233 protein-coding genes, 5 pseudogenes and 2 riboswitches (1 of these 240 running past the window's edge) are annotated in these 224,741 nt (G+C 59.2%); of the genes and pseudogenes, 133 read left to right on the top strand and 105 right to left on the bottom strand.

Annotation, left to right across the window (positions count from 1 at the left end; genetic code table 11):
- The 3 genes in view from GTP90_RS01160 to GTP90_RS01150 are tightly spaced (at most 13 nt apart) and all read left to right on the top strand, a layout consistent with a single transcriptional unit that may run on beyond the window.
- Positions 1-97, top strand: the final stretch of a protein-coding gene (locus GTP90_RS01160; protein ID WP_161081730.1) for a hypothetical protein. 170 nt of this gene lie to the left of the window's left edge; the window shows 97 of its 267 coding nt (coding positions 171-267); its start codon lies beyond the left edge, outside the window; its stop codon occupies positions 95-97.
- Positions 87-443 (top strand): hypothetical protein, encoded by a 357-nt coding sequence (locus tag GTP90_RS01155; protein WP_161081729.1) that lies wholly within the window; start codon positions 87-89, stop codon positions 441-443. Before GTP90_RS01160 ends, GTP90_RS01155 begins: the two co-directional genes overlap by 11 nt.
- A 13-nt stretch (positions 444-456) precedes the next feature.
- Positions 457-861: a hypothetical protein gene (locus GTP90_RS01150; RefSeq protein ID WP_161081728.1), complete on the top strand. Its 405-nt coding sequence runs from the start codon at positions 457-459 to the stop codon at positions 859-861.
- A gap of 278 nt (positions 862-1,139) precedes the next feature.
- On the opposite strand, the gene GTP90_RS01145 is transcribed toward GTP90_RS01150, so the two are convergent.
- Together GTP90_RS01145 and GTP90_RS01140 are read right to left on the bottom strand one after the other, a co-directional pair.
- A complete protein-coding gene (locus tag GTP90_RS01145; protein WP_161081727.1) occupies positions 1,140-1,637 on the bottom strand; it encodes a hypothetical protein in 498 nt (165 codons plus the stop codon).
- Between the two features lie 134 nt (positions 1,638-1,771).
- A complete protein-coding gene (locus tag GTP90_RS01140) occupies positions 1,772-2,053 on the bottom strand; it encodes a hypothetical protein (protein ID WP_161081726.1) in 282 nt (93 codons plus the stop codon).
- A 655-nt stretch (positions 2,054-2,708) separates the two neighbouring features.
- Between GTP90_RS01140 and GTP90_RS01135 the strand changes: the two genes are divergently transcribed.
- From GTP90_RS01135 to GTP90_RS01010, 26 genes are all read left to right on the top strand, one after another.
- Positions 2,709-2,993 (top strand): helix-turn-helix domain-containing protein, encoded by a 285-nt coding sequence (locus GTP90_RS01135; RefSeq protein ID WP_161081725.1) that lies wholly within the window; start codon positions 2,709-2,711, stop codon positions 2,991-2,993.
- A gap of 353 nt (positions 2,994-3,346) precedes the next feature.
- A complete protein-coding gene (locus GTP90_RS01130) occupies positions 3,347-3,757 on the top strand; it encodes a hypothetical protein (RefSeq protein ID WP_161081724.1) in 411 nt (136 codons plus the stop codon).
- 139 nt (positions 3,758-3,896) lie between these two features.
- Positions 3,897-4,154: a hypothetical protein gene (locus GTP90_RS01125; protein WP_161081723.1), complete on the top strand. Its 258-nt coding sequence runs from the start codon at positions 3,897-3,899 to the stop codon at positions 4,152-4,154.
- A gap of 364 nt (positions 4,155-4,518) precedes the next feature.
- Positions 4,519-4,806, top strand: coding sequence for a hypothetical protein (locus GTP90_RS01120; RefSeq protein WP_217431923.1), 288 nt, complete (start codon positions 4,519-4,521; stop codon positions 4,804-4,806).
- A 62-nt stretch (positions 4,807-4,868) separates the two neighbouring features.
- On the top strand, positions 4,869-5,045 hold the full coding sequence (locus GTP90_RS01115; RefSeq protein ID WP_161081722.1) for a hypothetical protein: 177 nt from the start codon (positions 4,869-4,871) through the stop codon (positions 5,043-5,045).
- 9 nt (positions 5,046-5,054) lie between these two features.
- Complete coding sequence (locus tag GTP90_RS01110) at positions 5,055-5,252, top strand: hypothetical protein (protein ID WP_161081721.1); 198 nt, start codon at positions 5,055-5,057, stop codon at positions 5,250-5,252.
- 158 nt (positions 5,253-5,410) lie between these two features.
- Entirely contained in the window at positions 5,411-5,614 is a 204-nt protein-coding gene (locus GTP90_RS01105) for a hypothetical protein (protein WP_161081720.1), read from the top strand.
- 108 nt (positions 5,615-5,722) lie between these two features.
- Positions 5,723-6,211 carry a M48 family metalloprotease gene (locus GTP90_RS01100; RefSeq protein ID WP_161081719.1) on the top strand — a complete coding sequence of 163 codons (489 nt, stop codon included), beginning with the start codon at positions 5,723-5,725 and terminating at the stop codon, positions 6,209-6,211.
- Positions 6,212-6,403: 192 nt separating this feature from the next.
- A complete protein-coding gene (locus GTP90_RS01095; protein WP_161081718.1) occupies positions 6,404-6,634 on the top strand; it encodes a hypothetical protein in 231 nt (76 codons plus the stop codon).
- An 11-nt stretch (positions 6,635-6,645) separates the two neighbouring features.
- Entirely contained in the window at positions 6,646-7,044 is a 399-nt protein-coding gene (locus tag GTP90_RS36770; protein ID WP_254451684.1) for a hypothetical protein, read from the top strand.
- Between the two features lie 390 nt (positions 7,045-7,434).
- On the top strand, positions 7,435-7,665 hold the full coding sequence (locus GTP90_RS01085) for a hypothetical protein (RefSeq protein WP_161081717.1): 231 nt from the start codon (positions 7,435-7,437) through the stop codon (positions 7,663-7,665).
- A 214-nt stretch (positions 7,666-7,879) separates the two neighbouring features.
- Positions 7,880-8,458, top strand: coding sequence for a phiTE_072 family protein (locus GTP90_RS01080; RefSeq protein ID WP_161081716.1), 579 nt, complete (start codon positions 7,880-7,882; stop codon positions 8,456-8,458).
- Positions 8,459-8,468: 10 nt separating this feature from the next.
- On the top strand, positions 8,469-8,792 hold the full coding sequence (locus tag GTP90_RS01075; protein WP_161081715.1) for a hypothetical protein: 324 nt from the start codon (positions 8,469-8,471) through the stop codon (positions 8,790-8,792).
- 144 nt (positions 8,793-8,936) lie between these two features.
- Complete coding sequence (locus GTP90_RS01070; RefSeq protein WP_161081714.1) at positions 8,937-9,215, top strand: hypothetical protein; 279 nt, start codon at positions 8,937-8,939, stop codon at positions 9,213-9,215.
- Entirely contained in the window at positions 9,212-9,526 is a 315-nt protein-coding gene (locus GTP90_RS01065; protein ID WP_161081713.1) for a hypothetical protein, read from the top strand. Before GTP90_RS01070 ends, GTP90_RS01065 begins: the two co-directional genes overlap by 4 nt.
- Before the next feature lie 779 nt (positions 9,527-10,305).
- The gene (locus GTP90_RS01060) at positions 10,306-11,511 is read left to right on the top strand and encodes a pepsin/retropepsin-like aspartic protease family protein (protein ID WP_161081712.1); all 1,206 of its coding nucleotides are present in this window, start codon (positions 10,306-10,308) and stop codon (positions 11,509-11,511) included.
- Positions 11,512-12,063: 552 nt separating this feature from the next.
- Positions 12,064-12,387 (top strand): hypothetical protein, encoded by a 324-nt coding sequence (locus GTP90_RS01055; protein WP_161081711.1) that lies wholly within the window; start codon positions 12,064-12,066, stop codon positions 12,385-12,387.
- Between the two features lie 398 nt (positions 12,388-12,785).
- Positions 12,786-13,043 (top strand): transcriptional regulator, encoded by a 258-nt coding sequence (locus GTP90_RS01050; protein ID WP_161081710.1) that lies wholly within the window; start codon positions 12,786-12,788, stop codon positions 13,041-13,043.
- Positions 13,044-13,143: 100 nt separating this feature from the next.
- The gene (locus tag GTP90_RS01045) at positions 13,144-13,728 is read left to right on the top strand and encodes a DUF1643 domain-containing protein (RefSeq protein ID WP_217431922.1); all 585 of its coding nucleotides are present in this window, start codon (positions 13,144-13,146) and stop codon (positions 13,726-13,728) included.
- A 227-nt stretch (positions 13,729-13,955) separates the two neighbouring features.
- A complete protein-coding gene (locus GTP90_RS01040; protein ID WP_371875009.1) occupies positions 13,956-14,384 on the top strand; it encodes an HD domain-containing protein in 429 nt (142 codons plus the stop codon).
- Between the two features lie 114 nt (positions 14,385-14,498).
- The gene (locus tag GTP90_RS01035) at positions 14,499-15,716 is read left to right on the top strand and encodes an RNA-guided endonuclease InsQ/TnpB family protein (protein ID WP_161081709.1); all 1,218 of its coding nucleotides are present in this window, start codon (positions 14,499-14,501) and stop codon (positions 15,714-15,716) included.
- A gap of 109 nt (positions 15,717-15,825) precedes the next feature.
- A complete protein-coding gene (locus GTP90_RS01030) occupies positions 15,826-16,407 on the top strand; it encodes a hypothetical protein (RefSeq protein WP_161081708.1) in 582 nt (193 codons plus the stop codon).
- A gap of 99 nt (positions 16,408-16,506) precedes the next feature.
- Positions 16,507-16,773, top strand: a complete 267-nt coding sequence (locus GTP90_RS01025) for a hypothetical protein (protein WP_161081707.1) — start codon at positions 16,507-16,509, stop codon at positions 16,771-16,773.
- 131 nt (positions 16,774-16,904) lie between these two features.
- The gene (locus GTP90_RS01020; RefSeq protein ID WP_161081706.1) at positions 16,905-17,162 is read left to right on the top strand and encodes a hypothetical protein; all 258 of its coding nucleotides are present in this window, start codon (positions 16,905-16,907) and stop codon (positions 17,160-17,162) included.
- A gap of 226 nt (positions 17,163-17,388) precedes the next feature.
- On the top strand, positions 17,389-17,676 hold the full coding sequence (locus GTP90_RS01015; protein ID WP_161081705.1) for a hypothetical protein: 288 nt from the start codon (positions 17,389-17,391) through the stop codon (positions 17,674-17,676).
- A 12-nt stretch (positions 17,677-17,688) separates the two neighbouring features.
- Positions 17,689-17,940: a hypothetical protein gene (locus GTP90_RS01010; protein WP_254451683.1), complete on the top strand. Its 252-nt coding sequence runs from the start codon at positions 17,689-17,691 to the stop codon at positions 17,938-17,940.
- An 82-nt stretch (positions 17,941-18,022) separates the two neighbouring features.
- Here GTP90_RS01010 and GTP90_RS01005 read toward each other — a convergent pair whose 3' ends face one another.
- On the bottom strand, positions 18,023-21,505 hold the full coding sequence (locus tag GTP90_RS01005) for a DEAD/DEAH box helicase (protein WP_161081704.1): 3,483 nt from the start codon (positions 21,503-21,505) through the stop codon (positions 18,023-18,025).
- Positions 21,506-21,881: 376 nt separating this feature from the next.
- Between GTP90_RS01005 and GTP90_RS01000 the strand changes: the two genes are divergently transcribed.
- The 3 genes from GTP90_RS01000 (at position 21,882) to GTP90_RS00990 (ending at position 28,083) form a co-directional block, all read left to right on the top strand.
- Positions 21,882-25,685: a hypothetical protein gene (locus GTP90_RS01000; protein WP_161081703.1), complete on the top strand. Its 3,804-nt coding sequence runs from the start codon at positions 21,882-21,884 to the stop codon at positions 25,683-25,685.
- A 440-nt stretch (positions 25,686-26,125) separates the two neighbouring features.
- Complete coding sequence (locus tag GTP90_RS00995) at positions 26,126-26,650, top strand: hypothetical protein (protein WP_161081702.1); 525 nt, start codon at positions 26,126-26,128, stop codon at positions 26,648-26,650.
- Positions 26,647-28,083 carry a hypothetical protein gene (locus tag GTP90_RS00990; RefSeq protein ID WP_161081701.1) on the top strand — a complete coding sequence of 479 codons (1,437 nt, stop codon included), beginning with the start codon at positions 26,647-26,649 and terminating at the stop codon, positions 28,081-28,083. The genes GTP90_RS00995 and GTP90_RS00990 overlap by 4 nt, the downstream gene beginning before the upstream one ends.
- A gap of 366 nt (positions 28,084-28,449) precedes the next feature.
- Here the strand turns inward: GTP90_RS00990 and GTP90_RS00985 are convergent, their stop codons facing one another.
- Complete coding sequence (locus tag GTP90_RS00985) at positions 28,450-28,752, bottom strand: hypothetical protein (protein ID WP_161081700.1); 303 nt, start codon at positions 28,750-28,752, stop codon at positions 28,450-28,452.
- The gene (tnpA, locus tag GTP90_RS00980) at positions 28,725-29,171 is read right to left on the bottom strand and encodes an IS66 family insertion sequence element accessory protein TnpA (protein ID WP_161081699.1); all 447 of its coding nucleotides are present in this window, start codon (positions 29,169-29,171) and stop codon (positions 28,725-28,727) included. Before tnpA ends, GTP90_RS00985 begins: the two co-directional genes overlap by 28 nt.
- 224 nt (positions 29,172-29,395) lie before the next feature.
- Between tnpA and GTP90_RS00975 the strand changes: the two genes are divergently transcribed.
- The 4 genes from GTP90_RS00975 to GTP90_RS00960 are packed head-to-tail and all read left to right on the top strand — an operon-like array spanning position 29,396 to position 31,009.
- Positions 29,396-29,626: a hypothetical protein gene (locus tag GTP90_RS00975; protein ID WP_161081698.1), complete on the top strand. Its 231-nt coding sequence runs from the start codon at positions 29,396-29,398 to the stop codon at positions 29,624-29,626.
- A 21-nt stretch (positions 29,627-29,647) separates the two neighbouring features.
- Positions 29,648-30,100: a hypothetical protein gene (locus tag GTP90_RS00970; protein ID WP_161081697.1), complete on the top strand. Its 453-nt coding sequence runs from the start codon at positions 29,648-29,650 to the stop codon at positions 30,098-30,100.
- Between the two features lie 49 nt (positions 30,101-30,149).
- Entirely contained in the window at positions 30,150-30,599 is a 450-nt protein-coding gene (locus tag GTP90_RS00965; RefSeq protein WP_161081696.1) for a hypothetical protein, read from the top strand.
- Entirely contained in the window at positions 30,593-31,009 is a 417-nt protein-coding gene (locus tag GTP90_RS00960) for a hypothetical protein (protein WP_161081695.1), read from the top strand. Before GTP90_RS00965 ends, GTP90_RS00960 begins: the two co-directional genes overlap by 7 nt.
- 280 nt (positions 31,010-31,289) lie before the next feature.
- Here GTP90_RS00960 and GTP90_RS00955 read toward each other — a convergent pair whose 3' ends face one another.
- Entirely contained in the window at positions 31,290-32,480 is a 1,191-nt protein-coding gene (locus GTP90_RS00955) for a DUF3466 family protein (RefSeq protein ID WP_161081694.1), read from the bottom strand.
- A 578-nt stretch (positions 32,481-33,058) separates the two neighbouring features.
- Between GTP90_RS00955 and GTP90_RS00950 the strand changes: the two genes are divergently transcribed.
- From GTP90_RS00950 to GTP90_RS00935, 4 genes are all read left to right on the top strand, one after another.
- Entirely contained in the window at positions 33,059-33,721 is a 663-nt protein-coding gene (locus tag GTP90_RS00950) for a hypothetical protein (protein WP_161081693.1), read from the top strand.
- A 124-nt stretch (positions 33,722-33,845) separates the two neighbouring features.
- Positions 33,846-34,673, top strand: coding sequence for a S1/P1 nuclease (locus tag GTP90_RS00945; RefSeq protein ID WP_161081692.1), 828 nt, complete (start codon positions 33,846-33,848; stop codon positions 34,671-34,673).
- A gap of 519 nt (positions 34,674-35,192) precedes the next feature.
- Positions 35,193-36,113: a hypothetical protein gene (locus GTP90_RS00940; protein WP_161081691.1), complete on the top strand. Its 921-nt coding sequence runs from the start codon at positions 35,193-35,195 to the stop codon at positions 36,111-36,113.
- A gap of 74 nt (positions 36,114-36,187) precedes the next feature.
- Positions 36,188-36,667: a hypothetical protein gene (locus GTP90_RS00935; protein WP_161081690.1), complete on the top strand. Its 480-nt coding sequence runs from the start codon at positions 36,188-36,190 to the stop codon at positions 36,665-36,667.
- 257 nt (positions 36,668-36,924) lie between these two features.
- Here GTP90_RS00935 and GTP90_RS00930 read toward each other — a convergent pair whose 3' ends face one another.
- From GTP90_RS00930 to GTP90_RS00915, 5 genes are all read right to left on the bottom strand, one after another.
- A complete protein-coding gene (locus tag GTP90_RS00930) occupies positions 36,925-37,770 on the bottom strand; it encodes a hypothetical protein (protein ID WP_161081689.1) in 846 nt (281 codons plus the stop codon).
- Positions 37,771-37,788: 18 nt separating this feature from the next.
- Complete coding sequence (locus GTP90_RS00925; RefSeq protein ID WP_161081688.1) at positions 37,789-38,220, bottom strand: hypothetical protein; 432 nt, start codon at positions 38,218-38,220, stop codon at positions 37,789-37,791.
- Between the two features lie 64 nt (positions 38,221-38,284).
- Positions 38,285-38,521, bottom strand: coding sequence for a hypothetical protein (locus GTP90_RS36575; protein ID WP_217431921.1), 237 nt, complete (start codon positions 38,519-38,521; stop codon positions 38,285-38,287).
- 22 nt (positions 38,522-38,543) lie between these two features.
- Positions 38,544-39,056, bottom strand: coding sequence for a hypothetical protein (locus GTP90_RS00920; protein WP_161081687.1), 513 nt, complete (start codon positions 39,054-39,056; stop codon positions 38,544-38,546).
- A gap of 69 nt (positions 39,057-39,125) precedes the next feature.
- A complete protein-coding gene (locus GTP90_RS00915) occupies positions 39,126-39,275 on the bottom strand; it encodes a hypothetical protein (protein WP_161081686.1) in 150 nt (49 codons plus the stop codon).
- Positions 39,276-39,667: 392 nt separating this feature from the next.
- Here GTP90_RS00915 and istA point away from each other — a divergent pair, with 392 nt between their 5' ends.
- Both istA and istB read left to right on the top strand, forming a co-directional pair.
- Positions 39,668-41,191: an IS21 family transposase gene (istA, locus tag GTP90_RS00910; RefSeq protein ID WP_161081685.1), complete on the top strand. Its 1,524-nt coding sequence runs from the start codon at positions 39,668-39,670 to the stop codon at positions 41,189-41,191.
- 11 nt (positions 41,192-41,202) lie between these two features.
- Complete coding sequence (gene istB, locus GTP90_RS00905; RefSeq protein ID WP_161081684.1) at positions 41,203-41,970, top strand: IS21-like element helper ATPase IstB; 768 nt, start codon at positions 41,203-41,205, stop codon at positions 41,968-41,970.
- Positions 41,971-42,040: 70 nt separating this feature from the next.
- Here istB and GTP90_RS00900 read toward each other — a convergent pair whose 3' ends face one another.
- From GTP90_RS00900 to GTP90_RS36760, 30 genes are all read right to left on the bottom strand, one after another.
- Positions 42,041-42,382 carry a hypothetical protein gene (locus GTP90_RS00900; RefSeq protein WP_161081683.1) on the bottom strand — a complete coding sequence of 114 codons (342 nt, stop codon included), beginning with the start codon at positions 42,380-42,382 and terminating at the stop codon, positions 42,041-42,043.
- A 13-nt stretch (positions 42,383-42,395) separates the two neighbouring features.
- Positions 42,396-42,599: a hypothetical protein gene (locus GTP90_RS00895; protein WP_161081682.1), complete on the bottom strand. Its 204-nt coding sequence runs from the start codon at positions 42,597-42,599 to the stop codon at positions 42,396-42,398.
- Between the two features lie 93 nt (positions 42,600-42,692).
- Positions 42,693-43,004, bottom strand: coding sequence for a hypothetical protein (locus GTP90_RS00890; RefSeq protein WP_161081681.1), 312 nt, complete (start codon positions 43,002-43,004; stop codon positions 42,693-42,695).
- A gap of 72 nt (positions 43,005-43,076) precedes the next feature.
- Entirely contained in the window at positions 43,077-43,295 is a 219-nt protein-coding gene (locus GTP90_RS37770; protein WP_503826767.1) for a Thoeris anti-defense Tad2 family protein, read from the bottom strand.
- Between the two features lie 17 nt (positions 43,296-43,312).
- A complete protein-coding gene (locus GTP90_RS00885; RefSeq protein WP_161081680.1) occupies positions 43,313-43,477 on the bottom strand; it encodes a hypothetical protein in 165 nt (54 codons plus the stop codon).
- 218 nt (positions 43,478-43,695) lie between these two features.
- Positions 43,696-43,872: a hypothetical protein gene (locus GTP90_RS00880; protein ID WP_161081679.1), complete on the bottom strand. Its 177-nt coding sequence runs from the start codon at positions 43,870-43,872 to the stop codon at positions 43,696-43,698.
- Positions 43,873-43,987: 115 nt separating this feature from the next.
- The gene (locus tag GTP90_RS00875) at positions 43,988-44,464 is read right to left on the bottom strand and encodes a hypothetical protein (RefSeq protein ID WP_161081678.1); all 477 of its coding nucleotides are present in this window, start codon (positions 44,462-44,464) and stop codon (positions 43,988-43,990) included.
- A gap of 16 nt (positions 44,465-44,480) precedes the next feature.
- Positions 44,481-44,750: a hypothetical protein gene (locus GTP90_RS00870; protein WP_161081677.1), complete on the bottom strand. Its 270-nt coding sequence runs from the start codon at positions 44,748-44,750 to the stop codon at positions 44,481-44,483.
- Between the two features lie 398 nt (positions 44,751-45,148).
- A complete protein-coding gene (locus GTP90_RS00865; RefSeq protein WP_161081676.1) occupies positions 45,149-45,340 on the bottom strand; it encodes a hypothetical protein in 192 nt (63 codons plus the stop codon).
- Between the two features lie 23 nt (positions 45,341-45,363).
- Positions 45,364-45,621 (bottom strand): hypothetical protein, encoded by a 258-nt coding sequence (locus GTP90_RS00860; protein WP_161081675.1) that lies wholly within the window; start codon positions 45,619-45,621, stop codon positions 45,364-45,366.
- Positions 45,622-45,775: 154 nt separating this feature from the next.
- Positions 45,776-45,988, bottom strand: a complete 213-nt coding sequence (locus tag GTP90_RS00855) for a hypothetical protein (RefSeq protein WP_161081674.1) — start codon at positions 45,986-45,988, stop codon at positions 45,776-45,778.
- 82 nt (positions 45,989-46,070) lie between these two features.
- The gene (locus GTP90_RS00850) at positions 46,071-46,280 is read right to left on the bottom strand and encodes a hypothetical protein (RefSeq protein WP_161081673.1); all 210 of its coding nucleotides are present in this window, start codon (positions 46,278-46,280) and stop codon (positions 46,071-46,073) included.
- A 90-nt stretch (positions 46,281-46,370) separates the two neighbouring features.
- Positions 46,371-46,571, bottom strand: a complete 201-nt coding sequence (locus GTP90_RS00845; protein WP_161081672.1) for a hypothetical protein — start codon at positions 46,569-46,571, stop codon at positions 46,371-46,373.
- A 527-nt stretch (positions 46,572-47,098) separates the two neighbouring features.
- Complete coding sequence (locus GTP90_RS00840; RefSeq protein ID WP_161081671.1) at positions 47,099-47,575, bottom strand: hypothetical protein; 477 nt, start codon at positions 47,573-47,575, stop codon at positions 47,099-47,101.
- Positions 47,576-47,589: 14 nt separating this feature from the next.
- The gene (locus tag GTP90_RS00835) at positions 47,590-47,769 is read right to left on the bottom strand and encodes a hypothetical protein (RefSeq protein ID WP_161081670.1); all 180 of its coding nucleotides are present in this window, start codon (positions 47,767-47,769) and stop codon (positions 47,590-47,592) included.
- A 315-nt stretch (positions 47,770-48,084) separates the two neighbouring features.
- Positions 48,085-48,450, bottom strand: coding sequence for a hypothetical protein (locus GTP90_RS00830; RefSeq protein WP_161081669.1), 366 nt, complete (start codon positions 48,448-48,450; stop codon positions 48,085-48,087).
- A gap of 10 nt (positions 48,451-48,460) precedes the next feature.
- Positions 48,461-48,736, bottom strand: a complete 276-nt coding sequence (locus GTP90_RS00825; protein WP_161081668.1) for a hypothetical protein — start codon at positions 48,734-48,736, stop codon at positions 48,461-48,463.
- Between the two features lie 81 nt (positions 48,737-48,817).
- Positions 48,818-49,123 carry a hypothetical protein gene (locus tag GTP90_RS00820; RefSeq protein WP_161081667.1) on the bottom strand — a complete coding sequence of 102 codons (306 nt, stop codon included), beginning with the start codon at positions 49,121-49,123 and terminating at the stop codon, positions 48,818-48,820.
- A gap of 40 nt (positions 49,124-49,163) precedes the next feature.
- Positions 49,164-49,505 (bottom strand): hypothetical protein, encoded by a 342-nt coding sequence (locus tag GTP90_RS00815; RefSeq protein ID WP_161081666.1) that lies wholly within the window; start codon positions 49,503-49,505, stop codon positions 49,164-49,166.
- 14 nt (positions 49,506-49,519) lie between these two features.
- Complete coding sequence (locus GTP90_RS00810; RefSeq protein WP_161081665.1) at positions 49,520-49,774, bottom strand: hypothetical protein; 255 nt, start codon at positions 49,772-49,774, stop codon at positions 49,520-49,522.
- Positions 49,775-49,801: 27 nt separating this feature from the next.
- Positions 49,802-50,257, bottom strand: coding sequence for a hypothetical protein (locus GTP90_RS00805; protein ID WP_161081664.1), 456 nt, complete (start codon positions 50,255-50,257; stop codon positions 49,802-49,804).
- Between the two features lie 13 nt (positions 50,258-50,270).
- A complete protein-coding gene (locus tag GTP90_RS00800; protein ID WP_161081663.1) occupies positions 50,271-50,507 on the bottom strand; it encodes a hypothetical protein in 237 nt (78 codons plus the stop codon).
- An 8-nt stretch (positions 50,508-50,515) separates the two neighbouring features.
- Positions 50,516-50,773, bottom strand: coding sequence for a hypothetical protein (locus GTP90_RS00795; RefSeq protein ID WP_161081662.1), 258 nt, complete (start codon positions 50,771-50,773; stop codon positions 50,516-50,518).
- A gap of 13 nt (positions 50,774-50,786) precedes the next feature.
- Positions 50,787-51,380, bottom strand: coding sequence for a hypothetical protein (locus GTP90_RS00790; RefSeq protein ID WP_161081661.1), 594 nt, complete (start codon positions 51,378-51,380; stop codon positions 50,787-50,789).
- Between the two features lie 13 nt (positions 51,381-51,393).
- Positions 51,394-51,609 carry a hypothetical protein gene (locus tag GTP90_RS00785; RefSeq protein WP_161081660.1) on the bottom strand — a complete coding sequence of 72 codons (216 nt, stop codon included), beginning with the start codon at positions 51,607-51,609 and terminating at the stop codon, positions 51,394-51,396.
- Between the two features lie 11 nt (positions 51,610-51,620).
- The gene (locus GTP90_RS00780) at positions 51,621-51,800 is read right to left on the bottom strand and encodes a hypothetical protein (protein ID WP_161081659.1); all 180 of its coding nucleotides are present in this window, start codon (positions 51,798-51,800) and stop codon (positions 51,621-51,623) included.
- Between the two features lie 9 nt (positions 51,801-51,809).
- Entirely contained in the window at positions 51,810-52,046 is a 237-nt protein-coding gene (locus GTP90_RS00775) for a hypothetical protein (protein WP_161081658.1), read from the bottom strand.
- A gap of 56 nt (positions 52,047-52,102) precedes the next feature.
- Positions 52,103-52,384 (bottom strand): hypothetical protein, encoded by a 282-nt coding sequence (locus GTP90_RS00770; protein WP_217431920.1) that lies wholly within the window; start codon positions 52,382-52,384, stop codon positions 52,103-52,105.
- Between the two features lie 125 nt (positions 52,385-52,509).
- Positions 52,510-52,695: a hypothetical protein gene (locus tag GTP90_RS36765; protein ID WP_254451682.1), complete on the bottom strand. Its 186-nt coding sequence runs from the start codon at positions 52,693-52,695 to the stop codon at positions 52,510-52,512.
- A 36-nt stretch (positions 52,696-52,731) separates the two neighbouring features.
- Positions 52,732-53,088, bottom strand: coding sequence for a site-specific integrase (locus GTP90_RS36760; RefSeq protein ID WP_254451681.1), 357 nt, complete (start codon positions 53,086-53,088; stop codon positions 52,732-52,734).
- A gap of 511 nt (positions 53,089-53,599) precedes the next feature.
- Here GTP90_RS36760 and GTP90_RS00760 point away from each other — a divergent pair.
- Together GTP90_RS00760 and GTP90_RS00755 are read left to right on the top strand one after the other, a co-directional pair.
- Positions 53,600-53,863 (top strand): hypothetical protein, encoded by a 264-nt coding sequence (locus GTP90_RS00760; RefSeq protein ID WP_254451680.1) that lies wholly within the window; start codon positions 53,600-53,602, stop codon positions 53,861-53,863.
- Between the two features lie 334 nt (positions 53,864-54,197).
- Positions 54,198-54,944: a P-loop NTPase family protein gene (locus tag GTP90_RS00755; RefSeq protein WP_161081656.1), complete on the top strand. Its 747-nt coding sequence runs from the start codon at positions 54,198-54,200 to the stop codon at positions 54,942-54,944.
- Positions 54,945-55,122: 178 nt separating this feature from the next.
- Here GTP90_RS00755 and GTP90_RS00750 read toward each other — a convergent pair whose 3' ends face one another.
- Both GTP90_RS00750 and GTP90_RS00745 read right to left on the bottom strand, forming a co-directional pair.
- Complete coding sequence (locus tag GTP90_RS00750; protein ID WP_161081655.1) at positions 55,123-55,323, bottom strand: hypothetical protein; 201 nt, start codon at positions 55,321-55,323, stop codon at positions 55,123-55,125.
- A 227-nt stretch (positions 55,324-55,550) separates the two neighbouring features.
- A complete protein-coding gene (locus tag GTP90_RS00745; protein WP_161081654.1) occupies positions 55,551-56,000 on the bottom strand; it encodes a helix-turn-helix domain-containing protein in 450 nt (149 codons plus the stop codon).
- 1,256 nt (positions 56,001-57,256) lie between these two features.
- Here GTP90_RS00745 and GTP90_RS00740 point away from each other — a divergent pair.
- The 7 genes from GTP90_RS00740 (at position 57,257) to GTP90_RS00710 (ending at position 64,867) form a co-directional block, all read left to right on the top strand.
- The gene (locus GTP90_RS00740; RefSeq protein ID WP_161081653.1) at positions 57,257-57,505 is read left to right on the top strand and encodes a ParB/Srx family N-terminal domain-containing protein; all 249 of its coding nucleotides are present in this window, start codon (positions 57,257-57,259) and stop codon (positions 57,503-57,505) included.
- Positions 57,506-57,664: 159 nt separating this feature from the next.
- Positions 57,665-60,367, top strand: a complete 2,703-nt coding sequence (locus GTP90_RS00735; protein WP_161081652.1) for a phospholipase D-like domain-containing protein — start codon at positions 57,665-57,667, stop codon at positions 60,365-60,367.
- The gene (locus GTP90_RS00730) at positions 60,364-61,962 is read left to right on the top strand and encodes a hypothetical protein (protein WP_161081651.1); all 1,599 of its coding nucleotides are present in this window, start codon (positions 60,364-60,366) and stop codon (positions 61,960-61,962) included. Before GTP90_RS00735 ends, GTP90_RS00730 begins: the two co-directional genes overlap by 4 nt.
- Positions 61,963-62,256: 294 nt before the next feature.
- Positions 62,257-62,475, top strand: coding sequence for a hypothetical protein (locus tag GTP90_RS00725; protein ID WP_161081650.1), 219 nt, complete (start codon positions 62,257-62,259; stop codon positions 62,473-62,475).
- Between the two features lie 92 nt (positions 62,476-62,567).
- Positions 62,568-63,056, top strand: a complete 489-nt coding sequence (locus GTP90_RS00720) for a hypothetical protein (protein WP_161081649.1) — start codon at positions 62,568-62,570, stop codon at positions 63,054-63,056.
- A 208-nt stretch (positions 63,057-63,264) separates the two neighbouring features.
- Positions 63,265-63,492 (top strand): hypothetical protein, encoded by a 228-nt coding sequence (locus GTP90_RS00715; protein WP_161081648.1) that lies wholly within the window; start codon positions 63,265-63,267, stop codon positions 63,490-63,492.
- Positions 63,493-63,745: 253 nt separating this feature from the next.
- Positions 63,746-64,867, top strand: a complete 1,122-nt coding sequence (locus GTP90_RS00710; RefSeq protein ID WP_161081647.1) for a hypothetical protein — start codon at positions 63,746-63,748, stop codon at positions 64,865-64,867.
- Positions 64,868-64,881: 14 nt separating this feature from the next.
- Here GTP90_RS00710 and GTP90_RS00705 read toward each other — a convergent pair whose 3' ends face one another.
- Positions 64,882-65,478 (bottom strand): class I SAM-dependent methyltransferase, encoded by a 597-nt coding sequence (locus GTP90_RS00705; RefSeq protein WP_161081646.1) that lies wholly within the window; start codon positions 65,476-65,478, stop codon positions 64,882-64,884.
- 400 nt (positions 65,479-65,878) lie between these two features.
- Here GTP90_RS00705 and GTP90_RS00700 point away from each other — a divergent pair, with 400 nt between their 5' ends.
- Entirely contained in the window at positions 65,879-66,265 is a 387-nt protein-coding gene (locus tag GTP90_RS00700) for a hypothetical protein (protein ID WP_161081645.1), read from the top strand.
- A gap of 38 nt (positions 66,266-66,303) precedes the next feature.
- Here GTP90_RS00700 and GTP90_RS00695 read toward each other — a convergent pair whose 3' ends face one another.
- Both GTP90_RS00695 and GTP90_RS00690 read right to left on the bottom strand, forming a co-directional pair.
- Complete coding sequence (locus tag GTP90_RS00695; RefSeq protein WP_217431919.1) at positions 66,304-66,840, bottom strand: hypothetical protein; 537 nt, start codon at positions 66,838-66,840, stop codon at positions 66,304-66,306.
- A gap of 70 nt (positions 66,841-66,910) precedes the next feature.
- Complete coding sequence (locus tag GTP90_RS00690; RefSeq protein ID WP_161081644.1) at positions 66,911-67,234, bottom strand: hypothetical protein; 324 nt, start codon at positions 67,232-67,234, stop codon at positions 66,911-66,913.
- Positions 67,235-67,561: 327 nt separating this feature from the next.
- Between GTP90_RS00690 and GTP90_RS00685 the strand changes: the two genes are divergently transcribed.
- The 9 genes from GTP90_RS00685 (at position 67,562) to GTP90_RS00645 (ending at position 74,809) form a co-directional block, all read left to right on the top strand.
- Complete coding sequence (locus tag GTP90_RS00685; RefSeq protein WP_161081643.1) at positions 67,562-67,993, top strand: hypothetical protein; 432 nt, start codon at positions 67,562-67,564, stop codon at positions 67,991-67,993.
- A 29-nt stretch (positions 67,994-68,022) separates the two neighbouring features.
- Complete coding sequence (locus GTP90_RS00680; protein WP_161081642.1) at positions 68,023-68,643, top strand: ArsR family transcriptional regulator; 621 nt, start codon at positions 68,023-68,025, stop codon at positions 68,641-68,643.
- Between the two features lie 42 nt (positions 68,644-68,685).
- Complete coding sequence (locus GTP90_RS00675; RefSeq protein WP_161081641.1) at positions 68,686-69,654, top strand: hypothetical protein; 969 nt, start codon at positions 68,686-68,688, stop codon at positions 69,652-69,654.
- A complete protein-coding gene (locus GTP90_RS00670) occupies positions 69,654-70,340 on the top strand; it encodes a hypothetical protein (protein ID WP_161081640.1) in 687 nt (228 codons plus the stop codon). The genes GTP90_RS00675 and GTP90_RS00670 overlap by 1 nt, the downstream gene beginning before the upstream one ends.
- 22 nt (positions 70,341-70,362) lie before the next feature.
- Positions 70,363-70,566, top strand: coding sequence for a hypothetical protein (locus GTP90_RS00665; RefSeq protein WP_161081639.1), 204 nt, complete (start codon positions 70,363-70,365; stop codon positions 70,564-70,566).
- 141 nt (positions 70,567-70,707) lie between these two features.
- Positions 70,708-71,625, top strand: coding sequence for a hypothetical protein (locus GTP90_RS00660; RefSeq protein WP_161081638.1), 918 nt, complete (start codon positions 70,708-70,710; stop codon positions 71,623-71,625).
- A 183-nt stretch (positions 71,626-71,808) separates the two neighbouring features.
- Positions 71,809-72,375, top strand: a complete 567-nt coding sequence (locus GTP90_RS00655) for a hypothetical protein (RefSeq protein ID WP_161081637.1) — start codon at positions 71,809-71,811, stop codon at positions 72,373-72,375.
- Between the two features lie 148 nt (positions 72,376-72,523).
- The gene (locus GTP90_RS36320; RefSeq protein WP_175047943.1) at positions 72,524-73,216 is read left to right on the top strand and encodes a hypothetical protein; all 693 of its coding nucleotides are present in this window, start codon (positions 72,524-72,526) and stop codon (positions 73,214-73,216) included.
- 447 nt (positions 73,217-73,663) lie between these two features.
- Entirely contained in the window at positions 73,664-74,809 is a 1,146-nt protein-coding gene (locus GTP90_RS00645; RefSeq protein WP_161081636.1) for a hypothetical protein, read from the top strand.
- Positions 74,810-75,125: 316 nt separating this feature from the next.
- On the opposite strand, the gene GTP90_RS00640 is transcribed toward GTP90_RS00645, so the two are convergent.
- From GTP90_RS00640 to GTP90_RS00600, 9 genes and pseudogenes are all read right to left on the bottom strand, one after another.
- Positions 75,126-75,926: an N-6 DNA methylase gene (locus GTP90_RS00640; protein ID WP_161081635.1), complete on the bottom strand. Its 801-nt coding sequence runs from the start codon at positions 75,924-75,926 to the stop codon at positions 75,126-75,128.
- Positions 75,927-76,043: 117 nt separating this feature from the next.
- The gene (locus tag GTP90_RS00635) at positions 76,044-77,123 is read right to left on the bottom strand and encodes a hypothetical protein (protein WP_161081634.1); all 1,080 of its coding nucleotides are present in this window, start codon (positions 77,121-77,123) and stop codon (positions 76,044-76,046) included.
- A gap of 55 nt (positions 77,124-77,178) precedes the next feature.
- Positions 77,179-77,538 carry a hypothetical protein gene (locus GTP90_RS00630; RefSeq protein WP_161081633.1) on the bottom strand — a complete coding sequence of 120 codons (360 nt, stop codon included), beginning with the start codon at positions 77,536-77,538 and terminating at the stop codon, positions 77,179-77,181.
- 101 nt (positions 77,539-77,639) lie between these two features.
- Positions 77,640-78,872, bottom strand: coding sequence for a hypothetical protein (locus tag GTP90_RS00625; protein ID WP_161081632.1), 1,233 nt, complete (start codon positions 78,870-78,872; stop codon positions 77,640-77,642).
- Positions 78,873-79,205: 333 nt separating this feature from the next.
- Positions 79,206-79,427, bottom strand: a complete 222-nt coding sequence (locus tag GTP90_RS00620; RefSeq protein WP_161081631.1) for a hypothetical protein — start codon at positions 79,425-79,427, stop codon at positions 79,206-79,208.
- 86 nt (positions 79,428-79,513) lie between these two features.
- Positions 79,514-81,385, bottom strand: a complete 1,872-nt coding sequence (locus GTP90_RS00615) for a hypothetical protein (RefSeq protein ID WP_161081630.1) — start codon at positions 81,383-81,385, stop codon at positions 79,514-79,516.
- Positions 81,386-81,421: 36 nt separating this feature from the next.
- Positions 81,422-82,141: a DNA methyltransferase gene (locus GTP90_RS00610; RefSeq protein ID WP_371875008.1), complete on the bottom strand. Its 720-nt coding sequence runs from the start codon at positions 82,139-82,141 to the stop codon at positions 81,422-81,424.
- 271 nt (positions 82,142-82,412) lie between these two features.
- Positions 82,413-82,562: pseudogene (locus GTP90_RS37535) on the bottom strand (site-specific DNA-methyltransferase); the annotation flags it as partial.
- A 127-nt stretch (positions 82,563-82,689) separates the two neighbouring features.
- Complete coding sequence (locus GTP90_RS00600; RefSeq protein WP_161081627.1) at positions 82,690-84,108, bottom strand: N-6 DNA methylase; 1,419 nt, start codon at positions 84,106-84,108, stop codon at positions 82,690-82,692.
- A gap of 374 nt (positions 84,109-84,482) precedes the next feature.
- Between GTP90_RS00600 and GTP90_RS00595 the strand changes: the two genes are divergently transcribed.
- From GTP90_RS00595 to GTP90_RS00570, 6 genes are all read left to right on the top strand, one after another.
- A complete protein-coding gene (locus GTP90_RS00595; protein ID WP_161081626.1) occupies positions 84,483-85,421 on the top strand; it encodes an alpha/beta fold hydrolase in 939 nt (312 codons plus the stop codon).
- 62 nt (positions 85,422-85,483) lie between these two features.
- Positions 85,484-85,780, top strand: coding sequence for a hypothetical protein (locus GTP90_RS00590; RefSeq protein WP_161081625.1), 297 nt, complete (start codon positions 85,484-85,486; stop codon positions 85,778-85,780).
- 75 nt (positions 85,781-85,855) lie between these two features.
- A complete protein-coding gene (locus tag GTP90_RS00585; protein WP_161081624.1) occupies positions 85,856-86,218 on the top strand; it encodes a hypothetical protein in 363 nt (120 codons plus the stop codon).
- Positions 86,219-86,261: 43 nt separating this feature from the next.
- Positions 86,262-87,749 carry a DNA cytosine methyltransferase gene (locus GTP90_RS00580; protein ID WP_161081623.1) on the top strand — a complete coding sequence of 496 codons (1,488 nt, stop codon included), beginning with the start codon at positions 86,262-86,264 and terminating at the stop codon, positions 87,747-87,749.
- Positions 87,750-87,802: 53 nt separating this feature from the next.
- Positions 87,803-88,129 carry a hypothetical protein gene (locus GTP90_RS00575; RefSeq protein WP_161081622.1) on the top strand — a complete coding sequence of 109 codons (327 nt, stop codon included), beginning with the start codon at positions 87,803-87,805 and terminating at the stop codon, positions 88,127-88,129.
- Positions 88,130-88,361: 232 nt separating this feature from the next.
- Positions 88,362-88,796: a hypothetical protein gene (locus GTP90_RS00570; protein WP_161081621.1), complete on the top strand. Its 435-nt coding sequence runs from the start codon at positions 88,362-88,364 to the stop codon at positions 88,794-88,796.
- Positions 88,797-88,850: 54 nt separating this feature from the next.
- Here the strand turns inward: GTP90_RS00570 and GTP90_RS00565 are convergent, their stop codons facing one another.
- Genes GTP90_RS00565 through GTP90_RS00555 form a run of 3 tightly spaced genes read right to left on the bottom strand, consistent with a single transcriptional unit; the run spans position 88,851 to position 95,861 of the window.
- Positions 88,851-91,070, bottom strand: a complete 2,220-nt coding sequence (locus tag GTP90_RS00565) for a DEAD/DEAH box helicase (RefSeq protein ID WP_161081620.1) — start codon at positions 91,068-91,070, stop codon at positions 88,851-88,853.
- 4 nt (positions 91,071-91,074) lie between these two features.
- Entirely contained in the window at positions 91,075-92,373 is a 1,299-nt protein-coding gene (locus GTP90_RS00560; protein ID WP_161081619.1) for an ATP-binding protein, read from the bottom strand.
- A complete protein-coding gene (locus tag GTP90_RS00555) occupies positions 92,370-95,861 on the bottom strand; it encodes a TerB N-terminal domain-containing protein (RefSeq protein ID WP_161081618.1) in 3,492 nt (1,163 codons plus the stop codon). The genes GTP90_RS00560 and GTP90_RS00555 overlap by 4 nt, the downstream gene beginning before the upstream one ends.
- 637 nt (positions 95,862-96,498) lie before the next feature.
- Between GTP90_RS00555 and GTP90_RS00550 the strand changes: the two genes are divergently transcribed.
- Positions 96,499-96,693: a hypothetical protein gene (locus GTP90_RS00550; protein WP_161081617.1), complete on the top strand. Its 195-nt coding sequence runs from the start codon at positions 96,499-96,501 to the stop codon at positions 96,691-96,693.
- A gap of 72 nt (positions 96,694-96,765) precedes the next feature.
- Positions 96,766-97,197 (top strand): hypothetical protein, encoded by a 432-nt coding sequence (locus GTP90_RS00545; protein ID WP_161081616.1) that lies wholly within the window; start codon positions 96,766-96,768, stop codon positions 97,195-97,197.
- A 40-nt stretch (positions 97,198-97,237) separates the two neighbouring features.
- Here the strand turns inward: GTP90_RS00545 and GTP90_RS00540 are convergent, their stop codons facing one another.
- Positions 97,238-98,101: a hypothetical protein gene (locus GTP90_RS00540; protein ID WP_161081615.1), complete on the bottom strand. Its 864-nt coding sequence runs from the start codon at positions 98,099-98,101 to the stop codon at positions 97,238-97,240.
- Positions 98,102-98,521: 420 nt separating this feature from the next.
- Between GTP90_RS00540 and GTP90_RS00535 the strand changes: the two genes are divergently transcribed.
- The gene (locus tag GTP90_RS00535; RefSeq protein ID WP_161081614.1) at positions 98,522-100,288 is read left to right on the top strand and encodes a P-loop NTPase fold protein; all 1,767 of its coding nucleotides are present in this window, start codon (positions 98,522-98,524) and stop codon (positions 100,286-100,288) included.
- Positions 100,289-100,479: 191 nt separating this feature from the next.
- Here GTP90_RS00535 and GTP90_RS00530 read toward each other — a convergent pair whose 3' ends face one another.
- Together GTP90_RS00530 and GTP90_RS00525 are read right to left on the bottom strand one after the other, a co-directional pair.
- Positions 100,480-101,631, bottom strand: coding sequence for a DUF4942 domain-containing protein (locus GTP90_RS00530; RefSeq protein WP_161081613.1), 1,152 nt, complete (start codon positions 101,629-101,631; stop codon positions 100,480-100,482).
- Between the two features lie 262 nt (positions 101,632-101,893).
- A complete protein-coding gene (locus GTP90_RS00525; protein WP_161081612.1) occupies positions 101,894-102,451 on the bottom strand; it encodes a hypothetical protein in 558 nt (185 codons plus the stop codon).
- 266 nt (positions 102,452-102,717) lie between these two features.
- Here GTP90_RS00525 and GTP90_RS00520 point away from each other — a divergent pair, with 266 nt between their 5' ends.
- From GTP90_RS00520 to GTP90_RS00505, 4 genes are all read left to right on the top strand, one after another.
- Entirely contained in the window at positions 102,718-104,418 is a 1,701-nt protein-coding gene (locus tag GTP90_RS00520; RefSeq protein WP_161081611.1) for a UbiA family prenyltransferase, read from the top strand.
- A gap of 37 nt (positions 104,419-104,455) precedes the next feature.
- The gene (locus tag GTP90_RS00515; protein WP_161081610.1) at positions 104,456-106,021 is read left to right on the top strand and encodes a hypothetical protein; all 1,566 of its coding nucleotides are present in this window, start codon (positions 104,456-104,458) and stop codon (positions 106,019-106,021) included.
- A gap of 57 nt (positions 106,022-106,078) precedes the next feature.
- Positions 106,079-106,405 carry a hypothetical protein gene (locus tag GTP90_RS00510; protein WP_161081609.1) on the top strand — a complete coding sequence of 109 codons (327 nt, stop codon included), beginning with the start codon at positions 106,079-106,081 and terminating at the stop codon, positions 106,403-106,405.
- 86 nt (positions 106,406-106,491) lie between these two features.
- Entirely contained in the window at positions 106,492-106,767 is a 276-nt protein-coding gene (locus GTP90_RS00505) for a hypothetical protein (protein WP_161081608.1), read from the top strand.
- A 123-nt stretch (positions 106,768-106,890) separates the two neighbouring features.
- On the opposite strand, the gene GTP90_RS00500 is transcribed toward GTP90_RS00505, so the two are convergent.
- Positions 106,891-108,087, bottom strand: a complete 1,197-nt coding sequence (locus GTP90_RS00500) for an IS256 family transposase (RefSeq protein WP_161081607.1) — start codon at positions 108,085-108,087, stop codon at positions 106,891-106,893.
- A gap of 725 nt (positions 108,088-108,812) precedes the next feature.
- On the opposite strand from GTP90_RS00500, the gene GTP90_RS00495 reads away from it, so the two are divergent.
- The 3 genes from GTP90_RS00495 to GTP90_RS00485 are packed head-to-tail and all read left to right on the top strand — an operon-like array spanning position 108,813 to position 110,742.
- Positions 108,813-109,586 (top strand): hypothetical protein, encoded by a 774-nt coding sequence (locus GTP90_RS00495; protein WP_161081606.1) that lies wholly within the window; start codon positions 108,813-108,815, stop codon positions 109,584-109,586.
- A gap of 3 nt (positions 109,587-109,589) precedes the next feature.
- The gene (locus GTP90_RS00490; protein WP_161081605.1) at positions 109,590-109,745 is read left to right on the top strand and encodes a hypothetical protein; all 156 of its coding nucleotides are present in this window, start codon (positions 109,590-109,592) and stop codon (positions 109,743-109,745) included.
- 22 nt (positions 109,746-109,767) lie between these two features.
- Positions 109,768-110,742: a TAXI family TRAP transporter solute-binding subunit gene (locus GTP90_RS00485; protein ID WP_161081604.1), complete on the top strand. Its 975-nt coding sequence runs from the start codon at positions 109,768-109,770 to the stop codon at positions 110,740-110,742.
- Positions 110,743-110,836: 94 nt separating this feature from the next.
- Here GTP90_RS00485 and GTP90_RS00480 read toward each other — a convergent pair whose 3' ends face one another.
- The 3 genes from GTP90_RS00480 to GTP90_RS00470 all read right to left on the bottom strand — a co-directional run bounded on the left by GTP90_RS00480 (position 110,837) and on the right by GTP90_RS00470 (position 113,979).
- A complete protein-coding gene (locus GTP90_RS00480; protein ID WP_161081603.1) occupies positions 110,837-111,559 on the bottom strand; it encodes a hypothetical protein in 723 nt (240 codons plus the stop codon).
- Positions 111,556-112,611: a tyrosine-type recombinase/integrase gene (locus tag GTP90_RS00475; RefSeq protein ID WP_161081602.1), complete on the bottom strand. Its 1,056-nt coding sequence runs from the start codon at positions 112,609-112,611 to the stop codon at positions 111,556-111,558. Before GTP90_RS00475 ends, GTP90_RS00480 begins: the two co-directional genes overlap by 4 nt.
- Before the next feature lie 372 nt (positions 112,612-112,983).
- Complete coding sequence (locus GTP90_RS00470; protein ID WP_217431918.1) at positions 112,984-113,979, bottom strand: viperin family antiviral radical SAM protein; 996 nt, start codon at positions 113,977-113,979, stop codon at positions 112,984-112,986.
- Between the two features lie 191 nt (positions 113,980-114,170).
- Here GTP90_RS00470 and GTP90_RS00465 point away from each other — a divergent pair, with 191 nt between their 5' ends.
- Positions 114,171-116,681 carry an ankyrin repeat domain-containing protein gene (locus tag GTP90_RS00465; protein WP_161081601.1) on the top strand — a complete coding sequence of 837 codons (2,511 nt, stop codon included), beginning with the start codon at positions 114,171-114,173 and terminating at the stop codon, positions 116,679-116,681.
- Between the two features lie 886 nt (positions 116,682-117,567).
- On the opposite strand, the gene GTP90_RS00460 is transcribed toward GTP90_RS00465, so the two are convergent.
- Entirely contained in the window at positions 117,568-118,644 is a 1,077-nt protein-coding gene (locus GTP90_RS00460) for a DNA-binding protein (RefSeq protein WP_161081600.1), read from the bottom strand.
- A 204-nt stretch (positions 118,645-118,848) separates the two neighbouring features.
- Between GTP90_RS00460 and GTP90_RS00455 the strand changes: the two genes are divergently transcribed.
- From GTP90_RS00455 to GTP90_RS00445, 3 genes are read left to right on the top strand one after another with little or no spacing between them, the layout of a single operon-like run.
- Positions 118,849-119,817, top strand: a complete 969-nt coding sequence (locus GTP90_RS00455) for a DUF4238 domain-containing protein (RefSeq protein WP_161081599.1) — start codon at positions 118,849-118,851, stop codon at positions 119,815-119,817.
- Positions 119,818-119,822: 5 nt separating this feature from the next.
- Positions 119,823-120,758 (top strand): site-specific integrase, encoded by a 936-nt coding sequence (locus GTP90_RS36750; protein WP_161081598.1) that lies wholly within the window; start codon positions 119,823-119,825, stop codon positions 120,756-120,758.
- A complete protein-coding gene (locus GTP90_RS00445) occupies positions 120,755-122,038 on the top strand; it encodes an MFS transporter (protein ID WP_161081597.1) in 1,284 nt (427 codons plus the stop codon). The genes GTP90_RS36750 and GTP90_RS00445 overlap by 4 nt, the downstream gene beginning before the upstream one ends.
- Here GTP90_RS00445 and GTP90_RS00440 read toward each other — a convergent pair.
- The 6 genes from GTP90_RS00440 to crcB form a co-directional block, all read right to left on the bottom strand.
- Entirely contained in the window at positions 122,025-122,456 is a 432-nt protein-coding gene (locus tag GTP90_RS00440; RefSeq protein ID WP_161081596.1) for an EamA family transporter, read from the bottom strand. The genes GTP90_RS00445 and GTP90_RS00440 overlap by 14 nt on opposite strands.
- 82 nt (positions 122,457-122,538) lie before the next feature.
- Entirely contained in the window at positions 122,539-124,362 is a 1,824-nt protein-coding gene (locus GTP90_RS00435; protein WP_161081595.1) for an alkaline phosphatase family protein, read from the bottom strand.
- Between the two features lie 63 nt (positions 124,363-124,425).
- Positions 124,426-124,662 (bottom strand): hypothetical protein, encoded by a 237-nt coding sequence (locus GTP90_RS00430; protein ID WP_161081594.1) that lies wholly within the window; start codon positions 124,660-124,662, stop codon positions 124,426-124,428.
- A 12-nt stretch (positions 124,663-124,674) separates the two neighbouring features.
- Complete coding sequence (locus GTP90_RS00425) at positions 124,675-125,043, bottom strand: DUF190 domain-containing protein (RefSeq protein WP_161081593.1); 369 nt, start codon at positions 125,041-125,043, stop codon at positions 124,675-124,677.
- A gap of 14 nt (positions 125,044-125,057) precedes the next feature.
- Positions 125,058-126,374: a voltage-gated chloride channel family protein gene (locus tag GTP90_RS00420; protein WP_161081592.1), complete on the bottom strand. Its 1,317-nt coding sequence runs from the start codon at positions 126,372-126,374 to the stop codon at positions 125,058-125,060.
- Positions 126,375-126,452: 78 nt separating this feature from the next.
- Positions 126,453-126,526, bottom strand: a riboswitch (Fluoride riboswitch).
- Positions 126,527-126,583: 57 nt separating this feature from the next.
- A complete protein-coding gene (crcB, locus tag GTP90_RS00415; RefSeq protein ID WP_161081591.1) occupies positions 126,584-126,967 on the bottom strand; it encodes a fluoride efflux transporter CrcB in 384 nt (127 codons plus the stop codon).
- A gap of 120 nt (positions 126,968-127,087) precedes the next feature.
- Between crcB and GTP90_RS00410 the strand changes: the two genes are divergently transcribed.
- From GTP90_RS00410 to GTP90_RS00360, 11 genes are all read left to right on the top strand, one after another.
- The gene (locus tag GTP90_RS00410; protein ID WP_161081590.1) at positions 127,088-127,423 is read left to right on the top strand and encodes a DUF190 domain-containing protein; all 336 of its coding nucleotides are present in this window, start codon (positions 127,088-127,090) and stop codon (positions 127,421-127,423) included.
- A gap of 42 nt (positions 127,424-127,465) precedes the next feature.
- A riboswitch (Fluoride riboswitch) is annotated at positions 127,466-127,527 on the top strand.
- Positions 127,528-127,629: 102 nt separating this feature from the next.
- Positions 127,630-128,010 (top strand): HIT family protein, encoded by a 381-nt coding sequence (locus GTP90_RS00405; protein ID WP_161081589.1) that lies wholly within the window; start codon positions 127,630-127,632, stop codon positions 128,008-128,010.
- A 47-nt stretch (positions 128,011-128,057) separates the two neighbouring features.
- Positions 128,058-129,272, top strand: a complete 1,215-nt coding sequence (locus tag GTP90_RS00400) for a cation:proton antiporter (protein WP_161081588.1) — start codon at positions 128,058-128,060, stop codon at positions 129,270-129,272.
- Positions 129,273-129,329: 57 nt separating this feature from the next.
- Positions 129,330-129,746, top strand: coding sequence for a universal stress protein (locus GTP90_RS00395; RefSeq protein WP_161081587.1), 417 nt, complete (start codon positions 129,330-129,332; stop codon positions 129,744-129,746).
- Between the two features lie 38 nt (positions 129,747-129,784).
- On the top strand, positions 129,785-130,186 hold the full coding sequence (locus GTP90_RS00390; protein WP_161081586.1) for a HEAT repeat domain-containing protein: 402 nt from the start codon (positions 129,785-129,787) through the stop codon (positions 130,184-130,186).
- Between the two features lie 118 nt (positions 130,187-130,304).
- A complete protein-coding gene (locus GTP90_RS00385) occupies positions 130,305-133,277 on the top strand; it encodes a Tn3 family transposase (RefSeq protein ID WP_161081585.1) in 2,973 nt (990 codons plus the stop codon).
- 82 nt (positions 133,278-133,359) lie between these two features.
- Positions 133,360-133,797: a hypothetical protein gene (locus tag GTP90_RS00380; protein WP_161081584.1), complete on the top strand. Its 438-nt coding sequence runs from the start codon at positions 133,360-133,362 to the stop codon at positions 133,795-133,797.
- 203 nt (positions 133,798-134,000) lie between these two features.
- On the top strand, positions 134,001-134,675 hold the full coding sequence (locus GTP90_RS00375; protein ID WP_161081583.1) for a DUF8359 domain-containing protein: 675 nt from the start codon (positions 134,001-134,003) through the stop codon (positions 134,673-134,675).
- Between the two features lie 300 nt (positions 134,676-134,975).
- Entirely contained in the window at positions 134,976-135,182 is a 207-nt protein-coding gene (locus GTP90_RS00370; RefSeq protein WP_161081582.1) for a hypothetical protein, read from the top strand.
- A gap of 632 nt (positions 135,183-135,814) precedes the next feature.
- Positions 135,815-137,296, top strand: coding sequence for a coproporphyrinogen-III oxidase family protein (locus tag GTP90_RS00365; protein WP_254451678.1), 1,482 nt, complete (start codon positions 135,815-135,817; stop codon positions 137,294-137,296).
- The gene (locus GTP90_RS00360) at positions 137,296-138,183 is read left to right on the top strand and encodes an alpha/beta fold hydrolase (RefSeq protein WP_161081581.1); all 888 of its coding nucleotides are present in this window, start codon (positions 137,296-137,298) and stop codon (positions 138,181-138,183) included. Before GTP90_RS00365 ends, GTP90_RS00360 begins: the two co-directional genes overlap by 1 nt.
- A 169-nt stretch (positions 138,184-138,352) precedes the next feature.
- Here GTP90_RS00360 and GTP90_RS00355 read toward each other — a convergent pair whose 3' ends face one another.
- Together GTP90_RS00355 and GTP90_RS37530 are read right to left on the bottom strand one after the other, a co-directional pair.
- Positions 138,353-140,389 carry a hypothetical protein gene (locus GTP90_RS00355; protein ID WP_161081580.1) on the bottom strand — a complete coding sequence of 679 codons (2,037 nt, stop codon included), beginning with the start codon at positions 140,387-140,389 and terminating at the stop codon, positions 138,353-138,355.
- A gap of 583 nt (positions 140,390-140,972) precedes the next feature.
- Positions 140,973-141,185 (bottom strand): annotated as a pseudogene (locus GTP90_RS37530) (DDE-type integrase/transposase/recombinase); the annotation flags it as partial.
- Positions 141,186-141,459: 274 nt separating this feature from the next.
- Here GTP90_RS37530 and GTP90_RS36740 point away from each other — a divergent pair.
- From GTP90_RS36740 to GTP90_RS00320, 8 genes are all read left to right on the top strand, one after another.
- Complete coding sequence (locus GTP90_RS36740) at positions 141,460-141,621, top strand: recombinase family protein (protein WP_254451694.1); 162 nt, start codon at positions 141,460-141,462, stop codon at positions 141,619-141,621.
- Complete coding sequence (locus tag GTP90_RS36735; protein ID WP_254451677.1) at positions 141,576-141,776, top strand: helix-turn-helix domain-containing protein; 201 nt, start codon at positions 141,576-141,578, stop codon at positions 141,774-141,776. The genes GTP90_RS36740 and GTP90_RS36735 overlap by 46 nt, the downstream gene beginning before the upstream one ends.
- Positions 141,773-144,568 (top strand): class I SAM-dependent DNA methyltransferase, encoded by a 2,796-nt coding sequence (locus GTP90_RS00345; RefSeq protein ID WP_161081579.1) that lies wholly within the window; start codon positions 141,773-141,775, stop codon positions 144,566-144,568. The genes GTP90_RS36735 and GTP90_RS00345 overlap by 4 nt, the downstream gene beginning before the upstream one ends.
- The gene (locus tag GTP90_RS00340; RefSeq protein ID WP_161081578.1) at positions 144,565-146,688 is read left to right on the top strand and encodes a DEAD/DEAH box helicase; all 2,124 of its coding nucleotides are present in this window, start codon (positions 144,565-144,567) and stop codon (positions 146,686-146,688) included. Before GTP90_RS00345 ends, GTP90_RS00340 begins: the two co-directional genes overlap by 4 nt.
- On the top strand, positions 146,681-147,886 hold the full coding sequence (locus tag GTP90_RS00335; protein WP_161081577.1) for a GIY-YIG nuclease family protein: 1,206 nt from the start codon (positions 146,681-146,683) through the stop codon (positions 147,884-147,886). Before GTP90_RS00340 ends, GTP90_RS00335 begins: the two co-directional genes overlap by 8 nt.
- Before the next feature lie 339 nt (positions 147,887-148,225).
- Entirely contained in the window at positions 148,226-148,714 is a 489-nt protein-coding gene (locus GTP90_RS00330) for a hypothetical protein (protein ID WP_161081576.1), read from the top strand.
- A 394-nt stretch (positions 148,715-149,108) separates the two neighbouring features.
- Positions 149,109-150,239, top strand: a complete 1,131-nt coding sequence (locus GTP90_RS00325) for a phosphotransferase family protein (protein WP_161081575.1) — start codon at positions 149,109-149,111, stop codon at positions 150,237-150,239.
- Between the two features lie 104 nt (positions 150,240-150,343).
- Positions 150,344-150,997, top strand: a complete 654-nt coding sequence (locus GTP90_RS00320) for a hypothetical protein (protein ID WP_161081574.1) — start codon at positions 150,344-150,346, stop codon at positions 150,995-150,997.
- Between the two features lie 774 nt (positions 150,998-151,771).
- Here GTP90_RS00320 and cadR read toward each other — a convergent pair.
- The gene (gene cadR, locus GTP90_RS00315; protein ID WP_308937290.1) at positions 151,772-152,203 is read right to left on the bottom strand and encodes a Cd(II)/Pb(II)-responsive transcriptional regulator; all 432 of its coding nucleotides are present in this window, start codon (positions 152,201-152,203) and stop codon (positions 151,772-151,774) included.
- 89 nt (positions 152,204-152,292) lie between these two features.
- On the opposite strand from cadR, the gene GTP90_RS00310 reads away from it, so the two are divergent.
- Both GTP90_RS00310 and GTP90_RS00305 read left to right on the top strand, forming a co-directional pair.
- Positions 152,293-154,515 (top strand): heavy metal translocating P-type ATPase, encoded by a 2,223-nt coding sequence (locus GTP90_RS00310; protein WP_254451676.1) that lies wholly within the window; start codon positions 152,293-152,295, stop codon positions 154,513-154,515.
- Between the two features lie 69 nt (positions 154,516-154,584).
- A complete protein-coding gene (locus tag GTP90_RS00305; RefSeq protein WP_161081572.1) occupies positions 154,585-156,504 on the top strand; it encodes an FTR1 family protein in 1,920 nt (639 codons plus the stop codon).
- Between the two features lie 22 nt (positions 156,505-156,526).
- On the opposite strand, the gene GTP90_RS00300 is transcribed toward GTP90_RS00305, so the two are convergent.
- The 3 genes from GTP90_RS00300 to GTP90_RS00290 form a co-directional block, all read right to left on the bottom strand.
- A complete protein-coding gene (locus tag GTP90_RS00300) occupies positions 156,527-156,877 on the bottom strand; it encodes a MerR family DNA-binding protein (protein ID WP_371875007.1) in 351 nt (116 codons plus the stop codon).
- A gap of 291 nt (positions 156,878-157,168) precedes the next feature.
- Complete coding sequence (locus GTP90_RS00295) at positions 157,169-160,198, bottom strand: Tn3 family transposase (RefSeq protein WP_012077404.1); 3,030 nt, start codon at positions 160,196-160,198, stop codon at positions 157,169-157,171.
- Entirely contained in the window at positions 160,195-160,773 is a 579-nt protein-coding gene (locus GTP90_RS00290; protein WP_013521166.1) for a recombinase family protein, read from the bottom strand. The genes GTP90_RS00295 and GTP90_RS00290 overlap by 4 nt, the downstream gene beginning before the upstream one ends.
- Before the next feature lie 253 nt (positions 160,774-161,026).
- Here GTP90_RS00290 and GTP90_RS00285 point away from each other — a divergent pair, with 253 nt between their 5' ends.
- The 4 genes from GTP90_RS00285 (at position 161,027) to GTP90_RS00270 (ending at position 162,655) form a co-directional block, all read left to right on the top strand.
- The gene (locus GTP90_RS00285) at positions 161,027-161,305 is read left to right on the top strand and encodes a hypothetical protein (protein WP_011342941.1); all 279 of its coding nucleotides are present in this window, start codon (positions 161,027-161,029) and stop codon (positions 161,303-161,305) included.
- Positions 161,302-161,556, top strand: coding sequence for a type II toxin-antitoxin system RelE/ParE family toxin (locus GTP90_RS00280; RefSeq protein ID WP_161081571.1), 255 nt, complete (start codon positions 161,302-161,304; stop codon positions 161,554-161,556). The genes GTP90_RS00285 and GTP90_RS00280 overlap by 4 nt, the downstream gene beginning before the upstream one ends.
- 48 nt (positions 161,557-161,604) lie before the next feature.
- Positions 161,605-162,165 (top strand): chlorite dismutase family protein, encoded by a 561-nt coding sequence (locus tag GTP90_RS00275; RefSeq protein WP_011514928.1) that lies wholly within the window; start codon positions 161,605-161,607, stop codon positions 162,163-162,165.
- A gap of 133 nt (positions 162,166-162,298) precedes the next feature.
- Positions 162,299-162,655: a cupin domain-containing protein gene (locus tag GTP90_RS00270; RefSeq protein ID WP_012435589.1), complete on the top strand. Its 357-nt coding sequence runs from the start codon at positions 162,299-162,301 to the stop codon at positions 162,653-162,655.
- Between the two features lie 427 nt (positions 162,656-163,082).
- On the opposite strand, the gene GTP90_RS00265 is transcribed toward GTP90_RS00270, so the two are convergent.
- Entirely contained in the window at positions 163,083-163,382 is a 300-nt protein-coding gene (locus tag GTP90_RS00265) for a MerR family transcriptional regulator (RefSeq protein ID WP_161081570.1), read from the bottom strand.
- 65 nt (positions 163,383-163,447) lie between these two features.
- Between GTP90_RS00265 and GTP90_RS00260 the strand changes: the two genes are divergently transcribed.
- Genes GTP90_RS00260 through GTP90_RS36730 form a run of 3 tightly spaced genes read left to right on the top strand, consistent with a single transcriptional unit; the run spans position 163,448 to position 164,311 of the window.
- Positions 163,448-163,792: a mercuric transporter MerT family protein gene (locus tag GTP90_RS00260; RefSeq protein ID WP_161081569.1), complete on the top strand. Its 345-nt coding sequence runs from the start codon at positions 163,448-163,450 to the stop codon at positions 163,790-163,792.
- 11 nt (positions 163,793-163,803) lie between these two features.
- The gene (merP, locus tag GTP90_RS00255; RefSeq protein ID WP_161081568.1) at positions 163,804-164,079 is read left to right on the top strand and encodes a mercury resistance system periplasmic binding protein MerP; all 276 of its coding nucleotides are present in this window, start codon (positions 163,804-163,806) and stop codon (positions 164,077-164,079) included.
- A 4-nt stretch (positions 164,080-164,083) separates the two neighbouring features.
- Complete coding sequence (locus GTP90_RS36730; protein ID WP_254451675.1) at positions 164,084-164,311, top strand: GDCCVxC domain-containing (seleno)protein; 228 nt, start codon at positions 164,084-164,086, stop codon at positions 164,309-164,311.
- 124 nt (positions 164,312-164,435) lie between these two features.
- Here GTP90_RS36730 and GTP90_RS00250 read toward each other — a convergent pair whose 3' ends face one another.
- The 3 genes from GTP90_RS00250 to GTP90_RS00240 all read right to left on the bottom strand — a co-directional run bounded on the left by GTP90_RS00250 (position 164,436) and on the right by GTP90_RS00240 (position 166,316).
- The gene (locus tag GTP90_RS00250) at positions 164,436-164,861 is read right to left on the bottom strand and encodes a hypothetical protein (protein ID WP_161081567.1); all 426 of its coding nucleotides are present in this window, start codon (positions 164,859-164,861) and stop codon (positions 164,436-164,438) included.
- Between the two features lie 338 nt (positions 164,862-165,199).
- Entirely contained in the window at positions 165,200-165,586 is a 387-nt protein-coding gene (locus GTP90_RS00245; protein WP_217431917.1) for a hypothetical protein, read from the bottom strand.
- A gap of 55 nt (positions 165,587-165,641) precedes the next feature.
- Complete coding sequence (locus GTP90_RS00240) at positions 165,642-166,316, bottom strand: hypothetical protein (RefSeq protein ID WP_161081566.1); 675 nt, start codon at positions 166,314-166,316, stop codon at positions 165,642-165,644.
- Between the two features lie 196 nt (positions 166,317-166,512).
- Between GTP90_RS00240 and GTP90_RS00235 the strand changes: the two genes are divergently transcribed.
- Entirely contained in the window at positions 166,513-167,463 is a 951-nt protein-coding gene (locus tag GTP90_RS00235; RefSeq protein ID WP_161081565.1) for a DNA-binding protein, read from the top strand.
- Between the two features lie 2 nt (positions 167,464-167,465).
- Positions 167,466-168,953, top strand: coding sequence for a tyrosine-type recombinase/integrase (locus tag GTP90_RS00230; RefSeq protein WP_161081564.1), 1,488 nt, complete (start codon positions 167,466-167,468; stop codon positions 168,951-168,953).
- 44 nt (positions 168,954-168,997) lie between these two features.
- On the opposite strand, the gene GTP90_RS00225 is transcribed toward GTP90_RS00230, so the two are convergent.
- Complete coding sequence (locus GTP90_RS00225) at positions 168,998-169,621, bottom strand: hypothetical protein (RefSeq protein ID WP_161081563.1); 624 nt, start codon at positions 169,619-169,621, stop codon at positions 168,998-169,000.
- Positions 169,622-170,185: 564 nt separating this feature from the next.
- On the opposite strand from GTP90_RS00225, the gene GTP90_RS00220 reads away from it, so the two are divergent.
- Positions 170,186-172,018, top strand: coding sequence for an alkaline phosphatase family protein (locus tag GTP90_RS00220; RefSeq protein WP_161081562.1), 1,833 nt, complete (start codon positions 170,186-170,188; stop codon positions 172,016-172,018).
- Positions 172,019-172,090: 72 nt separating this feature from the next.
- On the opposite strand, the gene modC is transcribed toward GTP90_RS00220, so the two are convergent.
- The 8 genes and pseudogenes from modC to GTP90_RS00180 form a co-directional block, all read right to left on the bottom strand.
- Positions 172,091-173,161: a molybdenum ABC transporter ATP-binding protein gene (gene modC, locus GTP90_RS00215; RefSeq protein WP_161081561.1), complete on the bottom strand. Its 1,071-nt coding sequence runs from the start codon at positions 173,159-173,161 to the stop codon at positions 172,091-172,093.
- 3 nt (positions 173,162-173,164) lie between these two features.
- A complete protein-coding gene (gene modB / locus GTP90_RS00210) occupies positions 173,165-173,842 on the bottom strand; it encodes a molybdate ABC transporter permease subunit (protein WP_161081560.1) in 678 nt (225 codons plus the stop codon).
- A gap of 2 nt (positions 173,843-173,844) precedes the next feature.
- Complete coding sequence (locus GTP90_RS00205; protein WP_161081559.1) at positions 173,845-174,654, bottom strand: sulfite exporter TauE/SafE family protein; 810 nt, start codon at positions 174,652-174,654, stop codon at positions 173,845-173,847.
- Positions 174,655-174,667: 13 nt separating this feature from the next.
- Positions 174,668-175,438, bottom strand: coding sequence for a molybdate ABC transporter substrate-binding protein (gene modA, locus GTP90_RS00200; protein WP_161081558.1), 771 nt, complete (start codon positions 175,436-175,438; stop codon positions 174,668-174,670).
- A gap of 141 nt (positions 175,439-175,579) precedes the next feature.
- Positions 175,580-175,948 carry a winged helix-turn-helix domain-containing protein gene (locus GTP90_RS00195; RefSeq protein ID WP_161081557.1) on the bottom strand — a complete coding sequence of 123 codons (369 nt, stop codon included), beginning with the start codon at positions 175,946-175,948 and terminating at the stop codon, positions 175,580-175,582.
- A gap of 114 nt (positions 175,949-176,062) precedes the next feature.
- Positions 176,063-176,776 carry an arsenical resistance protein ArsH gene (gene arsH / locus GTP90_RS00190; protein ID WP_161081556.1) on the bottom strand — a complete coding sequence of 238 codons (714 nt, stop codon included), beginning with the start codon at positions 176,774-176,776 and terminating at the stop codon, positions 176,063-176,065.
- 273 nt (positions 176,777-177,049) lie between these two features.
- Entirely contained in the window at positions 177,050-179,992 is a 2,943-nt protein-coding gene (locus GTP90_RS00185) for a Tn3 family transposase (RefSeq protein ID WP_161081555.1), read from the bottom strand.
- 163 nt (positions 179,993-180,155) lie between these two features.
- Positions 180,156-180,770: pseudogene (locus GTP90_RS00180) on the bottom strand (DNA-binding protein); the annotation flags it as partial.
- Between the two features lie 214 nt (positions 180,771-180,984).
- On the opposite strand from GTP90_RS00180, the gene GTP90_RS00175 reads away from it, so the two are divergent.
- The 4 genes from GTP90_RS00175 to GTP90_RS00160 all read left to right on the top strand — a co-directional run bounded on the left by GTP90_RS00175 (position 180,985) and on the right by GTP90_RS00160 (position 185,111).
- Entirely contained in the window at positions 180,985-181,752 is a 768-nt protein-coding gene (locus GTP90_RS00175) for an abortive infection family protein (RefSeq protein WP_161081553.1), read from the top strand.
- Positions 181,753-181,756: 4 nt separating this feature from the next.
- On the top strand, positions 181,757-182,719 hold the full coding sequence (locus GTP90_RS00170; RefSeq protein ID WP_161081552.1) for a tyrosine-type recombinase/integrase: 963 nt from the start codon (positions 181,757-181,759) through the stop codon (positions 182,717-182,719).
- Between the two features lie 317 nt (positions 182,720-183,036).
- Positions 183,037-183,708, top strand: a complete 672-nt coding sequence (locus tag GTP90_RS00165; protein ID WP_161082085.1) for a heavy metal response regulator transcription factor — start codon at positions 183,037-183,039, stop codon at positions 183,706-183,708.
- Complete coding sequence (locus tag GTP90_RS00160) at positions 183,705-185,111, top strand: heavy metal sensor histidine kinase (protein WP_161081551.1); 1,407 nt, start codon at positions 183,705-183,707, stop codon at positions 185,109-185,111. The genes GTP90_RS00165 and GTP90_RS00160 overlap by 4 nt, the downstream gene beginning before the upstream one ends.
- Here the strand turns inward: GTP90_RS00160 and GTP90_RS00155 are convergent.
- A complete protein-coding gene (locus GTP90_RS00155) occupies positions 185,108-186,397 on the bottom strand; it encodes a type II restriction enzyme NmeDI-related protein (RefSeq protein WP_161081550.1) in 1,290 nt (429 codons plus the stop codon). The two genes, GTP90_RS00160 and GTP90_RS00155, sit on opposite strands and share 4 nt — an antisense overlap.
- A 216-nt stretch (positions 186,398-186,613) precedes the next feature.
- Here GTP90_RS00155 and GTP90_RS00150 point away from each other — a divergent pair, with 216 nt between their 5' ends.
- Positions 186,614-186,958 (top strand): CzcE family metal-binding protein, encoded by a 345-nt coding sequence (locus GTP90_RS00150; protein ID WP_161081549.1) that lies wholly within the window; start codon positions 186,614-186,616, stop codon positions 186,956-186,958.
- 33 nt (positions 186,959-186,991) lie between these two features.
- Here GTP90_RS00150 and GTP90_RS00145 read toward each other — a convergent pair whose 3' ends face one another.
- On the bottom strand, positions 186,992-187,420 hold the full coding sequence (locus GTP90_RS00145; RefSeq protein WP_161081548.1) for a YybH family protein: 429 nt from the start codon (positions 187,418-187,420) through the stop codon (positions 186,992-186,994).
- A gap of 648 nt (positions 187,421-188,068) precedes the next feature.
- Between GTP90_RS00145 and GTP90_RS00140 the strand changes: the two genes are divergently transcribed.
- The 9 genes and pseudogenes from GTP90_RS00140 to GTP90_RS00100 all read left to right on the top strand — a co-directional run bounded on the left by GTP90_RS00140 (position 188,069) and on the right by GTP90_RS00100 (position 197,284).
- Positions 188,069-188,416: a hypothetical protein gene (locus GTP90_RS00140; protein WP_161081547.1), complete on the top strand. Its 348-nt coding sequence runs from the start codon at positions 188,069-188,071 to the stop codon at positions 188,414-188,416.
- Position 188,417: 1 nt separating this feature from the next.
- The gene (locus GTP90_RS00135) at positions 188,418-189,791 is read left to right on the top strand and encodes a TolC family protein (protein ID WP_161081546.1); all 1,374 of its coding nucleotides are present in this window, start codon (positions 188,418-188,420) and stop codon (positions 189,789-189,791) included.
- Entirely contained in the window at positions 189,788-191,179 is a 1,392-nt protein-coding gene (locus GTP90_RS00130) for a multicopper oxidase family protein (RefSeq protein ID WP_161081545.1), read from the top strand. Before GTP90_RS00135 ends, GTP90_RS00130 begins: the two co-directional genes overlap by 4 nt.
- A 29-nt stretch (positions 191,180-191,208) precedes the next feature.
- Positions 191,209-191,538 (top strand): copper-binding protein, encoded by a 330-nt coding sequence (locus tag GTP90_RS00125; protein ID WP_161081544.1) that lies wholly within the window; start codon positions 191,209-191,211, stop codon positions 191,536-191,538.
- Between the two features lie 22 nt (positions 191,539-191,560).
- On the top strand, positions 191,561-191,929 hold the full coding sequence (copC, locus tag GTP90_RS00120) for a copper homeostasis periplasmic binding protein CopC (protein WP_161081543.1): 369 nt from the start codon (positions 191,561-191,563) through the stop codon (positions 191,927-191,929).
- Positions 191,930-192,829, top strand: a complete 900-nt coding sequence (locus tag GTP90_RS00115) for a CopD family protein (RefSeq protein WP_161081542.1) — start codon at positions 191,930-191,932, stop codon at positions 192,827-192,829. It begins immediately after the preceding gene.
- Positions 192,830-192,861: 32 nt separating this feature from the next.
- Positions 192,862-193,358 (top strand): annotated as a pseudogene (locus GTP90_RS00110) (cupredoxin domain-containing protein).
- 87 nt (positions 193,359-193,445) lie between these two features.
- The gene (locus tag GTP90_RS00105) at positions 193,446-195,881 is read left to right on the top strand and encodes a heavy metal translocating P-type ATPase (RefSeq protein WP_256369083.1); all 2,436 of its coding nucleotides are present in this window, start codon (positions 193,446-193,448) and stop codon (positions 195,879-195,881) included.
- A 104-nt stretch (positions 195,882-195,985) separates the two neighbouring features.
- Complete coding sequence (locus tag GTP90_RS00100) at positions 195,986-197,284, top strand: hypothetical protein (protein ID WP_254451674.1); 1,299 nt, start codon at positions 195,986-195,988, stop codon at positions 197,282-197,284.
- 106 nt (positions 197,285-197,390) lie between these two features.
- Here the strand turns inward: GTP90_RS00100 and GTP90_RS00095 are convergent, their stop codons facing one another.
- The 6 genes from GTP90_RS00095 to GTP90_RS00070 form a co-directional block, all read right to left on the bottom strand.
- Complete coding sequence (locus GTP90_RS00095; RefSeq protein ID WP_161081540.1) at positions 197,391-200,528, bottom strand: efflux RND transporter permease subunit; 3,138 nt, start codon at positions 200,526-200,528, stop codon at positions 197,391-197,393.
- Positions 200,525-202,087 (bottom strand): efflux RND transporter periplasmic adaptor subunit, encoded by a 1,563-nt coding sequence (locus GTP90_RS00090; protein ID WP_161081539.1) that lies wholly within the window; start codon positions 202,085-202,087, stop codon positions 200,525-200,527. The genes GTP90_RS00095 and GTP90_RS00090 overlap by 4 nt, the downstream gene beginning before the upstream one ends.
- The gene (locus GTP90_RS00085) at positions 202,084-203,415 is read right to left on the bottom strand and encodes a TolC family protein (RefSeq protein WP_254451673.1); all 1,332 of its coding nucleotides are present in this window, start codon (positions 203,413-203,415) and stop codon (positions 202,084-202,086) included. The genes GTP90_RS00090 and GTP90_RS00085 overlap by 4 nt, the downstream gene beginning before the upstream one ends.
- A gap of 77 nt (positions 203,416-203,492) precedes the next feature.
- Entirely contained in the window at positions 203,493-203,888 is a 396-nt protein-coding gene (locus GTP90_RS00080) for a hypothetical protein (protein ID WP_161081538.1), read from the bottom strand.
- Positions 203,889-204,425: 537 nt separating this feature from the next.
- The gene (locus tag GTP90_RS00075; RefSeq protein ID WP_443093304.1) at positions 204,426-205,211 is read right to left on the bottom strand and encodes a cation efflux transmembrane domain-containing protein; all 786 of its coding nucleotides are present in this window, start codon (positions 205,209-205,211) and stop codon (positions 204,426-204,428) included.
- Between the two features lie 122 nt (positions 205,212-205,333).
- Positions 205,334-205,738, bottom strand: a complete 405-nt coding sequence (locus GTP90_RS00070; RefSeq protein ID WP_161081536.1) for a MerR family transcriptional regulator — start codon at positions 205,736-205,738, stop codon at positions 205,334-205,336.
- Here GTP90_RS00070 and GTP90_RS00065 point away from each other — a divergent pair.
- From GTP90_RS00065 to GTP90_RS00050, 4 genes are all read left to right on the top strand, one after another.
- Positions 205,737-207,050 carry a TolC family protein gene (locus tag GTP90_RS00065; protein ID WP_217431916.1) on the top strand — a complete coding sequence of 438 codons (1,314 nt, stop codon included), beginning with the start codon at positions 205,737-205,739 and terminating at the stop codon, positions 207,048-207,050. The genes GTP90_RS00070 and GTP90_RS00065 overlap by 2 nt on opposite strands.
- 3 nt (positions 207,051-207,053) lie before the next feature.
- Positions 207,054-208,283 (top strand): efflux RND transporter periplasmic adaptor subunit, encoded by a 1,230-nt coding sequence (locus GTP90_RS00060; protein WP_161081535.1) that lies wholly within the window; start codon positions 207,054-207,056, stop codon positions 208,281-208,283.
- Between the two features lie 36 nt (positions 208,284-208,319).
- Positions 208,320-211,505: an efflux RND transporter permease subunit gene (locus tag GTP90_RS00055; protein WP_161081534.1), complete on the top strand. Its 3,186-nt coding sequence runs from the start codon at positions 208,320-208,322 to the stop codon at positions 211,503-211,505.
- 349 nt (positions 211,506-211,854) lie between these two features.
- Positions 211,855-214,827 carry a Tn3 family transposase gene (locus GTP90_RS00050; protein WP_161081533.1) on the top strand — a complete coding sequence of 991 codons (2,973 nt, stop codon included), beginning with the start codon at positions 211,855-211,857 and terminating at the stop codon, positions 214,825-214,827.
- A 9-nt stretch (positions 214,828-214,836) separates the two neighbouring features.
- On the opposite strand, the gene GTP90_RS00045 is transcribed toward GTP90_RS00050, so the two are convergent.
- Positions 214,837-216,435, bottom strand: a complete 1,599-nt coding sequence (locus tag GTP90_RS00045) for a PDDEXK family nuclease (RefSeq protein ID WP_161081532.1) — start codon at positions 216,433-216,435, stop codon at positions 214,837-214,839.
- A gap of 703 nt (positions 216,436-217,138) precedes the next feature.
- Positions 217,139-217,588, bottom strand: coding sequence for a papain-like cysteine protease family protein (locus GTP90_RS00040; RefSeq protein WP_161081531.1), 450 nt, complete (start codon positions 217,586-217,588; stop codon positions 217,139-217,141).
- 186 nt (positions 217,589-217,774) lie between these two features.
- On the opposite strand from GTP90_RS00040, the pseudogene GTP90_RS00035 reads away from it, so the two are divergent.
- Together GTP90_RS00035 and GTP90_RS00030 are read left to right on the top strand one after the other, a co-directional pair.
- A pseudogene (locus GTP90_RS00035) lies at positions 217,775-218,320 on the top strand (transposase).
- Positions 218,321-218,434: 114 nt separating this feature from the next.
- The gene (locus GTP90_RS00030; protein WP_161081529.1) at positions 218,435-219,955 is read left to right on the top strand and encodes an energy transducer TonB; all 1,521 of its coding nucleotides are present in this window, start codon (positions 218,435-218,437) and stop codon (positions 219,953-219,955) included.
- Between the two features lie 338 nt (positions 219,956-220,293).
- Here GTP90_RS00030 and GTP90_RS00025 read toward each other — a convergent pair whose 3' ends face one another.
- The 4 genes from GTP90_RS00025 to GTP90_RS00010 form a co-directional block, all read right to left on the bottom strand.
- A complete protein-coding gene (locus tag GTP90_RS00025; protein ID WP_161081528.1) occupies positions 220,294-220,551 on the bottom strand; it encodes a hypothetical protein in 258 nt (85 codons plus the stop codon).
- 91 nt (positions 220,552-220,642) lie between these two features.
- Complete coding sequence (locus GTP90_RS00020; protein ID WP_161081527.1) at positions 220,643-221,557, bottom strand: 3'-5' exonuclease; 915 nt, start codon at positions 221,555-221,557, stop codon at positions 220,643-220,645.
- Between the two features lie 346 nt (positions 221,558-221,903).
- Positions 221,904-222,416, bottom strand: coding sequence for a hypothetical protein (locus tag GTP90_RS00015; RefSeq protein ID WP_161081526.1), 513 nt, complete (start codon positions 222,414-222,416; stop codon positions 221,904-221,906).
- An 87-nt stretch (positions 222,417-222,503) separates the two neighbouring features.
- On the bottom strand, positions 222,504-223,556 hold the full coding sequence (locus tag GTP90_RS00010) for a hypothetical protein (RefSeq protein WP_161081525.1): 1,053 nt from the start codon (positions 223,554-223,556) through the stop codon (positions 222,504-222,506).
- Between the two features lie 495 nt (positions 223,557-224,051).
- On the opposite strand from GTP90_RS00010, the gene GTP90_RS00005 reads away from it, so the two are divergent.
- Positions 224,052-224,570 (top strand): hypothetical protein, encoded by a 519-nt coding sequence (locus GTP90_RS00005; RefSeq protein ID WP_161081524.1) that lies wholly within the window; start codon positions 224,052-224,054, stop codon positions 224,568-224,570.
- The last annotated feature ends 171 nt before the right edge of the window (positions 224,571-224,741 follow it).

Here is a 224,741-nt window from a genome sequence, read left to right as displayed (position 1 = left end):
TTATCATCACGAAACCGGCCATGCCGTCCTGCAGTATGTTGGCGATCGCATCATCAATCAGTGGCCCTTAACTGTTGGAGAGCACGATGGAATTTGAACCTAGCGAGACGGACATGGCTGCAATGGCCGGCATGGATGCGCAGATCCTGGCTGAGGAGCGCGCTGAGGAACAGCGGCGCCAACAGGTGCTGGCCGAAGTGAAGTCGCTGGTGAGCAAGGAGGTGTATGCTGAGATCATCTGCGAGTTGACCGAGTGCTGCTACACGTTTGGCTACGAGATTACTGCGCAACCTGCTGGTGCGCTGCAGGATAATGGCGCCGGATGGGGCCAGCACTACGTCAACCAGACCACCAACGGCGGCATGTCGGGGGACGAGTATGCCGGCACCGTTGCAATACCGGTGGGCGAGGGCCGTTTTTTCCAATTTGGTTATGCAATGTGAGGAATGCTAGTTCATGAGCTTTATCATCAAGTGGATCATCAGGCTGATGATCTTGACCTTCACCATCAACGTAAGCTTTCGCGCTATGAACGCCATGCTGGTGCATGACAACGCTTCGTTGTATTTTCACCGCGACGCTTGTCCGGTCAAACCCAATAGCGATGGCGACTGCGTGATGGTGGGCTCTGTCTCCCATACGCTTGCGACCGATGATGTCGAAATTTCGACTGGCCGGACGGTCATGCTGGTGCCGGATAGGAATGTGGCGGTGATCAGTTACGCCGGCGACTCTGCGAGGTACGAGCCGTTTGGCAAGGTCGTTGCCTTCCTTATCGGCATGTCGATCATGGGCCTGGGCTTTCTTCTGGCCTTCGGATCGCCGCTGCGTGGCCGTACTACTTCAGCCGGCGCGCGATAACTCCGATCGAGTGCTGGGCCCCGTAGGGTGTCACGGTACTCCCGCTGCAGCTGCGCTCCCTTCCGCATTTTCCGCAAAAAAAACCCCGCACGCTCCGAGATGGAGGGCGGGGGAAGGATTGCAAGTTGCCGGTCGTTGAACTGGGTGGCCTGGGTCAAGGCGATTGCCAGACTGTCGTTCTTGGGTGCTCATAACTCGGCGAGGCGATTTCGGCAGCCACTGCCTTGATGATCGTCGGCTTGACGATCATCAGGGCGGTGGATCGCCGGGACTGCGGGCTAGTGACGGCCGGCGTCGAAACACTCCTGGCAGACTTCCGCGCCGTCCGGGGCGCCGAGGACGTACTCGACCTCGCAGTCGCATTCGCTGCAGGTCAAAAGCTCCGAATCACAGCCATCCGCTTCGCCTGGGCCGTTAGAGGCCAAGATGTTGCTTTCGTCTTCGGGCTCACCGTCGTCGGGCATCAGCACTGGGCTGTCGCCGATGAAGCAGTCGCGCAGGTTGGTGGGGAAGAAAATATGCTTCCACATGGCGCCGGCGGTCGTTTTGCCTTCGAACAGGATCATCTCGTATTGCAAGAGGTTATCCAGGTCGATGGCAGCGGCGTCGATGACCTTCGCTACCAAGGTGCCCGATTCTCGTTGCAGGACCATGGGTTGGTCGTGTTGCGAATGGTTGCCCAGCCACTGCACGCACTGTGCCACTTCGGCTCGATATGTGGCCATGGTGTTGGGCAAGAAAGTATTGGCCCAGAAACTGTGCTCGATTGCGCTCATTTGCATCTCCATAGGTAGAAATGCGAGATTGCGCACCAATCCCAGGCGGGATCGGTGGCGTTCCCGCGGGGTTGAAAAGTGCTCAGCCAAATAGGCTGGCACGGTGGGAAAAATGATTTGACTGAGTTTCGTGCTTAGGCGATCTGTGTGATCACCAAGGCGCCGTGCTCGCTAACCGTTACTGCGCCTGAAGGCGTTTGGTCTTCGGCAGATGCATCTGCCCATTGGCAGCTTGGACTGCGTTCCCAGTAATGCGGGTCATCGTAATACAGACCGCCGTCAACGTCCTGATACCGCTGTCGAACCAGGTCGTCCAACTGATCGGAGGTCATCGAGGCGGGCACCTGCAGCAATTCCGTGTACTCGACGCGGGTTAAGGCTGCGAGGGTGATTCGTACGGCTTTGGTGTCGGACATGCTTATGCTCCTTGGTGGAAAAGCGGAGCGCACCGGTCCCCAGATGCGGGAACAACGGGGTGCCCGCGGGGTGGGAAGTAACCTGGGCCTGTTGATCGGCCAAGGTCGATGAAGATCCGGGCAGTTAAGTCCAGATCGAAAGAACCACGTGTCAGAGACAGCGTGGCAGTAGACCGCGATGGTCTGGAAATTGAAAGCCTGATGGCGTGCTGCGCTTAGTTGGGCGTGCAGCTTGCCTGGTGCGAAGCACCGAGAACATCGTGATCGTAGCATAGGTTCGCACGAACGCGCGCGGCTCGGCGTGGCCGGAGATGGAGAGGACACCCATTCGCCTAGAACGCCGCCACATCAAAAGTCTAAGACGAAGAAATGTCTGCCCACTAATGCTGGTGGGCGTTACGTCGTTTGCCCATCTAGCAACGCCGTTATGCCTTCTTTGGGCGCTCGGATTGCACATCCGTCTTCAGTGTTGGCGCATTCATGCGGCGCATGGTCTCGCTGGATAAAGCGATAGTATAGGAACTGTGGATCACGCGGTCCATCACGGCATCCGATACGGCTTTAATGTCCCGGAGCTCGTGCTACAGCTTCATGGGCAACTGGCTGGTGATGATGAGTGACTTTACGCCGATGTGGCGCCAATAAGTGGGGTAACATGAAGCAACAGAATCAGTTCGGTGCCGCGTTTAGAGCAGTGCGACTTGCTCGAGGCCTAACCCAAGAGGACTTCGCGCATGAATCTGGCCGCACCTACATCAGTGAACTTGAACGTGGGTTAAAGCAGCCAACACTGCAAAAAATTGATGAGCTGGCGGTTCCCCTGACGGTCCATCCGCTAACCCTCCTGATCTTGGCCTATCTCAAAAAATTTGACGACCAGTCGTGCGAGGAATTGCTTTGTCTTGTACGAAGTGAGCTTCGAGAAGTCCTCAGTCGATAGCACGTTCATTCAGGAAGCGATCGACCGTGCCGGTAGCGATGTCGTTTTTGGCGAGTGAAGCAGCCCTGGTGCTGGCTAACCCTGGCGCAAGCGCAGTCGACTATGATCCAGTTTTCACGCCACTTCAAGGATTCGCGCCAGCGCGAACTGGTGACACGTGTTGCAGGCAGAGCAGGAGCTGGCCGCAGCCCGCCGCGGCGTGCGCCTGAAAGGGCAGGATGGCTATGGGCGCGCTACGGGCTACTCCGGCTGCGTCATTGCTGGAGGCCGCGGCCCATGCTGGTTTTGCAGATTGTAGTGAACCTTGAGGTCCTGTCGCCATCTCAGGCAAAGCGTAGTAGGATTTTGTATCAATGCGAAATTCGAGCGTAACGATTCTTCGGCCAATGGCCTTTTTGTTGAGGATGGTTAATTCAATGGCGGAAAAGCGCAGTAGTAATTCCGGCTGGATTGCAGCGACCTTGGTGCTGGCTCTCCTGGCACCAATGGCTTGGAATCCGGTCGACTATTTCTGGGAGGCAGGAGACTCGGCGTACTATCAGGCGCGTCAGGTCTATATGCGCGGCAGTGAAGCGGACCGACATGCAGTAGTCGCTGCATTTGGCGGAAAGAGAATCACGGTGCACGACTACTCCGCAGTGATTTTCCCGGCTTACATCAGGGTCGTCAAATCGGGGGAGTCGCCATACCCCGAGGCCGAGCGACAAAAGACCCGTGGTCAGCAGCGCGCGGATCTGGTATCGGTCATCGGCGCGGGGCAGTAGCGGTTGTCGCAGTCCACTCGTTTCATGCTTGGTCGGTACCCGTGTCATTTTTTGAAAGTGTGGTCGGTCAGAACGGCGCCAATAGCGCAGCGTTCTAAGGATAAATTTTTGCAATAGCTGGTAAGACTAAGGAGTTCGCATGGAGACGGTGGACGTTTTTCGTCTGGTTTCAATGGCGTTTTTGGCGGTGGTGGCCGCGCTGCGTGTTTGCGTTGGCAAGCAACCAAATGGGTCGTTGCTTGTTTCTGTCTGCCTTTGTGTTGCCATAGTTGCGTCGATAGCTCAGTGGCCTAGGGTTTCGCTTTTGGCCCAGACGAGCGGCCTCCTCATTGCGGGCATTCTGGTTACGGCCGAGTTTGTGTTCAAGCGCAGTCTGAAACGTCCTGGACCGCAGTAGTACTGCGGCAAGCGAACCTGGCCGGCCGGATAGGCGTACCTGCCCCATTCGGCGGGTGTCCTCAGACCGTATTTCGGTCGGCTCCTTAGAAGTTCATCACTCATTGAGCGTCGCGCGCGCCCTTGTTCGATTACCGCTCCGCCTGCCGCAGTATCTTCTTGGCCGAGCAAAATGCTATAAAGAGCGCATTGCCGGCTTCTTACCCCTTAGACTTCGCTGCCTGCGGCGCCGATAATCGCGTTCGGCGCAGCTCACCGCGTGCGGTCCATCGTTGGCGTGGCGTATGCGCGCTCGCTTCTGGCTTTCGATGCCGGTTTCCGGATAATTTAGCAGTATTAAGGCCAACAGGCGCAGGAGGGGCTAAGTGATGAATATGGAACAGGCCATGGCCATTTATCAGCGGGCGGTTGATCCGACCGCCACAGCACAGGAAGGTGCGGACTGGTGGCGTGAGGTGTTCGTGGAACTGACGGCCGTTGTTGCGGCGCCTTCCATCAGGGCCGCTGCCGGCGTTATCGCCTGGTGGAAGTCAGACTACGAGTGGTTGCAGGTCAATGACACGCCAGCTGGCGCTGCAGGTCGGATCCGTCGCGTCGCCAAGGTGGTGTTAAAGCGCAGCACGCGACCGAGTGCACAACCTTGCATCGCTTGATGATGCTGGGGGACTGCAAGAAGACGAGCTGTTACCGGTGTCAACATCGAACCTTTGAGGACATGATGAAAAAGAAACCGCGGTGGGAAAAGCAGAGCCTCTATACCCTCTTCGTCAAGCATTCGCGTGGCCAGTCGAGCGCCGCCGAATCGCTGGCCGTGACCGCCGCGACGGCTGATCGTCGTCCTGGCGGCTTCAAGTCGATCTACAAAGTTGGCGACCGTCTGGTCGTTCGTTAAGGAGCCACAATGGCCTATGTTTCACCACATCAGCGACAGAAGACCATGCTGGCCAAGCTCGTTTGGGCTTCGATCGGCGCAGGCGTTGACGTCGGTTTTTCCGACGAGGATCTGATTAAAGCGTTCGATCCTGCCACGATTCGCCAAGTTGCAGCCTCGGTCCGCCAGGCGCAGGCCGGGGCGGTTGCGGCGCCAGTCCAAAATTAGTTATGGGGTGTTGTGCCGACGATAACTTGTCGTGGGCTGACACGAAACGCGCCTACGGTGGTGCGATGGCGACAGTTTGAAAACCAAGGCGAGGGCGGTCCAATTGAATCGTGGCGCTGGTGCTGCCGCCTTGGCGAGCCCGAACAAGGAGAGTGTGTATGACCAATGTTTTGTCGGCGCCGTTGCTGGCGCTGTGCTGCCTGTGTGCTTTTACTGCTCTGGCTTTTGGCGCCTGGAATCTGGCGACGAAGCACGAATTCCTGTTTGGCCTCAGCTGTTCGGTGTTGGGACTCGTCGGTTTCAGCTACAGCGGCGCAGCCCTGCTCGACGGCTGGCGTCGTGGCAGTGGCAAGCGCGGCTGATACCGGGCAAGTCGATGAGATCAGGACAAGGGAAAGGGCTATCAATGGCGCTTGCCGAGGCATGCGGTCCGAAATCCCTTGCTCAGCAGACAGAGTTAATCGAGGTCTATGTCGACAGTTGCTAAGTTGCGTGAGAACGATGAAGGCCTGCGGTTGGCCCTGGATGCCGTGGTGCAGGCGAGCGCCTACGCCGGCATCACGCCGCCGTCGGTTGCCGTCTCGGACATGGCGCACTGCTTTGCGGTCTACAACCCGATCATGCATCGCGTGACCGTGGCCCAGGATGTTCTGATGGGCTTAGGCCTTCGAGATCTACGGACCCTGCTGGCCCATGAGGTCGGCCATGCAAAGGACCGCTTCAAGCTTGCATGTGACGCACTGCAGTACGTGCTGCCGCTATTTGCCCTGCTGATCGCGATCGGCATCTCATTCGGTTATATTGCCCACTTGGACGGTGTCGATTATTTGTTCTGGGTTACGGTTGGGGGGGATGTATGCGCTGCATACCTGTTCCAGCAGGACGCTACGCGCTTGGGACGCATTGGTCGCGGTGCGCGAGGCGGAAGCCGATGCGTTTGCAGAAGCGTTCGTGCGTGACCCTGGTGCTGTCGAACGGATGGCGGCCGGTTGCCGTTTAGTGAGACCCTCGTGTGGTTGATACATCGATTCAAGGTGGGCTAAGTCTTTTAGCGCCCAATTGGAATTTCCTGCTACGCGTTGATAGTCTGTGTTTTGATGAAGTCGAATTCGGCGCTTGACGCAGTTCGGACTTGGGAAGCGGAGGGGGAGATGAAACATGCTAAGTTCTGGCTTGTGATGGCGGTTATCGTGGCAATCTCTGTTATTGCGACGGCAGGTTTGGTCTTGATTTGTGCGAGTTCCTATGGCGAGTTTATGCAGGTATTGCCCCGTGTTGTCGCAGCGTGGGTTTTGATTTTCGCCTGTATGGGGGTAGGTTATTGGTGGGAATACGCGCTTTCCCATACGTATCATACGGGTGCTGATGATCAAGGAAGGTAGGCTGGGCCCACATGTCAACCGCGAAATACACAAACCCTATAAATCGAGCTGCTTACGGCGCTGCGATAGCCGATCTGAGGAAACTGCTCGCGGCTGTCGGCCGCCACGAGTTCAAAGCCTTCGGCTATGCCAAGCAGATTCGGCGCTACCGGCACCTGGCTGAAACCTTGGCCGTGCAGCCGGGTCAGACTGTTCGCGTTGAATCGATCCAGCGGCGTCTGGGCGGTCCCAGATACCCCAACCGCATTGGTGTGGTGCGCGAGCGAAATGCCCTCGGGAGGGACAGCGGCGGCCTGTGGTACGTCGAACTCCAGGCCACTACAAGAGCCAAGGCACGTGTCACGCTGTTCTGGGGAGACGAGTTGATACCATTGGCAGGTTGCGTGCAAGCCGGCGATCACTCGCGCTGATCGTCCCTGCCTTTGCTAAGTAGTCCAAAGTGGATGGGTAGTGCTGTTGTCTAAGGTGCCACTTCACAGTATTGTCGTGCTTTCGATGTGTTGAATTCTGGAGTTCTATGCTTACTGAACGTCAAATGCTGCATGTAGCGAACGTGTTTCCTGATTGCAGACAGGAAATGACTGGGTACCTGGAGAGTGGGGCTGAGGTCTTTATTAGCCCGCAGAACGAATGTGGTCCTGACGTCCCTCCATACGCCATCCGAGTTGTCGAGCATCCCGCATTCTGGATCGACTGTGCGACGTCTGTCCGGAGTGCGACCAAGCTTGCCCGCGATTTGGGTCTGAAGGTAGTCGAATCACCCACTGCTCAACGTTCGTAACGGCGGCCAAGGGCGCGTGATGACCACAACAGCAAAGAAAATCAAACTCTCACCATCCCAGCGCCGCGTCTTGCAAAACGTTTCGGAGGGAAGATCGTGGGATTCTCACATCACCGGCCGAAGTGCCTACGGTGGTGCGACGGCGACGTTGAATTCGCTCACAAAACATGGGCTGCTTAAAAACTGCCAGATTACCGATTTGGGTCGCGTGGTGCTGGGGGCATTGACGCCGGCCAACGGACGCGCCTGATGCGGTAAATGTGGCGCTGGAGCCCCGTCGGGAGCGCTGTGAAAGCGTGTTGGATTCTGTTGAACGCCTTGTAGCGCTCCGGGCATGCGTTGCCTTGGGGCCGGATGGGCATTATCAGCCAGCGGGTTTTCGCTTGGCATAGAGCTTTTTCTTGGCCCGCCAGGCCCTTGTTGTAGAAGGGGGCGCAGAGCGTAGCAAATGATAGGAGTGTATTGTGCAAGTTACCCAATCGTCTGTCACCAAGCTCACGATTACCGACGTGCCAGGCCTCGACACGATTACGGCGATCTTCGAGGACCTGATGCCAAAGCGGGGCAAGGTCATTTTGGAGTGTGCGGGCACAGCCTGGTCGGCAATGTGGAGCGGAATGGGCGAAAAGACTGTGGCCCAGTTTGTTGGCAGCATGAGCGAGGAATACTTGGCCAACTACCTGTCCAACGAACGCAAGGACATTGTGGACGCAGAGAGCATCAAGAGCGGTGCGCAACGACACATTTTGCGGCTGCGCCGCGGCTTCGTGGTTCCGGCGGTCGGCGGTCGCGAACGGGTGCTGCGCATTGGCCGCGGCGAGCTGACCGCCCGCGAGGCGAAGGCACTCTGGGACGAAGTTCAACTCGCGCGCTTTGGTGACGACGGCTGGGCGGCGTACAACCTGTTGGAGAGGATCTTCGGCGCCGAGTGGTGGTTCCAGCTGCCGACCAAGCCGAACCCCAACTATCTGTACCTGTTTCGGGTCATCACGGCTGTCCAACAGGCCCTGCAGCAGCGTCAGCAGCTGACGGCGTTGGCGTAAGGGAGCAGCCATGCGCGTTGAATTTAACCAGCAAGGCACGTTCCAAGCTCTCTATGCGGCGCAAGCCTGGTGCGAGGAGCATGGGATTTCCTATGGACAGTCCTGCGCTGGCGGCCCGACAGGGCTCCTGTTTGGGCATTGGGACTGGATCGCGAAGTGGCGCAACTTAACGGTCAAGGAGCGCGCGGCGTTGCATGGAACGATCGAGGGCGACATGCGCGAAGGCCCAGTGGTGATTGTCCTCAAAGATGCGGCCGTAGCGGCCTTTGGCGCTAGTTTGGCCAGCGCGGTTCCGCTATCGGCGCCGGTGCCAAGTCGCAGCGGCCAGGCGTGAGCTGGCCCAAAATCTGGGCCGGCTCACGCACGTATTCCCGCTCTACGAGACAGGCTGACTTCTTCGCCCAGTCCCTCCATCATCGCGTTGAGACTGGGACTTAGTCGGCCGAACATTTCAAATGAAACTCCGAAAGGACCGGGCATGAAATCTGGTAAGACACCAATCCCCGAAGCGCTATTTGCGTTGGCGCGCGAGCGCATGCGGCGTGACGCCACCTTCACGCCAGAAGACGTCCGCGTCCACTTGGCCAAGCAGGCGCCCGACACCCTTGCGTCCGTCAGCGGAAAAGGCGTCAACTGGGGCATCGTGGCTGATCGCGTTACGCGTTCGTGCATTCGCGAACTGCGTGCCACCGGTGAGATAGCCCCGCTCAAGCGCGGCACCTGGGCCAAAACGAGTTTTTTGAAGGAGGCCGCATGAAATTCGGGCAGACGGAAATCCCTGGCAGCCTCTTTAAACTGGCGCGCGAGCGCATGCTGCGGGACCCGACTTTCACGCCCGGGGACATCCGGGCACACCTGACCAGTGCAGGGCTGGACATGATGGTGGCCATGGATGCCATCAGGCCGAACCACTGGATTATCGCTGACCGCGTCATGCGCGCGTGTCTGGACGATATGCGCAATGCCGGCCAGGTGACGCAGCTGAAGCGGGGCGTCTGGGCGCGTTCCGACTCCCCCGGCGCCGCCATCGAAGGCGAGTCGTCGCCACGCGATGCTACCCGGCTCTAGAGCGCAAGCACCAGCTGTGAGCGCGCAACTCCGGGGGAATGGGCAGGGAACTGCGCCGGCGAAATCCAGAGCAGCTTGGCCACTTGGCCAGCGATCCTTCCAATGAGTCCGACTATGCCCCTATACCAATGCCAGAAGTGTGGTTGCGTGGAAAATACCGCAGCCGGGTTCTATCACGACACCGAAGACCTTCGATGGCCTGAAGCCGTGCGTGGTAAGCGGCTATGTTCAGAGTGCGGGCCAGCGGCGGAGCAGGATGGCACTCCGACCACTTGGGGCCGATGGCACAACCTGTTTGCCAAGCGCTCCGCAAGCGGCATGGCTGTGGACGAAAGCGGCCATCTGTGGAGCGCGGAGTCTGCCGCCTCCGGCGCGCTTCCCGCCTACGTGCGCATCGTCGCGACAGTGCCATAAGGCGGCGGCCGCCAGCAATATTTTTCCATTCCGGCGTCATAGCCGCCTTTCATGGGCTCGCTTGGCATCTCCGACACGTTTTTCTTGGCCGGTCCCGTCTCTATGCCCCGATGGAGAGGGCTCGGTGTCGTCCAAGCCATGCTCTCCCGCGCTTCGTGCTCGCTCCAGGCCCAGCGAGGCCAGTCATCTTTCCCGTGGTTTGGACCATGTCCAGGTTTGGCATGGTTCCTGGTTAAAAACGACGGGAGCGGGCTATTCAGTCGGCGGTCGGTATGCTGCAATGACGGTTGCCGGGCGCCTGACCTTGTGGGGGCTGCAACGACTTCACCCGGCCTTGTGGGGATTTCATTCGTTCGGGAGTGTTTATGTCGTCCTTCATCACCAAGCTGTGCTGCGTCGGTGTTGTGCTGGCCGTTGGCGCGGGCACTGAGCTGTCGCTCTACGGGCGCTATGTGGCGTTGGGGGCGCCCGCCGCATCGGGCCAGGGTACGCCCGGGCTGAGCGCCGGGCTGGGCCCGGCGTCGGGCTGTACCGCGGCGCCGGAGGCGGGAACGACCACCGTCCCGCCGGCGCTGGGTCTGTCCACGGCCGGTACTGATGGCGTCCTGTCCATCAAGAACGATTTGCGCACGCTCGTTGTGGTGGTTTTGGGCGACACGGGACTGACTTCCCTGTCGCGCGCGATTGCCGTCGGTGGCAATTCCAAGGTCAGCGTGCGCATGGTCCCTGGTTCCTTCGGCTTTGGCGTGATGGTCGGTGAGCGATGGTGCAACCTGGGCAGGGGGTTTCTGGGCGGGGCAAAATATGCCATCAGCGGCGGTATCCCGGTCAAGACTGGGGTCGTCACGCAGGCAATGATCCGGCCGGGGGCGGATGCGGGCGACGTCAAGGTGACCTACCGTACCTTCCCTGATCCTGGGCGCGCAGCGCAGACAATTGATCTGGTGCGCTCCGGGAATGGATTCGTGAAAATTGGCACGGTCAACGGCATGTCGGCAGCGCTCTTCATTGATCCCAAGACGCCTGTTTCGGTGATCTCGTCATCCTTCGCGCGCGATGCCGGTATCGAGTGCAGCGCGGCGATACCGGACGACGCTGGTGACCTGCCAGCCGGCGCCTGCCTCGGCCTTGCCGCGGCGATCTCCCTGGGCCCGTTCACAGTGCACGACGTCCCCGTGGCGATCATGCCTGGGCCAAGCCGTTATATCCTTGGCGCCAACGTCTTACGTCACTTTCGCGTCGAGTCGGACTTCATGACCATGCACATTGCGCAGCCGATGACGGCGGAGCTGGAGCTCCAGGCAGGTGCTCTTGCGCGGACGCAGGCGTGGCCGCAGCCGGCAGGCGTAGAGCGCCGCGCCCACGGGGCCGTCGCCATGGCCAATTTGCTGCTCGCGTCGAGGAGCCATCTTGCTAGCGCCATGGCTGGTGTCGGGTTGGTGACGCTGATAATCGCTGTGGCGCTATTACGTCGCCGCGCCGGAACCACAAGGCCAGCGTCCGCGCATCCGGTCTCCAATCGTAGCGGTGAATTTTACGAGCAAAAACAGTTTCGCCGGCCCCGATCGTAAATGGAGCATCGGCGTAGTAGCGGGACCGCAGGCCCGCCGTCACACCGCCACCGAACCAGCTGCCGAATTCCGACGTACCAGTGCCACAGGCGGCTGGTAGTCGTTCCGTAACGTCGGCAGCCGCCATTTCGTGGTTGTGGGTCGCACCCGCGTAAGACGCTTTCTAGCGCGATCAGGCGGGACGCCGGCGAGCAGGTCTCACCTTTGGGTTAGCGCGCCGCGTGCGCGTTGGTGACACCTCGCTATCTACTCTGTCGCTGACCGATTCATTCTGGCTCGGTCCTGGCTTGGTGTGGGCGCGCTTATCTGCGTTCGACCTGCGTGCCACGACTAGGGGGAGCGAGCGTTACCCGATGTGTTGTGGCGCCGGTAATGCTGGCAATCGCGCCTTCATTCAGAGATGCTGGCGTTGCGCTGGGCGACGGGAGCGCTTGTCGTTGCGGGACCAATCGTGCATTGTGGACGCTGGCCGGTCGCAGGACGGCCGCCCAATAGGGTAGGGCGACCTGGTGCTTCAGGTCGTCAGGATATGGAAGTTCAAAAAGGGGACCGATGAGAACACTCGTGGGATTGCTCGACCGCGCCGCGCTGACGCTGCAGGAGGGTCTTTTGACTGCGGCCCTTGGTGATCGGTGCTCGGTGATCCTGGTCTTGTTGGTGACGGCTGTTTATCCAGATTCGCTTGCGGTGTGTTTCTGGCTCGGCCTATGGAACTTGCTTGGGTTCGACAGTGTTTCGCCCAAGAGCGTGGGCATGTCGATCCATCAGTTCCACGCCTTGGCCATCGCGGTGATGCTCGTTGGGGTGCTGGGCATTTTTTCTAACCTGCGCAAGATGGCCTCTCGCCCCCCTGTGAGGGATACCGTTCACCAGTGACCGCGCCCGCAGAAACGATATGCCAAGACCGCCCTACGACCCTGTCACCTTGCGCGTTACCTGGAATGGTTTTGAGCCGTGCCTGATCGGCGACGAGCTTGTAACGCGCACAGGCCGGCGCTATCTGGTCTTGAGGATGTCCGGGAAGCGTTTCGATTGCATGGTGCTGCCGAAGGACTCTCCTGTGGAGAGTCGTCAATGGAATCTCACCTGGAACAGATCGAGATAGGCGGTATTGAGGCTGCGGCGCAGGGGCTTGCCCGTGGAATACTTGTCGTCGTGTGGTCGCGCCGCTCGGCACTAGGTGGCTTGTATAGGGATCGGCCTCTAATGGTACCATCGCCGCGCGTGTGCTCGCGTGGTAGGATTTACCCAATGGGTAAAGAGTTAGGTCTGCGATGAGACACGAAATACAAGCCCAGCGGGAATTTTTGCTCGAGGCCATGGAGATCTTGGGTTTGGATGAGGCGGCGTTTGCAAAGCGTCTCAACGCCTCGGATTTTACGCTGCGAAAGTGGCTGGCGGACCCGGACGATCCCCCGAACTATCAGGAGTTGCGCCCGATTGTGTGGTCGCACGTGCGGGAGATTTTGGCGCACGAGGCGCTGAGGAAGCGCCTTGAACATGTGTCTTTGCCCAGTGAGGTCGTTACTTGAATGGCGAAGTACGGAGTTTATGCTTGTACCGGCATAGACAGACCGCGCATTGGTGGCGCGCCGTGGCGCCGATTTCGAGTATGGCCAAAGGACGAGGTAGATGGGAAAAAACATGGCAGGCGGAGAGCAAGTGATTCGCCGCGAGCACAAGACGCTGACCGGCTCGACTGGCGCCGTCTATTCCGCTTGCGAGACCTACCGGTATCTGCTCTGGCGTATTTGGGACGAGTCGCTGCCGCCAGCTTTGCTGCTCCTGATGAATCCAAGTACGGCAGATGAGACGTCCAACGATCCAACTGTGGAACGTCAGATTCGCCGTGTCCGCATGTGGCCGCAGATCGGGTTCCCGGTGGAGGTTGGCGGCTTGGTCGTTGCGAACGTGTTCGCGTACCGCGAAACGGAATCGGAAAAGCTGGCCGGCCTGCACCAGTCGGGGTTTGACTTGGTGGGCCCGGAAAATGACGCCATGATTGTTGCGGCTGCCAAGCGTGCCGCCGTGGTGGTGTGCGGCTGGGGCAAGCCCGGTGCGTTAGGTGGGCGCGATAGGGCCGTGTTGGAGCTCCTGCGAAACGAGGGCATCAAGCCCTTTGCCCTCAATCAGAACCAAGATAGCACGCCGACGCATCCTTTGTTCGTTGGCTATGCGGCAAAGCCTTTCGAGATGTCGCTGCAGAGTTCCTCATAACCCGATGTTGCGGCTCCAAATGCAGTGGTAGGGGGCGAGGCAGCCATGGGGAAAAGGGACGGCCAGTGACATCAAGGATGACGTGGTCAAGTGCCAGTGGAGATGGCGGCTTACCGCAAGAGGGAGGGGGCAGGCGAACCTGGGCCGCGCAGCGCACGGCATTGGGAACTGGACAGACAATGGTGCTGCCGACGGGCGGCTAGCAATATGCTTTTGGGAGAGTTCTGGTGAGTAATCTGGACAGGGCCATCGAGATCGCCGTGCGGGCGCACGCCGGGCAGTTGGATAAGGCAGGGCAACCGTACATTTTGCATCCGTTGGCCGTCATGCTGTCGATGAGCACCGAAGTTGAACGGATCGTTGCGGTGCTCCACGACGTCGTGGAGGACTGCGGCGTCACGCTGGATCAACTGCGTGCGGAAGGCTTTGTGCCGGAAGTGGTCTCTGGCGTGGACGCGGTAACACGTCGCTCGGGCGAAACCTACGCCGATTTTGTCATTCGTGCTGGCATGGATCCCATTGGGCGGCGCGTGAAGATCCGCGATCTGCGGCACAACGCCGACATTGGCCGCATTGCCGAGCCGACCGCCGCGGATTACGCGCGTACCGAAAAGTACCGACGTGCGATCGAGCAATTGGAAGCTGTTTCCGCTTGATCAGGCGCGCGGCAAACCTCGTCGTTCAGGGCGAGGTCAAGAGCGTCGGCCGGGAACCGGTTCGTATTAGGGGTTGCCGATTGCTGAGTGCTTAATACTGTATATAATAACAGTATGCTTCGTCTCCAAGCCTTCAAATTCGAATTGATGCCCACCGGTGCCCAGGCGTTCAACATGCGCCGCTTCGCCGGCGCCTGCAGGTTCGTGTATAACAAAGCCCTGGCCCTGCAGAAGGCCAATCACGAGGCTGGTCAGAAGTACATCGGCTATGTACCGATGGCCAAGCATCTCACCGCATGGCGCAATGGTACGGAGACGCCCTGGCTCAAGGATGCGCCGGTTCACCCGCTCCAACATAGCCTGAAGGATTTGGATCGGGCGTATGCCAACTTCTTCGCCAAGCGCGCCGAGTTCCCCCGCTTCAAGAAGAAGGGGCAGGGCGACAGCTTCCGCTATCCAGACCCGAAGCAGTTCAAGCTCGATCAGGCCAATGGCCGGATATTTCTGCCCAAACTGGGCTGGATCCGGTATCGCAGCAGCCGCGATGTGTCGGGCGTGCCGAAGAACGTGACCGTGAGCCAGGCCTGCGGTCGCTGGTACTTCGCCATCCAGACCGAGCGCGAGATCGAGGCGCCATTCCCTCGCACCGGCAACGCCGTCGGGATCGACATGGGCGTGGTGCGTTTCGCAACACTATCGGATGGCAGTTACCTGGCCCCCTTGGCCAGCTTCCGGCACCACGAGGCGGCGCTGCGCCGCGCGCAGCGGGCCATGAGCCGAAAGCAGAAATTTAGCAACAACTGGAAGAAGGCGAAGGTTCGCGTCCAGCGTATCCATTCTCGCATCGCCAATGCCCGGCGCGACTACCTGCACAAGGCCACGACCACGATCAGCCAAAACCACGCGATGGTGTGTATCGAGGATCTGCAGGTAAGGAACATGACCAGGTCGGCGGCTGGCAGCGTCGAAAGGCCCGGAAAGAACGTTCGGGCCAAGTCGGGGCTGAACAAGACGATCCTCGACCAGGGCTGGTCTGAGTTTCGGCGCCAGCTGGACTACAAGCTGGCATGGAGCGGCGGGTATCTCATTGCGGTACCGCCGCAGAACACGAGCCGCACCTGTCCGTGTTGTGGTTGCGTGGACGCGCGGAACCGTCCGAGCCAGGCGGTCTTTGCGTGCGTCGCCTGTGGGGTGGAAGAACACGCCGACGTGGTTGGCGCGATCAATGTTTTAAGGGCGGGACACGCCCGGTTAGCCTGTGAAGTGAGTGGCGAAGTAATGCCGCCAGCAGCAGGAGCCCACCGAAGCGAGCTGTCCGCGTTAGCGGCATGACGCAGTAGGAATCCTCCCCCTTCCCGGCTTTTGGATCGGCGAAGGTTAGCGAGAGGGGGAGGAGGATGTCAACGGTGAAGGTAAAACGGATGCTGAGATCGAGCTGCTGTTGCTCGACGATGAGCGCAATACTGGGCTCCAGTCCTGGAACTCGCCCCGGGCCATGTTCCGCTCGCTGGCACTGACGATGCGTCGCTGCGTCGAACAAGAATGTCCCGTCGACGCGAACGAGCTGGTGTTGTTGCTCGACTTGTTCCGTACCCTCTGGGAAGAGATCGTTGCGAACGGAGATCTCGCGGTTGCGCACGATCTGGCGCTGAAACCCTTGTTGGCGGTGCGCGAGGGCGACAGGGTGTCGTCGATTTACGAAGCCCTGTATGACGACGCCGTCCGTCTGGTGCGGCCTCCGCCGACAACGCCAGGGGAGCTGGGGCGCCGCAAGGAGGTTGCTGCGCGCTACGGAAAAGTCGTGGGCAAGACACCAGTCATCTGCATGGCGCGCGCAGCTGAAGCCGTTGCTGAGGCCAGTCTGGTGCTTTATACCGCCCTGGGCCAGGCCCATCGGTACCAGGTACTTTTCACTGCGGATGTGCTTGAGCCGCTCATTTCAGTGTTGGTGATGCCGCGGCAGCCCTGGTCAACAGTTCTCGCCGAGCACTTGCGTAATATGCGCAGCGAGACACTCGCGTAGGCGGCGCCGGCGTGTGAATCGGGAGACGAGGGGTATCATAACGATGGTGTGGGCGCTTGCCCAACCATCAATGATGGTTTGAGCCATGGAGGAAGTTGGATGCATATTGTGAACGACCAGCAGATTTGTGCTCTGCGCGAGCTGGCCATGGCGCGCCAAGCCTACGACATGGCGACGGCCGAATTGGCCAAGGTGATGGCCGGCACGTCGGTGGTGAGCAAAAGCGTGGCCGGCCAACTCGATGCAGGTCTTGCTGAACTATTGAGGACAAAGGATCCGCGCGAAATCGCGGGTGGTGACGTCGCGGTATTTGCTTCGATTCTGAAGGCGCCACAAGGAGGGGAGTGTGCGCTTGAGGCGGCCTGATGTCATCGTGGGATGAGCGTGGCCTTTGAGTAGTGCGCGTCGTGTCGCGGTAATTTGAGTTTCCACTTCGTTTCTGGAGAATTGCAGTGTGTCGGCGGGCAGGTGCCTACCGACTCCAATTCGAAGGAGGCATGATGGGCGTGGAACTGACCTGCTGGCTGCCGTCCCTGATTTCTCAGTTACTGTCGTGCAGCGAACTCAATGGTGAAGCTGTGTCCACCGAGACCCACCTGGCCATCGCTTTTGCCAACGTGGACGCACCACCTGGTGAACAGATGCGCCGTCTACTCGCTTGTGCAGAGCTAAGCGACGGCCAGGTCGAATTGCCCACGTCGGTTGTGATTGCTCGTGCGCAGCACGCACTGGGCATGGTCGTCGGTCCACGCTAGGCTTACCGTCGCGTCGCCAATGATTGCAGCTGTGGCTTGAGGTTGCGGGCAATTTTGGTGATCTGGTAGTATGGCGCCGGGGTTTCGGGGGCCTTGGCGATGATGAGGCGTAGGCCTTGTCGCTCAGCCCCATGGACACTTCTGCCTGCCATACGTGAGCGCTGAGCTTAACTGCGCGAATGAGCGCAACCTGAGTTGAATACTGGATGCCGCATTGAGGATAGCGATGACGAAACGAGCTCCACTGGTCGAAGGAATCGATTATGGCCTTGACGTATCGGCCGATGGCACCACCGTTTGGGTCCATGGCGCCGATGGTAGCAATATCGGGCGATTCAGTAAGCGCTTTGGCATCGACGTGCATCGGACCTTGACCGCCCAGATGGCGGGAGCGGGACAATGTCTGCACTGCACCCACGCGCCAGCGGGCCCTGCACAATGGGAAGAATTTCGCACCCAGATGAAAGCGCATCACCACGTGGACGTGCCAGCTGATGTGGTCAGCTGGCCATAAAGAGGAGTCACCATGTCTGTATCGAGCAACGCTGGTCAAACCGAGCCAAGCCCAGAGGTTCAAGCACTGCTGCAGGAAATGAAGCGCCTGGCCCAGCAAGTGTCGAAGGCGCAAGGGTACAATTGCGCCCTGGTGATGATCACTGGCACGGACGAGGACTACGGTGACGTCATTCCTGAGCTGATCCTGGAGGATGCGATGCGCGTCGATCGATATGGTTGGCCGGCGGGATTCACTGTTTCACTGCTCAACCCGGCGGATTGATCGTCCGTCACTGTCGCCGGCGTTCGCACCGGCACGCTGTAACGCGTGGCTCACGGCCTCGTGCGCCGTGGCCGGCTTAGGTTTAGTCTTCATCGATAAAATCCGATAGGGGCCTGAAGAATTCCTCGATGTCGTCCAGCGTCAACGTGCCGCCGGCGCTGGCATGGCCTTCATGGACGGCCTCGATATCGGCGAGCTTCTTGGCGGCGATTTTCAATACGCCTTCTTCCACGCTGTTCGACACAACCAGGCGCAGAATCGTGACGTGCTTGTCGCGCTCATCCCGGCGCAATCGGGCAATGGCTTGTTCTTCCTTCTTGGCATTCCACCAGGGTTCAAACAAGACGATCGCATCGCCTTCCGGGAGCTCGATGCCTTCAGCCATGCTGAGCTGTATGAGGATGATCGACACTTCGCCGGAGCGGAACTTTTCCGAAGACTTTTTCCTCGCAGGACCTGACATGCCGCCGCTGATGCGAACCGACGAGATCCCTGTCTCTTCCAAGTGCTGTTCCAGGATCTTTAGCATGTTCGTAAAGTGCGACGTAATCACGATGCGCTTGCCTTCGCTGAGTAGCTCGGTGCAGATTTCGTTGAGCGCTTCCAGCTTGGCCGATGCGACGCCTTTGACGTTGACCAGTTGCGGATGGTCGCAGATTTGGCGCAAGCGTTCGATCGCTTCGAGCACAAAAAGGTGAGACTTGGCCAGACCAGATTCAGCGATAGCTTTGCGCACTTCGGCATGCTGCAGTGCGCGTATGCTTTCGTAGACAGCCGCCTGCTCCTTGCCGAACACGACCGAGTGTCGCACTTCCGTTACAGTGGGCAGGGAGCGGCCCAGTTCCGCATTGAGGCGCCGTAGATAGAACGGTGAAATGAGCTTACCCAGTGCGACGAGCTTGGCGCGGTTCGCTTGCGTGATCTCACTCTGTCTGGTCGAATCGGTCGTCTCGTCGCTCAGTAGCTTATTTTTTGGGAACGTTCGGTTAAACCATGCCTTTTCACGCAACAGACCAGGCACAGCGAGCGTCATCACTGACCACATCTCGCGTGCCGAGTTTTGCATGGCGCTGCCCGTGATGATCAGCTTTTGCCGCGCTTGCAGCGCACCAACTGCCTTGGTGAATGTGGACAGGCTGTTGCCAAGCTTATGCCCTTCGTCGCAGGCAATGACGTTCCACTGTCGCGCCAGGAAGCGGTTCAGGTTGCGCACCAGCGTGTCGTAGGTGGTAATCACGGCGTGCTCGGTTCCCTCGAGTGCCTCGATCTTGTCCATGCCCTTCGAATTTGGCACCTCTACCAACCGCATGTCGTGGAAGAACTTGTCGGCGTCTTCCTGCCAGCGACGCTCGTAGTACAGGGTTTTTGACACGATGATCAACGACACTCGGTGGTTCTCAGCTTCTGGCTCGCACCACGCAGTGTGCAGGGTCACGAGAGATTGTAGGGTCTTGCCGGTGGCGTACTCGTCGCCAATGATGGCCCCAAATCCATGTTTGCGTCGTACACCGCACCACAGGGCCCCGCGAGCCTGGTGTTGCCAGGGCGGGATCGTCATGGCCGTCAGCGTGCTCTGCGGTAGGTTCTCAGGAATGACGGAAAGCGAAGTGGCCAGCTTAGCGAGATCCTCGCCGCCATCCAATCGCGAGTCCGTATCGCGCGTTGCCGCGTCAAGCGCACCAAAATCGATTGTGCGCATCCGATAGGTGTTGGTTTTGTCCTCGTGCGTTAAGAGGGTAAAAAGTGGCAGTATTTTCGCCAACAGGTCCCGTGTGATGATTGGCCTGTATCCCTCTTGCGTTGCTGGTAGTTCGAACGTCTTGCCAGGTTGGTTTTCCAGGATCGCCGCGAGAACGTCGCGGCGCCCGAGGAAGCCCACCAGGTCGTGCACCATGCTGTGTGCTGTTCCCTCGACATCTGCCGACACGTTGATGTCATATGTGCCACCTGCCGCGGGCTTGATGGTGTAATCGAGGTCTGTAACGGGGACGATGCCGCCTTGCCAGCCATCCGACATTTGGAGGCGCCACCCCGCCTCTTTGAGTGTCGGCACGACAGCCTTGTGGTACTCCCTGACTTGTTTAACCACCTTGTCTGCGTCCGCTTCGCCTTGCGCCACGACGACCTGCAGCGTATTGTCGCCTTTCTTCGCTTTGCCGCGTGGGCGGATTTGCTGCACACACTCCGCTTCGTACGTGAGGTCTCGCTGGTAATCGATCCGTTTGAGTCCGTCGATGACGGAGATCTCCTTGCCATCGGTATGGCGTACTTTCGTGCCGTCATAATCGAAGTCCACGTCGGCCAGTGCGGTGCCTTGTTGGGAGCCTCGGGCATATTGGCTCCGCCAATCAAGTAGCAGTGTTGGCACCGGTCGCAACACGCCGCCGTCGATGACTTCGACTTCCGGCAGGTTAGGTAGTCCCGTGATCTGGCGGCCGTTTGCCCGTTGCCGCAGTGTGATAAGGTCCTCGTCGGATAAGCCGGCCGCAAAGGTGACGACATCGAGCACCTCGGGTGCCAAGCTGTCGGCCAAGAGTCCAATTTCCCCGGTGTCGGACTGCACAAAGAGCGGTGGAATGCAGGGAATGACGTCACCTCCGCCTTCGACGGACATGACCAGTTGCCAACGGAGCGACGGATCTCGCTGCCACGCTAGCATGAGCTGGCGTGGTTCCGATTGTCGCAGTGGTTCGTCGCGAATAGAGCTCGCTCGCAGCTTGCCCGCTTCGGCCATCTGCAACAGTGTCGTGCCGATCCTGGTGCCGCGCACGAGGATGTGGGAGGATTCTGGCAAGCCGGCGGCCATGAAGACTTGTTTGAGCCAGTCGATATCACTTTGGGATAGACGTTGTCGAACGCCATCGCTGTGGAACGGATCGTCGCTGTGATTGTTCATGCGCCCTCCGATCACTGGCAAGAACGAAGACCAGTTTTGCGGCACCGATCGATATGACCGGCGATAGCCATCGGTACCGTTCTGCACGAGCTCCAGGCTGTGGCGCATCCCGCGGTTACCTGCTGCCAGTATAAACGTCAGTTCGGCCGTGTCCCTGTCAGATGACGGTTGCTCAATGGTCTTTTTGGTAGAACTGGCCGTGTCACGTTCAAGTACCTGCAGTATCGAAGCCGCGTTTTTAGACAGCAGCACTTTACGCAATTGACGCGGATCCGCCAAATGCGGTGCGACGTCACCCCGCACCGCCTGCACTGCCTTGATCAGTAACCACTTTCCGTGATCGCAAGCTCTCGGTATCTCATAACCGCTCGGTATCCCATATTGATGGCCGCATACGTCACATGAAACGGAAAGGCGTGGTTGCGAAGCGTTACCCTCGACGCATACCTCAACTTCGCGTTCAGCCAAATGGCGTGGATATGCTGGATGGATTTGCACTTGCATGAGCGTTCCGAATCCGCGCTGTTGCGTCCAGTACATGCGGCCTATACTTGGACTGCTCGTCTGTAGTACGCCCGCGAGGTCATTATCCAAGACTGTGTTGAGTCGGTTGAGGACCTCCATGGGGTCAGATGGCGTCAACAGCCAGCTCTCAAGTATGTTGCTCATGTTACTTTCCTTGTATTCGTCACCTGTGAGCCCCGTCAACTTGTCCCAGAATGTCTCTGTGCCCACCGGATCGTCCCCGTGCGATCGGGTATTGCTGCTTTTAAGTCACAACACGGAATTTTCCACTTGCCGCGCAAGCTAAATCTGACAAGTTTGCCTTATATGCGCTGAATCTTCAAATTTGGTGCTTGCGTAACCGATCCGGCCCCCCCTGGGTTAGCCCATATCGCGCCGTGTGCCTGTCATAGGTTGCAGTATGGCCGTTGCCCCGATGTGCCCTTGCCTTGGGGGGGCTGCCGATGGCGCCCTCGTTGTCCCTGCCCACTACATCGCGGTATAGTGCCACGATTTAACATTGGTTTTAGGAGCGCCAGGCATGTTCGACGTTACGCCGGACGATATCGCCCTGCTCGATGATGCTACGTTGCGTGAGCTCGTTGCCCGTCTTGCAGCGGCCGAGTTGGTGATGTATGGGTTGTCGCCGCTTGCGGTGACCGCCGGCGGTCATCAGGATGCGCCTGACGGCGGCTTGGATGTGCGTATTGAGCTTGCCCCTAACGCCGAGCCGGGGCCGAACGTCCCCCGCGCCAACGTCGGCTACCAGGTCAAAAAACCAGACATGGGCCGCCAAGCTATTGTGCACGAGATGCGGCCCAAGGGCGGCCTTCGCAGCGTCATTGCTGATCTGGCTGCGCGCGGCGGGGCCTATATCATCGTCAGCGCGACCGGGTCGACTGCGGATGGGCCACTACAGCACCGCCGGCAAGCTATGCAAGAGGCGCTTGTCGATTGTCCGGACGCGGACCGGCTGCTGGTGGACTTCTACGATCGTACGCGTATGGCGACGTGGGTGCGTGAGCATCCAGGCCTGGTCCTTTGGTTGCGCGAGAAAGTAGGGAGGACGCTGGCCGGGTGGCAGGCCTACGGGAATTGGAGTAACCCAAAGCAGGCGCCAGACGCCGCCTATTTGTTGGATAAACGCGCCCGGGTCTGTTTTGACGGCCCTACGGAGCCCGGATTGCCTGTTCTGGCAGCCATTGAACGCCTGCGCGCGCTGGTGGCGCAGCCCGGGACGTCCGTCCGGCTGGTGGGCCTCTCTGGCGCCGGCAAAACACGCCTGGTGCAGGCCTTGTTCGATGCTCGTATCGGACGTGAGGCGTTGCCGGTTGCGGCAGCCGTCTATACCGATCTGCACGAAACGCAGACCGTGCCCCAGCCAGCGGTGCTGGCGCGCGAATTGCTGGTGTTGGGCAAACGCACCATCCTGGTGGTGGACAACTGTAGTGCGCTCATGCACAAGCAGCTCACTGCCGTATGCCAGGCCGCCGGCACGACCATCAATCTCGTGACCATCGAGTACGATGTCCGCTCCGACACGCCGGAGGACACCGAAGTGGTCGTGTTGGAAATGTCCTCCGACGAATTGGTGTTGAGCGTGTTGGCCCAGCGCTATCCGGCCTTGTCGCGGGAGAACGCCGGCATCATCGCACACGTCTCGGGTGGCAATACACGGGTCGCCTTGGCCATTGCAAGCACCGTGCGCAAGGGCGATCGGCTGGCGGGCCTGCAGGACGACGTCATTTTCGAGCGGCTGTTTCATCAGCGCCATGTTCCCGATGATGCCTTGCTGCGCGCGGCGCAAGTTTGCGCTCTGGTCTACTCGTTCGATGGCGAAAACAACGATCACGACGGCGGGGAACTGCAGGTGCTGGCGCGGCTTGCCGGCCAGGATGTGGCGACGTTCTATCGTTGCGTGCAAGTGCTACGCGAGCGAGACCTGATGCAGTCCAGGTCGAACTGGCGCGCAGTGTTGCCGCAGGCGCTCGCCAACCGCCTGGCCGGGCAGTCGTTGCGTCTGATCATGCCAGAGCAACTACGGCTGGGCATCTTGTCGGGATCAAATCCCCGTCTCATACGCTCGTTTGCCCATCGTCTGTCCTACTTACATGACCAGCCGGCTGCGGTGCAATGGTCCGAGGAGCTGCTTCGCCCAGGCGGGTTGGTGGGGCAGCGTATCGATTGCACGCCAGAGGAGCTGCTATCGCTCCTCCATCTTGCGCCGGTGGTGCCGGAGTTGGTGCTCGAAAGGGTAGAGCAGGGTGCCGCGCGAGATCCCGTGAGTTGGCTAGATCATGCGGGGCGGTATGTGGACCTGTTGCGCCTTCTGGCGTGGGATGCCAGCTTGTTTGAACGTTGCGTCGCGCTTCTTGTTACCGTGGTGCGTGCGAACCGGCATGAGGTCGACGTTGAGGCGCCGACGCAGGCGCTTGTTGGCATGTGTCAGCCATATCGGTCCGGCACCCACGCGTCGGTCGATGCGCGTTTTAAGCTGATCGCCAGATGGTTGGCGGACCCCGACGAGCCAATTAAAGAGCTTGGACGGCAGGCGTTGACGCAGGCGCTGTCCTCGACCTACAAGGGGGGGCGCAGCTTTAGCTTGGGCGCGCGGCCGCGTGATGACGGCTATCGGCCGGTGGACGACGTCGGGTTGTCCCAGTGGTACGGCCAGGGGCTGGATCTGGTCCTGCAGCTATACGCGCAAGGTGGTGGACACGCCGAGTTCGCCAGGAGTCTTGTGGCCATGCAGCTCTTGCCTTTGTGGCGTTTTCCTTTGTTGCGTGATCGGCTGGAAGCGACGCTACGGCAGCTTGGCGCCGCGCGGTTTTGGCGAGCAGGATGGGTGGCCGTGCGAAGGGCGATGCTGGAGCGGGGCTACGATGCCGAGGGCCGTGCGCGCTTGGAACGCCTGGAGCAGCAACTGGCGCCGTCCGACCTGGCCGGCCGTGTGTTGGGCGCGGTGCTGACCATGCATGGATCACCTTGGCACGAGCTGGAGGCGGAATCGGCGGAGGAGTTCGTTGAGAGGGTGGAGCAAGCACTCCACCCTCTCGCGCGCGAGGCGGTCGATGACCTGGTTACACTGCGAGATTTGGCGCCGATCCTCCTCACTCGCGGTGGCCACATGGAGGGGTTCGGTGCCGGGCTGGCGAAGATCGAGAGTGCTCGCCAGGCCGTGTGGGACGTCCTCACGCCTGCCTTGGAGACCGTGATGGAATCCGTACTGCTTTCTGATCACCCGATGCGTTGCAACCCTCTGCTCGTTAGTGGGTTCCTGCGGCAGGTTGCCAGTAAGGATAGGGCGCTGGCCGAACGGTTTCTCGACCAGTGCGCGACGAGAGCTCATCTGGCGCCGGCGCTCCCGGCCTTGCAGGCTGCCATCGGCTTTGATCGGACCGCTTTAGAGCGCCTGTTGGCCGCCGACGCCGCGGGCTTCATTCCGCTCACGGAATTCGATTGGCTAAGGTATGCCAGCGTTGCCACTTGTGATATTCAAATCGCCGCCCTAGGCATTTTAGCCCGCATTGCCACTAGTGCCGCGGGAGCGATCGTGGCCATCGATGCCCTGATGGCGTGGATTGCGCGCCAACACGAGGCGCCGCAAGAAGTGAGTGCGGCGCTGGTCTTCACCAGTCAGCAGGTGGTGGCACATTTTTCGTTCTCTTCCCATGCGGCCGAACATGCTCATGGCCTCTTGCGGATTGCGCAGTATGCCCTGCAGGGACCGGCATCGGCGGGCTTGGCGGCGGCGTTGGCGCTGAAGATGGCCAGCGCTGTCCAGCGTGCCTACAACCTTCCCCTCGATTTTGAGGAGCTAATTGCGTTGCTGCTAGAGCGCGAGCCGGAGGCGGTCCTTGAAGCTCTGTGTCAGGGTGAGGAGCGTCTGCTGGCGGGGGCTTACGGTGTTTTCGGTCAAAGCGACCGCCATGGCGTATATCCGTTGGCTAAGCTGGAACCGCGGCGTTTGGCGGCCTGGTGTTCGTTCGATCCCGATAGTCGGACGAAATTTGCGTTGAAGCTGGTGCCGGTTGTGGAAACGAGCCCAAGATCGGGGCGGGCGAAACTGACGCAGCAGGTGCTGGCGCTGGTTGTGCAGGCTCCAAACCAGCGCGCAATGCTGCCAGTCATTGTCGAGCGACTGGAGCATCAGTTGCATCGCAATTCCAGCTCGGCCATGGCGCTGCATATCGTGGATACCCTGGCAGTGTTGCTGACTCTTTGGGGCAGCGAGCATCACGCCGCCGTACATGAGGCGATGGACGGTTTGCAAACGCGCGCCGAGGAGATCGACCGGATGAATACTACCTCCAATGGAGCTGGCAGCGAACGATTTGAGCCTTGAGGCAGCGCGTTATGGCTTACCTGCAGCGCCACTGTAACGCGCCGACCAGGGCGCCCTGCGAGCCTCTAGCGCGGCGACGTGACTCCCGTTGCCGGCGATGCCACAGCTGGCATACAGGGCCGTAGTGTGGCCAACCACAGTTTCACCTGGTCTATGCTTCGCCGCGCTCCAAGCGCCTCGCCTATGCCGGCCTGTCGCCGCTATCGTCGCCGGGGCGAGCAACGCGGCGCTGAGCATACTTGTTGGCGGCATTGCCTTTGCGGGCGAACTTGTCGTTCCGGCACGACACTCCGAGAAAATTATTGATGAGTTCCCCGGGGCACGTCATCGTCGTGAGAATTGGTGAGAATGTAAGTAATTGCAAATAGCACAATCCCTAAAGCCGCACCTTGAGGTAACTCAAAGCGGATTCTTATAAGTCAAAACTAGGGGAATTGTCCATGCGCTATAACGGTCTATTCGAAGATGCGGCTTCGCCTTTGGTGTTAGCCGCAACGGGTGATGTCGTCGTCAGCTTTTTTGCTAACAACGCTGTCGTCCTCAAGATGTCGATCGCGGTACGAAACGCCGCGGATCATGATGTGCTTTCTGTGGGAGTGAAGGAAGGTTCGCCGCGCCTGTCGTCGGGCAACGGCAACAACAGGTTTTCCTTTTCGCCCGAGAAGCTGGCCGGCGCTTCCTACGTAAAGTGGATGATCTGGGCCGAGTATCCAGGGCCTGGTGCGGTGACGTTCGACGTGACCGTGCGAGTCACCCAGAACGGCGTCAGCAACGATGCGGTCAAACAGTATCAGCTCGCCGATGGCACCTGGCAGGCGTTGCTCGAGGAGGACGGTGACTACCTCGATATCGCGGCGGTACCGGCTGCCGGGGCGCTTCTGAAGCCGGCTGCAGCCATTGCCGCTGTTAAGCCGAAGGCCACCGCGCCAGTCGCGCGTGTCAAGTCAAAAGGAGGCGCGAAATGAGCTCCGCGCGTGTGCTCTTGCGCGTCGTGCTTACCGCTTTGCTCTGCCTTGCCGGCATTGCCAGTCGTGCTGGTGAGCTGGTCACTGTAGGCGGTGTACAGTACGAAGCCGTGGAGCAGTTCAAGGTGGGGGACGGCGAACTTGTGTTGCATCTCAAGGCCAAGGTTGCCGAGCCATCGGCGCCCAAGCCGGCAGCCGGAACGCCCGAGGCTGGCGCGTCGAAGTCCGGGCCAGGGGACGCCGCAGAGTCGGCCGATGCAGGTAAGGACAAGTCGAAGTCGGCCATGGATCTAGCGAAGGAGAAATCGATTTCGCAGCTGAAGGTGCTCGACAAGGATTTTGCCAGCGAGATTACCAACCAGGCGCAGTCGACCGAATCGACGGCGCTGACCACTATCGGTGTAACGCCGGGCGACTTCAATACGCCGGCAACGCCCAAGGACTTTGCGGCCGCTATTGCAAAAGGCGTGGATGGGTCGGGCAAGCTGAAGGATGGCGTTGCGATCCAATTTAGCCCAGGTGGCTTGTTCTTCCGATCGAGTATCGTTGGTGGCGGAAAGTTTACGTCCGATCCATGGATGCAAGCTTGGGCCAGAACCTCGGTAGAGATCGCATCGTCACGCTCTGACGACGCCCGCATAGGGCAGCAGGGCGCCGTTGCGCTCAGTGTTGGTGTGATCGACGACACCGATCCGCGATTGGCTTGGCGTGACCTATCGGACTGTTCCGACAACGCATTTGATGACGTCTACCCCCGCAGCCACATCAACCCCATTCCTGCAGGCCGGCACCGGTCGAAAGACGAGATTCCAGCCGCCGAGGCGGATGCTGCTGCGCAGGCATCAGCAGCGTTCGATAAGGCGACCAAGGATTGCTTTGAAGCGTCGAAAAAGAAACTAGGCGACCTGACCCTCAAGCGTAAGTTCTATGTGGGCTACGACCATAGCTGGTATTCGGGCGACAGTGATCTTGCGAAGGCGGGCACGTTGGGCCCGCGGATGCTCTGGGCCAGTTATTCGCAGGGCCTGAGCGGTGCCAATGATCCGAACGCGTCGTTCAAAACGCTGCTGCAGGCCTCTGCCACCCGGAAACTGCACTTGCAGGTGAAGGACCCCGCAGACGACTCGAAGCTGACCAACCAGGATCGTACGGACCTCATGCTGCGTGTTCGCTTGACGCAAAATCGCTGGAACGCCTTTGCCGACGCCGGGCTCTCGCGCGTACGCACGGGGCCAGTTCTGACGGATTCGGTGCGCCGGTACGGCTTTGGCGCCGAATTTAAGGTCAGCGATACACTCTGGCTGGTGCTGGGCAGCGTGACCGAGCATGGGTATTTGAATGGCGGCAAAAACACCCTGCTCAATACTGGCCTGCGTTTCGGGCAGTCTGACAATTCGCTCATTGGCAGTCCCTTCGCCGCGACAAAGAACTGACAGAATCGCTACACCGGGTAGCAGCCCGACACTGGGCGGCTGCGGTCACCTCTGCTGCGCAGGTTTGAACTGAAGCGACCAAGTAAATTGCATGGACTGGCTGAGTGTTAGTTTTAAAAAGCGGTGCTGGAACGGCACACCAACCGCGAAGCGGCTCGCATCGCCCGCGATGCGATCGCACTGGCGCCGACCCACAGTGCGCTGTAGGACTTCGCAACGTAAGCGATGGCCGCAGCACCGAGGTTTCTTTCTTGCCGATTTTTGTAGACGGACGATTGGAAATTCGATCGTATTTCAGCGGTATAACAATTCATCCGACAGGTGATTAAAATGCCTTTTGCAACATACCCGGAAATAGCGGCTTCATTACTCACCATCAGTGAGCCAACCAGGGCAAGAGTCGCTGGCTTTATCCAGCAAATGGATCAGCACCTCGATGCGATCCGCGGGATCCAGGTGGGGGAGCATTTGATCCCGGTTCTCGCCAACATTGTTGCAGGCTATTCGCACAGGCCATGGAGTCCCCGTGAATTCGATTCGGAATTCTGGCGCGTCGTCCGCGCAGAACTCGACGTTGTGGTACCGGTCCACCGCATTCATACCCAGCTTACGGCGCGCGGCCGAGCCGATGGTGTCATAGCTTAGCGGCTCGCGTTTGAAACTGGCCATGCTCGCATTTGACGCCGATTCCGGCTCGAATTAACTGCAAATGACGGAAGGGCCGTAACCGGTTCCGTCAGCACGTCACTGTCGCTGAGATCGATACGAATCGCTAGGCCGGGCATGGCCGGTGGCGCGTGTATTGGCTCCGGTGCCGGTGAAGGCTCGGGGACCCTGCGAACGATGGCGCTGCTGATGGCACCGAGATCGATACATGTGGATGCTGGCGTCGGCGTCGGCGTCGGCGTCGGCACAGGCGCACCTTCGTTAGTGGCGTTCGCCAGTTTTGTGCGCCAGACGTGAAAGTTGGCCTGCGAGATCGTCTCATCCCGGCAGAAGGCGGCGATGCTCTTGCCGCTCGCGGCATGCCGCGCCAGATGATTACGCCAGCTTGCTTCTTTTGAGGTTTGAAATTCCTGTTTGTTCATGTCCCGTTCCGTGTTGTTGAGCTCGGAGGAGATTGTGTCGGCTTGAAGATCCGATAGATACAACGCTACTCAGGAACCGGTTACGAGCGCGATTAGCGTATGTCCGCTTAAATCTAGATTCGTGGTGATTCCATGCTGTCGCTGTGCCTTCTGTCTGCGACGGGTGGAAATAGGTGGTCTGTCCCGAGGGAAATTCTTGTCGACAGTAGTTGATACAATATCGCATGAACCAAAATAATACAAAACTTGTCTTTTTGCGGCCCAATGGACCGGGAATTACTGCTGTCGCCCACGTCACCATCAACGGTAAGACGGTCACTGTGCTGTCTGACAAGATCGACGATGCGGTCTTGTATTTGCACGGCGTGCCAGCGCCTGGCGAACGCATTGATGTTTCAATTCTTTATGGCATTATGAGTCGTGCTGAGTTCGAATCCCTGCCAGAGTGGCGTTGACCGGTTTGCGTGAGTTTTGCTATGTCCAGCTGGAATGATATTGATGATATCGTGCGTGGATCGCGGGTGGTCCACGAGAAGATGTTACGCAACTCCGAAATCCGGAGCACTGCGGGAACTTGCCTTTACGCCTCGTTCGTTTTGCGTTTGTCGCTGGAGAAGTTCGGTGGCTGCACGGCGGTAGTGAGAGGTGGCGATGGGCATGGTGATGGGGGTGCGCTCGACAGTGGTGGCACCTTGCGCGGCCACTATTGGGTGGAAGGCGTGACTCCCGATGGCGTGGCTTTTACAGCCGATATCACGGCGGACCAATTCGGCCATGAGCCGGTCTATTTCGAACGTGCGGCCTTGTCGCGGGCACGTTATCGGCCAGGTTGTGATGCCACGGTTCGTGTCGCGGTGCTTGATTTGGTCCGGAGTACTGAACTGGCAAGGGATTCAGACTCCGTTGCCCGCCCCGCGCAACCGGCGTGATTGAACCCACATTTTCTACAGCAGGTCGACGGCAAGTTAAAGGCAGAGCATGAATACGTTCTTTGTGAGTGGGCGGACCGGGGCGGGCAAGTCCCGGCTCTTGGAGATGCTCATCGAAACCAGCGATCTGATGCTGGTCGACCCGCTGGCGAGTCCACCTTACCCGTGGGTTGAGCCAGACCATGCGCGTTATCGTGGGGTCGTCGTCGACCACGCATACAAGTTGGCTACTCCGAAGGAAACCATCGAGGAAATCGTCGCTTGGTGTAAGCAACACGACCTTCCACTATGGGGGGGAGAGCAGCGCATCGAGGCTCTTCTGGTGGCCGGTATCGTGCTGCCTAAGGATTTCGTGGAGCTAAATCTGCTATTCCCGGGGGAGTGCTCGCGCATCGAGCAAAATGCCAAGTGTCGCAGCATCATTCTGGACGACGCGATCGAACTCGCGCAGCTGGCCATGACGCTGTGTGGGAAACAACAAGGGTTGAGACTATGTTGATGCGCAAGAGCTTACGATCGGCCGCGATGGTCCTGGCGCTGGGCGTCGCCGGTATCGCTGCGGCGGGCGCCGGGAACACACCACCTGTACGGCACGTGTTTGTATGTCGATCGCCTTTGCTTGCATTCGACTTTTGGAAGTCCTTGCAGGAGACCAGGGCAAAGGGCATCGAGGTGACGACCGAAGTCGCCATCCAGATTTGCGCCGCGATGCGCGCTGGCCACGACCCGCAATGTCGCCGTGTTGAGGTCGCGGAACTGAGGCCAATCGCTGCTGGCTGGGGTGGTGCCTTGGCGCTCGCTAATGGGATGACCAAAATTTGGTTCCAAAACCCCGACGGGGGCGGTTGGGTGACACCGGAATACTTCGTCATGCTGTCCAATCAGAACGCGCCGGCATCGACCAAGTAATTGTCCGCAAGTGCAGACCGTCGTCGACGCGAGGCGCACCAAACTGGCCTTCTTCTTGCAAAGCACAACGTTTAGGTGCCAGCGTGAACGACGCGGCGTACACCTGGGCGTTGAGGACGCCTAACATGTTGTTGCTTCGCGCTCCGGCTGGCGTTGGGCCCATTTTACCCTCTGGAATCTGCAAGGAATTGCCTCTGTTTGAGTGAAACCTTGCAGATCCCAGTGGCGCCTTTTTTGGTCGGTTCGCCCTGCATTTAATGAAGCGCCCCGGGCAGGCTAGTTACAGTGCAGTCTTGCCGGCGACGCTCGTGTTGGACGGAATCAGCAAGAACGCGTGGCGGGCGCTGTTCGATACGTCGTTGGGATTGTCCCCGACACTTGCGTAACCGGTGATCCAGCCGTTGTCGTTAATGCCCAGCGCCTGGCGCAGAACGATCCGTTTGTTGGCAACATCGTTGCTCAGGAAGCTGTTCAGGTCGACAGCAACACCGGCCGGCGACCACATGATCGCGCGAGTTCCATAGGTATCGGAAGGAAATGCCAGCGTGCCACCCTCGCCGACCATCACGCCCGAGTTGTTGATGGCGTAGACCGCGCTGCGCCATCCTTCCAGGAAGGTGTTGGCTGCGGCCAGATCGATGCATTTGCCGCCGCTCCACATCACGGGGTGTCCTTCCCAGTTGAAGTTGTTCCAGCCCACTGCAGTGCCAGCGGCATTGATCGCCCAGGCCTGGCCATTGTTGGAACCACACAGTTGCGAGAGGTTCACGACGGTGTTATCAGGATTCCACATGGTGGCTTGCCGTTGTTTTGTCCCCACCACTTGACCTGCGTTGTTGATGGAATAGGCTTCGGTGAACGCGCCGGTAGCGAGGATCTTGGATGTCACGGCGCCCGTTGTCGCACTGACATTCCACAGCATGGCGCTGTACTGGAGGTTGCCTGTGGCATCAGTGGTGCCGAGACCGACGTGACCGACGACGGTGCCCAGGTCATTGACGCTGTAAGCGATGGAGTCGCCGGACTGGGATTCCAGGATCACGGCTTGCTTTCCCGTCCAACGCACAGCGTTGTAGAAACGGGGAGCGTCAAAACTTTCAGCCGCCGTGAACGCGCCGACTGATTGGTCAGCGTTGTTGAGCCCTGTCACGTAGCTGTGCTTGACGTCTGCCAGCGATGGCAGGGCGCCGTTGTTATCCCAGCGCACGCCGTTCGAGTAGGTGTCGAGCTTGGTGGAGTCGAGTTCACTCGAGTAGTGGGTTAGGGTCCAGCCGCCGTCGACACTGCTGGTGCCAACCACTTTGCCGGCATTGTTGATCGCAACGCCGATGCTGTTGCTGCCCGCGCTGCCATCAACCGTACCGAGGTCGATGAAAATATAGCTGGGCGCGGCAGCTTGAGCTTGGCTTGCCCCGGCCACCATCGCAGCTGCGATGGCGGTTGCTCGAACGACCGATTTAATTGCGCGCATGTATTGCTCCTAAAAGGTTAAATAGTGGAAGTTGTCGCTGTTTGCATTTGTGTCAGCGTCCGTCAAGAAACCGCGCTCCGTTCTGATCTGAGCAAGGGATGGCCCTTGCGTGCTTTGTTGAACGCAGGTTCCTGCGCTGTCGCTCAACGAGGCATGGACCCTATGTCGCTTGAAATTGCATTGAACCGCTGCACGATGGTTATTAAATAACAATAGCCGGTAGTTTTAATGTTGTAACGTTGCCGTTTCGGTAACTTCACAGAGCGTGGCTGAATATAACCGTGCTCTATCTGGGCGCGATATTGGCCGGCCGGGAGTGATTCTTTGCAGCCTATCCATGGCAAATCAGGGCGCAGTGCCGCATTCCGAGAAGCCCTTAGTACCCGCTTGCCACAATTTGAATCGCGCACCTCGCCTCTGTAATCTCCAAGGCATAGTGTCCCGGCTCGTCGTGCGTTGCACCGCTTGTGCTCTGGTATTGGTGCCCTGGTAACTGCTGCGACTTGGGACCGCGTACATCACCAGCGTTCGGTGGTGCTGGCCAGATTTAATTGGTAATTCCTACGGAGCGCTTGCTGATGCATACCGCAAAACCAAACCGTATCACCCTAACCGGTGCCGACGAAAAGACCTCCATCGCCGACCTGGTGGCGTTGTGCAAATACTATCCAGAGCTGGAAGTCGGCCTTCTCTACACGGCAAAGCCTGAAGGGCGTCATCGCTATCCGTCGCTGGAATGGCTTCATGCTGCCGCAAGTGCCTTGACCGGGCGCTGCGCGATCCACATCTGCGGTGGCGTGGCCCGCGCATCGCTACGCGGCGGGCTGCTGACGCATGTGACGCGCCATGCGCCGCGCGTCCAGATCAATGGTCTGGTCACTGCGCCGGAGCTCGAGCTGCTGGCCCGTTGCGCGCAAACAGTCATCACACAACACTGCGAGATCAACATGGCGTTGGTTCATGTTCCGATCGCCAATCACCAGTTGTTGGTCGACGGTTCTGCCGGTCGTGGTATCTCGCCAGCCGTCTGGGGCAAACCCGCTACGCGGAAGGAGGTGGGCTTTGCCGGCGGCCTGGGCCCCGCCAACATCGTCGACGAGGTTAGCCGCATTGCGCAGGTCGCCCACGGTGCTTGGTGGATCGATATGGAAGCCAAGCTTCGGGTGGACGACTGGTTCAGCATCGACGCCGCGCGGGAAGTCCTGGTTGCCCTTCTGGGCCCGCTGCCTGTCGCGGCGTGATTCGCCTTTTTACCAGCAATGCGCATTGTGAGTTGACCTAAACGTGCACGAGGCACGGTTGACCGTCGAAGGCACTCGCCCGGAAAATTTACCGCAAGGATCAACGTTACTTAGGAGCTGCAACATGAAACAATATTCGATGAAGTTCGTTCTCAATTGCCTGATGTCGGCAAGCCTTTTACTGGCGTCGGTCTCCGCCCACGCCTGGGGCTATCAGGGCCACCGCATCGCTGCGGATGTGGCCTCTGGGCTCCTGACCCAGCAGGCCCGCATACGCGCTGGTGAGCTGCTGATGGGCGGCTCGCTGGCGGACGTTGCCAGCTACATGGACGATGAGCGGCGCAACCTCAAGCGTCAGATACCAGGCTCGGACAAGTGGCACTACGACAATATCCCTGTCTGCGGGAATGCGTCGGTCGCGGCGGTATGCCATGGCGGCGACTGCGCCAGCGCTCGGATCGACTACTTCAGCGAGATATTGGCTGACCGCACGACCGACAAGGCCACGCGCGTGTTCGCGCTAAAAGCCCTGGTGCACCTGATCGGCGATATCCATCAACCGCTTCACGCCGCGGACGATGGGGACCATGGGGGCAACGATGTCTCCATCGGGAGCCGGAATCTGCATAGCGAGTGGGACTCCGGCTTGGTCAAAAAGCTCGTTCGTTACCAGTCCGCTGATGACTACGCTTTGACGCTGCTCGACAGGTATCATACCCAGATCCAAAATGCCCAAAGCGGCAATGCTACGGCGTGGGCCATGGAATCGCATGATCTGGCGCAGCGGGTAGCCTACGGTAACTTGCCCGGTTTCGCCTGCGGTCAGGGGCCCATGTCCGTCGCCAGGTTGCCGGCCTCGTATTACGACCAGGCGCTACCGGTCGTGGAATTGCAGCTGGTCCGAGCCGGGGCTCGGATGGCCATGGTGCTGAACCATGCGCTAGCCAAATAGCATGCTGTAACGGCTAGCCTGGGCCGATCGTGGCGGCGATATCCCCGCCACGAAGATCGATTGCCCAGTTGGGCACAATCAGGTAGGATTCTCCGTACTTTCTGTGCCATTGCGGCGCGAGTGGGTGAGCTTAGCCCGGCCTTAGCCAACCAAGCCTGTTCAATGTTTCCTGTCTCAACTCTCTAACGCGGGCACCAAGGTTTTTTTGCTGCCCTTGGCTCCGTTCTCTGTCGCCGGCTTGGGTTCCAAGTCGGTTTTCTCCTGTTGGTCTGTACTGCTTGCCTTGGAAGCGCATGGCTTTTTCCGCATGCTGCTCACCAGACCGCATGTTCAGTCGGCATAGATCCATTTCGCTGTACCTCGATGCTGCTGTTTGTCGACTCGAATTCATTCGTATTGACAGATTGCGGCTATTTCCTTGTCGTCGGTCCTCCCATGGCCAATGACACTCAACCCGCGCGGGATCCTCTTTCCCGATTGGGGAAGTCCTGCGCTTTCTCTCTCGATAGGAGTATGCAAATGTCTAACAATTACTACGATGCCGTCGGCGTTGTGACGTTCGTCAAGGCGACGCCTGTAGTGCAAGCACTCTTTGGCGATTTCATCCTGGAAGGCTCCACGCCAAGCGATACGCAGTTTGAGATCGCCACCCTGGCCGAGATGGTCAACCCTCAGTGGGACGATATCCATGAGCGCCTGCGGGAACTGAGCAAGACTTTGTCGCTGCAACTGCCTGACGATGCGCAAGATACGATTGAGGAGCAGCTCTTTTGCCTGGGCAGCCATTTTGGTCAGGACGATAACGCTGACTTGCTCAATTTGATTGACAACTACGCGTTCGATAATGACGCCGATCTGGAAGTCCTCTACACCCTGGCCCGCTATTTCGATGACGGGCATGGCATCAAGTCGGTGCATATGGAAGGAGCCAGACACGGGGACCGTCCGGTCGCTGGTACATTTGGCGGCGCCATGGTGTATTACGGCGCCCACTTCTGGCTCGACGTTGATACGGGCGCAGCAGTCGCAATGGCCGCCAATATCGACGAGCTGTTGGCTGCTGGTGATATTTCCAGCGCTGGTGCACGTCTGCAGCAAGCCGTCGAGAGGTTGATCGCCGGTGTTGCCGTCGACAGTGTTCGAGATGAGTTGCGCGTGCAGCTGGGGAAAGCCTTATTGGCCCAGCACGGCGGTGCGGCCGCAACCAAATCGTTCGCCGTCAATGGTCGCATACCCGGCTCGGACGAAGATACCTGTCATGTCATCGACGCTGTTGATGCTACGGCTGCTGTGGCCGCGTTTGAGGCCGAGATGTATTGCCACATTGAGGATGTGGCGGCACGTGAAGCCGATCGCGAAGCGGCCATAAAAAGGCATGGTTCGGCGGTCTATATCACGAGTGTTTGCTACGCTGACGTTGGCGACATCATCACCGTCTGATCGTTTCAACTCGCAAAGGGAGTCCATCAAACCGGTGGATTGCCTTTTGCTTTCTTTCAAACTTGGGAGGCAATATGAAATGCAACAACAATGCAGCGTTACTGGACCTGGTCGGTGTTCTGCTTCGCGCGGACCGCGAAGAGGCCCTGTCGGACGTGCTTCACAACGAGGGTATCGGCGACGCCTATGCGCAAGCCATGGTCGAGGCGCTGAAAGCGCTCGGACGCGATGGTGTAGCGGTGATCGCGCATCGCTACGAGACCGCCGTGCCTGCCGAGCTGCAGGCGATGTTGGCTGAAGACGATGGGAAGTCCGCTGCGGCGCCGGCTGCTCCACCTTCGCTGGAGGACGACGCTTTCGCTGCGCTGGAGCTGTTACTGGAAGATGTCGACGCCATCGCTTGCGGTGTGAACTGCTATGGCATGCCGGTCGAAAGCGAGGAGCACCCGTTCCATGTGAGCGTACTGCAGGCACGCGACGTCCTCAGCCGGCGTCGCAATCTCGGCGAGGCTGCAAAATTGCCGAATCAGGAGGCGAAGGTCTCTGCCAGCTGACGTTGCAGTTGTTGTACAACGAACCATTGTTCATCACCCGGCGCTTGTACAGGCCGGGTTTTTTTATGGGCGGGCGCCTTGAAGCACGTCTTCGGCCGGGTAGGTAGTAGGGCGCTGGTGCGCATCCGTGTGTCGCCGGCGGCGCGGTGATTTGACTCTCCGAAATAAATGCGACGGTTTGAAAAAAGATGCGATGCTGAAAGCTCGACGTAAAAAAGCCGGCTGTGCCGGCTTATGTGAAACGGGCATCTTCCGATCTACCGCGATTGCGGCTTCAGTTGAACAATGGTTGGATCTGAGGCGGCCAGCCTCGCGATCTCATTTTGCTGCGCACGCCAGATACGAAATTGGTTAAAGTGATCGGGCGTGGCGGTAAAACTGGGCCGCATATCCGACTGCAGTTCTTCAAGACACTCAGCGAATCGTGTCCTCAAGGCGTGCAGGTTCTTCGCAGAGGGATTCATCTCATATACCCGAATTTCGCTGGAAATATTTCCTTCGTAGATTGGAATGTAGCCTTGCTTGTCGCCCGATAGTGGTTTGTACCAAGCGCGTCCCTCACGTCCGATAAACGCTTCCATGTCACGCGCTATCTCAAGTACCTTGATATCGCCGGCAATGCCCAGATAGCCCGCCGCGATAGCATCCAGTTGTGCCTGGCGCTTTCTCGCCAACTCGGCCTTCTGATCTTCTTCGTATTGCTTAGCCAGTTGAGCGGCTCGGCCGATATCGTCTCCCAAGCGGTCAAAGGCATTCGCTGCGGCCTTGATCGCGGCGACCTGTTCGGCGTCGAGCACCTTTTCGAACTCAGTCATCGCTGCGCGGAGATTCGTCGACGTGCGGCGAACTACTGCTTTCTTGTTCTTTAGTTTTTGTTCTCCGCCCGACCAAAACAGTTTGAACCTCTTGAAGATCAATTCGTCCCGACGAAGCGGGGCATTGTCAGCGCACGCCTCCCTCATGAAGGACCAGGATTCCTCCCGTTCGTGTCCTTTTCCGCAGTCGAACTTGTGCCAAAACGCGCTGCCAGTGAAGTGGCGGCAGTTCTCGCAATTGATACGCACTGGTTTGGGTAACGGTTCTGGCTTCGACTTCTTCGACATGCTCGGGTTTCCGATTTTCTAGACGTGATTGACGGTCCATACCGATAGCATCGCTTTAAGCGGCTCAAGCACCAGATCGCGAACGGACGTGCCGACATGTTTTCCGCCGGTATCTTTGTCTTTGTAGATAGCGATTTCTTGCTTCGCGAGGGCTTCGACACTCGGCAGCAACGCCATCAGCGTAACGGCACTTTGGGAGCGCGTCTTCGCAAGCAACAATGCACGCTTCGTCTTACCCTGGCATATTGCTTTGAGTAGGCTTGACGCAGTAGCTTCAAGAAATTTTAAAACCGGAGCAGCGGTATCAAACGTACGCTCCTTCTCAAGATCCTCAGTGTGCTCGAATGCCTCACCGCTGGCACGCAGCGCCTGGATCGCGAGTACAAGAATAGCTATTTCATCCATGGCGCTCAGTCGATCGCCGTCGAAATGTTCTCGTGTAATATTCATTAAAAGTTCCCTATCCGGCTTCCGGCCGAGGCGGTGCGTCAATGACGCGATTTTCATCAATCTACTAAGTCGTCGTCACATCCGTACCGACGAGTTTCGAACAGAGCCGTTCGCGGTACAATTTTCGATTTTTTTGAGCGCGGTAAGATCCGAAAATCCATATCGCCAGAATCACAAAAGTTCCCCCTGAATACCAATCAGATGCGAACACACCGATTCCGAACAGAAAAACCGCCCCGAGCATTTCACCGATTGACGCAATTGCGTCGGTCAGATCAGCTATCTCCACACTTCTATTCATCTTCTTCTCCGTATTTTCCGATTTATTCGTTTGCGGTTACTTTGGCCACACAATGCGGGCAAAGCGAAAGGGGCCTATCGAGGTATTCGCCCAGGTCGACGAGCCGCGCGCTCTCCGATGGCTTCCGGCCTCCAGTGCAAATTGGCGCATCATATTCACCGTCATAGCCGCCGGGCATAGTCTGGGAAATATGCAATACATCATCGACAAACAGCAATGAGTAGCCATCGTCATTCTCGGAGATTGGTGACAGTAGTCGATCTTCGGTTACGAGGCCAAGCACTGGTCCTCGCATGACGTCGTCTGCGCCACTGAATTTCTTGCCGTAGGCGAGGGTCACGGCGGCCACAGAAACCACTTTGCTGGTCGCAGGAACGGCGCGAGCGAGGGCTTTGGCGTCATCGTCGTTATAAACCCGCCATGCCTCTCCATCGCTGTTAAAGAGAGGCGAGAACGAATAGCCAGTTGTGCTGCAGTGGATAAAATAGCGCACTCCAAGCAACTGATTCGCTACCTTCCCCAATGTACGACTCATAGTGCTTTTCCTTATAAACCATTTATACGGTATTTTACAGGTTCAGTTACGGCCCAAACGGCGGCCGGCTTAGTCTTGTTTGTCGCAGCTCTCGGATGGTAGCACCTCCATGTCCTGCGCCTTCATAATCACCAGGTGAGCGCGCGTTTGATCGGCGGGGCCCTGGAACATATCCACCAGTTCCAAATCGCTCATGCGCTCGGCCGACTCAATCGGCATGTAGATGTGCCAGGTGGTCAGGTGGATTTCCCAGATGACTACCCCGATAGCCTACTGAGGGCCGTACAGAATGTAGAGCTTCCATGCAATCAAGCTCCATGCTGTGTATGTGGGAAGACGAAGCCCAAAGTGGATTACTTCGCTCAAAGGTCGCCAGACTGGGTATTCCGGACGAACGTGACCAGTGATTCCGGTATCGTGACCAGTCATTCCGGCGCAACGTGACCGCCCATTCCGGGCGAACGTGACCGATTTCGAGCATCGTCCGGAATCAACGGTCACGATACCGGAATGGCTGGTCACGATACCGGAACGGCGACGTACAGCACAGTATTGGCGTTACGCATTTTGCAACCGAACGGGTACGCTTCCAGATTTTTACTGGAGACCGCGTGCCCGCACCAAGGATCAATATGCGTAAAATTAAGGACGTATTACGGCTCAAGCTCGATGCCAAACTGTCGCACCAGCAGATCGCCGACGCGCTGGGGCTGTCGAAGGGTGTCGTGACCAAGTACGCGGGCCTGGCCGCCGCCGCAGAGCTGGACTGGAGCGCTGTGCAAGGCATGGACGAGGGGACGCTGGAGCGGCGCCTGATGACCAGCTCCCAGAAGGCGCGCGATTATGTGCAACCCGACTACGGGCGCCTGCATCAGGAGCTGCGCCGCAAGGGCATGACGTTGATGCTGCTGTGGGAGGAGCACCGCACCGACTACGCGGACTGCCAAACCTATTCCTATTCGCAGTTCTGCGACAACTACCGCCGCTTCGCCAAGCAGCTCAAGCGCTCGATGCGCCAGGTGCACCGCGCCGGCGAGAAGCTGTTCATCGACTACGCCGGTCCCACCATCGCGCTCACCGACGGCGGCCGCGCCCACATCTTCGTGGCCTCGCTGGGCGCGTCGAGCTACACCTACGCCTGCGCCACGCCGCGCGAGACCATGGCCGACTGGCTCGAATCGACGGCGCGGGCGCTGAGCTTTTACGGCGGCGTGACCCAGCTCATCGTGCCCGACAATCCCAAGGCGATGATCTCGGACGCCAACCGCTACGAGCCGCGCGGCAACGATACCGTGCTCGACTTCGCGCGCCACTACGGCACCTCGATCCTGCCGGCGCGCCCCTACCATCCACAGGACAAGGCCAAGGCCGAATCGGCGGTGCAGATCGTCGAGCGGTGGATCATGGCGCGCCTGCGCCACCAGCAGTTCGGCAATGTGCACGAGGTCAACGCGGCGATGGCGCCGCTGCTGACCAGACTGAACGACAAGCCGTTCCAGAAGCTGCCTGGCAGCCGCGCCAGCACCTTTGCCGAGATCGATGCGCCGGCCCTGCAGGCACTGCCGTTGCAGCGTTATGAGATGGCCCGCTTCAGGACGGTCAAGGTACATATCGATTACCACGTCGAGGTCGAGCGCCACCGCTACAGCGTGCCACAAGCCCTGGTTGGCCAGGTGCTCGAGGCGCGCATCACGACGGCGGCGGTGGAGCTGCTGCATCGCGGCCAGCGCGTTGCCAGCCACGCCCGCAGCAGCCGCGCCGGCGGCTTCACGACCATCGGCGCGCACATGCCCGCGGCACACCGCGCCCACATGGAGTGGACGCCACAGCGCTTGATCCACTGGGGCGAGAGTGTCGGCCCGGCCAGCGCCGAGGCGGTGACGCGGCTGATGGCCGAGAACAAGCATCCCGAGCATGGCTACCGGGCCTGCCTGGGCCTGCTGTCGCTGGCCAAGCGCTACGGCAAGCCAAGGCTGGAGGCGGCCTGCATGTTGGCCTTGCAGATCGGCGCCTGCCAGTACCGCCACGTAAACGACATCCTGAAGAACAACCGCGATCAAAGCGCGCCGAGCACCACTACCGAATGGGTCAGCCCCGAGCATGCCCACCTGCGCGGCCCCGGCTACTACCAATAAGGAACGAGACCATGATGATGCATACCACCCTGGCGCAACTGCGCACGTTGAAGCTCGATGGCCTGGCGGCCGGCCTTGAAGAACAACTGGCGCAACCGGGCATGGCCGCGATGAGCTTCGAGGAGCGCGTGGCGCTGTTGATCGATCGCGAGATCCACGCGCGCAACGACCGCAAGCTGGCGAGGCTGCTCAAGAACGCGCACCTGAAATACGGCCAGGCGGCGATCGAGGACATCGATGCGCGCGCCGGTCGCGGCGTCGACCGGAGGGCGGTGATGAGCCTGGCATTGGGCGACTGGGTCGGCGCCGGCCACAGCGTGCTGATCACTGGCCCGACCGGCGCCGGCAAATCGTGGCTGGCCTGCGCGTTGGCCCAGTACGCCTGCCGGCGTGGCTACTCCGCCATCTACCAGCGCGTACCTCGCTTGCAGGAAGAGCTGCGCATTCGGCACGGCAGCGGCGCTTTCGGCAAATGGCTGCTGCAACTGGCCAAGACCGACGTGCTCGTGCTGGACGACTGGGGCATGGGTGCCATCGACGGCATGACGCGCTCGGACCTGCTGGAGATCATCGACGACCGGGCCGGCAACAAGGCCACCATCATCACCAGCCAATTGCCCGTCGAGCACTGGCATGCCTGGATCGGCGATGCCACCATCGCCGACGCCATCCTGGACCGCGTCATGCAGCGCAACCACCGTTTCACGCTGGCCGGTGATTCGCTGCGCGCCCAACGACCCAACACAGCCAATAAGGAGAAAAATATCGACCCATCGTGACCGCAGGGATTAGAATTTGACCGCGTAACGCCATCTCATGCGCAGCGGTCACGTTCCCCGGAATGACCGGTCACGTTCGCCGGAATACGCACCAGACGCCGCAACGCGTGGCGAATCCGTAGTTATCATGCTGCCAAGCTGAAGCCAACTTGTTGGATGGAAGCTCCGTCCAAATCGATTCGAGCAACGTGAGCGCGGCGATCATCCCGGCGAATGCCGTGAAGCCGACTATCACAGCCCACCAGCTATGCACCACGAGAAGTGCAACAACTAGGAGAATGACTGCTGGTATCCGCATTGCGGCGATACCATGGATTTCGCGTGGATTGAATGGCGCGGCGACATGGAACTGGCCGTTTGCATAGCCCGACTCGATGCGCGCGCCGGCGAGCTCTTTTATTCGATTGAACATAGATGCTTTCAGGTTACAGGCGCTTCGGTTCCATATGAATTTGCTCAAGGGGCGACTTGACTGCATTGCGCAGTATTCGCGCCTGGCGGCGAGCTTCCAATTCACCAGCGGCCCCAGGTACTCCAAAGCGAACCTTCTGACGGAGTAACTTTATCTGCTTGAGATCCTCTCGAGATTTCAACAGTTGATCCCGTTTTTCAGTCATTTTCTTGCTCATAGTTTTCCTCGCTGACCAGCAACGTGCTGGCCTTCTCAATTGACCAGGCCCGTCGTGCGGGCCGTCGGCGTTGCTGGGGGGGCTCCTTGGCGGTTAGGTAAGGTTGGAAGGCACGCGAATAATGCCGCGTTCATCGGCCAAGACGCCGGCGATCTGCTCGCAAGACTCTTTTACAACAACCATGCGCTGCCCCTGCGCGATTTCATCCCCTTCGCCGAATTCGGCGACGGCTGGCGTCAGCGTCACCCGACATCCTTTGGGCCATTCGTCAGAATTCTTTTCGATCGGATTCTCCATCACTGACTCGATTGCATCGGCGTCAATGAGCATCCGAACTGGCCGGAACTCAGACACAGCCGTGTGCTCAGAATCGTAAACCACATGGAACTCAATCAACTTTGCCATCATTCCCTCCGGCCTTACACGGGCTGGCAGCCGGCCAGGGCGGTGCGCCAAATGCGACGCGAAAGTTCACATTTACGTGAGAACCCAATTCGACGCCTGCAATTCAGTCGATGAGGGGTGCCAGTCTGGTGCAGCAAACTGATCGAGGCGGTAGACGTTGATACGATCCCCGTTCTTTCGCAAGAACGTCCCCGACGTCCAACTCGCACGCCGGATGGAAGCGCCTTCACCCAGGGCCTTGTACGCTGCTTTGAACTCTTCGCTGCACTTACTTTCCGCGATTACGATCATCGTGATTTGCCTTGGCGTCAGCCGTCAAATTTGCCGAGGGCGTACAGCGAGCCAATTATCGCCGCATAGAACACGACGCCGACGAACGCCGCCATCCAGTTACCGCCCATGCGACTAGCAGCTCCCTTACCAGCGAAAAGAGCCGGGATCGCCGAGGCAGTCAGGTACATTGCGATGCTCATGATCTTCCGTCAAAGATTATCGGTGTCAGGTAGTGCCACCCAGTGCGTGCACACGCGAGTGCCAAACAGCCTCGTCAATTCCACAGTTTCCCCCAATGCGAATCCACCGGAGCCGTTTGGCGACTCAGGGGCAAATCGAAACACTGCGCGCTTTGGTTTAACCTTCAGATCGTCGTAGCTGGAGATCGGCAGCCAATCATTCATCTAAATTCTCCGTCCTATTTGATCGGAGTGACGGTGACTTGAACACGATACCGAACAGGCTTGTCGCCAGGGTATTCGTTCTTGAACTCTTCCTCGTCGACACAGAAATTGTTCGACACCTCACTCAAAATTGCACGCTCGATTTCTTGGACCGAGTTACCAGCCAAGATTTCTATGGTATTGGTCTTCATTGTTTCTCCTCGCTGGGCCGGCACAATGCAGCCCTCTCATAGCACCAGGCCCGTCATGCGGGCCGTAGGTGGTGCTGTGAGCGCCGCCAGGGCGTAGGGGGATTTTTCGTCCTGTTCACTTCGTTATAGGTTGGCCAAGCGAAAGCCGGCGTGAGATCGAAAACAACACGCTGGGTTCCGCGTCTTGGTCTACCTCGTGCTGCCACTCGGCCCAACCAGCTATGTTTCCCTTCGGCCCAGGCCAAATGTTCCCGCGCGGCCTGGCGACTTCGGTAACGCGCTTCCCGTCGACGTAGAGCAGCCCCCATCGAGCCGGCAACTCGTCAGCGCCGATCTGTCCGGCCGGGCAGATGTAGAAGCGGTACAGCCCGATCCCGCCCACCTCGCGATGCGGCTTTTCCCAGTCGGCTAGGAAGTCGGCTCGGCTCACCTTGGATTCGATGGTCGCAGAACACTGCGAGCGAAAACCGATTACGTCAGCGCGCTCGCGGCACCCCAGCGCGGTCAGCTCGGTCGCCACAACGGCGAACCCGTTCCGCTTCAGCCAGGCGGCGCCAATGGTGGACAGCTCGTTATGCAGTTCGCTCGGCATGGTTTTTTCGGTTCGGTTAGGCGGCCACGGTCACAGGTTGAAACGATGGCTCCCACACCGTAACATCGGGCGACAAACAGCCCTTGCAGAAGTAGTTTGCATTGCCATCGTAGGGATGGTGGCCGGGGCCGACCAGGAAAGCTTCACCGCGCTTATATTGCGTGTAGTTGCTGTCCTTCGAGCACTGGTAGCAGGACACTTCCTCTCCCAGCGTCAAGTGGTAGGCATTGTTGCTCAGCACGTTCTGAGCGGTGACGATCATATTCAAGGCGGTACTGGTTTCCATGGCGAATTTCCGTCCTATTCGTACCGCAATTTAGGGCTGCGCGAACTTTTAATGGCATGACTTGGGACAGGCATCGCGAGTGGAACAAGCATAATTAATCCGAAAATTGCGATTGCCCCGAGAAGAGCACCAACAGCCTGGCCACCGGAAGCGACCCCCCCAATTAACGCACCAAATGTCAGACTCGAGGGCAAAGCTAAGGGCATGTCTCTCGCCATTCGCTTACTAACCAGCCGCATGATAGTTATCGTTCGACGTCCGGTGGGTTGGTTCACACGTAGCGTCCGAATGTGTTGCCGGAACGATGGATCTACCCACTTAACCAAAAACACTATGAGCAACATTAAGAACCAGAGTGGTTCAAAGAAATCTACGAAGCGACTTTTCATATCAGCACCCTATTTTCCCTCGCTGGCCGACACTGCTACAGGCAATTTCAAACTCAATGCCCTTTGCAGCGTCAACCACCGGCGACGAAAGGCTGCATACCGCGAACCTGTGGCACCTTCCATGTAGAGGCGACGAACCTCAATCATGTCCAAAAGTTCCCCCGCCGTGTGCTTCTTCGCCAACCGCTCAAAAGTCTTCACGTTCGTTTTCCTTGTTTAAGTCATCACTGCTTACTGTCCTGAGAAAGTGGTAAAACTCCAAACAGGAATAGCACCCCGACTAGTCCGGCGATTGTCGCCATCGTGGCCGGCATAGATAGGATGCCTGGCGAAATCCATTGGGCATCCTTTGCCCCCAGGCCCGTTGTTGGAATGAAGCGGGCAATACCGCCCAGCATCCAAACCCAGGTGGTGACACAAAAGGCCAAAAGCCCTAAAGCGAATAAGCGGTAGGTAATTTTCTTTAACATGGTAATTTTCATTGTATTTTGGCTTTCGCCGACATGGAGAGGGGCTGGGTCTTATTCCAGCTTCCCCCACTTGCTCATCAGGTCCGCAGCTTGGGGGACGATTGCGGGCATCCTCTGCGTTTCTACCAACGCCGCCCTCTCCATGTCGGCCCTCAAATTTAGCCTGTCAGGGCAGAGATTTTTCGATCACTTCACACTGGCATCCGTTGGTGGCGTCATCCATTCGCTTCTTTTCCACTAGCCACCATCGCCTGTACTGTTTTTCTTCCTCTCGCCACTGATCAAACAATCTCTCTAAAACGGGGATGGCAAGAACAAAGAGCGCAACAAAGATTGATATGCCGCCGACAAGTGGTGCGAGACTTTCTAGAGCTTTCATGAGGTCTCCTGTTACGGGTTTAGTTGTGATGGCAGCTGTTCAGTAGCGGGCGCCACCAGGGGGGGGGATTTCCTTGCCAGCTTCACTCAAGCACGACCGCCGGGAACGAGCCGTCGATGTCGTTTTCAGCATCAAAGAACCGGCCACCATGGCGCGGGCCGAAATGCTGCTTTGCGTCCAGTGATTTAAGGTCTGCGGCGTCTACCAGCTCTGACTCATGGAAGGCATGCACCAACACTTTCGTATCGCGGGGAAGTTCCTCTAATAGCGCGATCAGATCGCCAACAGTCATAATGGGTTCTCCACAGCCAGCACCGCGCTGACCTTCTCAATGCACCAGGCCGCGTCTTGCGCGGCCGTGGGTGCTGCTGTGAGCGATTTCCTAATCAGATATTTTAGAGCGGATCACGTTCATGACGTGCTGGTAGTGAACAGCTTGCGACGATGCGAGCTTCATTCCGCTATTCCAAAGTTCATCGACAAACGACTCTGTGTCCGACTGCTTGCGACGGTCTTCCGCCCGCGATATCCACTGGCCATACACTTGATCGCGCAGGCGGTCAGCACTCATTTTGTTTGACATGATTTTTAGTCCTCATTTTAGGAACGATCGAAGTAAGAGATACACCGCTATGCTGCCGACTGCATATATCGCGCAACGAGCCGTCGTAGTATTAGTCCTTACTGCGTGGAAGCCGCTGGAGACGAACCCGATTACCAGAACCACAAGGACGGCGCTCGTCGCGTGAGGGATTGATCCGGCACTCATGTCGTTGGCCATAAAGATGCCAGCGGCCATTCCCAAGGAAGTCACAAGTGGACTAAGCCAGCGGTGGTTTCGGTTCCAAAACTGCGTAATGGAATCTGTGCTCATTTCTAATCTTCCGATCACGCGGCCACCGCCGCTTTAGGTTCAAAACACACCTTGAAGCGATTTAGGTAGCTGTTTCGCATCAAGTTCTTCAGCAACTTGACGTGAGCGCCGCCGTCGTCCCGCTTGTTGCAGCAGTAGCCGCTAGTGCCGTGATGGCCATCTGCGCTGTCATCGTCAGCCTATTCAAGGTGCTTGCAGGTGCGGCAGTTCTTCGTCATGGCGATTTTCCGTCCTATTCACTTCGTTATTGGTTGACCCAGCGAAAGCCGGCGCGAGATCGAAAACAACACGTTGCGTTCCGCATCTTGGTCTGTCTCGTGCTGCCACTCGGCCCAACCAGCAACGTTTCCTTTCGGGCCAGGCCAGGTGTTCCCGCGCGGCCTGGCGACCTCGGTAACGCGCTTCCCGTCGACGTAGAGCAGCCCCCACCGCGCCGGTAACTCGTCAGCGCCGATCAGTCCCGCCGGGCAGATGTAGAAACGGTACAGTCCAATCCCGCCCACCGCGCGATGCGGCTTCTTCCGGTCGGCCAGGAAGTCGGCCCGGCTCACCTTGGATTCGATGGCCGCGGAACACTGCGAGCGGAAGCCAATCACGTCTGCGCGCTCGCGGCATCCTAGCGCGGTTAGATCGGTCGCCACAACAGTGAACCCGTTGCGCTTTAACCAGGCAGCGCCAAGGGTGGACAGCTCGTCATGCAGTTCGCTCGGCATGGATGTTCCTTGGATCACTCAACTAGGGCAGAGGGCTTCAATTTCAGCAGATACCAACGGGAGGACCACGCCTGTTGCGCACCAAGCAGAGACCCAACAGCGCCGAGGTACTCGCCTTTAATGAGGCATAGGATCGCGATGACGGACAAGAGAATCATCATTGCGACAGGAATTTTTGACTCAGTAATTTTCATATATTGTCCTTATCAAATCATGGTGCGGTCTTGCTCAGTAGTGCCAGCCCGATGTGTTCAAGGTCAACTGCAGCTTGGCCACCGAAGATATACGTCGGGCCACTTTGCGCCAAGTTTCGAACTGAAGCGGATCACGCCTCATATAATTTGCCTTGTCCTTATCGGAGAAGGGCAGCCATTACAGTGTCCAAGAAACGCTCACCAACTGCCTGGCCGACTCGCCACGCGAGAAACGCCAGTACAGCGCACACGAGAAAGAGCAATGCCCTCTGCCCACCTGTCAGTTTCCTGTCTAAAAGTTTGCCCACGATTTTCCTACGCGGCAGAAAGCCACGAATTTGGGGAAGCATAAGCAGGTGAAAGCGAGTTCCCAATGTCAGATTCGAGTATGTCGTCGCTTCCCCGCACTTCAACCACTCGTCCGCGCGCGAAGCGAGCTGCAAAATCAGCTTGAACGCCGACGCCAATGAAATATGCCCAGCCTGAAAGTTCAGGGTTCCATCGCCGCATGCCGGAATCAGTTCGTACAAAAAGACCATCCTTTTCGATAGTTCCACCGATGCAGGAACCATAGTTTGGGTCATCCGGCAAGTCGGTCGTTTGAAAATATTGCGCGTCATGCCCTCGTCCCGGTGGCAGCGGAAATTCGATTGCGATGCTAACGCTAGAGTAGTCACTCATGATTTTCCTATCAGGGCTGGGTGAACTTTCCGACGATCTTCACGTTGCAGTTTCCCAGCACCATTTCTGCGTCGCTCGCGCAGACATCTTTCAACTGGGTGAGGTCCGACATAGCGAACAGCATGCGACAGGACTCGCCGCAGCTGGTGCATTTGTACGTCAAATACATGCCATGCCGGACAGGCGCGGTTGACGGGCTGCCGCATCTTGGACAATCCGGCATTGCCGCACCACTAGCAATCTTCATCGCATCGCCGTGAGAGAGCGCATGTTCTACTTTGTTCATTTGCAATCCGCCACTTGGCGGCCTTTCAAAGTCCCCGACTGCCGATCGGTGCGGTGCGCCAGGTGGCGCGGGATTTGCCTCTCAGGCCGGCAGCGGCCTTTCACCTAGCTTCTCAAGGTGTGCCAGACGGGCCGCTTCCTCGTAGTCTGCATAGGTTTTAAGTGGCAGCACAGGCGATTCGTCGTTTGCCAAGTCCAGCACATAGCCGCCGAACGTCGTGATCTGGTGACGGCCGAAACCCTTGGATTCGGCAACACCGATTTCGCACAGGCGAGCCATGCGTTCTTTCGGCACATTGTGTTCACCCGACCCGCGGTCTTCGCAGCACTCCGCGAACCGCTTCAGGGCGGCCAGATCATCGGGCAGAAGAAAGTTTGTGATTTGCATTGCTATTGTACTTATAAACGATTTATACCGTTTTCACCGATCAGTTCCAGCGATTCATGCCGTGTTCGGCGGCGATCTTGATCGCGTCCTTCACTTCCGGCCTAACTGGCGCAGCCGACAACAACCAGACCTGATCGACTACATCAGCAAAAAGAGGATTGGCCGTAAGTTCTTCCGCCAGCTTAGCGCGATCTTGATCCCCGATGTGCAGAGGGATTACCCCGTGCATTCGCAGGCGCTTTACAGCCTCCCCGATTTCCATTGGGCGGTGGGCTGCCCGATCTTGACGTTCGTTCTCGATCTGGCGTTCAAGCAGCTTAATCCGGGCCTGGAGGGTGTTAATCAAGCCCTCTGGGTCTTCGATATTTACAATTGCGCTCATGCTGATATTTTCCTTTAGGATTGCATGTTTTGGTCAAACAAACGATCAGCAAAACGTCGTGCCAGCTTGAATGCCTCCAGCGGTTCACCCTGGACGATCAACGTTGCTGAAGCCTGAGCAAAAAGTGCATCAAAAACCCGGCGCACGGATTCTGGATCTGGGTGCGTCGCGATAAGGGCATCGACCGCGCAAGCGATAACGCTGCTGTGAATCGTCGCTATGTCAGCATTCGAGAATTTTTCCAACAACTGCTTGTCCGTAACATCCATACCGTTTGCCTTCCCATCCATAATGACTCAAGACCACTTGCGGGAAGCAAAGAACAGTTCAAGCAGCAGCCAAAGGAAACTCAGCGGCATCGCGATTTGGAAGGCAAGCGCAGCTTCGGCAGAAAGACTCGGCCCACCGACCATCACTGCAAACAAGCGCATCAAACTTCCGACGAAAATGAGCAGTGCAACGGCAATGCGAACTCGTGCCCACTTGCTTGACTTCTCCGGCCCCTCCCAAGTGCCGGCCTTTCTTGCGTGAGCATCCTCCAGCCGGTCTATCCGGATTATGGCGGCGAAGGCGCTGACCAGGAACACGACACCAGGGACGGCGGTTACCGCCAACGGTGCATTTCCTGGGCCTCCCACGAGGAATACGCCCAACAGAGAGAAGGAGGCGGCTCTCAGCAGCAGTGACACTACCGGGTCCTTGGCTTTCTCCGATCGTGCCGTTGGAGTGTCGCTGCTTTTTGTTGGTTGCATGGTAATTTCCTTCTCAACTCTGGCTATTCTTGGCACGAGTCCAACCATGCCAGAATCCGATGATATTGAAGCAGATGATCCCACTAGCCGTGCCATCAAAGACTCCCTTCCAGGCATACATGAAATCCACGTGGGGGCGGATCATGAGGTATATCGCAGGAAATGAAAGCAGCAATACTAGAGTCCCGTAGATGGCGGCATACAGAAGACCATAGAAAACCGGCTTGCTTACGTAGATACGCATGTCCATGATTTGCCCTATCGATCGTTCTTCATCAGCTGTTCACCAGCATGGCGCTTCGGCCATGCGTCGCAGATGATCCGCTGCGCCATCGCGAAGGCGCAGTCGCGGTGCATTAAGACGGAGTTCAGCAGATCAGTCGCAGGATAGGCGTCATATGCAATCACTGGCCCGTCCGCCGCCGTCTCGATTGCTTTGCCGCAGCAAAAGCACTGCGTTTGCAGCTCAAAGAGAGATTGCTCCCTGGCCGTTACAACAGAAATATAAAAACTCACAGTATTCTTCGTCCTACTTTGTGTTGTCTGCCGGAACGTCCGCAGCCACACAGAACTTCCTGGAGTCTGTGACCAAGAACGAATACTGTCTACCCGCAACATCGGTAGTGATTACTTGAAAAAACCTCTGTCCATTAGAATTATGAGGCGGACTGAGAACCTCCGTGTGGCCTGCCCAACGCTGCATAATCCTGTCAAACTCTTCGTCCACAGTGCCCTGCAATCGTGAACACTTATCCTTACCGCCCGAGCCTAGCAGCCATGCATTACCTTGTTTTGATTCCGGCTGTGGTAAGGTCTTCACGTCAAACACCGAAGCGCTCACCTCAACTAAGGAACCATCAGACCACTTAATGATCGCATTTCCGCGTTTATTGATGACGTAGCATCCCTCAACGACCTGCCCACCTAAGCGTCTGACAGCGTGGCGCAGCTGACCCGTCTTGTCCGCTAGACACGCGGTAGAGAGAAGCAGAAGACCATCTTCTCCTGCCCGATAACCGGACTGGGCCACGATCTCGGCGGCAGCCATGACAGGCGAGTTTGAAAGCGCCAGCAAAAGCAGGACAACAAAAGATCGGATAACACCCCTTAGAGGATTTCTCATGCGTTTTCCTTTCCTACGCGGCCGGCGTCGCGACCACTTTGTTGGACGCTTTGTCGTGCGCCGCCTGCACCTGAATCGCCACCATGAAGTGATCCTGGAACGCCTTGCGGGCATCCTCCAACCGATCAGCGGCTGTACGCGCGTCCAGAAGCGTAGCGCTACGCAAGGCCACGGCGGTGTCGTTAAACGCGGTGTACGCGGTCACTAAATCGGGGCTGATAATGTTCATGGCGGTTTCCCTTATTTCGGTAGCAGTTGCGAGTGGGCGTAGGTTTGGAACAGCGCCTCGTGATTTTTGCGGGCCACTTCCACGGCATCAGCGGCTGCGCTCAATTTCGCCGGCTGCGCGACCAACATCGTGCTTATAGCGCGGTTCAGCGCTTCCCAGCTTTGGGCGAGTTCGACAAACTTCTGATCCATTCGGTTTCCTTATCGAATGACGACGATCTCGACGCCACGGGTTGCTACGGTCTTGCACAGGTCGTAGCCCTTATCCATGTCGGCTTTAGCCACCGCAACGCGGCCAGCACCTTCGATGCGCTGCATCACACCACCCCGACCGTTGTTATCCAGGGCAGGAATCGCTACCGCGATATCGCCCGGCACGCCGGATTCTTTCAGCTGCTGGAGCTTGGCAATAAGCTGGTCAAGAGTGAGGTGTCGCATTCAAAAATCCTTCGCTGTCCTAAGTGTCGGAGCCGCGCTATTACGCTGCCTATGCTTCACATGCTAGGTGCGTTAAACGCACCTGTCAAGCACATTTTAGCGCCAGTTTTCTTGATGATCGGCCCCCACTCTTCAATCGAATACTGCGTGCCAGATTTCACGACGATGACTCCTGCTTGCTCCCTGGCTTGCTCGATCAGGTTCGTGACCGTTTTCTTGTCGATGCCAGTCCGCTCTGCCAGTTTGACTAGGGTAGCTGGGGCGAGCGCATCAATCGCCGCGAGGACTGCCAGCATTCGGCGCAAGTCCCCTTTTGGGTACTGCGGTGTTTTGGTCATAAATCATCTCAAAAGGTGCGTTTATCGCACCATCTTAGCACGTCCACAAATGCCTGCCGTAGCTTTTTCTTGTTCACGTCCATGTACCTGTCGCAATGGTCCAGTTCCGCATGGCCCAACATAAGCTAGATAGTTTCCACTTCAACGTTTTGAGCCAATAAGCGGCTGACCATAGTGCGCCGACCAGTATGACTACTGCCGCCCTTGATCCCGGCATTCTTGTACAGGTCCGTCACGTGCGCCTGGAGTGAATCGCAGTCCAGGTAATCGACCTGCTCCCCGGCCACGTTAATGCGGCGCTTGGTGTTCATGAAGTTCTTGAATCCTTTGGAATTGAGAATCAACTTTCACTCCGGCAGCTGGCCGCGATACTTCGTCGGATCGTAACTCATGCGCCAGCGCTTGGCGATCCGCAAGGCCAGCCAGTCTTCTAGCGCCTCGACCAAGTGACGATTGGTGGCGTACACGGTGCGCTGCCTCGCGCCCTTCGTAACCACGGCCCGAAGGCTGGCTTCTTCTCTGAGCGCACCGGACGGAAACATGAAGTCTGCGACTTCAACTTGGGCGATTTCGCTGACCCGCATGCCCATATGGATACCCATCAGCAGCACCAGGACATCGCGTTCTGGGCAGCGGCGGGTGGCTCGGGTGGTGGGGAGTAGATGCCGGTACTGACCGGGCTTTAGGACGGTGGCTTGTGCCATTTGAACCCCTCTGAATGGTTGAAAACGTGCTTTATTCAGAGTGAGACGCCGTGGGCGTCTTTTTCTGGTGTACCACCGCTTGCTTCCTGCCAACCTCGGAAAAGCCAGTTGCAGCTATTGCAGAAACTGTCGTATTTATTTCTAAACGTCACAGGTGAGACTGGAATGATCCTCTCCCGACGCTGGAGCTGCGGCACCTGCCCGGGCGTAGCGGTGCCTCGTCTCCGGCTCTTTATGGGCGTCTCTAGTGGTGTCGGGAAACGGTGATATCTGGCCACGCCTAATAGACGCCCAGCGACGTGGTGGTGCTACCGGTCTGGAATCCCTTGAGGCGTCGCCAGGGGCAGTCAGGTACGACGAGGGAGCTGTTGGCGGGACGGGAGCGGGCTTGTATGCGCCAGGATGGCCCGATAGCATCTGGTTGGACCATCGAGGTTGTGGCGCTGTTCGGGCATTGTTGGCCGGCGGCTGGCGGCACGGGCGTGCCTAATGGAGGGGATAGATCATGTGCATGGAAGTCGATAAGTTTGCAGGTGAGTCGTACGGACAAATTGCGCTCAAGAAGATCGCGCCAACGGATCCCAATTTCCGGCTGTTCTACGCCGGTTGGCTGGGGAGCGGAACAGAGCGCGAGGTGATGGCGGTGCGGGGCCAGGTTTATCGCCGGGCGCTTAGCGGCCCCAATCGCGGTCGGCTGCGTCTTCCGGTAAGCGGCACCGTGCGCTCGGTTCATGTGACCGCGGCTGAGATGCGCGACTGGGAAGCTACGCAATAATGGCAATCCGCTGGCATACCATGCCAGCGGACGATACGGCGGGCGTGTCTTGTGCGGCCTTCGCAGAAGCTGCGTCGGAGACAGCCCTGGCAGTGGTAGAGCGGGAATGGGCCCTGGTGGCCGTCGAAATTGACGTGCGCCGCCGTTGACGGGAGCGCTTGGCGCTTACGATTTTCGTATGATATTGTCCAGGCACGGCTGCGTCGGCGCCGGCTGCCTACCAAGGCTCACCCGAAGGGACGACGGTAATTCACCCAAACACCATTCGAATTCCCATTCTTTGCGGAGTTCTGGCAGGTAGGCACCAGGTACATTCGCGAGAAAGGGTATTCTGATGGATCGTATTGCTACTACCCCTGATGACATCTCCAAGCTGAAAAAAGCGGCCAAACTGCGCGTTCGCAGCACTCCCAACTTGAACCACGCGCAGGCGCTGGAGGACGTGGCGAAGGAGGCCGGCTATCAGCATTGGAAACATGTGACGCAATGTGTGTCTCCTGCCGTCGTTGAGTCGCCTCTCGCCAGTCTCACGTGCCGCGCGTTGATAACCGAGCAAAGTCGATTACGACGCCAGGAGATGATTGTGATCGTTGGCCGCGCAGGGTCTGGAAAGACCGTCCGTGCATATGACTACGCGCTCAACGCATTGCGTGAAGGCTTGGCGGTCCACGTCCTGGATATTGGTCGCTCATATCAGAAATTGGTCGAAGCAGTTGGTGGCACGTTGCTATCAGTAGGTGCCGATGGCAGCGTCAATACCCAAGTGTTAGGTGACACCGATTTGCTGGTCGTTGATATGGACAATGTCGCGCGCGGCAATCCCAACCCTTTACCATCGGAGAACGAGCTCACCGCACCGTTCCTGGCCTGTGCCCCGGGCCTGCTCATCGTCGACGAGATTCATCATATTGATCGGAGTTTCGCCGGCTCGGATGGTGTGCGCCGATTGGTCTCGGCCTATATCGAAGGTGGTGGTTCAGTGCTGCTGTTGGCCCAGGAGCTACCGGAAGTAGAGCCCTCCATTCCCGAGAAGGTACCTAAGGGTGTCCACCGGGCTATGGTGCGTTTGTCTACGCTCTGAAAGCGATAAGGCACGGTGCCTATTCCGACCTGGGGGGCACTTGGGGCATGGCGTCATCGGCCTCGCTGCGGATCCTGACACGATGTCCCGGCTCGGTGCCAGCTGACCGCGGGCGTGAGCTAACGCTCGCGATCAGCAGTTGCTTGATTGCCGCATGTGGCCACCCATATGGCAGTCATCACGCGTAATTGGTCGCAGCTTGCTTCATGCGTCGCAGGAGATCCTGAACCACGTCGCGCGGGCGCTCGACGCCGGCCATTGCAAACTCGTGGTCCCGAAACTCCAGACCGCGCTCCAGCGCATCGATGGCCGGATCCCATTGCGCGTATGCGAGATAAACGTTTGCTTCGGCAACCGGCGAAATGCTCTTGTCGATCATTGAACGCGTCTTGAGTAGACCCATGATTCCGTGGCGGTATTCCACGTAATCGTTCGCAGTCGCTTCCGTTGGGACGGTCGCAGCCAGGCGCTCCATCTCTGGCAGAAATTGGGTGCATAGGACTTCTATGGCCTTGGCGGATAAGCGTGGTCGTTTTCGGAAAAGGCGAAGCAGTGGCATGGTCGTCTTTCTTGGATCAGCGGTTGCAGTTGCGCGCCAGCCGCGCGTTAGCCCTGCGTTTGCTTCATAGCTTCCAGCCGGGCGGCTGCCTCTCGCTTGCCAATGCCGCGCAGGTCGAAGTAGGCCTGTTGTGATCTCTCACGTGGGAAGGCTTTTCCATCTTCCCACTTGCGTACTGATTGGTCCGAGGCGTTCAGTAGTAACCCCATGTCCGCGTAGGAAAGGGCGAGCCGTTCGCGTAGCGTGGTGAGTCCCTTGGCGGTGAAACGCTGCCGCGACGCGTCTTGCGGGGCGGTCCCTGGCACGGCCTCCAGGTTTTTGGTTAGCTTATTCAGGTTTCGGACCTGCGCCTTAAGTGTGTCAATTTCATCGCGCAACGCCGCTACCTGGGACTTTAATTGGGCGGCCGACTTCTTCAGTGGTTCGATCTGGAGTCGCACTTCTTTGCGTGCGAGCCGGATAGTTTCGGCCTTAAATGCTTTTGCAATGTCGGTCATGATTTCCTTCATCGGGTGCGAGGTTTTCCTGTACCAGCCAGGCGCAGACAATTATGCCACCTTGTGGCTGGGGTGGGCATCCTGGACGCACTGGACGCAGGTAGCCGAAGCGGGCTCGCTTCGGGTGACTGGGCCCGTGGCCACAATTTGAACGGCTGGCGCCACTACGTAGAATCATACCGAACGCTGTGGGTATGCATCTTGGCACGCATGCTCGTCTTGCATGTTGGGGGCATGGATGTTTGCGGTCGTGATGGATTCGACCGTGAAACGTCCGAATCGGCGGTCTTATAAGGAAGTCGAGCGCTACAACTGCTGTTATGGTGCATACGATAAGCAGATGGCCGTCACGCGGGGCAGAGTGGTCGTTTTCAGTTGACTTTGAGGGGGGGCGTGGTCATGTTCGATTGTAAGCCAGCACCTGGCAACCTTACGTTGCCGCGTTGTGACTGCCTCAATAACTGCGGCGATGATCCTCGCGTAAGAAAGGGCACCGTTCGCGCGTGCGAGACGCTTGTCAAAATTCAGAGTGCCCAAGCGCAGCAGGATCGCCGCGCCGCGGCCGAGCGCAACGCCGTGCAGACGCTACACAAGATTGCCTTGCTCGATCCAAGCCAGGTATGTACCGCCGATGTTGTCAAGCTTGCGCGCGAGGCTTGCGCAGATCTGGCGCCGGCAGCTTAAAGGGAAGTGGCGGTCAGAGATCCCGGGATTTGCACTGCGCTTGCGGTGGACTTTAGTGCAGGACCTCAGACAGGCGACCCGGTGGTTGTGACAGGCCGAGGAGGAGCGATGGACCAGTAGCAGACACCGAAGGCGCCGGACAAGTTGCAGACAAGATAACCCATTTGCTGTTGTCGCGCGATTGGCCACTTTGCGGTGAGCAGACGGTGTTTGCCGACTTCCCGGACAAACTGCGCGAGGCCGCGCTTGCGTGAGGTTTCGCCGTCGTGGCTCAAACGTCCGCCAAGGCCGTGTTAGGCGAGTAGTAGGCCCGGGCTGGGATTTTGATTTAGCGTCGCATCGTCGTCAGAATAGCCTCGATTCGTTAGTTTGCGGTGGGCGTCGCCAATCTTGCTTCGGTCGGGCTGAGCTGGTCCAACGCAGGCGTTGGTGACATTCCGGTTCATGCGATGGGGTGCCCGAGACCTTCTATAATGCTGCTCTGCGTTGCGGTTTTGGCTCCAGGTCGATTGGCGCGCGCGGGGTTAGCCTGCGGGGCCAGGCAAGGTGCCCGACGGCGCATTGGAGAAATGATGACAACAGATATTTTAGTTAATCGGATGCCCGATGGCAGCTACAACGTCGTTAGCGGGCATCGGCGTTTGCAAGCGTTGTTGCAGACGGTCGACCAGGTCGAAGTCTGGGACTGCGAGAAAAAGGTCAAAATTATCGTGCACAGCGTTGATGGCCGCATGGTTGCGCTGTCAGAAGACGCGATGGATCAACTCAAGCGACAAACGAACACGGTTATTGAGCGCGCCCGCATCGGCGCGATCGGGTAGCGTGATGTTGGTATGACAGACATCACGCCTACCTCGGCACGTGACGAGTTTGCACGGGCTCAAATTGTTGGTTGAATGCGCGGGTGGGGAATGTGATATTTCGCTAGTTTCCGGTAGGAAAAATGGCGCTATACTCGGTTCTTTGCCTGCTCGCTGTACATGGCCGATCATTCCCCCAGCATTTTCGAAGTCATTGGCAGCGGCCGTTGGCGCCGCGCCACCTTCACCACGTTCACACTTTCGCTGACCTATTTCGAGTGCTATATCCTGCCGCGTCTGCGCGCGCAAGGATGCAGCCATATCGACATATTTGTTGACAAGTTGGGGTATGCAGATTGCTTGGTCGAGCAGCGTTCACGCTACGCCGGGCGAGAGTATACCGTCCATCCGGTAGCGGTTAAGGGTGGGATCTTTCACCCCAAAGTCATCCATCTGTGGCCTGATTCCGGCGACGGGGATGTCCTCATGGTCGGCAGCGGTAATCTGACATACGCTGGCCACGGTGGAAGCGTTGAGGTTTTTGAGCAGCTTCGTCCCCAGATGCACGCCGCCGCGTTCAGCCAGGCCGGCGTCTTCTTCCACGACCTCGCCCATGGTACCAGCCGCGTCGATGTCATCGGTGACGCGCGTGCGCTCGACGCCGTCGCGAAACGCCTGACGGGGCTGGGCCAGCGGTTTGAAAATGTCCAGGATGTGCGCTTTCTGCATTGCCTGCATGAGTCGGGTCTCGAGCAGCTCGTTAGCCTTCTCGCTGGCGCCAAGTACGAGCAACTTCTCGTCGCCTCCCCATACCACCACCCCGAGGGCGGTCCTATCAAAGCGCTGGCTGATGCCACCTCGCCGGCGCGCCTGTTGATTTGCCAGGACCGACATGGCCAGACGTCGCCTTTTCCGTTCCATTTGGCCGCGGCCTGGCCATACGACACCCGGGCTGTCTACCTGCACGAGGATGGACGGCGCTTTGTGCATGCCAAGTGGTTTGAGTGGCGTACAGGCGCCGAGGTGATCACCTTTACGGGAAGTTTCAACGCTACCCAGGAGTCCTTGGCTTCGGTCAGAAACGTCGAATGCGGCGTCTATCGTCGCGCCGCCGCGCCCGATGTGGCCTGGGTTGAGGATGAACCTTTGCCCTTTGTGCAGCAGACCTTCCCACGTATGGGCGCGACGGGCGAGCTGCTCGTAACAGGATCACTGACTGGGCGCAAACTCGAAGGCACGGTATTTGGTGGAGACAAAGCCGTCTCTGGTGTTTGGCACCTGCAGCTCTATAGCGATCACGTGGCGCCAACCCAGTCGCAAACGGTCGTGGTGCAGGAGGATGGCACCTTTGCGGCCAGTCTGGCTGCCGGCATCAACACCGAGGTCGACGCCGGACTGCAGGTGCGTATGGAGCAGGGCGAGCGTACCGCGCGCGGGTGGATCGCGCTGCCGCAGATCCTTAAGATGGGCGCTCAGCACCGAACGCTGCTCTCGGCGTTGGCCGACGTTCGTAGCGGCGCCGAGTCCGCCGCGGGCTTCAGTGCGGTGCTCACCATTCTCATGGAGGAGGTGAGCGCGTTCACGAACAATATGGCGCACAGCGGTGGTGCTGGCGCTGGCGGCCGGGACAGCAGCCAGCCTAAACGGGACACGGAGGCACAGGGGGATCATGGTGGCGTTGCTGAGCCGGTGGCGTCCGCCCGTGACCTGGTGACAGATCGACCGCAGGGGCAGCGCATGAGTGACAGCGATCGGCTGCTTGCGGCGCTGGCCGGCGGCGTGTCAGGCCTGCCGTTGGCCGATCAGATTGCCCAGGTGTTGCTGGGTCACGCCGGCTTTGCTGGCTCGGGTCAGGCAAGTGGGTCTGATTCGCCCGCGCGACGTGGTGGTGCGCGCGCGCCCGAGCAGCCTATCATACGCAATTCGGTGGACGGTGAGGACGAGACCGACGACACCGACGACACCGATGATGGGCAAGAGTTGTTGAGGGGCTTGCTGTCCCGCTTTTCGGATGTCGTTGCCGGGTGCCGTACCAGCCTTCTCACGATGATTGGCCGGGCGAAGCGCTCCGATGGCCAAGAGCAGTTGCGCGCGTCGCTCTTCCAACTTGAGCGGACCTGGTTGCAGGTAATGCTGCGCGCCCATACTGGCCCGTTGCAGCAGAGCGCGACTGCCGTTGCGCTGATCGGTGAGTGGGTGCACAGGGTTGTCGACCTCGACTTTGGCTGTCCGGTTCCGGCGGACGTGCAATTTGAAGTCGCCGGTTGCGCAGCTGTCTTGGCGTATCACAATACTGCGGGCCCCGAGGCGTTGATGCAATGCGTGGCGCAATCCCGCGCGCCGGCGAAAACCATGCGTGCCGTCCAGTATCTGGAATCCGTGGCGTGCCACGCGCCGAACCTGTCTTGCGCAGGGATCGCCAGTCATCAGCCGAACGTGGAAGACGTGTTGCGCGATGCTGGCGACTGGTTGAGCTCGCAGGTTGGCTTTGAATTGGTCGACCAGGTCCCGGATCAGGCGCTGGTGGCTCTGCGGCGGGCATTGGAAGCCCCAACACCGGCCCGGCTGGTCGAGCGGTATTTGACGGATGCCGGCGCGCGAGCCGTGCCTGGGCATTGGGCCCAGTGCAATGAGCGAATGATGAAACGCCTGGGCGCGGCCGTTGGGCCACGTGGCGGCACGTCCTCGTATGGCGTGGTTGACGTTCGAAGCATGGAAGCGTGTCCGGTGTGCCAAGGAGACTTGCGTATTCCAGTGGGCGGGCGCGATGAGCGCCAGCCCGATCCGTCCATACTCGCCGAACTGAAGGTGTGCTGCGTGTCCGAGTGTCTCCATTGCCATGTGACCTTGATCAATAAGACTGCCGATGGAGGCGCGCCATGAGCGATTCGACCCAAGCACCATTCCTGTTACCGGCGCATGCGGAAGCGTCGCGCGGAGTGGACTTCCTCGGCCTTCGGGCGATCAATTTGCAGATGATGGATGAGCTGCTACCCGGCATGAACAACGTCGCCGACCGGGTCCGTCCGTTCTCCCTGCTTGCCTGGACGATCTGGGTCTACGAGGAGCATTATCGAGGCAGCGTCGCCGGGATGAAGGCGAGCGAGTACGCGCAGTTTCGTGAGAAGGTCGAGGTCCTGTTCATCTTTAGCCAGCGGGTGAAGGGTTTAGCGGTGAGCGGGATCGCCGGCGCCGATCAGCGCATGGAACATCGGCTGACGACCAGTTTGCGCTTTGAGGATATGGGGCGCAGCCAGTCCACGACGATCATCTCCGCACTCAACTACGGTCCCGGACTCAAGGGCGATAACGGCTACGCCATTGCATACCCTAGTGACAACGTCAGCGGTGTCTTCTTCGTCACCAAGGCCGGCGAGACCATGGCCAAGGCGCTCGATGCGCAGCTGCGCGCGGAGCTTGCGGACCAACATTACACGTTCTTGCGCAAGATAGATAAGGTCAAGCTTGCTACTTCAGACGTGGAGGCGTTTGCACAGGCGTGGCGACTCGATGCGCTTCGTCCTGATGAGACCTCAGCGTTTTGGCATCGGATGTATCCAGCAGCGTCCACGCGCATCCAGGAGCAGTCGCGCGTGGCTACGATCGATCTGATCTCGGCTGTACTGGAGCGTGAGTCGGCACCGATGTCAGTTAGCGACATCCGCTTTGCCATGACCAGCGCGCCGTTGCACGCATTGCCGGCCGCGGTGGACCAGACGCGCTGGCGTTGGCGGGCACTCCAACTGCGCCAGGCTCAACGCCTGTGCATGGAGGTGCTCTTTGGTGCGCTCGAACGCTACATCTGGCAGCATGGAGCTCACTCCAGTCACGCCTTTGCCGTGGCGATGTCGGCGGCGATCGCCCGGGCGCAGCCCTCTTGGCAGTCAGAGTCGCTATTGGCTGCCCGGTCGGCCCATTACAGAGCCAAAGCGGGCAACGCTGACGCGCTGTTCGCGTGCGCCATGCACGACCCGCAATGTGATGTCGTGGGGCGCGCGCAGACACTTGCCGGGGCGGTCCGTGCGCTGACATTGGCCGATGACACCATTTGTGAGGCGCTCGATTTGCTGGTGCTGGTGGCGGTGCACGTGGAGCACATGATGGCCACGCCGGGCTTGTCGAAGTACGTCGTGCACCCGGCGCCAAGTCGTCTTCCACTGGCGTGGTGGGCGGCCTATTTCCGCGAGCGTTGCGCGTGGCCTGCACGCGACTTCCTCGAGTCGTTGATCGAGAACTGCCTCGTTTCGCAGCACCTGGGAGTCGCCGCCTCGCGCACGCGCGCCGACAGCACACGGATGCGATTGAGCATAGACGATGTCGGTATTGGCTCGCTCCTCCTTGGCGAAGACCAGTGCTGGCGTCCTAGGCTTACCCGCGACAGGCTTGAGACGTGTTTGAGCTTGATGTTCGAATGCGGGAAGATTGCGCGTGCGATCGGGGAAGAAGGGGAGTACCAGTACAGACAGCTGGGAGTGTAGGTGGCGGGGTTGCCGTGCCTAGTCCCGCGCGCTTCCAGGCACAGCTGGCGCTGGCCATCTTTGACGCGGTAGTGTGGCGGCCGCCAACGCCAACGCCAACGCCAACGCCAACGCCAACGCCGGCGATCGGAGCGCCCCGCCATCAGCGGCGGCGTGTGCAAAACTGCCTTGTGCCATTTTGACTGTGGCCTGGCCTCATCGCATAATTTCAAGCGGAGCCATGTTGCGTTCGGGCTCACGTACACTGTCGCCGCGCGTCTGGCTTGCGGGCGCCACCATCAAAGGACGATACCGATGACCTTTTTCAACACCCTGCGTGAGGCTGTTGCGCGCTTCATGGCGCCCAAAGACGAGTTTGGGTTGACGCCAGCGGAGGCGTCCAACATTGTCAGCTGGGCTGCGGAGTCCGAGCGCGGACATGACATGGCGCAGCGCGTCGCTGTCATTGGACATGGGCTCTCGATCGACCAGTTTGATCAGCTGCTAAAACTGCACGGCGTGGAGCTTCGCTAATGGTGTCGGCAGTGGGCGAAACCGTTCGTACGCAAGGGCCGGCGCTTGCTCCTGCGCTTGCGCGGACGATAGCATTCCTGCGGGAGATCGGCATGCAGGTCGATGTTCAGCCGGGCGCTGCCGGGTTCACGGGCCATGTGTACATCCGCGACGGTGGGCTCGACGTCGATCCCGCGTGTGCGCCAGCCGAGCTGCTGCACGAAGCCGCTCACCTGGCCGTTATCGGGGCGCGCTACCGCCCTTGGTTTAGCGGTGATATCCGGTCCGGTATGGCGCGTATGTTCGACGACATCACGCGGTTGAGGTTGCCACCCGATCACCCGATCGAACGTGCGGCGCTGCAGTCGGGCGAGCTCGAAGCGACCGCCTGGAGCTGGGCCGCCGGCGTTGCCATTGGACTGCCTTCGAAGGAAATCATTCACGATGCCGACTTCAGTGGCGCCGGCGCCGCTACCCGCCTGGAACTGCAGCTGGGACAGCACCGCGGCATCAACGGCCTATACCATGCTGGCATGTGCGCGCGCGCCCGCCCTGGTGTGGCGAACCCGTATCCCGCGATGTTGCGCTGGTTGCAGGAATAGCCCGGCCATGTAGGCCAGGACGATCAGGGGGCGTATTGGAGCGCTCGCGTGCTGGCACTGACGTCGTCGCCTCACAATTTGAATTTCTTGGTTTGATCCGTAATCTGGGTAGCAACGCCGGACGATGCACTGCTTTCGGCGTTGTTTCAAATCCCGAGGGGTGGGGAACGTACACCACCCCTTCTTCTACCCTAGAGAAGGATCTGCCATGCACACTACCATTGAAACGCCAGCCCAGCGTGATGATCGCCTGGACCGTGAGGCGAGCTTGAACTTCCGCGCGCGCCGCTTCAGCCGCTACGCCAACCATCTCGAAAACTTCAAGGACAACGAAGTCCCGCTCGGCAAGCCCGCCGCCCCGCCAGGTTCTGTTGCCGCGCCGGCTCCGTCCACCGGCGATGCTGCCGGCTGCGCGGCGCAAGTCGCAGCTGTTTGATGTGCGTGCGAAGGGGGATGCGTCTCCCTTCGCAATTCCTCACCTCCAGTCCCGCCATCCCACCCACATCCGCAGTCGTCTCGGCTCGTAGGCCTGCTGTACTCCACGCTCCATTAGCCAGTCGCCCTTGACCCAACGCGCACCGGCGTTCGCCAAGAGTACGTGCGTTCGCACGTGCTCTGCGGGCGCTCCCGTCGAGTATTTGAATTATCCTGCCGCGTCGTGATAGAGGTAACGGTTATCGAGGAGCGTCATGATTGGCTGGCGCACCATTTTGACATTGGCGTTCATCTGTGCGGCAAGGGATACAACGAGTTGCTCAGTTGAGACCAGCGGTTCTGGCGAAGAACCGCATCAATTCAAAGAGGGAAACATGACAAACACCAGCGTCGCCTGCGCGAACCAGCCCGCTGCCCCGCATGACCGCTTGCCTTGGGATCTGCAGTTGCAGGTCGACCGGGTGTATCAGGAGGCGCATCCGTACGCGGAGCGGCACCTTGACCTGTCGCGCTTGCAAGCTTGGCTGGCGCGCGGCGACTTCGACATGGCTAGGACCGTCGCCGCCTTGATGAACGAGCGGCAGTTTATGCAGCGCTTGGTGGATGCGGAGGGACTGCCCTCAGACCTTCGCGTGGTGCTCGAGCAGATTGAAGCTGAGAAGTTCGGGTATCCCGACAGGTCAGGTGACCTCGCGCGGCTCTATGGCTGGCTATCGAAGGCGGACTTCAGTATCGCCCGCGTATCGGCGAAATTGATCGTAGAGCGCCAGACTGCGTTGCGCGTCATGGCGTATCGCGGCTTGCCATCCGACTTGGTTGCGGCGTTAGATGATATTGCCGCCAATGAGATCGCCTACCCGGACCGCCAGGCGGCCTTGAAGCGTCTGGAGGAATGGCTGAGCCGTGGTGACTTGATGATGGCGCGCAGCATTGCCAAGACGATCGGTGCGCGACAGCGAACGTTACGCCTGGTGGCCCGGCACGGCTTGCCTGCGGAGCTGCAGGAGTTGATGCAACAGGTCGAGGACGGGCAGTGGGAATACCCTGGGCGCTGCGATGACATGCAACGCCTGCGTGTGAACCTGGCTAACGGTGATCATTCATTTGCGCGAGCGATTGCATCCACTGTGATCGCGCAGCAGCAGGCGCTGCGCCGAATGGCTGACCATGGCCTGCCTGCCGACGTGCAGTCCATGTTGGAGCAGATCGAGGCGGAGAAAGTTCAATACCTCGATCGTGGCGATAACGAGGCAAGCTTGCGGCGATGGCTCGCGCGTGGCGACATGGACATGGTGCGCGCGTGCGCGAAAAATATGATCTCACGCCAGCGCAATATCCGTTCGACGATGGTGCCGCAGTACCCAGCCGTCGTATAGGTGTGCGTTAGATCTTAGAACGGGGCGGGTGCGAATTGGCGCATGTCGATTCGCTTGCCAGCGCCTTCGGGGTCGAGCTGGCAGACGGCCGCCACCTCGTAGCTGTTTCCCCGATACGATTGCAGGACCTTTTTTTGTGCGACCATGTCAAAGAACATGTCCGAGGCACAGCCGGCCAGCTGATTTTTGCTGCGGTCGGTCCATTCGCCGATGTAGACAATGGGCTTGTCCTGCCCCCAATGATATGCCGCCCGCAACACTTCGTTGGTCACCGATGGCCAGCATACCAGGAGGATATCGGCCTGAGCACCATACCGCTTGACGGCGTCGACGGCGCCGAGGTCTTCCACGTGGTGGTAAAAGCCTAGGCTATGGCGGTCCTCCGCATTGCTCAGGGCGGTGGTGGGACGCACGGATACGCCAAAGGTGGCGAGCCAAGCGGCCAGGTAGCCATGGCCCGCGAAGATTTCCAATACCCGTTTGCCAGCCAGCTGGGTTGCCAGCTCCTGAAGAAATGCATGGCTGGGGCTCCAGTAACAGCCCAGCACACGCTTGGGCGTGTCGGGCAGCGCGAGAAATGCGCTTTCGCGTTCAATGTACAGCTCTTGCATATCGTGAGTCGTCCTCGGTTGGAGTCATTGCGGCGATGATGACGTCGCACGCGCCGGCGTGCCTTCGTGGCGTGGGCGCCGTGCCGCGCGATCGCGCACTGGTCGTGGCAGCCGGGTTGGCGTCAGTAGCAAGCTGCAATGAGCGGCGCGATTGTTCGCCTCACGCAGCGCCGTAGACTTCACTTGGGATGTCCGCCCTGGCGCTCTTGTCGGCCGTCGCTTGAAGCTGCGCCACCCCAGCACCATAGCGTTTCGGCGGCATCAGGTCAAATTCCGGGCACTTCCGCGTTGGCTGCGAGCTTTGACGGGCCTCGCTTTACACGGGTACGCCCATGCTGTATACCGTACCGGAGGGCAACGTAGCGTTGCTGCTGGCCCAAACGTATGGGAGCGTGTTCCGATGGGGCATTTGTCAGATTTCGCCAATTTGGTGTTCGTATGGCTGTGTGTGGGAGCGGTCCAGGTGGTGAGCGCCTTCTGGTTTGCGCGCTTGCGCGGACGCGGCGGCTCCATGCGCCGTGCGCTGCTGACACTGTTGACCAGCGCCTTGTTCATTGCGTTTTCGCTTTCGATGCTGTGGTTCCCGCTGGTCGCCGCGCCGTGCTTACTGCTGAGTGGCTGGTTGACGTTCGCATCGATGGCATTGTCGATGTCGGCCGTTCAAACGGGGTTCGCCGAAAGTGGCTACGCAGCCCTGTCGCTCGATGTACCGCCGGCGCGACATGGTTCAAACGACCGGGAGCATGGCGAGGCAGCGACAAACGATTCCCAGGCAGCGTCGCACTAGCGGGCGCCGGAGCGCCAGCCCTACGTCGCTATTCCTGGTTATTCGACGTTTTCACCGGCTGCCATTTTTCGGCACAGCGCGAACAGCACCTGGCGCTCGGCTTGCGGGTCTGGTTGGTGCTGGAAGCGCATCACTGCGGGTATTTTGGTCCCCGGCCCCGGCCAGATATTGCCTGGAGGCCTGACCACCTCCTCGATCGAACGTTCGGTCGCATAGAGTAGACCCCAGCCAAAGGGCAGCTCGTGGGTCTGGATCACGCCAGGTGGGCAAATGAACAGGCGGTATAGCCCGATGGTGCCCGCTTGGGCGCGTGGACTTTGCATCTCACGCTCAAATTCTTCGCGGCCATCCACTGGCCGCAGCAAGACACTGCAGGAGGCGCGAAAACCAATCATGTCGGCCGGCTCGCTATAGCCCACGCCCTGCAGCTCCTTCGCCACAACGGTAAAGCCTTCGCGCCGCAGCCAACGAACACCTTGCAGGGCTTGCGCGTTGCCCGTCCCGAACTGAGCGGATTGTCGCGGTGGCGGGCGGCGATGCCCCCTGGTTGCGCGAGTCGTCGTATATCCGAGCATTTACAAATTCTCCTTCAATGTCAGCTGTGGTGGTGTTCTCTGCTGCCGCCGGTCGCCGCGGATGGACGGCCTAGTTGTTCGCCGCATGGTTGTCCGTATTGGTGTCGTCGGCCATGCAGATGACGTAATGGTGGTTAGCCGGATCTGTGCAAAATTGTTTGCGCACCTGCTTGTACTTCGCCGCAAATTCCTCGCTCTGCAACAGCTCGGCCAATTCACTCTCGGGAATCGGTTGGCCCCGGTCAGCCTCGATTTCCTCCAGGGCGGCGATCACCAGCGGCGACAGCGCTTGTAGCGCTGCGCGGGTAATGACCGGCGTCGAGGGCTGGCTATCTGCGGCGAGCGCCGCGCCGGCGGCGATGAGTAAGCTTGCCAGTACGATTTGCTTGAGCATGCCTTTTCCTTGGCTTCGATTATGGGTTGGGTGGTCGAGCCCCGCAGGAGATTCCGGTCTGCGCCACGTACCGCCATGGTCGCAAGAGAATGCATCGCTGTGTGTGGTTAGGAGTGCAGTTTTGGGCACCTTATGCTCATCCGAAACCACATCCTTATGGTGTAATCGGCCAACCTGTCCTCGGGCAGCCTCTGGCGCTCGTAATTGGTTTTCGGTGGCGCGGGTCGCTAGACTCGTCTCGAATTCGATGCAGGCTATGCGAGGCCAGTCTTCTTATAACGCGCGTGCGCAGCTCCATGCTATTGCTCTTTTCTGAGGGAGTCAGAGGTGAAAGATAAATTGCGTTTGGTATTGGCCAGCTTGAAGACCGTCAAGCCGCATTGGAGGGAACTGTTCGTTCTGATCTGGTTCTGCGGCATGTACGCCTTTGCGGTTCACCAGGCTCACGGGCTGGCTGGGGAATTGAGCGCATCCCACAACTCAATCCCTCTGATTGCGGTGGTGCTGTGCGGTGCGAGTTTCATGCTGCGCATCGGGTCACTGGTGATGATTCCTGTATTGGCGCTGACCGCCAGCGGCTCGACGCTGTGGCCCTCGATCGTCTGCACAGGTATGGCCGTTGGCGCTTGCACCTTGGTCATGACAGGGCAGGCTTACTACTTCGCTGCTATCGCAATGCTCTGCCTTGCGATGACGTGGAAGTCCGTGGCCGCCAATCGGGTCGCGATGCACAGCACCGGCGAGCAACCGGTTGCGTAAAACGTAGTCCAGACAACAGGAGAACTTCGTTGAATACTTCCCACCGTACCGCGCTCAACCAACTTATGGACGATGCAAGCACCGTTGCGGGCGCCTCCAACCGGGTCGACAGCTCCCAATACAGCTTTGCTGGCTTGAACCGCTTGAACGTCGGGTTGCGCCAGCCGACATCCGCGCGGCTCGAAAAGATGCAGTCGCTGGTCACCCAGATGCAAGGCCGCGAAATGTCGCTCTACGACATTCAGCGCTTTCTAAAGTTTTCCGACACTGGTGCGAAAAAGTACGTCACCAAGTTGCGCGAGGTCGGTATCGTGGAAGCCCTGCAAGGTGCCGATGGTACCGCCACCACGCCGGGCCGACAGCTGTTCAAGGTGACCGCGGATCCTGCGCGTCTTAAGGCCGGCTTTGCTTCCCTTGCCGAAAAAGTGAAGAAGGCCGCGTCCCGATCGAACACGGCCGTAAAGTCGCGGTTGGGGAAGGATGATGCGGGCAACGCGCGGCGCTTTCACATCCTGGCCGATGACGAAGATTTCGCTGTCAAGTTAAGCCGCCACCGCCCAGTGCGCGACCCTCTCGTTGCAGCGCTCTTCGGGCCCGCGACGCCAGCCGGCACCTCCGGCAAGGCCGCGCTCGCGTCGGCTGGTACCTGACGCGGCACCTGCACGGCGTTCCCTCGTTTTGACCTGCAACGGATGATTGACCACGCACAGATCGCTGGCATCTCGGTCGCCTGGCTTCAGCGGCCCATTGGCCGCCTTGGGCCGGGGTGCACGTTTGCCGTCAACGAAGCCGGGGCGAGTGAGCCAGGTGAACGTGGTGATGCGTTTGGGGTGCGGTCCGTCGCCGGTGATTGTTGTTCGGTCCTTGTCGAGGCCAAGGTCAGTCGGGGCGATTTTCTGCGCGATGCGTCCAAGGCGCATCGTGTGCAACCTTGCACTGGCATCGGCACATTCCGCTATTTCGCAGCGCCCGTCGGGCTCATCGGGCTTGACGAGTTGCCCGACAGGTGGGGCTTGATCGAGGTCGATCAGTTTGGCCATGTGCATGTGCGTGCCGGCCACGTGTTGGTCGCGCGTGGAGAGCAGGGCGTGTGGCGCCACGAGGTCAATCTCAGGCGCGAGTGGTTACTTCTGGCGGCCTTGCTTGCCCGTGTTGGGCGGGTCGACCAATTCCATGGTGAGATGAGGCGCGCCCGTCGCACGATCGCGCAGCTGTCGACGCGGTGCGAGGCCCTGGAGTCGCAAGTGCGAGGAGGTACCGATTTGCTGACGGGCGGCAGAAGTGCCGTCGCCATGCGAAAGGGGGAGTCGCGCGGCCAATGGGAACAGCGCGTGCTCCAGGCTGAACAAAGCCGTGCATCTGTGGAGGTGCCTTCTGAGCGGCATGCGTCGATGACGGTCGATACGCTGCGTGTGTGGCTCGTCGATGACTGTGACTACGTGGCGGCAAGAACGCTCGAGAGTGCATCCGAGTGGTACGACCTGGAAGTCGGGGCGCCGTTGGGTGGGCCCAGGAAGTTCAAGGAGATTTCGACGACCGCTTCCATACGCCTGGACCCAAGCCCCGATGGGGTGGACGCGACCATGGCTGACCGGATACGACTTCTTCATCGGGCCGGGGTGGCTTTCCCTGCGATTATCGCGGGAGACGGGCCTTACTGATGAGCACACTCGCACCACTCGAACTGACCCGACAGCACTTCACCAGGTTGCGCCATTACTGGCGTGGAGCCAAGGGCGGTGCCGGCAGCCGGACCGATCTCATCGATCTCGATCTGGCCGCGCGCGGGTATATCGAGCGCACGCATGATGATGGCGCCGTTGTCCGGTTCCGCATTTCCCAACTGGGCGAGGTGGTGCTGGCCGAAGAACATGAGCGCCAGGTCGAGCGATGCCGGCCACACCATGAACTGGCTGGGCGTCTGGCATTCGCACTACGTTCGCAAAGTCGCGTCACCTGGGAAAACATCCAGATCTTGGCCGATGCTGATGCCGATGGTGCGCGCTACTGCATGCGACCTGACCTGTTTTCCGTGGTGGCCACGTGCGACATGGGACGGCTGGCCCCGCAAGTTCACGAGGTAAAAGTGAGCCGGGCCGACTTCCTCGCCGATGTGCGTGACGCATCCAAGCGCAAGTGCTACTTCATGGTGGCCGAGAGGGTCTACTACGTCGCCGAGGCCGGGATGATCCTGCCAGCCGAGGTGCCGGAGGAGTGCGGTTTGATTGTCGAGACCACGGGCGGCCAGTTTGAGATGCAAAAGCAGCCCAAGAAGCGCAAAGTGACCTTGTCGCCCGCCATTCTCATGAACCTGCTCCTGAAAAGCGGGCAGTTCAATCCGCTGTGATGCCGGCGCCCAACGTGGGCCATTGACCACCATCGAGGTGATTCCACGACCCGTGCGCGGCCTGATGGATTTCGTGGCGGCGGCCATCAGGGTACCTATTGACAGGTTTGGTGTCGCTGCTAAGATAGGGGCTACTTCACGGTGCTCGGCACCAGGCAAGCTGCTCGCCAGTCCTCTTAAAGCGCAGCAATGGGCTTTGGCCCTCGATTTCCAGCAGTTCTCCTGAAGAGAGGAGCGCTTTTGTCGCGTCCTCTTTGTCTCTCTGTCGCTTGCGCGGCTTCTTTCCATTCTTTTTTCAACCCCGCGGGGAAACACACGCTATTCCCACCTGGGATAGGCGTGTCTCCGCTTTCTCAAGGAGTAAATCATGTCCGACCTCTACACTATCAAGCAAGATGGCAACTACTACAATGAGCTGCAAGATCTCCATACCGCAATCAACCTCGCGGACGACTTCCTCGGCAGCATGCCTGGAGCTGAGGAAACAACCTTTACGGTCGAAAACCACGAAGGCTATCTGATGGCTGTGGTCACGAATCGCAGGATCATCGGCGCGTTCACCAAGCAACAATGGGGCGGTCGCAAGGGTGATGAGGCTATCCACATTGGTGAGGAAAGCTTCGACGCCACCGACACGATCTTGCTGTTGCCGCACAAGGAGATTGTTGAACTGGATGACAACGACGAAAGCTCCGACGAGATCGGCCGGTTGCACGTTAGCTGGAGTGGCCCGTTCTTTGTTCGCATCGTGGACGCAGTCTGCGCCTATTTTGGTGTGACCGATGTTGAAGAAATCACACCCGAGGCGTTGGCTTATGCCAAGGCGAGGGCGAACCCTCAACAGCCAAAAGAGCAAACCGTCACGTTGGGCTTCAAGCTGCAGTTACGAGTGCAACCTGGGGCGAGCGTGCATGACTGCATCCAGGACATGGGCTGCACGTTCACCTCGAATTCTGTTGGGGTAGTCGTACTCTCGAGCGAGCGTATCCAGCCTTCCCAAACGGATGCCGACGAACAAGCGGCATCCCAACCCACGCACTATATCGGCAAGCTGAAAGAGCGCAACGGGGAGCAGGAATATATCCATTTGTTCCGATTCGTGGCCGACGACCCTGTTCGTTTCATTGACAACATCGCGTCGCGCTTTTATGACGAGGACGGTGGTGAGCAGGATGGCGACGGCTACGCCTTCGAGAGCGGCGCCATGGTTGTGACTCCAGCTGGTTACCAGGAGATTTCCCGCGACCTGTACGTCCAGCTGCACGGGATCGTGACAGGGCTTTAAACAGTCCAACGGGCTTTGCCCGTCGCTGTCCAGAGGTTCTCTCGTAGTGTGGGACGGCTTTGTCGCGTCCCTCTGTCTCAATGTCGCTTGCGCGGCTTTTTCCATTCTTTTTTCAACCCCGCGGGGAACGCACGCCATTCCCACGTGGGATAGGTGTGTCTCCGCTTTCTCAAGGAGCTTGACATGCTGAGTAAAGACGTTCTGATCGAAATCGGTTTTACCTTCGAAGTGGACAGTGGCGATCCGGAGCAGTGGACCTGGCGCTGCGGCGATACCACCTCCACAGTGGAGTTCTTGAAGGAGGACTTCGCCGTTCTGGATGCTGCACACCACGCAGCGGCTCACCTGGAGCTGCATTGCTGCGCCAACTGCGGCAAGGTGCACACTGAAGCCATGTTGAAGGACATCGTCGATCTCGCGTTGCGGGTCGATGCCGGCGACACTGTGCCCTCAGGCGAGTGTCAGAGCTGCGGTGCCTTCTGCCATCCAATGGTCCGCACCGGTATCAAGGATTCACCTTGGGACCAGTTTCAGCAGGTTGTCATCGCGTCGTACAACAATGGCGACCATCTGGCGCAAGACCCTGCCGATGTGCGCAACGTTGGTGACACGCTTCTGACGTTCCTGCTGTTGGAGCTGTCCGAGAAGGAAGATTGCGACAGCGTCTCGACGGCGATTGATCGACTCAATTCGGCGATCAGCCAGCTCGAGAAGGTTCGCGATGCGTTCCAAGAAAAGGCGGCCGGCTAGTCCTTGGCGGCTGTCTGTTAGAAAAGTCAGGAGCGGCCCCGGCTGCTTCCTGACTTTTTCCTTCCCGGCCAATCAACGGCTATCGTTCAATATCTGCGTACATCACTCCATCCTAGCGGGAGTCAATTGTGCGCGCAAAGGAGATCCCATGAAGAAGTTCACCTACGCTGATGGTTTGGCCATCATGATCCTTGCTGCAGACAAGTTGGGCTTGCAGCCACAACTGGTGCATGATGCCCGGCGCCAGCTTGAAGGTGCCGCTATCCATCCGATGACAGGAGCTGCCATCGAAAAGGAGGCCGTCGAAATCAATAATCGTCTGGCGCATGATGTGTCGCTCATCGCCAAGGCCAATGTCGAAGCCGAGCAGCTGAAGGTAGAGTTTGGTTTTGTGGAGCGCCAAGAACCACTCTTGATGGAGTTCGACGTCGAGTTTGAAGCTGTAGGCTTTACCAGTTCGGACTTGTCCGACTGCGAGTTGACGGAATCGGAAGCGATCGGGTTCACGGAGGTTGCAGGTAAGGAGAACACCTTACCTGCGGACGTCGTCGCTGTAATTCGCGGCCATATTTCTGAAGACGACGGACAGGATGACGACGACCAACGCAAGGTGTTTGTGAACGTGACGCTACGCATCCGTGCCAAGGATGAGCAGTCGGCCGAGGCGTTCTCGCCCCCCAGGGCCTTGCTGGCTTCGCTCGCTGACATGATGGCGACTGATGATGCCGGCTCCGTTGATCTTGAGCTGGAAGAGAACTGGGAAGTGATGGCGGTTGACTTGGCCGCTGCCGAGTGCGCCCGTCGCGTGTCTGAACCCAGCTTAGCCGCAGTTGCAGCCTAGGTGAAGCGCATTGTTCAGAAAGGAGTACTGCTTCGATAGAACCCCATCCGCGATGGGGTTTTTTTTCGTCCCGCGATCACAGCTTGAGTATTCGCATCACTGCCGCCAGCTGTTCTCGGTTATAGCCATCACCCATTCGCATAAGTCGCCGCCCCCCATTCTCACTGGGTGCCGCCACCTGTTCTCACTGTTCGCCGCCATTTGTTCTTATGCACAGCCGCCGCTCAGACCGGTGAGATTTCGCGTATTTTTCAGAGGGGCAAGATGATATCCTCTGCCCATCGGCCAAGTTTGGCCAGGGACGGACAGTCACGAACACAGTTGGGGGAACATTTTTACGGGGCTGTGGTGCAAACGTACAGCTCGACTAGAATGATGACGGGTTTTGCCTAGCATGCGTAATACGTTGTCCCTCAACCGCCGTCGACACAGCAGCCAGAAAAAAACATGAAACCCTCAAGCAGAAAAGTAGGTTCCTACAAATCCACCACGGCCTCGGAAACCGCCCCATATACACAGGCCGTCCAGGCCGTTCAGCAAGTGATCGCGGAAGCCGTCCGTCAGGACGACGCCGTCGAGAAGGCAACCGGCGCGCCGGCCTCAATGATCGAAATGATCATCGAAGAGACGTTCTACCTTCTGCACGAGGGCGCTCTCTATTCCGGGATGGGCGAGGAGGCCGTCAGCGCGTCCTTTGCCGCCTCACTGGCCGCTGCTAGCCAAATGTGGCCACGCCTCTGGGTCTGGCCGCGAGATGGGGCTGACGAGCGAGTCCTCTATCAGCACTACAGCGATAAGGAAGAAACCGTGTTGGGTGCCGATTTCAGCCTTATCTTTGTCGATCTGGAACATGGCATCCCTGTCTATCGCGTGATCGTGGTGCAAGCTAAAAGACTCACCGCGCAGGACCCCACGACAGTGAACATCTGGCGCAAGGCCTTTGCCAAAAAGAAGCAGGAAAGTCGCGAAAACAGAGACAGCGACGATCGGGGCGATGCCGCTGCGCGAGGCGGTGAGGATGAGACGGGCGATTGGGAGGACGCGGCTACCGAGCGCCTGGCGAGAGCACTTGCAGACGATAAGCCCATGGAGGCCGATCTCAAACGTGAGGCAGAGAATTACCAACTGACCAGGTTGCTCAATCTGCGCAAGCAGGTCCTGTCAACCGCCCACGCAGAATTCGTCTACGTCGTGTGGCCGGCAAAGCCGAACAAGGGAGAGGTCAAGACCGTACTGTTTGAAGAACTCACTACTATCGCAGAGCAGTTCAAGGAAGAAGGTCAAAAAACGCTCCGAACAAAGGAGAATGAGGAAACGGGCAAGAAAAGATACCCGGTGTCATTTCGGCTGGACGGAGACCAGAGCTTTCGCGATTTTCTTCTGAAGTACACGAAAATCAACTCGATTTCGGAAGCGGAGTTGATCTCGATCCTGCCTGCTATCCGAGAAGAGTCGACCGCGACGATCTTACTCAACGCCAGCGGCCGGGCACTGTCGAAGGAGCTGGAGAAGGAGCTGCGCATTGCGGACAAGCCGCCTTATAAGCCGTCGACTCGAAATGCGAACAGTCGTGGCTTGAATGCCCGGCTATGAAATTTGCGGAATTGGTGTGACTATTCCTAAATGGATGCGACGTTTTGGAAATTAATATGACTACCGGGCCAGCAGTAGCGAAGTCACCCGTTTTTTGCTGAGGTACCCTGGCCGCGACGAGCTTCCGGTTTCGGCCATTAGCGGTCCTTCGCTATCTCTAAAGTAATGACCGCCGCTCAGGCTGAGCGCTGGAGGAGCCACACGAGAACGAGTGGCGTAGGTCAATGAGAACAGGTGGCGGCATCCGATGAGAACGGGGGGCGGCGACTTATGAGGACGAGCGGCGGCGATGCTGAGAATAGTCACACACGTGGCATTATGCGCTGGCGCTGGTCGTCGCGGCCGCGGTTGCTATTTGCTCGCCTTGGCGGTGCAAGCGCATCGCCCAGCCGTCGAGGATGTGCGCCGGCGTGTACCATACCTCGAACTGCTGGAGTGTGAGGGTGTTGCCGTGGATGACCACAGCCGGAACATGCAGCAGTGACAGCTGAATGAAGGCCATCTTGGCCGCCGTCGGGTCCAGGTCGATCGCGGTCACGTGGATGTGCTGCTGGTAGTTTATCCCGCGCATGCGCAGCGCCTCCATGGCGGCGATGATCATGGAGCCTGAGCCGCAGGCCGGTTCGTGCAGGCGCACGTGACCTTCGTGGTCGAGCTTCTCTTGCGTCACGCGCTGCATGGTCAGCCCGGCCATCAACTTGCACATTTCAATGGGTGTGAAGTATTGTCCTGTGCGCGCATTACCCATCCCCATTTCCATATAGACTTCGCCCAGGATGTCCGAAGGGCAGGCGTCCATGGCTTCAACCAGCTCGTGCAGCATTGCAACAAAGCGCGTCTGCTCGACCTTGTTGTAGCGGGCGAGGCGTTCCATGTAGATTGCTTCTCTGCGATCAACCTGCCCGAAGTCGGCCCGCGCCAGCTCGATCGCGGCCACGGTGACGAAGTCGATGAACACATCGCGGTGGTGGTAGCGGCGCGACTGGTCCTCGATCAGCTTGAGGAGCTTCATTTTGTGCTCTTTCGCTTTCTTGGGAAGGGGGGGATTCCCCAAAGCCACCACGTGGGCGGAGGTGGAGAATTGCTGCCCCTGGCGATCATTGATGTCTTGTTTCATGGGACGATCCGCTTGATTATAGAAGTGAAGTTGGTCTGTGCCGTGGTTGGATAGGCGAGGGCATTGAAGCGCTCCAGCCGAATGGTGCAAGGCCTGTGTGTCGATGCGACTCCAACACTAGTGGCGGTGATCCGCCTTGACTGCGCCGTGCGGGGCGCCGCCCTGACCGTTGCCATTGCCGTTGCTGACACCTCGTGCCGGGGCCTGTGGCACCTCCCACTGAACTTGGAGCGGAGACAGGCTGCACAGGTAGTACAGTGCGTCGCGCTCCACGACGGCGCCATACTGGACCTCATAGCTATCCGGCGCCGGCTCGTTGTCCATGGCGATAGCCATTTGATGGGCCAGGTTGTCGGCGCTATGCTCATACCAGGTCGGCAACTGGGCGACGCTGCGCTGAACGGAGATCTTCGTGGTCGGCGGCAGGCTTGGTGCTAGGGCGCACAGCAGTCGGAATGCTTTGATCGCCTCGGCCGCCGTGCCCGGGAATGCCAGCTCGATGTGATGCGCTTCGGCGGTGATGAAGCGGGCAACGGTGGACTGTTGCCAGCCCCAGCGCTCCCATGGCCCGTCACCCACCTTCACCAGGCGCTCGGTCTCACCAATGCGATACACCATGGGTGGGGTCACATCTGGCTTGCTGGTGGTCGTGGGTGGAACGTCGCATTCCCCTTGGAGGGTGTTCGGTTCATAGTGCAGGGCGCGCCATGGCGGCAGGATGCCTTGGGTCCCGAAGAGGTTCAGTACGAGTTCCAGGCTGTGGTAAAGCTCGATTTGCGCACTGCCGTGGTTCAGCGCGACAGCCAAGGTGTTGTGGCCGGCGCTTGCGAGCAGGTTGGCCACAGCGTCGACGTGCTCTGGTGGCACGCCTGCGTACAGTGATGGATCGATACTGAGGTCGATTGTGACGTTGAGCTGCTGGGCCGGGCGGCTCATGGCTTGGCGCCAACGGTGTAGGTAGTCTTCCGGGGTCAGCGTCCCATGTTGACCGACGAGCGGGCCCGCTTCGCATGCCCCGGCGTGCAGGAAGATCTTACCTAGCACTTGGGTGTAAGTGCCGATCGCGATGCAGTTCCAGGTGCATTCAGTCGCAGAGGTGATTTGCTCGTGAGTGCGTTCGTAGAGAAAATAGATCAACGTGCCATTGGTATGGCGAAGCGTACTCGCTGCTTGTGCAATCAATACGGTGGCGCCCATGGTTCCTCCAGTTGGGTGGTGGGTATCTTGGCTGTGGCGTTGCAGCTTGTATGCGCTAGCGTGCGGCCAGCTGCTGGTCATGACCGACCGCAGGGGGCGCTGCGGTCGGGGCAGCCAGGGCCGCGCGCAGTTCCTCGATGATGGTCTGGCGGACATCGAGAAAGGGCCTTTCCATGGTCTGGGTCAGGATCGGCGACATCTGCTCTGCATCTTGGAGAACTTGTCGCAGCGCTTTGGTGTCGCCCTCGCAGGCCAGCGCCTCGTTGACCAGGTGAACCACGCCGTTGCGCCAGTCGAATAAGCGGTTCAGTGTTGCGGCGACATCCTGTTGCGATGCCGTGGACATCAGGTTGTGCTGCGTGATGATATGGTCGCTGGCCTTCAGTGCATCGATGACGATTTGTCGGCTAATCATGCCTTCCTCCTATGGATGAGTCCATGCTACGGATCCGTGTTGCGGATTCAAATTCCAGCAGTGGCGGGTAATGGCGGCCGCGCTTGACGCCGCTAAATTATTCAGTCCGTCATCTGCGCGTGCAGCTTGCCGATGAACTCGGCTTTCTCATTGGCGATCTTTGGGCCGCTGATTGAGAGGTCGTCGTCATGCACCCCGAGCGAGCGAGCCAGGTCTTGTGCCCGCTGCCGTACTTGGGTACGGGTATAGCCTTCCTGCGAGAGCTGTTTCAGTTGTTGAAGGGCACGGGCGGACGATACCGGTCGCAGGCGTTCATACAGCTGGCCGATCTCGGTGTCGAGTCGGGCAGTGATGCAAGGTTGGTTCAGCTGTAGGGAGGCGCTTTTCTGCCCGAGGGCCTGTGCCAGCTGCGCCTTGCTATAGCCTGCCTTCAGAAGCCGGTTGACCAGGGCCCTGGCGCGGTTCGCCGGCACCAGGATGTGAGTCGACAACGCCGACTCGGTGAGCGACAGAATCATGCGTTCGGTTTCCGCGCGTACGTGCTTTTGTCGTCCGCTGAGAATCTTCCGGAGGATTTGCTCCGCCACGTCACACGCTTGTGAGATGACGCGTAGATGCACACCCTTGTTTGAGAGATGTTGCAGGTGTTGGAGCACGGGTTCTGCCGACACGATGCCGTTCCAGTACCTGGTCGTCTCATTGGCCTGCTGCAGGACTTGGTCCGACGACAGCGGCTGCGCCTTTTGCTCGGTTGGCGCCTTCAAGGCAGGGAGCAAGCGTTCGTGAAGACGGCGCACCTCGTAGTCGCTGCGCACCGTGACACGCGTCTTGCTCAGCTGCAGGGCGCCGTTTTTCAAACCTAACGCCAGTGCCAGTTGTCGCTTGGTGTAGCCAACGTCCAGTAGCTCATTAATCATTGCCCACGCTGCCGCGGCCGGCACCAGGCTTCGGTCGGACGCCGCGGCCTGCGTGACCGCAAGGATGGTGCGCTCGGTACGCGCCCGGATACGCAGCTTGCGACCGTTCAGGATTTCGCCGATGATCGGTTCTGCGACGTCGCACGCTGCTGAGACAGAACGACGGCCAACGCCTTTGCTGGAGAGATCCTTGAGGTGCTGGCGTGCACGTTCTGCCGAGACGATGCCGTTCCAGTCGCCGGCACTTTGTGCCTGCTTTCTCGACTTGGCGTATGCAGCATTGGCGGCGCGGCATTGCTCACAGCGGCAGCCCGCCAGGTAGCGGATGCGGTCACCATGCGCCCGGCCTTCGGCGATCACAGACAGTGGTTTCATGCCTCGCGAAGCGAATTGGTGCTGGGTGGTGGTCATCTCCATCAGTGTTCTCCGTTGCCAAGTGGGGCGGTGCTGCTGCAATGCCGACCGCGATACCGGACAAGCTACCGAACGAAGATGCGAAATCAAATTATGAGCGCCAGATCCCAGCGCTGGAGTTGGCGACTAGATGGTGCGCCTGGGACGAACACCAGTTTGGGAGGGCCTACGGTGTGCCAGGGCAGCACTATGGCGAAGGAAGCGAGGAGGTTCGGCGTGCTCTGTCCGCGCCGTGTGATGGGCGGGAAAGGTGCGCGCGGCGCCGTCTGGATGGCCCGGCGCCCCGTGCTGGGCTGTGGGATGCTACGGCTGCTGCGGGCGGATAGGCTCGCGCGTCTAGGGCTGCTGTCCGGCCATCCACATCGGCTGGCGCAGCCGGGCACAGAATTGCTTCATCCGCTGATCATGTTTAGCCGCCTTGTCTTTGAGAATTGCGGCATTCTGCTGCCGGCCGCTGTGCGCCGCCGCGATTGCCTTGCGGCGTAGCGACCCGGCGGTGGCATGCTCATGATGGACTTTGTTGCCCAGCAGGCTCATGTATTGGATGGCTTCGTTCATGACGGCGCTCCTCGTTTGTGATTGACCAGGTGTGTGATCCACTGGTAGGTGGATTGGTACCCAGAATACGGAGCGGTGCGTCAAATTCAAATTGCGAGCGTTGCGCGCTTTCCCGTTGATTTGGCGGCCGGCCCTGCGGCTTGGGTTCGGTGGAGGCCCAAATTCCCCACGCTCTCGTCATGCAAGCAGACTGACGCTTCGACCATACGATTTGAGCTGGTGCAGCACCGCTCCGGTCCAAAACACCACCGATCGTGGACGTCGAACGGAATTGCTCTGCCCTCACCGCGGTCGAATCGGTCACTTGTTGTCCAAGACTGCAAACGACTCCAGCCACGTAGAAATGCCGGCAGATCCTGTTCGTCACCTAAGCCCAGCATCTTGACCAGTTCGGTGCTGTCGGCCGGCGAAAGGTGCGCAACGACGGTCACCGGCTTCTTTGGATTCAGAAAGCACATTGGGCTATACGTTTTGCGCTTTGGGTTCTGGTTGTAAAGGTGCGGGCAGTTCACCGCGCGGAAATCGTCTTTCCTCCATTGCACGCTGCAACACTGCAGGGCTGTTGCAAGGTTTTTGGAGAGTCTGGTTTTGAACCATTCCTTGTGCTGGTTCCAGGCGTGTTCAAAGTGATGGTTTCCCCAGGCCAGTATCCAAGTGAGTAGGTTGCGTGCGAAAAGAGCCTGGCGGGCGGACTCGACCTCCGCGCGCGTGCCGGCCAGGTCGGGCGCCGCCGCGCGCAATTGAACGTGCGTCTCATGCATGCGGTCCGATTCGTGGCTGCCCGAGCGTGGCCACTCCGCGAAGGCCTTGCTCGTCAGCGAAATTCCGTAGGTACTGGTGCCTGAGGTTTGGAAGAAGTCCGCCTCGCACATGCCCTCAATTGCACCCTGAAGGAACTGCCGCTCCCACGCCGCGAACTCGAACTGGTCGATGGTGTTGGCGATCGAGAGGGGCGGTAGGCTCCAGTTCGCATCAATCAGCGCGAGCGCTTTGGAGTCCGATAGGGGCAGTGCGAGTGCCCGCGCCATCGTTTCCACCAGCTCGACATCGTCAGGCGCTGTCGCGGCCATGCGCTGAGATGCCATCTCCACTACCATCGCCACCCACAACAGTCGGTCCCGCGGTAGCCGCTCCAGACCACAGAGTTGATTGTCGTTCGATTCCGTCATCGCCACAGGCGGGTGTTCCTGTGACTGGAGGGTGCTCCAATCTGGATATCGCTCGACTGGCGTATCCAGGTCCAATCGCTCGGCCATGTGGTGGTTTGTCGCGCGGTTTTCGGCCAGGCTTCCTTGGCTAATCGACAGCGAAGAGAGGTAGGCCGCCTTGCCTGGTTGTTTGATGCCGATTGCTGTGTGATGCCGGCCCACGCGTACCAAGTGCGCGCCAAAGGGGAGACCTGTGCGTAGGGCATCGACAAATGCCGGCAGATCGGGAAATGCTCTGATGGTCGGACATAATGGCACGTGGGCCGCCATTGGCAGCGGCTCGCAGGTGAGCCAGCGCAGCGTCAGGCCTTTGTGCATGGCGTAGATGGCGTCGCGCAGGCAGATGGCAAGTTCGCGCGGCTCTGGCCGGCCAAAGTCCGGAGAAATTTCCCCCAGCGACGTCGCGACGCGATCCAGGAGCCGTTGGCGTGGCCCGTCAATGCGCTCAAGCAGCTTGCGCTCGAGGCATGTGATTTGGTGAAGTCGCTCGACATAGCCCGCTTCACGCAGTACCCGTCCCAGATTGACCTGCGATCCGGTGATGGTCGCTTCGATCATCTCCGCCAGAATGAGCGCAGCTGACAGGCCGGTCGGATCGGCCGTCATCATCATCGCGGCGTGGTCGTTCCATGCGTAGCCAAGATAGTTGCCTTGGTCACGGCCGTCGAATTTTACGAGGTTCTCTTCGCGGCTGCGGAAGGCCACCAGTTGCTCTGCCAAGCTGCTTACTTCTTCGAATGCGATGACCATGGTTTGAGATATTTCCCTTCTGTAGGATGGCTGAACTTACAGGACGTCCAGTGCCAGTTCGAATCCCTCGAACTCGGTGAAGCGTTCTGCCGCGCCCCGGATGTAATCAAAAACGACGTCCGTTGCGATCCACGGCCGTCCTTCCAGTTCACACGCAAGACCCGTGGTTAGGGAACCTCCGAGAGGATCCACACAGAGCTGGCCGACGTCGCTTAAGAACCGCACCAGTTTTCGTGCCAGTGCGAGGGGCATGGTCGCGCCATGCGGGACCAGGCCCAGCTCCTTGGCCCGCCGCTTGTACGCGCGTTGGCTAGCGCAGACGTTCGAGATCTCGAGCACGTTGCGCATGATGCGTCCCGCTGTGGGCTTGCCGTAGGAACCCGGTTTGATGCGGTAGGCGCCGTCGCCGTTGATCGCCGTGCGGTTTTCCCCGCCGCGTGCGATCAGTTGCAGGTGCTTTTCCGTGTGAGGTTCCAGTTCGCGCTGGTTGTTCGCGATGCAGTGTTCCGGGTCGTTGCTAAACCAGATGCAGTATTCGGCGGCGTCGTGGCACTGGATGCGTTTTTTGGCGCTCCAGGCGATCGGACCCGGTGGCTTGTTCGAGCGCCAGGTGATGGTATTCATGTAGAACAAACCGAGGCGCCTTTTCAGGTCCACGATCAGTTCGTGGATGTAGGTCGATTTTGCGGGGCTGCCCTTGATGTAGACATCGCCCAGCTGCAAGCAGACGTTGCCGCCCTTCGCAAGGTTGCGCACGATTGGCTCCAGGGTACTCGACGATGAAGTTACCGTAGTCCGCGATGCTCGGATTGCCGTAGGCGCGCGGGCGATTGAGGGGAAACGGTGGAGACGACAGGCAAAGAAATATCGGCTCATCCAAACGCTCGAAGACGGGCTTGCAGTTCGACCAGATAGCGACACCCAGCTTCGTGCTAAAGCCCAGAACACTCACACCATCCTGGATCTTGCGCAGTTTTTGGCGCCCGCCTTCAGTAAGCTCCCAGACGCCGCGCTGGTCCGCGACGCGTTGGATCAGGCCAAGGTCGGCCAGGTCGCGCTGACGCCACCGCATCGCGCGCTTGATGGTGCTGCGCTGCACTGCCGCGTGCCCGACCGGGGAGGTGGCATTGAGGTCAGCTTTGCTAATGCCCGCGCGCCCGGCAGCGATGCGGTACATCTCCTCATTGGTTAATCTCCCGTCCGAGGGCTGGGTGTACGCTGCTGCCACGTGGTGAAACAGGTCCAGCTGGCGCTGGGAGGCTTGCATGGTCATTGGGCTAATTCCTTTGGTGTATGCGGCGTGATCAGATGGCGTTCAAGTCGATGGGCATGTCGCGCAGGACGGTAGCGGTTAGCTCGAACCAGTCCTCCTCCAGGGGGCGCGCACGTTCTTGCATCCACTGCTGTGCGATGGGGGCCATGAGCGCGCGCTCGATGGCGCTGAACATCGCCGGGTCGTTGGGCGTGATGCTCAAGTGGTGGTCGATGGCTAGCACGCCTGCCGGCAAGCGGATGGCCTGGGGCGTCCGGCTAATGCGCCGCACCAGCAGTGTCGGTTGATCCAGGGGCGTGTTGTGAAACGCCTCCGGCGGCACCCACGGAGTGTTGCGGCGTTTGCGCAAAGCACTTGGCGGCATCAGATGCATATTCGCGTTCAAGTGTTTTATGACTTGCTCGCTCGGGAGCGTCGCCGGCGTAGTGCGGATTGCATAGCGAGTGGGCGCCTGCAAGGTATCGTCAACGATATCCTTGGCGCCGGCCACCGGCACCAGGACGTCATCGGGTAGGCCGCTCGCGCGCGCCTGTTCTGCGGTAACCAGAAAAACTTCGTCCGGACCCAGCCATGAACCAAGTCGCACAGTCGCCAGATCGCGCAGCTTTGGATAGCGCCCGTAGTCCGTGGTTGTCGCCGATGGATAAATGGGTTTCTTGGTCAGTTCTTGGCCGCTGCCGCCGCCCAGCACAATGGCGACCGGATGGACGCGAGGCAGTGTGCCGGCCCGGCGGGACTTGGGCCGGAAGAAGGAGGACTTGCAATCGAGTTTGGCCATGTGGCGAATGCGCAGTTGGCTTCCAAGCGTTTCGCGCAGGATTGCCGCGCCCTGGGCGTACAGCCACCGGTCGGCGCCGACAATGCCAATTTGACCTTCACGGGTGATCGCCTTTGAGCTTTTCAGAAGGAAGCTATGCAGGAGATCTTGCACCGCGTAGCTGGGCAGGAGAGCGTCGTATTCGTCGCGCAGCAACTGGGGGATCTTGTCGCGGCGCAGATATGGAGGATTGCTAGCTACAGTCGTGACCGCGCCAGACAGCTCCGCCTGCGTCAGGAAGTCCTGGTTCTTCACGATCGTGGTGGCCATGACGTGCGCCGTTTCATGTGAGCGCCCATGGCGTTGAAGTGTTGCCGACACGCGGGCGCGGGCTTGTTGACAGGCCTGCTCGTGAATTTCCCAGCCCTCCACTCTGGCCAGTAGGTCCTCGTCCGTGACATCGCCACTCTCCAGCAGCTTTTCGACTGCCCGCACGAGAAATTGGCCATTCCCCGCGGCCGGATCGAGCAGCCGGCCACCGCATTCGGGCCACCTCAGCCGGTTGAGGAGATCGTCGACCACTGGGGTGACGGTGTAGAAGTTCGTGGCTTGGTGCAGCTGCTCGACAGCGTCCAGTCTGGCCTGTTGGGCGTCTAGGTCCACAAAGAGCGGGAGATTGATGGTGTCGAGCATGGCGGTGTTGTAGGCCTTGTATGTGGATCGGTGGGGTTGGTTGTACGGAAAAGTCTACTGGTTCGGTGTTGTCAGTTCCAATTGCTGGGAGAGCTGATCAGGCCACGTTAAGCGTTGGCCAGTGCGCCCCGCCCAATTGGCAGCGGCCGCATCGTGCGATTCGAAGTCATCACGAAAAGTGGGCTCGGCATGTGCGGGGTGGGCCGGGAGGCAGCTGCAGTCGCAATTTGCGAAAGACGCCGTAAATGGCGTTCTTATGCCGATCCAAGGTCGCCGCCCTGTGATTTAATTGCCAGAATGATAGGGTTTCCAGTCATCAAGTTTTACTCGATGGAGCCGAACCATATGTTGTGGACCCGGAGGCGATGCGAATCATGAGCGAGGTTGACCTGAATGGGAATGAGGCTCAGGGCGGCGCAGAGACAGCGTTTGCCGGCGACCCGCTTGTCGCCCAGCTGGAGTGGCGCCGTCGCGCAGTAAGGGTCAGTCACGCGTACTTCCGCAATCGGCTCGGCATCGACGTTGGATATTCGATTTACCGGCCGCGTTCCGGGGACTACCAGCAGGTCTTGGTCGTCGCACCTGAGTTGGGCGTGCCGCGGGCGGCATATGACAGGTTTGCCGCGCATATGGGCTTTGACCATGTCGTGGTCACCTTTGATGCGGCTGGGATCGGGGACTCGCGCCTGGCAACGCGTCGCAAGGTGATCACGATGCACGATTGGGCCAGCGATCTGAACTACCTGGTTACGCTCATCAGCGACCAATTTGGGCGCGACGTCGTTGGTGTCGGTCACGGCCTGGGCGGCGCATTGTTTGGTCTATGCGGCCACCGTCATATCGGAAAACTCGTTCTGGTGGCGGCGGCGGACCCGTACTATCGATTGTGGCCCCGCTCCCAGCAGCCGCTCGTGTTGGGGCGCTGGGCGCATGCGTATGCCAATGCGCTCGCCGGCGGCGTGTTGACGTGGCGCGGCGCTCGGCGAGCCCCACCCGCGCCGGCAGAAGTTGTGCGTACGTGCGCGCAGTGGAGCTTCACCGGATCGCTGCTGCGTCCGCGGAGCCTTGACGCACAGCGCGAGAACGTTTTGCATCAAGCGCCTGCGCTGGTTGTTTTTGCCGACGACGACAGGCTTCTTGCACCCCGGGGTGCTTGCCTTGCTCTGGCCGACAAGTTGGCACCCACCGAGACCGAATTGCTGGCGCTGTTTCACTGGGACTGGGCGCGAGAAGGTATCCGCCATTTTGGCTACTTCCACGACGTCACGGGTGCGCGCTTGTGGAACCGGATGAATCGGTGGATCTGCGCATGAATGGCCAGTCGATGTTATGCCAGGGTAGGTTTTTTTGAAGCTGTGGATTAGGGAGAGTCGCAATGCCAAAAGATTTCCATCACGATCTGTCGTATGACCCCAACCGTTTCGTCGATCTGCTCCTTGAAAAAATGAGCCTGAAAAACGATGCGGCGCTGTGCCGCGTCCTGGAGGTGGCGCCTCCGATCGTAAGCAAGGTGAGGCACCGGCGCCTCCCGGTTGGTGCCGCGCTCTTGATCCGGATCCACGAAGAGAGCGACATCCCACTTCGCGATCTGCGCTTGATGCTCGGTGATCGCCGCAGCAAACAGCGCTTGAGCAACGGTCCAAACAAAGCGGTGGCGGCGCGGGCAGCGTAACGCCGCGCATCGTCTCGGCAATTTGATTTGCGGTGCGTGATCAATAAAATTGTCTCGTTATCGAGGAAAGGTCCTATGTCGTTGATTGCCCACACCTGTGACGCTCCGAAGGCCAGGCCGACGCCGTTGGTTGGCCTGACGCCGGCCCGGCCCGTGACAGCCATCGAGGCTGACCTGCTGGCGCTGCTGGATCGCCAAGGGTGTATCCGCGGAACGGCCCAGGTGGGCTATGAGCTCTGGCCGGATCATGAGATGCAGGCCCAGGGCGCCGCCATCGCTGCGGCAAAGGTGATCGGCAAGCTGCGCGTGCTGGACATGGTTCTGGTGTCCAAGAACGGTGAGACCTACTCGTACGAGATCAGTGCAATGGGGAAGGTGGCATTGGAAGCATTTCGGTCCTCCAAGATCGATCCACGCCAGCTCTCACTCATCGACTGACCTATGCGCCTTCGCGCCCATCTGCTATTGAAAGGTCACGTTCATGCTCAATACCGCGCCCCATGTGAAACCGTCTGTCATCATCTCTGCGCATGTTCCGGATCTCATCACCAAGGAACTGGCGCTGGTGAGGCACGGTGATCAGCGCAAGATTCGGCTGTCGACCAATTTCCTGCCTCTGATGGGCTTTGAACCGGGGCGGCGACATAGCGTGGAGGTGCTGCCCGGCGCTGAAGGCTTGCGCTTGGCGTTCGATCCCGCCGGCCGCCAAAAGGTCTACCAGCGCCGGTATAACCAACGCAAGAACAATCCATTCGAGGCGCAGATCGAAGTGAGTTCGAGCCAGCTCCTCGACGCCGCGATCCCAGGCTGCACTGAACGCATCCACTGCACCATGCGCCATGGCGAAATTCTGATCCGGCCGCTGGCCAACCGGACCTTTTCGATTCGACGCAATCTCGGCAAAGCGGCCGACCCCTTTGCGGCAATGGTGGCGATGAGTAGCGGCATTGACGCGCACACGCTCGGCGCAGCGGGGTTTAACGTTGTGGCAGGCCTGGACTACAGGCCGCAGGAAGCGCGCGACAAGCGTGACCTGACCGAATCGGGGGCGTTGACCTTTTTGGCGAACAACGCGCCTCGCTATATGTTCAACGAGGACGTGACCAAAGTCGACTGGAGCAGACTCGTTCGGGAAATGGCTGACGTGCCCCAGTTGGCGGTGCTGCACATGTCTCTGTGCTGCGACGATTTTTCGACGATGAAGGGTGGGAACCTGCGCCGCCTGGCGATCGAGGATGCAACTTCAACCCGCGACTTGACTTACGACTTCTTGCGCGGGATCGAAGTACTCATGCCGGCTGTGGCTGTGCTTGAGCAGGTCGTGCCATACGGGCAGTCGCCCGAATGCGTGATGTTGGCATTGCGGCTGCGCCGCTGGGGCTACCATGTTGCCCAGGCGGTCCTCCCGGCCAAGCTGATGGGTGGCTTGACCGGCCGCAACCGCTTCTACCTCGTCGCCTCGGTCTACCCAGGTTTCCAAATGCCCGAACCTGCTAGTCCCCGGATCGCGCCCTTGTGGCAGGAGATCGAACCTTATCTGGCAGGCTGCCGCGACGTCAGCCACACCCGATCCCTGCAAGAAGGGATCCGCGTGGGCCGGGCGCGGGTCATCCGGCCAGACTCGCTCTATTCCCCCACGCTTGTCAAGAGTCAGGCTCGGCAGTCCAAAGACAGCGTATACATCGAGATGCCCGACGGCCGCTACCTGCTGCCGTCCGAGGAGTTGCTGCGCTTCCTCTCCGGCATCCCGGCCTCGTTTAGCTTCGCTTCCGTCGCGGCCGAACAGTGTGCCGAGCAGATTGGCCAAGGGATTGATGTCCCGATGCACGCGGCGTTGTGCCGGGCGGTGCACGAGCACATTGGCGCCAATGTCGGTCGTCACTCCGCAGTCGTTGTCAGCCCCGCGCCAGGGCGCAATCCCGCGGCGGCGCCAGTGCGTCATCGTCATGGTCAATTGGCCCTGTTTTGACAGTCAACCCAGTTTGCAGTTTCCTTCCACCTCGTCATTAGGAGTCGCTCGTCATGGCATTTCTTGAATTTCTCGCTTGGATTTTTCTGATGCCCGTCGTGTGCATCTGTTTGGCCGTCAATGAATCGCTCCGCGAATTGTTCCGCAACTTCGAGCCGCTGTCCTATCTCACTGGCCTCTGGATGTGCGTCGGTGGCCTGGTCCTTTGGCCGTTCGCGGAGCCTGACAATGCGCCTTACCAGAACGTCGTTCAGGCCTTGGCGCGCGCCTCGATTTGGGGCCTGGACGTTGCGCAGTGGTTCGTCGTTGTCGGCCCGGTCTTGCTGATTGTCTCCGGCATGATCCGTCTCGTTCAGCGCAGGAACACGTTGGGCGGCTAAGGCTCATCGGCGAATATTTTGCGTGTGGTTTAGTGCCCATCCGATGGCTGGGCGCGGTGCTCATTGTTCGCGAGCGGCGCTGGTCTCGGTATCGGGTGCGCAAGGCTGGCCATTGTATTGTGGCCATCCAAGGTTATCTGGCTGGAGGCTGGTGTATGGCCCTTCAATACAATTTTCAGGCCGATAGCGGTTATCGGTGCCGACTAACTAGCGATCGAGTAAAGGAATGGAAATGCTAACCACTGATGATTCGAACAACTTGCCAAGGTCATCGATGCGCGCGCCTACATTGCTAAAGGTTAAGGCTATGTTGCTCTATAGCCTCGTACTTAGCATGGTCGTGTTCCCAGTTTGCGGCTGGGTACCAGGTGCATTTGGCGAACATGTCGCGCGGAACTCGTTGATGATGCTGGTTGTGCTCCTCCTGCCATTGGGAAATTTGAAGATGCCGTGGTGGCAGAGTTCACTATTGAGCGTACCAATTGGGGGCGTGATGCTGTCCGTGCATGCCTATTTGGCTTACCAATACAATGGCTATCAGTTCACTGCGCCGACCACAAATGCCTGGCTGCTGGCGTCGTCCGGCTTCTATATGGCGGCAGCGGTCTTTGGCGCCTGGATCGTTCGGCGCCTGTTATGGTGGGAATTCAGGGCATTTGGCGTTTGAAAACTCGGCTGTCAGTTTTTCGGATTGCCGGCGGTGAATGCACCGCCAATCAGTTTAAGTAGCTGTATCCGCAGCCGGTTGGGTAGGCGCTGCTGCTTCTGGCCTGTCGCGCAATGTGGCAAGAAATTCGAGAGCGCCCGCGAGGTCCAATTTGCTGGTGGCATAAGACTTCCTTAGGATTGACGCGGGCACCGCCCAGTCATATTTCTCCGCGGCCGGGATTGCGGTCCCGGCCAATATGCCTTCGGGGTCGCCGATATCGGACTGGCACAGCGTCGGCAGCATGGCGGTGAGTTCCTGCTGCGTGATGGCTGCGTCCAGATAAAATCCCATGTTGACGGCGTCGATGTCTTCGGTGCCAAGTATGACCTGGAGCGCGTTGTTCAGGCAGTCGCCTTTCCAGGTCATGATGAGGCACCGCTCCTGCACTGCGATGATCGACCTGCTGGTTAGTTGCGCAGCGATGGCGAACGTACGGGCTTCCTGTAGCAGTTCAGCCGCCTCGGCGTCGAGGTAGCGGATGTCGTCGGACGTTGAGAGGATGCGCAACATTTCCTCGCGGACGCGGTCGTGTACCGGGCCTTTTGTGCCGGGAAACTGCGCCGCCTGGCCGTGCTGGTCGGCGCATACGTGGATCTGCCGCGTTTTCTCGTTGATCTGGAGGACGCGCCAGCGGCGCCCGCCGAAGATGATTCCCTGGCCCTCGCACAGCGCGGCCGCAACAGGAGCGCTCCCCAGAACCTTGCTGTCGGCAATGATGTCGTAGTCGTCGTCGCACTGGAAGGCGCAGTAGAAGTCGTGCTTTTGCACCAGGTGCTCACCGCGCGCGCCGAGGAGCAGTGTGCCTTGCTGGTCCTGGGTGATCAGGTCGCGCCCGCCCATCATGCGCAGCAGACTGACAAAATCGTCCTGCTCGATCGTTGAGAAGGGGCCGCTCGCGACGAGTGTCCTCCAAAGTTGTCCAGCCGTCTGGCCGCCGCGCTGCGCGATCACGGACATCAATTGCTGGACCAAGGTCGAACCGTGTAATGCGAGTGGATCGGGCGGCTCGCACCAGCCCTGCAGCAGGAGATTGATCATGGCAATAGTTTGCACCATGCCGGCGCGGACTCGGTCTGAGAGGGTGGAGCGTTGGTCGATGGTGCGCTCGATCTCGTAGCAACGCAGGATCGCTGGCATTCCCTTGCGGCGCCCGGATCGTCCGAGGCGCTGCCGTAGGCTGGCCACCGAAGGTGGTGCCCCAATTTGCGCGATGGATTTGACCGGGCCAATGTCCAGGCCCACCTCTAAGGTTGACGTACATATTGCGCTTGCCGGCTGGGAGCCGCGTTTGAGTGTGCGTTCAGCTTCCTCGCGTAGTTCCTTCGAAAGCGAGCCGTGGTGGGGGAAAAAGGCGTTCGGGACCTGGTCTCGCTCGCAGTACGCGCGCAGCAGGTCTGCGTATATCTCAACGTTGCCGCGGCTGTTGGGGAAAATGAGGTTGTTCTCGCCGCGCATCGCGTTGTAGAGATGCTCTGCGATTGCTTCCTCGCAGGCTTGGTAAGCTTTGATGGCCTCGTCCCGGGTGTTGGCCGGCCCCATGCGGTAGCCTTTGAGCTGGACCTTCAAGCCGTTGCCGCTGTCCTTGGAAACGATCAGCTGGACCTCGGCAGCGGCGCCTGGGCGCAGAAATTGCTGAGCCATGGCCATGTCGCCCAGCGTTGCTGAAAGGCCTGCCCGCGCGACCTTGCGTTTGGCAGCCAGTTCGATGCGGTGCATAAGCGATTGGAGTTGTCGCCCGCGCTCCGTGCCGAGAAAGACGTGCATCTCGTCGACCACGATGTAGCGCGTGCCTGCGAAGATGGATGCCACGTATGGTCCCCGGTTCACGAAGATGGCTTCGAGCGACTCCGGCGTGATCAAGACAACCCCTGCCGGACGCTTCGCAAAACCAGCCTTTTTCGACCACGCGATATCCCCGTGCCACGGGGTCACCTTGACATCGAGCCGGTCACACAGTTCGTTCATGCGCTTGAACTGGTCGTTGATCAGGGCCTTTATCGGCGCGATGTAGATTACGTTGGTGATGCTGCCCGGATCCCGCAGTAAATTCGACAGGATGGGTAGAAAGGCGGCCTCGGTCTTGCCGGCGGCAGTGCGCGCGGCGATGACGACATCGCGGTCCGCGCCGATCAGCGCGGGGATGGCCCTGTCCTGGGCGTCGCGCAGTGTCTCCCAACCCTGATCCCAGATCCATCGCTGGATACGTGGGTCGAGCAGCTCGAAGTTGCCCATGGTCTTACATCTGGAAGTGCGCTAGGGCGTCGTCGCCGTCGGCCAGTTGTTCCGCCTCGGCGCCGCTATCCTTGTGCACTTCGACGCGCCCGAGGAGTGTTTGCCAGCTGGCGCCTGGGTTTTGTTCCAGCACGGCCAGCAAGTTGATAAAGCTTGTGACAGTGGTGCGCGGTGTCCTGTAGTAAGCGTCGCCGATGCGCGCAGCGCAATGCTGCATGAAGGCGGCGATGCCATCGTCCGGCACCAGGTAGGTGTTGCTGTCCCCGCCGGCGTAGACGTGCCGGATGTTGCGCAAAAGGACGTAGAAGTCCTCCTGGGTGAGATTGGTCAGCTTGAGCATGGGGCCGGTGTAATCGATCAGCCCCCCGGTTGCAAACGTGTTGCCGGCCAGGCGCGACTGCAGGGCTTGGTAGCTGTAGAGGCCGCGCCGGGTGTCGGTGACGAACTCCGTGGTGCCCCCGATGATGAACCCAAGGCCTTCGGCCGAGCCCTGCAGGCAGTCGTTGAGTAGCCGAAGAATCTCCTCGTAGTTGGTGTTACGGGCCTGGGCGTTGGCGATCTTGTAGAGGTTGACGGCCTCATCGAGCCCGACCATGAGGCCGCCGTAGCCGGCGATGCGCAGGAATCTGGCCAATAGCTTGAGCTGGTCGTATAGCGCGCTGTCGTCGATGTGATTTCGAACGCCCAAGGCCTGGCGTGCGTCGGTTTTGGTGGCGTATTCCCCCCGTAGCCAGCGCAGAGCGTTCTGCTGTAACTGGCCATCGTCGTTCTGAAAGCCGCGCCCGTAGGCATTGATCACACTGGCAAAGTCGTAGCCATTGGGCATGTCGAGCAGAGGCTCGAGCCTTGCGAGGATGGCGGCACTGGCGTCCTTGCCGGCCGCCTTGCCATCTTCAATGGCTTGGGCGATGAATTTTTCGATGACGCCGTGCAGGGCGCCGCCGTCGTTCTTGGTGCGCGTGGCCATGTTGTTGACCAGTTCGCAGTAAAGCGACCGGGCCTGCCCATTGGCGCCATGGAGCCTGCGCGTGGGGGTGAGGTCGGCATGCATTGTCACGAGCTTGCGCTCGAGCGCAATCGCGCGCACCAGATTCAGGAAAAAGCTCTTGCCGCTGCCATAGTCGCCAACGATGAGGCGAAAGCTCGATCCGCCGTCGGCGATGCGTTCAATGTCCCGTATCTGCGCTGCCAGTTCCTGCGAGCGACCGACTTGAATGTGCTGCTGTCCTAGTTTGGGCACTACTCCCGCGCGCAGGGCCTGGATGATGGTGTCGCGTTCTTTGGCTCGGATAATGGCGGTCATACAGGCACCTGGTGGGCAAGGGTTGGGTCAATGGCGATGGGATCGGTGCCCTCGGTGAGGGCCGCGTCCAAGTGATCAAAGGCCGCGTCGTTGATGGCCTCGAGCGCACCGTCGACCATGAGGCCCAGTCGCGCGCAGTGACGCGCCAAGGCGGAGCGGGACCAGGTCGGCCGCTTGACGAGGTATCTCAGCAGCAATGACAGGGTGGGGGACAGCCCCCAGATGGATGGGCGCCGGGTCTGCACGCTGTCCCGGTTGAACGTGGCAGCTTGTGTGCTGGCCGGCTGATCGTCTTGGAACACGCCGGCCAGCAAGTGGTTCACGGCGGCGGTGTCGCGGATGATGGCCGCGATGCGATCTGCGTCAAGTACGATGGCGCCCGATGGCTGCTGCTCGTGCTTGCCGCCGTTACCCTGTTGCGCGCCTGCGTCGGCGGGGAGGGGGGCGTTCGCGGCCGCCGGCGCCGAGCCGCCGATAGCCGGTCCGCTCGGTATCGGGGTGACGGGGGCAGGCACGTTGTAGCGCTCCGCATGTAATAGCGCATGCGCTTCTGCGTCAGTCATAGCGACACTGGCCATTGCGTGCAGCAGCTTGCCGGTCAGCGCCGCGTCGCCGGCGGCCGATACGATGGCCGCAGCATAGCCGAAGCAGTCCTTGATCTGTTCGCCGGGTAGTACTGATATCTTCTTGACCAGAGTCTGGGTACTTGGCGGCTGATCGCAGTGTGCGGCGCCGCTGGCGCGCAATCGACGTTGCGCGGCGACTGGCAAGTCGCTGTGCAGAAGGGCGAATGACTCCAGACGCTCACGCACAGCTTCAGCAACTCCAGCGTGCTTGACGTGCCCGAGGCTGGCCGCCAGACCTAAGGTCAGGTGTCGCCAATCGCTGTCGCCGATGGGGGCGGGGTCGGTGCCATCGGTGCGGTACAGATGTACCGTCGCTGGTGTTTCGCCATGGCGCAGAGTGTTCAGCGCCGGCTCCATCGCGATGCCGGCAGCGGCCGCCGCTGCGGCGATGATGGCCAGGTCGGCCTTGGTGCACGGTTCCCCGTGCAGGAAGTGCGTGATCAGTTGTTCTTGCGTCATCGCCATCGTTCGTTCACCGATCGATAGCCGAAGCTGCTCGACCGGGCGCTTGAGTTCCTGCGGCCAGATTGGGAAGGGCAGCAGGTACGCTGCAGCTGCCTTTTCGCCCGGGGTGGCCACCCGCAGCAGCTTTTTGCTGTAGGCGACAAGAGCCTGCGTGCAGCGGTCGACCAGCTGCTGGAGCAGGTCAATATAGTGCGGGGCGTGCGACACGTCGGGCAGGTTTTGCAGGTCAGGCGTGAAGCTGCGGCCGCGCAGTGCGGCCGAGGCGGGTTCATACCGCAGTTGCAGCGCGGCCCGACCTGGTTTAAGCACGATGCCGGCCGGGTAGGTGTCGTTGAAGTGATACCGGAATAGGTCAGCGAACTCTCGTTTGCAGCGCTCCACGTGGCGACCGAACTTGATCGTCGGGGACGTCGCTGCCCATGCCAGAGCCCACTGTGGCGACAAGGGATGGCTGTCGGCGGCCATCTGCGCCAAGGCAAGCTTGATGGGGAAGGGCGTGGTGGTGGTGCCGCGGCTAAGTTTCGGTGGCGGTGCAAGATAAGTCTTGCCCTGAACGGCCAGGGCCGATATGTAATGGCGCAGGCCTTCCGCGTAATGGCGAAACGACGGTTGGCCGCCATAGATGCCGAGCAGCTGGGCGATCCGCTCCGTGATATCAGCCAGTTCGAATTCGTCCAGGTCGTCGGCGCCGTTGTCGGCAAGGATGCGCCGTTCGAGGCCGTAGAGGTACAAAAAAGCAAAGCCGATGTCGGCATCAGGTGCGCTGCGGCCACCAGCGAGCCATTGCAGGTAGCCGCGCCGGGCGCGGGGGGAGATGTCGCTGTAGCTGGGCCAATAACCCATTTGCGCATCTTGGAGCGGCACATCCTGGTTGTGTACTTCGGCGGTGATATCGATGACCGCTGGGTCCAGTGGTCCATCGCCTAAACTGCCTCCGACGCAGATGTACAGCAACCCACCGGCGATTTCAAAACCACCGGCCGAGACGCTCTCACCCTTGCGTATCCAACGACAATTGGGTGGCAACGCGGCAGTCGTAGGACTACCGGAGGCGGCGTCGTGGCGTGGCCAGAGCGGCGCTGGCGGATTGTCTTGTCCGCTGCGCGCGTGCGCTGCAATGAAATGCGGCTGGGGCGCGCCGGCTCGCTGGCGCTGGTGCGCGTCTGCGCTCGCTGACGGGGGCGCCGGCGGGATCGGAACGTCTGATCTGCCACCATTCTCCTCGCCCGCCGGTATGTAGATAGGCGACCTGGCGCCCTTGGGCTTACGCGCTGCGGGCGCGGCAAGCGGACTTGCCCCCGGTGCTTCATCGTGCCGGCAAGTCGCTTGGGTGTCATGTAGGTGGGGCTCGATTCTGTCCGCCTGGCCGGCCGGCTCGGCGGGCGAGTGCCAGACCGGCACCCGCGCGGGTTGGCGATCGATGGGGGGCGAATAGCCTTGGTTGCCCGCATAGGCCGCCGGCGCGATGCCGGAGATGGCGGCCAGGAGCGGGTCGATGGTCCCCGCGCGCAGGGTTAGAAAGCTGGCCTGGAAGCCATCGGACGTGTAGATGGTCGTCTGGACGTAGGCCACCACCGGATACGAATGGTTGTCGCGCTGGCTGGGGTGCTGCTTGCCATCTTTCGTGATATGACGCCAGGTGCGGCCGGTGATGGTGGCGCCAGGCGGTACTGTCCCTTCCTCGCGTACGTTGACGCGCGTCGTTCTGGTTTGAAGCCTGCTATAGGCGATCTCCTGGACATTGCCGCGAACCTCAACCAGTAACGCGTGCGGCGTGAAGTACCAGGCCATTCCGTCCAGTGTCAGGCATGGCACTTCAAGGTTCGAGCTGATGGCGTAGGGCAGGCCGCGCGTTACCTGAGGCACATGCTTGGCCTTTTCCAAACAGGTCAGCGTGTATAGGCCGGGTATCTTTTGTGTGGTCGCCGGACCAATGTCCCAGATACTGCTGGCGTTTTTGATCTGTGCCAGCTGCTCCTTCATGGTTTTAAAGCGAGCTTGGGCTACTGCACCGAGTGAGAACAAGAGCACGCTTTGCTGGCGCCGGTGCCATAGTGTCATGAGCGCAGCGGGGCTGAGCGCGGCCAGCGCCAGCCAGTAGGTATGCGAAAGTGCTGCGGCTGCGCTGATGGCGGGGAAGGCCCACAACTCCCACCGACGTGTAGCTCTATTCTCTAGCTGAAACAGGTCTTTGAGCGCGACTTTCTTGGCGTCCACGAGCTTTGGATGCTCGTCCCGCAAGAGCGTAAAGCGTTCACCGTCCTCTGTCACGACAGCAATGCAGGTGGGCCGGCGTTGCCACAGCTTGGCGCCATTTGCGGACGCGGCGAGGCGGCCGTTCTCGATGCGAAATGTGTATGCCCCGACCTGGTGGTCGGAACTCGGACGCAGTGTCATTGGTGGTTTGGGGTAAGTGATGCCGTTTCATTATATGGAGATTGATGCTTTGCCAATTGTCGTAAGGTGTCCCAAAAGTGCCTTAGAGCCCCGGTTGCTTGTTTGCGTACAGCCAGGTGCCGGCCTTATAGAACCAACTCCGTGCCGGTCATCGCGTAGCAAGAATGGAGCGTCGTTGCGGCGTTACCGCGTATTCGGGGGCTGGAACGCAGCGAGGCTGGGAAGGCGGGCTGTCTCGAATTTTAGGTGGACTCGCGCGCCGCCCCTATTTGCGTAAAGTTACCTCGATGCGCTTTTTAGAAGGTTCTGGATGGCATTTACGCACCTTATAGTTACTCTTCGGGCGAGGTCTGGAATCCGCCTCTGTTGAGGTCTATGGATATTGGGAGCAAAGGGACTAAGCGATGAACTTGAAGAATCCACGTCATGCAGTTGTCACGGAGGACCCGGTGCAGCTCGCTTCGCAGTCCATCGGGCCTTCGTTGGACGTAGGGGCCGCACGCAAGGTTGAGATGGGTTCGCCATTCCCTGGCATGCGTCTTCCGTGGACACAAGAAAAGAAGTCGGAGTTGGCCAGCGTACTGGCTCGCTTCAGTCGAAACTGAAAAATTATCCACTTCCCTTGAAGGTGTCTGATATGAAAAACCCATCCAATGCGCCTGTCGTGAGCATCGCTGGACTGTCCGAGTTGGCCGCCGCCAGCCCTGCTGTGGCGGATGCGGTGCTCGCCAATTGCAACGCCAAGCTGCCGTTCCGTTTTGACCCGGGTACTGAAAGCGCGTCCCACTCAGTCGTACTTGCGCGTCCTGGATCGGGCATGAGTTTCGCGTGATCGCGTCTGTTTCAGGCTAATTGCGTTGCGATTGCCTTCCAAGGTCTCAATTTCAAAGTAAAGGATTGGTCCATGATTCCGAAACGCCGGCTGTCCAAGCAGCAGCGCCAATTGATGGCGCGCGATACCCTGCGTGCGGTGGCCGCGGCTATTCGCACCTATTTCTGTGGCGAAGGTGCAATTGGTCGCGCGTTCACCTTCGTTGGCGGTGCCGTACGCGCATCGATGGTATGGACGGCGAGGTGGCTCTTTGTCTTCTCCTGGGCCGCAATCGCCGGCGTGCTTGTCGGGCCAGAGCACGACCAAGTTCTAACCCAGTTACGCGCATGGATGGTTGAGTTGCCGCTGGAAGACGTACTTGCGCAAAGCCATGCCTTCTTCATGATGGCGTTCTGGGTGGCCGTCAAATTGGGGCTGCTGTTTGGTTGTGGCCAGCGCCTCCGGGCGATCATCCGACCCGCCGTGGCCGCAGTGCAGGCATCGCACCAGACAGCTCTGAATTAGGGCCCAGCTGGACTCGGAGGCGCCATCTGTATTGCCGATGTTAGGGCAATTGGCGATAGCTGCTAATGAGGTTGACGAGCAGCATTGCTTCTTCTGTGTCAGGGCGTGTGACGGGCAGTTGAAAGAGCTGTCCCAGATCCGTGAATGACAGGCGCGGCCCGGCGTAGGCCTCCAGCGCACCGCGGTGATGAGACGGGTTGGAAGTGTGCAGCGCGCGCGAAATGACGCTCTCTTGCGGTGCCAGGCCCGGTTGGTTGATCACCCCGCTCAAATTGGCCAGCAGCCACCATGCCTGGTGGTAGATCGGGTCAGAGACTTGGTTGTACGGTTCTTCGGGTAGATCCAGGTAGAACCAAGGTTTGCGTGGCAGGCCGACGTGCAGCAGATCCTTGAGGCCGACCTGGTCGGCGAAACGCTCCAGTGCCTGCAGGAACTCCTCTTTCTGCGTCATATGGGACTTGCCTAGCTGGTCGTAGCCCCAGTCGAGCGGTGACGTCGGCGCCAAGAATTGGTTCCGAATACGCCCCGTGCGCTTGGCCGCGTCGAAGTCGATCACCAAGCCGCGGCCCAGCGCGTCGCAAACCATCTTCTGCCATTTGGCATTGCCGGCGGCGCCGGCCGGGCGCATCACGGGCGAAAGCATTTCAAGCCGATCGCCGTCTAGCCGGCCCTCGATAAGCGTGATGCCGTCGATCGTTTGCCACTGGACGTTCAAAGGCTGTCCATGCAGTGCACCCTGTTCCTTTCGCAGCGCCGTCTCGGCGGCTTGGGCGGCGTGGTAGGTCTGCGGGTGGGGCGGCAAGCGGCGCATGTACGTGATCGCTGCGGCCAGCGCGCTCTCCAGTTCCTGGATACGCTGGGCCGTCGCCGAGTGCTCTGATACGCGGTCTGCAACAGTATTCAAGAGTATCGCCGCAAGTCTGGTAGAGATTGGGCATTCTAAGGTTGTGCCTGTTTGCTGTGCGGGGCGAGAGGCGCCCAAATCGGCCGCTACATCGCTTTTTCGAGGTCGATGATCAGTGCCGCGCGACCGGCTTACCGGTGCGGAAACACGGCTCGCTTAACGTCTCAATTGAGTATTCCCATTGCTGCCGCCACCTGTTCTCACTGATCGCCGCCACCCGCCCTCCCAATTGCACTGAACGCCACCAATCGTTCTCGTCGGTTATGGCCCCTCGGGCTTGTGAGATTTCGCGTATTTTTCAGATGAGCAAGATGTTATCCTCTAGTCAACGGCCGAGTTCGGCCAAAAGCGGTCACCCGCGCCAACAGTCGTCACGCAAGCGTGACATTAGAGAATATTTGCACGTTTGAACTCCATCGTATGAGCATGTTGATAGCAAAAGGGACTCTACAAGATCTTATCGCCAACCAAGAGGTCAGGGTCATGGCGCTGTCCGGAAAATGGGGTACGGGCAAGAGCCATATGTGGGACAGCCTCCGCAAAGCCTCGACGGATAGCCATATTCAGGGGGCACTGTACGTTTCATTGTTTGGCGTCGCCACGATCGCCGAGTTGAAGCTGAAGCTTGCCCAATCAGCGGTGCCCATGATCAAAAAGAGGGGGCCTCAGGCAGATGCTGTTAAGGGCGCGATTAGCGCTATAAAGAACGGTGCACAGGGCATTTTCAAACTCGGGACAGCCCTGGACGAATTCGCCCTGCTTGCCGTCCCTGCCATGGTGCGAGAGAAGTTCATCGTGATCGATGACATCGAGCGCAAACATGAGAAACTTACAATCGACGAAGTCTTGGGCTTCATCGACGACTTCACACGGAACTACGGCTGCAGGATCCTGCTCATACTGAACACCGACCAGCTCGCCGACAGGACTGTCTGGGAGAAATTCAGAGAAAAGGTCATTGATGAAGAGTTGCGGCTGGATACGACAGCGGCCGAGGCCTTCGACATCGCTATCCAGCTCTCACAGAGCCCGTTCGCAGCAAAGATCAAGCCGGCGGTCGAAGCCTGCGGCATCAGCAACATCAGGATCATTCGCAAGGTCATCCGAGCGGCAAATAAAATCCTTGCCGCGCATTTGACGCTTTCGGATGACGTCCTTGACCGCGTCATCCCTTCCACGGTGCTGCTGTCCGCCATCCATTACAAGGGGATCGAGGACGGCCCGACCATGGCCTTCGTTCTCGACTCCGAGTCTAATGTGGGCCGCCAAATCGCACGACGCGAGCGCGAGCGCCTTGGCGAGGAAGCAAACGATGAAGACAAGCTACATGCGCGATGGATGCTCCTGCTTAATCGCCTCGGAATCATGTACACCGACGAATACGAAAAGCTTGTGTCAGACTACCTGAACGCCGGCCTTATTGACCGTTCGGCAGTCGATGCGGTCGTAGCTCGCTATTGTCGGGAGCAGCAACGCGCCGGAGCACAGGCACGCGTGCGCGAGTTCTTCCAATCCACGATATGGGATCCTGAACTAATGCCCGCGAAAATCGTGGAGGCAGCGGGTGTGTTGCTCGCGGATGTGCCGCATGTGGACTGCTATAGCGTCAGCTCACTGCACGATTACCTAGTCGAATTGCAGGGAGGGGCGGCGATTGCTGAACAGATGGTGTCCTTGTGGGTCGATCAACTGCGGGAGATGGCAGCGGCGCCGGGCGCGGATCCCAGAGAATTCGTACTGGATAACTGGACGGGACGCCCATTGCACCCTTCGATCGTGGCAGCTTTCGCAGAGGCGCGCGTTTCCGTCGAGCAGCCTAGAACCCTGTTGGACGTATGCCTCTACCTTGCCAAGAGTGACGGGTGGAACTCTTCCGAGGAGGCCGTCATGCAGGCGGCGACCGTGGACGACTTCACGCGCACAATCTTGAGCATCCGTGGCCAACAGCTCAAGGTGTTCATGCTCAAAAACCTCGACATTTACGCCAACCGTGGCACTTACGCGCGGCACTTCGGTTCTGGCCCTCAGCACTTCCTTGAAGCATGCAAGAGAATTCGAGTCGAACGCGCCGAAACGCGCTGGGCAAGCCTGATCGAGGGTTTGTTCAAAGACGCGAAGCTTGATACCGACCTCAATGTGGGGCCCCCGGCCGCCGGCACGAAAGCAGCGGATGAAACAACCACGTAGGCTGGCGCTCACCTTTGGAACAGTCCACTTTGGGGCGGAAGCCGCTTGTCAGGATCGACCGTTGGCAACCACCGACCGTTGTGGTGAGTGATGAGATCAGGTGGCGGCGTTCAATGCGATTGGGTGGCGGCGGTCAGTGAGAACAGGTGGCGGCGACTTATGAGAATCGCTGGCGGCAGTGGTGAGAATACTCACTCAAGGGGAAGCGGCAAACAGCCGGTGAGCACCAGTTGGGCGATGGCCTCGGACATGTCGACGTCAAAGGTGAACAAGAAGGGATTATCGGGGGCCACGCGCCCGCCAAGCTTGATCAGGCAGGCGGTGGCGTTCTCGATCGCCTCGGGCGTTGGTTGGTGTATGTCGCTGATGCGTACTTGGCAGGTCGAGCGGTCAAAAGTGGCAAACTGCAGCACCCTGGTGGCGGCAAAGCTCACTTGCGGCCGCTCCAACCTGGCGGCCGCGCGTTGCTGCTTGCGTTTGGCTGCCCTGAATTCCCGGGGGATGGTAAGTGGGTTCTTTGCCGCCAGAACCTTGTTGAGCCGTTCGGCCATGGCTGGGTGTACCTCAATGTGCAGGGTGCCGGTCTGATAGGCGCGCACCGAGATGGCTCCGCCGTCCAGGTCCACCCATCGCCCCCGCGCGTCCCATACGTTCTCAAGCACGTTAAGACTTTGCTCCCACTTGGGTTCGTCGCGCCCCATGAATTTCGCCACAACGGCTCGTAAGTCGTTGACGATGCCAGCTGCCTGGTGATCGGCGCACCCGTATTCGGAATACACGCGATTCATGATCATGCGCTTGGAGAATCCTTCTGGGCAAGTCGAGGCGTGGATCCGCGACAGGCGGCGGAATACGCCGTCGACGCGTTCGGCCAAGTAGTTCAGCCGGTTTTCCAGCAGTGAGGTAATGACAGGCCTGACGGTCGCTTCGTCGAATGGTGGCGGCAACGGAACTTCTTGGCCCTCCTTGTTGCGCCAGGCGGTCAGGGTGTGGCGCCATTGATCGCGACGCTCTTGCGGCAGGAATTCCAGCAAGCCCGTCTGTACCAGTGCCTTGTCCCAGGACTCTTCCTGCAAGGCGAGATGGGCGCGTGGTCTGCGAAGTAGCTTATCCAGGTAGAGGCTGCGATGGAGCTCATTGTTGCCGGCATTGCCGTGGATGTAGTAGCGCAGGGCGTCACGAAGCCCGCCATTCATAAGGTGCGCCAGCTGGTCGATGTCCTGACGACGCGCCTTGTGTTCAAGCAGGAGTTGGTCGATCAGGTCGTAGACGGCCGGTGCGTTGTCGTGCTCTGCGAACGCCTCAGCACTTTGTTGAACGACGACGGGCAAAAACTCGCTCATGCACACTCCTCGCGGTTGACTGGGGGCGGGCGCTGAAGCGGTTCGCGTCCCGGAACCGCTTAGGCGTCGTTACATTGGCCCTAGACGTCCGACGATATCAGGTGGGCCCGCGAAGTCAAAAAGCGGCGCCAGCTCTTCGCGTTGCCTTAGTCGATGCTAGCTCGCAGGCATTCCGTCACATCCCTGGTCCAGCCTTGCACGATAGCCGGCTCGATGCCCAGCCGGCTGGCCAGGTTGTGCATTTCGGTGAAGTAGCGGTTTGTCAGCGCGTTGATCTGTGGCCTCGGATGGTTAACGCCAAACCCGCCCATACCGTCAGGCACCCGCGTACCGGGGGAGAGAACGAGGTTGTAGATGAGGGGATCGTATCGGTCGTACGGTTGGCGAACACGAACCAATACGGGAACGAACGGTCGAGATTGCGAAACCAGGAGCAGACTTCCGGGATTTCGCACAGCGGGCGGGGATCGCTGTCCCAACCGTCGAACGACAGTAGCACCTTCCCCGCATACAGCTTGGCGCTTTGCGCGTTGTTCATCATGCCCGACAGGATTCCCACAGCGGAGGCGAAGTCGCCGCTCGTGATCCAGCCCTTGGGGATGGGGAAGGCGACTATTGCAGGTGTATCGTTTGCCATCGCGAACCTTTCAAATAAGTCTTGATGATCTAGGGGCAAGTCGACCACCAGATCGACTGGAAATGGGCAATTGTAATGACCGCCACGCGCCTCGTCCAATTGTGCCGGGGGGAGGGGGCGCCATTTTCTGTTTAAGGTGGCGATATTGGTCGCTCTACATTGTCCACGCGGGTATTGCCCCATGCTCTAATCCCTTCCAATTCGCTCCTCGTCCCCTTTGGAGGTGCATGTGAGGTCGCTTTGGGCTGCAGGTTCGATGTTGGGTGTCACGGTCAAGATGTTGGCGCTGATGTACGCCGTCCTGGGCATTGCCAGTGCCACTGCGGCGCTTGCGATTACTGCCTACGCGCGTGTCAGGCGCGGCGCCAATGGTGCGGCGAAGCATGGCGAGGCGCAATTGGTGCCGTTGTTGGCGCCAGTGACACTGGCCGCTGGAAATCCATTCCCTGGTGATCACCTTTGGCGTGAGCATTGTTGTCGAACGTGCGATGGCCTGCCGGCTCGCTGTGCTGTTGGCGTGTCTGCGAGCTGCCCACGGCCGAGTTGCTCCCCGGAGCCGGATCTCGATTGGTCTGACTGAAGTGGAGGCTTCTATGGATTACTGTGAAACAGAACAAGACCAGGCGGCGGCTGATGGGGGTGTGGCGTTCGCGTTTCCGCACCAGCTGGTCGACGAGGAGGACTTGTACTTGTCTGGATCGGCAGTCAATGGCTTGCCACTCCTGGTGGATATGGATCGCACCCTGATCCAGACCGACTTACTGTCCGAAGCGGCCAATCTATTCGTCGCAGCCCACCCAGCGAAGCTGTTCCGGTTGTGCGGCTGGGCGCGCGCCGGCCGCGGCACCTTGAAGTCGCAGTTGGCCTGTAATACCTGCATTGATGTCGCGTCCTTGCCCTATCACGCGCAGTTGATACAGTGGTTGAGGGAAAAGCGCGCAGCGGGCCGGCGCCTTGTGCTGGTCACTGCATTTGAACGCAATGTCGCGCAGCGCCTCTTTGCCCATCTCGGCTTCTTTCATGAACTATTACTGACGGCCGGCAGCGGCGACACTGGGCCGGTCAACAAGCTCGAGCACATCACTGCCCGGTTTCCCCGTGGCCAGTTTGAATATGTCGGCGACAGCTGGTCTGACATGGCGGTCTGGCAGGCGTCCCGCACTGCGCACGTCGTTTCGCGATCGCGCCGGCTAATTAGCGCGGTCGGGAAGTTCGGCAACCTTGGGGAAGTATTCCAGCCGTGCGCGTTTTCCCCCCTGTCCGCCTTTGCCCGGGCATTGCGCCCACATCAATGGGTGAAGAACCTGCTGGTGATGGTGCCGTTGATGGCATCGCATCACTACGCTGACTTCGCAGCCTGTTCCCAGGCATTGCTGGCGCTGGTGGCCTTCTGTCTGGCGGCGTCGAGCGTCTATCTACTGAACGACTTGGTGGACGTGGTATCGGATCGTCGCCATCCTTCCAAACGCTTGCGCCCCTTCGCTGCCGGCCATTTGCGTCTACTCCTGGGATGGTGCGCCTGGCCGTTGCTCGCGGCATCTTCTTTGGCCCTGTCAGCTACATTCCTAAGTGGCCAATTTGTCGGTTGGCTCGCTGTATATGGCGCCCTGACCGCGACCTACACCTTCTACTTGAAGCGCATTCCAATCGTCGACGTCCTGTCCCTGGCGGCCCTTTATACCCTCCGGATTATCGCTGGCGCGGCCGCTATCGGTGTTCCGCTGTCCTTCTGGTTGCTGGCCTTTTCGGTATTCCTGTTCCTGAGCCTGGCCTTCATCAAGCGCTACAGCGAACTGTTGCGCTTAACCGAGGGCGCCGGGAAGGGCGCTGCGGCGCACGGGCGGGGCTACTACGCCAGTGACCTGGACGTGGTCGCCAATCTGGGCGGCAGCTCCGGCTACGCCGCAGTGCTGGTGTTGGCACTTTACATCCAGGATAGCCACACCTTGGAGTTGTACCCGGCACCCCACTATATTTGGCTGGCGTGCCCTGCGCTGCTGTTCTGGATCTCGCGTGCATGGATGCTGGCCCACCGAGGCCGGATGCTCGAGGACCCCATCATGTTCGCTTTGAAGGACCGCGCGAGCTGGCTTGTGGCGGCCACGATCGCCTCCGTGTTTGTGCTGGCCAGCATGCCTGCGCTGGGCTAGCCGATTTCATTTACGCAACCTCTAGAAACTGCTTCCAATGCAAAATATCTACTGGCCCGCTAGTTTGCTCATTTCCGTTCTGGTCTCGATGGCCATGCTGTCGTACGCAAGACGGTTCGAACCCAAGAACTTCGCTTTGGCCGCAGACGCGTTGCTCGGGCAGCGGGTGTTCCTGGTGTGTGCTGCGATACTGGGCGCGGTCGTGGGCCTCGAGGCGATTCTCAGCGTGCTGCACCCGGAGGCGATCCAGTATGAGCCCGAAGGTGCCTCCTTGATCGCCGCGTGGTTGTTCGCGCACGGTCAACCGCTATACCATGCGGCCGGCAACGCCCAGCGCTACTCGCTGCTGTATGGCCCCATGATGTACCTTCCCTTCAGCGCCATCTTCAAGTTCGGAGGTGGGATGGCTTTGGTACGGGCCGTTGGCGTGTTCGGCGTGGCGCTGGCCGTTGCGTCCATGTGGGTGTTGGCGCGGGTATCAAACCTGCGTGGCTATTTGCTCCTGTACGGGGTGGGTGCTTTGTGCCTCATCTTGCCGCCAATTTTCACCGGCCGAGCTGACGCCATCAGCTTTGCCATGGTGGTTCTCGGCGCGACTGCTGCCTGTAGCGGAAATTTGCTCGCACTGGCGGCGTTTGCCGCGATCGCTGTGGGCGCCAAGGCGACCGCTGTGCTGTATTTCATCCCGCTCCTGTTCTTGTTGCTGCAGGAGCGGCGCCAGCGCGCGGCCGACCTGTGGTTCGCGTTTGCCGTGTTCACCGGACTGGTGTTGCTGCCATTCGCTGTTCCTGGCATTTCGCTTCGGTCCTATGTCTACTGGCTGTCGGCCGCAGCCAAGCACGGCCTGGTGCCTGAACTGCTTGTCATGAACGTGGTGGTGCTTGTCACGCTCGCGGCGCCGGCTATCTGGGCTGCGGTGGCGTCTGCTGCATGGCGCCAGGATGATCGCCGGCCCTGGTGGGGCCTGTGGGTGGCGGTGGCCAGTGGCGTTGTGCTCAGCGTCCCGGCGGCCAAGGTCGGCTCCGGATATTTCCACATTGTCCCGTTTGCGCCTGTGTTCATGTTGGTCCTGGTGCGGGCCGGCGGCTGGCGGCTCGGTCTGGTGCAGCGTTCCACGGGATTGGTCTTCGCCGCCTTCCTGTTGCTCAGCGTATTGTTCATGGCGCGACATGTGTCCGTATTGTTGTTTGGCGAGCGCACCATCAAAGTACCAGACGCCGCATTGGTCGAGATCGACCACTATATTGCGGCCGTTGGGAGTCCCAGCACCTTGTCGATGGGGGCGGGAGACTTGAGCCACAGGCAAACCAATGCAGCCCTGTATGTGTTGCGCCATGGCGGGGCTTACCTGATAAACGACGTGACGATGTGGGACATGGAAGGTTCCGGTATTGCGATTCCTGAGAAAACGATCGAGGCCATCTCCACCTGCCAGGTACCAAATTGGTTGATTCCCGCCGGCGACAAGCCTTTCCATTCGCAGAACTTGTACGCGCCCGATCGTCTGATTTTTGGGCCCATCGAGGCGATTTTCTCGCAGCGTTACGAGTTGGTCGAGCACGGCCATTACTACGACTTGTGGCGGTGCCGCAAGGCCCAATAAGCCACGCCAAGCTGGCGTCCGCAGCTGGCCGGCCGCCAGCAACAATAGGAGCGAAAAATGCTGTTAGGAACTTTGTTTGCGATGGTGGCGGCGATGTTTGTGGGCGTGCCTTTGCTGCCGGTGCTGCTGGTCGGCGCTCTACTGCAGGCCACTCTGGCGTTCGGTTTGACCAAGAACATGGCCTGTGTGAATCTGGGCGTCGGCTTGGTCATGGTTGTACTTGCTGGGTATGTACTCGTCCCCATGCTTGGGAAAAATCTGCCCGAAGGCAAGGCTATCGTTGAAGTGGTTCAGGTGGCGGTCCCCTACATTAACGCGTTTGCCGCGATTCTCACCTTGGTCGGTTCGACCCTGATTGGCCTTCGCCGACCCGTTGCTCCTTAAGCAAGGATGCTATACAGATTGGCGAAGAGATTTTTGAACGCATAACGCCAGGGTGCGTGGGGCCCAAGTTGGAAGGGAAAATTGTTATGAAAATCTTTGGGCTCAAGTGGAGCGCTCTCGACTTCGCTGGTGTGCAAACCGCATTGTTTTTCGGTGCGGTGGCCGGCGCAATCGGACTGGTCTTAATGCATTTTCTCGGCGGCACAGCGAGACACATCGTTGCGATGGCTTCGGCAGGCTTCGTAGCCAGCCTTATTGCCCTGGCCGGCGCGAGCTTTGACAAAGCCGGGCTTAAGGGACTGCTAATCTGTGCTGCCAGCACCGGCGTCGTCTACGTTGCAGTCATTGGGCTGACAGCTTAGAGCCAAATAGGCCGATGAAATTCATGACTAAATGCGGCATTCCACGTTGCGCGAATCGACGCGAATGATCGCGTCCCCAGCAGTGGTGTATGAGTCGTGATTCATGGGAGGTTGGGTTCCCGCTCAGCTGATCACGGCCGATAGCCGTGCCGGCTGGTCGCTCAAGGACTGCAGGCCCTCCAGCTGCATGTAGCGCCGTTGCAAGGACCATTCGTCGTTCTGCTCCAGCATCATAGCCCCTACGAGACGGATGATGGCGCGCTCGTTGGGGAAGATGCCCACGACGTTGGTGCGCCGTTTGACCTCGGCATTCAAGCGCTCCAGTGGATTGGTGCTGCGTAGCTGGACCCGGTGGGCGCTCGGGAAGGCCATGTAGGCCAGCACGTCATGCTCGGCCGCGTCCATCATGTCGGCCAGTTTTGGGAATTTGGCCCGCAACTGGTCGGTGACGATGCGCCACTGTGCGCTGGCCGCCTCCGCCGTTTCCTGCGCGAAGATGGTGTTGATCAGGGCCAGCAGCGCTTGGCGCTGCCCCTTGTTGGCGTGGACCAGGGCGTTACGCACAAAATGCACCCGGCAACGCTGCCAACTCGCCGTCAGGACTTTGGCGATGGCCGCCTTCAGCCCCTCATGGGCATCGGAGATCACCAGCTTCACGCCGCGCAGGCCGCGGCGCGTCAAACCGCGCAGGAACTCCGTCCAGAATGGCTCGGCTTCGGAAGCGCCGGTGGCCACGCCGATAATCTCCCGCACGCCCTCGGTGTTGACGGCGACGGCGATTATTACGGCGACCGACACCACTCTGCCGTTCTGGCGTGTCTTGACGTAGGTCGCGTCGATCCAGAGATAGGGCCAGTCACCTTCAAGTGGACGTTGCAAAAACTCCTTCACACGCTCATCGATCTCTCCACACAGCCGTGAAACCTGGCTTTTGGAGACGCCGCTCATGCCCATTGCTTTGACCAGATCATCCACCGAGCGCGTCGAGATGCCTTGGATGTAGGCTTCCTGGATGACCGCCGTCAGCGCCTTCTCGGCGGTGCGACGAGGTTCCAGAAAGCCGGGGAAATAGCTGCCGCTGCGCAGCTTCGGGATCTTCAGGTCGACCGTGCCGGCCCGCGTCTCCCACGCGCGTTCACGGTAGCCGTTGCGGCTGTTAATGCGTTCCTCGCTGCGCTCGCCGTAGGCGGCCTGGCACAACGCTTCGACATCCATCTCCATCAGCCTTTGCAGGGCAAATTGAAGTGTTTGTTTGATGAAATCGGCATCAGAACCCTTTGCGGCGAGCTCCGTCAATGCCATAGTAGTGGGCGTGGTCATCGTGGTTACCTCTGAGTGGTTAAGGTCTGGTAACCCCAACCTACTCATGAATCACGATGGCCATCTCATCATTGCTCAAGCCTTGGCGCCAAACTTAGCGCCAACTTCATACACCACTCGCTGGGGCACAATCACGCGAATACCGCCCTTGAGTGCAGTCAGCCTGATCGCAATGCGATAAGGCCCCTCCCTGACGTACCTGACAAACGTCTCCCATCCCATCGCCCCGCCCATCCTAAGTCTCGCCTCGGTTTGCATTTTGTTCGGACCATGTGCCGTTCGCACTGTTGCGTCATTAAGCTGCGCGGTAATTGGAATTCGTCTGCCAAATTTGAGAACCTGTCTTCCGCTTCACTGGCATGTTGGCATGTTGTGGTGCGGACGCAGGCGGCGGCATCAGTTGTGGCGGCTGCGTTGAACATGGGGTAGTCATTCCATAGTCTGCAGGCTCTTGTGTTGGATTGGGGGCGATCACGGCTGTCCGTAAAAAATGCCGTGAGATGACCAAAATGGCCACTTCACATGGCGCCAGCGGCCGGAGCTGCATGTTACTGTCGTTTTAACATCTTTCCAATGCGAAATGTCAGTGATTTGGATGTTGGCGGAAACGGTATTGAACGTCGTCACTTACTCGATCGGCTGGTGAGGCTTATCGCCGGCGGCCGCAAGCATTTAATGAGCTGCATCAATTTGGTCCAATTAACCTCTAGGAAGTGGAGTTGAGAATGGAGAAAACTGCTGTTTCCCAAGTCGGTGCAAACCGGATACTGGGTTTGCGAGTGGCGGCCGGTGTAGGGGTGGTGGCCGTGTTGGCACTCCTCAAAACGGTCGTGCTCGGTGCCTTAGCCTCGGGATTGGGCTTGCTTGCGTTGGGCGGGATTGGTTGCCTATTCGTCGGCGCGTTTCAGGCCCTGCCGCTGTTGGGGCAAAAACTCGAGAATCGGCTGCTCGCTGCGCGCAAGAGCGAAGCGCGCGCCAATCCGATTGAGCAGTTGCAGAACTATCGATTGTCTAAGGCGAAGTATCTCGCTGCGTTCAAGGAGGCTGTCGGCGCCATCGGTGCTCAAGTGCAAAGCATGAGTGAGATGATCGACGACCGTAAAAAGGCCAAGCCAGACTACGACGCGAGCCAGCAGGAGCGTGCAGTTCAGCAGATGCGAGCGGCGCATCAAGCCCTGGTCGTGAAATACAAAAAAGGCGAAGAGGCGTTGCGGCAGCTCGATGAGGTCATCGACGACCAGAAATTCAAATTCAAGTTTGGCCAAGCTGGCCAGGCGGCGATCAAGTCACTCAATTCAACGTCTGGCGAAGATGTGCTCAACGAGATGCTCGCCGGCGAAGCCTTCGACAGTGTGCGTGACAACTTCAACCGCGTCTTTGCGGATCTGGAGCTGGAAGGCGCCAAGCTCAATTCCGCTGAGAAGCTGTCGTTCAACGATGGTATGACCATTGACCTGATGAACGTCCGCCTGCCGGCGGCCGAGAAAGTAGGGGGGTAATCCATGTTCTGGAAATGCATCCGCTGGGGGGGCACGGCGCTCGTCGTTATTCTGCTGGTGGCGTTCGCCGTGGCAGGTGGGAATACCACTGACGACAACGCTTCCAAGGCTATGCAACAGCCGACTTCTCAACCGGCAAACAAAAACTTCAACCTGTAATCGTCCAACCAAAGGAAACATCATGAAAATCAAGTTCGCTCTGTCCGCAGTACTGGTGCTGGCCATGTCGCTGGCGAACGCAGCCAAGGTCGACGGCGGCCCATCGGCTGGTTGCGAAGGTCTGAAGGTCGCCACTGGCAAGGCTGGCAAGGGCTATTCGAAGCTGTATGCAGATCTGGTGAAGGCTACCGGCGGCCAACTGAAGCTGTGCGAGGTAAACAGCGAGGGTGGTCTGGACAATCTGGACATCCTGAGCACCAAGAAGGCCGACGTCGGCTTCGTGTCGGTCGACACGCTGAAGAAAATGGCGGAAGGCGATCCTAACATCGCGGCGCTGCAGGTTGTCGCGACCCTCAACAGCAACTTCCTGCACATCGTCGTGGCCGCCAACGGCATCGATTTCCAAGGCCCGAAAAAATGGGGCGTGATGAAGGGCGACGTTACGCATGTCCAGATTTCCAAGCTGTCCGACCTGCATGACAAATCGGTCGCGCTGGTGGGCTCGGCCCAGCTGATGGTGCGTCAAATCGACAAGCTGCTGAACTTGAAGATGCAGTACATCGACGTGCCGACGGACGAGGAGGCCTTCAAGAAGGTCAAGTCCGGTGAGGTAATGGCGGCGTTCACCGTTGCAGGTTGGCCAGCCGGCCCCATCACGAAGCTGACGCAAAGCCAAGGCCTGACCCTGGTTGGGTTCGACATGCCCATCGGCAGCCCCTATGCCATCCGCCAAGTCAGTTACAAAAACGTCGGGATTTACAATACCAACCTGGTCGCTGTGCAGAACGTTCTGGTGACGCGCGCCTTCACTGGCGCCAAGATCGGCGAGGTCGGCGAGTTGAAGAAGGCGATTCAGAAGTCCCTGCCTGATCTGAAAGACGGCGACTACGAGCCGGGCTGGAACGAGATCTCGTCGCTGGACGCCAAGGTCGACTGGCCAAGCTTCTTTGGCACCGCTGTCGCATCCAACGCAGGCGCCAACACCAAGAAAAAGTAAGCAGTGTCGGGGGCTGCATCGTTGATGAACTTGCGGCCCCCGGTCACGGATTTGTAGCGGATAGGATGTCTAGTTTTTCTTCAGATCGGATCAATCAAGCGTGGGTGGCGGCTTTATGCATGCCGGCCACCTTGCGCAGCTGACCCTTGATCATCCCCACATCGAGGTGCGGGGAATTACGTTGTAGTTGCTGGTATCCCAGCGAAATAAAGCGCATGGACTGCGCACCGTCGACAGGGACGTTGATAGCGGGCTTGGCCGCCTGCACGACCTTGACCAGGTAACTCCCTTTGTCACGTTGGTTCTTGAAACTGATGACCTTGTCGTGCTTGTAGCCATGGCCCTTGAGGTCCAATTCCTCAAGCTCGTCTTCGAAAAGCGCGAGCATGAGCAGTGTTTCATCTGGTGTGAGCTGGACTGTGATTTTTTGGTCCCACGCCACCACTCGCCTTCCATTGCAAAGCGTCGCCGGCGCGCCTTCGATTTGTATCGTGTGCATACCCTGCGTTTTCGTTTTCGCCTCGGACACGCACAGGGCCCCTGTTTTGCAGTGGATGGGGAAGGAATAATACGGTGGCGCCGCCAACTCTGGCTTGACTGCTGACGTCGCCTGGGGGACGGCTGCAGGCACTTCTAGCACCGCCGTGATTAGGCGTGAGAGATCCTCGGCCCTCTGGCTATAGCCTGCTTCGACGTCGAGTAGCATGTGTTGGAAGTTCTTCCCGTACTGGCTACCAGCGATGCGGCGCAGCTGCTCGGCGGACAGGGTTGGCAGGCCAGCACCGCTTAAGATGGCTGTTATGTGCGAGAGCTTCAAGTGCCGGTCTCCTTGGCGTTGGTCGCCCTTTGCTTGTAGCGCAGTGTTGAGCGCTCCAGCGCCAGTCCTAGGCGCTTCGTCAGTTCGGTAACAGGCGTTCCTTTGTCCAGCTCGTCCCGGGCATAGGTGTTGCGCAGCGTGCGCCCGCCTGTGCGGGTCGCGTTGATACCCGCGCGCTTGAACGTCTGGTTCACCTGTCGGTACACCGTCGACGGATCGAGCTTGCTGCCATTGAGCTTGCCGGGGAAAAGCAGATCCCCCGGGATTTGCAGGCCAGTGCGTTCCATCAGCCACGAGAACACCTCGTCCGCTGCAAACCCGGGCAGCAGCGCCTCATGCTTGTAGCTCGTTTCATGCTTGTCCACCGGCGTGATTTTCAGCTTGTAGAATCCTTCGGTGTTGGGTGTGCGGTCGAGCTCCTGGATGTGGATCCCGACCACTTCGGCAGGTTTGACCCCGCCAGTTAGCATCACCAGTTGCATCGCGCGGTCGCGGCGCCGCTTCCATCCGGCGGGGAGCCCATTGGGCAATTGCCGCAGTGGCGCGTCAGGCAGTGCCTTGATAAAGCGCTCCTGTTCTTCCTGTGTCAAGGCAACCATGCCCGCATCACGTTTCACCTGCTGATTTCGCCAGATGATGCCGCCAGCCACGCTGGCCGGACTGGGACTGATCTTCAGGTAGGTGTAGCAACGGTCCAGCAGTCGCAAGTAGCGATATTCAATGCTGCTGTTGATGGTCGGTTCGTCGCCCTGCCGCGCCGTGACGAAGGTGATGATGTCCTCCGGCGTCAAGGTCGACATGCGCTTGTCGTGTTTGGTCATCCAGCGCACGAATTTTCCGAACATGGCTTTGTAGACGGTAACGGTGTCTTCGCCTGGCAGGCCTGTAACGGTGTCTTCGCTTGGCGGGTCCGCTGTAACGGCGTCTTCGCCTGGCGGGCGCGCGTTCTCTTGCTTCGGGCGCTTCGATGTTGCGGCGAACTCCTTGCTTACGACGAACTGCTCAAATTGTTTGGTGGGCTGTTTATCCCAGAGTTCATGTAGTGCGTTCATGCCTACGTCGCCATGTTGGTGATCGAGCCCACCGACCGTGCGCCGGCCGGCGGGAGCCCTTGGAATAGACCTGGAAGGGGGTACGCGGGAGGTTGCGATACCGGCTGCGCGGTTGTCGTCGCAGTCTGCGGAAGTATAAATGAATGTGTGAAGGCTTGACCTCGTGCTGATGATGTTTGGGGGTATGCCCTGTCATCTGCCTTGGGTGAAAGGCGCGCACCGTTTGCGCCGATTTTCCATCGGCCTAACGGTGATGACTTGAGCGTGCTCGACGACACGCGGGCGGGTAGGGTGGGCCACGACAACGGCTTGCTGGCGCGCCAGCGCGCGTGGCCAGCGCCGCAACTACGGTTGGATCGGGAGCGGTGGAGTTCATGCTGGGGCCGCAACCATCAGGTTGAACGGGGCACTGATAGCGCCGGGCGAGGGGACAGGTGCCGCTCCGGCCGGCGCCACGTATCGGAAGAGGAATTTGGGTGCGGAAAAGCGCATGCCGGCGAATGCCGCCAGCGCCCCGGCTTCCAGGATCGGCTGGCTATAGCGGTACCCCCTGGCGCCGGCGCCGGCCGCGTTCTGGAAAAACCGTCCCATTGGGTCGACCATCAAATAGGACTCCGTCATGTCTTGGTTGTCTTCCACGTGACGAATGGATGCGAGATGCGCATGCCGTATCACGAAGTCGTTGAATGCTTGTTGGGACACCGCCAGACTGTCATCGACCACAGGCAGCATGCGCAGCACCTTCCACTTTTCCGGCCGCAAGCGCTCTATCACGCTGGTCATGTCGTCCCACTGGTTGACCTGGTTGACGACGGTGTTGACCTTCACCCTCAACCGGGGATTGCTGCGCCGGCCTTGGTCCACCGCGGCGGCGAGGCCGGCAAGGTCGAGTTGGCGGCCACGGCGGTCGCTTCTCCCAATTTCCTCGTTGTTGCGCGCGCTCGGCGAATCGATGCTCAGGCCCAGCATGCTGATGGAGGTGGCCATCGAGGCCATGATTGCGGAATCCAGCTTGCTGCCATTGGTGATCAAGGAGACATCGAAGCCGATGTCGCGGGCGACGGGCAGCATCTCAAGTACTCGCCTGGTATAGAGCAACGGCTCGCCACCGGCAAGGTTCAAGCGCACGGAGCCCCAATCCATATGCTGGCGCAACGGGTTGCCCTTGTTGTCAGGATGAAAGAACTCGTAGAGGCGCTTGAGCAGTTCCTTCGTGCGCCCCGCATCATGGACGAGTTCCCGTTGGCGATCCGGCTTCTCCCATTTGGCATAGCAGTAGTGGCAACCGTAGTTGCAGGCTTCGGTGATGTGCCAATTGATGACCAGCTGGCCTGCCGGCGTGGAGGTGAATGGTGGGACTATGATCACGACATGCTCCTGGATAAAAAAGAAGCTGTATCGTGTGTCCTATATTGCCAAGACGAAAAGAAAGTTCGAGCCCCCCCCTCTCGACGCCTGTTGCCGGACACATGGGAGGGGGGGAGGCAGCGAAGTTTCAGTGACGGCTGGCCCAGACGGCGCGATGATGGCGCTCCAATACAAAATTTCCACATATCCACATGGCCACGATCCCAACATTTGAAGAGTTGTTGCTTGAAGTACACCAGAGCTTGGGTTTGAAATTTGAGCAAAAAGACAAGAACAAGCTGTCCAGGCTCGAGAAACCGCTCGCGGACCACCTCGAGCGCGTCGATGCCCTGCTGGGCGAGATATTTACCGCGCTCGGGCTCGAGGGGATGGCGCGTTTCAAGGCCATGGACGACGTCCTCGAGTGGTCAGCTTTTGACAAGTCGGTCGAGCTCGACACCTGGACCTACGTCGCCGATCGGCGCCAGATACTGTGGCACTTGTTTGGCCACTCCTACGCGCCCGCCCTGGGCCGCAGGCTGGCGTTCTGGACATTGCATGAGCGGCTCGACACGGGAATGCCCGGCGGCCGTTTCTGGTTCCTTCCCGGCGCGCGCGAGGACGCGGGCGCGCGCCGGCTGATCATGCCGGTCGCCCAGGTGGTCGATTGGTTACGCGACCTGCTCGGCGCGCCGATGGAGCAGGCGAGGGTGGGACTGGGCGGCAAGGCGGCGCAAGAGCGTCAGCAACGGATAGACGACGCCAGGAAGGATATCGACGTCTATGCATCGATGGCGCGCGAGCTCGACAACTGGCGCCAAGGGCGGCTGCCACATGCTTCAACGATTGAGAAGTACTTCCCGGACGATGCGAAGCTGGAGTTCAAGGGGACGCTGCGGCCAACCCCCGACTTGCCGCTGCCTGAACGGCTGCAGGGGGCCATCAATTTCGTGAAAGCGAAGGGGCTAGATGCCGAAGCGTTGCGCGACGAGATTCCGATCACCGAAGTTGGACGGCTGGAAGCTATCCTCGCCTACCAGGCATCGGACGCCGACGCCCAGCGTTTTGTCGAGCTGACCGAAGAGCGTTGGTCGGCGCCATCGATGGCGACCATAAGGCGCCGGCTGATAATTGCGCGCATGGTCCAGGATGGATATCGCCGGCTTGGGCGCTTTCTGCTGGGCGAAGATTTCGACGAACACTGTGCCGACCCGGTGCGCAACAAGGTTCTGCAGCTCGTTGAGCTGTTCAAGGTTGGCTATAACCTGACGATCCAGGCGGCCAAGGAAAGCGATGATCCACAAGAACAGGACGTCTGGTTCGATAGCCGGCTCACACCCTGGGACAAGGAAGGGATATTTCTGGCGATAGCGCCATCCCGGCGTGAAACCGGTGCACGGGAGTTGTCCGAGTTGCTCTCACGCGCGTTCGCAGCGATGCATCCCGGCGGCCCGCTCGATGACCTGGTCGGGCACGACGAGGCGTCCGCCAAGTGCATCGCTGAACGCGAATTGCGTCGCATTATCGCTTGCGAGAAGGAGAGGGAGGCGGTCCAGTCGTGTATCGCTTCGCTGGCATGGGGTTCACCGTTCCGGAAGTTGCAACAACAAACAGAGTACTGGGTGGTATATCAAGTCGCGCCGTCGCCAGAGCTGCCGGTGCGCATCAGGGAGATGGCGTGCGTTCGTGCGCGCGAGCTGGCGCGAACGCCGAGCGAGGCGCTGGGCGCGATCGTCCTACATCTGCACGCCCTGTTTCATTGCGACCGGGCGGACCGGCCCAAGGAAATGCGGCAGCAGGTCGAGCAACTGCTCGCGCTGGCCGAGTCCAATCCGGCGTATGGGGAATGGGGCGCCGTGCTGTTGAATTACAAGGCCAAGCATCATCTGGCGATCAACGAGTTCGAGGCCGCGCGCGAGTCGTTCAATGCTGCACTCCAAGCGTGCCACGCGCGCAGTTATGGCCCGGTCCGAGGCGAGATCGCTCGGGACGCCTTCGCCCTCCTGGTTGAGCGCCCGCCCGTCGGCTTCAGCCTGGGCAACTACGAGGGCTACATGCGCAACATGCTCGCATTCGGCGCACTTTCGCTGGATGACGAACGGAAACTGCCCACGCTAGAGGACACGGCATGCGTGGTGTCCGAGTACTTCTGGGAGAACCAGTACGCACCATACCCAGGCGAACCCGTCGAAGAGCCTTTGGCGCGCAAGCACACCGAGGCGATCATAGGCACCGATACCATGGAGATCATCCTGAGGGCGGACTGGGATGGCCTGGACGCATGGATGGGGCGCAACGCGGATCTGCGCGACAAGCGGCTACGCCACGTGCGGGGCGAAACCGTGCTCATGACCTGGTTGGGTGGACTCTACCAGTGTCGCACGACAAAGCATCTTCACCCGCAGATTGGGCCGATCGAGGAAGTCGCGCCCATTGCTAATGCGTTGGAGCGCAACCTGCGCGAAGCCGCGCTGCGCGTGGTCAAGAAATGGCCGAAGTTGATCAACCTTGCCGACTTCAAAAAGCAGACGCCCTTGCTGCTCGCCGCGCGCAATGGCGACGCCGCCATGGTGGCTGTGCTTCTCGAGGCGGGAGCGGACGCCGAATGGCTGGACGTGCGGGGGAACTCGGCAATGGATCTTGCGCTCGCCTCCGGCATTTCGCTCTGTGTCGATGCGCTAAGCTACTGGAAGCGCGGGATCATCCAGGAGTTCTCCAAATAGGCCCGGCCTCTACGTCTGCCCTTGCCGATGTGCTGGTGCGCATCGCGCAAGTGCCGGCGCAGCCGCACATTATCGACAGCAACGACAGCCGGACAGGGGCGACGTCCACGTGTTGACTTCAAGGCCTTCCCACGGCATGATGTGTTCACCATAACGTAGCCAGCGCGGCTCCAAGCGCATAGTTGTCCAACCAAATTCTCGCCCGTTTTGTTTGTCCACGCCCGCGTCTGAACGACGGCAGAGGCGCCCGGTCGAGCGCAGGCACATTGTGTAAATTGGTCGGTTTACACAATTTACTTGTTACCCATTTCACCTGATTTTCTGTGCGTGACGCACGCCGATGCATTGTGTATCGGGCCTTCGTTCCGGAGGCGAAAACTTAGCGCCCGCACTGCCTGGCGCATGTCGTAAGAGCGCAATGTTTGTTGCGATCCCAATAGCAAGGTTCCAACCTTAGTTCATTTGGCGTGTCCCGCAGTAGCAGGCTACCTGCTCACAGTGTTGGACGGGCCGTCTTCGTCTTTTTTGTTCCCACTTTGACCAGTTGGTCAATTCAACCCATCCGCACTTCACAAGCCAATCTGGTCTTGTGCGCGGTTTCTATTTATTCAAGGAGGAATTATGCACGCACACAATCTGTCCGACGATCACTTGCTCAATGGCAGGGCCTTGCTGCGCTTTGTTCTGGCGGCCGCGTCATCTATCGGAGGTCTGGTCTATCGTGGCGGAGGGTCGGCCGGGATTACGGTTTTTTTCGCAGAAACGTAGGTAAACTAATGATTTTAATGGAAAAAATGCTGTTAAAGCTTTTCGCTCAGTGAAGTAAAAGTGCCAATAGCTTCACCTCTGTCATAGCCAAGCTCCCTTGGGCCGGGCCTCTTGGCCACTATGAACCCTGTCCGGCCTTGCTTGCCGAAGTTGCACCTTCGCCCCGCTCTTTCGCCTGATCGGCGTTGCCATGGCTATCCAGCAGGCGCCGCAATTCAGCAGCCAGTCCCAGCTGCCCATCCGCTGTCGCCCGAGCGGACGCCAAGGCGAGTTCTAATTCGCGCACTTTGCCGGCCAACTCCTTCGCGTGCGAATCGGCCGCCTGCAGCTGATTGGTCAGGTGCTCGATCCGTGCGTCGCTATCGGCAGACTTTTCCTGTGCCCCTTGGAGTTTCTGCTCTAGTGCCGGGATTTTCTCTAGCTTCGCCTCATGCTCACGAGCGAGCCTCTGGGCTTCGTACAGCGCCTGCTTGGCGTGAGACAGATCCGCCACCAGCTTGACGCCTTCCTGGTTCAATTTGGTTACGTCTTCCTGCTTGGCTGCCGCCACCTGATGCGCCTGGCGCAGTTCGGCCTGCAGCTGCTGGATCTGGTGTTCGTGCCGGCGCTGCTCTTGCTCGCGCTGTTCCTTTGCGGCTTGGCGATAATGCTCCAGCGCCAGTCTGGCATGCTCATGTTTGTCCTCGAGGGAGGCCCGATGAGCCTCGTTTTCGGCAAGACGCTCCTTCAGATCGGATACTTGCTGTTCGGCAGTGTGACGCGCGATCGCTTCATTCTGCTGGACCAGGCGGGTTGCCGCGTGGGCTGCGGCTTCCGCTTGAACGGCCGCTTCCAGCTGCTTTGCATGATCTTTGGCGGCGCCAAGCTCCAATTTTAGCTGCGCTTCAACGGCGGCAAGACTATTTTCCCTGTCGGCGTAGCCTGCCGCGATGCCGGCCACCCGCGCGTCGGCTTCTTCCTCAAGGCGAGCAGCCAGGCGCTCGACCAGATCCAGAAGCGCATCGCTGACTGTGCTCTTGCGCGTCCCGTCACCTTCTTCCTCGTCCAGCTCTTTGAGGTACTTGTGAATGGTGGTCTTCGATCCCGTATTCCCCAGCGCCACGCGGACGGCGTCGACGGATGGATACAGGGACTGGGCTATCAGGCTGTCACGGGCCTTCTTTACATCCGATTTATACAGTCCAGCTCTGGCCATGAAAATCTCCGCGAAATTTCATAAGGGCTTACGTAATACATAATTACATACCATTTTAGATCGTAATTCTTGCGAATTCCAATCAAATTTTAAAGCGTGATAATGTCAGATTATCACGTATGATGCCCAAAAACTGCGTAAAATGAACGGGATCCCATCTGTAATTAGTAATGGGCCAGACAAAATTGACCGGACGAGGCGATCATGGCGTCGCAAGCGCGCAATCATCACTGGATACCGCAGTGCTACCTGAAGGGGTTCGCGAAGAGCCGCAGCAAGAATGCCCAGCTGTTTGTCGTCGATGCGATCACCCGCGCATCGTTTGTGACCAGCCCCCGCAACGTGGCGTCTGCCCGCGACTTCAACAGGGTCGAGGCGGAAGGCGTGAACGCAAATGACATCGAGTCCCGCTATGCCGATTTCGAGGGCCACGCCGCGCGGGCGCTGTTGCACATGGACGAAAGCAGGCAGTTCGGCGACCAGGAGGACCACAATCTAATCCTCAATCTGATCGCCCTGCTGTCCGTGCGCAATCCACGGATGCGGGAAAGCTCGCGCCGTTTTCAGGAACAGGTCATCAAACAGATCATGAGCCTGACCGTGGCGAACAAGGAGCGCTACGAGCGCAGTCTCGCCGGCGCCGTCCTTGCCGGTGAGGTGCAGCCGGATCCTGACGTGACATACGAATCGATGCGCGAATTTGTCGAGGGCGAGCAATACACCATCGAGGTACCAACCACCCGGCATGTGGAGACGGAACTTCAGCTTGTCGACACCGTCCTGCCGCTACTTGGCGGACGGTCATGGATATTGCTGCGCGCGGCCAGCGGCAGCGGCGGATTCGTCACCTCCGACCATCCTGTGGCGTTGTACTGGACCGAGGCGTGCGATCGCGGTCCGTTCTACTCGCCTGGCTTTGGCCTCAAGGGCACGGAGGTGCTGTTCCCTATATCGCACGAGCTCGCGATGGTCGGCACATTCGATGGCCCGCACGGCACCCATGACTCCACACCCGAGCAAGTGGCGCTGGCCAACGGCGTCATTATCCGGCATGGCCACCGTCAGATCTATGCGCGGGATGACCGCTTCCGGTATGCATTTGCGCCGGGGGAGATACGCAAAGGGGCCGACCTGCTGCGGGATTTGCCCAACCCTAGCGAGCGCGGAAGGTGAGACCCGTGACTGACATTGACACCTACATCGAAGCTGCTACGCGCGACAACACGCGCCGCAGCTACCAAACCGCAGTGCGCCATTTTGAGGTCGAATGGGGTGGCTTTCTGCCGGCGACCGCTGACAGCGTCGCCCGCTATCTGGCGCACTACGCGGAGTCCTTGGCCGTAAATACCCTGCAGCAGCGGCTGGCAGCGCTGGCGCGATGGCATATCGATCAGGGTTTTCCGGACCCGACCAAGTCCCCCGTCGTACGTCAGGTCCTGAAAGGGATCCGGACGCTGCATCCGGCGCAGGAAAAGCGCGCACGGCCACTGCAGCTGGAACAAATCCGTCACCTGGTCGCCTGGCTGGATGCCGCCATTGCCGCCGCCGTAGCCGTCTCTGATCGCGCGGCGCAGCTTCGCCACCAGCGTGACAAGGCCCTGTTATTGTTGGGGTTCTGGCGGGGCTTCCGGGGCGACGAGCTGACGCAACTGCGCGTCGAGCATGTCGATGCCGTTGCCGGGCAAGGCATGTCGTGTTTTTTGCCGTTGACCAAGGGCGACCGCCAGGCCAGGGGCACCAGGTTCCGGGCGCCGGCGCTGGCCAGCCTGTGCCCGGTGGAGGCATACCTGTCGTGGATTGCCGTGGCACACTTGTCGGAGGGGCCCGTATTTCGCGGCATCGACCGCTGGGGCCGCATCAGCGAGACTGGTTTGCACATTAATAGCCTGGTGCCGCTGCTGCGCGCCATGTTCGATGCCGCCGGCATACCACTGGCCTTCCAGTACAGCGCCCATTCGCTCAGACGCGGCTTCGCTAATTGGGCAACCTCCAACGGCTGGGATTTGAAGACGCTGATGGAGTATGTGGGTTGGCGCGATGTGCAGTCAGCCATGCGGTATGTCGAGGCCGCTGATCCGTTTGCTCGATTGGCCATCAAGGAGGCACCACAGTGAGCACCAAAAACGAATCGCCCATCGCCGCCGCAGAACCGCAAAAGCCGCAAGGCTGGCTCAACCGCACCGTGGTCGGCGCGGGTCTCACCAGCGCGCTGGGGGATTTCTGTTACGAGACGACCACCGTGATCCTGCCCGGCTTCCTCGCCGTGCTGGGCATCCCCGCCGCCGCGCTTGGCGTCATTGAAGGCGTCGCGGACGCGGTGGCCAGCTTCACCAAAATGATTTCCGGCTACATCGCCGACAAGCTGGGGCGGCGCAAGCTGCTGGTCTTGATCGGCTACGCCCTCACGCCGGCAGGCCAGGTCCTGATCGCGATGGCAGCCGGCTGGCCGCTGCTGTTGCTCGGCCGCCTGGTGTCCTGGTTCGGCAAGGGCTTGCGCGGCCCGCTACGCGACGCCATCGTGATCCAGGCGGTCTCGGCGGAAACGCGTGGGCGCGCGTTTGGCTTCCACCGGGCGACCGATACGATCGGCGCAGTGGCCGGGCCACTGCTGGGCGTGGCATTGCTGGGCCTGGCCCAGGACTGGCCGTGGCCCGATGCCGCAGGCCCGTTCCGATTCGTGCTGTGGCTGTCGGTCATTCCTGGCGTGCTCGCGGTGCTGTCCTTCCTGATGTTGGTGCAAGACCCGCAGCACTCGCCCAACCCGGCCCTCAAGTTCTTCCGTTCGTTGCGTGGATTGCCATCCCGCTTCAAGCGCTATCTGGGCGCTGTCGGCCTGTTTGGCATCGGCGACTTTTCCCACAGCTTGTTGATTCTGGCGGCGACCTCCTTGCTGACAGAATCGCTGGGCGTCGTGCACGCAGCGCAAGTTGCCGGGCTGCTGTATGTCTGGCGCAATGTCGTGCAGGTCGCTGCATCGTACCCGATCGGCGCATTGGCCGACCGTGTCGGCCACATGTCCGTGCTCGTTACGGGCTACGTGCTGGGCGCGCTGACCGCGATCCTCACCGCGCTGGCCTTCTGGTTCGGCATTCACAGCATCATGCTCTTGGGCGTCATCTTCTTCATCGCCGGACTGTACGTGGCGGTCCAGGAAGCGCTGGAACCCACCGTGACCGCCGAGATGGTGCAATCCGATACGTTGGCAACCAGCTACGGGGCACTCGGCACGGTGAACGGCGCCGCCAAGTTCATCTCCAGCGCGGCCGTGGGTGTCATATGGAGCACGGTTTCGCCGGTGCTGAGTTTTGGTCTCGCGGCAGGCGTGATGCTGGCCGGGACACTGGTTCTGCTGAGCGTACGGAACGCCCACGAATCCGCGTTCAAAACGCGATGATGACGACCGATCCCGCGACAATGAGCGCGCCACCCAACGCGACCGGCCACGTCAAGGTTTCGCCGACAAACACCACACCTAAGACGATGGCCAGCGCCACGCTCAGTTTGTCGATCGGGGCGACCTTGGAGACCGGCCCCAGCTGAAGAGCGCGATAGTAGCAAAGCCACGACAAGCCGGTCGCCACACCGGACAAGACCAGATACAGCCAACTTGCGGCACCGATGGCGGCCGGTCTCTGCCACTCGCCGCGCAGCGTGATGATCCCGGCGGTGACAGCCAAAATCACCACGGTGCGGATCAAGGTGGCGAGGTTGGAATTGATGCCGGCGACCCCCAACTTGCCAAACAGCGCCGTCAGCGCGGCGAAGAAGGCGGATGCCAACGCGAACCAGATCCAATTGGAATTGACGTTCATGGAGACTCCTTGCGTTCGTGGTCATGAGGCTGGGCGCAAGCAAGGCTTCCCCCCGCTTGCGCCCAGCCGGCACTGAGCTCGTTTAATCGTCGAGGCCGAGCGTACGCCCCTTGAACCCTGCGGCATCAAAATAGCGCGTCTGGCCCACGGACTGATAGCGCAGCATGGTGCGCAGACCGTTTTTCGCCGGCCGAGACACGATCGTCCGCGTCTGCACTTTAGGCAGTTCGTTGCCCGGCATGGCTTCGGTCAGCACACGGCCCACCAATTTTCCCTGATCAGGAATGTCGAGCTTCAGCACGGCGGCGATCGTTTTGCCCACATCCGCGTTGCTGACCGGGGCTGTGTCGCGGAAGCCCTGTTTAAAGTCCGGTCCAAACGCCGCTGTGAAATTGAACGTGTCCGATCGACTGAAACTGCCGTGCATCCCCTGGCCTTGTTGCAGCGTGCTGTCCGCCACTTCGGCTCCGCAGGTGTAGGGCATATCGCATCCGGTCGAATGCGACTTGAAGTTGACCACCATCGCCGGCATAGGCGTGACGGCCGATCCCTCCAGGTTGATGTCCTGCAGCGTCAGCGTTCCCGCGAACTTGCCGAAATGGGTGTCGACAAAGATGCCGCTGACATAGTCCTGCGACAGCAGGAAGTTGACGACGCGCTGGGCCAGCGCGCGGCGGGCTTGCTTACTCAATTTCGCCGGCAGATAGATCAAGTCCGAGCCGCCATTGCCCGCCACGACGATCTGCGGGTGCTCAGGGTCGTCGCCCAGCAGGCCATTGGCGAATTTCGGATGCGCCTCCGGCATGACCGGCGCGTTTTTCTGATCGGGGTCCCACAATTTCATGTTCAGGCCATGCGCGATATCCTTGGCCAGGAATCCGGGCGGCAAGAAGCCTTCCGGCACGTCGGCGTAGCGGACCTTGGCGGCCGGGCTGCTGGCGCTCTGCTTGGAGATCGTGGAAAAACCGTGATCGGCAGAGACGATGATGTCCGTGGTCTCATCGAGGCCCAGCGCCGTCAGCGCTTGCCGGATCTGCTGCAAATTGTTGTCCGCGTTCTTGATGCCCGCCAGCGCTGTTGGACCGTTGATGCCCGGAGTCAGCTGGTTCAAGCTATCGCCCTGGTTGTGCTGGCTTCCATCGGGGTCCCTGGACCAGAAAATCGCCACAAACGGCTTGTCGTCCTGCTTGAATTTCTTCAAAACCACTTTGGTGAACAGGTCCGCGAACCACTGCTGCTGCGCGAGGTTGGCCGACAGCGTGCCAGGCGTCGTCGCGTTCCCGGAGCTGCCGTTCGGCCCACGGGATGGCGCCGCCAAAGGAAGCCCTTCCGCAGTCAGATCGTTCTTGAGCCAATCGGCCAGCGGTATGCCCGCCGCGCTGCCGGTCGAATCGTCGACGACCACGCTTTTCTGTCCGCTGCGATCGGTGTGATCGAAGATCAATGCCGGCCCCAGTTTGCCGATCACGGCCGTGTTGAAGCCGCTGCGTTGCGCCGCCTTGAGCAAGGTGTCCTGGTTCAGGTAGTCGCCAGCGAAGTGTTCGTCGACGTCGCCCAGCACCGCGTCGTTCTCCAGGAACGGCGTCACCGAGCCCCCCACGACTTGGACGGGATAGCCCGTATAGATGGTGTTGCTGAAGTCTCCCGTGTCGCCGAGGTAGTGACCGGTGGCCAGCGCAGATGCGTTGGCGGTGGTGAACGTCGGGAAGATGGAGTGGCTGTTGGTGAAGGCCACGCCCGCGTCCCGCAAACTGGCCATGGCCGGCGCCGTATCCGGCCGCACCATCTGGGATCGCATGCCGTCAGGAACGAACAGGATCAGATTGTGTGGCTTGTCGGCGGCATAGGCCGATGCCAGCTGGCCGAGGCTTAACAGGGTTGCGGAAACCAGAATTCGATAATTCATGCAATGCGCTCCAAGGTGGTGGTGGTGGTGGTTAAAAAATTCAACAGGGAATTCTGCGGGCGGCTAGGTCCGGTGCCGCTGGAATTGCATCCAAAAAGAGCATCGGCGTCCCAACGCGATGATCAAGCCGGTCCAGGTCAGCAAGGTCAGCACAAGCAGCCCTATGACGATGTTCGAGTTGGGTGCGCCATGTGCCCGCAACGCGGCCCATGCAGCGAAAATCAGCAGATTGATCGCGGTGAGGCCGAGTAATTTCCGGTTCAGCGTGCGGCGCCGCCGCGCAAGCTGGGTACTGTCCATCTGCATATCCTTTCAATGACGTTGGCGCGGGTGATGTGGGGCGTTCAAGGGCAATTCGCATTTGAACAGGACGACGTGGACCTTGTGCATCTCGTGGGCGTGTTCGCGCAAGAAGCTGCGCAATTTATCCTCCGTATCGATGAGCTCCAGGCATTGCGGATGCCGCATTGAGCTGCCCTCCGGCAGGTGATGGCTGAGCCGTTCTCCCGGCAGGTAGCCAGCGCTGACATGGTGCAGGATGGCCTGCCGGATTCCGCTACGGCGGGCGAAGGACAACAGGTGGTGGGCAAGATTGGGGGCGCTAAAGCGATGCCAGAAGCGCGTGGCCTTCGCTTTCGCGGACAACGGAAAATACAGACGGAGTGCGGTTAGATCTTGCATGGGCGGTCAAATCCTCACTTGGTTGAATGGTCGTTCTTGGACTTCTTACGCAGCTGCCGCAAGTAATGCGGCAATTCGCTCAGGCGCATCCCCTCCGGAATGTGGCGGTGATGCTTCGCGTGGGCGACGCGCTGCGCGCGATAGATGCCGGTGTGGCCGGAGAACAGATAGCTGACCGCGCAGGCCAGGCCCGCGTAGGGGGCGATATCCGAACCGAACAGCTCGATCGCCATGACGGTGGAGGCGATCGGCGTGTTGGCCGCGCCGGCGAACACACCGACAAAGCCGATCGCGGCCAGCATCGCGAACGGCATGTGCAGCAGCGGCGCCAGGGCATTGCCCAAGGTCGCGCCAATGTAGAACAAAGGCGTCACCTCGCCGCCCTTGAAGCCTGTGCCCAGCGAGGCGACCGTGAAGGCGATCTTGCCGACGAAATCCCATGCCGGCAGCTGGTGCGCGAACGATTCGACGATGGTGGGGATGCCCAGGCCGATGTAGCGGTGCGTGCCGACCGCCCATACCCCGGTGGCGATCACCGCGCCGCCAATGAACGGCCGCAGCGGCGCGTAGGCGACGTGCTTTTTCATGAAGTCCGACAGGAAGTGCGCCGCGTTCGCGAACAGCATGCCGACGACCCCAAACAGCATGCCGGCGGCCAGCGTCGCCGCCAGCGTCCAAAACGTGATATGTGGGATGAACCCCGCCGAGTACGGGGTGTGGTGGATACCCCATGCCAGGCCGACCTGGTCGGCGGCGATGGCGGCCAGCATGCAGGGCATGATCGCGTCGTAGCGCATGCGGCCGATGGCCAGCACCTCCAGCCCGAATATCGCGCCGGCGAGCGGGGTGCCGAAGACCGATGCAAATCCCGCGCTGATGCCCGCCATGATCAACAGGCGCCGGTGGGACTGGTCCATGCGAAAGACGTGTGTCAGCTGGTCGGCCAGTGCGCCGCCCATCTGCACGGCCGTGCCTTCGCGCCCGACCGAAGCGCCAAACAGGTGGGAGATGACGGTGCCCCCCAGGACGAGCGGCGCCATCCGCAGGGGAATGACTTTTTGCGGGTCGTGAATTTCGTCGATGATCAGGTTGTTGCCGGCTTCGACGGACTTGCCCAGGTGCAGATAGATCCAGCCCACGGCAAAGCCGGCCAGCGGCAGCAGCCAGATGATCCAGGCGTGGGCCTCGCGCCATGCGGTCACGTAATCGAGCGTGAAAAGGAAGGCGGCGGAAGCGCTGCCGGCAAGAATGGCGACAATGAGCGCCAGAGCGGACCATTTGCCCATGTAGGGCAGCAGATCGATAGGTTCGGGATGTTTTGCGTTTTTCATATGGCCCAGGTTGTTGTGCTAAAAAACCTGGTCAAACAAGAACGCTGTGCGCACGCCTACAGCTTCCTATGACCAGGAAAAACTGTAGGCATCATCAGCTGCCGGCAAACGCGGGCGGCGGTTAAAGGAGGAATGCCATCTCCGTCAAGCTGCTGCAATCATAACAAGTTTTATTGAACGGCACAAATAATTGCGCCTGCCCCAGCCACTCACAGCCAGCGCAGCGCGGTGACCGTGAGAATGCCAAGGAAAGTCATCAGGAGTGATCCGACCAGGTGCGCGGCGATGGCGCCAAACGCCCAGAACATCTGACCGTCGCGTAGCAGCGATACGACCTCGGCCGAAAACGTCGAAAATGTGGTCAGGCCGCCCAGAAAGCCGGTGACGGTCAGCAGCCGGACTTCGGGAGCGATCGACGGATGGTCTCCAAAATAGGCGACGGCTATGCCAATCAGGTAGCCGCCGAGCAGATTGGCCATCAAGGTTCCCGGCGGCAGGGAGGGAAACAGGCCGTTGAGCTGGGTCGACAGGAACCACCGCAGGACGGCGCCAAGCGCCGCACCGAGGCTGATGACGGCAATCGAAATCATCATAAATGGTTCCTTCGTTCGTAACGGTTGCAGTCTGCCTCATTCCATGCAATATGTGCAATAGCGATTAAAGACTCCTATACTTTAGCAAGGCAATCGGCTCATCTCATTCTGGGGGCGGTCATGAAAGGCTTTCAACTAGAATTCTTTCTGGAGCAAAACAAGCGTCATGGACACGCGGCGCTATGGGAATGGCTGCTTGAGACGGCAAAGTCGCACGGCATCCGCGGCGCCACCGTATTCATGGGGGCGATGGGGTATGGCGCCCATCGGCGCATCCACGCAGCGCACTTTTTCGAGCTGGCGGATCAGCCAGTGGAGGTCACGATGGTGGTCACCGAGGAGGAAGCGGATCGCCTGTTCGCTCTGCTGCAGGAGGAAAAGGTCCATCTGTTCTTTGTGAAATTGCCAGTTGAATTCGGCGTGCTGGGCGCGGTGTCCACAGACCAGGCCGGCTAGCACAGCAACATCGCTTGCCTCGCGTGCGAGACGCGGGTAATATCGTCTTGCGGAGATGGCATTCTCCCTAGACCGCCTTTATGGCTGATGATGCCTACAGATCGCCCGGACCGGGTGCTGTGGGATGTTTGTCGGCTACACGCATTGCCCCCCTGCATTCCTTCCGCCTGTCACCGCTGACAATGTCATCGTGAAGGAGCATGCACATGGATCCCACCGATTCCTCTTGTCCGTTCTGCGCCATCGGCGGAGCGGTATTCCTCGTCAGCGCCCATGCCCACGCGCGCTGGGACTTGAATCCGGTCACACCCGCTCACGCGCTGCTGGTGCCGAACCGGCATGTCGCCAGTTTTTTCGACATCAGCGATGAAGAGCGTGCCGCCCTGCAGCAGTTGCTCACCGGGGCGAAGGCCATGTTGGATGAGAGCCACGCACCGGATGGCTACAACATCGGCGTCAACATCGGCGAGGCGGCGGGCCAGACGATCCCGCACGCGCACATCCATCTGATCCCACGTTATCGCGGCGACGTCGCCAATCCACGCGGTGGCGTGCGCGGAGTCATACCGGCCCGGCAATCCTATTGATCCCGGCAGCGTTCGATCGACACCGCCCCTTGTCACAGGAGGAAACAATGACCAACGTCTGGACACTTGCCGCATTGTGGTTGGGACTGGCCCTCGTGGCCACGCTGTTGTCGATCTGGCTGCGCGTCGCGACGGCCCTGTCGGAGATCGTCGTGGGCACCGTCGCCCAGCTGCTCATCGGCGCGCTCATCGGCGGCTCCGTGCTGGGAACGGACGAATCGTGGATCAAGTTCTTGTCCGGCACCGGCGCCATCGTGCTGACCTTTCTGGCCGGCGCCGAGCTGGACCCCACGGTGTTCCGCACCCAATGGAAGGAAGCGTGCTCGATCGGATTGATCGGCTTTGTGGCGCCGTTCTTCGGCTGCGCCGCAGCAGCCCACTATCTGCTTGGATGGGGTTCCTCCGCCAGCTGGCTCACCGGGGTCGCGCTCTCCACCACCTCGGTGGCGGTGGTGTACGCGGTCATGCTGGAGTTCGGGTTGAACAAGACCCACTACGGTAAGACCGTACTGGCGGCCTGCTTCATCAACGACCTGGGAACGGTACTGGCGCTGGGATTTATCTTCTCGCCGTTCACCGTCAAGACGCTGGTGTTTTTCGGCGTGAGCATCGCCGCCTTCGCTGTGTTGCCTTGGCTGACGCCGCGCTTCTTCAGGCGCTACGGCGGCCGTCCGTCCGAATTGGAGGCGAAATACCTGCTGCTCATCCTGTTCGCGCTCGGTGCCCTGGCCAGCTGGGCGGACAGCGAGGCGGTCCTGCCGGCCTACATGATCGGCATGGTGCTGGCCGGTAGCGTGGGCAAGGATCATGCGCTGATCCGACGTCTGCGCACGCTGACATTCGGCCTGCTGACGCCGTTCTATTTCATCCGCGCGGGGTCCTTCGTCTCGGTGCCGGCCCTGATTGCCGCGCCAGCAGCCTTTTTCGTTTTACTGCTCGCCAAAATGGCAACCAAGTTCGCCGGCGTCTACCCGGTCACGAAAATATACAACTCACCCAGGCGGGAAGCGATGTACACGACGCTGCTGATGTCCACCGGCCTCACTTTTGGCAGCATCTCGGCGCTGTTCGGGCTTTCACATGGCGTGATCGACCAGGCGCAGTATTCCTACCTGGTGGCGGCGGTCATCGGTAGCGCGGTGGTTCCGACGCTGATCGCCAACGCCTTCTTCATGCCGCACCATCTGGTCGCAGAAGCAGTACCGGCGGCAAAGGTGCCGCCGGCCGAAGACATCGCCGTTGCGTCCCTGCCGGAGCCGTGATGGAAACGAAGCGCCGGGACTTCGACAGGGTTTGAGTTCACGGCAGGAGAGAAAATCATGTTCAAGCGAATTCTGATTGCCTACGACGGCTCCGCACCCGCCGAAAAGGCTTTTGACTATGCGCTCGATCTGGCGGTCAAATACCGGGCAGCCCTGGACGTGCTGGCGATCGTCCGGCCGCCAGATTTCGCGGAAGACGTCGAAACGGAGGCGCTGCTCGAAAAGGTACAGGAGCATTTCCAGGACCAATTTGCGCCGCTGCGCGAACGCGCTGCGCGGTCCGGCATCGCGCCGGGCTTCAATATCGTGGTCGGCCATCCGGCCGAACAGATCGTCCGGGAAGCCGAACAAAAATCGGTCGACCTGATTGTGGTTGGCCATCGCGGCAAAGGCTTGTTCGAGCGCTGGCTGCTCGGCTCGGCGTCCCGTACGGTCATCGCCTACGCGCACTGTGCCGTGATGGTCATTCGATAATGGATGCAACGACGCAAGGTGGCGCAGGAATGTTAGAGATGAGTGATGGCTTCTGCACACATTGTTTTACGTTGCTGCCGGCACTGGCAACCGCCTGTCCGGTATGCGGCAACGCGCAAAACAATACCGGAGAAGGTGATTATCGCGAAAAGGTGGTGAGCGCCTTACGCCACCCCTCTCCGGAGGTGCGCGTGCGCGCAATCGTCGCTATTGGCCTGATGCATGACAAATCGGCGGCTGATGCCTTGGTCGCCTGCGCGCTGCGCAATCCTGCCGATGTCGTCGTGGGACTGCAGATTATCGAGACGCTCAAGATTATCGACGATGGCAAGCCGCGCATGACGGCGCTGCGCTATTTGCATGCACGCCATCCCGACGACGCCATCAAACAGGCGGCGCAGGTCACGTTGAACGCTATTTTGCCGGCGCCAGGCGCGTAAAGCCGCCGATTGGCCTGCGAAGCGATACTTTGCCGCCATCATATCGCTTGACAAAAAACTTGCAAATGATGCACCATTTCCGGCAATTCCTTCACAGGGCGGTTGCCGACCGAATGCGATGACGAATGTCCATGAAACCGCCTATCCGCGTCTGAAGCTCGAATTCACCGAGCAGGAACTCATGGCCATCTATACGCCGTCGCGAGCGGAAATCGAACACGTTTTCACGCAGTACCGCCAGGCATCGCACCGCACCTTGTTCCTGATACAGCTCAAGCTGCTCCAACGGCTCGGGTATTTCGTCCCGCTGGCCAGCGTGCCCGTTGTTGTTATCCGGCATATTTGCGAACATAGTGGCTTGCGCGTTCCGGCCAAGCGAGCGTTGGCTCAGTACGACCAGTCCGGCAGTAAGACCATCCACCAGCGACGCTTGCGCATATACGTGGGCATCCGGGTGATGGAGGCCGCAGACGAGCACTGGCTGGAGAGCCTGGCCCGGCAGACCGCCTATACCAAGCAGGAGCTGCCCGACATCATCAACGTGATGATCGAGGAGCTGGTCCAGCGTCGGCTGGAACTGCCAGGCTTTACTTACTTGTTCAGGCTCGCCCGCCAGTCACGTGCAACCGTCAATGACCTGATCTACCGCCAGGTGGCCGGCGCCCTGCAGGATGCCGTCATCGAGCGTTTCGAGCAGATGCTCACCTCAGGCACGAGCCAGAGCTTGTGGGACGGATTGAAGCGCGAGCCGAAACAGCCCAATGTCCGCGAGGTGACGGACTTCCTGGCCCACATCGACAGCATGATCGCGCTGGCCGACGGATTGCCGGACACGGCTTCTATCGCGGCGACCAAACGTGAGCAGCTGGTACTGGAGGCGCGCGCCCTCGATGTTGCGGAGATGCGCCGCCTCAAGCCCCTCAAGCGCTACACCCTGATTGTGCTGCTGATCCAAAGTCAGCTTCAGAAGGCGATGGACGACATCGCCGAGATCTTCATCAAGACCATCCGCAACCTGCACAACGGCGCCGAGGAACGGTTGCGTCAATACCACCTGCAGCACGCCGAGCAGATCGAGCGGCTAATCGGCCAGTTCCGCGAGGTCCTGACGGTCCTCAATGAGGACGGGAGCGAGGCCGAGCGCGTGGCGCGGGTCGAGCAGTCCCTCGACGGCGACCTGGAGGCGTGGATCACCGAGTGCGACGAGCACATGGCCTACGCCGGCAACAACTATTATCCGTTCATGCTCGCGGGGTACGTAGGCAAGCGCAGCTTGCTCTTCAAGTGTCTGGAGGCGCTGAGCCTCAAATCAAGCTCGCAGGACGACAGCCTGCTGGCGGCGATCGCCATCATTCTGAAACATCGCTCCAGCCACAAGGAGCAGTTGCCGGCTGCGGATGGCGAGCTGCCAGAATTGGCACTCGATTGGATGTCCGACAAGTGGCGCAAGCTCGTCTTTGGTCGCGGCACTGCCGGTGCTCCCGCGAGCGCTCACCGGAAATACTTCGAGCTGGCCGTGATGACGGAGGTGATGGATGAATTGAAGTCCGGTGACCTTTACGTCGAACACAGCGGCGATTACGACGACTATCGCAACCACCTGGTGGACTGGGATGAGTATGAGCGGGACGTGGGCACTTACGGCGAACTGGTCGGCTTGCCGGTGGAGGCGAAGGCTTTCGTGGCGCAGTTGCGTGAAAAGCTGAGCAGTCTGGCCCGCGACGTGGACAAGCGTTTTCCGGAGAACGGTCACGTCGATATCGACCAAAGCGGCATCGTCATCCGGCGCATGGAGCGCCCCAAGCCGCCGCCGGAACTGGAGGCGGTCGAGCAGATGGTCACCAACGAAATGGATCCGGTGAGCATACTTGACGTGCTGACCGAGACCGAAAAATGGCTCGACCTGCACAAGCTTTTCGGGCCGCTGTCCGGCTTCGAGGCCAAGGTCGACGATCCGCGTAAGCGCTTCATCACCACGCTGTTCTGCTATGGCTGCAACCTCGGCGCCACCCAGACCGCGCGCTCGGTCAAAGGGCTCAGCCGCAAGCAGGTGGCGTGGCTCAATCTCAAGCACGTCACGGAGCAGCGGCTCGACAAGGCGATCGTCAAAGTGATCAATGCGTACAACCGGTTCGCCTTGCCGCGCTATTGGGGTTCGGGTAAGAGTGCCTCGGCCGATGGAACGAAGTGGAACATCTACGAGGCGAACCTGCTGTCCGAGTACCACATCCGGTACGGCGGGTATGGCGGCATCGGCTACTACCACGTGTCCGACAAGTATATCGCGCTGTTCAGCCACTTCATCCCGTGCGGGGTGTACGAGGCGGTCTATATCCTCGACGGCCTGATCAACAACCAGTCCGACATCCAGCCGGATACGCTGCACGGCGATACCCAGGCCCAAAGCACGCCGGTGTTCGGCCTGGCTTCGCTGCTGGGGATCGACCTGATGCCGCGCATCCGCAACATCAAGGACCTGGTGTTTTTCAAGGCGGACAAGGCCGACCAGTATGAGCATATCGGCAGTCTGTTCCGTGGCTCGATTGACTGGGAGCTGATCGGACGGCACCTGAAGGATATGCTGCGCGTGGTCATTTCCATCAAGGCGGGCAAGATCGCACCGTCGACCATCCTGCGGCGCCTCGGCACCGCGAGCCGCAAGAACAAGCTCTACTATGCATTCCGGGAGCTGGGGAGGGTGCAGCGGACCATGTTCCTGCTCAAGTACATCAACGACGCGGAACTGCGCCGTACCATCCACGCTGCCACCAACAAGAGCGAGGAGTTCAACGACTTCATCAAGTGGCTGTTCTTCGGCGGCGACGGCATCATCGCGGAAAACGTCCGGCATGAGCAACGCAAGGTGATCAAGTACAACCAGCTCGTGGCGAACATGGTGATCTTGCACAACGTCCATGAGATGACGAAGCTGCTGAAGGGGATACAGGCGAAGGGCTATGTGCTGACGGAGGAGGTATTGCGAGGATTGGCGCCGTACCGCAAGGGGCACATCAACAGGTTCGGCGAATACATGCTGGATCTTGAGCGCGAAGTGGCGCCGATGAACTATAAAGTCGAATTTTCTAAGTAAATCAAACGGTTAAGTCACTTTCTGCGAAAAAAACCGCAATCCCGGCCGACCCTCTGGCGACTTCTCCACGTCCGACCGGGCGTTGCTGGCGCTGGAGAGTCATCTGGAGCCCGCGAAACTCGATGTGGTTTGCGCTGAGGTATGGCGCGCAGCAAATGGCAATATCCGTTTGTGGCAGCACTATCGCATCCATGTTTTGGTCGAACTCGTCGACCCCACCGAAGGAGTTATCGGTGGCGACGACATCGAGGAGGCGCCGGCCACGCTGGACCTGAGGACCGGGGCGATTGAGCTTGATAGCCCGAAACGTGGTTATCCGATGCTCAATTGGGCCCACTGCGGCGCCACGATTATTTTCTGTGGTGAGCGCTACAGTTGCTTTATCCAGCGCGACAATCTTCCGTCTGGTGAGCGGTGCTGGGGTAGCGACGTTGTGGAATTCATCGAGAAGAATGGCTACCACGCTGTTCTGGATTTGATGACGCTCGAGCATTCGGGCCCTGCGCTAAGTTCGTTCTAGCGTGGTGTCTTAGTGGGCCGCTCGACGAGCGGGTCATGTGCGCCGCACGCCGTCGTCGTTGCCCGTTCCACTTTTTTCGAGCAGTGCATGGGAGCCAATGACCCTTTGGCCATCATGCTGTAGGTACCTTTTCTCAACTCTCGCGGGTTTGTCATGTTCTCCCGCTGGGAGACGTGCGCCCGCATTCTTTCAAGGAGCACGTTATGCAAGTCAAAATTCTTTTTCCTTACTCCGAAATGGTCGTGCCGCCGCGGTGCCGCAAGCCCCGTTTGCAGCACTTCAACGACGGCCAGTTCACCATCGATATTGCGGAAGTGTCCGGCGCTGATGCCCCCGTTGCCATTCGTTCCTCGGGCGTGTTTATGGCGCGCTCGAATGTACGCTTTGCGGTGGACTACCGCTGGTGGCGTGGTTGCTTGTGGACGTCCCTGCGCGTCGATGCCGTTGAGCCTCGCGGCATGACTTCCGGTCATGACGACTGGGACTATGCGTCCTGGCCAGCCGTGCTGGATCTGACTAGCCCGGCGAACTCCGGTTCGTCGTACGAGTTCGGCATCTACGGGCCGCGTAGCGAACCGAGACTGGCGTGGGAGGAGTATCTCTCCATTGTCGCAGGCAGCCATTTGATCATCGATGGCGTGCCCCATCGCATCGCCGGCGAACCTCGCTATGTGGTGATGACGTTTGGCATGGCCGCAATCATGGTGGCACGTCCTGCATGGTCGATGCTCATTACAACGGCAACATCAACCGTGATTGCTATTTCAGCCTGCTCGAACGTGATCGCGCGATCGCTGCAGCTACCGAGATCGCGACCAGGCGCGGTGACACCCGTTCTCTGCCAATTGTTCCGTATGGACCGCAGTGGGAGATCTTGATTCCTGAAGCTATCCAGGTGAACCCGGCCGCACAGCATGGTGAGGGCTGTCCATTCATGAACGCGTTGGATCAGGTGGCCCAGGGAACCGGTGGTTCCCCTGTTGCCGGCATGGCCGCCATTGCAGGGCTGCTGCACGCGCAATCATGACCTGAGGGCTGCCTTATCCAGGCTGTCCCTCAAATTGTTCGCGTGTCGTTCTGTTGGGCCCGATGCTTCCCGCTGCTGGTCGGGTAGCTCGGGCTCTTTCAAAAGCGCTGTTGATCGTGATGGCGCAATTTTTTTTTCAAGGAGTATCGCAATGGATTACCTTTTCACGATGGACTTGACGGTGACCGACCTCCAGCAGCTGCTCGCTCACGCACAGGCCATCGCCGTCAAAGAAGGGGATGACCCTAAAGCACTTTGCGACGAATACGGCGAGCCTGATGTTGCTGCTTGCTTGGTGATGATCCTCGACCCCGGCTCGGCGCCAGGCGTCAACATCCATTCGTCGAAGGCTGAATAGGCCGTGCCAGCTGGCCAGTGCGCAGTACGTGAGAGCGCCGCAATCAGCGATATCGATTGTGGCCTTCGTCAGGTATTGCGCCGCTGGCGATTCGAAAGACTAGTCAATTTTTTCAACGTCTGGCCATCCGACCGATTGGCCGTTTTTGAAGGGAGCGCACCTCGTTGAGGACCGCGCTCCCTTTTCAGTTTCTCCGCCCCATCCTGCTCCACCGCTTCCCTGGCAGATCCGACCCGCACCCGACTTTTTGCTGCGTGGTGTGCGCTGGCGCCTGTGCCACATCTGATGCACCCTCTGTGACTTGGCTTCGAAAATCACGTTGCCAGTCCCAGCTGCCTTGCGTTGGGAAGCCATTTGCTCATATCGCAAATCAGTCACGACTACGTAACCTTGTCAACGCACAAACCACGCCAAAAAAGACCTCTTAAACGCCCTTGCCACAGAGGGAGATAAAAAAGCACGCCGCGTGCTTTTTTCTTTTTGAAACGCCCAAAACGGACGTTTTGCAAAGAGTGCCACGACATCGCCCATGATTAAATTCCGTCCGTGATGTGCAGGCAATCCCATGTGTCATCGCCCCAGTGTTGCTTACCACTGATTCAACAATCAAACTTTTTCGAAAGAGGGAAATCATGACTACTGCATGCGTAACACGTGAGGAAGCCGCCAAATTTATCGATCAAGAATTTGCTCGGCCACAGAGCAATAAGGTATTGCACGCGCATCCGAGCCCGATGTACTGGGCGCCGAACGATGGGCAGGCTGAAAGTCGCTGGGCCCAGCGCATGGAGATCGCCAAGGCCACGCCTTTGGCTGATAATTTCTATCTCGGCCTCCCTTTTTGCATTCCCACGGTGCCAAGCCATTGCGGGTTTTGCTTGTTCCCGACCCAAGATTACAAGGGCAATTCCGGCATGCAAACGTACTTGGAATACTTGGAGCGTGAAGCGGAATTATACGCTCCGTTCCTGGCAAACGACCGGCTCTCGTCCATGTATGTTGGTGGTGGCACCCCCAATCTGCTTAAAGCGGAAGACTACGGCCGGCTGACGGCCATCGCCGAAAAATTGTACGGGAAAATTCCCGATGACGTGGAACGCACCATCGAAGGAATCCCGCAGCTGTTCTCCAAAGACAAGGTCGACGCAATTCGCGCGGCCGGCTTTAATCGTGTCAGCATGGGCGTTCAGCAAATGAGCGACAAGCTGATCAAATACAGCGGGCGTCGTCAGACCCATCGCCAAGTCATGGATGCGCTGGATCACTTCAACGCCGCAAAGTTGGCGGTCAACGTCGACCTTATCTACGGCTGGCCGGAACAAACCGTCGCTGACATGCTGCGTGACCTGGGGGAGTTGGTTGATCAAGGTGTCCGGCACATCACGCACTACCAACTCAACATCGCCGGCCGGAGCGATTTCAGCAAGGCGCAGCGTGAGCTGTTGCCGTCCCTCGAAACGACCATCGACATGTACAAGGAATCGTGCGCGTTCTTGCGTTCGAAGGGTTATCGCCAGGCAACCGTCTACGACTGGGAAAAAGTCGAAAGCATGCCCGGCCGGTTCGAGTCGCCGAATGCCGACCGCTATCAATACGAGCAAAATCTGCGCGACTTCCTCCATGCGGACGATCAGTCGGTGACCGAGACCAGGAACATGATCGGGCTGGGTTATGCCGGGGTCAGTTTCCCTTTCACCTGGCCGGTGCAAGGCGGACCAAACTGGTCCCAGATGAACTTGCGCAATCTCGACGCTTACTTCCAGAGCATCGATGCCGGGAAATTGCCCGTCGAAAAGCAATTCCTTTACAATAAGGAAGACCTGAAACTGGCGTGGTTGTTCCAGTCGATGCAATCGATGACGATTGACCTGCACAACTACGCCGTTGCATTCGGCGCCGATCTGTTGCACGATTACGCACCGATTTTCGACGAATTGCACAAGCGTTCCTGGATTGAAATTGACGCCAAACAGGTTCGCTTCATCGGGCTGGGCGAGTTTTTCATCCCCATGATCCAGGCGTTGTTCAGTTACGCCCGTTTGAACGAAATGCGCGGCGGGCTCAAACAAATTGTCGAAGGCAAGAAAATCATCAACATCCTTGAAACTGCCTGATGCAGCTAATTCCTATCCAGGCGCCGGACGGTGTTCAACTGGCGCTCTACAAGGTGCCTGGTAACGGCGGACCCGCCGTCATCCTTACCCATGGCACCTTTTCGAATCACCGATCCTGCCTCGGCCTGGCACAAAAGCTGGCCGAGGACGGCTTCTCGCCATGGATATTCGAGTGGAGGGGGCACGGGAAAAGCCACGCCCCCTCCGCACCGGCTACGCTGGACGACGTGGCCAATTATGATATTCCAACAGTCCTGCATGCCGTCAAAGAGTTCCAGAAGCAGGACAAGGTGTTTTTTGTCGGTCACAGCGGAGGTGGTTTAGCCGTGTCGATGTGGATGGCCAGAAATCCAGACCTTGCTAAAGAACAGGTTCATGGCGTGGTCTTGATGGCGGCACAAGCCACGTGCGCTGCGCGGACGTTGAAAAAGCGCACGCTCATTTCGCTGATCGATCTCTTTCTCAAAGTGACCAGATCAGCCCCGGGTCATCATTTAAAAATAGGGCCTGAGCCCGAGAGTTTTGCGCTCATGCGCCAGTGGTGCAAGTGGAACCTCACGAAAAAATTCGCCGGCCTGGATGGCTTTGACTATCTTCAGCACCTCCAAAAGGTTACCGTCCCAGTACTGGCGTTGTCCGGCGCTGGAGACCTGTTCATTGCGCCAACGAGTGGATGCTTGGCACTGGCGGAATCGTTTGGTGGGCAGCACGTGCAATTTCAGCAGTGCGGACGCGCGAGCGGCTATTCAGAGGACTACACACACGATCGCTTGATTTTGTCTAAACCAGCCAGCGTTCAAATTTGGCCGATGGTCAGTGAGTGGCTGTCGTCGAATTTTGGGCAGCCATCTGCACTTTCGCCGCGGACGACGACTGCAGTTCGATAACTTTTTCCAATTGTTCGGCCACTGAGCGACCTGCCGTTTACCCCGCACCTGTGGGGGGCGCACAGTCTATCGCCAAGCGAAGGTCGTGATTCTACCAATAGTGGGTGCGAGCGCGCTGCCGGACGATGCGCCGGCAGCGGCTGGCATTGCACGGCCTCGCGTTCGTGCGTCAGGTGCGGGGCGTGTCCGTGTTCATGGGCAGGGCTTGTTCTGCGTGGTGGACCTGGACCGCCTTGGTTCTGCCGTAACCCATCATCAGCTCACTGAGGCTCTTTGGCCGTTCCCGCGCAATCGCCGCCCCGACGTAAAGCAGCTGCCCATCCTTGCGCATATTTTCGACGTCATCTTGGACCCGCCGCCATGCGTCCACCGCCTGCAGGAAAGCGGTCTGATCCCGCATTTTCCGTGCGTGTTCGGCGATTGCCCGGCAGAGCGGTAGAAGTTCGTCGGCTGCGCCCGCGCCGGTGACGACACGATGAACGGTAAAGAGCAGAAGCTTGTTGTCAGGTGTACGCTCGGGCGCTGTCGAGGTCGGCGCCAGGGCTTGCGCGTAGTAGATGACGCCGGCCAGTATTTGCGCGATGGCTCTGTAGTCGCCCGGTTCTGGTGGGGTGACGAAGCTGCTGTGCCGGCTGCCTGGATACTCGCCATGTAGCAAGAGCAGCACCAGTCCTACCGATGTGTCTTCGAAGGCCGTCAGGCCGGGGATGAGCATCTTGGTCTCTTCCCCCTTTCTTCGCAGTGAGGTCAACTCGAATTCACGCTCGCGCACGAGGTCGGGGTTGTCCGCTAACTCGTCCTCGTAACGTCGGGGCAACGCGTCATCGATGTCGCGGTTGCAGTGCGCGTTGAAGGTGGCCGGATCGACCTGGTTCAGAATGTAGCCGGTCAGCTGCGCGATGCCGGCCTCGTTGCACAGCGCCTGCGCCGCGAGGTCCAGCAGCTGCTGTTGCCGGACTTTGGCCAACTCGTGGAGCGCGATCGCCGGCTCCGGCAGCAGCTGCGGCGAATCGAGAAAGTCGTGGCTCCCTTGCGCCCGGATTTGCGCCGGGATGTCCTGCTGTTCAACGATCACCGCGGGCATGTCCCCAGGCTTGATCCACCTCTGGTCGCGCAGGTAGATCTGACCGCGTTCGTTGAAGGTCTGCCCTTGCAGCGTTGGCCGGCCGTCCGCCAGCACGGCCTGTATATGCGCTGGCAGCTGTGCCAATTTGTCGAGGTCGGGCTTTTGGTTTTTTGCCGGCTTGATGGCGTTCGAAACGGCCTGTTGGATGTCGTCTGAGAAGTCGTAGCCCAGGCCCTGCCCATAGCGCAAGGTGTAGAGCGGCTGGCCGGCGGCCAAGCCAATTGCCGTTGGGGCCGCGATGATCTCGCCCTTCAAGAGCTTGCCAATGGCCTCAAAGATGGCGTCGTCTTCGATGCCGTAGATGGCCGGGATGATGCCACCGATGGCGTCGTTTCTAAGTGCACGGCCAACGCACTGCCGGTCCCGGTCAAAAAGCCAGATGATGGAGAAACCATGGGGCCGGATCTGAGCCGCCTTGATGCCGACGACCAACGCTGTGCATGCTTGCGGATAGAGTTCGTTTAACAGGAAGGCGTTTTTGATCGCCGTCGGTGCCATGCCTGCGAACTGCGGTTCCTGGGCCAGGTCGTCGGTGTAGTGCTGCGGCAGCCGTTTGATCAGCTCCTCGAGCATCGACCAGCGAAACAACCGGCCGTCCGGCAAGACAGCGAAGCTATAGCCGGGTATGCCGGCGTCGAGTAGCATCGGGTTCTCGGGATTCCATTGTTCGCTAAAGAGCGACCATGCTTCATCCATCAAGATGAACTTGCCTTGGCTTTCGGCTGCCTTTCTCGTACGCTCCGATGCGGCCTCAAAGGTCTGCTCGTCGATGCTGAGGCTCTCCAGGTGCAGCCTGCTGGTCAGTGCGGCGGCGTGCAAGAGCGGCAGTTGCAATCGCCTGGCAATGCGCCAGGCGGTGGCTTTAGCCATGGCCTCGCGAAACATCAACGGTGGTGACGTTGGATTGGCATCGCGGGCATTGGCCTGCACGTCGTGGAGATTACGGTATCCGAACAAGCCGGCGAGGGTGTTCTGTGCTTGCATGAGACTGAGCTCTTCAGGCCAGAGCTTTTGCAGGCTTCGTGCAATTTGGGTGAAATGGCCTTCGGCCAGGTCGGCCTTAGAGACAGGTATACGCATATAGACTCCCAGCGGTAGCGCTAAATCACGGGTACGGGGGCTGGCTTGCCGTCGGTTGCGCTACCTGGTGAGGTCAAATGCGTCTAACAGACGATGATGGGTTTATGCGATCTCACGGCACGGCCTTTACCTTCGCCAGCGGTACGAACGAGATCAGTCCGCAGCGCGCATGATCCTATGGAAGGGGGCGATCGTCAAGTCGCGCCCGTGCAGCGAAAGGGGAGGTTGTTGATGCTACCTAGCCATGTCAGAATGTGGCCCCGTCAATGACACGGCCAGCATGCGTTCGAGGCCGGTCGATGAGACAGGCCAGCGTTGTGTGTCTATGGAATTCGATGTTGTTGAGCCGCTTCACATCCAAGGCGGACTCATCAGTTAAGACACTATATCGGTTATTTAAGCTGTGTCCCTCAGCACTTCCGTAGCTGCGCCGCGCTGCCCGGCCCGGCTCACTTCCGGCCGCTGGAGAGTCTCACCCTCCAGCGGCTACCGCCGGAAGGGTTCCTCTTCCACTGCGCATCTGCGGCGCCATATTTGTCGACGATGATCGCGCTGCCACCGCTGCCACTGCGGTATACCTTGTCATGCGGATGGTCACGACCTCTCGCTTGAGCACGTCGGTGAAGGGGGGCTCGTGAACTGCGAGCCCTGGTCGCTGTAGAACACCGCTGGCCTGCGATGGACGGGCAGGGCGTCCTCCTAGGTAGTCTACGCAGAACGAGGTGTCCATGCTGTTGCTGATGCGCCATGACTGCACGCGGTGCGATTGCCAGTCGAGCACCGCCACCAGATTTGCCTTTGGTGAGTGGCCGGTACAGCAGTCCTGGAAACGGTTGGGCTCGACCAGGTGGCTAACTGGCTGCCTGTGAGAACCAAATCTGTTAGAATTCTCGTCAATTTTACAACCTCCGGTAACCGTCAATGAATCAACGGATTGGCTATGTCCCCGTTTTGACAGATGACCATATCTGGACCTGCGGCGCAAAGCGTTAGGCTTGGCTGGGGTCGCTTCTGTCTACGAAGATGCGGCGAGCGGAAGGACGGCTGTACGACAGTAGCTTGGCCAGTGTCTGAGGGGGCTTAGAGAAGAAGGGGGGCGTTTCGAGAGCATCATCGAGAAAACCGAGACCACTAGCGTGGCTGGGAAGCTGGCTTTCCATGTGCTCGCAGCGTTGGCTGATTTCGAATGCAACCTGATTCGGGAGCGAACCCAAGGGAGATTGAGCGCTTGACGTCTGACTCGACCATCCCGGTTGGTCAGATCGCAGAACGTTGCAAAGTCTCACGGACAACAATTTATAAGGTGGCTCCCCGTGGTGGCGTTTTGGCTGGTGATTCTCAGCCGAGCACAAGCGGGCAGAAGTCACATGGACAAGATGTTGCATGAATGCAGTTGAAATCGAACAGGCCATCTCCGATCTGGCCCTCCAGCCCTTTGACGCGGCTAATTTCCCCTATGCCTTCCTGACCGCCTTCGGCAACAAGGAGGTCACGCTCAAGCGCCTGCGCAGCGGTAATAACAACACATCCGACCTGTCAGGTGGCGTCCTGCTGCGCAACAACATTCACATTGCCACCTGCGAGGCGGGCAACGTCAGTGAGACCTTCACAGCGCTGCTGACAAGCGCCGCCACCGCCAAGGGTAAGGCCAAATTCGTGCTGGCCACCGATGGGCAGACCCTGGAAGCCCAAGAACTGGCCAACGGCGAAACCATCGCCTGCGAATTCGAGGACTTCCCCAACCACTTCGGATTCCTGCTGCCGCTGGCCGGCATCTCCACCATCAAGGAGATCAAGGACAACCCCATCGACGTGCGCGCCACGGGGCGACTGAACAAGCTCTACGTCGAGCTGCTGCGCGAGAACCCGGCCTGGGCCAAAGACGAGCGGCGCAGCGACATGAACCACTTCATGGCGCGCTTAGTATTCTGCTTCTTCGCCGAAGACACCGGGATCTTCAGCGCTACGGGCCTGTTCACGCGGACGGTGGACCGCTGGAGCGAGCGCAGCGCAAGCAACACCCACGAGGTGTTGTCCGAAATTTTCCGGGCCATGAACATCAAGTCCTCGGATCAAGCCACCGTCATGCCCCGCCTGCCGGCTTGGGCCAGTGCCTTCCCTTACGTCAACGGCGGTCTTTTTTCGGGCAGCACCGAGGTTCCACACTTTACCCAGATGGCGCGCACCTACCTTTTGCACGCGGGGTCACTGAATTGGCGCGAGATTAATCCCGACATCTTCGGCAGTATGATACAGGCTGTGGCCGATGACGAAGAGCGCGGAGCCCTGGGCATGCACTACACCAGCGTGCCCAATATCCTGAAGGTGTTGAACCCGCTGTTTCTGGATGATCTGCGCGCCGCACTTGCCGAGGCAGGTAACAACGAGCGCAAGCTGCTGAATCTGCGGAAGCGTATGGCGCGCATTCGGGTGTTTGACCCGGCCTGCGGCTCAGGCAACTTCCTAGTCATCGCTTACAAGCAGCTACGCGCGATCGAGGCCGAGATCAATCGGCGACGGGGGGAGACGGACCTTGGCAGCGCTATCCCGCTGACGAATTTCCGCGGCATCGAGCTGCGCAGCTTTCCAGCCGAAATTGCTCGGCTGGCGTTAATTATTGCCGAGTTCCAGTGCGACGTATTGTATCGGGGACAGAAGGATGCTCTAGCGGAATTCTTGCCGCTCGATGCGCAGAACTGGATCGTGTGTGGGAACGCTCTGCGGCTTGATTGGTTGAGTATTTGCCCGCCGACGGGCACCGGCGTGAAGTTGGCAGCAGATGATCTTTTTAGTACCCCGCTCGATCAAGCTCAAATCGACTTCGAGAATGAGGGGGGGGAGACCTACATTTTCGGGAATCCGCCTTACTTGGGGGCGCGATGGCAGGCTGATGTGCAAAAGGACGACATGCAAGCCCTGTTCGCACATCGGTGCAAGAACTGGAAATCACTCGACTACGTTTCAGGCTGGTTCATTAAAGCCAGCGATTACATGGAACATGGCATGGCACGCGCTGCCTTTGTGACCACCAACTCAGCCTGTCAAGGCGTTCAGGTACCGACACTCTGGTCCATGCTGTTTTCAGCTGGCTGCGAAATATTCTTTGCGCACACAAGCTTCAAATGGCAAAACCTTGCCAGCAAAAATGCTGGAGTGACAGTTGCCATTGTTGGCTTTGGTAAGAACATCCGTGGTGTGCGGCATTTGTTCTCCGTTACCGATGACGGTAATTCGATTGTTAAGGTTGCCGAGAACATCAACGGCTATCTGACTGCTGGTTCAAACATTGAGGTTCAGAAGGCAAGCAGCCCGATGGGTCCGCTGGCCGAAATGACCTTTGGCAACACACCGATAGATGGCGGTCATTTGCTTCTTGACACCCAAGAGTTGCTAGCGCTCGGGCTATCCGACGACCAGGCTTCGCGGTTGACCCGAAGGATTTACGGGTCCTCTGAGTTCATCCGCGGGACTCCGAGGCACTGCCTTTGGATCTCTGATAGCGCCATCGCTGAGGCCATGTCGATCCCGGCCGTGAGAAAACGTGTCGAGCTAGTGAAGGAATCCCGCCTTAAGGGGGGCACAACCGCGAGGGAGATCGCCAGTCGTCCGCATCAATTCCAGCGGATGAATGAAGGACAGTTCCATACCATCGTGGTGCCTGGTGTTAGCTCAGAAAACCGACCATTCTTACCGGTCGGGCTGATTGAGCCAGGCTCAGTGCCGAGCAATAAGTGCTTCGCCCTTTATGACGCCCCATTGTGGAACATGGCATTGATCGCCTCGCGCCTGCACTGGATTTGGATCGGTACGGTTTGCGTGCGCTTGGAAATGCGCTTCTCCTACTCCAATACCCTCGGCTGGAATACCTTTCCGGTGCCGCTGCTTACCGAGCAGAATAAGGTCGATCTGACGCGTTGCGCCGAGGACATCCTGCTGGCCCGAGAAGCACATTTCCCTGCCACCATCGCCGATTTGTATGACCCGGAAACTATGCCAGATAACCTGCGTCACGCTCACGAGCGGAATGACGAGGTGCTGGAGCGCATTTACATCGGCCGCCGCTTCAAGAACGACACGGAGCGCCTGGAAAAGCTGTTTGAACTCTATACCAAGATGACGGCCGCAGAGAAGAGCAAACTTCCCGCGACGGCAGTCAAGAGAAGGAAGAAAACATCGTGAGCGAACATGCCAGCAACCCCACCAACACCTACACCGTGCCGTCAGTGTCGATAACGACGGCACGCACGGGCGTATCCAGCAGGGCCAACGAATTGGGCATGCGCGCCATGCAGGAGCGGGCCTATGCCAAGCGGGGCGAGCCGTACCTGCTGATCAAGTCGCCGCCGGCTTCTGGTAAAAGCCGCGCCCTGATGTTTATTGCGCTGGATAAGCTGAACAATCAGGGTTTGCAACAGGCTATCGTCGTCGTGCCTGAGAGGTCTATTGGCGGCAGCTTTGCCGACGAGCCCTTGAGTCGCTTTGGCTTCTACTGGGACTGGCACGTTGCCCCGCAGTGGAACCTGTGTAATGCACCCGGAGGCGACGAACCGCGCGCCGCCAAATCCAAAGTGGACGCAGTGCGCCAGTTTCTGGCAAGCAGCGACAAGGCCCTGGTATGCACACACGCCACCTTCCGCTTTGCGGTTGAAGAGCTAGGCATTGCAGCCTTCGACAATCGCTTGATCGCTATCGACGAGTTCCATCACGTCTCTAGTAACCCGGATAACGTGCTGGGCAGCCAATTGAGCGCTTTTATCGCGCGGGACAAGGTGCACCTGATGGCCATGACGGGCTCCTATTTCCGGGGAGATAGCGAAGCCGTACTAGGCCCGGCCGATGAATCGAAGTTCGAGACGGTGACCTACACCTACTACGAGCAGCTCAACGGCTACCAATGGCTCAAGTCGCTGGACATCGGCTACTTCTTCTATACCGGGCCCTATGTAGATGCCGTCACCAAGGTGCTCGACCCGGCGCTGAAAACCATCGTCCACATTCCCAACGTGAACGCGCGCGAAAGTCTGAAGGACAAGCAGCGCGAAGTGGACGAGATCATGCATGGTTTGGGCGAATGGAAGGGTGTGGACCCTGATACTGGCTTCCACTTGGTGGCCGCGAAGGACGGTCGAACATTGAAGGTGGCGGATCTCGTGGACGACAGCGACCCGGCTCGGCGTACCCGCGTACTGGCGGCTTTGAAAGATCCAGCGCACAAAGGCGACCGCGACCATGTGGACGTGATTATTGCGCTGGGCATGGCCAAGGAGGGCTTCGACTGGATCTGGTGCGAACATGCGCTCACCATCGGTTACCGCAGTAGTTTGACCGAGATCGTGCAGATCATCGGCCGCGCTACGCGTGACGCCCAAGGCAAGGAGCGGTCGCGCTTCACGAACCTCATTGCCGAGCCCACCGCCGAGCAGGCGGCCGTGACCGAAGCCGTGAATGACATGCTCAAGGCCATATCGGCCAGCCTGCTGATGGAGCAGGTGCTGGCCCCGCGCTATGAGTTCACACCCAAAAATGCTGGTGCACAAGCAGGTTTCGTGTACAACGGCGGAGATGGCTACCACGAAGGCGGTATCAACGTTGGCGTGAACGGAGCGACCGGCCAATACCACGTCGAAATCAACGGCCTGGCCACGCCAGAGACACCTGAAGCCACCCGCATCTGCAAGGAAGACTTGAACGAGGTGGTCACCAGCTTCTTGCAGGACAAGACGGTGCTGGAGCGTGGCTTGTTCGACAAGGAAAATACCTTGCCCGAAGAGTTGACGCAACTGCGCATGGGCAAGATTGTGCGCGAACGCTACCCTGAGCTGAGCGAAAGCGACCAGGAAGCTATTCGTCAGCACGCTATTGCCGCCATGAACATCACCCAGCAAGCAAAGCTATCCTTGTCCCAAGCTGATGCCACGGGTGGCGGCACGGTGCAAGGCAGCACGGCCCTGCTAGACGGCGTACGCAAGTTCGTCAACGTGCGCGATTTAGACATCGATCTGATTGACCGCATCAACCCGTTCGACGCCGCGTATGCGGTACTGGCTAAAGCAATGGACGAGAAGTCATTGCGTCAGGTGCAGGCCGCTATTGCGGCCAAAAAGGTGAGCATCCCCGAAGAGGACGCCCGCGAACTGTCAAAGAGGGCCTTGCAGTTCAAGAACGAACGTGGCCGCCTGCCAGACATCAACTCGGCCGACGCCTGGGAGAAACGCATGGCCGAAGGCGTAGCTGCCTTCGCACGCTACCGCGCGCAGGCTAAGGCAGCGCAAACCGGAGGAGACGGCGCCAATGGCTGACATGGACGACGACGAACTACTGGATGCGCTGGGCGTTGAAGTTACCTCTCTCAAGGCCTCTAGCCGCACCCCGCGTGAGGAACGCATTATTGCTGGTTTTGAAGACATTCTGCGCTTTTACCAAGCTCACGGTCGTGCGCCTCAGCACGGGGACAGCCACGACATTTTCGAGCGGCTGCATGCTGTAAGGTTGGATCAGTTGCGAAAGCTGCCTGAAGCACAAACTCTGCTCGCAGAGCTGGATTCCGCTGGACTGTTGGCAGGCGTCCATGGGGCAAAGGTTGATCTCGATGCCTTGGGCGAAGATGCTCTGCTGGCCGAGTTGGGGCTTGTCGATGTGCCAGCCGATGAAAACGACATCACTGTGTTGCGTCATGTCCGGTCTTCCGGCGAGAAGCGGGCCGCCGAAGAAATTGCGAATCGCGAGAAGTGCGGTGACTTTGAAACTTTCAGGCCGCTTTTCAATGCAGTGCAGCGTGAGCTTCAGAATGGCATTCGAAAGGCACTAACGCTTCAGGCCAAAGAAAAGGCACTGGATGATATTGTTCAGGGCGCGTTTTTCATCATTGGTGGCCAGGTCGCCTATATCGCTGATGTTGAGGCAGAGTTCATGACGGAATACGGTCGTCGTGATCGCCGATTGCGTGTCGTCTTTGACAACGGGACCGAGGCGGGTATCTTGATGAGGTCGTTTCAACGATCAATGCATCGGGACGACCAATCTCGATTAATTTCGGATCCTGATGCTGGACCACTTTTTGGTACCGGGGTTGAGGAAGGCGACATTGAAAGCGGCACGATCTATGTGCTGCGCAGCAAGTCGAGTCACCCTTTCGTAATGGCGCATCGAGAGTTGATTCACAAGATAGGTGTTACGGGCGGACAAGTAGAGACTCGCATTGCAGGCGCAGAAAAGGATGCCACCTACCTGCTTGCTGGGGTAGAAGTGGTTGCTACTTACAAACTGCACAATCTGAATCGCGTTAGGTTGGAAAATATCTTTCACCACTTGTTTGGTGCGGCACAGCTAGATTTGACCATCGAAGATCGCTTTGGCCGTCCAGTTAGGCCAAGAGAATGGTTTTTGGTGCCGCTTCACGTGATTGATGAAGCAGTTCAGCGCATTCGAGATGGTTCGATTACCGATTTTATTTACGACCCGAAGACAGCTCGACTGGCGGGCTTCGAACGGACATAGTGTTAATTCGCTGAAACAATTGTCTTGACCGTTAGGTCCACTTTACCAGCTCTATTCCAAGAGCCTGATGGCGAACTGGCGTAGGAGAATCCCAACCTCAGCTAGTTAACAATTTTGCGTAGGGCAATTTATCCACTTGTCACTTATGTACCGAGGAAAACCAGCATAGGGGCAAGTGCTTGCGCTTCGCGATGCAGGAGTTTGTGCGTCGTTTTGCGTGGGTGAAATCGCTCCTCATCCCTTCGTGCGGGCCTTTCTTTGGAATTTCACCGGTGGTTGACTCTTGAGTGTTGATTCGCTAGTGTGGTCGCAACTCCAAGACAGGACTGAATTGTCACCATGAAAGCACCGTATACCTTTGACGGCAACTATGTCCTCGATGCCGAAGGGGATGTCGCTAGTATCAGCGATACGCTGCTGGCGCTAAATGGCCACCAGGCGCTCTTTGCCGCGCTGCAGAGCATCAAGGCGCAATGCGTGGCGCCTGGCGCCAATAGCAAAGCCTTTGCGGCGGCTGTGAGTACGACGGCCGTCAAGGGCTTGTTTGACGCCATGGGGCCATCTGGTGCACCTGGCCCTGCTGGCGAGTCCGAAGCCGTGCCATTGTTTAGCTTTAAGGATGTGCTCGAGATGGCGTCCGACTCCGATTTTGAGCAGGTTCTGGCCGAACTGCCGGGCATGTTGCGTGCTATGCGGCAAAAGAGCAAGAGCGAATCCTATGTCGGCTTTGCCTGGCCGCTAAGGTGGGTGCCCCAAGGCGGCGCCAGCGAAATCACCACCCATTATTCGGATGGCAGCTACACCACCCTGGTGGTGCCCAAGCCGTAATTGGGTGGCGCGATGCTGTCGCGCTTGCCGTGTTGGCGCTTGCCCACCCCCTTCTTATCGGCCATGATGTTTCGTGGCAGATGTGCCACAGTTTCCTAGCGCCCGAATTACCAGTGCTTTACTCATGATGATGCCTATTTACCAAGCAGTGACTTCGCGCGGCTACTCTGAGCGCAGTCTGCGGCCAGTGGCTACTTCGCGGCGCGGTGATGGCTAGCCGTAGTGCTTTTTGGAGGGCCCATTCCACGTAAAATTCTTGCATGATCGCAAAGCGTTGGGTTATTGTTCCAAATACACAATTGATGGTTTTTAGTTAATGTAATTAAATCGAATCATGCTGGTGCCTCGCGGCTGCGGCTGCCTGGGGACGATAAGCGATTGAAGGGGAGATTGCATGCAAGCGACAGGGGACGATATCGGCCAATTGTGCCTGGAATTCCCGGACGTACCGGACGTCGATCACGCCGTGCTGTTGGCCAAGGGCGACAACGCAAGCTGCTACTTGGCGGAAAAAAGTGGTCTAGTGCTGCGCGTGCCCAAGGCAGATGAGATCAAGGCGCGCACGCGCGCTGAACTGGTATTGTTGCAGTTTCTGGGAACTGCGCTAGGCGGCATCGACGCGCCGCTCGTACCTGACATTCGCCATCGCTCGCAGCACTCGATGGCCCATGCCTATCCGTATATCCCGGGTACTGTTCTGACGCGCGGCTGGTTTCAAGAGACGACGTTCCCCCAGCAGGTTCAGTTGGCGCATTCGTTGGCGGCATTCCTGTCGCGTTTGCACGCTGTCGAGCTGCCGTGCGACGTAGCTAGCGTTTTGCCGCAGTACGACAGCTTTGATGGGACCAACGTCATGGTCGATCTGGTGGCCGGCAGCCACCTGTCGCACTTACTTGACGATGTGCGCAGTGCAGTGGCAGTGTGCAGTTGGTTTGACCGGCACGATGACCGGGTCCTATTGCACAATGACTTCACGCATGGCAATTTGATCCTTGAGAAGAAGGAGTCTCTGACTGGCAGGCGTTATGCGCTGGCAGGCGTGATCGACTGGACCAACGCGTACGTTGGTCCGGCCTATCGTGAACTGCGTCAGCTGGCGTTAGTCGCCCCCCATTTCGTCCGCATGATCGTGCATCCCAAACGGGTGCCCGGCGTGGCCGCCGCCGCCTTCCTGCGCGGTGTGCGTCTCGCGTTGTGCGAGCCTGGCAGTGTGCGGCATAGTGACGAGATGTATCGCGCGTTGCGTGAGCATCGCGTGTTCAATCGCTATACGATTCACTTGGACGAGGCCTCTGACGCGCTGGCGCAATATGCTGGCGCTGGTGGGCCAACGGAAGACTTGGCGCTGGCATCTGCTTTCGACCGTGCCAGCCAGGCGGAAAAGGCTATCGTTGATATGACCACGGGGGGCCGTGGGCGGCCAGGGGCTACGCCGCGCGTTGGCGCCCCATTGGTGCCGTACGACGAGTTGCCGACGGCGTGGCGCGCGCAGTATCCTGCCATGGAGGGGGATTTGCGGTGCTAATGCGTGCTGGCCAGCTCGCGCGATGGCGCACCTACTTGTACGGTCCCGCTCGGGCGGTTTCTTCGCGGTGCTTGCAGCACCTGATGCTGTAGATTCGGACGCCTATGCTGTTCATCGCGACCAAGGTTGAACGTATCGTCATGGACTCCTCGTCCATGGTCGAGGGGTTGGGGCGCGGGTTGCTGAGTCTGTCCGCCTTGGCGCAAGGTCTGTCCGTCGATTTTAGCTCGGCGTTCTCTGAGCCCATGCTGCAAGTCGCAGCCACCGCGCCAGATCGGCCCGTTGCTGATGTTGGCGCAGCGGCGAGCGCGACAGTCAAGTTGAGCGGCCATAAGAAGGGTGAACTGGTCATCATCGGCGATCTGACCGAGTTGACGTATCGGTACACCAACGACACGCACGCGTTGCACAAGCAGCTGCTGGCCAAGAAGAACAATGTGGACGACGTGTACTTGGGCGTCTCGCGCGGTGTGGACGACCTGGCCATAGTGTGCAGTTCGGCGCTGGTTTCCTTGGTGGGCGAAGTCTTCAGCGGCCATAGCCTTGTGCGCCGCAAGGTCGGGTTAAGTGCTGTCAGCGTCCCGTTAAACCCCGACACGGGACGCTCGCCCGGTATGTACTACAACATCATGCGCCAGTTCACAGCCAACAGGATCAAGGTCCTCAATATGGTGAGCACCGCAAGCGCGATGACCCTGCTCATGGAGCCGGCCGACGTCGGCGCAGCCAGCGACCTGCTCTCGCGGATCATGGGCTAATACGCATCGACCTGGTCGTGCAGTCCTGTGGCCCAGGCGGCCTGAAGCCAGCTGCGACGGGCGCCGGTGGCGATCTGTGTGAAAACGAGTTTTCCGTCCTGCGTTACATTCGTCCCTGGCGCAGCGCCACTGGGCCATGAGCTGTCAGTTCGTTGTCGTGCGGCCGTGCGGCAGGCTCTTGTAGCGCCAACGAAGGGCGTAAGGTCGCGAGTTTCTGCACTCGGACTTCTCTAGCAACGTGCTGGCGCTGGACGACAAGCCCACCCACTTGAGGTGATGGTGGCCCTGGTCGAGGCACCGTTGCCGGTAGATGTCCGCGACAGGATCGAATTCGCACGTTGGCACATTGCGTCGTGCACCCGCGTGAAGGCGCCAACTAGGCTCCCCTTGGCACTTTAGACTGGTGTGGAGGCTGCCGCCGCTAAGCTGGCCAAGTCGGCTAAGGCAAAACACACGTCTTCATACCGCAAAGTATCGGGTGTGACCCCGAGTTGGGGGTCTACGTTGCTCGTCACATACAGGTAGCAATTCTTGTTGTGAGCAGGGAGGTTGTCGGCATCGCTAGCGTACTTGGCCAACAATTTGTTGGCCTCGTTGATGACGAAGGTGAGGGTCGGCCGGGATTCGTGTAAAAAAACTCAAATCCTGCTGTAAGCAACTGATTTTAAATAAATAAGCTTGCCGTATGATGTCGCGCTTTCCCGCTCCGCAGTCACCTTCAATGATCGCAAGCCAGCAACGCACCGTGTCGTTTCAATTCATGGTTTGAAGTTGCTATTCCACACACCCCTCCGCTTGGCACATTCCCGTCGATAGCTCCTGCAAAATGCCGCAGTCGCGCGCCGCACTACCTGTTCGGCAACGGCCTCGCAGTACACTCAATTGGCCTTGCAAAGCATTGAGCTCAGCAATGCGATGCGCCACTTGCACAATGCGCTGATCAAGCAACTGATTGACTTCCTGGCAGCTTTCGCCCGGGGCATCACGCAGATTCGGCAACAGCCTCACATCGTTGAGCGGCATATCCAGAGATCGACAATGGCGGATAAACTGCAGCCGCTCGACGTGGGCCGTTTCATATAGCCGGTAGTTCCCTGCGTTACGCGCCGGCGCCGGCAAGAGCCCTTCCTGCTCATAGAAACGGATGGTCTCCACCTGACAGCCTGTCGCCTTCGAAAGTTGCCCTATCTTCAATGTTTGCTGCATAAGCCGCTCCTGAACTCAATTGAATGCTTGACTCTATAGTGACTATAGGGTGTTTAATGCGAATGATAATACGAATCAAGGACCGGCTTATGGATTGCTTCAATAACAACGGATGCTCCGGTACAACCGCTACGCCATCTGTCGGCTCTCCCGCAGTTGTCGATGGGGCTGAGCAAGCTGTGTTCCTGATTCAGAATATGGACTGCCCAACCGAAGAAAGGCTGATCCGGGACCGATTGGAGAAAATGCCTGGAGTTACGGGGCTGCAATTTAATTTGATGCTGCGCGAACTAACGGTACGCCATCGTCTCCCAGCTGTGGCACCGATCGCCGAAGCGCTTACGTCGCTGGGCATGGAAGCTGTGGTCAAAGCCGACACGTCGAGCTCCGCCGCGCCCGGGCAGGTCTCCGAGTTGGCGCAGGACGCGGGAATATCCGGCCGCGCATGGGCAATGCTCTGCGTCTCGGGAGCTGCTGCTGTTGGGGCCGAGATGCTTGCGTGGTATACCGGCCATGAGCAATCATGGGCGGTGGTGGCGCTCGCCGTTATCGCTATCCTCTCCGGCGGCTTGGGCACGCTGAAAAAGGGATGGATCGCGTTGCGGCACCTATCGCTCAACATGAACTTCCTGATGTCGCTGGCGGTGATTGGTGCGGCGGTGATCGGCCAATGGCCTGAGGCCGCGATGGTGATTTTTCTGTTCACGGTGGCGGAGCTGATCGAGGCAAAGTCCCTCGATAGCGCCCGCAACGCCGTTGGTGCACTGATGGCGATGTCGCCTGATACGGCACTGGTGAACGCAGGCGCCGACGGATGGCGCGAGACGCCGGCAAGTGAGGTTCAGGTTGGAACTATCGTCCGTGTTGCCCCAGGTGCGCGGGTGCCGCTGGACGGCATCGTCACGGCTGGACAGAGTACGATCAATCAGGCACCGATCACCGGTGAAAGTCTGCCGGTGGCAAAGGCGACGGGCGACGCCATCTATGCCGGCACCATCAATGAGCGCGGCGAGATCGAGTTCCGTGTCACCGCTACACAAAAAGGCTCGACACTGTCTCGGATTGTCGACAGCGTGCAGCAGGCGCAAGGCGAGCGCGCGCCAACGCAACGCTTCGTCGACCAGTTCGCTCGCTATTACATCCCTGCTGTGGTGTTGTTGGCAGTGCTCGTTGCGATACTTCCGCCGTTGCTGACGCAAGGCGCGGCCGGTCCATGGCTGTACAAGGCGCTGGTGCTCCTGGTAATCGCATGTCCGTGTGCGCTAGTCCTCTCTACGCCGGTTACGGTAGTGAGCGGCTTAGCTGCCGCCGCTCGGAGGGGCATACTCATCAAGGGAGGTGCCTACCTGGAACAAGGCCGATTGCTGCGTGCGATCGCGCTAGACAAAACAGGTACGGTTACGCTGGGAAAGCCCGCTGTCACCGACGCGGTCCCATTCGCCGGCGCTGAACTGCACACTACGCTGCTTCATGCCGCCAGCCTGGCCGCGCGTTCCGATCACCCTGTATCGGGGGCGATCAGCGCCTACTGGGAATCACAGATGCCAGGCGAGGCGCTTACCGAAGTGGGCGCCTTCCGTGCACTTGATGGCCTTGGGGTGCGCGGTCTCATCGATGGCCGCGAGCTGCATCTGGGTAGCTTGCGCCTGGTCAAGGAGCTCGGCTGCTCCGACCAAGCGATCGAGGCGCTGGTCGAACCGCTGGAACGTGATGGCAAAAGCGTGGTGTTGCTGGTCGACGGGAGCACACCGCTGCTGATGTTGGCGGTGGCCGATACAGTCAGGCCGACAACCGCGCAAGCCATTGCAGATCTCGCGGCGCTAGGCGTCGAAGTGGTCATGCTGAGCGGGGACAACGCCCACACGGCACGCGCGATTGGCCTCCAGGTTGGCATCAACGACGCGCGCGGCGGGTTGCTTCCGGAAGATAAGCTGGGCGCCGTGGTCGACCTGATAGCCACGTTCGGCCACGTCGGCATGGTGGGAGACGGCGTCAACGACGCTCCGGCGCTGGCTAAGGCCGACATCGGTTTCGCGATGGGCGCCATGGGCACTGACACGGCGCTCGAGACGGCGGACGTGGCCCTGATGGACGACGACTTGCGGAAAATACCGGAATTCATCCGTCTGAGCGGTAAGGCTCGCGCCATCCTGATGCAGAACATCGGTCTTGCCTTGGCGATCAAGGCCGTGTTCCTGGTTATGGCCCTGCACGGCGAAGCGACGTTGTGGATGGCCGTGTTCGCTGACATGGGCGCCAGTCTGTTGGTCGTCATGAACGGGCTGCGCCTACTACGCAGGATTCGAAACTGAGATATCCCAGTAGGCGATTTTTTACTTTTACTCCTTGGTGGCCTTTGCCACTCTACTTCTGGAACAATTATGCAAGTGATCCGAGTGCTTTTAGTATGGGTTTGTCTGGTGTCGTCGGCGACGACGCTCCACGCGGAGCAGTTATCGACCGTTGAACAGACCAAGCAGATATGGCAACTGCTGGATTATCTCGCTGTGGATTACGCGAAATCGGTGAAAGAAGGCACCGTCGCCAGCCAGAGCGAATATGCAGAAATGCAGGAATTCGCGCACGCCGCGCGCCAACAGCTGGCCGTGCTGCCTACCACGCCGCAGCAGGTCGCGCTGCTGTCCGATGCTGACGCCTTGCGTCAGTCGATCGCGCAGAAGGCGTCGGCGGACCAGGTAGGCGATCAAGCGCACCGTCTGGCTGCGGCACTGCTGGTGGCCTACCCGGTACCAGTATCGCCATCGAAGACCCCGGATCTGCGTCAGGGCGCCGCACTGTACCAAAGTAATTGCGCTGCCTGTCACGGGACGTCCGGTCATGCAGACGGTCCTCTGGCCGCCTCGCTCAATCCACCACCGATCGCGTTGGCGGATCACGCGCGCGCGCGTGAGCGAAGTGTCTTCGCCCTACAGCAGATCGTCACGCGCGGCGTGGAAGGCACCTCGATGGCGAGTTTTGCAAAGTTGACCGAGGACGAGCGCTGGGCCGTGGCCTACTTCGCGTCGACACTGTCGTATTCCGACGCTGACCGTCAGGCAGGCGCAAAGCTTTGGGCCGAACGCCCGGAGTTGCATGCGGCCTTGCCGACGCTGGCCAAACTGAGCGAATCGTCCGAGAGCGCCCTGACCAAGGCCGTCGACGCGGACGCCGCGCGCGGCTTGACCGCTTATCTGCGCAGTGCGCCGGCGACGCTGGCGCAGTCAAACGCGGACACCTTGCCTATCGCCATGTCCAAGCTCAAAGCCAGTGTGGTCGCACTGGAGGCCGGCGACATGGCGGCCGCTGCGCGTCTGGGCTTGTCGGCTTATCTGGACGGCTTCGAGCCGGTGGAGCCGGCGCTGGCGGCCAAGAACAATGCGCTCTTTTCGGAGATCGAAAAAACGATGGGAGATTATCGCCATGCCGTCTCCACCAACAATCTGCCGCAGGCTCGTGCCACCGCGACGCGCTTGCAGGGGCTGCTGTCCGATGCGCAAGGCGCGCTCGACTCCTCCAACGATCCGTTGTCGACGTTCATCGGCGCGTTGACCATTTTGTTGCGAGAAGGCGTGGAGGCGTTGCTGGTGGTTGTCGCCATGCTGGCGTTCCTGAAAAAAGCTGGTCGTCAGGACGTGCTGCCCTACGTGCACGCGGGTTGGATCGTTGCGCTTGCGGGCGGCGCCCTGACATGGGCAGTCGCCACATATCTTGTCGATCTGAGTGGCGCGAGCCGTGAAATGACCGAGGGGTTTTCCGCAATCTTTGCAGCAGTGGTGCTGTTGGCCGTGGGTATCTGGATGCATCAGAAGAGTCTCGCGGGGCGCTGGCAGGCATATGTGAAGGACAAGCTCTCCTCGGCGCTCAACAAGCGCTCGGCCGCGATGTTGTTCTTGCTATCGTTCGTTACCGTCTACCGCGAGGTGTTTGAAACGGTGCTGTTTTATGTCGCGCTGTGGACCGAGCATAATGGCATATATCTGCTCGCTGGCCTTGGGGCGGGCATCGTTATCTTGGCCGTGATCGCCGTCTTGCTGTTGCGCTCCAGCGCCAGATTGCCTATCAGCCAATTCTTTGCCTACAGCTCTGCACTGGTGGCCGTACTGGCGGTGGTCCTCGCTGGCAAGGGAGTGGCAGCCTTGCAAAAAGTAGGATTCCTGGATATGACGCCGGTCGCCGCTCCCCGCGTCGAGGTGTTGGGGATTTATCCGACCGCGCAGACGCTGGCGGCACAGGTGCTAATTCTCGCGATCATCGCCATCAGCATCCGCTATAACCTGCGAAGCCAGGCTCGGAGGAGTTGATCGTGGTCCAGTTGAATACATTTCAGTCGTCTATCAGCGCCTGAATGATTGGGCAGCCATCGTCCCGCTCCTCGCTGTCGCACCGCGCAACCATGCCTGTGAGAGCGGCTTTCATCGCCTGCAGATCGGCCAGTTTGGACTCCACCATGGCTAACTTCCTGGCGGCCAGGTAACGCGTGCTGGTACAGGCCAGAGAACCTTCCAGTTTGAGCAGGCTCGTAATTTCATCGAGCGTGAAGCCAAGTAGCTGCGCGCGCTTGATGAACCGAATTCGATGGATCCATTCTTCCCCATAGGTCCGGTAGCCGCCCCCATGCGGCCGCGCCGGCTCGTCGATCAGTCCGCTGCGTTGGTAAAACCGGACTGTTTCCACGTTGGCTAAATGTGCCCATCCCCTCGAAAAGGTAAAAGTTTTGAAATCGGCTTTTTGAGGGCAACGGAGCAAATCGGCAGTCGGCTCTGCTCCTACCGGACCAAGTCGCACAACGTCATGCCGAGTGCTCCCTAAGGGCTACATTTCAGTCGTCGATCAGCGCCTGAATGATTGGGCAGCCATCGTTCCGTTCCTCGCTGTCGCATCGCGCAACCATGCCTGTGAGAGCGGTTTTCATCGCCTGAAGATCGGCCAGTTTGGGGTTCTAAGCCAGAACCGCCGAAATTTCCGTCATCCCAGCTCCAGCCCCGCCACGAGCGCATCCAGGTCGATCATCTTGCCGTCGCTCTGGAAGGTGTAATGCCCGTTCAGCAGGATGTGCCGCCAGGCCGCCGGCGATATCTGGGTCAGGAGAGCGTGCGCCTTGGCGTTGCCGCTCGCCTCGTACTTCATCAGCAGCCGCGAGAGGATGGCCGAGTTGTAGAAGATGACCGCGTTGGCGATCAGCCTGGCGCACTGGTTGCTGATCTCAATTTCGATGTCGGTGCGCCCGGTCAATTCCTTCTTGCCGCCGACCTGGGCGATGGTTGAGCGTAGCTGGTGATAGGACTCGATGCGGTTCTGTGAGCGGTGAACGTTGCGCTCCAGTTGCGGATCGCGCAGGTAGCGCAGCGTGTAGATGCTGCGGATGAGCTTGTCGAACTCGAACACCGCGCGCCGCGTGGGGTTCGGCGCGGTGTAGGTGCATAGCTTGCGGATCAGCGTGCCCTGCGTCATCTCCTTCAGTCCGAGCGTGGCGACAATCTGGTCGAGGTTCGGCTTCTCGCTGACTATGAGATCGCGGTCGATTCTCCCGGCCGGCCGGATCAGGCACTGATCGTACAGCGCCGGATCGTCGGCACTGTAGAGTTCCTTCAACTGATCGCCAAGGTCGGTGAAGCGCGGCTCGAAACGCAGGCCGAACCAGTGCAGGATAGCGAAGTTGGCCTTGTTGACGCTGTGCATGTCGCCGGTGATCGCGGTCGGCACGATGTCCGACGTGTTGCGATACCAGATGTCGAACACGTGATGGGCCTCGTAATCGTGCGCGCCGATCAGGTAGCCGTTGAGCGGCACGTGGTTGCACAGCAGCGTGTAGGCGACCACGCCCTTGCCGCGCCCAAAGTATTTGCGCGAGTGGCGCGCTTTCACGGTCGGCCGCTCGACGCCGAATTTCTGACCATCGACGGCACCGTACAGTGCATCGAGGTCGAACGAGTAGTACGGGAAGATCGGCAGCGCGGCGATGGCGTTGCTGATGCAGTCGTTGGCCGCGTGCAGCGTTGCGTGGCGCAGGTACTGTTGGTAGGCGCTCTCCAGCACGTGGTACGGGATGTCGCTGGTGCGTGCCATGACCTGGTTGCCGTGGTTCATCGCCTGCGCGATGATGACCGCCATCAGGCTGTCGGCGTCGGCGACCTTCTTCGCATAGCGCGGCTGCAAAGGCGTCAGCGCCGACAGGAACTGGCACTGGCCGTTGACGAAGCGGAACACGTCGGCCACGTCGCAGAACGGCAGTTGCTCGTAGAACGCCTTCTCGCGCGCCTTCTGGTTCTCGCCCTTGGGCTTGCGCCATGTCAGCTTCTGCGTGTCCTTGTCGTATTCTAGGTGCGTCAGCTTGCCCTGCTTCAGCTCGCGGTTGAAGGCCAGCCACTGAGCGCGCAGCTCGGTCGCGAGCGCATCGAGCTGGGCATCGAGTGGCTGCCGCAGGAACGGGATGTCGATCTGCGCCAGCACGGCGGCCTTCTCATCCAGCGAAACCAGCTCGTCGGAAAAATGCCGGTGCTGCAAGCTGTCGTCGAGGTAGAGTTCACCCGACTGGAAGCGCTTCCTGACCTGGCGGTACAGCCAGAACTCGTAGCGGTCGGCATGCAGGTCCGTCGGCTTGCCATCGGCATCGAAGGTCAGCAGGTACGGTCGCAAGCGTTTCGGCAGCGTGGCCGCTGGACATTCGGCGAGCGGCCGTTGCGATAGGCGCTGCTGTTTGGCGAACACGTCCTTGGCCCAGGCCAGCGCCACGAGCCACGGGCTGCCCGGATCAGTGCCAGCGAGGTCGAGCGCGACATACAGCGGCCGAAGATGGCGGCGGATGCGCTCAGCCAGGCCGTCCACCGCCTGCCAGTGCAAAGCCAGCTTGCTCACCGGCTTCACGCTCATGCGCTGCGCGGTGGTTTGCAGCGTATCGCGGGGCATGATTTTGTAGGCGCGCTGGCGCACATCGCCGAACGGCGTGGGATCGGGCACGCTGTCGTCGATGTAAAGCGACAGCAGGCGGCCGACCTGCGGTGTGTCTTGCTGACGGCGCACCTGCTCGGCGACAAAGGATTGCTTTGCGCCCGCACTGCTTTCGTCCTCCAACTGCTTCATGTGGTAGGCCATCGCATCGACCAGGTTGTCGGAAAGCTGCCGGTAGCGCACCCAGGCATAGCAAAGCAGGTAGAGGTAGGTCTGATCGGCCTTCAGGTTGCGTAGATCGTGGACGGTGTAGAAGTTCGCCAGGCTGGCGTAGTACAGCAGATTCTGCTGCGAGACGCCGAGCTTGGGCAGCAGCGCCTTGGCGATCCGGTGCAGCGGCTCCAGCGTGGCGCGCTTTTCGCGTTCGCGGGCCATCTGACGCCAGCCAAAGTCCTTGGCGTCCTGCTTGAGCGCCGCCAATTGCGACAGGGTGTCGTCACGCACTAGAAGCCGACCCAGCGCGGCCTTGGCCGATTCGTCCAACACTTCCGACAGCAGGCCAGCCAGCCGCCGACGCTCGGCGGACAGGGCTTCGCTCACCAGCTCTTGCAGGGTGGTATAGCCGGGCCGGATGATCTTGTGCTCGTTTAGCCAGACGATCAGCTCGGCGGCGATGAACCCCGGCATCACGTCGCGCCGCACGGTCTGCGCGGCCTGCTGCGCGAGCTGCGCCAGGAACTCGGCCGCCCACGGCCGGTAGCCGAACAGATCGGCAATCCACTCGCGCTGGGTGTAGTGCTCGTGCTTGGAGATTGGCTTGTGCTCGAAGGACTCGCCGTGGAAGTAGCGGCTCAGCACGAAGGCGCAATCGTGCTCGACCTCACTCCAGTCGAAGCGGAAGAAGGCATGCTTGGCCTTGAAGTAACCGATCTGCAAGATGCAATAGACCTGTGCATGGAGACCAGGCCGGCTGCTGGCGAGCGCCAGTTCGGTTTCAGTCAACGCCAAGTATTCCAGCCGCTGGGCGTCGTCGAAGTCCGGCAGGCCGTACAGGGCTTCCTGCTCGGCGTCCGACAGGACGGTCAATCGTTCGCTCTTGGTCGTCATCGCGATGACGCTCCACGAGAGCCCGTCCAACCAACCCGTGCCAGGGTCTCGATCAGCGTGGTTCGCTTGACGCCGAAGTTGCGGCACACCGCCGCCTTGGACATGCCGCCATCGAGCGCAGCGACGATGGCCTCCAGCTTCTCGCCGGTGATCGCCTGCGGCCGGCCGCCGATCCGGCCGCGTTTGCGGGCGGCAGCCAGACCGGCGACGACACGTTCCTGGATCAAGGCGCGTTCGTACTGCGCGAGCGCGCCGAACACCTGGAACAGAAACTCGCCCGAGGGCGTCGTGGTATCCAGGTTCTCCGTCAGCGAGCGGAACGCCACCTGCTTTTCCTTGAGCGAGGTCACGATGGCGAGCAAGTGCGACAACGAACGGCCGAGCCGGTCGAGCTTCCACACGACCAACACGTCGCCAGGGCGAACGAATTCGAGCGCCCGCGCCAGGCCCGCGCGGTCGTCCTTCGCGCCGGAAGCATGATCCTCGAACAGATGCCGCGCATCGACGCCGACGGCGAGCAGCGCATCGCGCTGCAAGTTCGTGCTCTGGCGGTCGGAGTCCGACGACACGCGCATGTAACCTACCAACATAAGCGGAAAACCATTAAGACGAGGTTTCCGTATGGTAGCGTCTGGCGACAGAGTTTTCCGCACAATTTTGCGGCCACTCGGAGGTTGGTGCAGAGGATCGTTGAAGGCCTGTCGAAAAACAAATGTTTTCCGACAGGCCTTGGCCTAGCGCACGCCCGCCTTGCAGCGTTCTGTGAATAGCGCTTAGTAATGACGGCGTATATACTTTGTTAGTATCAAGTGGCAGGAGGCCCCGATCATGTCAAAACAAGCCGTTTTCACGATGAAGCTGGAGCCTGAGTTGCGCGCCGAGTTTATGGCCGAAGCCGAGGCGGCCCATCGCCCGGCGTCGCAAGTGCTGCGCGAGCTGATGCGCGAGTTCGTTCAGCGCCAGCGCGAGTCGCGCGAGTACGACGAGTTCCTGCGCCGCAAGGTCGAAGCCGGCCGGGCTTCGATGCGCGCTGGATTGGGGCGGTCGAACGATGAAGTTGAGGCCGAATTCGCCGCACGGCGTGCCAGTGTGGCGAGCCAGGCGTGAGGGTTGTTTGGACGCCCGAAGCGCAGCAAGACCGTGCCGATGTGTGGGACTACATCGCAGCCGACAATCCGCGCGCGGCGGCCCGGATGGATGAGATTTTCAGCGACGCGGCCGCCCGCTTGATCCAGCACCCCATGCTGGGCAAGCCGGGAAAGATTCCCGGGACCCGCGAGTTGATCCCGCACGAAAGCTATCGCCTGGTGTATCATTGCGCGGAGGCGATGATGCACAATCACGGGATCGGCAGATAGGTTCTTCGAAGCTGCAAGAGTTAAAACATTCACACATGAAAGATTGAAATGGATACACGATTATTTGCTTTCGTCGGCGCAGACATTGGCCCTTGGCGGATTGTCAGGGCCGAAACGAGAGTTGGCGAGCCCCTGCCTGAAGCCAAAAGGCTCAACGTCGTATCCGCTTCAGAGTTGCAGTCTGAAACCAATGCACCCTGGATACTTCGTGGAATAACCAGCAATGAACGATATGTCATGCGCGCAGAGAAGAATGAAATTGTAGCGAAGCAGCAAGGTCTGGCGCGCCCAGAAGCAACGTGCGGTGCGCTAATACCGATCCGGAAGAACGCAGCTTGGTGGGAGCTCACGCAAGACGAACGCCGGAGCGTTTTCGAACAGTCGAAGCACGTCCAAATCGGGCTTCAGTATTTGCCTGCAGTAGCGCGCAAGCTCCACCACTGCCGCGACCTCTCAGAGAATGAACCGTTCGATTTTCTGAATTGGTTCGAATACGCGCCAATTCATGAGGTTGAGTTCAACAGGCTGCTTTCCGAACTGCGTGCGTCAGAGGAATGGAAATACGTCGACCGAGAAGTCGATATTCGTCTTACGCAAGCACAGGTCTAACCCGCCGATGAACACGGACCCCCAACAGCGGCGCGTTGCGCCGCCGTTTCGGGCCGGTTATCGGCAACGTAGAACTCTCGGATACAGTTGTTCTGTAATAACTTCTCAAGCCAAATTGATTTTTGGAGTGGATATGGAAATGGAATCAAGAATATTTTCGGTAACAGAATATATTCGTCCGTCTGACGGCGAACCAATTCGTTCAGTGGTTCTGGAAACCAAGGACTCAGCAGTTGTTGTTTGGCATGCCCATCCTGGGCAAGAAATAACCGCTCATGTTCACCCGGACGGCCAAGATACTTGGACGGTTATCTCTGGAGAGGCTGAGTATTACCAAGGAGGCGGCAAAGTCGCTCATCTAAAGGCTGGAGATATTGCCATAGCAAAACCTGGCCAAGTGCATGGCGCTCTAAATACTAGTCCAGTGCCGTTTGTATTTGTCTCAGTGGTTGCATCTGGCAACGCGGGTTTTGCGTTGGCTGAAAAATAGTCTTTCTCAAATGTGTGCCCCAGAGAGTTCTAACCCATCCATCAACACGGACGCTGCGCGATGAAGCCGCGCCGCGCCGGCTAACTCCACGTTGAGCGTCAGCTTTCCATATGTCTGGGGGTCTGCAACGGGTCGGGTGCCGTCGCGTGCGCAGTGTCAAAGCTGACATGACTAATACATGAGATGGGCTGATGCTCGCCGTCCGGTCAGGCAGCTGCCCCCCTGCAGGACTCACAGCAGTTGTATGCCACCCGTCATCCGAGACGTCAGTCGGCCTCATCCAGACCGGAACAATCTGGACGTGACGTCCGGCTGGCATTGCCGTGATCGAAATGGCGGCTAGTGACACGACTGTTGGGTCTACCCCATCGACCGGGCGCGGGACAAGCCACGTTGATCGGCTGACGGAATTTTCGGCGGTTCCGGCTTAGAACCCCAGTTTGGACTCCACCATGGCAAGCTTCTTGGCTGCCAGGTCGCGCGTGCTCGTACAGGTCAGAGAGCCTTCAAGTTTGAGCAGGTTCGTAATTTCGTCGAGAGTGAAGCCAAGTAGCTGCGCGCGCTTGATGAATCGAATTCGACGGATGCACTCTTCCCCATAGGTCCGGTAGCCCTCGTGTGGCCGCGTCGGCTCGTCGATCAGTCCGCTACGCTGGTAGAACCGGACTGTTTCCACGTTCACACCGGCGGCGTTGGCCAAGCGGCCGATGGTCATTTTCTCGATCATGCACTTGACTCCGTATCTATGTACGGAGTTTATCCTATTCTCGTGTAAAACCAATTGGAGTCGCCATGACGATCGGAACGAAAGGTACGCTGGCCGCTGGGGTGCTGGCGGCGCTTGGCGCATCCGCATGCTGCGCTGGCCCGCTCATCCTGCTGCTACTTGGCGTCGGTGGCGGTTGGGCATCGCGCCTTATCGCATTTGAGCCGTACAGTCCTTATTTCACCGGCCTGACGCTGCTGCTTCTCGGCCTGGCCTTCTACAATCTCTACGTGCGTCGACGTGCCTGCGCGCCAGGTGACGCGTGCGCTGCAGATAGAGTCATCAGGAACCAGCGCATTCTGTTCTGGCTTGTTACGTTGCCAGTGATACTGCTGCTGGCATTTCCCTTGTACGCCCCGCTGTTTTATTGAAAGGATATTCCATGCGCATCCCCACCTTCATTTTATCGTTGCTACTGGCTGGATCGGCTTTCGCCAGCTCGCCGAAAACCGTTACGCTCAATGTCCAGAACATGACTTGTCCGGCATGTCCGATCACCGTTAAAAAAGCGCTGGAGCAGGTTCCAGGCGTGAGCGACGTGAGGATCGATTTCGAGCACAAGACCGCAACCGTGCATTTGGATGCGGACAAGGCCAATATCGCGCTGCTGACCAAGGCGACCGCCGATGCGGGTTTCCCGTCCACGATCGGAAAGTAAAGCCATGGCCGATGCAATTCTCACATCGACCCTGACCTGCCCGCACTGCGGACTAAGCAAGCAGGAAGTCATGCCTACCGATGCGTGCCAGTTCTATTATGAATGTACGGGCTGTGCCGTCGTGTTGCGGCCGAGGGCTGGCGACTGTTGCGTCTTCTGTTCATACGGCACGGTGAAATGTCCGCCGATCCAACTGGAGCGTGGATGCTGCGGCCAGCCAGTCGCTGAGTGAACGGCTACTGATCGACACGAATACGCAAAAACAATTATTTTGACTCAAAAACGATTACAAAACGGTCATTTGCTCAAAAAACGATTATAAAATTGTCGTTCTGACATTGGGCGCAGGAGGATGCTCAGCGGTCTGGCCCTGCGGTCGCTGGAGTGGTTGCGATCTTGTCGAGGTAGGCCCGCAGCTGCTCGCCGATTTGCTCCTGTGCCTGCACTTTCGTGGTCGCCTGGGCCAGCAAAAGCTCCAACTCGCGGACCTGCGCCTTCGCCGGCGCGATCTGGCTGTTGGCGTCGCTAAGCCGCTCGGCGAGCAGCTCGGCCTCGGCAATTTTGCTGGTCAATTGGCGCTCGGTATCGGCGGCGTGCATGTGCAGCGATTGTAATGTGTCGATTTTCTGCTCCAGCTTACGGTTTTGCGTCAGTTGCTCATACAGGCCCTGTTTCGTGTGAGACAGCTCTGCCACCAGCTTCGCCCCTTCCTGGTTCAGTCGGGTCGTCTCGTCCTGTTTCACGGCGATCGTCTGCTGTGCCTGCCGCAGTTCGGCTTGCACTTGCTGGATGGGGTTCTTTTGATTTTGGTGTGATTCGCTACGCTATCGATACCCTGCTGGAATAAGCTCTACTTCAAAGGTTAGTCTGATTTTCCGCATAAAATCAATGACTTCCTGATTACCCCAACAAAATTGCTTTTTCCCTGCATTTTTCGCAATTTCTCTTAGTCAAATTACCGAGGGGCAATCACGAGCACGCTTGACTCCTGGACAATGCGATCGAATGCTAACATCACCTGCTTGCGTTAGATTTCACAATACAAAAACTAAATAAATTTATCAGAGAGGCTTTTTGATTTGTGCCGAAATCTGACACGCGATTTGCAATGAATCCTGTTCTACGAATCCAAGTGGCCATGCTTTTCAAGAAGCCTCATCAGAATGGCGTTGGCGTGGGTGAAGTTCGTCAGCTGATCTTGGAGCTGGTAATTCCATTTCGCGCCATGAAAAAGGTTATTGCGGAACCGCCAAACTATCATGAGCACCGTGAGCAAGCAGTCGCGAGGGTCACTGTTGCCACCCTCGATAACCGACTGGACAATCACAGGTTGGTCGGCTGGCCGCAGATGTAGATGTGTGAAGTGGTGAGTGAAAGCGCCGTTGGCGAAATAGCGCTGCCGGAAATAGGCCAGCTCCACGCCGTACTGGTCCGCATCGAGCTCTCCGGCATCGCGCCAAGCATCGACCTTCGTGCGGATCATGTCGGCGCTCGCGAAGTTGCCCATGACCCGGGCCTCGAACAGACTCCACAAAAAAGTGAAGTTGAAGATCTCGGTGAGATCAGCGTTGGGCAGCGCCGAAAACCCTGACCTGGTCGAAATCCTGCAGCATGGGCCGCGCCACCTCGCCGGTTAGCGCCCAGCTGGGATCGACCAAAATCATTTTGCCGTCCGCATCAGCGATGTCGAAGTTCGCGTAGGCCATCCGCTCACCCGGGCCGGGCTTGGGGTGATCAACCGCATTGCGCATCTGAACGATGCGCTTGACGAAGGGGATGGCGCGCGTCACCGACGTCACAAAGGTGTCAGCAGGATCAAAGTTTTCCTTCGCCCATTTCTCCAGCTGATGAAACTTGTGGCCAAAGGCCTTGCCGTAGAAAGGCTCGACCATGTCGCCCGTCGCCGCGATGGCCAGCTTTGCGGACTGCAGGAAGGTGTCACCCTTCGACTGCAGATCACCTACGCCCGGCAACGAGAACGCGCCACGGGCGCGTACATCAGGGTTTGGCGGCATGACGTAGTTGGCCCGCTCAGATTCGATCTCGGCTGCCAAGCTATCTCGGCATTCGACGCACTTGAGCAGGTGGCGCTGCAGGTCAAAGAACTTCTCTTTCAGCGCGTCCTTCTGCTCATCCGAACATTTGAACATATCGATGATGGGGCTGGCCTGGAGCAGCGTGCGCGCCACCGCCGGCGTGGCGCTGCCGTAGTTCGACAGCTTCTGAAACTTGAACATCAGCGCTCCTTTTCAGGTTGTTGGGCCTGGCCGCTCACACAATGCGTGCCCAGTTGGGAAAACCGCCGCCGGCCTGCTTAGAATTGATAATATATGTTATCTTTGATTGTATTTTTTAATAATACCAGTTTAACCTTACATAACGTTATTTTACCGTGTAAGCTTACTCCGATAACCGACCTTTTCGGAGCTTTTCATGCCACGTCCACCTATTGCCACCCCTGACAAAATCCGTTCCACCGTGCTCGCCATGCTGGCCGAAGCCCATGACGTGGCACCTGCTACCAGCGAGCGCTTCCGGCGTATCGTTTCGGTACGAAAGCTTATGGACCGCCTTGGTGGCGGCAATCCGGCCACCGTTGGTCGCGCGCTTAACGAAATCGAGTCGGAAATCGTGATCTCCGGCTTGGCCAACGCCGCGATACCGGATATCCCCACCGATATCGCCGTCCAGATGCGCGGGCTGTGGCAGTCAGCCGTCTCCGCCCAGCTGGATGACGTCTTAAGACTCAAGGCCCAGGCCCAGCAATCGATTGATGAAGCCGATGCCTCGGTCAAGGATGCGCAGCTACGCAATGAGATGCTGCGCGAGGAGCTTGCGGCCCTACGCGCGCAGCTGGCTGGCCGAGACGCGGAGCTGGCGCAAACCCGGGCGGAGCTGAGCACTGGCCACGCACAGCTAGCGGCACTGCAAGGGATCTATGACGGGGTGCAAAGCGAATTGCATGCACTAAGACAGCAGAGTGATACGACAGCGCAAGCACACGCCAGGGAGCTGGCCTCCGCGCAGGAACGCTATGAGGGACTATCCAAGCAGTTGCTGCAGGAGACGGCCCACCAACGGCAATCGATTAAGCAGGATCAGGAGCGCATATCTTCCCAGCTGAAGTTCGCGGAGCGACGGATTGCTGCGCTCGAAGACGGGCTCGCCCATGCACAGGCCGAAGCTGCCAGCGAGCGTGGCAAGTGCCTGACGGCCGTTAGCGAAGCGAACACCCTGAAGGCGATCAATTCGAGCCAGCGTATGCAGCTCGATGAACTGATCCGGGCAACCCTGGCGAAGGCGCCGGCACCGAAGCAGCGCGCGCCCTCGGCGCCGGCAGCAACGTCCAAGCGTGCGGCACCACGCCGCAAACCGGCGAAATAGCCATGGAACGCTGGCTGGATCATGGTGTCACTCCTGCCGCTTTGCTGCCGGAGAGGATCGAAGACGCCCTGACGTACCTGACCCACGCCTTGGGACATGACTGCTACGAGCGCTGGACAATCGCGCGTCTAAAACAGATATTCCCATCACTGGCAGACGCCAAAAAAAGTAAGCCAAAGATTTTCCAGCTGCTCCTCGATCATGACGAGGTAATCCAATGGTGGGCTCACGGCCGGCTGCATACTGCCTTGGCCGCAGATGCACCGCAACCCCAAACCGTTCTCGCTGGCTTACTGCACACGCATCGGCGGCGCTTCAAGATTGGCGCCTTGACGCCGACAGTAGATAACCAGGTGGACGAGGCAAGTCGGTGGCTGTCGTTGATCGAGTCACGTCGCACCGACGTGTTGCTCACCTGGCTGGCCAGACCCGGACGCTTTGTAAACAAGGACGCCGCCTCGAACACAATTGACGCGACGAACGATGCGCAGGCGCTGATCTTGTTCTTGCGCGAGCGGGCGAGCCGCTCACCGCATACGTTGCGAGCGTATGCGGCCGACCTGCGAAGGCTTATTAACTGGGCACGCGACCGTGGGACCGGCCCCTTGTCGGATCTTCCCCGCAACGACCTCTTGGCCTATCGTGAGATGCTTGCCTTGCCTCGTGTGACGACTGGAGCGAGCGGAGAACAAAAGATCCAGCGCACAAGTGATAGCACCCAGGCACGCGCACTGGCGGTGATGGCGAGCGTCTATCAATACTGGTTTGACACCGGCTATCTAGTCGCCAATCCCGCGTCGGGCCTGGTCGCCACGAACGCTTCACGCAATACGTTTTCACCCAGCCGCTTTTTGCCGCCGACCATCCTGGCCGCCTGTGATCAATGGATGGTCGATACCAATCAAGCGCAAGACATCGCGGTGCTGCGCCGCCGAGCGATCTGGACGGCCTACCGCTATTCTGGCGTGCGCCTGGCCGAGCTGGCTTGGGATGCTCTGCGAAACCTGCCGAGAGTCGAAGTCGATGGCAGTGGGGGATGGACGCTCTATGTTCATGGCAAGGGGGATAAAATACGCGCCGTCCCGTTGCCATTGTCAGCGGTCGCACCGATCCGCTCTTATCGGCTGGCGCGCGGACTGAACCCCGACCCGAGCTCCTATGAAGTGCTACCGCTTATTCACGGGTTCAAGGGCGGTGCCCTACAGGCCGGCGGGCTCTACGACGAAATCAAACTGATATTTAAGTCGATCGCCGAAAGGCTGAAGGCTACCGACCCAGGCCGCACAGCGTTGTTAGAGGCGGCGTCTCCGCACTGGTTGCGCCATGCCTACGCAAAGGCGCTAGTGGTTGACCATCGTGTCCCACTACCGGTCGCTCAGTCCCTCCTTGGACATGCCTCGATCCAGACCACGGCCGCCTATGCAAAGACCGACCTGACGCAACTCCGCGAATTTGTCGATCTCAGCTTTAAACAGGACGTGCCACCTTAATTGGACAGTCACGTGCACCCGCCGGCACTTGATTCTTCGCGATCTCAGGTGCGTCGATTGGTAAATACTGCTAGCCCGATAGTCCCGCTATCCCCAATACTCAGATGCAAGGCTCCGATCATTGGCGTGACGATCTGTTCGTAGATCGCGAGTGCAATTGCATAAGCACTTTCCGCTTCTTCTGAGGTGCACACAGCGCCGGCATGAAGAATTCTGTCTCTCTTCGTCTGGAAGGCCTTTGCTTCTTTCATCAAAGGCTGGGCGCTCCCCGGGCGACAAATGCTGTCAAGATCGACGTGTGCCAAGGTTTTGAATAATCCCGCAAGCAAGTCCTTAAAGCGGTCAATGTCTGTCTGCCGTCCTAGCACTTTATTAACCAGGATCTCGGCCAAGGCATCATTGTGCACCAGTCCATACACGACCGGCCGAAGAAGCGTGGACTTGAGTAATAGCTCAAATGCGGAAGCCGAAAATACCAACGCCGGCGCAAATCGTTGTGCCGCCAAGAGCGCCTTCGCCTCCTTGATGGTATTGACCGCAGGGCGCATGACGTCGGGCTGTTTATGGTAGAAAGATTGAAGTCTTTCGACCGTGAATTCCTCTATGACCTGCTGCCTGATCTGCTCGTAAAACTCATCCGTCACTGCATCATGTTCATCGTAGCTCATAGCGGAAATCCACTCAAAAACAATTATTCGGACTCAAAAACGATTAGAAAACGGCTAGTTTTCCAAAAAACGATTATAAACTTGCTTTTGTACTATTCAATTTGACATGGAGGGGAGGACGCAGAATTCGGAAAATATCGTACGCTAAGCCGATTCCTGCCCCAAATGCCGAAAAACCGTAGGCGCCCTAGAGGGATAGAAAATGGCCGCCTGGATCTGCTCCACCTGAATATTCACATCACAGCCGTCGGCCACTTTCACTAAGCACAGCCACGCTTCAGTTACTTGCGCTTCGACGCGCGCAAAAATGTCCGTCAACCGTCAACTTAATTTATGACGGTTGCGCTCCTTGGTCAGCCAATACAAATGAGAAAAAAAGCTGAAATTCTAGTCCGGAATTGTGACGGGCCAATGTCTGATCACCAGCTATTTTGTCAAGAGTACTCCCGTGGCGTTTCAGGTGTTTTCTGCTTGATTTTTGCATTTCATTCAAGCATATTGCGCGCTATCTCTACTATTCTGTCGCAGACCGTTACTTGGCTGCGGCCACTAATCGGAGTTCCAATGACATCACGAAACGCCCGGCTGATTAGCCTGGTCGCCGCTGCGACCTTTTGCACGCTAGCGCATAGCGCGGAGAAACCGCACAACGTCATTCTTTTCGTCCCTGACGGTTTGCGGTCCCAAATTGTTCGCCCTGATACGGCGCCGGCCATGGCGCAATTGCGAGACAGCGGTGTAACATTCAACAATAGCCATTCGCTTTTCCCAACCTTTACGACGGCGAACGCATCAGGGTTTTCAACTGGGCATTATTTGGGGGATACGGGCGACTTCAGCAACACGATCTATGCGGCTTACTCTGTAGCGAGTGCGGGACAATCGATCACGCCATTTTTGGAAAACGATGCGGTTTTAGGCGAGATGGACGAGCATTTCGCCGGCGACTATCTGAACTCAGACACGATCTTAAAACTGGCGCGCAAAGCCGGCTACAACACGGCGGCAGTCGGCAAACTTGGTCCTGTGCTGATATTCGATCATACAGAGCGTAGTGGGCAAGAGACCGTCACTGTGGACGATGCCACCGGCGGGCCAAAGGGCATTCCGCTGGCGCAATGGGTAAAAGATGGACTGGCTGCTGCCGGTATGTCTGACGTCGCGCCAAGCCGGGGCGAGAACGGCAAGTCTGGCAGTGCTACCACGCAGGGTACCTTGAGCCCCAATCTCGTGCAGCAACAATGGTTCGCGGATCTATTTAGCAAGGTTGTTCTTGCCAAATTCAAGCAGGACGACAAACCGTTCGTAGCCGTTTTTTGGTCGCGGGATCCCGATGGCAGTCAGCACAATCAGGGCGACAGCTTGAACCAGATCACGCCCGGCATCAATGGTCCAACGACCATGGCCGCGATCCGCAATGTCGATAGCAACTTGGCCCAAATTCGGGCAGCATTGAAAGAGTTGGGTCTGGATCAGAACACCGACATCATCATCTCGGCCGACCATGGTTTCTCGACTATTTCCAAGCAAAGCACCACCAGCCCATCGGCCAAAGAAAAATACGCCGATGTGCCTGCAACGTTCTTACCGCCAGGCTTCCTGGCCAAGGACTTGTCAATACTGCTTAACCTTCCGTTATGGGATCCAGATCAGCAAAACGCGGCGGTCGCAATTAACACCCATCCCAAGGCATCCAATGGAGTGTTAGGGGCATCCCCCAACAGCCCCCAGATCATCGTAGCCGGTAACGGCGGTTCGGACCTTATCTATTTGCCGCAGGAAAAATCAGCAAAGCAACGCAAGTTTGTACGCGACATCATTAAAGCATTGTTGTCGCAGGACTATGTCAGTGGATTATTCGTCGATCCCCGTCTCGGAAAGTTTGCTGGCACGTTGAGTACTGCGGACATCAATCTGTATGGCTCAGCTGTTACGCCAGCACCATCGATTGTAGTCAACTTTAAATCCTTTAGCAGTGGATGTGCACAACCGACGACGTGCTCAGTTGAAGTCGCCGACTCCGGTTTGCAGCAAGGTCAAGGTATGCACGGCAGTTTCAGTCGTGGCGACACCTTTAATTTCACCGCCGCTTTTGGTCCAGACTTCAAGCAGCAGTTTGTCGACACGGCGCCGATCAGCAATGCTGATGTCGGCCGTACCATTGCTGCGATCCTTAAGCTGGAAGTAGCCGGTCCTGGCAAGTTGCTGGGTCGAGTGGTGACAGAGGCGATGCCCGGTGGTCAAATGCCGAAGGTCAAGTCGCAGATGAAGCAGTCGGCACCAGCTGCCAATGGACTGCGCACTGTCCTAAAATACCAGCAAGTCGAAGATACGCGGTACTTTGATGTAGCCGGATTCCCAGGGCGCACGCTAGGCTTGGATAGCGGAAAACAATAGAGGTTGTCCTAGGACTATGGGGCTCCGCATGGCGGATCTGATGTCGGCGCCCCATTGTTTGCTCGGCGACCTTTACTCCAAAATCGCAGCCAACTTGATCTGTACCCAAGCATTGAGGCCGACAACGATGTTCATCGCGTCGAGCGCTCGCTTCGTCATGCGGCAGATGAAGACAGTCCCACCTACGTTAACACGAACGAGCGCTAAACCAGGGTGATCATCGTCCGCGATGGCATCAATTCGGCATGGCAGCACGTTTTGGATGCTGCTGCTTTCTGGTTTGCTGATGGCGATGCTGACGTCTCGCGCAAGCACGCGCATTCGAAGGGCGCGCCCGACCTGCGTGCCCAGGTCGCGCGTCCATAAATGACCGCCCTCGAAATCCACTCTTGCCAGGTGCCAGCTGATATCGACGGCGGCGAGTACCCCGTCTATCACCACGCCCACATCCTCACCCAGGCGGATCGGCAGGTCAATTCGCGACAATACTTCGTCCACCCGGCCATGCGCCACAGCCCGGCCGTCATCAAGCGCAACAAGATAGTCTGCGAGCTGCGCCACCTCATCAGGCGAGTGGCTGACATACAGGATCGGAATGTCCAGATCCGTGTGCAAGCGCTTGAGATACGGTAGGATTTCTTGCTTGCGTTTCAGATCCAGCGCCGCCAACGGCTCGTCCATCAGCAGCACACGAGGGTTAAGAGCAAGTGCCCGCGCGATGGCAACCCGGCTGCGCTCACCGCCGGATAGTCCATCCGGCCGTCGCTCCAAGAGGTGTCCAATCCCCAACAGTTCGATTGCCTGCTCAAGCGCGACTGCCGAACCTATAGCTGTGCGTTTAATGCCGTATTGGAGATTGCCCATCACGGTCAAGTGAGGAAACAGACTTGCTTCCTGGAACACGTAGCCCAGGGCTCGCCGATGTGTGGGAAGCCATGTGGTGTCGTCCTGCCAGACTTCGCCGTCTACGAAGAGCTGCCCGCTCGGTGCTCGTTCCAGGCCGGCGATACAGCGCAGAAGCGTGGTCTTGCCGGAACCGGAACTGCCGAACAAGGCGGTCACACCGCGACCGGGCATCGTCAAGTCGACATCAAGGGTAAAACCTGGCCAGCCGTGTTGGAATCGGGCTTGGATATCGCTCATGGTCTATCGCCTCGTGACGACGGGCCGCCAGGCGTAGGTCGCCAGCAGCACCAGGAACGAAAAAATGAGCAACACGATTGCCATGTGGTGCGCGGCGGCATATTCCAGCGCCTGGACATGGTCATACACCTGTACCGACGCCACGCGCGTCACGCCAGGCAGATTGCCGCCGATGAGCAGTACGACGCCGAATTCGCCGACGGTGTGCGCAAAAGTCAGGATGCCGGCCGTCAGGAAGCCCGGCAGTGCCAGTGGGACGGCCACGCTGAAAAACGCATCGATGGGAGAGGCGCGCAAGGTCGCCGCCACTTCCAGTGGCCGGTCGCCGATGGACTCAAACGACGCCTGCAGCGGCTGCACCATGAAAGGCAACGAATAGAAGACCGAGGCGACAACCAGGCCGCCGAAGGTGAATGGCAGCGGTCCGACGCCCAGCGCCTCGGTGAGTTGACCAATGGGGCCAGCTGGCCCCATCGCCAGCAGCAAATAGAAGCCCAGAACCGACGGCGGGAGAACCAGCGGTAGCGCGACAATCGCTCTCACAGGGCCGCGCCACAAGCTGCTTGAGCGCGCCAGCCACCAAGCGATGGGCGTGCCAACCAGCAGCAGGACGAACGTCACCAGAGCGGCCAGGCGGGCCGTCAGCCAGAGCGCTTCCCAGTCGGCGTCGAGCAGTTGCATGGTCAGTGTGAGTGCTGGAAGGTCTTGATGGCCGAAATGAGCAAAATCACGCCCAGCAAGGTCATCAGAATCTGCGTCGGAACCAGACCCAGCATCAGGCCGCCAAGGGCGGCGCCGACGACCGAGCCGCCGGCCATCGACAGGAACATCGGCTTTTCACGGCGCAGCACCGCAAAGGCATCGGCGCCGGTATAACGCAGGAAGCCAACGATCATCGTTGGCAGGCTGACCATCAGGGACAGGCTGCCAGCCACTTTGATGTCCTGACCAAAGAGCAGGACGATGGTTGGGATGAGCAGTTCGCCGCCAGCGACGCCCAGCAGTGCGGCGACGACGCCAATACCGAAGCCTGCAATGACGCCTGCGACCATACGCACGATGCCAGACTCAAACAGCGGCGTGGTGTTCTGGTGCATGTTGAACCAGGCTTCCGACAACATCACCAGCGACAAGCCAGCCAGCAGCACCAGAATCACCCGATTGAGCCATTTACGCGACATAGTCATGGCGTGGCCAGCTGCCCACCAGGCGCCGATCAGGCTACCGGCCAGCAGGTTGATCACCACATCGAGGTGGGTGGCCAGGACATCGACCGGGATGGTTTTGACGCGGAAGACCAGCGCCGCCATGACCACCACCAGGCTCATCGCCTTGTTGAAGATGATGGCCTCCAGCGTGGGCAGTTTGAATACGCCGATCAGCACTGGCAGGCGAAATTCCGCGCCTCCCAGCCCAACCAGTCCGCCCAGGATGCCAATCAGAGTGCCGGCCGTAAAACCTTTGGTGCTGCGTGTAGCGGTAGTTTCGCTCATGGTCTGCTCGCCCTTACTTTCCGGTCGGGTCGGTCGGTAGCACGAAACCGTAGCGCGTCATCAGCGCGCGCGCTGGCTTGCTTTCCATGTAGTCCGCGAACTTCTTGGCCAGCGCATTGCCGGCGGCCCGCTTGGTAATCACGTAGCCTTGCTCCAGCGGCTCGTGCAAATTGTCCGGGATCAGCACATAGCCGCCTTTGCTCGCGAGTTCGGCGTTCAACGCCAGCGACAGCGCGATGATGCCGACCTGGACATTGCCGGTCTGGGCGTACTGCGCCGTTTGCGCGATGTTCTCGCCATAGACCAGCTTCGGCTCGACCTTGTCCCACAGGCCGGCAGCGCGCAGCGCCTCCTCGGCGCGTTTGCCGTACGGCGCATGCTTCGGATTGGCGATCGCGATACGGGCGATTTTTGGGTCAGTGAGGCTGGCCAGCGTCATTTTGCTGGCATCCATGGTCGCGCTCCACAGGACGATCCGGCCAACCGCGTATGGTTTCACTGCCGAGGCGGCCGCCCCGGTCTTGGCCAACTCACGCGGGAAGCCGATGTCAGCGGAGAAGAACAGGTCGTATGGGGCGCCTTGCTGGATCTGGGTGTTGAAGTTACCGGACGAACCGTAGACCACGCTGACGTCCTCGCCTGGGTTAGTCTTTTTGAATTCGGTGACAATCTCGTCCATCGCGAACTTCAGATCAGCTGCTGCGGCAACGGTAATCTTTTCCGCGTGCGCGGCGACGGGAAGCGCGAATGCGCAGGCAACCAGGAGGGAAGTGAGCAGTTTCATGGGCGGTCTCTCGGTATTTGGCTGCGGCCAGTTTAGAAAAATCGCTTGGTCCGCAGCCATATAATTCGTTAGGTCAAAAATGACATAACGAAGTATAAAGCATCCATGTCATCAAATTTTATCGTCCAGTCGACATAGTCACTATGGGCAGGTGGCTAAACTACGTAGGGCCTCAAGCTCGGCCGTTGAATCAGCATTGAGCCGCTCTTCAAGTGCGGCATAACATATGACCAGCTGCTGGCCAAGCGGCGTGAGGGTGGCGCCACCTCCGCCTTTGCCGCCACTGGAGGTCTGAACCAGCGGGCGGCCAAAGGCCTGGTTGAGCGCATCGAGCAGCATCCAGGCTCTCTTATAGGGAATTTCCAGCGATCGTGCTGCGGCAGCGATTGAGCGCGTCTCATCAATCCGCCGTAAAAGATCGATCTTTCCTGGGCCGACGGAGATGTCAGTGCCGATATAGATGCGTGGGCGAACCCGAATCGCTGGCTGCGGTATAGCAGGTGTTTTCATGCGCCGAGCCTAGCGGAAAAATCCCTTCGAAACAAGGCACGAAACTCCATTTCTCGCCAATCAGAACATGGTTTCCGGCCAGATATCCGCCAATTCACGACGCAACCCGCCTCCCTAGAGGCGTTTGATGGCAGCGTTAATAGCCTTAGTCTGTTGCTCGTTACGTTCGCTGTAGCGGTTTGTCAGGTAATCTGTGCGCCCACGCAGCAGCAGCGTCATTTTGAACAGCTCCTCCATAACATCCACCACACGGTCGTAGTAGCCGGACTGGCGCATACGGCCAGCTTCATCGAACTCCTTATATGCCATCGGTACCGACGATTGGTTCGGAATGGTAAACATGCGCATCCAGCGGCCCAGCAGGCGCAGTGTGTTGACAACGTTGAAGGACTGCGAGCCGCCACAAACCTGCATCACAGCCAGCGTGCGCCCCTGGCTGGGGCGAATCGCTCCCATCTCCAACGGTATCCAGTCGATCTGGTTCTTCATCACAGCCGTCACGGCGCCGTGGCGCTCTGGGCTACACCAGACCTGGCCCTCGGACCATAGGCACAGCTCCCGAAGCTCCGCCACCTTGGGGTGATCCTCCGGCACACTGCCGACCATCGGCAGCTCCATCGGATTGAAAATTTTTACCTCGGCGCCCATGTGCTCCAGGATGCGTGCTGCTTCCTCGGTCAGGAAGCGACTGAATGAACGCTCGCGCAAGGAACCGTACAGCATCAGGATGCGCGGTGGATGGTTCATGTCGCCGACTGGGGCCAGCTTATCGATCGTCGGAATGTCGAGCAGCTCGGTCTTGATATTGGGCAGGTCTGGAATGCTCATAGGGAATCTCTTACTGGCTACTCACCCGTGCCGCCGCTGCGATTGAACGTGTCTCATCAATTCGCCGCAGCAAGTCGATTTTCCCTAGGCCGATGGATATGTCGGCGCCAATCTAAATGCGGGGGCGAACCAGAATCGCTGGTTGTGGCGTGGCAGCAGTTTTCATGGGAGGAGGCTAGCGGAAAAGCCCCATCCAGACAAGCTTGGTCCGGCGCCCGCCGGCAGAGCTGGCCTTTCACTCTAAGGTATCGGCTAACGTCTCTGGAGCCCGTCTCATCCGGTTGCGGCCCGCCGTGCCGGTGCTGCAGCTTCGGCGGTGCTGGGCAGGATGCGCGCTGCGTACTGCGCCAGGGGGAAGTCGAAGGTGCCGCGCAAGTTGATGCCCTCCAGGTTGGTGGGGGCGATCCGGCGCAAGTCATCCGAGAACAGCTCTTCGCCTCCCACCTTTTCGATATGTTCCTTTGCGCCTTGCATGTGCATGGTATTCCACGCCATCAGGGCATTGGCCAGCAGTGATAGGCTGGACGAGACGGCCGCCATGGTGTCATGGCGCTTGGCCAGCTCACTGGGGATTTTTCCAGTGTGGATCGCACGGTAGAGTACGTGCACCGCCTCGCCACGATTTAAGGCATGGCGCAATTCACGCCGGAATATCGTGTTCGTAAAGTAGTCGATCAGGAAGATGGAGCGCAGGAGCCGGCCCAGGTGTACGCCGCCATCATAGACGTCCTGGCCGCGCGCGGAAGATCCGAATCGCTGCAGGGCCTGCACCGCAGTACACCGGCCGCTGTGAATGGACGCGACCACGCGGATGAATTCGTCGTACACCGCCTCGATCTTCGACAAGTCGATGTCGCCGACGGTGGCGAGCGTCACTTCTCCGGGCACCATATGGCCGACGGGAACGTGCAGCAGGCGGTCGCGCATGTGTTCCAGCACGGGGCAGAGGTCAAAATGCAGGCACTTCGCGACGCCCATGGCAAAGTCCGTGTAGCCGTGAGTATCGACTGCCAGTTGCGCCACGTCTTCCGTGGCGCTCTGCCGCACCGCGCCCTCGATTGCCGCGCCGGCCTGGCGCTCTTTAAGTAGGATCGGCTGGTCGTGGATGATGCCCCATCCATCCTTCTTGTGTGAGTAGATTCCGATGGACGCAGTACGCCGGCGCGGGTCAGCGCGGGCTTGCCAGATGGTGCGGGTCGTTTCCAGGCTCATCATGTCGCTCGACGCCAGATCGCCCCGTCCCCAGTGCGCGGCGATCGGATGGCGGTGCATGAACTGCAGCACGGCATCAGACGCTTCGCGCAATTTGCGTTCGTCGGCAGTGCGCTTCATCATCGATCGAATCGCTGATGCCGATAACTCCGGGATCATGCGAGAAATGTCCGCAGCGCTTAAGGACGTGCCGTGGGCCAGCACCGCCGCGTAGACCAAGAGCAACTCACTGCGCGAACGCGGCTCGCGGCCCAACAAAAGCCATGAAAAGCGAACCTGGCTGTCGATCTGCAGGATGATTTCGGGGAGCTGGCCCAGCGGGCGTCCTTCGTATAAGGCCTTGCGAATGGTGTCGATGTGCTTTTCCTCACGATCGGCCGTCAGCGGCTCCGTGTGGACACCACGCTGGTCAATGTTGACTTCCCCCATCAGGCAGGCGTCCCGCAGGCGCTCCAGGCCCAGGTCCAGCAGCTCGACTTTCGGCGCCAGAAACTCCTTCGGATCTTGCGGCCAGCCGAGGTGGCCATAGTAGTGATTGCGCTTTGCTTTCCATTCCTCGGGCGGGATCAGCAAGGTGGCACGGCTGCGGAACGAGAAGCTATGGTCGACAAAGACAGAGCCGTTGCGCAGCGCCATGCGCAACGCGGACATGGTTCCCCACTCAAAGGCATATAAGGCGTTGACCCGGTCCTCACCGTGGACGAATTCATTCCATACGCGCCCCACCTTGATGTCGGTGTCATCTGGCAAGACGGCCTGACCGGACTTGCTATAGATCTCGCGCAGGAGGCTAATCGCGTCGATGACCGGGTGCTGGGCCTCCGATTGGAATGGCAGTTCGACCAGCTTGGATAACATGGCACGCGCCTGCGCACCTTTCGTCAGTAGTTGAAGGCGGATTAAGCTGGCGCGGCTCGGCGGTTTGCGATTCCGAATGTCAGCGATCAATTCGGCCAGCTTCTCGCGCAGCCCAGGCAGGTCAAGGGACTGATCGGACGCACAGGCCTCAATGGAGGCGACGAAGTCGTAAAGCATCTTCTGCATGTCCGGCCGCACCGCATCGACCTGCCGCCCAGCGTCATTCGTGATTTCTTTCAGCCAGCGGCGGAACATCGATAACAGTTGGTCGGTGGTCGAGCACAGTGCGTAGCGCATAAAGCAGGAGGTCTCCAGCTTGCGCGCCAAAGGCCGCACCCGCTTGCTGACTGAGGGCGCCCGGTTGGCACAGCGCCGGGCATAATGCCGCACCAGCGCTTCATTGACTTCGTCCGGCCATGCCGTTGCCACCTTCAATCCATACAGCCGATCGATCTTCTGGAACAGTTCCTTCATCTGGCCGGTTGAGTGCCGCAGTGGAACCGCCCACATCCACTCCTGAAGGCTGCCATGCTCATCATCTGGTTTTGAAAGCTGGGTCGCCCAGTTTGAAATCGTCGCGTCACCCAGCTGGGCGGAAAGGGCTTGCTCCAGCTTCCCTTCGTGGGCCTGAATCGCTGACTGGATCAGGCGCTTCAGCTCGCGGTCATGCACGATGAGGATACGGTGCTGATAGAGCCAGGTCTTCACCTGCATGAGCAGGGTCGAGGTGTCTGGCCGCCCCATCATGAGTTCCTTCAGCCAACGCACCAGGTAGCGGCGCCGGTGCTCGCTCATGGTTTCAAATCGTAGCGCCTCGTAGCCGACTTTTTGATGGTCAAACAGCATCCTTGGATTGTCGTCGTACAGTGAGCGTAAAGTACCGATTTCGGGCGAGGTAACGCCGATGTGTTTGCCAAGGTGCGTCCAGAGCACATGGGGGATCTGTTTGTAGGCGTCGAGCGTGCAGCCCGTCATACGGATGAATCCGATATGTAGCGCGACGGCGAGGCGGTAGAGTGGCTGGCGCCGCCCGTCAATGACACGGCGTTCGCTGGGGGAGAAGGTAAAGAAGGTATTGAGCTCGAACTCGTTGAGCTCGGAGGGAATCGTACTGAGGCCAAGGTAAGGGGCGTGCCAGTGATCCATAACGTTCCTTATCGAAAGAACAATACTTGGCAATCATACAGGCATTTCCTCAACAAACAGCAACTATCTGATTTTTATGCGGATTTTAGGGCTCCTGACAAACGGCGCCCGTGGTTAAAGGGTGTTGCTAACGTCGTGGAGTGCAGCACAATCAAGAGAACCCCTGGATCTGCTGTTCGTGGCGCCGGATGTCGGCTTCCCTCTGCTCCTTTATCGACTGACGATAGTGCTCCAGCGCTTGGCGCGCGTGTTGGTGTTTTTCCTCCAGCGATTGGCGGTGCGCCTCATTCTCGGCCAGGCGCTGCTGTAGGTCCGACACCTGCTGTTCGGCGACCTGGCGCATGGTCGATTCCCTTTGATGATCGGCTTGGCTGGCCACCAGTGCCAGAGCTTGTTCCTGCAGGGCCGCCTCCAGTTCCAGCGCGCGGGCCCGCAGCTGCGAATTTTCGTTCTGGGCAGCTTGCAGCGCCGCCACATGCTCGGCCGCCTTCGCATCGGAATCGACGCGGACCGCCGCCACCCGTTCCTCAGCCTCCTCCTGCAATCGCACGACCAGTCGCTCTACCAGGTCCTGTAAAGCTTCGCTGACCGAGGCGCGCTTGCCGCCGGCGCCACCATCCTCAGATTCCAGTTCCTTGAGGTATTTGTGAATGGTGGTTTTGGATCCGGTGTTCCCCAGCGCCACGCGAACGGCGTCCACCGACGGGTTTATACCCTGCGCGATGAGGGCGTCACGCGCCTTTTGTACATCCGATTTGTATAGTCCGCTCCGCGCCATGGGGTCTCCTTAGGATGAAATAAGATAACATGTTACATACCACGTTATTACATACTATATTGGTATCTGCTTCAAGGTGATTTGCGTTTAAATTTTACATCGGATAAAGTAGGTTTATCCGGTGTGATACTCACAATATGCCGTTTTTAGGCGCCCTCCCTGAAATTTCGCGGTTGGCCAGCTACATTGATGCTTTGCTGTGGAGATACGGATAGTGACGCTCGACGAATACACCCTGGATTCAAAAAAACGCGGTGCGCTGATCCTCGCGCTCAGGAAGGCGATCGTCAGCGAATTCACGACGGAAGACTGGCGTGAGTTCGGGTATTTGTCCGGGGAATCCGACTTCATCCAGCGTCATGACCGCCTACTGCGCAGTTTGCATTGGCGGGACCCTGATTACGGTGACTGCGTCCTGCAGGCGCTTGAGAGATTTTCCCGCGAAGGCTGGGACGTTGTTGACCAGCTCATCAACCATCCCAAGCTGACCAGCCAGCTGCTGGCGGAGATCCCGAACCTGTCGATTTTTGTGCGCACGAATATTCAAAGTGTACATACCGAGGCGCCCTCCAGCCTCTCGAGCGGCGACGTGGTACTGCTTGCACTCAATGATGCCGAGCATCTGATGCGTATTAGCGGCCCAGTCAGCGCGGTCGACCGCCTGCACACGGCGCTGCACGGCTATTTTCGAAGCCTGTGCATTGAAAGCGGCATCACGGTGGCCGACGATGCCTCGTTGACCGCGCTGTTCAAGGTCTTGCGCACGGCACACCCAATACTCAAGGACCTGGGCTCGTATGACAACGACCTGGTGCGCGTTCTGCATGGGTTTGCGAACGCGATCGACGCCATCAACTCCCTGCGCAACAACGGCAGCATCGCGCACCCCTCCGATGACCTGCTGGGCGAACCTGAAGCCCATTTGGCGGCCAATGCAACCCGAACGATATTCAACTATATCCGGGCGAAGGTAAGACACTGACGCCATGTCAAAACTCGATCAATACATCGAAGCGGCGACGCGGGACAACACCCGTCAGAGCTATCGCGCCGCCATCGAGCACTTCGAAGTGCAATGGAAAGGCATGCTGCCCGCCACCGCCGACGGCGTGGCCCGCTACCTAGCGGAGTACGCCGATACGCTGGCCGTCAGCACGCTAAGGCAGCGCCTGGCGGCGCTCGCCCAGTGGCACACCGCACAGGGGTTTCCTGACCCGACCAAGGCGCCCATCGTCCGTCAAGCCATGCGCGGCATCCGCGCGCTGCATCCAGCGCAGGAGAAGCAGGCAAAGCCCCTGCAACTCGATGAACTGGAACGCGTCGTTGGCGCGCTTGATCGCGCTGTCAACGCCGCTCGACGCGGGAACGATCGCGCCGCCGAGCTGCGTAGTCTGCGGGACAAGTCACTGATCCTGCTCGGGTTCTGGCGAGGATTTCGTAGCGACGAACTGAGCCGGCTTCGCGTCGAGCATGTGGCGGCCAACGCCGGCGAAGGCATCAGCTGCTTCCTAGGTCGGACCAAGGGCGATCGGCAAAATCTCGGCAGTACGTTCTGCGCGCCCGCGTTGTCGCGGCTTTGCCCGGTCGAGGCCTACCTGGACTGGATCGGCGTCGCGCAGTTGACCGCCGGTCCAGTCTATCGCGCCATCGACCGCTGGGGCCATGTACGTGAAAATGGACTGCATATTGACAGCATCGCTCCGCTGTTGCGGGCGATGCTGAAAAATGGCGGCCTGGCTGCGGCTGGCGCATACAGCGGCCATTCGCTGCGCCGCGGCTTCGCGAATTGGGCGGCGTCCGATGGCTGGGATGTAAAGAGCCTCATGGAATATGTGGGGTGGCGGGACATCAAGTCGGCTCTACGCTATCTCGATGCATCAGTCTCGTTCGCGAAGGACCGGATGGAGTACAGCATGGTCCATCTTGTGCAAGAATTAGATAGACCGTAGTCGCAGCGTCGTTGGTGGTAACAAGTGTTCAATGTCAGAAAGCTGAGCGTGGGTTTTGTACCGGACCTGTTTAGTGCGGGAACGGTGAAGTTTGGGGCGGGTGCGCTCGTGAGCAAACATTGGGCGCCCTCGACACTCGATGCGGTTTACGGTTCCAGCCCATCCTCCTACATAGTTTTTTTCCGCGCAAAGCTGGCCATGCAATGACGGGCGGTTTCTGACAAAGTTGTAATCCCGCCGCCACGTTGGCGTCACTTTGCTGCGGTACACTCCCCCAACGGGGGGATTCCCCGATGTTTTTACTGCAAAGGGGTGATATGCGCTTGCTCGTGGTGGAGGATGAACAGAAGGCCGGCGAGTACATACAGAAAGGTCTGACGGAATCCGGTTTCGTCGTGGATTGGGCCAAGACCGGGCCGGAAGGGCTGCATGCAGCGACCAACGCCCATTATGATCTGATCGTACTCGATGTGATGCTGCCTGGCATGGATGGCTGGCAAATCGTGACGGAGCTTCGCAAGACGGTGGAAACACCGGTGCTGTTCCTGACCGCCCGCGACGCGCTCAATGAGCGTATCAAAGGGCTGGAGCTGGGCGCCGATGATTATCTGGTGAAGCCTTTTGCTTTCGCGGAATTGCTGGTCCGGATACGCACGCTGCTGCGGCGAGGCCCCATCAGGGAGCCAGACGTGTTCCAGATTGCCGATCTCGAGATCGACGTGCCAAAACGCCGTGTCACCCGTTCAGGGCAACGAATTGATCTGACGGCAAAAGAGTTCGCGCTTCTGCACCTGATGTCCAAGCGGGTCGGGCAGGTGCTATCCCGGCCGCTAATCGCGTCCCAGGTCTGGGACATGAATTTTGACAGTGACACCAATGTCGTCGACGTGGCCGTACGCCGGTTGCGCGCCAAAATCGACGATCCCTACGATGTCAAGCTGATACATACGATTCGCAGCATGGGATACGTTCTGGAAGATCGCGGATGACTAAGCGCAGTTATTCCCTCACCGCCCAGCTCGGCGCACTGTTTGCCGTGGTGGCGGTCATGGTTTTCTCGGCGGTTGGATTTTATCTTTACCAAGCACTGGCCATACAGCTGCAGGACAGGGATGACGCAGATCTGGTCGAGCGCATGTTGCAGATCAGGCATCTGCTGGAAGAAACCGCGAGCGCAGGGTCGATCCGTCTTGAGCCGCACCGCTTTCTCGATGCGGTTGATGTCAGCCGTGGCTTGCTGCTGGTCATCCAGGCCAAGGACGGACAGGTGCTGGCGCAAAACACCACCGAGCGCTCGTTCGCGCGATCCACCGCCGAGATAGCGGCCGGGTCAACGCCTTCGCCCGCCGATACACGCGCACAAGCATTGGCTAACGGCGCCAGGCTGCGCGTGCTGAATGCCGCGGGCCGGATTGGCGCCAGTGACGAAGTGGTGCATGTCGCTCTGGCACGGACTGCCCATGAGCGACTCGCCGTGCTGGGGGAATACCGCCTGAAGGTCTGGGCGGCCGCGATCGCCGGCGCCGTATTGACGGCCGCGCTGGGCTATTTGCTTGTCTACCGGGGCCTGTCGAAGGTGCGCGCGCTGGCCGCGCAAGCGCAACAGGTGACGGCGCACAACCTGACCATACGACTGCACGCGCAAACGGCGCCGGCCGAGCTACGCCTGCTGGCTGATTCCTTTAATGCAGTGCTGGACCGCTTGCAGAGCAGTTTTAGCAACCTGTCCCAATTTGCCGATGACCTTGCACACGACTTGCGCACACCCTTGAATAATTTGATGGTGCAGACCGAGGTGGTGTTCTCCCAACCGCGTGATAGTGAGGAGTACCAGAACCTGTTGTCGTCGAACTACGAGGAATTCGGCCGGCTGGCCAGAATGGTAGAAAGCATGCTGTTTCTGGCGCGGGCCGACCATGACCAGATCACCGTCGGCACCGAACTGCTCGACGTAAAAAGAGAGCTGGAGATGGTCGCGGAGTATTTTGACGGTGTCATGTCCGACGCGAATATCGCGCTGGAGATCAATGCCGTTGGCGAGGTATGGGCCGACGCCCATTTGTTGCGCAGGGCCGTCAACAACCTGGTCGCAAACGCGGTGCGCTATACGCCTTCGGGCGGAGTCATCTCGCTGACCGCAGCCCAAGTTGCCGATGGCGTGACCATATCGGTGACCAACCCGGGAGCCGGCATCGAACCGGCGCATTTGCCACGATTGTTTGACCGCTTCTACCGGTCAGATCCTTCTCGCTCGGCGAAATCCAGTTCCGCAGGCCTTGGACTGGCGATCGTTAAATCCATCATGGCGCTGCACGGCGGCGCAGCAAGCGTGACCAGCGAGCGGCATGGTCTCACGCGCTTTTCGCTATGGTTCCCGTCCCGGCGTCCCTAGCATGCCAGTGGCTTGGAAATCGCGAGGATCGCCTTCTCACCATCTCCGAACCTGCCAATCGCCTCGCGGTGCCGGGCCAGTTCGCCATAGCCGATATAGCGGACGTTGAGTTCTTTTACGCGTGAGAACGCCGGCCTGGCGAACTGAGACCGCACATCGGCTTCGCGGGCGTCGGGCGCCACCAGAAAGAAGGTTGCGCCTTCATGTTCAGGCACGCCCAATGCCAGGTCGAGCATCCGGACGATACCGGAGTAGATGCTCGTGCTGTGTTCGACTTCGAACGCCATGCTGATATTGCCGGACGCCGCATCGAGCCAGAGCACGTCGATGAGCGCCACCATGTCGAGGGCGCCGCTGGCGCGGACAGGCGCCGGCAGTTCGGTCACGCATCCATCGCCCAGACGTCCGTCGCCATAGGCGCGGCCCTTGTCGTTGTTGGCAATCCAGACCTTGAAGCCCAGGGCCAATCCCAGATCCCGGAGCCAGCCCTGCACCTGCGTGTGAGTATGATCGTTTTCGCTCGCCGCCAGGCGCGCCTTGTGCGCGGCTGCGGTTTCCTCGTGCACTCTCGCGAGGTCCGCTTCCCAGTCGAACGCGATCGCGCTGGGGGCGCCGAGCGAGTAACGGCCTGAGCCGATATCGAACAGGAAACCGGCGACCGCGCCCAAGTCGTTGGACAGCCATTTGCGGTGTGTCGTATTGAAACCGATGACGCGCTCTCGCATTGCCAGATATTCGTTCCATCGGCCGAGTTTTACGTTGGCCCCGAAGAAGGCGTTAAAGCCCTTGACGATAGCGGTATTGTTTGGTGGAACAACTGTAGGGTGCAAAAAATAAAGCAGATTAGCGCAGGCCGGACCTAAACCCTTTATTTGATGTGAATCAAGCTTGCGAACTGCCTCCACGACCTCCGCATCGGTATTGCAGCAAAGGCAGGTATCGAGAAATTGGGCAAAGGCCATCTGATTGCCGCGGTCCTCGTAGATGTCGGGAATGCGAAGTTTAGGCTTCCAAAGGAACGCATGGTCCGCACCCTTGAAGATTTGGCGCTGCTCTGCGATGGAGTGAACCACTGTCTCCAATGACGAGCCTCGATAAGCACTGCCGAAGGTGTCGTCGCGAATCTCCTTTACGACGGCATGGAGGCCCCGTCGTATAGAGCGAAAATTCTTCAGACGCTCTTCCCAAAGGAACCAGCTGCGATAGGTGGCTGCTGGGTCGGCTTTCCATTGTTCGATAAGAAGCTGCTGCTCCTTAAGCGTAGGTGCTGAAACGTCGAAATTCAAAGGGACTCCGATAAATCTAAAGTGAAAGAGGTACGCGCAATTAGCATGCGGTACCGCGCGAGATGAAATTAGCGACGGCGGTCAACCAGTATTTCACTATGCCGGCTGTAATGTAAATGTAATGCTCGGGTCATTCGGGTGTGCGGGTAGCATCCTTAGAATAGCTTCATCGGCTTCACAAATGCAGCACCTTTAACCCAAGAGAAGGAATTAATCATGCAATCCATCAAAAGCAAATTCGCAGCCGTTCTCGTCGTAGTCGCCTTGGCCCCACTGGCCGCGTTGGCACACCAAGATCAGGCCCACTCGAATGCAGCGCTCGGCAGCGCCGCTCAGGCCGCCGCCGCAACGCGTACCGTGGCTATCACTACAGGGATCCAGAGCGTTAACGTGGACCAGGGCGATGTCGTTACTTTCGAGGTGGGCGGCAAGTCGTTCACCTGGCAGTTCGATACCCTCCGCCCGAGCGGTAGTTTCAACCTCGCCGACATTGCACCCGCAGATGTGAATGTAGATGGCGTGCGGGTGTACGTGGCACCAAACCCTCTCTACCGAAACTAAGCGGAGGTCGGTGACACACGCCGACCTATGGATTTATTTCGATTTGCGCGATGACCAATGGATGTGAACAATAACCCATTTGTCGCCTTGTTTCTCAAGGACGGCGGTCTCCGTGCCGAAGTGATGGACACTATTACCTTTGTATTTTCCGGTCGTTTCCGTTTCTTGCATCACGACCGCCAAATTGCCTTCGACGCGTTCACTGTGTTTGAGCACTTTATTTTTCGTCGTTTTTGCGAACTCGATATCTCCCTTGAGATGGTGGCCGGTATATTCTTCACGGGAGCGCTCGACATAGCCGGACTCGAAGATTTGAACCTCCGGGCTGAGTAGCGCGCTGACTTGCTCGGGTTTTCCGGCGCTGAGTGCCTCGTGGAATTCTGCCACGGTCTCCGTTGGAGTCGCGGCGAAGAGAGGAGCACTGATGGTGGAAAAAACGAGCAGCGTAATGAGATGGCGCATATGGTCTCCAGAAATAATTATGAAATGTTGAAACCCTGCAATTAAATCAGTATGTATGGGTTGTTGCAAGGCTGATGTAACAGCTTTGCTGTCAGGTCAAATTCGCTTGACCTTCCTCCAGTGGGAAGGTGTAGTGTAAGCAAACGTGGCATTTGTCGGATGTCTGAGGTACCATTTCTAATCTTATGCGCATATTTGTCCGTTACCTGCTCTGGCTTTTGATAGCAACCCTCCCGTTGCAAGGGGGAGCCGTTGCTTTCATGTCGTGCGATATCGGAGCCGGACACATCAGCTCAACTTCCCATCACGCTGACGTGAGTGGCGGCGAGTCGCATGCCGAGTCGCATCATGAGCATTGCGACGGGGGCGACTCGGACCACGGAGGAAGCCTTCACGGAAAATGCAGTCATTGCGCGAGCTGCTGCGTAGGTGCTGCTGTGCCGCCAGCCTTCCCGTCTGAAATTTTGCGGGCGACTTTTTCTACCTTCGTTAGTGCCGCAGTTGAGCCTGCGATGACAGCGTACATCCCCGCCACCCTCGAGCGTCCGCCTCGCCTTTACTCCTGAAAATACAGCTGAAGTCGCGGGCTAACGTTCGCACTACCTCGGGTCGATGCGCCCAGGTGCCAGTACATTTTTGAGGACAATCATGAAACGCCTACATCTACTGCTTTTAGCAGTGGCTGGCGCCGCGCCGTTGGTCATTCACGCAGAACCCGTTCGAATTTCGACGGCTGTGTCGGATGCCAGTGCTGCGGTGCCACCACCAAAGTATCAATCCGCCTACGCTGACTACAAGCCGGCCGTAGAGCCACAAATCACACCAGACAAGGTCTGGATTGCGGCTAACCAAGAGGTCTCAGGTCAGTCTGCGCATGGCTCGCATGAGGATTCTTCAATGCAGATGGCGCCCGCGCCAGCAGACTCGGCTAAGCCAGCTGTGCCCCCTGTTGCTGACCCGCATAAAGGACACAGCATGAATAAGAAAGGGCAATAATATGCGACGACTTTATACGCCAATGCTTGGTCGCACCGCTGTCGGACTGTCGGCCATCCTCCTCGCAGGATGTGCGAGCGTGTCGTCCGATGGCGGCTTAAATGACGTATCCTCCCTTACGCAAAGTCGAATTGGCCAAGCGGCACACTTCAAAAAAGATAGTAGCAATAGTGATGCCGAAATTCAGGCATTGCTGGCTAAGCCTCTGACAGCCGAGTCATCGGTTCAAATTGCATTGCTCAATAATGCTGCTTTGAAGGTTTCCTTCGCTGAGCTGGGTGTGGCGGAAGCCGACTTTGTCCAGGCTAGCCGTATGCGTAATCCGAGCTTTAGTTTTGGCCGCGTAAGTGGCGGAGGCGACGCAGAAATCGACCGTAGTGTCGTGTTCGACATCGCGGGCCTGTTGACTCTTCCGGCCCGTACACGCATTGAGCATGGGCGTTTTGAGCAAGCCAAGCTGCAAGCTGCCGCGCAGGCCGTGCAGTTGGCTGCCGACACGCGTCGTGCCTACTTCACCGCAGTCGCCGCGGCCCAATCTGCGGCGTTCGCGGAACAGGTACGTGGTGCAGCTGAGGCATCGTCGGAACTGGCTGAAAGCATGGCCAAGGTGGGTAACTGGAGCAAGCTTGACCAGGCCCGTGAGCGTGCCTTTTATCAGGATGCGATGACTCAACTAGCCCGGACCAGGCACGAGGCGATCGCAAGCCGCGAACAGCTTATTCGCTTGCTGGGGCTTTGGGGGGCGCAACAAGAATTTACCCTTCCGGACAGGCTGCCGGACCTGCCGTCTCAGCCGCAACAGATGAACAATGCTGAAGCTCAGGCGATGTCGCAGCGTCTGGACGTTCTGGCGGCTCGTCGAGACACCGAGGCGACGGCATCGGCGCTCGGATTGACTAAGACGACGGCGTTTATCAATGTCTTCGACGCTGGCTATGCAAACAAGAGCACCACTGGTCTGCCGCGGGAGAACGGATACCAGGTTTCTCTGGAGCTCCCCGTCTTCGACTGGGGCGGCGCCAAGGTGGCCCGCGCAGAGGCGTTGTACATGCAGTCAGTGCACCGGACAACCGACACCGCAGTGCGTGCTCGTTCGGAGGTTCGGGAAGCCTACTCGTCTTACCGCACCACCTACGACATCGCGCGCCACTATCGTGACGACGTCGTCCCGCTTCGTAAGAAAATTTCCGACGAAGTACTCCTTCGCTACAACGGCATGCTGGCCAGCGTATTTGAACTCTTGGCCGATTCGCGTGAGCAGCTCATGAGCGTGAACACCGCTATCGAAACGCAGCGCGATTTTTGGATAGCTGAAACCAAGCTGCAAACCGCCATCAATGGCGGGAGCAATACCGACACAAGGACCATGCCATGATTTCACGTAGAGACTTTTTCAAAGGTGCGGGCGCGGTTGCAGTCAGCGCCGCAGCGGTGAGCAAGGCAGGCGCGGCAACGCTGCCTGAAGCGATGTTAATGAACAACGCGAATACGCAAGTTCCGCCGCCACCGCCGAATGGCCGTCCATTCAATCCGGTTGTGACATTAAACGGCTGGTCGCTTCCATGGCGGATGAACAGCGGGGTAAAAGAGTTTCATCTGGTCGCCGAACCGGTAGTACGCGAGCTTGCGCCGGGCATGAAGGCTAATCTCTGGGGCTATAACGGCCAGTCTCCTGGGCCCACCATTGAGGTCGTTGAGGGGGACCGCGTCCGCATATTCGTGACCAATAAACTTCCTGAGCACACGAGCGTGCATTGGCACGGTCAGCGGCTACCGAACGGCATGGACGGGGTCACGGGTCTCACCCAGCCCGGCATCGCGCCTGGAAAAACCTTCGTTTACGAATTCGTCGCAAAGCGTCCAGGCACGTTCATGTATCACCCGCACGCTGACGAGATGGCACAGATGGCAATGGGGATGATGGGTTTTTGGGTTACCCACCCTAAAGACCCGTCGCTGCATGCGGTAGACCGCGACTTCGTTTTTCTTCTGAATGCGTATGACGTGGAGCCTGGAAGCTACACGCCAAAAATCAACACGATGCTGGATTTTAATTTGTGGACCTTCAACAGTCGGGTCTTCCCCGGCATCGATTCCATGCCCGTACGGCAAGGCGATAAGGTGCGCATCCGTGTTGGCAACCTGACGATGACAAATCACCCAATCCACTTGCATGGGCACGAGTTCGTCGTCACCGGCACCGACGGCGGATGGACACCACCCGCATCTCGCTGGCCTGAAGTCACTACAGACATCGCGGTGGGCCAGATGCGGGCCATCGAATTCGTCGCCACTGATTTGGGCGATTGGGCTTTCCACTGTCACAAATCCCACCATACCATGAATGCGATGGGGCACGACGTTCCAACGATGATAGGTGTGGATCACCGGGGGGTGGCCGAGAAGATTAATAAGATTGTGCCCGACTACATGGTCATGGGGGACAAAGGCGGTTCGATGGGTGGTATGGAAATGCCGATTCCTGAGAACACGTTGCCCATGATGATGGGGGAAGGCCCGTTTGGCGGCGTTGAGATGGGGGGCATGTTTACCGTATTGAAGGTCCGCAAGGACCAAAAGCGCGGCGACTACTCGGACCCTGGCTGGTACAAGCATCCAGCGGGGACTGTAGCGTACGAATGGACCGGCGCACTGCCCGAGCCTGAGCGCAGCACCAACGCTGGTGGTCAATCGATGCCGGCAATGAATAAGCCAAATGTCGAGATGACGGTCCGAAAGCCGTCGGGACATGGCGAGCACTAATTTTTCTATTTCATCTGAAAGGAAGCATCATGAAACAACTGCATAAAATCATCCTCGCCGTCTCCATCGGTTGCTCGCTCGCGTCTGTAGGCACTGTGGCCTACGCACAGCAGCCTTCTTCCTCTACCAATCAAGCGGCAATGAGTGACGGCGAAATCAAGAAGGTCGATAAGGATGCCGGCAAACTCACCATCAAGCACGGTGAATTGAAAAATCTGGTTATGCCCGGGATGACGATGGTGTTCAAGGTCCAAGACCCTGCAATGCTTGATAAGGTAAAGTCGGGCGATAAAGTCCGCTTCGTCGCGGACAAAGTTGGTGGTGCGCTCACCGTCACCGCAATCGAAGCAGCAAAGTAATTTCAACAAGGAGAACTGAAAAATGAAAGCACTGCACACCGTGATTCTCGCTACCGCCATGGCGGCGGCAACGTTAGCCAGCCCGTTTGCTTCGGCACACGCAACCCTGAAGAGTTCGAACCCAGAAGCCGGTGCGACGCTGGCTGCGGCGCCGAAGGAAATAGCGCTGACCTTTAACGAGAAGATTGAAGAGGCCTTCAGCACCATTACCGTGGCGGATAGTCAGGGCAAGGAAGTCGCCGCAGAGAAGGCGAAAGTTGACGCTGCTAATCCCACAGTCTTGCGGTTGACAGCTCCAGTGCTTTCGGCTGGCTCCTACACCGTCACATGGGCCGTCGCCGGCCATGATGGTCACCGCCGCAAGGGTGATTTCAAATTTACGGTGAAATAAATGGATGCAGTCTCGTTGCTACAAATAGGTTCGGCATTTTTTCTTAACGTTGGCTTTGCCTGGCTTGTTGGTTCATGGTTCGCGCGCTATTGGATACAGTCTAATGGCACCAGCCGTGACGAGTTTGAGCCGGTATTGCGCAAGCTCGACTTATTAGCTTCGGGACTAGGCGCGGTTAGTAGCGCAGTAGCGCTGCTGGCCGCAACGGCGGTGATGGGCGGTGTTGGCTTACGAGAAGCCTGCCCAATGTTCTGGATGATGGTATCGAGCACCGCTTATGGCCACGCGGGCTCCATCGCGACCTTGGCAATGATTGTCGTGTTTAGCGTTCGGTCGATTGGTAGTGCTAGTCGCGTGGGCGACACTGTGGTGGCAATGACCTTAACCACATTCGTGGTGACGCGCGCATCTATGGGACATGCCGGCGAAGAAGGGTTTTGGACACTAGCGCTCGCGGCAGAGGCCATACATTTTTCTGCCATTGGACTCTGGACTGGCGCGGTTCTGGTTTCAGCCTGGTTCGCGCTCCATGAGATGCGAATAGCCGGCCTTGAAATAGGTGCCGCAGACCGATACCTGGACCTGATGTCGCAAACCGCGATGCTGGCGGTGATTGGAATTGTCGTCACTGGCATCTTCAGCGCATGGCATAGGTTAGGCAATTCGGACCATCTATTTCATACCTTCTATGGCGCGACCTTGCTGGTAAAAATAGCCCTGGTGTTAGTTGCTATCGCGCTGGGCGGGTATAACAAATTCATCGGTTTGCCTGCCGCAAGTCGGTCACAGAGCGGCGTGAGGCTGGTTCGTGCGGCGCTTCAGATTGAGAGCTTTCTCTTGATTGGTGCCGTTCTTGCGGCGGCGATTCTCACCTCACAACAACCACCGACCGCAATGTAGAAAAATTTAAGTTACAGATAAGGGAGTTCCAGATGAAGAACTTTAAGACAGCCGTATTGGCAGCATTTTTAGTCGCGGCCGTACAGTCGCTGGCGACAGCTGCAACGCAAGACGGCAAGGAACATCAGCACGGTGACCATGAGGGCGAAAATGCGCTGATTGGCAAAGCGGGCGACCCCACCAAAGTAATGCGTACCGTGACAGTCGATATGAACGACACCATGCGTTTTACCCCCGGCTCGATATCGGTAAAGGAAGGGGAAGTTATTCGCTTCGCCGTCAGAAACTCCGGCAAGCTTAAGCATGAGATGGTGATAGGTTCGCCGGGGAAACTCAAAGAACATGCCCAGCTGATGACGAAGTTTCCCGAGATGGAGCATGCGGATCCAAACCAAGTGACATTGATGCCCGGGAAGACCGGAACTATTGTGTGGGAATTCGGTAAGGCGGGAAAGTTGACTTCGCATGCCTACAGCCGGGACATTTTGAGGTCGGCATGAAGGGCCTAGTTACCGTGGTCGCCAAGTAGTCCCTCGCTGAGCAAGTGGTGCGCTGCTGTAGGTAGGTAGTGGCTAAGATGCAGATACGGTTGGGTTCACAAACTAGAGGAGGCTTCATGAGCGGCAATGACATCAGGCAGCACAAGCACCAAGTCGAACACGCCCGAAATCCTGACGCCGTTGGTGCTGCAGGCGAAATTGATGCTACACCGACTATCGAAAAGCCTTTCACCGACCCTGTGTGTGGGATGAAAGTAGGTCCGAATAGGGAACGAGAGATTTCGTACAAAGCGGTGGTCTATCACTTCTGCAGTGCGAAGTGTATGGCCAGGTTCAATACCACTCCGGAGGCCTTTCTTACCAGTGAAAAGGCCGAATTGCCGACTGCTGCGCCAGCGCTAAGTGGAGCCGTATACACGTGTCCGATGCATCCTGAGATTCGGCAAACCACCCCCGGCAGTTGTCCGATTTGCGGTATGGCGCTTGAACCGGTTATGCCTAGCCTGGACGATGAGGAGAATCCTGAACTCGTTGATTTTCGCCATCGGTTTTGGTGGACGCTCCCGCTCACCGTCCTCGTATTCGCCCTAGCTATGTTCGGTCATATGATTTTTCAGGGCGGCCTGCCTGGCCAGAATTGGGTTGAGTTCGCATTGAGCACGCCGGTCGTGGTTTGGGCGGGCTGGCCCTTCTACGAGAGATGGGCACAATCGTTGGTCCGCATGAGCCCCAACATGTGGACGCTAATCGGCACTGGGGTTATCGCCGCATACGGATACAGCGTTGTCGCAACGCTTGCTCCGCAAACGTTCCCGCCGACATTCGCTGCACACGGCAGTATCGCTGTCTACTTTGAGGCCGCAGCAGTAATTGTTTCGCTCACACTTTTGGGACAGATCCTGGAGTTGCGCGCGCGTTCCCAGACATCCGCGGCCATCAAGTCGCTGCTCGGCCTGGCGCCAAAAACTGCGCGCAGGATTCGCGCGGATGGTACTGAGGAAGATATTCCGCTCACGCACGTGCATGTTGGCGATGCTCTGCGTGTTCGTCCAGGTGAAAAGGTACCTGTTGACGGCGTCGTGTCCGAGGGCGAGAGCTCAGTGGACGAATCGATGCTGACGGGTGAGCCTCTTCCTGTTACCAAGCGCGCCGGCGACCGACTGATTGGTGCGACCATCAATACGAGCGGCAGCCTTATCATGCGCACAGAGAAAGTTGGCAGCGACACGACGCTGTCTCAAATCGTGCAGATGGTTTCCCAAGCACAGCGTTCGCGAGCTCCGATGCAGCGTCTCGCTGATAGCGTGGCTGGCTATTTTGTCGTTGTCGTCGTGGCTATAGCAGTGCTGACCTTCGCTGTATGGGGAGTGTACGGCCCTGAGCCGAGCTGGGTGTTTGGCTTCGTGAACGCTGTTGCTGTGCTTATTATCGCCTGCCCCTGCGCGCTAGGGTTGGCCACTCCTATGTCAATTATGGCCGCAACAGGACGCGCCGCGACCATGGGTGTCTTGTTTCGGGATGCCGCCGCTATCGAGGACCTGAAGAAAGTTGATACGTTGATAGTGGATAAGACGGGAACGCTCACCGAAGGTAAGCCATCTTTTAACAGCGTCGTGGCCGCAGCCGGTTTCAAGGAAGAAGACGTCCTGCGGATTGCCGCTAGCATTGACCAGGGAAGTGAGCATCCGTTGGCGCACGCCATTGTCAACGAAGCGAATAAGAGGAAACTGGGACTGACGAAACCCGATGCCTTTGAGTCAGCTAGCGGAATCGGTGTTCGTGGAATTCTGAGCGGGGATAAAATCGCTCTGGGAAATACCGCTCTAATGGACATTGAGGGTGTTGACTGGAAGCCGCTTGCTGATGCGGCCGAGAGCCTGCGAGTCGAGGGCGCGAGTGTTATGTATCTGGCAGCTCAAGGCCGCTTGGTCGGCATTGTAGCGGTGTCAGACCCCATCAAGTCAAGCAGTCAGGAAGCCTTGCAAGGACTCCGCGCTGACGGTCTGAACGTTATCATGGCCACGGGTGATGGCGTGACGACTGCGAAGGCCATTGCCAGCCGGTTAGGTATCGACGAGTATTATGGGGAGGTCAAGCCTCAGGACAAGCTGGCGTTGGTCGAGAAGCTGCAGAAACAGGGAAAAGTTGTCGCAATGGCCGGGGATGGTATCAACGACGCCCCTGCTTTGGCAAAGGCCGACGTGGGCATAGCTATGGGTACTGGCACGGACGTTGCGATTAATAGCGCGCATCTTACCTTGGTTAAGGGCGACCTCCGAGGGATAGCGCAAGCGCGCTTGATTTCGGTTGATACCGTGCGCAACATGTGGCAAAACCTGGGTTTTGCGTTTTTATATAACGCACTGGGCATCCCCCTGGCGGCCGGTGCGTTGTACCCGTTCACCGGTCAGCTGCTGTCACCTATGATCGCTGCCTTGGCCATGAGCTTAAGCTCAGTATCGGTGATCACTAACGCACTTCGATTGCGTGGACACCAAAGTAAGGTAGGAAATGCGGTGACGAGGCACGAACACAACGGACCAGAAAGCTGAAAATGACGGATACTCCTAATCCTCAGTTAGCGGCTGCGATGCCCATCAACACTGGACCATTACTGCCAGCCGAGGTACTTAATAGCGGCTGCTTTTGCAGTAGCTTGGACAAGGACGTGCTGCGACAGGCGTTTTCTGACGACTTTGATTCGCCAGCGCTCTATGACTTGGTCGAGTCAAGGTGCCCGTTTTTGTTTTCGTCCCGACCTATATTTGTTTCGGAGAGTCAAAGTGAACGCATTGCAGGCGTTATTGACGCGATTGAGTCCGTAATTGCGCTCCCGTCCTATCGCGCGAAGGTACTGGCCGATGCACCTGAAATAGCGCAGTACGGCGCTGACGGCGCGAAAGGTGTTTTCTTTGGATATGACTTCCATCTACGGGGTGAAACTCTAGCGCTAATTGAGATCAACACCAATGCGGGTGGCGCGATGTTAAACGCTGCCATGGCAAAGGCTCATCGTTCTTGCTGCTTGAGCGCACCCGCGTTGGCTGCGGCAATCGCTTCAGGCGCCATACTCGAGGACAGCATCTTCAAAATGTTTGAAAAGGAGTGGGCCTCTTCTATGCATCAACGCCCGCTCCGAACAGTGGCCATTGTAGACGAGGCTCCAGAACAGCAATATCTCTATCCCGAGTTTATTTTGTTTCAACGCCTGTTCGAGAAATTCGGGGTGCGTGCTGTCATAGCGTCGCCATCGGACCTGACCTTCAGCGCAGGCGTGCTGCGGTACGATGACCTGGCAATCGATCTGGTCTATAACCGGCTCACCGATTTTATGCTGACATCGCCTGTTTGCAGCTCGCTGCGCTCAGCATATCTTGAAAGCGCTGTTGTGCTCACGCCTCACCCGCAAGCCCATGCCCTATATGCAAACAAACGCAACTTGGTACTCCTTTCCGATGACCGGCAACTGGAAAGCTTGGGTGTGCCGAGCGCAGTGCGGCGAGTCCTGTTAGAGAACATTCCGCATACGGAACTGGTCGACATCGCGAATGCGGACCGTCTCTGGGCGAATCGCCGGAAATTGTTTTTCAAACCGCTGGCAGGTTACGGTGGTAAGGCCGCGTATCGAGGAGAAAAAGTCACGAAACGCGTGTGGGAGGATATCCTTGCTGGAGATTACATAGCCCAAGCGCTTGTCCCTCCGGGCGAGCGCGTCAATGGAACTAAGGAAAACCCCGAACAGCTTAAATTCGACCTGCGATGCTATGTCTATGAACGCCACGTACAGTGGACGGCCGCTCGCGTGTATCAGGGCCAGACGACTAATTTCCGCACGCCGGGCGGCGGCTTCGCTCCGGTTTACCGTCTTGATGATGCAAACACATCGGAAATGATGCAATCCATATCGTCGGATTCAAATCCGCCCGCAGGATGTTGTACTGGCTCCTGTTCTTGAGCAACAGTGGCAGCGCATTGGTCACATGGTTATGGTGACCACCATCTGCAAGGGCATGCCCCAAGCAACGGATCAGGGACCTTGTTAGCCGATCGCTCCTCTATGCCTACGCCGACGACACCCGAATAGACCTCCGCCGTATAAGCAGATACACCGCTGGCACGACGAACATCGACAATAGCGGCGCAGTGATCATGCCGCCCACCATCGGTGCCGCGATGCGCTGCATAACCTCGGAGCCGGTACCGGAGCCTATCATGACCGGAACGAGGCCGGCGATAATCACAGCGACTGTCATCGCCTTAGGTCGCACACGCAGCACGGCCCCCTCACGTATCGCGTCAAGAAGCTCGGCTTCGTTTGGAGTTCCTTTTGCCAACAGGGCTTCCCATGCGTGCTTCAAGTACAGCAGCATGATCACACCGAATTCGGCCGAAACGCCGGCCAAGGCAATGAAGCCGACGCCGCTCGCGACAGACAGATTGTGCCCCAGCGCCCAAAGTAGCCAGATGCCCCCGGCCAGTGCGAACGGCAGCGTCGCCATAATCAGCGCCGCCTCGTCGATGCGCTTGAATGTCAGATACAGCAGCACGAAGATAATGAGCAAAGTCATGGGTACGACGACCTTGAGCTTGGCGGTCGCGCGCTCCAGGTATTCGAATTGCCCAGACCAGGACACCGAGTAGCCGGCCGGAAGAGCTACCTCCTTGGCGACAAGCTGCTGCATTTCATGCACCGCGGAGCTGAGATCCCGGCCCCGGATATCGACGTACACCCAACCCGACAGGCGTGCATTTTCGCTCTTGAGCATGGGTGGGCCGTCGTCAATCCGGATCGTAGCCACGTCGCCTAGCCGAATCTGCGCGCCGCGTTCGGTCAGCACCGGCAGTTCACGCAATTTCTCGACCGAGTCGCGCATCTCGCGCGGATAACGCACATTGATCGGAAAGCGCTGCAGACCTTCAACCGTTTCGCCGACGTTGTCGCCGCCGATGGCGCTCGACACAATGCTTTGCACGTCGGCGATATTCAGGCCGTAGCGCGCCGCCGCGTCGCGGTCGATATGGATATCGACGTAGCGCCCGCCGTTGAGCCGTTCAGCGAGGGCCGACGACACGCCGGGTACACGCTTGACGACCCGCTCAATTTCGCCGGTGATGCGGTCGATCTCCTGCAGGCTCGCGCCGGCCACCTTGACCCCGACCGGGCTCTTGATACCCGTGGCCAGCATATCAATGCGGTTGCGGATCGGCGGCACCCAGATATTCGACAGACCCGGCACCTTGACGATGCGGTCCAGTTCATCGACCAGCTTATCGGTGGTCATACCGGGCCGCCACTGGTCGCGCGGCTTGAACTGGATCGTCGTCTCAAACATCTCCAGCGGCGCCGGATCGGTAGCGGATTCTGCCCGGCCGGCCTTGCCGAACACGGTTTGCACTTCTGGCACGGTCTTGATCAGGCGGTCGGTCTGCTGCAGCAGCTGCGCGACCTTACCGGCGCCGATGCCAGGCAGCGCCGACGGCATGTACAGCAGGTCCCCCTCATCCAACGGCGGCATGAATTCACCGCCCAGGCGCGACATCGGCCAGATCGTCAGGAGCGCGATCGCGCCGGCCGCCACCAGCGTGGCCTTAGGACGGCGAAGCACGATTTCAAGTAGGGGTCGATAAAGCGCGATCAGCCATCGGTTCAGCGGGTTTTTTTGTTCGTCCGGGATGCGCCCTCGGATCAAGTAGCCCATCAACACCGGGATCAGCGTCACCGCCAGACCGGCCGCCGCCGCCATCGCGTAGGTCTTGGTAAATGCCAGCGGTGCGAACAGACGCCCCTCCTGCGCCTCCAACGTGAACACCGGGATGAACGACAGCACGATGATCAGCAACGAGAAGAACAGCGCCGGGCCGACTTCGGCCGCCGCATCGCCGATCACCGTCCATTGGGTCTCGCCGGCCAGCTTCTGGCCGGGGTTGGCGTGATTCCAAGCCTCGATATGCTTGTGCGCGTTCTCGATCATCACCACAGCCGCATCGACCATGGCGCCGATGGCGATCGCGATGCCGCCCAATGACATGATGTTGGCGTTCACCCCTTGGTAGGACATGACGATGTAGGCGATCAGTATTCCCAGCGGTAGCGATACGATTGCCACCAGCGCCGAGCGAATATGGAACAGGAAGATCGCGCAGACCAACGCGACGACGATGAATTCTTCAATCAGCTTGTGTTCCAGATTGTCAACCGCGCGTTTGATCAGGTTGGAGCGGTCGTACACCGGGACGATTTCAACGCCGGCCGGCAGGCTCGATTTCAGTTTGGCAAGTTTGGCCTTGACGGCTTCGATGGTCTCCAGCGCGTTCTTCCCGGAGCGCATGACGATTACGCCGCCGGCGACTTCACCTTCGCCATCGAGGTCGGCGATGCCGCGCCGCATCTCCGGCCCCAGTTCTACCCGCGCCACATCGCCCAGACGCACCGACACTCCGGCATCCGTGGTCATCAACGGAATTTTCCGGAAGTCGTCGAGCGACTTCAAATATCCAGACGCGCGCACCATGTACTCGGCTTCGCCCAGCTCCATCACCGAACCGCCAGTTTCCTGATTGGCGCGCTGCACGGCCTCGATTACCTTCCCGTGCGGGATGGAGTAGGCGCGCAGCTTTTCGGGATCGAGCACGATCTGGTATTGGCGTACCATGCCACCCACGCTGGCCACCTCGGAGACGTTCGGCACCGCCTTCAGTTCGAACTTCAGGAACCAGTCCTGAAAGGCGCGTAATTGGGAGAGATCGAGCTTGCCGCTGCGGTCGACCAGCGCGTATTCGTAAATCCAGCCCACGCCGGTGGCGTCAGGACCGAGCGCTGTCTTCGCCTGCGCCGGCAGGCGCGATTGCACCTGGTTCAGGTATTCCAGCACGCGCGACCTGGCCCAGTAGGGATCGGTGCCGTCCTCGAACAAAATATAGACAAAGGAGTCGCCAAAGAAGGAATAGCCGCGCACTGTCTTGGCACCGGGTACCGACAGCATGGTGGTGGTCAATGGATAGGTTACCTGGTTCTCGACGATTTGCGGGGCCTGGCCCGGATAGGTCGTGCGGATGATGACCTGCACGTCGGACAAGTCGGGGATCGCGTCGAGCGGCGTGCGCGCCAGCGACCATACTCCCCACCCGGCGATGAACACAGTCGCTAGCAGGACCAGGAAGCGGTTGGTGATCGACCAGCGGATCAGTTTCGCGATCATTTCGTCGCTCCCGTCGACGCCGGGGGCATCTTCATGCCGCCCATGGCCTTGTCGCTTGCAACGGGCGCTTCCGCGACTGGCGAAATTGCGACGATCTCGAAGGTGCCGTCCTGGCGCGGTTTGATGTCGAACGACACGCGGTCGCCCACGCTGACATTGCGCGGCAGGCCCGCCGGTGGCGCTTTGAACCCCATGGTCATGGCGCCCCACTTCAAGGTGGCAATCGGACCATGAGAAATGGTGACCTCATCCTTGTCGATACGTTCCACTTTGCCCTGGCCATGATGGAGTGGCGCCTGTGGGGCCGATCCGGATGACTGGGTGTCGTCCATGCGGCTGGTCGTTCCCCTCAGACTGGCTTCGGAATCGAGCAAGAACTGGCCCGACAGGACAATCTTTTGCCCGGCGCTCAAGCCCTTGCGGATCTCGGTCTGGCCATTGCCTTCACCACCGACCTCGACATCGACCGGCTGGAACTTTCCACCGTCCTGCGCCAGTATGACAACGCTACGCGTGCCGGTCTGGATCACCGCCTCCGACGGTACCAGCAGCACGTCGGCGTTGCGACTGGACGCGAAGGTGATTGTGGCGAACATGCCGGGGACCAGCTGTCCGCCAGGGTTCGCCAGTTCAACCCGGGCTTTCAGCGTGCGCGTAGCGGCGCTCACCTCCGGTAACACCGCGCCGACCTTGCCCTTGAAGACGCTTCCCGGCAGCGCTGGCGAGCGCGCCTCGACGGCGTCGCCAGGCCGCACTTTGGCTGCCACGTTCTCCGGAACGTCCGCGTTCACCCAAACGGTGGACAGGCCGTTGATGCGAAACAGCTGCGCTCCCGACGCCACCGTCATGCCTTCGCGAGCGCCAAGCTCCGCGACCACGCCGCTGACGGGGGCCGAGATAGTGATACGCGGATGCACCTTACCGCTCGATTCGACCAGCCGGATCTGCCCGTCCGTCATCCCAGCCAAGCGCATACGCTGGCGGGCTCCGTCAACCAGCGATGCGGTGTCGCCACCTTGCATACGGCGGGCCGCGAGGTATTCCTCCTGCGCCGCGATCCAGTCTGGCACATACAATTCGGCCAGCGCCTGTCCCTGCTTCACGGGATCGAGCGCGGCGCGGACATACAGGCGTTCGATAAACCCGTTGCTGCGGGCCTGCACCAGCACCACGTCGCGTTCGTTGTACGCGACGCTGCCGACCGTGACGACACCGGATGGCAGCCTGCCGGCGGTGACAATAGCAGTGCGCACGCCCAGGTTCTGCTGGACGCGCGGGCTGATGGTGACGGAGCCGTCGTCGCCGTCGGCGCCGGCGTAGACCGGCACAAGCTGCATGTCCATGAACGGCGACTTCCCGGGCTTGTCGAACTTCTGGCCAGGCACCATCGGGTCGTGCCAGTAGAGCGGCTTCTTGCCGGTGCCGCCGGCGACCGTGACGGCGTCGTCGTGGTCTGGCGAGGCCTGCATGGCCTGGTGCACACCAAGCCGGTAGGCGCCGTATCCGCCGGCCGCAATGACAATGGCAGCGATCGCCGCGAGAATATTCTTGTTCTTCATTTGGATTCCTGGTGGCTGTTGGCAGCGGAATGCTGGGCGGTTCCGCCCTCGGGGAATAGGAAGTTCAGCTGCGCCCACAGGCGTGCGGTCTCCAGCTCGACTTCCAGCGCTTGCAGGCGGAGCTCGACTTCGCCGCGCCGTGCGACCAGCACGTCGGCCAGGGGCGCTTTTCCCCCGCGATAGGCGGCCAACACTGCCTGGCTGCGCTCGGAGGCCAGCGGCAACGATTCACGGGTGTAGCGGGCAGTCCGCTCTCGGCCGCTCTGCCAGGCAATGATCGTGCTGCGGGTCTCGGCGACATGCCCGCGCAGCATCTCATCGCGCTCGGCTTTCGTTTGTTCGACCAGGGCCAGCTTTGCGGCCAGTTCACGGTCCTGCCGGTTCTTCCGATCCCATTGCAGCGGGACCGAAATGCCAACCGACACCATGTTCGCGTAGGCGGGCCCGCGCTGCTGGAACGCGACTTCGACGCTCCAGTCGGTATGCTGATTCGCCCGCGCCAAGTTGGCGTCGGCTTGCGCGATGTCTTCCTGTTTGTTCAAGACCGAAATCTCCGGGTGGTGGGCGAGATCGGTGTCGAGCGAGGCTGGATCGAGGCGAATACGGTTGATATCCGGCGCACCGGCTACCGAGGTGTCTTCACCTGTCCACCGGGCCAGCATAGTGTAGGCGGTGCGCTGGCGGCGGCCGATTTCGCTGGCGCGGTCATCGAGCGCGAGCAATGCGGAGCGAGCTGCGAGGATATCGGCCGAGCTGCCACGCCCACCACGGTAAGCCCCCTCGGCAGCTTCAATTTCCTGGCGTGAGACGGCCAACTGGGCGGAGACCGCGCTGACCATTTGCTCCGTATAGAAAACCTCCAGCCAAGCGATGGCGGTGTCGCGCTGGATGGCGGCCAGTGCCACGTCCTTCTGCGCCAGGGCCTTATCGCCTTCGATCTGGTAGCGCGCGGAACGCCAATGCAGCTTGTCAGCGCGGGTCAGCTCCTGCGACAGGCCGATCCGGCGCATGGTCATGAAGTCGTTGCCCAGGCTAAGGCGATCGGCACCGCTGACGGGAAGATTGTCGATGCCCACTTTCAGCACTGGATCGGGGCGCTGGCCGGCGGCGACTGCCATCTCATTGGCGGCAGTGATGGCCTGATCTTGGGCGCCAAGCTGGCGCGAGCGGGCAACGGCTCGCATCTGGGCCTCTCCTAGTGTCAGCGGCTGCGGTGCCGCCAGCGCACCGTGAATGGCGGCGAGGAACGAGAGCGCGAGCGCGGCCTTCGGTACGCACCGAAGACGGAAAACTCGCGCATTGAAATGCACGGAAAACGGGGATGACATGATATCTCCAGAATGCGATGGACAACACCGCGCGCGCCTGTCCGGCGAAGCGGTGACGAACTAAGCAGTCTGGAGGATTAAATACGGAAACAGCAGTGCTGAATGGCCAAGGGCGGAGCAGTGGCGCGCGTCAGCGGGACAGATTCGAGTGAGGCAGCAAGCGAGAGATAGGCACGCTCGATGCGGGGAAGCACGACTTCCAAGCTGCAGGCCACGAATGGGTGGACGGCGGGCGTGCTAGAAGTGTCTGCCGACTGGTGGCCCGTGTCGCAGTGCGCGGCACATAGCGCCGGACTGCTCTTGTCCATGCTCATATCGGTGCAGCCGGGCATACCCGCCATGCTAACTGGCTCTACCGTCTGCACCTTATTCGGCGCCGGGCAAGCATATGCCGAAACAGCCAGCTGAGCAAACAGCAAGCTGAACAGCATAATGATCGCCGCGACCGCGCGCGTAGGTTGTGACAGTTTCATGGTTTGCGAATGTTAGCACAACGCGCTGGCCGCCGCTGAAGCAGGGAAAAATAACCCATTTGTCAACGCGATCCGCCCGGTGCCGGCGTCTCTGCCGCACATCACTGGCCTTTGGTACTGAGTATGCGGGTAATACGCGCCATACTCCCAGCCGAGCAGTCGGCCGGCCATAGTTCAACGACGTCGCCGTCTTTAATATCCAGCGTTGGCGGCACCCGCGCTACCGCCGAGTGCATCAGACGAACATGGCGGTACCGGACGTTCACATACCGATTGGCCGTATATTGGTCACGAGGCAGGTCGGCCAGGCACTTCGGCAGCTGCGCTGGTGGAAGGTCTGCCGCATAGGTACTGAGTACATGGCCGCGTCTCGCCCCATGCTCCCAGTCGACCGTTCCCAATGTCGGATCAGTCGCACAGCCCGCGAGAACAAACAAGACCGCAGCCATCGCACAGACTGCCTTCAGACAGCGCCTGCTTTGCTCGCGGCGATTCGAGATACCTTGGGGTGTTGACATAGAGGGGCTGGCCTTTCCATTACTGCAAACGTAGAATGCGGCGGGCGCCGATGAGGACGATCACGCTGATGACAAAGCCCACGACCAAGTCTGGATATCGCGAGCCCGTCCAGGTCACCAGTGCGCCGGCGATGACCACGCCCAGATTGGCAATCACGTCGTTCGCAGAAAAGATATAGCTCGCCCTCATGTGGGCGCCGTGATGCCGTTTCTTTGCAATGAGCACCAGGCAAGTCACGTTAGCGATCAGTGCAACCGCGCCAATTCCCATCATGGCGACCGACTCGGGCTCGCTGCCGGTCACGCCACGGCGCAGCACCTCACCGAGTGCTCCCAGCGCGAGGACCACCTGAAGCCACCCAGCCACGTGAGCAGCGCGGCGCTTCAATTCCACGGAGCGGCCCACTGCATATAGGGCTAGGACGTAGACCGCAGCATCGGCAAACATGTCGAGCGAGTCGGCGATCAGGCCCGTTGATTCGGCCAGAAGACCCCAGACCATCTCGACTACGAACATCAGGCCGTTGATTGCCAGCAGCCTGCGCATCGTCCGCGCCTCGCCAGCGTCATCGACCGGCTCAATTTCCGGCCGTGCGCCGTCGGCGATGGGTTCGGATTTGATCAACTGGGCGCCCAGGCCAAGCGGCGCGAGGCGGGAAAGGACGACTTGGGCGTCGCCTTGGTGTGTCACGCTCAGCGTATGGGCGGCAAGGTCAAAATTGAGCGAGCCGATCCCAGCCACGCCCCCCAGTGCCATGCGGATGAGGTTTTCCTCTGAAGGGCAATCCATCTTGGGCAAGAGCAAGACGCTCTCGCAGCGGAGTGTGGCCGCTGGGAACGGTGTCTGGGCAAAGCCGGTATCTGTATTCATCCATCAAGGGTAAACCTTGAAGCCGCTCTAACGTCAAGCCCAACGCATCCTTAGTCTCATTGCCTCGGCTGCAAGGTGTCGATGATGCGGCAGTTGGCCACCGTTCCGCCTTGGCACGACGCCAGCATGTTCGCCAGTTGCTCCTTAAGAACCACCAGATCGGCAATCTTTTGCTCAACCGCGTGTAAATGCTCGGCCGTCATTACCATCACCTCACAGCAGTCGGCATCGCGCTGGTCGGAGAACGTCAGCAGGCTGCGCACCTGATCGATCGTAAATCCGATTTCCCGGGCCCGCCGCACGAAGGCGAGCCGGTCCAGATCCTCCTTGTCGTATTGCCGGTAGTTGCTACCGGTGCGCGACGGCGTAGAAAGCAGTCCAATTTTCTCGTAATACCGGATGGTCGCCGAGGGCGTCTGCGCGGCGCTGGCCAGTTGGCCAATCGAAAAAGATATCGTCATGATGCTTGACCTTAAAGTGACTACAAGGTTTATAAACCTTGCAAGTCAACCCGTCAAGCGTCCGATCATGCACCTTCGAATACCCCGCACCCTCCTTGTAGGGGGGCTTTTGGCGAGCCTCTCCCTCGCAGGGCTCGCACAAGATTTACCCCTTACACTCGGCCAGGCGATCGCACACGCTCAGGAGCGCGCGCCAGCGTTACGCGGCGCCGACGCCTCGGCACGCGCGGCCGACGCCGGCGTAGCCGTCGCCGGAATGCGTCCGAACCCCACGTTGTCCATTGACGCCGAAAATGTGTTTGGCTCCGGCCGCTATGCTGGCTTCGGCGGCGCCGAACGCACGGTTTCCTTGTCCGTGCCGCTGGAGTTGGGTGGCAAGCGGCAGTCCCGTATCAAGGTGGCCCAGGCCGAGCGTTCAGCCGTCGGGGTGGGCTTGACTGCTGCCCGCGCCGACGTTACTCAGCGCGTGACCGAAGCTTTTGTGCTGCTGGCTGCCGCTGAGCGCCGCTTGGAGATTGCTCGCAGCAGTCTGGGGTGGGCCGAGCGCGCTGCGCACGCGGCCCAGGAACGTGTACGGGCTGGAAAAGCTTCGCCGATCGAGGAGCAACGTGCTCAGGTCCTGCAGATTGGCGCCGAGTCGCGGGTTGGCAAGGCCGAACGCGCGCTTGCGCTGGCCCACGCTGATCTCGCCCGCCTGACCGGGGATGCCCCCAGCGCGTCCATCGTTGCCGCTTGGTTTGATGTTCTTTCCACGGCAGGACCGGCGGCACCACATCAACCCTCGCTGTCAGTTGCCGCAGCACAGGCACAGTTGGCGATCGCCAGCGCGCGTGTGGACGCGGCCAGGCGTGAGCGCATCCCCGACGTAACGATCACTGCCGGCACGCGCCGCTATGGCGACTCTCCCGACAAGGCAGCCGTGCTGGGTTTGTCAATACCTCTGCCTCTGTTCAATTCAGGCACCCACGCCCTGGCACGTGCCAAGGCGGAGGAAGAAAAGGCGATCGCCGAGGGCGAGACGGTTGCCCTTGATGCTCAGCAGGCATCGGCGCACGCGGCGGCCGACGTCGCCGATGCGCGAGCGGTCGCCCAAACAGCCGCCGGCCCAGCGCTCAAGGCCGCGCAGGAGGCGGCCAGAATTGCCCGTATCGGCTACGCGGAAGGCAAGTTCGCGCAGCTGGAGATGATTGAGGCGGAACGTTCACTGGCAGAGACGCGCGAAGCCACGCTCGACGCGTTGACCGAGTATCACCTTGCCCAAGCCCGCATGGCGCGACTGCAAGGCAGCACACAACCCATTTACAAGGACTAAATCATGCAAGTGCCATATCGTTTGAGCGTTTGCGGCGTGTTGCTGATTCTGGCGGCATGCTCTCGCTCACCCCAGCCAGAAGGTGGCAAGCCTGAGGCACACAATGCGGCGGCCCCGGCGCCGACTACGCCACAAAAGCAGCAGGAAAAAGACAAGGATGGCGAAGACAAGCCAGGCGAGCACGCGGGCAAGGAGGACAAGGACGGTAAACATGCCGATTTTATCAAGCTGTCCGACAAGCAGATTCAGGCCGCGCACATCGAAGTGGCTGCAGTGCGTGCCGGGTTTGCCGGTGCGGTCGAAGCGCCGGCCGTCATCCTCGCTGATCCGCAGCATGCCGCCGTGGTAAGCAGTTCGGTGAGTGGCCGGGTGATCAGCGTGCGCAAGAACCTGGGAGAGAACGTTGCCCAGGGCGAGGTGCTGGCCATCGTGGAAAGCCGCGAGGTTGCGCAGTTCAGCGCCGATGTCGCGCTGGCACGCCGCCAGATGGAACTTGCCGAAGCCGGTTTTAAACGCGAAGACCGGCTGTACGCCGAAAAAGTATCATCCCGTCAAGAATTCGAGCTGGCGCAGTCGGCGCTCGATGAGGCCCGCACCCGGCTGCGCCTGGCACAGCAGCAGCTGTCGGCCACCGGCGGCGCCGAACACAGCGCCCAACTGGGGCTACGTGCTCCCATCGCTGGGATCGTCACCGCGCGCCAGATCACGCTGGGCGACGTCGTTGAAGCCAATGCCAAGCTGTTTGAACTGGCCAACCCCAACACCTTGTCCGTCGAGCTGTCGCTCACTCCCACGGATGCTTCGCGTATTGCCATCGGCGCGCCGGTTGAGATCTCGGCCGAGGCAAGATCCGGGGCCGGGCGCATTGCGTTCATCTCGCGCGTCCTGGACCCGGCCACGCGTCAAATCCGGGCGATCGCATCGCTGTCCAACCAGAACGGCATTTGGCGGATCGGCGAGACTGTATCCGCCTCGGTCGTGCTCGCCGCGCAGTCGACTGGCGAGCAGCTGGCCGTGCCTCGCGCCGCCGTACAAACCGTCGAAGACAAGCCCAGCGTTTTTGTCCGCGAGAAGGACGGTTTTGCGATTCGGCACGTGGCCCTCGGTAAGCCATCGGCTGGCTTTGTCACTGTGTTATCCGGCCTGGACGGCTCCGAGCGCATCGCGACGAGCAACACCTATGTACTGAAGGCCGAGCATGGCAAGGGTGAAGCGGGAGGCGACAATGACTGACCAGCTTGAGATCCGTTGTGCGCGGGAGGTTGCCGCATGATCGCGCGCTTTGTCAATTTCTCGGTACGGCACCCGTGGCAGGTGCTGTTGACAGCGCTTTTCGCTGCATTGGTCGGTGCGTTTGCATTGTCGCGGTTGCCGATCGATGCGGTGCCCGATATCACCAATACCCAGGTTCAGATCAACGTGGTCGTTCCCGCCCTGGCGCCGGCCGACGTCGAGCGCCAAGTCACTTATCCGATTGAAACGGCTTTCGCAGGCACACCCGGACTGGAATCGACCCGCTCGCTGACCCGGCATGGCTTTGCCCAAGTGACGACGGTCTTCAAGGACGGCACCGACGTTTATTTTGCACGCCAGCAGATCGCCGAACGACTGCGCTCGGTGGAGCGTACCTTGCCGCCGGGCGCGACGGCAACCATGGGCCCGATCGCCACAGGCTTGGGCGACGTCTACATGTGGACGGTCGAATTTGCCAATACGCATACCGGGGGCGCCAGCGCGGGCATGGAGTCCGATGGCAGCTACGTGACGCCTGCAGGCGAAGTGCTGCACACGGCAAAGGAGAAAGCCACTTACTTGCGTACCGTGCAGGATTGGATCGTGGCGCCACAGCTGAAGAACACCCCCGGCCTGGCTGGCGTGGACGTGATCGGCGGTTACGTCAAGCAGTATGTGGTGACACCCGATCCGCAGCGACTGGCGGTACTCGGGATTGGCCTGTCTGAGCTCGCTGAAGCGTTGGAGCGCAATAATACGAGCGCCGGCGCCGGCGTGCTGGTACAAAACGGGGAAGCGCTGACCATCCAAGCTGACGCCCGTATGACAAACAGCGGCGAGCTGGCCAAGACCGTCATCGCCACGCGCGGCGGCACACCGGTCCTGTTGTCGCAGGTGGCACAGGTGAGCGTTGGGCAGGAGCTGCGCTTCGGCTCGGCATCCGAAGGCGGTGTCGAGGTGGTCGTTGGCACGGCCGTCATGCGTATCGGCGAAAACAGCCGCACGGTGGCGGAAGCCGTCGACGTTCGCCTGAAGGAAATTGCACGTTCGCTGCCGCCCGGCCTGATCATCAAGCCGGTACTGAACCGTACGCGGCTGGTCGACTCGACCATCCAGACGGTGGCCAAAAATCTGACGGAAGGCGCCTTGCTAGTCATCGCCGTGCTGTTTGCGCTGCTGGGCAATTTGCGCGCCGCGCTGATCGCCGCTGCCGTCATTCCGTTGACGATGTTGCTCACGTCGGCCGGGATGTTGAAAATCGGCTTGTCGGCCAACCTCATGAGTCTGGGCGCGCTGGATTTCGGCCTGATCGTCGATGGTGCGGTGATCATCGTTGAAAATGTCTTGCGCCGCATCGCAGAGCGCCAACATGCGGCCGGCCAAGCACTCAGCAAGGCCGAGCGCCGGGAAACGGTCGCCGCGGCCGCGCGCGAAATGATCCGGCCCAGCGTCTACGGCCAGGCCATCATCATCCTGGTCTACGTGCCCCTCTTGACGTTCCAGGGCGTCGAAGGTCGCATGTTCGCGCCGATGGCCGTCACTGTCATCCTGGCGCTGGTCTTTGCGTTCCTTCTGTCCCTGACGGTGGTTCCTGCGGCTATCACGCTGTGGCTGTCCCGGCCGGTGGACCACGCGGAGAACAAGCTGATGATGGCGCTGGGCAAATTCTATGCACCGTGGCTTGATCGCGTCTTGCCACGACCGGCCTTCATCGGCGGCCTGGCGACAGCGGCCTTTGTCGGCTCCCTTGTGTTGTTCCAAACTCTAGGGCAGGAGTTCCTCCCAACGCTGGACGAGCAAGACGTGCTGCTGCAGGTGTCGCGGATACCGGGGACATCCGTGGATCAGAGCCAAGCAATGCAATTTGACGTGGAAAAGGCCGTGGGCAAGGTGCCGGAGGTGAAGCTCGTGTTCTCGCGCACGGGCACCGCCGAATTGGCGTCCGACCCGATGCCGCCCAACCTGACCGACACCTTTGTGATCGTAAAGGATCGTTCGCAGTGGCCAAATCCATCGATGAGCAAGGCTGATCTGGTGGAAAAGATCGAGCACGCCGTTGCGGACATACCGGGCCAGAACTACGAACTGACGCAGCCTATCCAGATGCGTTTCAACGAGCTGCTGGCTGGCGTGCGCGGCGACATTGCTGTCAAGGTCTACGGCGACGATTTCGCCACCATGCTCAAGACTGCCGACAAAGTCGCCGATCAGTTACGTTTCATCGAGGGCGCGGTCGATGTGCGGGTCGAGCAGGTGCAAGGAATGCCTCTACTCGATGCCCAGCTCGACCGTGATGCAATGGCCCGTGTCGGCCTCACCGCGAAGGACGTCTTCGATACGCTGGCAGCGGCCGTGGCGGGTCGCGAGGCGGGCCATATATTCGAGGGCGACCGCCGGTTCGACGTTGTGGTCCGCATGGGCGAGAGCGCCCGCAACGATGTGGAGGCGTTGCGCCAGCTGCCCGTGCTCACGCCGGGCGGCAAATTTGTGCCGTTGGGTTCAGTGGCGCGGCTGGAGCTCGGGAAGGGGCCGAGCCAGATCAGCCGTGAAAACGGCAAGCGGCGCGTGGTCGTACAGGCAAACGTACGTGGTCGCGATATCGCCGGCGTCGTCAAGGACGCCCAGAACGCCATCGATGCCAAGGTGACGCGTCCGCCCGGTGTCTGGCTGACCTGGGGCGGGCAGTTCGAAAATTTGGAACGCGCACGCCTGCGCCTGGCCGTGGTCGTACCGGCGTGCTTCGTGCTGATCGTGGGTGTGCTTTACTCGGCGGTCGGTTCCTGGCGTGCGGCGGCGGTCGTCTTCACCGGCGTGCCGTTGGCCCTGATCGGTGGGGTGCTGGCGCTCTGGCTGCGCGGCCTGCCATTTTCAATCTCCGCTGCGGTGGGCTTTATCGCGCTCTCCGGTGTCGCTGTCTTGAACGGGCTGGTGATGGTGGGGGCGATCGATGAACTGTCGAAGTCGCAGCCGTGGGAAAGCGCGGTGCGCACCGGAGCGCTTCGCCGATTGCGACCGGTGTTAATGACGGCGCTGGTGGCCTCGCTCGGGTTCGTGCCGATGGCTCTGGCCAACGGCGCTGGGGCGGAGGTGCAGCGGCCACTGGCGACCGTGGTGATCGGCGGCTTGATATCGACAACGCTGCTCACGCTTCTGGTGCTACCCGCACTCTACCGTCGGTTCGGCACTCCGCTAGTGCCGAAAAGCGAACAACAGGACGTGTGATTTGCCAAGATAGATCGCCACCATTGGCAGCTGGCGTCAACTTTTGACGTCAGCTAATTTGCATCGCCTTGAACGTCATCATCATTTTTTGACCTACCGAGGGTCATGCGTGACCTTCGATGGGTCAAATTTGACCTGTATTGGGGTCATCTGTTCTGGCGTTCGCATCGACTGAGGCACTGGCACATAAATAATTGTTCGGCAGTTGCTTCACGGCCTGATTCTGCATATAGAATTGTCGACGTTTTAAGTTCTGCATTGTGTTGTTTGTCCAGCCGCGCATTGAATGTTGCCCCATGCTGCCGGGCCTACATGAAGTACGTGGCTCAACCGCATAGGAGCCTGAGCCTTGAGCAGCATTCATGAAACTGCGTATCCGCGTTTCAAACCGGAGCTGACGCAGCGCGAACTGGAAGACGTATACAGCCCTAGTGACGAGGACCACAAATTTGTTCGTCGCAATGCCCGCACGGATCCGGCTCGGCTGTATCTCGTACTGTTATTGAAGACATTGCCGAAGCTGGGCTACTTTCCCTTGTTGAACGAAGTTCCGGCCCCAATTGTGTCGTTTCTCGGAAAGGCGATCGGCGCGCGATCGGTCGCGGCAAAGGATCTTCAAGCCGAGGAAAATCGACCTAATTCGCGCCAGCGTTGGATGGAGGCCATCCGGCCATATTTGAAAATCAGGCCAATCGACGACCACACATATTCCGCCATTCAGAACGCGGCTACTGAGGCGGCCCAAACCAAGCACGAACTGGCTGATATCATTAATGTGGTCATTGAGGAATTGGTTCGCCAGCGCTTCGAACTTCCCGCATTTAGCACGCTCCATCGAAGGGCATTGAAGGCACGCAGCGAAGTCAACGACCACTTTTTCCAGGGCCTCGTCGAACCTCTCGCACCACCTGTCATCGCCCGTTTTGACGCGATGCTGGTTCCGGCCGCGCCGCCAGGCGTCAGCGGCTGGCAGCAGCTCAAGCAAGACCCCAAGAAACCGACCAACACGGAAGTGCGGCAGTATCTGGAGCACCTCCAATGGCTCAAGAGCTGGGCGACGCAGCTGCCAGCCATCTCTCATATCCCGGTAGTGAAACGCAGCCAGTTCGTCCATGAGGCACGTGCGCTTGATGTGGCCGACATGAAGGCGCTCAAGCACAATAAGCGCTACGCGCTGATGGTGCTGCTGTTCCATGCTCAGTTGAGCAAGTCGCTGGATGACGCGGTGGAGATGTTTATTCGTAAGCTACGAAAAATCCATTCCGGCGCGGAAGAGCAACTGCGGCGATACTATCTGGAGCACCAGAAGCGCGCGGAAAAGCTGATCATCCAGCTGCGGGATGTCCTCGAAGCCTTTTTCGAGGGCGAAACCGATGAGGAGAAGGGAGCGCGCATCGCCGCTGCCTTCCATGACGAACCAGGCAATCTGCTCGTCGAATGCGATGAGCACATAGCCTATGCGGGAAACAACTACCTACCGTTTATGCTGGCGCCGTACCAGGTGCAGCGGCCCTTGCTACTGAACTGTCTCAGTTTGCTCAATCTGGAATCGACATCCGCCGACCAGTCGCTCATCGATGCGATTCGCTTCGTCTTGGCCCATCGCCAGAGCCATCGCGAATCGTTGTCCATCGCCGGAACGAATATCAATCTGAAGTGGATACCGGAAAAATGGCGCAAGCTGGTTACCGGTCAGCGCACCGTTGACCAGGTTTCCGAGGTGAGCCGAAAATATTTTGAGCTCTGCGTGCTTACCGAAACAATGCGGGAACTGCAGTCTGGCGATTTGTACGTCGCAAACAGTGACCAGTTCAGCGACTACAGAACGCAGCTCGTTGAGTGGGACGAGTACCAGGCACAGGTGGAGGAATATGGTGCGATGCTTGGCTTGCGGACCGACCCGAAGGAATTTTCTGCGGCTCTCAAGACCTCCCTTGCGAAGATGGCTGCTGCCGTCGATGCGGGGATGCCAGAAAACGAGCACGTTGATATCATCGGTAACGAACTGATTCTGCGCAAGCACGCCAAAGATGCCAAGCCGGAGGCACTGGAAAAAATCGACAAGATTCTCACCGAGCGCCTGCCCGAAAAAAATATCCTCGACATCTTGGTGGAGTCAGAAGGCTGGCTGGATCTGCACAAGCTGTTTGGCCCCTTGTCTGGCTTCGACTCCAAAGTGGATGATCCACGGCGACGGTTCATCACCACGCTGTTCTGCTATGGCTGCAACTTAGGCGCCACACAAACCGCGCGCTCGGTCAAGGACTTGAGCCGTAAGCAGGTGGCCTGGCTGAATTTGCACCACATCACCGAAGAGCGACTGGAAAAGGCCATCGTGCAGGTCATCAACGCTTACAATAAGTTCTTACTGCCGAAATACTGGGGAACGGGCAAGAGCGCGTCGGCCGACGGCACCAAGTGGAACATGTACGAGCAGAACCTGCTGTCCGAATATCACATCCGGTATGGCGGTTACGGCGGTATCGGCTATTACCACGTGTCCGACATGTACATTGCGCTGTTCAGCCATTTCATTCCATGCGGCGTTTACGAGGCCATCTACATCCTTGATGGCCTGATCAAGAACGAGTCGGAGATTCAGCCCGACACGCTGCATGGCGACACGCACGCGCAAAGCGCTCCTGTATTTGGGCTGGCCTATCTGCTGGGGATCAACCTGATGCCGCGCATCCGGAACCTGAAGAGTTTGGTGTTTTATAAGGCTGACAAGGGAACGCGTTACGAAAACATCAATGGCCTTTTCAGTGAGTCTATTAACTGGGAACTCATTGAAACGCACTTGCCGGACATGCTGCGCATCGCGCTGTCGATCAAGGCCGGTAAGATTACACCGTCGACAATCCTGCGACGCCTGGGCACCGCAAGCCGCAAGAACAAGCTGTATTTTGCGTTCCGCGAGCTGGGGCGGGTTGTGCGCACCGAGTTTCTGCTCAAATACATCGGCGACGTTGAACTACGAAAAACGATCCAGGCGGCCACCAACAAGAGCGAAGAGTTCAACCAGTTCATCAAGTGGTTGTTCTTCGGGAACCAGGGCATCATCGCTGAGAATGTACGCCACGAGCAGCGCAAAGTCGTGAAGTATAACCAGCTGGTGGCCAATCTGGCCATCCTTCACAACGTTGAGGCCATGACGGGTACGCTGAAGGAAATGCAGAGGGAAGGGTTCCCGATCGATGAGGAAATTTTGGCTGGCTTGGCGCCGTATCGGACGGAGCACATCAACAGGTATGGTGACTATACCTTGGACCTAGAAAGAAAGGTGCCACCAATGAATTACAAAACGAGAATTCTTCAGTAAATCAAATGGTTACGACGGGATTTGAGTTTTTTTACACGAATCCCGGCCGACCCTCAAGGTCGTCGCGCGTTCCCCACAGGAGGACCACTCATGATACAGCCCTAGCTGGTAGCAGAAGTGATGGTGGTCGCCAAGATGGGCGAACATTTGCCACGCCCAACGGGCATATTCGCTAACGCAAGAGGGCAGTAATGTCGGCGGATTAGTGGCTTCGAATTCGAGACTTGGGGGCATTGTCCGAGACCCGGTTGCTTCGCCGAATGCGTGCACGGTGTACCAACATCCCAGCAGGCGAGCCATGGCGCACGTGTATCTGGAGTCCCGGCCATCGCGTCCGTAGTTAGTGTTGGCGCTATGGTCTTTATGGAACTGGGTGATCCTGCCGACTATTTTGCCCAACTTGTACGCGCCCAGGCCGCTCGACAGTTCACCCATCGTTATAGCTTCGCCACTGATCTGATCCATCGCAGGCACCCAGCAAAACGGGTGCTCGTCCGGGAATTGATTGGCGTTGATGTTCGCGAAATGGCGGGCTCCAGTCTGCCATGTTTCGGTCGGCCAACGATCATGGATCTCACCCCATGGCGAAACTTGAAGGTATTTGGCGCCGTTTTCGTCCAACAAGCGCTGGGCCTGTGACCAATGGCCAAAGTTGCTAAATTCCGAACTTAAACCCAGGTCGCGCATCTCGATTTTAGCCAGAAGGCGGCAACCTTGATCTAGATCCGTTGCGTATGGGTCGACAGGGAACTCCAAATCGTTTGCGGGATTGAGATACTGCATGATGGGGCTGGTGACCGGCAAATCCGGTATGAGTTTATTGGGGTTGATGATGCACGTCGTCAGGTGCCAAACAGGGCCGCCGAAGACTTGCGACTCCCACAAAATGACGAGACCGGAGCAGCCGCGCTTGTCGCCTTCTCGCGCCACGTCGTTCGCTGCGCGCTGCAGGCGTTTGAGGACCGTCTTCTGGTCGTAGGTTTCGAGTGCTGTCTCGCATTGAAAGAAGAATGACTTGGTGTCGCAGGTAAATAGCTCCGGCGCGAACTCACCGTGGAACCCACGGTGGTCAAACACATCCAGAATTGGACGTAAGTGGAAATTCTTCCCATCGGGCGCCGGCGAGACTTGCAAGGGCAGCAACGGGTAGCGCCGACTGCGCATTTGAGCGCGCACCGCGTTTTTGAGCAGTTCTCGCCACGCGCTGGACGCGACCACAATTGACACTGGCACATTATGCATCCTGCGATGCAAACCCTCGGCGTACGCCAGTACTTCAGTGATCGCCTGGCGCTCTGTCTGGTGGCTCACCTTCAGTTCGACAATAATCCAACGCCCACTGCAAGGATCCTGGAACAAGAGGTCGGGCCTAAATCCCGTCTTCGCATCGACCTGGATATCGTCGTTGGCGGCGACCAACTGCGCCTCCAGCAAGCTTTGCAGCACGTGCAGGGCGTCGTCGATCGCGTCGACGTTGACGGCGCTGTGTGTGCCCGCTTCTTTAAGCGCTTCCAGTTCATCAACGTGTTCGATGGCCGAGGCCAAGCTATTCTTTTTCGCCAATTGCACCAGCCAATCTTGCAGTTGCGCCTCGGTGACCTTTTCCATGCATCCCATCCTTTGCGTAGTGACGTGACACATTCTAGCGCTCGTTTCCCAATTGGCATACTCGTCGGGCCCGGCATCTGCAGCCGACATTGCGCGTCAGGTCCGCCGGCCGGACATGGCCGTACAACCGGCAATGTTTCGACCGCGGGCTCGGTGATGACGAGGCGGCGCGCGTCTTAAGACGGCTGTCCGGCATCGATGCTGGCCGGTTCGCCGTGCCGCAAACCGCCCAAGAAGTTCGCCGGCAACAGCACACTGTCGCGCGCGGCCCGGAGCGTGCCCGTGCCTGCCAGCGGCGCCCCGATGTTCTCCGGAGTGTGGCATCTTGGGTCACGGCTTCCGGAGACTGCGGCCACGACAAGCTGGTCGTGTTCAACTGCAGGCGGAGCGGGTTTCTCCAGTCGTGCGGTGCTCGGCGCATGGCCCAGACAGTAGCCCACCTGGTAAGCCATGTGCTCCTCAGGTGCGTTTGCGCCAGTGGGTGCTTTTACCGCCCATCCTCCCTGCGTTTGCTGCTGTCCGCACAACTCAAGCTGTAACGCTTGTGCTGCAGGTGGCGCGCCGCATCAGCACGCGCCACCTGCTCGATCAGGCCGGAGCAAAAGGGAGTGAATATCCTCTCCTCACTGTGTGCAATCGTCCCGGGCGATTCGGCATGCCCAACGAGCGTTGCCGCTAGCCCCTGAGCTGGAGCGCGACCGAGTCACGCGAACCAGAACAGACCCGGGAATTTCTGCGAGAATTTGTGGAACAGAATATTCTTGCTTGGCCCGAGGGCCGGGTCGTGGTACGTCACGCCCCAAGGACTTGCGCCGATGATGACACAGCAGTGCCCCCAGTTCACTTTCGGCGGGGTTACCCCAATGAGGGGGCCGCACTGTTGGAGCAACTGCTCCAGACCGGCGAGATTGTACTTTTCCTTCGGCGGGTCGATGGCGAACTTGTTCAATTTTCCGCAGAGCGTCTTGTTCTGTGGCGTGTAGGCTTCGAGGACGTCGTCGATTTGGTCCATCTTCACGCCTTGAAAGAAATCGAATTTTGGGTTCAGGAACGTCGCCTGGCCGAAGTAGGCCCGGATCATCGACAGAGAGTCGAAGAGACACGTGTACTCTCCTAGCCCTTTGCTATAGGCGACGTTCAATAGTACTGACATAGCTAACACCTCGCTTGAGAGAGAGTTGTCGCATCCAAGATGGCTGCGCCTAGCCGAACTCGGCCGATGACCATAAAGATAACATCGTGCTCCGTTGGAAAATGCACGAAATCTCACAAGTCCGAGTGGCGGCGCTGCATGAGAACGAGTGGCGGCGGTCAGAAGAATAGGACGCGATCTTGCAGGATGAGGCGCGGCAGTGATGAGAACACTCACCGTCGCATCTGTCGCAAAGTGCACTTGGCGATGGACGTGAACACGGGGCAGGTTTGCGTGGTGTTGATGACGCACCAAGGCGTCGGCGACATCCAGGTGCCGGCCGCGCTGCTTGGTCAGATCTCTCCCGATGCGTCGATCGATATCGTTGGCCGCGAGGGCGCGTATGACACCAAAACATGCCACGCCGCCATTGCCGCTCGCGCGCCGCGGCCTTCGATTCCGCCGCGAGAAGGCGCCGCGCTCTGCCGGCAACGCATGTCGGGCGCCGCATGGCGCAACGAGGCGATCACGGCTATCGCCAGCAGCGGCCGGAAGAACTGGAAGGAGGCCAGCGGCTAGCATCGGCGCTCGCTCTCCGAAGCGTTGAAGTACCGGTTGACGGTGTTGACCGGCCGGGAGCCGGCCGCGCGCATAATAGGGGCGCAGGCGAGCAAGGTTGCGGCGCGTGTGGGTTTGCTCAGCCATAGGAGCGCATTGGCTCGCCCCCGGTCCGTCCGTATCGCACAAAGTTAGCACGGGATTGGACAGTTAGACTTGATTTATGCAACAACGCCGTTGTACTTGAATGCTATGTTTTCCAAGTTTGTATAAATTATACGAATATTTGAAATATACCGGGAGACGAAAATGAGAAAAATAATAATTTTATTGTTTATTTGCCAGATTGCAGTAGCTTTCGCAGCACCGAAATCTCCACAAAAAAGCAAAAGATTACCCGACTCTGAGCCCATTCTTTTATTTTGTCCCAAAGGCGAAATGCCAAAAATATCAGTGCGCATGGAAGAAAGTGGGATTGTGCGAGTCCGGGTGACGGTTGAAGTTGACGGGACAGTGTCTGAAGCAAAACTTGATATACCAAGCGATTTTAGGAACTTAGATAATGCGGCTCGTGAACAGGCGATGGAATGTAAATATAAACCTGCCATCGCGAAGGGGCGTCCAGTTCAGTCATTTTCTTGGATTGTATATAATTTTGTCTTTGACGATCCTGAGCAAACCAAGAAGGATCAGGAAAAATACGCCAAGAAATTGGCGGCAATACAGGGAGGTAGTACAACTTCCCTTAACTCTTCGATGCCAAAGGAATCGGACAACCGATCGAGACGAGATTCCAGCGGTGCGCAAGGAGAAAAGTTTGCAAATCTGGATGGAGACAAAACCTCATCACCAGGACAGCCTACCCGGTTGGATAAATTGAATAATGCAGCGACGCCATTGCAAAATGCACCATTAAGAAAAGTTGATCTACCACCCGGCACTCAAGATAAAATAATTAAATTTAATGGAACTGCAGCTTCGAATGGTTGCGGAGCTGAGCTTGAAGCAATCGGTGCGCATGCGTTTGACCTTTGCAAACAATATGGAAACAATGATTGTGAAGATCGTCGCATTTATGCTCATAATCAAGTAGAAATGACGACCATGAATGTTGTTGAGCATGTTCCTTATTCAGATATTCAGAAAAGAGTGGAAAGTCTTTCTATATTTTTAAAAAATTCAGTGAGGAGCAAGGTTCTAGCTGTTCCTGTAGAAATTTGCTTATTAAAGGCCAGAAAAGTCCAGCTGGATAATATTGCATCTTCACGACCGACTATTGATGCCGACGCAGATAAAATTGCTGCCCGTGCGATCGAAGCAACATCAAAAGCGATTGCTAGAAATTCCGATGTAATGGCAACTGATAATTCTCTCACGCCCATATCGTCAACATCAAAAAATAGAACTAAATCAACTTCGCTCAGCATTGCTGGCAATGATTCAATGGCTAATCGTAACGGCCCGAGACAACAGTATTTGCACGACCCATTAGCGTTGGCTAATAACTGCGTCGCATTGGATTTTGATAATATGTTATATGGTGGATTTAAAAACAATTGCAATAAGAAGGTTATGTATGGTTATTGCGCGTATCATCCCAAGAAGGGTTCATGGGCAGATGCGCCATTTTTTGACTGTGAAGGTGATATGGCGAAGAAGCCGCCGAGTGTGGGCGGGCTAGTACTGGCACCGTTGGGCCGAGACAGTGAGCATACAAATGGGGCGGAGCGGATATATTGGTTTGCTTGCACTAATGGAGCTCAGCCAGAGGAGTTACACTGGAATGGAAGTAATATTTTAGGAAAATGTATCCACCGCTATGATCACTAAATAGTAGGTCCTGAACAATTAAACGGAGTCCGATGCTAAAGGCGAAACGACCAAAAAGCACTGCTGGAATTTGCAAGGTTTCGTTGAAAGGGAGGCAATTGCTTGCAAATTCCAGAGGGTTGAGTGGGACTAAAGCGACTCGGACCCTGAACGGGCTGCTGAAATACTGCCTCGACAAGCTTTCGCATCCCAATCTACGGCACATGGAACTGGAGCCGCGCGACAATGCCTGCCGGGATCTGACCGAGATGCAGCTCGGTCGGGGCTTGCCCAAGCCTCGGGCGAGCGCGCGGGCCCGCTACGATGTTTTGCGTGGGCGCGGATCCCCGATGTGGTGTTCACGCCTTGCCGGTGCGACTGCGCGTGGCCCGCTTGATCCGGCGCGCTGGCATGGCTGGGGCGGGTTCGGGAGCGCCAGCCGTGGCCGGGAAGCCGGCGATGGCGGCCGCCTGGCTGTCGTCCAGCCCGCAGTAGGCGCGGCTCTCGCTGTTGCCGTAGCGGCTCGGATTTTCGGCAGCCCGGATGCCGTAGGGCTTCTCCAGTTGCGCGCTCCACGCGCGCATGAGGACGGCGCGGCCCATTGACCGGATTTTCATGCTCGGCCCATTTTCTGACGGTGTGTGCCGCGACGCTCTTGCTCACAAATGCGAATAATTGTCGCGTCCGGGAACCGGGGCAGGGTGCATGTCAAACGGCTTTCGCGCCAGGCTCGGCTTTGTGTTCCGATACGAAAAATTGCGTGTGTCGCCGCGCCAGCGCCAGTACGATCCGCTGGCAGCACAGCGCGTCATAGCTGGCCCGGTGCGGCCGGCCGGCGACGTCCTTGGGGCACTGCGCACCCGCCAGCGACATCGCCACGCTCAGTCGTGGCCAGCGGCCCTCGTTCGCCTCCGTCAGCAGTTCCATGGTGCATTCCCAACGCTCGCCGGACGGCGCCGCCAGTGCGTGGCGCCGGCTCGACTGCAGGAACATGCGCGCGTCGAAGCTGGCGTTGTGGGCGATCAGCACCCGGCCGCGTACCACCGGTGCCAGCCGCGCCGCGACAACCGGCCACGTCGGCGCATCGGCCAGGTCGGCATCGGTCAGGCCGTGGATGGCGCTCGCTTGCGCCGGGACCGCGCCCACCGGTTTGACCAGCGTTTCCAGCAGCACCACCCCGTGCCTATCCACCACCGCGACTTCGACGATCTCGGCCTCCTCGTCTAGGCCTGTGGTCTCGCTGTCGAGGAACAGGGGATCGAGTGCCAGAAGGTCGGCCGCGTGGCGGCAGGTGGCCCGCCAGTTGCTCTCCTGTTCCTCGCGATAGAGCTGGGCCGCGCAAGCGCGGCAGCAGCCACTTGGATCGAGGCCACGCTGGTCGATGCGCTGACCGCAACCGGGGCACAGGACCGTGCCGGCCAGCTGGCGGCCAACCATCAGCACGGCACTCTGTGCCTCCGACGGCGCGCGGTAGGGTTTCATGGCGACGGCCAGGGCGGCGTCGTACTGGTATACCCAACCGCGTCCTTGCCAGTAGCGGGCGGCAGGGCGCTGATCCGGCGCCGGCTTGAGCCGCTCAGCCTTGAGTTGCGTCTTGGTCAGAAGCCGGATTGTGGCGGTCATGGTGCGCCTGCCGTGTCCAGATTCGTCCTAACGCAGGCGGAGCATCGCAAGATATCGTCGTCGCCCGCCAGCCCGCTGGTCACGGTTTCGATCGCCTCTGGATGCCTCATCATAAAAGGCGGCAGCCCCTGAAGCGATCGAAGGGACGTGCCAGATATGATGAAGCCTCTTGCCGTGCTCGTGCTGGTCATGACGCCATTCCTACTGTTTGCTGAGGTTCGAGTAGACGGCCACCAGTGCCTCGATGAGCAGCCAGTCAAGCTGCGCAACCGGTGCGGTTCCCTTGGGGCGCTGTGGACACGCAAAAACATGCCCGGCAGTGGCGCCACAGTGGGCGCATCTAGTCTCAGGGCTGGACATCGTTTTCGCGCGCTATCGCGGAGCGATATCGCTCAATTGCTTCCAACTGGCCCAGATTCATTCGTGCCGTCAGCACCTCGATGCTGGCGGTGGAATCTGGTAGCCAGGTCGAGAAGTCGTCCGTGGCCAGAGCGATCATCATCAACTCGGTAGTCGAAGCTGACGCATGTTCAGGGCCGGCCACGAGTGCCTCTCGGATTTTGTCCAAATACGGGCACGCCTCATCGTCTTGGATCGGCCGTTCCTCAAACCACTGGAAAATCACAGTGACCGGTCCGCCGTCCAAACACTTGCTAAAGCATCTGCGCTCCCACTTCCGCCCGTCGCTCCGAATAAGATCAACCACGTCCGATGGCGCCCACGCGTGAGCCGTCTCCGGTAGTGCAATGGTATCGAATTCGGCCTTCGTCCTGGTCCATGCATAGACGGTGTTTGGTGTCGCCACCTTACAGCCCGACGAGGTCCGCGTGTTGATTTGATCCGCTTCGTTGTCCATCATGTTCCGATCCGTGTTGTGTGGCCTGATGGCCTCTATACGACGCCTGCGGAAAAATGCGATGTATCCGCAGGCCGCAGCGTTATAGCGTTATGGCGTGACCAGGTGGCGCTGTGCAAATTTCAGGACATGGCGATTGGCGGCCGGATCGAACCCCTGGCGGTGGACATAGATGCGACGTGTGCGGACGTCGATCGCCAATGATTTGATGACTTTGCGCCCATCGCGCGCGTCCTCCAGGCCCAGGAAATTATCGGCCCCGACGACGTCGACCGGTGCTGTTCCTTGGGCGGCGTCGAACACCGCCACCAGTGGTTCGACGTCGCTTTGCGCATCGTGGTGATGCGGCGCCTTTTGAAGGCGCGCGAGCTTGGAGAAGAACAAATCGTGGGCGTCGATCAGGATCTGCGTACCGGCGTAGCGGCCTCTCTCGAGCGCCTCCCAGGCTTGCTTCGACAGGTTCACATACTGGCCCGCTTCTGCACTCGACAGTCCGATGTCGACGCGTGCCTTGCCCAGCGCGGTCTCCAGGATCCGGATTGCCGGCGCGCTGATCAGGCGACGATCGAGCATCGTCAGCCTGGCTTCGACGGTCAGCGAAATGGCGAACCCCGGCGAATCCTCGAAGAGATCCTTCTCATCTTGCACAGCGCAGGAAAACAACAGCCTGATGTCCTGGCCAGTCTGCGGCAAGGGCGTGGGGATGGTGCCAAGCGGCGTCACTTCGACTGCATAGGGGCCGGAACGGGCTTCGTCGCGCAGTTTGTTGCTAACCCAGATGTCGCTGAGCAGGGCGCGCTCCACCTGGTACTTGGTCATTTCCAGCAAAGTTACAGCGCTACTGTAGACGCGCGGCCCGGACAATTCCCGCGATGCGTCGGCCAGGCAGACGACGAGCTCCGGGAGGTCAAGCTGCAGTCCTAGTGTATCGGCGCGGGAGGCGAGTTGGTTGGTGTCGACCAGCCAGTTGACGTCCAAGTCTGGCGCCTCCGGTTTGCGCTCGACCGCGTCACGGGCTGCTTTACTGGGGTAGCCGTGGAGCGCGGCCAGCAGCTGGTGGGCATGGCCAAGGCTTAGCTCAATACCTCGTGAGGCCAGAGCGCGACGAAGGTTGTGGGTGAGGGTGTTGAATAAATTTGACATGATCATCCTTTAGGTTAATTGGCTTCGGTGACCCACGTTACCCACCAAGCCCTTCAAAGGAAGAACATGGTTAGTTGGTGTTGCGGTTGCTGCGGTTTGTCCAATTGAGACGTGAACTCGGCCCGGACTGGCTGTGTGCAGTGTAACCAGAATCGCCGGCGATGCGCAAGCCTGTTCGAGAAAGCGGGCCGAACGCGGCTGGCCTTCCTGGCCAGCGCTGTCAGGGAACGAACAGGCGGGCGCGTAGCGGTATTACGACAAGTAGCCGGCGGCCAACGCTTGCGCCGCGCCGGCCCAGTTTGGTTTGGGTGGCAGCCGGCAGGAACAGTGCGCAGCGGCGGCGAGAAGGGCGCCCGGGCCCGCGAGCTTGGGCGAGGACGCGCCGCCGGTTGGCCGGGCGCCCTTCACCGAGCGCTGCGCGGACCAGCAGCGGCCGTCGGCCGGCAGGGCAGGACACAGTCAGAGGCGCCTGGCCACCCAATTACCGGGGAGGGCATGGAGGTAATGCAGGACGGGCTGGCCAAGCGCCAGCTCCCGCAAAGCCGCGCCGGCGCCCGCCACAACTCAATCCAGACCCACACGACATTCAAAATCTCGTTACAACGCACTCATTACGATCAAAATGCAATTATCGGACACTTGCCACCCGGCCACTACGAGGTTAAAGCCGCGGACTCCGGCACCGCTCCGACTCTTTTCGCTCTTTCCATTCTTTCAGCTCTTTCCGCTCTTTCAGAGCGGGCCGCCAGGAAGAGCGCCCATGGCGGCCGCCGCGGCCGGCAGTGCACGAAGCACGTCGGCGTCGGCGTCGACCAGGGCCGGGACGGCCGTGGTGTCGCGCAGCGACACCTGGGATGGGGCAAGCGTTCGGCGCGTAGCATGCAGGGCATGCGTGGGGCGATTGTGAGGAAGGAAATTGTAAAAAATTTACGTTACGAATGTTCGCCAAAGGCAATATTTTTACGGGCAGGGGCGGTAGAGTCATGCTTCGATAATTGCAAATCGAACGAGTAGATGGGCTTGGTGCCCGGATTTGGGGTCATTTGGGTTTATTTGGGTTGGTTATGGGGGCTTGGATCCTGCCTGGCCAACGCGAATTTGCCGCCGGCGGCAGGCCAATGCCCGCGCCGCGCCAGGCGCGGGCGGTGCGCTGGCCAGCGGCGCCGAGACTGTGCCCGGGGCGGT

Origin of the sequence: Duganella vulcania (assembly GCF_009857655.1) — a bacterium.
Lineage (GTDB): Bacteria > Pseudomonadota > Gammaproteobacteria > Burkholderiales > Burkholderiaceae_D > Rugamonas > Rugamonas vulcania.
The sequence above is the reverse complement of the archived record's forward strand: the minus strand, read 5'-3'. Positions and strand labels throughout refer to the sequence as shown.

Coding starts and splice junctions, on each gene's coding strand:
- GTP90_RS01155 (WP_161081729.1), top strand. CDS start 87: ATGGAATTTGAACCTAGCGAGACGGACATGGCTGCAATGGCCGGCATG.
- GTP90_RS01150 (WP_161081728.1), top strand. CDS start 457: ATGAGCTTTATCATCAAGTGGATCATCAGGCTGATGATCTTGACCTTC.
- GTP90_RS01145 (WP_161081727.1), bottom strand. CDS start 1,637: ATGAGCGCAATCGAGCACAGTTTCTGGGCCAATACTTTCTTGCCCAAC.
- GTP90_RS01140 (WP_161081726.1), bottom strand. CDS start 2,053: ATGTCCGACACCAAAGCCGTACGAATCACCCTCGCAGCCTTAACCCGC.
- GTP90_RS01135 (WP_161081725.1), top strand. CDS start 2,709: ATGAAGCAACAGAATCAGTTCGGTGCCGCGTTTAGAGCAGTGCGACTT.
- GTP90_RS01130 (WP_161081724.1), top strand. CDS start 3,347: ATGCGAAATTCGAGCGTAACGATTCTTCGGCCAATGGCCTTTTTGTTG.
- GTP90_RS01125 (WP_161081723.1), top strand. CDS start 3,897: ATGGAGACGGTGGACGTTTTTCGTCTGGTTTCAATGGCGTTTTTGGCG.
- GTP90_RS01115 (WP_161081722.1), top strand. CDS start 4,869: ATGATGAAAAAGAAACCGCGGTGGGAAAAGCAGAGCCTCTATACCCTC.
- GTP90_RS01110 (WP_161081721.1), top strand. CDS start 5,055: ATGGCCTATGTTTCACCACATCAGCGACAGAAGACCATGCTGGCCAAG.
- GTP90_RS01105 (WP_161081720.1), top strand. CDS start 5,411: ATGACCAATGTTTTGTCGGCGCCGTTGCTGGCGCTGTGCTGCCTGTGT.
- GTP90_RS01100 (WP_161081719.1), top strand. CDS start 5,723: ATGTCGACAGTTGCTAAGTTGCGTGAGAACGATGAAGGCCTGCGGTTG.
- GTP90_RS01095 (WP_161081718.1), top strand. CDS start 6,404: ATGAAACATGCTAAGTTCTGGCTTGTGATGGCGGTTATCGTGGCAATC.
- GTP90_RS36770 (WP_254451684.1), top strand. CDS start 6,646: ATGTCAACCGCGAAATACACAAACCCTATAAATCGAGCTGCTTACGGC.
- GTP90_RS01085 (WP_161081717.1), top strand. CDS start 7,435: ATGACCACAACAGCAAAGAAAATCAAACTCTCACCATCCCAGCGCCGC.
- GTP90_RS01075 (WP_161081715.1), top strand. CDS start 8,469: ATGCGCGTTGAATTTAACCAGCAAGGCACGTTCCAAGCTCTCTATGCG.
- GTP90_RS01070 (WP_161081714.1), top strand. CDS start 8,937: ATGAAATCTGGTAAGACACCAATCCCCGAAGCGCTATTTGCGTTGGCG.
- GTP90_RS01065 (WP_161081713.1), top strand. CDS start 9,212: ATGAAATTCGGGCAGACGGAAATCCCTGGCAGCCTCTTTAAACTGGCG.
- GTP90_RS01060 (WP_161081712.1), top strand. CDS start 10,306: ATGTCGTCCTTCATCACCAAGCTGTGCTGCGTCGGTGTTGTGCTGGCC.
- GTP90_RS01055 (WP_161081711.1), top strand. CDS start 12,064: ATGAGAACACTCGTGGGATTGCTCGACCGCGCCGCGCTGACGCTGCAG.
- GTP90_RS01050 (WP_161081710.1), top strand. CDS start 12,786: ATGAGACACGAAATACAAGCCCAGCGGGAATTTTTGCTCGAGGCCATG.
- GTP90_RS01045 (WP_217431922.1), top strand. CDS start 13,144: ATGGGAAAAAACATGGCAGGCGGAGAGCAAGTGATTCGCCGCGAGCAC.
- GTP90_RS01035 (WP_161081709.1), top strand. CDS start 14,499: ATGCTTCGTCTCCAAGCCTTCAAATTCGAATTGATGCCCACCGGTGCC.
- GTP90_RS01025 (WP_161081707.1), top strand. CDS start 16,507: ATGCATATTGTGAACGACCAGCAGATTTGTGCTCTGCGCGAGCTGGCC.
- GTP90_RS01020 (WP_161081706.1), top strand. CDS start 16,905: ATGATGGGCGTGGAACTGACCTGCTGGCTGCCGTCCCTGATTTCTCAG.
- GTP90_RS01015 (WP_161081705.1), top strand. CDS start 17,389: ATGACGAAACGAGCTCCACTGGTCGAAGGAATCGATTATGGCCTTGAC.
- GTP90_RS01010 (WP_254451683.1), top strand. CDS start 17,689: ATGTCTGTATCGAGCAACGCTGGTCAAACCGAGCCAAGCCCAGAGGTT.
- GTP90_RS01005 (WP_161081704.1), bottom strand. CDS start 21,505: ATGAGCAACATACTTGAGAGCTGGCTGTTGACGCCATCTGACCCCATG.
- GTP90_RS01000 (WP_161081703.1), top strand. CDS start 21,882: ATGTTCGACGTTACGCCGGACGATATCGCCCTGCTCGATGATGCTACG.
- GTP90_RS00995 (WP_161081702.1), top strand. CDS start 26,126: ATGCGCTATAACGGTCTATTCGAAGATGCGGCTTCGCCTTTGGTGTTA.
- GTP90_RS00990 (WP_161081701.1), top strand. CDS start 26,647: ATGAGCTCCGCGCGTGTGCTCTTGCGCGTCGTGCTTACCGCTTTGCTC.
- GTP90_RS00985 (WP_161081700.1), bottom strand. CDS start 28,752: ATGGCCAGTTTCAAACGCGAGCCGCTAAGCTATGACACCATCGGCTCG.
- tnpA (WP_161081699.1), bottom strand. CDS start 29,171: ATGAACAAACAGGAATTTCAAACCTCAAAAGAAGCAAGCTGGCGTAAT.
- GTP90_RS00975 (WP_161081698.1), top strand. CDS start 29,396: ATGAACCAAAATAATACAAAACTTGTCTTTTTGCGGCCCAATGGACCG.
- GTP90_RS00970 (WP_161081697.1), top strand. CDS start 29,648: ATGTCCAGCTGGAATGATATTGATGATATCGTGCGTGGATCGCGGGTG.
- GTP90_RS00965 (WP_161081696.1), top strand. CDS start 30,150: ATGAATACGTTCTTTGTGAGTGGGCGGACCGGGGCGGGCAAGTCCCGG.
- GTP90_RS00960 (WP_161081695.1), top strand. CDS start 30,593: ATGTTGATGCGCAAGAGCTTACGATCGGCCGCGATGGTCCTGGCGCTG.
- GTP90_RS00955 (WP_161081694.1), bottom strand. CDS start 32,480: ATGCGCGCAATTAAATCGGTCGTTCGAGCAACCGCCATCGCAGCTGCG.
- GTP90_RS00950 (WP_161081693.1), top strand. CDS start 33,059: ATGCATACCGCAAAACCAAACCGTATCACCCTAACCGGTGCCGACGAA.
- GTP90_RS00945 (WP_161081692.1), top strand. CDS start 33,846: ATGAAACAATATTCGATGAAGTTCGTTCTCAATTGCCTGATGTCGGCA.
- GTP90_RS00940 (WP_161081691.1), top strand. CDS start 35,193: ATGTCTAACAATTACTACGATGCCGTCGGCGTTGTGACGTTCGTCAAG.
- GTP90_RS00935 (WP_161081690.1), top strand. CDS start 36,188: ATGAAATGCAACAACAATGCAGCGTTACTGGACCTGGTCGGTGTTCTG.
- GTP90_RS00930 (WP_161081689.1), bottom strand. CDS start 37,770: ATGTCGAAGAAGTCGAAGCCAGAACCGTTACCCAAACCAGTGCGTATC.
- GTP90_RS00925 (WP_161081688.1), bottom strand. CDS start 38,220: ATGAATATTACACGAGAACATTTCGACGGCGATCGACTGAGCGCCATG.
- GTP90_RS36575 (WP_217431921.1), bottom strand. CDS start 38,521: ATGAATAGAAGTGTGGAGATAGCTGATCTGACCGACGCAATTGCGTCA.
- GTP90_RS00920 (WP_161081687.1), bottom strand. CDS start 39,056: ATGAGTCGTACATTGGGGAAGGTAGCGAATCAGTTGCTTGGAGTGCGC.
- GTP90_RS00915 (WP_161081686.1), bottom strand. CDS start 39,275: ATGCCGATTGAGTCGGCCGAGCGCATGAGCGATTTGGAACTGGTGGAT.
- istB (WP_161081684.1), top strand. CDS start 41,203: ATGATGATGCATACCACCCTGGCGCAACTGCGCACGTTGAAGCTCGAT.
- GTP90_RS00900 (WP_161081683.1), bottom strand. CDS start 42,382: ATGTTCAATCGAATAAAAGAGCTCGCCGGCGCGCGCATCGAGTCGGGC.
- GTP90_RS00895 (WP_161081682.1), bottom strand. CDS start 42,599: ATGAGCAAGAAAATGACTGAAAAACGGGATCAACTGTTGAAATCTCGA.
- GTP90_RS00890 (WP_161081681.1), bottom strand. CDS start 43,004: ATGGCAAAGTTGATTGAGTTCCATGTGGTTTACGATTCTGAGCACACG.
- GTP90_RS37770 (WP_503826767.1), bottom strand. CDS start 43,295: ATGATCGTAATCGCGGAAAGTAAGTGCAGCGAAGAGTTCAAAGCAGCG.
- GTP90_RS00885 (WP_161081680.1), bottom strand. CDS start 43,477: ATGAGCATCGCAATGTACCTGACTGCCTCGGCGATCCCGGCTCTTTTC.
- GTP90_RS00880 (WP_161081679.1), bottom strand. CDS start 43,872: ATGAAGACCAATACCATAGAAATCTTGGCTGGTAACTCGGTCCAAGAA.
- GTP90_RS00875 (WP_161081678.1), bottom strand. CDS start 44,464: ATGCCGAGCGAACTGCATAACGAGCTGTCCACCATTGGCGCCGCCTGG.
- GTP90_RS00870 (WP_161081677.1), bottom strand. CDS start 44,750: ATGGAAACCAGTACCGCCTTGAATATGATCGTCACCGCTCAGAACGTG.
- GTP90_RS00860 (WP_161081675.1), bottom strand. CDS start 45,621: ATGAAAATTACCATGTTAAAGAAAATTACCTACCGCTTATTCGCTTTA.
- GTP90_RS00855 (WP_161081674.1), bottom strand. CDS start 45,988: ATGAAAGCTCTAGAAAGTCTCGCACCACTTGTCGGCGGCATATCAATC.
- GTP90_RS00850 (WP_161081673.1), bottom strand. CDS start 46,280: ATGACTGTTGGCGATCTGATCGCGCTATTAGAGGAACTTCCCCGCGAT.
- GTP90_RS00845 (WP_161081672.1), bottom strand. CDS start 46,571: ATGTCAAACAAAATGAGTGCTGACCGCCTGCGCGATCAAGTGTATGGC.
- GTP90_RS00840 (WP_161081671.1), bottom strand. CDS start 47,575: ATGCCGAGCGAACTGCATGACGAGCTGTCCACCCTTGGCGCTGCCTGG.
- GTP90_RS00835 (WP_161081670.1), bottom strand. CDS start 47,769: ATGAAAATTACTGAGTCAAAAATTCCTGTCGCAATGATGATTCTCTTG.
- GTP90_RS00830 (WP_161081669.1), bottom strand. CDS start 48,450: ATGAGTGACTACTCTAGCGTTAGCATCGCAATCGAATTTCCGCTGCCA.
- GTP90_RS00825 (WP_161081668.1), bottom strand. CDS start 48,736: ATGAACAAAGTAGAACATGCGCTCTCTCACGGCGATGCGATGAAGATT.
- GTP90_RS00820 (WP_161081667.1), bottom strand. CDS start 49,123: ATGCAAATCACAAACTTTCTTCTGCCCGATGATCTGGCCGCCCTGAAG.
- GTP90_RS00815 (WP_161081666.1), bottom strand. CDS start 49,505: ATGAGCGCAATTGTAAATATCGAAGACCCAGAGGGCTTGATTAACACC.
- GTP90_RS00810 (WP_161081665.1), bottom strand. CDS start 49,774: ATGGATGTTACGGACAAGCAGTTGTTGGAAAAATTCTCGAATGCTGAC.
- GTP90_RS00805 (WP_161081664.1), bottom strand. CDS start 50,257: ATGCAACCAACAAAAAGCAGCGACACTCCAACGGCACGATCGGAGAAA.
- GTP90_RS00800 (WP_161081663.1), bottom strand. CDS start 50,507: ATGGACATGCGTATCTACGTAAGCAAGCCGGTTTTCTATGGTCTTCTG.
- GTP90_RS00790 (WP_161081661.1), bottom strand. CDS start 51,380: ATGAGAAATCCTCTAAGGGGTGTTATCCGATCTTTTGTTGTCCTGCTT.
- GTP90_RS00785 (WP_161081660.1), bottom strand. CDS start 51,609: ATGAACATTATCAGCCCCGATTTAGTGACCGCGTACACCGCGTTTAAC.
- GTP90_RS00780 (WP_161081659.1), bottom strand. CDS start 51,800: ATGGATCAGAAGTTTGTCGAACTCGCCCAAAGCTGGGAAGCGCTGAAC.
- GTP90_RS00775 (WP_161081658.1), bottom strand. CDS start 52,046: ATGCGACACCTCACTCTTGACCAGCTTATTGCCAAGCTCCAGCAGCTG.
- GTP90_RS00770 (WP_217431920.1), bottom strand. CDS start 52,384: ATGACCAAAACACCGCAGTACCCAAAAGGGGACTTGCGCCGAATGCTG.
- GTP90_RS36765 (WP_254451682.1), bottom strand. CDS start 52,695: ATGAACACCAAGCGCCGCATTAACGTGGCCGGGGAGCAGGTCGATTAC.
- GTP90_RS36760 (WP_254451681.1), bottom strand. CDS start 53,088: ATGGCACAAGCCACCGTCCTAAAGCCCGGTCAGTACCGGCATCTACTC.
- GTP90_RS00760 (WP_254451680.1), top strand. CDS start 53,600: ATGGAAGTCGATAAGTTTGCAGGTGAGTCGTACGGACAAATTGCGCTC.
- GTP90_RS00755 (WP_161081656.1), top strand. CDS start 54,198: ATGGATCGTATTGCTACTACCCCTGATGACATCTCCAAGCTGAAAAAA.
- GTP90_RS00750 (WP_161081655.1), bottom strand. CDS start 55,323: ATGATCGACAAGAGCATTTCGCCGGTTGCCGAAGCAAACGTTTATCTC.
- GTP90_RS00745 (WP_161081654.1), bottom strand. CDS start 56,000: ATGACCGACATTGCAAAAGCATTTAAGGCCGAAACTATCCGGCTCGCA.
- GTP90_RS00740 (WP_161081653.1), top strand. CDS start 57,257: ATGACAACAGATATTTTAGTTAATCGGATGCCCGATGGCAGCTACAAC.
- GTP90_RS00735 (WP_161081652.1), top strand. CDS start 57,665: ATGGCCGATCATTCCCCCAGCATTTTCGAAGTCATTGGCAGCGGCCGT.
- GTP90_RS00730 (WP_161081651.1), top strand. CDS start 60,364: ATGAGCGATTCGACCCAAGCACCATTCCTGTTACCGGCGCATGCGGAA.
- GTP90_RS00725 (WP_161081650.1), top strand. CDS start 62,257: ATGACCTTTTTCAACACCCTGCGTGAGGCTGTTGCGCGCTTCATGGCG.
- GTP90_RS00720 (WP_161081649.1), top strand. CDS start 62,568: ATGCAGGTCGATGTTCAGCCGGGCGCTGCCGGGTTCACGGGCCATGTG.
- GTP90_RS00715 (WP_161081648.1), top strand. CDS start 63,265: ATGCACACTACCATTGAAACGCCAGCCCAGCGTGATGATCGCCTGGAC.
- GTP90_RS00710 (WP_161081647.1), top strand. CDS start 63,746: ATGATTGGCTGGCGCACCATTTTGACATTGGCGTTCATCTGTGCGGCA.
- GTP90_RS00705 (WP_161081646.1), bottom strand. CDS start 65,478: ATGCAAGAGCTGTACATTGAACGCGAAAGCGCATTTCTCGCGCTGCCC.
- GTP90_RS00700 (WP_161081645.1), top strand. CDS start 65,879: ATGGGGCATTTGTCAGATTTCGCCAATTTGGTGTTCGTATGGCTGTGT.
- GTP90_RS00695 (WP_217431919.1), bottom strand. CDS start 66,840: ATGCTCGGATATACGACGACTCGCGCAACCAGGGGGCATCGCCGCCCG.
- GTP90_RS00690 (WP_161081644.1), bottom strand. CDS start 67,234: ATGCTCAAGCAAATCGTACTGGCAAGCTTACTCATCGCCGCCGGCGCG.
- GTP90_RS00675 (WP_161081641.1), top strand. CDS start 68,686: ATGATTGACCACGCACAGATCGCTGGCATCTCGGTCGCCTGGCTTCAG.
- GTP90_RS00670 (WP_161081640.1), top strand. CDS start 69,654: ATGAGCACACTCGCACCACTCGAACTGACCCGACAGCACTTCACCAGG.
- GTP90_RS00660 (WP_161081638.1), top strand. CDS start 70,708: ATGTCCGACCTCTACACTATCAAGCAAGATGGCAACTACTACAATGAG.
- GTP90_RS00655 (WP_161081637.1), top strand. CDS start 71,809: ATGCTGAGTAAAGACGTTCTGATCGAAATCGGTTTTACCTTCGAAGTG.
- GTP90_RS36320 (WP_175047943.1), top strand. CDS start 72,524: ATGAAGAAGTTCACCTACGCTGATGGTTTGGCCATCATGATCCTTGCT.
- GTP90_RS00645 (WP_161081636.1), top strand. CDS start 73,664: ATGAAACCCTCAAGCAGAAAAGTAGGTTCCTACAAATCCACCACGGCC.
- GTP90_RS00640 (WP_161081635.1), bottom strand. CDS start 75,926: ATGAAACAAGACATCAATGATCGCCAGGGGCAGCAATTCTCCACCTCC.
- GTP90_RS00635 (WP_161081634.1), bottom strand. CDS start 77,123: ATGGGCGCCACCGTATTGATTGCACAAGCAGCGAGTACGCTTCGCCAT.
- GTP90_RS00630 (WP_161081633.1), bottom strand. CDS start 77,538: ATGATTAGCCGACAAATCGTCATCGATGCACTGAAGGCCAGCGACCAT.
- GTP90_RS00625 (WP_161081632.1), bottom strand. CDS start 78,872: ATGGAGATGACCACCACCCAGCACCAATTCGCTTCGCGAGGCATGAAA.
- GTP90_RS00620 (WP_161081631.1), bottom strand. CDS start 79,427: ATGAACGAAGCCATCCAATACATGAGCCTGCTGGGCAACAAAGTCCAT.
- GTP90_RS00615 (WP_161081630.1), bottom strand. CDS start 81,385: ATGGTCATCGCATTCGAAGAAGTAAGCAGCTTGGCAGAGCAACTGGTG.
- GTP90_RS00600 (WP_161081627.1), bottom strand. CDS start 84,108: ATGCTCGACACCATCAATCTCCCGCTCTTTGTGGACCTAGACGCCCAA.
- GTP90_RS00595 (WP_161081626.1), top strand. CDS start 84,483: ATGAGCGAGGTTGACCTGAATGGGAATGAGGCTCAGGGCGGCGCAGAG.
- GTP90_RS00590 (WP_161081625.1), top strand. CDS start 85,484: ATGCCAAAAGATTTCCATCACGATCTGTCGTATGACCCCAACCGTTTC.
- GTP90_RS00585 (WP_161081624.1), top strand. CDS start 85,856: ATGTCGTTGATTGCCCACACCTGTGACGCTCCGAAGGCCAGGCCGACG.
- GTP90_RS00580 (WP_161081623.1), top strand. CDS start 86,262: ATGCTCAATACCGCGCCCCATGTGAAACCGTCTGTCATCATCTCTGCG.
- GTP90_RS00575 (WP_161081622.1), top strand. CDS start 87,803: ATGGCATTTCTTGAATTTCTCGCTTGGATTTTTCTGATGCCCGTCGTG.
- GTP90_RS00570 (WP_161081621.1), top strand. CDS start 88,362: ATGCTAACCACTGATGATTCGAACAACTTGCCAAGGTCATCGATGCGC.
- GTP90_RS00565 (WP_161081620.1), bottom strand. CDS start 91,070: ATGGGCAACTTCGAGCTGCTCGACCCACGTATCCAGCGATGGATCTGG.
- GTP90_RS00560 (WP_161081619.1), bottom strand. CDS start 92,373: ATGACCGCCATTATCCGAGCCAAAGAACGCGACACCATCATCCAGGCC.
- GTP90_RS00555 (WP_161081618.1), bottom strand. CDS start 95,861: ATGACACTGCGTCCGAGTTCCGACCACCAGGTCGGGGCATACACATTT.
- GTP90_RS00550 (WP_161081617.1), top strand. CDS start 96,499: ATGAAAAACCCATCCAATGCGCCTGTCGTGAGCATCGCTGGACTGTCC.
- GTP90_RS00545 (WP_161081616.1), top strand. CDS start 96,766: ATGATTCCGAAACGCCGGCTGTCCAAGCAGCAGCGCCAATTGATGGCG.
- GTP90_RS00535 (WP_161081614.1), top strand. CDS start 98,522: ATGAGCATGTTGATAGCAAAAGGGACTCTACAAGATCTTATCGCCAAC.
- GTP90_RS00530 (WP_161081613.1), bottom strand. CDS start 101,631: ATGAGCGAGTTTTTGCCCGTCGTCGTTCAACAAAGTGCTGAGGCGTTC.
- GTP90_RS00525 (WP_161081612.1), bottom strand. CDS start 102,451: ATGGGGCAATACCCGCGTGGACAATGTAGAGCGACCAATATCGCCACC.
- GTP90_RS00515 (WP_161081610.1), top strand. CDS start 104,456: ATGCAAAATATCTACTGGCCCGCTAGTTTGCTCATTTCCGTTCTGGTC.
- GTP90_RS00510 (WP_161081609.1), top strand. CDS start 106,079: ATGCTGTTAGGAACTTTGTTTGCGATGGTGGCGGCGATGTTTGTGGGC.
- GTP90_RS00505 (WP_161081608.1), top strand. CDS start 106,492: ATGAAAATCTTTGGGCTCAAGTGGAGCGCTCTCGACTTCGCTGGTGTG.
- GTP90_RS00500 (WP_161081607.1), bottom strand. CDS start 108,087: ATGACCACGCCCACTACTATGGCATTGACGGAGCTCGCCGCAAAGGGT.
- GTP90_RS00495 (WP_161081606.1), top strand. CDS start 108,813: ATGGAGAAAACTGCTGTTTCCCAAGTCGGTGCAAACCGGATACTGGGT.
- GTP90_RS00490 (WP_161081605.1), top strand. CDS start 109,590: ATGTTCTGGAAATGCATCCGCTGGGGGGGCACGGCGCTCGTCGTTATT.
- GTP90_RS00485 (WP_161081604.1), top strand. CDS start 109,768: ATGAAAATCAAGTTCGCTCTGTCCGCAGTACTGGTGCTGGCCATGTCG.
- GTP90_RS00475 (WP_161081602.1), bottom strand. CDS start 112,611: ATGAACGCACTACATGAACTCTGGGATAAACAGCCCACCAAACAATTT.
- GTP90_RS00465 (WP_161081601.1), top strand. CDS start 114,171: ATGGCCACGATCCCAACATTTGAAGAGTTGTTGCTTGAAGTACACCAG.
- GTP90_RS00460 (WP_161081600.1), bottom strand. CDS start 118,644: ATGGCCAGAGCTGGACTGTATAAATCGGATGTAAAGAAGGCCCGTGAC.
- GTP90_RS00455 (WP_161081599.1), top strand. CDS start 118,849: ATGGCGTCGCAAGCGCGCAATCATCACTGGATACCGCAGTGCTACCTG.
- GTP90_RS00440 (WP_161081596.1), bottom strand. CDS start 122,456: ATGAACGTCAATTCCAATTGGATCTGGTTCGCGTTGGCATCCGCCTTC.
- GTP90_RS00435 (WP_161081595.1), bottom strand. CDS start 124,362: ATGAATTATCGAATTCTGGTTTCCGCAACCCTGTTAAGCCTCGGCCAG.
- GTP90_RS00430 (WP_161081594.1), bottom strand. CDS start 124,662: ATGGACAGTACCCAGCTTGCGCGGCGGCGCCGCACGCTGAACCGGAAA.
- GTP90_RS00425 (WP_161081593.1), bottom strand. CDS start 125,043: ATGCAAGATCTAACCGCACTCCGTCTGTATTTTCCGTTGTCCGCGAAA.
- GTP90_RS00420 (WP_161081592.1), bottom strand. CDS start 126,374: ATGAAAAACGCAAAACATCCCGAACCTATCGATCTGCTGCCCTACATG.
- crcB (WP_161081591.1), bottom strand. CDS start 126,967: ATGATGATTTCGATTGCCGTCATCAGCCTCGGTGCGGCGCTTGGCGCC.
- GTP90_RS00410 (WP_161081590.1), top strand. CDS start 127,088: ATGAAAGGCTTTCAACTAGAATTCTTTCTGGAGCAAAACAAGCGTCAT.
- GTP90_RS00405 (WP_161081589.1), top strand. CDS start 127,630: ATGGATCCCACCGATTCCTCTTGTCCGTTCTGCGCCATCGGCGGAGCG.
- GTP90_RS00400 (WP_161081588.1), top strand. CDS start 128,058: ATGACCAACGTCTGGACACTTGCCGCATTGTGGTTGGGACTGGCCCTC.
- GTP90_RS00395 (WP_161081587.1), top strand. CDS start 129,330: ATGTTCAAGCGAATTCTGATTGCCTACGACGGCTCCGCACCCGCCGAA.
- GTP90_RS00390 (WP_161081586.1), top strand. CDS start 129,785: ATGAGTGATGGCTTCTGCACACATTGTTTTACGTTGCTGCCGGCACTG.
- GTP90_RS00385 (WP_161081585.1), top strand. CDS start 130,305: ATGACGAATGTCCATGAAACCGCCTATCCGCGTCTGAAGCTCGAATTC.
- GTP90_RS00375 (WP_161081583.1), top strand. CDS start 134,001: ATGCAAGTCAAAATTCTTTTTCCTTACTCCGAAATGGTCGTGCCGCCG.
- GTP90_RS00370 (WP_161081582.1), top strand. CDS start 134,976: ATGGATTACCTTTTCACGATGGACTTGACGGTGACCGACCTCCAGCAG.
- GTP90_RS00365 (WP_254451678.1), top strand. CDS start 135,815: ATGACTACTGCATGCGTAACACGTGAGGAAGCCGCCAAATTTATCGAT.
- GTP90_RS00360 (WP_161081581.1), top strand. CDS start 137,296: ATGCAGCTAATTCCTATCCAGGCGCCGGACGGTGTTCAACTGGCGCTC.
- GTP90_RS00355 (WP_161081580.1), bottom strand. CDS start 140,389: ATGCGTATACCTGTCTCTAAGGCCGACCTGGCCGAAGGCCATTTCACC.
- GTP90_RS36735 (WP_254451677.1), top strand. CDS start 141,576: ATGCAACCTGATTCGGGAGCGAACCCAAGGGAGATTGAGCGCTTGACG.
- GTP90_RS00345 (WP_161081579.1), top strand. CDS start 141,773: ATGAATGCAGTTGAAATCGAACAGGCCATCTCCGATCTGGCCCTCCAG.
- GTP90_RS00335 (WP_161081577.1), top strand. CDS start 146,681: ATGGCTGACATGGACGACGACGAACTACTGGATGCGCTGGGCGTTGAA.
- GTP90_RS00330 (WP_161081576.1), top strand. CDS start 148,226: ATGAAAGCACCGTATACCTTTGACGGCAACTATGTCCTCGATGCCGAA.
- GTP90_RS00325 (WP_161081575.1), top strand. CDS start 149,109: ATGCAAGCGACAGGGGACGATATCGGCCAATTGTGCCTGGAATTCCCG.
- GTP90_RS00320 (WP_161081574.1), top strand. CDS start 150,344: ATGCTGTTCATCGCGACCAAGGTTGAACGTATCGTCATGGACTCCTCG.
- cadR (WP_308937290.1), bottom strand. CDS start 152,203: ATGCAGCAAACATTGAAGATAGGGCAACTTTCGAAGGCGACAGGCTGT.
- GTP90_RS00310 (WP_254451676.1), top strand. CDS start 152,293: ATGGATTGCTTCAATAACAACGGATGCTCCGGTACAACCGCTACGCCA.
- GTP90_RS00305 (WP_161081572.1), top strand. CDS start 154,585: ATGCAAGTGATCCGAGTGCTTTTAGTATGGGTTTGTCTGGTGTCGTCG.
- GTP90_RS00295 (WP_012077404.1), bottom strand. CDS start 160,198: ATGACGACCAAGAGCGAACGATTGACCGTCCTGTCGGACGCCGAGCAG.
- GTP90_RS00290 (WP_013521166.1), bottom strand. CDS start 160,773: ATGCGCGTGTCGTCGGACTCCGACCGCCAGAGCACGAACTTGCAGCGC.
- GTP90_RS00285 (WP_011342941.1), top strand. CDS start 161,027: ATGTCAAAACAAGCCGTTTTCACGATGAAGCTGGAGCCTGAGTTGCGC.
- GTP90_RS00275 (WP_011514928.1), top strand. CDS start 161,605: ATGGATACACGATTATTTGCTTTCGTCGGCGCAGACATTGGCCCTTGG.
- GTP90_RS00270 (WP_012435589.1), top strand. CDS start 162,299: ATGGAAATGGAATCAAGAATATTTTCGGTAACAGAATATATTCGTCCG.
- GTP90_RS00265 (WP_161081570.1), bottom strand. CDS start 163,382: ATGATCGAGAAAATGACCATCGGCCGCTTGGCCAACGCCGCCGGTGTG.
- GTP90_RS00260 (WP_161081569.1), top strand. CDS start 163,448: ATGACGATCGGAACGAAAGGTACGCTGGCCGCTGGGGTGCTGGCGGCG.
- merP (WP_161081568.1), top strand. CDS start 163,804: ATGCGCATCCCCACCTTCATTTTATCGTTGCTACTGGCTGGATCGGCT.
- GTP90_RS36730 (WP_254451675.1), top strand. CDS start 164,084: ATGGCCGATGCAATTCTCACATCGACCCTGACCTGCCCGCACTGCGGA.
- GTP90_RS00245 (WP_217431917.1), bottom strand. CDS start 165,586: ATGGGCAACTTCGCGAGCGCCGACATGATCCGCACGAAGGTCGATGCT.
- GTP90_RS00240 (WP_161081566.1), bottom strand. CDS start 166,316: ATGTTCAAGTTTCAGAAGCTGTCGAACTACGGCAGCGCCACGCCGGCG.
- GTP90_RS00235 (WP_161081565.1), top strand. CDS start 166,513: ATGCCACGTCCACCTATTGCCACCCCTGACAAAATCCGTTCCACCGTG.
- GTP90_RS00230 (WP_161081564.1), top strand. CDS start 167,466: ATGGAACGCTGGCTGGATCATGGTGTCACTCCTGCCGCTTTGCTGCCG.
- GTP90_RS00225 (WP_161081563.1), bottom strand. CDS start 169,621: ATGAGCTACGATGAACATGATGCAGTGACGGATGAGTTTTACGAGCAG.
- GTP90_RS00220 (WP_161081562.1), top strand. CDS start 170,186: ATGACATCACGAAACGCCCGGCTGATTAGCCTGGTCGCCGCTGCGACC.
- modC (WP_161081561.1), bottom strand. CDS start 173,161: ATGAGCGATATCCAAGCCCGATTCCAACACGGCTGGCCAGGTTTTACC.
- modB (WP_161081560.1), bottom strand. CDS start 173,842: ATGCAACTGCTCGACGCCGACTGGGAAGCGCTCTGGCTGACGGCCCGC.
- GTP90_RS00205 (WP_161081559.1), bottom strand. CDS start 174,654: ATGAGCGAAACTACCGCTACACGCAGCACCAAAGGTTTTACGGCCGGC.
- modA (WP_161081558.1), bottom strand. CDS start 175,438: ATGAAACTGCTCACTTCCCTCCTGGTTGCCTGCGCATTCGCGCTTCCC.
- GTP90_RS00195 (WP_161081557.1), bottom strand. CDS start 175,948: ATGAAAACACCTGCTATACCGCAGCCAGCGATTCGGGTTCGCCCACGC.
- arsH (WP_161081556.1), bottom strand. CDS start 176,776: ATGAGCATTCCAGACCTGCCCAATATCAAGACCGAGCTGCTCGACATT.
- GTP90_RS00185 (WP_161081555.1), bottom strand. CDS start 179,992: ATGGATCACTGGCACGCCCCTTACCTTGGCCTCAGTACGATTCCCTCC.
- GTP90_RS00170 (WP_161081552.1), top strand. CDS start 181,757: ATGTCAAAACTCGATCAATACATCGAAGCGGCGACGCGGGACAACACC.
- GTP90_RS00165 (WP_161082085.1), top strand. CDS start 183,037: ATGCGCTTGCTCGTGGTGGAGGATGAACAGAAGGCCGGCGAGTACATA.
- GTP90_RS00160 (WP_161081551.1), top strand. CDS start 183,705: ATGACTAAGCGCAGTTATTCCCTCACCGCCCAGCTCGGCGCACTGTTT.
- GTP90_RS00150 (WP_161081549.1), top strand. CDS start 186,614: ATGCAATCCATCAAAAGCAAATTCGCAGCCGTTCTCGTCGTAGTCGCC.
- GTP90_RS00145 (WP_161081548.1), bottom strand. CDS start 187,420: ATGCGCCATCTCATTACGCTGCTCGTTTTTTCCACCATCAGTGCTCCT.
- GTP90_RS00140 (WP_161081547.1), top strand. CDS start 188,069: ATGAAACGCCTACATCTACTGCTTTTAGCAGTGGCTGGCGCCGCGCCG.
- GTP90_RS00135 (WP_161081546.1), top strand. CDS start 188,418: ATGCGACGACTTTATACGCCAATGCTTGGTCGCACCGCTGTCGGACTG.
- GTP90_RS00130 (WP_161081545.1), top strand. CDS start 189,788: ATGATTTCACGTAGAGACTTTTTCAAAGGTGCGGGCGCGGTTGCAGTC.
- GTP90_RS00125 (WP_161081544.1), top strand. CDS start 191,209: ATGAAACAACTGCATAAAATCATCCTCGCCGTCTCCATCGGTTGCTCG.
- copC (WP_161081543.1), top strand. CDS start 191,561: ATGAAAGCACTGCACACCGTGATTCTCGCTACCGCCATGGCGGCGGCA.
- GTP90_RS00115 (WP_161081542.1), top strand. CDS start 191,930: ATGGATGCAGTCTCGTTGCTACAAATAGGTTCGGCATTTTTTCTTAAC.
- GTP90_RS00105 (WP_256369083.1), top strand. CDS start 193,446: ATGAGCGGCAATGACATCAGGCAGCACAAGCACCAAGTCGAACACGCC.
- GTP90_RS00095 (WP_161081540.1), bottom strand. CDS start 200,528: ATGATCGCGAAACTGATCCGCTGGTCGATCACCAACCGCTTCCTGGTC.
- GTP90_RS00090 (WP_161081539.1), bottom strand. CDS start 202,087: ATGAAGAACAAGAATATTCTCGCGGCGATCGCTGCCATTGTCATTGCG.
- GTP90_RS00085 (WP_254451673.1), bottom strand. CDS start 203,415: ATGTCATCCCCGTTTTCCGTGCATTTCAATGCGCGAGTTTTCCGTCTT.
- GTP90_RS00080 (WP_161081538.1), bottom strand. CDS start 203,888: ATGAAACTGTCACAACCTACGCGCGCGGTCGCGGCGATCATTATGCTG.
- GTP90_RS00065 (WP_217431916.1), top strand. CDS start 205,737: ATGATGCTTGACCTTAAAGTGACTACAAGGTTTATAAACCTTGCAAGT.
- GTP90_RS00070 (WP_161081536.1), bottom strand. CDS start 205,738: ATGACGATATCTTTTTCGATTGGCCAACTGGCCAGCGCCGCGCAGACG.
- GTP90_RS00060 (WP_161081535.1), top strand. CDS start 207,054: ATGCAAGTGCCATATCGTTTGAGCGTTTGCGGCGTGTTGCTGATTCTG.
- GTP90_RS00055 (WP_161081534.1), top strand. CDS start 208,320: ATGATCGCGCGCTTTGTCAATTTCTCGGTACGGCACCCGTGGCAGGTG.
- GTP90_RS00045 (WP_161081532.1), bottom strand. CDS start 216,435: ATGGAAAAGGTCACCGAGGCGCAACTGCAAGATTGGCTGGTGCAATTG.
- GTP90_RS00040 (WP_161081531.1), bottom strand. CDS start 217,588: ATGTCAGTACTATTGAACGTCGCCTATAGCAAAGGGCTAGGAGAGTAC.
- GTP90_RS00030 (WP_161081529.1), top strand. CDS start 218,435: ATGAGAAAAATAATAATTTTATTGTTTATTTGCCAGATTGCAGTAGCT.
- GTP90_RS00025 (WP_161081528.1), bottom strand. CDS start 220,551: ATGAAAATCCGGTCAATGGGCCGCGCCGTCCTCATGCGCGCGTGGAGC.
- GTP90_RS00020 (WP_161081527.1), bottom strand. CDS start 221,557: ATGACCGCCACAATCCGGCTTCTGACCAAGACGCAACTCAAGGCTGAG.
- GTP90_RS00015 (WP_161081526.1), bottom strand. CDS start 222,416: ATGATGGACAACGAAGCGGATCAAATCAACACGCGGACCTCGTCGGGC.
- GTP90_RS00010 (WP_161081525.1), bottom strand. CDS start 223,556: ATGTCAAATTTATTCAACACCCTCACCCACAACCTTCGTCGCGCTCTG.
- GTP90_RS00005 (WP_161081524.1), top strand. CDS start 224,052: ATGGAGGTAATGCAGGACGGGCTGGCCAAGCGCCAGCTCCCGCAAAGC.